The organism is Mesocryomonas lacus (assembly GCF_055730105.2).
In genome coordinates, this window is record NZ_JBUZWF020000001.1 from 729586 (window position 1) to 954801 (window position 225216).

Genomic DNA, 225216 nt, shown 5'->3' on the forward strand with positions numbered 1-225216 from the left:
GTCCGGCCCGTATTTCTCCAGCGGCTCCAGCTCGCGCTGGATGTGCGGGATGTTGCGAATCGACAGGTGGATGGCGAGCGTCGCGCCGCTCTGGCCGAGCGTCGAAAGCTCCTCGCCGGCCGGCATGGACGAGGACTTCATCGCCGTGCGCGTCAGGATCACCGTCTGGCACACCTCCGGCACGGTCAGCTCGGTCGCCAGCGCCGCGGCAGCCGCGGCAAAGGCCGGCACGCCCGGCGTCACGTCATACGCAATTCCCAGCGCCTTCAGCCGCCGCATCTGCTCGGCGGTGGCGCCGTAGAGCGAGGGATCGCCGGAATGCACGCGCGCGACGTCGAGCCCCTTCCCGTCAGCCGCCACCATCTCGGCGATGATCTCGTCAAGCGTCATCGGCGCCGTATCCAGCACCCTCGCCCCCGCCGGCGCCGCCGCGACGACCGCCTCCGGCACCAGCGAGCCGGCATAAAGGCAGACCGGACAAGTCTCGATCAGCCGCAAGCCCCGCACGGTGATGAGATCCGGCGCGCCAGGCCCGGCGCCGATGAAGTGGACGGTCATGCCAAGGACTTTCGATCGAGCGCGGACGGCGACGTGATGATCTCCCCCCTCGAGGGGGAGATGGCCGGCAGGCCAGAGGGGGGCGAACTGCCGCTAAGGTCTGAAATGGCCGGGCTGGACGAATGGGCACCTCGGGCACCCCCCTCTGCTTTGCCAGGCATCTTCCCCTCAAGGGGGGAGATCGCAGTGTCGGCGGACGATCGCATCCCCGTCCCCGCCTTCCCGGAATAGCCGCGCGGCGTGAACGCCCAGCGCCGGCCGTCGCCGGTCTCCACCACCCGCGTCTCGGAGGAGCCGACGATGACCACGGTCAGCATGTCGACGTCGTCGATGTCGAGTGCGGCGAGCGGAACGATGCGCACCGTCTCGCCCGCGCGGCCGAGATTGGTCGCGAGGATCACCGGCGTATCGGCCGGCCGGTGTTCGAGCAGGCGCTCGCGGGCGAAGGCGAGCTGGGTGCGGCGGCGCTTGGAGACGGGGTTGTAGAAGGCGATGACGAAATCGCCCTCCGCGGCCGCCTGGATCCGACGCTGGATGTCGTCCCAAGGGGTGAGGAGGTCCGACAGCGAGATGGTGCAGAAGTCATGGCCGAGCGGCGCGCCGGCGCGGGCGGCGGCGGCCTGCAGCGCCGAGATGCCGGGCGACACGGCGATCTCGATGCGGCCGGCGGCCGGGCTGACGCCCTTCGTGTCCAGGAGTTCGAAGACCAGCGTCGCCATCGCGTAGATGCCGGCATCCCCGGAGCAGACGAGCGCGACGGTGCGACCCGCGCCGGCGAGTTCCATCGCGTGGCGCACCCGTTTTTCCTCGGCGCCGAGGTCGAAATCGTGTCGGACCTTGCCCTCAGCCAGCGGCCCGAGGAGGTCAAGATAGAGCGAGTAGCCGACGAGGTCGGTGGAGCTCGCCACCATGCGGCTGACCTCCGGCGAACGCCATTCCGCGCCGCCCGGCCCGATGCCGACGACGTAGAGCGTGCCGCGCGCTTGCCCGGCTGCCGCCATGTCGATCGGCCGCAGCGCCTGCGCGAGGGCGGCGGTGCTGCGTTTTGCCTTGCGCTTGGCGACCAGCAGCCGGCCCTCTGACCCGGCGGCCGCGAGCGCCGCGCCCTCGGCGACGCCGTGACAACCGGTCTCGGCGAAGACGATCTCGGACGGTGTCGCGAGCCGCGGCGCCTCCTCCTCCAGCGTCGCGGCATCGAAGAAGCGCACGGGCACGGCGAAATGCGCGGCGACGGCGTGCACGGCCGCCTCGTCAGCCTTGAGGTCGAGCGAGAACACGCCGGCGAGCGACAGCGGCGAGACGCCGGCTTCGGCCAGGACGCTTTCCGCCAGCGCGATCACCTCCTCGGCCGGGGCATGCCGCTCGGCGCCGATGCCGAGGGCGAGCGTCGCCGGGCGGTAGAGGAGTTCGAGCGGCAGCGGCGCGCGGGCCGCCTCGGTGACGGTGAGCGTCACTATCCTGCCCGTCGGGGCGGTGCCGGCCTCGGCGAAGGGGAGGCGCGCGCCGCTCAGCCAGTCCGCCGTGCCAGCGTCGCCCGCAAGCTGCGCCGTGCCGCCGGCGAGGAGCTCGGCCATGGCCGGCTTGGGCACGCAGGCGGGATCGAGCACGTAGCCGGCCGGCGGCGCGTCGAGCGCGACGCCGAAGCGGAGGTCCCCCGCCGTCGTCACCGCCGCCGTGGCGCCGAGCGCTGCGGCCAGCGTCCGCGCGAGGTCGTTGGCGCCGCGATGGCCGCCGAGCAGCGGCACGACAACCGAGCCGTCCTCGGCGACCGACAGCACCGGCGGCTCGTCCCGCTTGTCGCCGAGAACGGGCGCAAGGAGGCGGATTACCGCGCCGGCCGCCATGACGGTGACGATCGGCCGGCCGGCGGCGAAAAGGCCGCGCAGATGCGCGCCGGCATCGGCAAAGCCGATATCGGCGGACGTGACCCGGGCCGTCGCGCCGTGGATCTCGCCGCCGAGGGCGGTGCGGATGCGCTCGGCCAGCGGCAGGGCAGCAGCGGAGAGGACGAGGATGGCGGGGGTCACGAAACCCTCCCTGCAGGATTGGCCGAGATCGCCGGCTCGCGGCCGGTATAGCCGAGGATCATCGAGAAATACGGGGCGTCCGCGGGCGCCGCGCCGAGCGGCAGGACCTGTTGCTGCGCCAGCGAGACGCGCTCGAGATACCAGCAGGCCTCCGTCAGCCCGAGGCTGCCGACCAGCGCCCGCACCCGCGGAAAATGCCGGCCGAGCTTCAGGATGGCAAAGCCCTCGGCAGCATCGATCCGCGCCGCGATCTCCGCGTCCGGCAGCGGTCCCGGAATGACCGTCAGCACGTCGTTGCGCGCGGCGAGCGGGCGGCGGAGCGCGGCGGAGGCGGCCATCACCGAGGAGATGCCCGGCACGATCTCGGTCGGATAGAACGGCGCCAGCCGCTCGAACAGGTACATGAACGAGCCGTAGAAGAATGGATCGCCCTCGCAGAGCACGGCAACGTCCTTCCCCGCGGCAAGGCGCGCGCCGATCGTTTCCGCCGCCGCATCGTAGATCGCCTGGCCGGGAAAGCGCTCGACCCGCATCGGGATGACGATGGCGATCTCCTCCTGCCCGCCCGGCAGATGGCCCTCGACGATCTGCCGCGCGAAGCTCGGCCCGGTATCGGGTGCGGGATAGGCGATCACCGGGGCGGCGCGGAGGATGCGCAGCGCCTTCAGCGTGATCAGCTCGGGATCGCCGGGGCCGACGCCGAGGCCGTAGAGCGTGCCGCTCATGGTGCCCGCGCCGGGGCCGGGTGTGTGCCCCCCGTTCTTCCCGGCTCGCTGTCCGGCAGCGTCGCCTCGCTTGCCTTGACGAGCGCCCAGTGCACCACCGGCATGGCCGGCCGCCAGCCGCGGAACGGCCCGACGGGTTCCGCGCGGTCGACCGAGAGGCGGATCAGCTCGCCGCCGAGCCGGCCGTGCAGGTCGATCAGCAGCCGCTCGGATTCCAGCGTCACCGCATGCGCGACCATGCGCCCGCCCGGTTTCAGCCGCGCGAAGGCCGGTTCGAACACCCCGTCCGACAGCCCGCCGCCGATGAACACCGCATCCGGCGCCCCGTCGACGTCAGCGAACACTGCGGGCGCCTTGCCGCCGACGATCTCGATCCCCGGCGCGCCGAGCGACTCGGCATTGCCGGCGATCATCGCCCTTCGCGCCTCCAGCGGCTCGAAGGCGACGGCCCGGGTGCGGCGGGCGGCGCGCATCCATTCCACCGCGACCGACCCGCTGCCGGCGCCGACATCCCAGAGCACCGCGCCGGGAAATGGCGCGAGCGCCGACAGCGCCACCGCACGGGCGACGCGCTTGGTCATCTTGCCATCGTGCTGGAAGGCGTCGTCCGGCAGGCCCGCGACCGTCGGCAGCAATGGCGCGCCGGCTTCGGCGATGCAGTCGATGGCGAGGATGTTCAGCGCGGCGACGTCGGCGAGGTCGAAACCGTCGGCGCGATCCTGGCGGATGCGCTCGGCGGGGCCGCCGAGATGCTCGAGCACGGTCACCCGGCTCGGCCCATAGCCGCGCGCGCACAAAAGCCCGGCGACCGCAGCCGGCGAGCCGGCATAGTCCGACAGCACCAGCAGCCGGGCGCCGGGCAGGACGTGCCGGTGGAGGCTTGCCAGCGGCAGGCCGTGAATGCTCACCGTCTCCACCGCCTGCAGCGGCCAGCCGAGGCGGGCGGCGGCCAGCTGGAAGGCGGAAGCGGTCGGCAGCACGCGCATCTCGTCGGGGCGATAGACGTCCGCGAGCGTCGCGGCGACGCCGAACCAGAAGGGGTCGCCCGTCGCGAGGATCACCGTCGGCAAGCCCCGCCGCGCGGCGATGTCGGCCAGCGAATCGCGGAAGGGCGAGCGCCAGGCCAGCGTCTCCTGCGGGCCGTCCAGCATCGCGAGATGCCTTGCGCCGCCGATCACCAGCGTCGCGCCGTCCAGCACAGCGCGTGCCTCCGGCGTCAGCGTGGCAAGGCCGCCGTCGCCGATGCCGATCACTGTCAGCCACGGCGAGGCGGAAGGCGCCTGGGCGTCGCCCTGTTGCGAAGTGGGCGGAACGTGCGGAACAGGCAAGCCCGTCATGCGACGCCGCCGCCGAGGCCCGCAGCAAGCGCGTTGACGGCCGCGGCCGCCAGCGCGCTGCCGCCGCGCCGGCCAGTCACCGTGACGAAGGGGATACCGCGGCTGTCGCGGATCAGCTCGGCCTTCGATTCCGCCGCGCCGACGAAGCCGACGGGCAGTCCGAGGATCAACGCCGGGCGCGGCGCGCCCTCGTCCAGCCGCTCGAGCAGGCGGAACAGCGCCGTCGGCGCATTGCCGATCGCCACCACGGCGCCGTCGAGATCCCAGTCCCAGAAGTCGACCTGCGCGGCCGAGCGCGTCGTCGCCTTCTCCAGCGCCAGCGGCAGCACGCCGTCATCGTTAAGCCGGCAAACCACCTTGTTGCGGGCGCTCAGCGTCCGCCGAATGATCCCGTGCGCCACCATCTCGGAATCGCAAAGGATCGCCCGCCCCGCCGCCAGCGCCGCCCGGCCCGCCGCGACCGCGCCCGGCGAGACCACGAGATCACCGACGAGATCCGTCATTCCGCAAGCATGCACCAGCCGGATCGCCAGCTCCCGCGCCTCCTCCGGCACGCCGTCGAGATCGACCTCCGCCCGGATCGCCGCAAAACTCGCCGCATAGATCGCCGCGGGATCCTTGAGGTAGTCCATCAGCCTCGGACCAGAGACTTCGGGCCGAGCGGGTGGTCGGCCTGCGGATAGGGATGGTGGACGTGGTCATGCCCCGCCGGCCCGTGCGCATGTCCGGCGGCATGGGAATGGTCATGGCCATGCGCGTGATCGTGGCCGTGTGCGTGATCGTGGCCGTGACCGTGACCGTGATCGTGCCCGTGATCATGGCCATGCCCGTGCCCGTGCCCGTGCGCATGCGGCTCGGGCGCCGGCGGGGCGGCGGTGGCGGGGTTGGTGCCGATGGCGGCGATGGCGGCAGCGCGGCAGGCGCCGGTGCAGGTCATGTCGCAGAGCGTGCAGTCAGCCGAGGAGCCGACGCCCTCGACATGGTGGTGGTGGCTCTCCTGCGGCAGGCCGACCTCGGCCTCGAAGCCCAGCACCTGCTCGCGGTACTTGCACATCTGGCAGTTCATGTTGTTGGTGCCCTCGAGGATCTCCCGGAGGCGATCGACGAAGGTCTCGACGACGAGGTCGTGCGCGCCGAGATAGGGCGCCTTGACGAATTCGATGCCGGGATGGCGGGCGGCGACGAGATCGGTCTGGTCGTAGATCCGCCGCACCAGGACGCCGGTGAACAGGAAATACGGGAAGACGACGATCTTCTTGTAGCCGAGCCGGGCAGCGTGATCGAGGCCGGGCTGCACCAGCGGGAAGGTGACCCCGGAATAGCAGGTCTCGCCCCAGCCGAAGCCGAGCCCTTCCCAGAGCATGCGCATGACCTTGGCGACGTTGGAATTGGCGTCGGGGTCCGACGCCCCGCGGCCGACGACCATCAGCATGGTGTCGTGCAGCGGCTCGCCGTCGCGCCAGCCGGATTGGCGCAGCGCCTCGCGGATGCGCTCGCCGGCGGCGCGGATCATCTTCGGGTCGATGCCGAGCTCGCGGCCATAGGTGATGTCGAGGCCGTTCGCCTTGGCATAGGTGTTCAGCACCGAGGGGATGTCGTTCTTGGCGTGGCCCGCGGCAAACAGCATGCCCGGCAGCGCCAGAACCTCTTTCGCGCCCCGCTGGCGCAGCGCGTCCAGCCCCTCGCGGATGATCGGCTTGGCAAATTCGAGATAGCCGTATTCGATTGCCCAGTCGGGCAGGCGCGCGCGCATCTTGGTGGTGAGGCCGGCAAATTCGGTCATCGCGGCGGCATCGCGGCTGCCATGGCCGCACATCATCAGGGCTTTCACACGCGCACTCCTCTCAACGCCGGAGGAGACGCGCGGGGAGCCCCCACGCGAACCGATCCGACAGCTCCGTCCTGGCCCCCTGTTTGGGTCGGCCGCACCGGAATCTCTCTCAGCCCGGGTCTTCCGGGCACCGTCAGGCGGGCCGAGGTAAACAGCACGGCGGTCGGGACGTCAAATCAAGTTGGCTTTGGCCGGGATTGGCATTGGCCAAGGCGCGCGATACGAACGCCGGACGTGACGGCTTTCCGCCGTCCCCTTTGTCTTCGCAACGCCAAAAGGTTTCAGACCACCTTCGCGCTTCGTCATCCCGGACTTGATCCGGGATCCATTCCAAGTGGCCGAACGAAATCGATCCGGTAGACCTTCCCTGCATTCTGCACCGGAGTGGGTGTCACCAACGGAGAGGAATGGATCCCGGATCAAGTCCGGGATGACGAAGCTAAGACGTCAGCGCCTTCGTTTCGTACGCCGACGGAGCCTCGCCTCGCCACCCGCCGCCCAACGCTCCACGCCGACTGTGCCACCTCGCCCACCCCACGCCCCCGGCGCCCCGAAAGCCCCCCGCATGCTCGCCGAAACCTTCGCCCTTCTCGTCTTCGCCGCCTTCATCGCCGGCTTCGTCGATTCGATCGCCGGTGGCGGCGGGCTGATCACGATTCCGACGCTGCTGCTCTCGGGCGTCGATCCGCTGACGGCGCTCGGCACCAACAAGCTGCAGGGCCTGTTCGGCTCCGGCTCGGCCTCGATCTCCTATGCCGCCAAGGGCCATGTCGATCTGAAGAAACTCGCCCCGACGGCGGTTCTGTCCTTCGCCGGCGCGGTGGTCGGGGGGCTCGCGGCGCTGGTGCTGCCGACCGACGTCCTCGAAACGCTCCTGCCCTACCTCCTCATCGCCATCGCGCTCTATTTCGCCTTCAAGCCCGGCCTGTCGGACAAGGATGCCGAGCGCCGGGTGTCGCCGGCCTTCTTCGCCGGCCTTCTCGTGCCGCTCGTCGGCTTCTACGACGGCCTTTTCGGCCCCGGCACCGGCTCGTTCTTCATGCTCGCCTTCGTCACGCTCGCCGGCTACGGCGTGCTGCGGGCGACGGCGCACACGAAACTCCTGAACTTCGCCTCCAACCTCGGCGGCTTCGCCGTCTTCGCCTTTTCCGGGGTGATCCTCTGGAAGCTCGGGCTCGCCATGGGCGCGGCGCAGTTCGTCGGCGCGCGGATCGGATCCGGCTTCGCCATGCGCTTCGGCGCCAAGCTGATCCGGCCGCTGCTGGTGGTGGTGTGCCTGGCGCTGGCCACCAAGCTGCTGCTGTCATGAGCAGGACGCCGCGCCCCGCCACCCTCATGCTGCAAGGCACTGGCTCGGACGTCGGCAAGACCGTGCTCGTCGCCGGCCTATGCCGGCTGTTCACCCGCCGCGGGCTGAAGGTCCGCCCGTTCAAGCCGCAGAACATGTCGAACAATGCCGCCGTCGCCGTCATCCCCGGCAGCACGGCCAGCGACGACCCGTCGGGCCGCGCGGAATACGGCGAGATCGGCCGGGCGCAATGGCTGCAGGCGCTCGCCTGCGGCACCGAGCCGACGGTGCACATGAACCCGGTGCTCCTGAAACCGCAATCGGAGACCGGCAGCCAGATCGTCGTGCAGGGCCGCGTCTTCGGCGCGGCGAAGGGGCGCGACTACCAGCGGCTGAAGCCGGCGCTGCTCGCCAAGGTGCTGGAGAGTTTTGCTGATGTCTGCGACGGCGCCGACCTCGTCATCGTCGAGGGCGCGGGCTCGCCCGGCGAGATCAACCTGCGCGCCGGCGACATCGCCAATATGGGCTTTGCCACCGCCGCGAACGTGCCGGTGGTGCTCGTCGGCGACATCGACCGCGGCGGCGTCATCGCCTCGCTGGTCGGCACGCACGTGATCCTTCCGCTAGAAGACCGGGCGATGATCCGCGGCTTCCTCATCAACAAGTTCCGCGGCGACGTCTCGCTGTTCGACGAAGGCCTTGCCGCCATCACCCGCTACACCGGCTGGCCCTCGCTCGGCGTCGTCCCCTGGCTGAAGGCCGCCGCGCGGCTGCCGGCCGAGGATTCGGTCGCGCTGGAGCGGCTCGCGCGCCCCGGCGGCGGCGGGCTGGTCGTCGCCGTGCCGATGCTCGGCCGCATCGCCAATTTCGACGATCTCGACCCCTTGCGCGCCGAGCCGGGCGTCGACCTCGTCTTCGTCAGGCCGGGCGAGCGGCTGCCGGCCGACGCGGCGCTCGTCGTCCTTCCCGGCTCGAAATCGACCATCGCCGACCTCCTCGCCTTCCGCGCGCAAGGCTGGGACGAGGACCTTGCCGCCCACGCCGCGCGCGGCGGCCGGATCGTCGGCCTCTGCGGCGGCTACCAGATGCTCGGCCGCACCGTCCGCGATCCGGATGGCGTCGAGGGCGACGTGCGCGAGGCAGAGGGGCTCGCCCTCCTCGACGTCGAGACGGTGATGGCCGCCGAAAAGACCGTCCGCGCGACATCAGCGACGACCCCCGAGGGCGAGCCGCTCGACGGCTACGAAATCCATCTCGGCCGCACCGAGGGACCGGATTGCGCGAGGCCCTCCGCCCTCGTCGACAGCCGCCCGACGGGCGCGACCAGCGCCGACGGGCGGATCACCGGCACCTATCTCCACGGCTACTTCAGCGCCGACGCCTTTCGCCGCCGCCTCCTCGCCGACCTCGGCCTCGCGACCGCGCTGCGCGACGATCGGCAAGGCGTCGAAGACGCGCTGGACGCAATCGCGGCGGATTTGGAGCGAGTGCTGGACGTCGAGGTGCTGCTGGCGATCGCGGGGGTGAGGCGTCCGTTCGCCTGAGCGGCGGGGCGCAGGAAACAGTTTGCGGCGCTCGGCAGGATTTGCGGCGCTTGGCAGGAAGGGCGCCGGGCTCAGGTGCGGGGAGCAGGGAACGCGACGCAGCGAACCCAGTACGTCGCAGGTGGCACCTGCGGCGACAAAGGACGCGAGGTGCAAACCTCAACGGTCGTCATCCTCGTGCGCAGCACGGGGACCCATGCCTCGGCCGATCCGCACAGTTCCTGCGCAGAATTAATTACGAAACATCTACCGCAGCAGATGTTTAAAATGCCCGGCATGGGTCCCCGCGCTGCGCGCGAGGATGACGAGACTTTGGACGTTGGCTGAACTCACTCGGTGTCGTGAGCGCAATTGCTCAGAGGTTTGTCGTCTTGCATTTCAGGTGAAAGTTAGTTGCTTGATATTCTCACCCGACAGAACAGCCCTGCCACATCAACCTGCCTCCACAGCCCCCCGATCCCTCCGCGACCCGCCCGCTCAGCCCTTCGAGGCCTTGAACTTCTCCGCCCAGTCGGGATGCCAACGGCTCAACGGCGGGCGGTTTTCGGCGATGTCGCCGGCGGCCCAGCGGATGCGCTTCTCGTCCATCTCGCGCGTCACCTCGCCATCGGGGCAGAGGATGTAGAAGTCGCCCGCCACGATCCGTTCCAGCGCGAAATCGGCGGTCTGGTCTGCCGTCCAGGCGCCGTCCGGCTTCTCGCTGCGGCCCTTGGCGGTGAGGCCGGTGAAGACGAAGCCGGGGATCAGGAGATGCGCCGAGAGCTGGCTGCCCTCGAGGTTGCGGAACTCGTGCTGCAGCGCCTCGGTCAGCACCTTTACGCCGGCCTTCGAGACGTTGTAGGCGGGGTCGCCCGGCGGCGTGGTGATGCCTTGCTTGGAGCCGGTGTTGATGACGAGGCCGGCCTCGCCGCCCGCGATCATCCGCGGCACGAAGACCTGGACGCCGTTGATCACCCCGCCGAGATTGACCGAGAGCACCGCGTCCCAGGCCTCCCTTGTTCCGAGGATGCCGCTGCCCGGCTGGATGCCGGCATTGTTGACGAGAACGTGGACCGCGCCCCAGCGGCCGAACACCATGTCCGCCAGCGCCTCCATCGCCTCGCGGTCGGCGACGTCGCTGGCGGCGGCGATGATCATGTCCGCCTCGCCGCCGGCCAGCCCCTCGAGCTCGGCCATCGCAGCTTTCAGCGCCGCCTCGTCCCGGTCGACGATGCAGACGCGCATGCCGGCGCGGGCGAACCGGCGGGCGAGCGCCAAGCCGATGCCGGCGGCCCCGCCGGTGATGAAGGCGGCATGGCCGGATGAGATCAGGGGATGGGTCATCGAGGGCTCCCGTTGCGTCAGTGCCACGGGAGATAGCCGGAAAGCGGCAAAGGTCGATGGCGCGGGCATAGCGACAGCAGAGCGCCAACGGCCATTGCCCCCGCCCCTCCGGCCGTCTATCCTCCGCCCCGGATGGTCCCGCGGCGCACGTTGCGTTTCGGGCTAAGAGGGAATGCGAAGGATCGACCCAAACAGGGGGTCCGTATCGCAGCCGACCCCGCGACTGTAGAGCGGCGAGGCCTCTCCACCGTCCTGTTCTTGGTGCGCCAAGACAGGATGGAAACGCCACTGGAGCTTTGCTCTGGGAAGGCAGGAGAAGGCCGGTGACCCGTGAGCCAGGAGACCTGCCATCCCATGGAAAAGGCTGCGCCCTCGCGGCCTTCACGGAGGTTGACCTGATGAATTCCACCCAGACGCTCGGCACTGCAATCGACACTGCAGTCGTGCCTTCGACGGCAACGAGGATTGTTGCAGGCCTGTTCGCTCTCGGCCTCGGCGCCTTCTTCATCTTCGGCGTGGGCTTTGCCCATTCGCAGACGCTGCACGACACCGCCCACGACACCCGGCACGGCTTCGGCTTTCCTTGCCATTAATGGCGGGCTGACGGAGACGCCGCGGTCGGACTGATCGCGACCTTCTCCCAAACATCCTGAAGACGCCCGGACTCCGTGCCGCGCTGCCCTGCAGTGCTGACGGCCCGGCGTTCGCCTCGTGTCGTTTCGACAGGCTCTCTTGGGCTGTCGTCGTGTCGTTCCGTCTATCGGCCCATCCGCGATCCTGCTGTGAGGCAGCGCCGGTGCGGCCGCCGAAAGGCTATCATGATCACGCGTTTTCTCCTCGCCGCGCTCGGCGCCGGCCTTCTCGCCGGACTGCTGATCACCCCTGTCCAGTACGCCCGCATCGTGCCGTTGATCGTCCACGCCGAGACCTTCGAGGGCGGAGGCGGGCACGTCCATGCCGAAACGGCGGCGCCGCACAGCCATGACGCTGCCGCGCCCCACGACCATGCCGCCGTCGCCCCGGCTGACGCGCAGGAGGCGGCTGAGGCGCCGCCGCTGACCGACAGCCGGCTGTTCAACACCGTCCTCGCCAACCTCGTCACCGGCGCGGGCTTCGCGCTGATCCTCGCCGCCGCCAGCCTCATCCTCGACCGCGCGGTCACCGTCCGCAACAGTGCGCTCTGGGGCGCTGCCGGCTTCTGCATCCTCTCGCTGGCGCCAGCGCTCAGCCTTCCGCCGGAACTCCCGGCCATGCCGGCGGCCGATCTCTTCGCCCGGCAGATGTGGTGGCTGGCGACCGTGATCCTCGCTGCCGGCGGCGTCTACGCGCTGGCGCTGCGCCGCGAAATTTGGGCGAAGGCGCTCGGCGGCGGCGCGCTCATCGCGCCGCATCTCTACGGCGCGCCGCGGCCCGCCGCTCTCGAGAGCCCGGTGCCGCCGATGCTGGCGGCCGAGTTCGCCGTCGCCTCGCTCGTCACCGCGGCCGCCTTCTGGCTGATCCTCGCCGCGCTGTCGGGCTACGCCTTCGACCGCCTGCGCGAGGGACGGCCGGCCCGGCACGCGCTGGCATGACCGGCCGCGAGACAGGCGCGGTCGCGCCTCCGCCATCGGGCGCGACACTCTCGCCAGGCACGACACCCGCACCCGGCACGACGCTCGCAGCGGGCGCGACGCTCGCAGCGGGCGCGACGCTCGTCCTCGGCGGCGCGCGCTCGGGCAAGAGCCGGCTGGCCGAGAGGATGGTGCTGGGGTCGGGGCGGCGGGCGGTCTACCTCGCCACCGGCCGCGCCTTCGACGGCGAGATGGAAACGCGGATCGCCGACCACCGGGAGCGCCGCGGACCGGAATGGTTCTCCGTCGACGTGCCGCTGGAACTGGCGCCCGCCCTCGTCGCCCATGCCGCGGCCGACACCGCCGTGCTGGTCGACTGCCTGACGCTCTGGGTCACCAACCTGATGCTCGAGGGGCGAAATGTTTCACGTGAATCAGACAACCTCGTCGCCATCCTTGAAGACGGCCTGAAAGGACCGGTCGTCCTCGTCTCCAACGAGGTCGGCCTCGGCATCGTGCCGGACAATGCGATGGCGCGCGAGTTCCGCGACCATGCCGGCCGCCTGCACCAATCCATCGCCGAAATCGCCGACCGCGTGCTGTTCGTCGCCGCGGGCCTGCCGCTGACCTTGAAGGGATAGACATGTCCAGGACCACCAAGATCCCCGCCACCGTGATCACCGGCTTCCTCGGCGCCGGCAAGACCACGCTGATCCGCAACCTCCTGCAGAATGCCGGCGGCCGGCGCATCGCGCTCATCATCAACGAGTTCGGCGACCTCGGCGTCGACGGCGACATCCTGAAGGGCTGCGGCATCGAGACCTGCCGGGCCGAGGACGTCGTCGAACTGACCAATGGCTGCATCTGCTGCACCGTCGCCGACGACTTCATCCCGACCATGACCAAGCTTCTCGAGCGCGCCGACCGGCTCGACCACATCGTCATCGAGACCTCCGGCCTCGCGCTGCCGCAGCCGCTGGTCGCCGCCTTCAACTGGCCGGAGGTGAAGGCGCGGGTCACCGTCGACGGCGTCGTCACGGTGATCGACGCCGCCGCCGTCGCCGCCGGCCGTTTTGCCGACGACGAGGACGCGATCAAGGCGCAGCGCGCCGCCGACGAGAGCCTCGACCACGACAACCCGCTGGAAGAGCTGTTCGAGGACCAGATCCGCGCCGCCGATCTCATCGTCCTCAACAAGGCCGACCTCGTCGATGCCGCAACGCTCGAGGAAGTGCGGGCCGAGGTCGCCGCGGTCTGCGGCGAGCGGGCGGTGAAGGCGGTGACGGCCGAGAACGGCGTCCTGCCGGCCGACGTGCTGCTCGGCCTCAGCGCCGCCACCGAAGACCAGATCGCCCAGCGCCGCTCGCACCACGAGATCGAGCACGAGGGCGGCGCGATGCACGACCACGACGACTTCGACAGCTTCGTCGCCGAGGCCGGGCCCGTTGCCGATCCCGCGGCTTTCGCCGCGGGCCTCACCGCCGTCATCGCGGCGCACGACATCCTGCGGATCAAGGGTTTCGCCGACGTGCCGGGCAAGCCGATGCGGCTAGTGGTGCAGGCGGTCGGGCGGCGCGTCGAGACCTATTACGACCGGCCGTGGCGGCCGGACGAAGCGCGCGCGACGCGGCTGGTGGTGATCGGCCTGCACGACCGGCTGGACGCGGCGGCCGAGGCCGCGATTGCGGGCGAACTCGCTGCTCTCACCGGCTTGCGGGAGACGGCGGCGGCCTGATGCATCTCCTCCTCGCCCAGCGCGGCAGCGTGGCGGAAGCCGGCGAGGCGGTCGATCTCGGCCAGTCGCCCGCCGACGTCGTCGTGCTGTCGTCGGCCGACACGGAGCTCGCGAGCCTTGCGGGCGCCGCCGGATCTCTCGGCGATGCCGCGCCGGGGCTTCGGCTCGCCAACCTCCTGCGGCTCGCGCACCCGATGTCGGTCGACGCCTATGTCCAGCGCACGCTGCGGCACGCCAAGCTCGTGGTGGTCAGGTTGCTCGGCGGCGCGGCCTACTGGCCCTATGGGCTGGAGGCGCTGCTGGAGTTGGCTGAGACGCGGGGGGTGATGCTGTGCGCGCTGCCGGGCGACGACAAGCCCGATCCGAGCCTCGAGCGGTTCTCTACCGTGCCGCCGGAAGCGCGGGCGCGGCTCTGGCTCTGCCTGATCGAGGGCGGGGCGGAGAATGCGCAGAAGTTTCTCTTGGGCTGCGGGGCGGTGCTGGGGCGTGGCGACTGGCCGGCCGAGGCGCAGCCGCTGCTGAAGGCGGGGGTGTTGGCGTTGGCATCGCCCGCGGGCGCACCGAGGGTCGGCGGGGCTCCCCCCCCTCTGCCTGCCGGCATCTCCCCCTCAAGGGGGGAGATCAAGCGCGCTACGGTCGGCGATCATCCGATTCCCCCCCTTGAGGGGGAGATGCCCGGCAGGGCAGAGGGGGGTGTGCCAGCCGCAAACCTGGGCATGCAGCACATTGCATCCCTGCATCTGCCCGCCAACGCACTGCCGAAGAAGGGAAACGTGGCACCGCCACCCCTCGCCGCCATCGTGTTCTACCGCGCCCTCGTCCAGAGCGGCCAGACCGAGCCGGTCGAGGCTCTGTGCGCGGCAATGCGGGAGGCGGGGCTCGATCCGCTCCCCGTCTACGTCACCAGCCTGAAGGACCCGGTCTCGGTCGAGACCGTCCGCGCCCTCTTCGCCCGCCGGCCGCCCGACGTCGTCATCAACCTCACCGGTTTTGCCGTCTCCTCGCCGACCGGGCCACGCGTGCCGACGGTGCTGGAGGAAGGCGGCGCCGTGGTGCTGCAGGCGGTGCTGTCGGGCGGCCGCGTCGAGGCCTGGGAGGCATCCGCGCAAGGCCTGTCCGGCCGAGACCTGGCCATGCACGTCGCGCTGCCGGAGGTGGACGGGCGGGTGCTGTCGCGCGCCATCGCCTTTAAGGCGGCGGGCGAATGGGATGCGCGCTGCGAGATCGAGATCGTCGCGCACCGGGCGGTGCCGGACCGGGTCCGCTACGTCGCCGAGCTCGCCGCCGCCTGGGCACGGCTGCGGCGGATGCCCGTTGAAACGCGGCGGGTGGCGATCCTCCTCGCCAACTACCCCAACCGCGACGGGCGGCTCGGCAATGGCGTCGGGCTCGACACGCCGGCGGGGACCATCGAGGTGCTCCGGGCGATGCGCGATGCTGGCTACGGCGTCGAGGACATTCCCGCGGACGGCAATGCGCTGATTGAACACTTGATGGCCGGGCCGACGAATGCCGGCATTGTTTCACGCGAAACGCGGGAGACCATGTCGCTCGCTGAATATCATCGGCATTTCAACAGCTTGCCAGAGGCTGCCCGCGACGCCGTCACGGCGCGCTGGGGGGCGCCGGAGAGCGATCCCTTCGTCGACCCCGCTTTTGGCTTTGCGCTGCCGCTCGCCCGCTTCGGCACGGTGATGATCGGCGTCCAGCCGGCGCGCGGCTACAACATCGACCCGAAGGAGAGCTACCACTCGCCCGACCTCGTGCCGCCGCACAATTATTTCGCGCTCTACTTTTTCCTCCGGCACGCTTTCGAATTGCACGCGCTCATTCACATGGGCAAGCACGGCAATCTCGAATGGCTGCCCGGCAAGGCGCTGGCGCTGTCAGAAGCCTGCTTCCCCGAGGCGGTGATGGGGCCGGTGCCGCATCTCTATCCCTTCATCGTCAACGATCCCGGCGAGGGCACGCAGGCCAAGCGACGGACCTCCGCTGTTATCATCGACCACCTGACGCCGCCGCTGACACGGGCCGAGAGCTACGGCCCTTTGCGCGATCTGGAAGCGCTGGTCGACGAGGTCTACCAGGCCGCCGGCAGCGACCCGCGCCGGGTGGCGCTGCTGACCGGCGAGATCCTCGACCTGATGCGGGCGACGGGGCTCGATGAGGATGCCGGGATTTCAGTGGACGAGGCGACGGAAACGGCGCTGGAGAAACTCGATGCCCATCTCTGCGACCTCAAGGAGATGCAGATCCGCGACGGGCTGCACGTCTTCGGCGTCGCGCCGGACGGGCGGCTGCTGACGGATCTGGTGGTGGCGCTGGCGCGGGTGCCGCGGGGGATGGGGGCGCGGGACGCGTCGCTGCACCGGGCACTGGCGGTGGATCTGGGGCTTGGCGGCAGGGTGGACGGCGCCGCAGGTCAGAAGGTTGGCGGAGCTTATGCGGGGAACGTCGGCGGGGCTCACCCCCCTCTGCCTGCCGGCATCTCCCCCTCAAGGGGGGAGATCGAGCGTGTTGAGGTCGGCGATCATCCGATCTCCCCCCTTGAGGGGGAGATGTCCGGCAGGACAGAGGGGGGTGCCACGGCACTAACGCTGGCCGACCGCCTCCCCGAGCGCGACCTCTCGGCACCGCCTTTCGACCCCCTCGACTGCGACATGGCCGCCCCCTGGACCGGACCGCGTCCACAGCTTCTCCACAGCCTGTCCACCGATCCCTGGCGCACCGCCGGCGACACCGTCGAGCGGCTGGAACTCCTGGCGGCCAGGCTTGTCGCAGGCGAGGTGGACGAGGATATCCACTGGTCGTCCACAGCCCCGGTGCTCGCCGAGATCCGCGAGCGACTGCAGCCCTCGGTGGTTGCCTCCGGCCCGGCCGAACTCGCCGGGCTGCTCGCCGGCCTCGAAGGCCGCTTCGTCGCGCCTGGTCCCTCCGGCGCGCCGACGCGCGGGCGGCCGGACGTGCTGCCGACGGGGCGCAACTTCTTTTCCGTCGACACCCGCAGTGTGCCGACGCCGGCGGCCTGGACGCTCGGCCGCAAGTCCGCCGAGCTCCTGGTGCTCCGGCACCTGCAGGACCAAGGCGAATGGCCGACCTCGATCGGGCTCACCGCCTGGGGCACCGCCAACATGCGCACTGGCGGCGACGACATCGCGCAAGCGATGGCGCTGATTGGCGTGAAACCGCTGTGGGACGTCGGCCGGGTGACCGGCTATGAGATCACCCCGCTCGCCCGCCTCGGCCGGCCGCGGGTCGACGTGACCTTGCGCATTTCCGGCTTCTTCCGCGATGCCTTTCCCGACCAGATCGCGCTGTTCGACCGGGCGATCCGGGCCGTCGGCGCGCTGGACGAGGACGCCGCGGACAACCCGATCGCCGAGCGGATGCGGACGGAGGCGGCGGCTCTCGTGGCGGACGGCATCGCGCCGGACGAGGCGGAACGGCGCGCGGGCTTCCGCATCTTCGGGTCCAAACCCGGCGCCTATGGCGCGGGTCTGCAGGCGCTGATGGACGAGAAGGGCTGGACGGACAAAGGCGATCTCGCCGAAGCCTTCCTCGTCTGGGGCGCCTATGCCTACGGGTCCGATGCCGAGGGCGAGGCGCGGCGCGACAGTTTCGAGACGCGGTTGGCGGGCGTCGAGGCCGTCGTGCAGAACCAGGACAACCGCGAGCACGATCTCCTAGACTCCGACGACTACTACCAGTTCGAGGGCGGCATGACGGCGGCGGTGGAAGCTGTCTCCGGCCACCGGCCGAGGGTCTACCACAACGACCATTCCCGCCCCGAGCGCCCGGTGATCCGCACCCTCGAGGAGGAGATCGGCCGGGTTGTCCGGGCGCGCGTGGTCAATCCGAAATGGATCGCCGGCGTCATGAGGCACGGCTACAAGGGCGCCTTCGAGATGGCGGCGACGGTCGACTATCTCTTCGCCTTCGCGGCGACCACCGGGGCGGTGCGCCAGCATCATTTCGAAGCGGTCTATTCCGCCTACGTGCTCGACGACGCGGTGCGAGCCTTCCTGCAGGACAACAACGCCCCGGCCTTCCGCGAAATGACCGCCAAGCTTGCCGAGGCGATCGAGCGCGGCCTGTGGTCTCCCCGCTCGAATTCGGCGACATTCGACCTCGACCGATTCCACACCGAGAAAGCATGACATGGCCGAGAAGTCCGAAGCGCTCCTGAACATGACCGAGGCCGAGCTCGACGCCCGCCACGCCGACAAGATGAAGAAGAAGAAGGCGGCCCGCGACAAGATCATCGCCACCAAGACGGTGGAGAAGGGCTTGGTGATCGTCCACACCGGCAAGGGCAAGGGCAAGTCAACCGCCGCCTTCGGCCTCGTCTTCCGCGCCATGGGCAACGGCATGAAGGTCGGCGTCGTGCAGTTCGTGAAGGGCAAGTGGGAGACCGGCGAGCGCAAGATTCTCGACCATTTTCCCGATCTCGTCACCATCACCGCGATGGGCGACGGCTTCACCTGGGAAACCCAGGACCGCCAGCGCGACATCGAGGCCGCGAAAGCCGCCTGGGAGCGGGCGAAGACGCTGATCATGGACGAGGAGCATCAGCTGGTGCTGCTCGACGAGCTCAACATCGTGCTGCGCTACGACTATCTCGACGTCGCCGACATCCTGGCGGTGCTGAGGGAGAAGCCGGCGATGAAGCATGTCGTCATCACCGGCCGCAACGCCAAGGAGGAGTTGATCGAGTTCGCGGATCTGGTGACCGAGATGGAGGCGATCAAGCATCCGTTCAGGGCGGGGGTGAAGGCGCAGCGGGGCATCGAGTTCTAGGGAGCGACGGGCGAGAGAGTCGGGGCGCCGCGATCGCGACTTGGCTGACAACTTGGCGGCAGCTCGCCCCCTCTGGCCTGCCGGCCATCTCCCCCACGGGTGGGGAGATCGGCTCGTTGTCGCCGGCAGTATTGGTCAGGCGATGCGGTATTCGATCGGCTTGAAAGTCCCGCCGTTGCTGGCGGGGGCGGAGCAGGCGGTGAGGCCGACGATGAGGTCCATCTCGGCGCGGAAGGTGATGTGGTCGCCGGGCTTGCTGAGGGGCGGAAGCACCTTGAAGGTGCCGGTGGCGCCGTCGACGGGGACGTTCATGAAGCAGTTGAAGGCGACGGGGATGGCATCGTCCGTGATGCCGTAAGGCGCGAGCGCGGCGGCAAGGTTCCCCTGGCAGCCGCGGTGCGGCGGCTCGTTGTCGTAGCAGAGCCGGAACGTCGCCTCGCTGCAGGGCGTCAGCAGGAAATCGTGGCGGCCGACCGTGTCGGCGATGATCTCGAGCATGACGTTGGAGCGGTTGGAATAGAGCTTGTTGCCGGTGGTGAGGTAGATCCGCTCGGCATAGTCGAGCGTCCGCCCGGACGACAGCATTTCGCGGATGTCGGCCTTGGCGATGGTGAGGAGATCCGCGACCTGACCGCCCAGCGGATCGATCACCGTCAGCTCCTGTCCGGCCTTCAGCTCGAAGGCGGTGCCGCTGCGCGGCGGGATGCGCGTCTCGGCAGAACTCACAGCGCGTCCTCCCGTTCGGCGGGGGCTTCGGCCGTGCGGGCAGCGTCGGTCCGGCTGAACGGGCAGGTCCAGCCCTCGGGCACCGCGCGGCCGCTGTACTGGCGTGCTTCCGAGATCGAGCCGTGGCGGGCGAGCATGGGGTTGATGTCGCCAGCGAGCTTGACGTCGCGGTCGAGGATGACGCTGCGCAGCTTCTCGTAGCGGTTCTGCTGGCGCAGCATCTCGAACTGGTCGTGCAGGTTGAACACCATCGTCGGATGCTCGAAGCGGCGCGCCGGGCGGCTGGCTTTCGGATGCAGCCCGACGACGAAGAACGCCTCGCCGCCAAAACTCAGCGAGAAATGCGGATCGTCCGGGTCGTGGCTCACGCGCTCATCATGCGCCTGTCCGCGCCAGGCATCCTTGTCGGCAAGCGACTGGACGCGTTCCCACAGACGCGTCTCGAACGCCTCCTCGGTGAGGTCGGACGGCCCCTCGAACACGACGGCAAAGCTTGTGAACAGCGTCGGCTGCCTGGCGTATTCCCAGGCAAAACGCATCAGGCGGTCCTGGATCTCCACGTCGTTCCAGGCGCTGTCGATGCTGCGCGCGACGTAGACGGTCATCGTCCCCTTCTGCACCGCAGACTTCGCACCGACGCAGGGAAAGGCCTGGTCGAGGATGAACGCCCTCAGCTTCTCCTCTGTCCGGGGGATCGTCGTCGCGTCGGATTGCATGAGCATGCCGGTCTCCATTAAGGAGTCCGTGAACTCGCCCTTTCCGGCGTTGTTCCGGGCCGGAAGGACAGGCACCTGGGGCTTGATGGGGTGCCTTGGCGGGCAAGACAGGCTGCCAAGGATCGAGACACGCCCTCGGCAGTCGGGTGAAAACCCAGACGGGTCAATGCCTTGATGGCGCAACTGAAAAGTGCAGGGCTGGCCCTTACTGGTGGTTCCGGCCATCATATTCGCATCGACAGCACACCTCTCAGTGCGCTTTCGAACCGACCGAAGACCTTCGGGACGGCACTGGAATGGAGAGGGGATGTCCCTCCCCCGCCTCACGTCGCTAGCCTGCAAGTTCGGCATGGCTAGCCTGCAAGTTCCGGCAGATAGCGCGAGGGGTTTCCGCACTGAAACGCGGATCATCTGAATTCAATGAAGGAGAGCATTGTTCGTGCGCCCTTTCGGGCGGACGACGCCTAACCCCTTAGCGCTTGCGCGGGAGACTGCCGGTAGGCGAGCCAGGCCGGGGCCAGCGAGGCCGCGGCGGTGACGGCGAGCAGCACGGCGATGGCGGTGAGGTCGGCGGGACGGAGCTCGATCGGGAGCGGGAAGCCGGTGGTGCGGGCAAGCATGGTCGAGGCCAAGCGGACGCCCAGGATGCCGAGACCGAAGCCGGCGAGGACGCCGAGGGTGACGATCAGGAAACTTTCCAGCCAGACGATGGCGAAGACGACGCCCCTTGGCGCCCCGAAGGCGCGAAGGGCGCCGATCTGGCGGCGCCGCTGCAGGACATGGATGGTGACGACGAGGAGGATCGCCGCGGCAACCAAGCCTTGCGCCCCGGCCGCCACCGCCGAGAGGATGAAGCGGGCGTCGCCGAGCGTGCCGTAGAGACGCGTCAGCACCTCGGCGGGGAAGACCGCCAGCGTCGCATCGCCGCGGTAGTCGGTGCGCAGCTTGTAGGCGTCGGCGATGGTCTTCGGCTTGACGAGGATCGCGGGAAGGCCCGGCGCGTCTCGCCTCGACAGCGCCGCGGGGTCTATCGGGCGGGAGAGATCGGGCGCGGCAGGCGGCTCATCGCCGTCCGCGTGGTCATGCTCGGCCAGAACTGGCTCCGCCGAGACAGGGCCCGTCGAGACGGGGCCGGCAGAGACAAGGCCGGACTCCGCATGTCCCGGGGCGGCGTGCGCCTCGCCATGGCCGTGCACGGCCCAGACGGCTTCGATCGGGACCAGCACGGCCTTGTCCCACGGCGTGCCCGTCGGCTTCATCCGGCCGACGACGGCGTAGCTGACCTTGCCGTGGGCGTGGCCGCCCTCGGTGAGGCGGCCGTGCAGCGGGGTGAAGCTGGCGCCGACGGCGAACGGCGCATCGGCGCCGGCGATCGCCTCACCAAGCTGTTGGAAGGAACGCCCCTCTTTGGTTCCGCCGAGGCCGTCGACCAGCGGCTGCGTCGTGCCGACGATCGGCGCATTGCCGGCGAAGTCGCCGAAGCCGACGGGCGCCGCCCAGGCGACGCGCGGGTCGGCGACAAGGCTCGCCAACACGGCGCCGGGCATCAGCGGCAAGGCCGCCGGCTGCAGGAAGACCGAGGAGAGGATCAGCTGCGTTTCGCTGCCGGCCGCGCCGACGACGAGGTCGAAGGCCGCCGCCGCGCGGGCGCTGCCGAGCCGCAGCGCGCGCTCCTGCAGCGTGACGGCGACGCCGAGCGCGGTCGCCAGCGCGATGATGAGGGCGATCGCGAGGACGCCGATCCAGTGCCGCCGGAGATCGGCGAGGACGAAGCGCAACATGGGCTCAGGCCTCGCTGGGAAGGAGCCGGCCGTTTTCCAGCCGGAGATGGCGCGATAGCCGCTCGATAAGGCGCCGGTCGTGCGTCGCCACCAGCAAGGTCGCGCCGATCTCGGCGGCGAGCTCCTGGAGGAGGTCGGCGACCAAGGCGCCGGCCTCTGCGTCGAGGCTGGCGGTCGGCTCGTCGGCGACGATGAGCCCGGGGCGCCCCACCAGCGCCCGGGCGACGGCGACGCGCTGCATCTGCCCGCGCGACAGCGTTTCGACGGACTGGCCAGGGCGCTCTATGCCGACGCGGGCGAGCAGGCGGCCGGCCTCCGCCATGAGGCCGAGAGGCAGGCGCAGACGCGACAGGCGCTGCGGCAAGAGGACGTTGTCGAGCGCCGACAATCCGGGGAAGAGGTGGAACTCCTGCATGATGAGCCCGACATTCCGCGCCCGCCAGCGGTCGCGGCCGGTTTCGCTCAAAATCGCGATGTCGGTGTCGCCCCAGCCGACGCGGCCCGTTCCGGCGCGATCGAGGCCCGTCAGGATGTTGATCAGCGTAGTCTTGCCGGAGCCGGACGGGCCGCCGATGGCGACATGCTCGCCGGCGGGGATGGCGAGGGCGGGGATGGCCAGCGCCGGGCGGTCGAGGCCGGGGAAGCGAACGTCGAGATCACGGAGAGCCAGCGCCAGCATCAAACCCCGGCGAAGTCGGCGTCGGTGATGCGCAGGAGGCTGACGAAGCCGGTCTCGGGATCGGTCCAGGAGCCGACTTCAAGCTTTCCGGAAACCGCGATCAGGGCGTTGGCCTGCTCGAAGGTCTGGGCGCTCTCGAGGTAGACGACGACGATGTTGTCGGGCCAGTCGGCATCGGTCGAGCAGAACGGGCAGATCGACATCGGGATTTGGGTCAGGACGAAGAACTTCGCCTCGGCCTTCAGCGGCGGCGCCATGAAGCCGCGCATGGTGACGGGCTTGCCGGCAAGGCTCTTCACCTTGTCGGAGAAGGAGAGGCCGAGCGGGCTGACCTTGCCGTAGAGTTCCTCGAAGTCGAGGCTCGCCTCGCTGGCGTCAGCGGGGACCAACGGCACGAGCGCCAGCAAGGCCGATGCGCCGAGCAGACGGCGGCGGGAGATGGACATGACCGGCTCCTCTATCGAAGGCGGGGCCGCCGGCGAACCGGGGCCCCGCGATGGTACCGCAGGCCTTGCGCCTGGCGTTGGAGATTACGGCTTCGCCGGGGCGAGGGCCAGGGCGTCGACGAGGACGCGGTAGACGTCGCTCTCCTCCATGTAGCCCTTGAAGTCTTCCGAGCCGGGGCCAGCCGACTGCAGCACGACGTCGTCGACGGCATGGACGCCGCTGTCGCCCTCGCGCGGGATGTTGCCGGTGACGAGCACGGCGCCCGGCACGTCCTTGTAGGCCTCGTTGGCGACGTATTCCTTCTTCTCGTTCTGGATGGCCGGCACGAACGGGCCATCGAGCTTCGGACGGAAGGTCTCGTAGTGGTCAGGGCCGTTATTGGCGGCGAGGAAGAGGCGACGGGAGACGTCGGCCTTGTCGGGATAGCCGTCGCCGTTCTCGTCGGTGTAGTTCGGGAAGCCGGCGGCGGCGTAGGTGCCGACCTTCTCGCGCATGTCGGTGCCCGGCTTGTCGTCGTCGACGGTGCCGATGATCGAGACGCCGTGGGTGTGGTCGCCGGTGACGACGATCAGCGTGTCGGGATGGGTCTTCTGGAACGCGCGGGCGACGCCGACAGCCTGGTCGAGCTCGATCGTGTCGAACACGGCGCGGTCCCAATCCAGCGGATGCGACATCTTGTCGATGTTGGCGCCTTCCACCATCAGGAAGAAGCCCTCGGGATTCTTCGAGAGTTCGCCGAGCGCGGCCTTGGTCATGTCGACGAGGCCTGGCTGGTCGGGGAACTTGCCGACGGTGCCCTTCTTCAGGAACTCGCGGTCGAGGGTGGAGTCCATGTTGCCGGTGTGGAACAGGCCGAGGATGTGGCCGGTATTGGTTGAGGTCGCGGTGGCGAGGCCGGCCTTGTCGGTGGCGAGGGTGTAGCCGGCATCCTGGAACAGCTTGATGTAGTCCTTGTCGTCTTTGCGCTTGGAGCCCGGGGTCTCCTTGGCGAGGAAATAGGCCGAGCCGCCGCCGAGGACGACCTCGGGCTTGACGTCGAGCAGCATGCCGACGATTTCGGCCTTGTCGGCGCGCTTGCGGGTGTGGGCGACGACGGCGGCCGGCGTCGCATCCTCGATCTCGGCCGGCGAGACGATGCCGATCGACTTCTTGGTGGTGCGGCGCAGCGCCTCGGCCAGGGTCTCGACCTTCGGGTCGTCGAAGCTGTCCTTGGTGCGGTCAGCATAGACGCCGATGGCGTTCACGGCGGTCTTGTGACCGGTCATGTAGGCCGACATCGTGTTGGCGCTGTCGGTGTCGACGGCATCGGTCGCCGACGTGCCGATGAAGGCCATCCGGTCGAGGTCGTCCATGTTCAGGCGGCCGTTCGCCTTGCCCTCGGTCATGCCCTTGGACATGATCCGGGCGGCGGTGCGGTGCGCGACGGACAGGCCGTCGCCGAGGAGGAAGATGACGTTCTTCGCCTTGGCCGTGGCCGGCGTGGCGTAGACGGTCCAGATCACGGTCTTGGTCTCGTCGCCGGCCTTGGCGATCACGGTGTAGTCACCGGCCTTGGCGATCGACGCGCCGCGGATCAGGACGGCGGAGGCTTCGACGCCCGCTTCCTTCTCGGTGAACGACACGTCCTTGCCAAGGACGCTGGCGGCTGGCTCGCCGTTGATCGTCACGGTGACGTCTTCGGCCTTCACCGCCTTGTCGAACTCGACCTTCATGTCGAAGGGCGCGCCGGCCATCACCGTCGCACGGTCGAGCGGGTAGACGGTCGTGGCGTCGGCAGCGCCGACCAAAGCGGTGGAGGCGGCAAGCAAGGCCAGAAGCGTGCGCATGGCGGGTGTCCCGTTCTTGGTGAGGTCGGACTTCAGCTAGGCCCTTCGCATGTCAGGCGCGTGACACCCGGACACGGCAGGTTTCCCCCATCCCGGTGGCCGGTGGCTCTTCGGCAGCCAAGCGTGCTCCAGGCCCCGGCACGAAGTTCCCTGGGGGCTCGCTTGCAAATTCCGGCCAATGGCGGGATAGGTTGCCGCAGTGAAACCGCCGCCCGCACTTGTGCGCGCTCCGCCAACTGGATGACCTCGGATGACCGGTAAGCGGCTTCTCATCTACAGTCACGATTCCTATGGTCTCGGTCATCTCCGGCGCTGCCAGACGATCGCCAACCATCTCTCGTCCTTGCACGAGGATCTGTCGGTGCTGATCATCTCGGGCTCGCCGGTGGTCGGCTCGTTCGACCTGCACCCGCGCGTCGACTTCATCCGCGTGCCCGGCATCGTCAAGCTCGACAACAACAACTACGCCCCGACCGCCCTCGGCATCTCGACCGAGGACCTGATGGAGATCCGCTCCGTTATCATCCTCGAGACCGCCAAGCGCTACAAGCCGGACATCTTCCTCGTCGACAAGGAGCCGCTCGGCCTGAAGGGCGAGGTGCGCGACAGCCTGACCTACCTCAAGGCCAACGGCACCAAGAACATCCTCGGCATCCGCGAGGTGATGGATGACCCGGCGCGGCTGCGCGAGGAATGGGAGCGCAAGGGCGCGACCGAGGCGGTCGACACGCTCTACGACGAGATCTGGGTCTACGGGCCGAAAGTGGTCTACGAGCCGCTCGACGGCGTCGGCCTTGCCGACAAGACCATGGAGCGGATGCGCTATACCGGCTATCTCCGGCGCGCCATCGGCGCCTTCTCGGACGAGACGCCGGAAGAAGAGCCCTACATCCTCGTCACCGCCGGCGGCGGCAATGACGGCGACGTCATGATCGACTGGCTGATCTCGGCCTATGAGGCCGATCCGAGCCTGCCGCACCGGGCGAAGATCGTCTTTGGACCCTTCCTGTCGAGCGACGAGCGCACCGGCTTCCGCGACCGGATCGCGAAACTCGACCGGATCCAGGCGATCAACTTCCACACCAACATGGAAGCCATGGTCGACGGCGCCGCAGGGCTTGTGACCATGGGCGGCTACAACACGTTCTGCGAGATCCTCTCCTTCGACAAGCCGGCGCTGATCGTGCCGCGCACGCATCCGCGGCTCGAGCAGTACATCCGCGCGAGCCGTGCGCAGGAACTCGGCCTCGCGCGCCTGCTGCTGGCGAACGGCGACAATGCCGCCGCGCGGATGGCGGCGGCGCTGCACGCCTTGCCCGCGCAGCCCCGGCCTTCCGCGGCGCAGATTCCCTGCCTGCTCGCCGGGCTGGAGCAGATCGAGGTGCTGTTCTCGGCCTCGATCGCCGAGCAGCGGACGGCGCGTCCGGCCCTGATCGACAGCCACGGCTGACCGGATGCAGACCAGCCGACCGCGGGTCGCGATCGTCCTCAAGGGCTATCCGCGGCTGTCCGAGACCTTCATCGCGCAGGAAATCCTCGGCCTGAAGCGCTTAGGCCTGCCGCTCAGCCTCGTCTCGCTGCGCTTTCCGACCGACGACCGCGAGCACCCCGTGCACCGCGAGATCGACGAGGTGCCGCGCTATCTGCCGGAATATCTCTATCAGGAGCCGCTGCGCGTCCTGAGGGGATGGCGCATCGCCCGAAAACTGCCGGGCTATGGCGCGGCGTTCCGGAAATTCATTGCCGATTTCCGCCGCGACCCGACGCCCAACCGCGGCCGGCGTTTCGGCCAGGCGCTGGTGATGGCGGCCGAACTCCCTGACGATACCGGGCTGATCTACGTCCATTTCCTCCACACGCCGGGCTCGGTCGCCCGCTATGCGGCCGAGATGCGCGGCTTGCCCTTCGCGGTCTCGGCGCATGCCAAGGACATCTGGACGCTCAACGACTGGGAGAAGCGCGAAAAACTCGCCGACTGCGCCTGGCTGGTTACCTGCACGCAGGCGAACGCCGATCACCTGCAGGCGCTGGCGCCCGACCCTTCGCGGGTCGAGCTGGTCTATCACGGGCTCGACTTCGCCCGCTTTCCACCGGGCGGGACGCCGGCAGAGGCACTGGACGAAGCCCCACGCGACGGCAGCGATCCGGCACGGCCAGTCCGGCTCCTCACCGTCGGCCGGCTGGTCGACAAGAAGGGCTATCGCGGCCTGTTCGAGGCGCTGGCGCTGCTGCCGCCGGGGCTCGCCTTTACGCTCTCGATCGTCGGCGGTGGCCCGATGAAGGACGAGCTGCGCGCGCTGGCCGAGCGTCTCGGCCTCGCCGACCGCATCCGCTGGCTGGGGACGCTGGCGCAGGCGGAGATTCTCGGCCTCTACCGCGACAGCGACCTCTTCGTTCTCAACTGCCGCGTCTCCGACGACGGCGACCGCGACGGCTTGCCGAACGTCCTGATGGAAGCTCAAAGCCAGGGCCTCCTCTGCGTCTCGACGAAAGTCTCGGCGGTGCCCGAACTGATCGTCGACGGCGAGACCGGGCTGCTGGTCGAGCCCGATGCGCCCGCCGCCTTCGCCGACGCAGTCGCCCGTGCCGCCCGGGACCCCGCTTTGCGGCGCCGGCTCGGCGAGGCCGGCCGGGCGCGGGTAACCGGGCATTTCGGCTATTCGGAAGGGATCGCCGCGATCTACCGGCGAATCATGGCGACCCTCCGGCGGGAGCCGACCGGGCCCCGGCGATGAGGATCGCGTTCTACGCGCCGATGAAGCCGCCGACCGGGGCGGTGCCGTCGGGCGATCTCCGGGTGGCGCGGCTGCTGGTCGAGGCGCTGCGGCGCGGCGGCGCGACGGTCGATCTCGCCTCGGCGTTCCGCAGCTACGACCGCGGCGACGCCGTACGCCAAGCGCGGCTGCAGCGGCTCGGCGCAGCGCTGGCGAAGCGGCTGATCACCCGCTACCGCGCCGACCCGGCGACGCGGCCGGACCTCTGGTTCACCTACCACCTCTACCACAAGGCGCCGGACCATCTCGGGCCCATCGTGGCGGCGGCGCTCGGCATTCCCTACGTAGTCGCCGAGGCCTCGCATGCGCCGAAACAGGCGGGAGGACGCTGGGACACCGGCTACCGTGCCGCCGGAAGTGCGATCGCCGTGGCCGACCGGATCTACTGCCTGAACCCAGCCGACGCCGCTTGCCTCCTGCCGCTGGTGCGCGATCCCGGCGTGCTGGCGCCGCTGCCCCTGTTCATCGACACCGCCCCGTTCCGGCGCGACGCCGCGGCCCGGCAGGCGGCGCGGGCGGCGCTCGCCGCCGAGTTCGGCCTCGATCCGGCGGTGCCTCTGCTGCTGACGGTCGCGATGATGCGCGAGGACCAGAAGCTTGCCTCCTACCGCGTGCTCGCCGAGGCGCTGGCGGGGCTCGTCGCCAGCCCGTGGAACCTCGTCGTCGTCGGCGCCGGCCCAGCGGAGGCCTCGGTGCGGCAGTCGATGGCGGGCCTTCCCGTGCATTTCGCCGGCCTCCGGCAAGGCCAGGCGCTGCGGGACGCCTATGCCGGGGCCGACCTCTTCGTCTGGCCGGCGGTGAAGGAGGCGGTCGGGCTCGTCTTCCTCGAGGCCGCCGCGTCGGGGCTCGCCGTCGTCGCCGGGCGGTCGGGCGGCATCGACACCCTCCTCGACGACGGCGTGAGTGGCCTGATCGTCCCCGCCGGCGATGCGGTGGCGACCCGGGCGGCACTGGCGCGGCTGCTCGCCGATCCCGCCGCTGCCCGGCGCATGGGCGAGGCCGCCGCGCTCCGGGCCAAGGCGCTGAACGACACCGACGCCGCCAGCCGCTTCCTGCGCGAGGACCTTGCCGGCCTCGTCGCCGGGCAAGCGGAAACGCCTTGGACCCCCTCGGCATGACCGAGTTCCTGATCCTGCGCCATGCGCCGACCGCCTGGAACGCCGAGAAGCGGATCCAGGGGCGCACCGACGTGCCGCTCTCGGCCGAGGGCCTGGCACTCGCGCGCCGGTGGCGGGTGCCGGCCTTTGCGCGCGGCTGGGCTTGCCGGACCAGCCCGCTCGCCCGCGCCGTCGCCACCGCCGCGGCGATGGGGCTCGCTCCCTCCCCGCTCGACGCCTTGATCGAGATGGACTGGGGCTCGCTCGAGGGGCGACGGCTCGCGGACATCCGGGCGGAGGGCGGCGCGGCCTTTGCGGCGGAGGAGGCGAAAGGGCTCGACTTCCGCCCCGGCGGCGGCGAGAGCCCGCGCGAGGTCGGCCTGCGGGCGCTGGCGGGGCTCGCCGCGCTGACCTCTCCGACGGTGGTGGTGACGCACAAGGGCGTGCTGCGGGCGCTCTTCGCCATCGCCACGGGCTGGGACATGCGGGCGAAGGCGCCAATGCGGCTCGCGGACGGCTGCGCGCATCATTTCCGCCTCGACGCCATCGGCCGCCTCCATCTCGTCGCGGCCGGCATCGCGCTTGCACCGTCGATCCCCGCGCCCTATCCGGGGGACGCGGAAAGCGGTCCGGGAACGGCGACAACAGATCCGGAGACGGACCGATGAGGGGCGCGAAGTGAAAATCCTGTTCTACGTCCAGCATCTCCTCGGCATCGGCCACCTCAAGCGCGCCGCCGCCATTGCCGCGGCGATGGCTGAGGCCGGGCTCGACGTGACCGTGGCGCATGGCGGCGAACCCGTGCCGGAAGTGACCTATCCCGGCGCTCGGCTCGTCCAGCTGCCGCCGGCGACGATCCGCGACGAGGCCTTCTCGACCCTCGTCGATGCCGAGGGGCGGGATGTCGACGATGCCTGGCGCGAGCGGCGGCGCGATGCTCTGCTTGGCCTCGCCCGGACGCTGCGGCCGGACGTCGTGCTGTTCGAGCTTTACCCCTTCGGCCGCCGGCAGTTCCGCTTCGAGCTGCTGCCGCTGATCGAGGAGGTGTCGTCCTTCAGCCCGCGACCGGCACTCCTCTCCTCGGTGCGCGACATCCTCGTGCGGTCATCGAAGCCCGGGCGCGAGGAGGAGACCGCCCGGCTGGTGGCCGAGCATTTCGACGCCGTTCTGGTGCACGGCGACCCCGCCTTCGCGGAATTCGGCGACAGTTTTGGAGAGGTGGCTGAGATAGCCGACAAGCTGCACTACACCGGCTATGTCAGCGCCGCGATCGGCTCGCCCGTCCCCGGCGCCAGCGCCGAGACCGTTGGCGCCGGCGAAATCCTCGTCTCGGCCGGCGGCGGCAGCGTCGGCATGCCCTTGATGCGGGCCGCCCTCGCCGCCCGGCCACGCAGCCAGGCGCATGGGCTGGACTGGCGCCTTTTGACCGGCCCGCGGCTGCCCGACGCCGATTTTGCCGAGGTCGAGGCGGAGGCCGCGCGGGCAGAAAAGGACGGCGGCGGCGCCGTCGTGGTCGAACGGTTCCGCGCCGACTTCACGCAGATCCTGCCGCGGGCAGCGCTCTCGATCTCGCAAGGCGGCTACAACACCACCATCGACCTCCTGCGCGCCGGCGTGCCGGCGGTTATCGTGCCCTATGGCGGCGATGCCGAGACCGAGCAGGCCGACCGCGCGCGGCGGCTGGAAGAGCGCGGCTATCTCCACGTCCTGCCGGAAAGCGCGCTGGACCGGCTCGCCCAAACGATCGACGCGGCGCTGGCCGACGCGCCGCGGCGGCGGGCGATGGCCCCGGTCGACTTCGCGCTCGACGGCGCCGCCACCACCGCGCGTCTCGTCGCGGAAGTTGCGGGAAAACGGAAATGACGGGGGGACCGCTCTGGACTCAGTTGCGGGATGCGCTCTCCCGTCTCGGCGAGGATGGCCGGCCGGTGGATTTCTGGCTGCGCGACGACGATGCGGTGGCGCCGACGCCGGCGCTCGACCGGCTGATCGCGGTCGCCGGCGACGTGCCGCTGGCCCTGGCGGTGATCCCGGCCCATGCCGAGCCGGCGCTGGCCGAGCGGCTGAACGGGCTGCCGGGCGTGACGGTGCTCCAGCATGGCTATTCGCACGCCAACCACGGCGCGGCGGGCGCCAAGAAATGCGAGCTCGGCGCTGATCGCCCGACCGCCGACGTGCTGACTGAGCTTGCCGAAGGGCGCCGGCGGCTGGCCGGCTTCACCGGTGTCGCCGACATGCTGGTGCCGCCCTGGAACCGGATCGGTTCGGACGTCGTGGCGGGCCTGCCGGCGCTCGGTTTCGCCGCGCTCTCGGTCTATGGCGACCGGACTGCGCGCGGCGATGGTCTGCCCCGGATCAACACCCATGTCGACCCGGTGGACTGGCGCGGCACCCGCGGCTTCCTCGGCGAGGAGACGGTGCTCGGCATGCTGCTGGCGCGGCTCGGGCGGCTGGCGGACGGCACGGCGGAGCGGGACGAGCCGACCGGCATCCTCACCCATCATCTCGTCCACGACGCGGAAGGCTTCGGCTTTCTCGAGATTCTTTTGCCGGCAATCGCGGAACATCCCGCCTGTCGCTGGCAATCGGCGAAAACACTGCTAGGTCTTGAGACAACACGCTAAATTGTCTGGGGCACCATGACCGATCTGCTGCGCGTCGAAGACCTCACCGTCGAATTCCAGACCATGGCGGGCAAGACGCGGGCCGTGAACGGGCTGAGCTTTCGCGTCGAGGCGGGCAAGACGGTCGCCATCGTCGGCGAATCCGGGTCCGGCAAGTCGGTGACGGCGCAGGCGATCATGGGCCTGTTGCCGCCGATCGCGCGGCGCCTCGACGGCCGTATCCTGTTCAACGACGGCGCCAAGGGCGGCATCGACCTCGCCTCGCTCGGCCAGAAGTCCGAGGCCTTCGCGAAAATCCGTGGCGGGCGGATTTCGATGATCTTTCAGGAGCCGACGACCTCGCTCTCGGCCTTCCATACCATCGGCGACCAGATCGGCGAGGTGTTGAAGATCCACCGCGGCGCCGACGACAAGGTGGCGCGCCGGGCGAGCATCGACGCGCTCGCCTCGGTCGGCTTTCCGGATCCCGAGCGCAAGGTCGACGCCTATCCGTTCGAGCTCTCGGGCGGGCTCTGCCAGCGCGCGATGATCGCCATGGCGATGATCTGCAAGCCGGCGCTGCTGATCGCCGACGAGCCGACGACCGCGCTCGACGTGACGGTGCAGGCTGAGATCATGAAGCTGATGCGCCAGCTGCAGGACAAGGACGGCACCGCCATCCTCCTCATCGCGCACGATCTCGGCGTCGTCGCCAACATGGCCGACGAGATGGTGGTGGTGCACCATGGCAAGGTGATGGAAAGCGGCACCGCCGAGGACCTCTTCGCCGAGCCCCGCCACCCCTACCTCAAGGCCTTGCTGAAGGCCGTGCCGCGCTTCGATATGGAGCCGGGCGAGCGGCTGATGCCGATCCGCGAGATCAAGGTCGACATGGCGAGCGCCGCCGGGCGCCGCAAGCAGGCGGCCCCCGAGGCCGGTTCTGAGGAGGTGCTGCTGAAGGTCCGCGACGTCTCCAAGGGCTTCAGCAACCGCAGCGAGACGCGCTGGCTCGGCAAGAAGCAGCAGGCGCTGTCGATGGCGGTCAACGCCGTCAGCCTCGACATCCGCCGCGGCGAGTGCCTTGGCCTCGTCGGCGAGAGCGGTTGCGGGAAGACGACGCTGTCGAAGATCATCGTCCGCTCGGAGACCGCCGATGCCGGGACGGTGGAGATGCGCGAGACGCCGGGCGCCGGGAGCGCGGCGATGATCGATGTGCTGACGCTCGATGGCGAGCGGCTGCGCGACTGGCGCACGCGGGTGCAATACGTTTTCCAGAACCCTTATTCCGCGCTTAACCCGCGGATGACGGTGCTCAGCATCCTGTCGGAGCCGCTGGTGATCCACGGCATCGGCGATGCCAAGAGCCGCAAGGCGCGGGTCAGCGAACTGCTGCGGCTCGTCGGGCTCGACGACACCCACATGAACCGCTACCCGCATTCCTTCTCCGGCGGCCAGCGCCAGCGGCTCGGCATCGCCCGGGCGCTGGCGCTGGAGCCGGAACTGATCATCTTCGACGAGCCGGTCTCGGCGCTCGACGTGTCGATCCAGGCGCAGATCCTGAACCTTCTGCGCGACCTCAAATCGGCGCTGGGGCTGACCTACCTCTTCATCTCGCACAACCTCGCCGTGGTCGACTATCTCGCCGACCGGATCGCCGTAATGGCGGCGGGGCGCATCGTCGAGCTTGCCCCGCGCGAGGCGCTGTTCCGCGAGCCGCTGCATCCCTATACCCGCGCGCTGATCTCCGCCGTGCCGCAGCCCGACCCGAACCACCGGCTCGACTTCGACAAGATCAGCCTCGAGCGCCAGTCGAACCCGGCAATCTGGGGGGCACCGTTTGCCGCGGACGCTGCGAACGGCGAGCCGCATTTGATCCCCGCGGGCGACGACCACTACATCCGCGCCCACAGCGTGCCGAAACGGCTGGACCTCGGCGGACGCACGCTAGAAGAGCACGCCGAGATCGAGAAGGCGCTCGCCACCGATCCGAAGGGCAGCGACACGGTGAACCTCGATTTCGCCAGCGGCTTGCTGGACGGCTGGAGCGTCCGGCGTCTGGCCGGCCCGCACTCCGCCGTGGTGCAGAGCGAGGTCGTGCGCAGCGGCACACATGCCTGCCGCTTCGAGTTGCGGCCGGGCGATCATGTCAGCCAGGGCCTGCGCGCCGAGCTGCGCGACTGGTACAACCCGCCCTTCGATCGGGACATCTGGTACAGCTTTTCGACCTTCCTGCCGCCGGAATTCCAGCCGCCAGCTGGCACCGGCGTGGTGCTGGCGCAATGGCACGACCAAGCCGCGCTCGGCGATCCCGCCGGCAAGCCGCCGCTGGCGCTGCGCTACCTCGACGGCACGCTGCGCTTCACCGGTGCCTTCGCCGAGGTCGCGTCGTCGGATCCCGAAAAGCGCTACGTGTTCCACGAGATCCCGGCCGTCGCGCATGGCAGCTGGTTGGATTTCGTCTTCCGAATCCGCTGGTCGCGCCACGGCACGTCCTCGATCTCCGCTTTTCTCGGCGGCAAGCTGCTGTTCGAGTTCGACGGGCCGCTCGGCTACCGCAACGAGGTGAAAGCGCCCTATTTCAAGCTCGGCGTCTATGCCAGCGGGCCGATCGACGCGCCGCTCATCGCCTATCACGACAACTATCGCCGCGGTTTCGGCCCCGAGGCGGTCGGCGCGGACGGGATTCCGGCGCGCGCAGCCGAGCCGGCATGAGCCGTCTGGCCGTCTTCGCCGAGATTTTGAGCCCTGCCGACGGGACCGGCAGTTACAGGGCGTTGTGCCACGGCGGGTTTAAGGACGTTGTGCTGCTGGCGGCGATCGACGGTTCCGATCCGTTGGATCGGCTGCGGCAGGCTTGCAGCGGCGCACGTGCCGAGGGCTGCGACTGGATGATCGCGCCGTCGCTGGGGGAGACGCTCCGCCCCGACGCGCTGGCGATCGCCGCGCCTGCGCTCACGCCCTATCGCGCCATCTTCGGTGGGGTCGCGGTGGCCGGCAGCGGCGATGCTGTCTGGCGGCCGTCGCGCCTCGCCTTCGACGAGCCCGAGCGGCTGGGGCATGCCTTGCTGCACTGGTGGATCGGCGAGACGCACTTCGTCCGCGTCGCGGAAGCGGAGACGATCCTCGCGGAGCTCCCGGCCGAGGCCGACTGGCTCGACTATCTCTTCGCGCTCTGGGCCAAGATCCCGGCGATCAAGCTCGCGCAGCCGCTGACCACCGTCACTGCTGCGCCGGCGCTGGCGGGCCCCGCTCTGCGCGCGGCGGTCATCCGGCGGCTCGCGGCCGATCCCGTGCTGCTGCCGGTGCGTTTCGGGCGCGAGACCTATCTCTTGCCCTATACCGGCGAGAACGCCGGCATCGAGCGCGACCAGACCCGCGGCGACTTCTTCGAGGCAGAAGAACTGCACGCTTTGATGCGCCGGGTCGCGCCGGGCAGCCGGATCGTTGACGTCGGCGCCAATACCGGCAACCACACGGTGTTCTTCGCCGGCCCGATGCGGGCGGCCTCGGTGCTGCCGTTCGAGCCTTTGCCCGACGTCGCCGCGATCCTGCGGCGGGCGGTGGCGGCCAACCATCTCTCGAACGTCGACCTGTCGCAGCTCGGCATCGGCCTGTCGGACGGGCCCGGCCGGGTCAATGCCGTGCGCTCCGAGCGCGGTGGGCTGGGCGCCTCGCGCCTCGTCGACGACCCCGCGGGCGAGATCCCGGTGATGCGCCTCGACGATGCCTTGACGAAAGGCGTGGACTTTCTGAAGATCGACGTCGAATCCATGGAGATGCGCGTGCTGGCCGGTGCGGAAGCGACGATTGCGCGCGAACGGCCGCTGATCTTCATCGAGATCGCCAATGACAATACACTGGCTTTCTTTGAATGGATGACGCTACGGAACTATCGGGTCGAGCGAATCTTCTCCGACAAGGGCCATTCCAACTATTTGATCGCCCCACGGGGCGACAGACGAGGGAATTGACGATGTTCTTCGCGCCATCCCCATCCCGTACGAGGCGCCTGTGCGTCGCGGCGCTCGGCGCCCTCACCGCCGCGCTCCTGTCGGCGACGGCTTTTGCCGCCGACATGAAGGAGCAGCCGGTCTTCGCCGAGAAAGTCGCGGCCAAGGAACTGCCGCCGATCACCGAGCGCGTACCGGCCGAGCCGCTGGTGGTCGACATGGCCGCGCGCGGCGCGACCCAAGGCGAGTACGGCGGCACGCTACGGCTGGTCGAGGGACAGGCCAAGGATACACGGCGTATGGTGGTCTACGGCTATGCCCGGCTTGCCGGCTATACGCCCGAACAGGAGATCGTGCCCGACATCGCCCGAGCCATCGACGTCGAGGAAGGCCGGATCTTCACCATCCACCTGCGCAAGGGCCACCGTTGGTCGGATGGCGAGCCCTTTACCGCCGACGACTTCCGCTATTACTGGGAAGACATCGTCAACAATCCCGAGATGAGCGCCAAGGGGCCGCCGCGGGAGCTGATGGTCGACGGAAAGCCGCCGACCGTGACCTTCATCGACGACGTCACGATTCGCTATGAATGGGCAAAACCCAATCCCTATTTCCTGCCGGCGCTGGCCGGCGCGCAGCCCTTGGACATCTATCGCCCCGCCCACTACCTCAAGAAATTCCACAAGAAATACGCCAATCCGGAGAAGCTGGCGGCGCTCGTCGAAAAGAAGGGCCAGCGCAACTGGGTGGCGCTGCACTTCAAGTACGACCAGTCCTACAAGAACGCCAATCCCGACCTGCCCTCGCTGCAGCCCTGGGTGCTGGCGACCGAGCCGCCGTCGGACCGCTTCATCTTCGCCCGCAACCCCTATTTCCACCGCGTCGACACCGCCGGGCACCAGTTGCCCTATATCGACGAGGTCGCCATGACGATCGCGAGTTCGCGCCTGGTGCCGGCCAAGACCGGCGCCGGCGAGGCGGACTTGCAGGCGAGCTATCTGTCCTTCGGCAACTACGCCTTCCTGAAGCAGGCGGCGCCCCGGCACGACTACCAGGTCCGCCGTTGGAAGAACGGCAAGGGCGCACAGGTGGCGCTCTACCCGAACCTCAACTGCGAGGATCCGGAATGGCGCAAGCTGTTCCAGAACAGCGACTTCCGCCGCGCTCTGTCGATCGGCTTCAACCGCGAGGATATCAACCAGGCGATCTATTACGGGTTGGCGCTGCCGATCACCGACACCGTGCTGCCGGGCTCGCCGCTCTACGATGAGGCACGCACCAAGAAATGGGCGAGCTATGATCCCGACAAGGCGAACGCCTTGCTCGACGGGCTCGGCCTGACCGAGAAGGATTCCGGCGGCATCCGCATGCTGCCCGATGGACGCCAGATGATGATCGTCGTCGAGACGGCGGGCGAGGACCTCGAGCAGATCGACGTGCTCGGGCTGATTGCCGAGGACTATCGCAAGATCGGCATCAAGATTCTCGCCAAGCCGACCGAGCGCGACACGCTCTCGCGCCGCCTTGGCTCCGGCGCGACGCTGATGTCGGTGTGGACCGGCATGGAGAACGCCTATCCGACGCCGGACAGCGATCCCGGCGAGATGGCCGCGACCAATTCCGAGCAGAACGAGTGGCCGCTCTGGGGCCAGTACTACGAGACCAAGGGCTCGATGGGCCAGGCGCCCGACCTGCCGGCGGTGCAGCAGTTGCTGTCGCTGAACAGCACCTGGAAGGTGACGCTGGACGAGGGGGCGAAGGCCGCGATCTGGAAGCGGATGCTGGACATCAGCGCCGACGAGGCCTTCCGCATCGGCATTGTCTCGGGCGTCGACCAGGTGGTGGTGGTGTCGAACAAGCTGCAGAACGTGCCGCAGACGGCGATCTACAACTTCAACCCGGGGGCGTTCTTCGGCGTCTACCGACCGGACACCTTCTACTTCGGCGACGGCCAGCAGCAGCAGGCCGCCGCGACGCCCTGAGGGCGCCCTGTAGATCCGGCAGCAGGCCGGGCACGAGACTGGAAGCCCCGACGATCGCGGGGCTTCTTCGCACCCTTCGCGTTCAGGCTACGGCATGACGCCCTCCTGAAACGGCAAGTCCGGCACGGCGCTCCCGCCAGCCCCAGCCTCGAGGCCCCATGCTCGGCTATCTCTCCAACCGCGTCCTGACGATGCTGGGCACCCTCGTGGTGATCTCGATACTCGTCTTCATCATCATCCAGCTGCCGCCGGGCGACTATCTCACCACCTATATCGCCGAGCTCCGGGCGGCAGGCGAGTCCGTCACCGACGACCGCATCACCTTCCTGCGCGAGCAGTACGGCCTCGATAAATCGCTGCCGCTGCAGTATTTCGAATGGGTCACCGGCCTGTTCCGCGGCGATCTCGGCTACTCCTTCGAGTACAACATGCCGGTCTCGGAAGTGGTCGGCGACCGCCTGTTCCTGACGCTGCTGCTGAATTTCGTCACTGTCCTCTTCATCTATGCCGTTTCGTTTCCGGTCGGCGTCTACATCGCGACGCACCAGTATTCCGTCGCCGATCACAGCCTCTCCTTCCTCGGCTATATCGGCCTGGCGACCCCGAACTTCCTCCTGGCGCTGATCCTGCTCTATGCTTCCAATACCTTCTTCGGCATCTCGGTCGGCGGCCTGATGGACCCGGTCTATACCGACGCGCCGTGGTCACTGGCCAAGACCAGTTCGCTGATCGGCCATCTCGTGGTGCCCGTCCTGGTGATCGGCACGGCCGGCACTGCCGGCATGATCCGGCGCCTGCGCGCCAATCTCCTCGACGAGTTGCAGAAGCCCTATGTCGTCACCGCCCGCGCCAAGGGGCTGCCCGAGGGCAAGATCCTGCGAAAGTACCCGCTGCGGGCTGTGCTCAATCCCTTCGTCTCGGACATCGGCACCCTCCTGCCGCAAGTGGTGTCGGGCTCGGTGATCGTCTCGGTGGTGATGTCACTGCCGACGACCGGGCCGATGCTCCTCTCGTCGCTCCGCAGCCAGGACATGTATCTCGCCGGCTCGTTCCTGATGTTCCTTGCTGTCCTCACCGTCGTCGGCATGCTGGTCTCCGATATTCTCCTGGCGATGATCGACCCACGCGTCCGCCTGACCGGAAAGCGCAAGGCATGAGCCGGCTCGAACACGTCGTTTCCACCGCGCCCTTCGATCCCGACCGCACCATCGCGGAAGGCTCGGTCTATTCCGAGAAGTACATGCGGGCCTCGCAGCGCCAGCTGATCTGGTGGCGCTTCAAGCGGCACCGGATCGCGCTGATCGCGCTGTGCTTCCTCGTCCCGGCCTATCTCACGGTGTTCTTCACCGAGATCATCGCGCCCTACGGCCTCGAGACGCGCAACACCTCGCACATCTTCATGCCGCCGCAAGGCATCCACCTGTTCCACGAGGGCCAGTTCGTCGGCCCCTTCGTCTACGACATGAAGGGCGTGCTCGACCTCGACACGCTGCAGCGGAACTACACGCCGGACACGTCGAAGCCGATGCCGATCCGCTTCTTCTGCAGCGGCGACCGCTATGATTTCTGGGGTCTCATCCCCGGCGACTTCCATCTCGTCTGCCCGCCGGAGGGGGGCACGATGTTCCTGCTCGGCACCGACCGGCTCGGCCACGACATGCTGTCGCGGCTGATCCACGGGGCGCGGATCTCGCTGACCGTCGGCCTCGTCGGCGTCGCCATCTCGTTCGCGCTCGGCCTGTTCTTCGGCGGCCTCGCCGGCTATTTCGGCGGCAAGATCGATTACTGGGTCCAGCGGGCGACGGAAACGCTGCGCTCGATCCCCGAACTGCCGCTGTGGCTCGCACTGTCGGCCTCGCTGCCGGTGACCTGGAGCCCGATCCTTGTCTATTTCGGCATCACGCTGATCCTGGCCCTCCTGGACTGGCCGGGTCTCGCCCGCGCGGTGCGGTCAAAGCTCCTGTCGCTGCGCGAGGAGGATTTCACCGCCGCCGCCGTGGTGATGGGCGCGACGCCCGGCCGCATCATCTCGCGCCATCTCCTGCCGAACTTCATGAGCCATCTCATCGCCTCGGCCTCGCTGTCGATCCCCTCGATGATCCTCGCCGAGACCGCGCTGAGCTTCCTCGGCCTGGGCCTTCGCCCGCCCATCACCTCCTGGGGCGTTCTCCTGTCGGAGGCGCAGAACATCGAGGCCGTGGCGCTCTATCCCTGGCTGCTGCTGCCGATGCTGCCGGTGATGCTAACGGTGCTCGCCTTCTCCTTCCTGGGCGATGGCCTGCGCGACGCCGTCGATCCGCACTCGTCGAACTGAGGCAGCATCCGGCGCTGTGGCAAGGCAGCGCCGCGGTTAGGCGGCCATCCGATGGGACAGAGCAGAAACGCTCAGCTGTTCAAGGCCTAGAGGGCGTCGCGGGATGGCGGCGGTGTGGGGCGCGGCGTCGATCCCGCTTGCAGAATGACAATCTCGACCGGCCTCTCGACGCCGGGAATGGCGGTATGCTGCCGTATCAACGACCGGCCGGGGACAAATCCCTGGCTCTCCGCCTTCGCCAGCGTCTTCCGCGTCGTCAGCGCCAGGGAGCCGATCTCCTTGTTGAACTTCTCGAGCTTGGCACAGAGGTTCACCGCGCTGCCGATCACCGTGAACTCCAGCCGCCCCTCGACGCCGACGAGCCCCGATATCACCGGCCCTGCGACGACGGCGGCGCCGATGCCGTCGGCGGCGAACCAGGAAGCGTGCCCTTCCGCCCGCACGAAACCGGCAAAGCCCTCGCGGACCGCCTCGGTGCAGCGCAGCGCATCGGCCGCATGGGTCTCGGACGGTCGGACGGCGCCGAAGGTCGCCATGATGCCGTCGCCGAGGAACTTGTCGATCGTGCCGCCATGCGCCCGGATGATCGGCACCAGCACCGCCTGGACCCTTGCCAGCATGAAGATGACGTCGGCGGGCGGATGCCGCGCGGCGATGGTGGTGAAGCCGCGGAGGTCGACGTTGAGGATCGACGCCTGGCGCAGCGTGCCGCCGCCGGGCGCAATGTCGATCGCCTGGCCGCGAATGTCGCCCGCGACCGTCGGATCGAAGAAGCGGGCGAGATTGCCGGCTGCCTCCGCCTCCGAGATCGAGGACACCAGGAGGCGCTTGGCGAGCGTCAGCGACAGCGCCGAGATCGCCGTCACCAGGACGATCAGCAGGATCTTGTCGGCTTCCGCGCCAAGCAGCACCATGTTGCTGGTGAGGTAGGTGACGTAGTTGCGGGTGATCACCGCGTGCTCGGGATCGAAGATCAGCACCCAGCCGAGGATGCAGAGCCAGCCGATGGCGGCCATGGCCCCGGCGGCGATGACGAAGCGGACCTCGAAGCGCAGCGTGCGCAGCGCGATGAACAGAAAGACGTAGAGCATCGTCGGCGATTTCAGGACGAAGCTCGGCGGCTGGCCGTACTGCTTGTGGAAGCTCCAGATCAAGAGATAGAGCAGCATGAAATCGAGCGCGATCGAGGCGTAGACCACGGCGGACGGCACCGGCGGGCGCAGCGCCCAGACGAGGCCGGCGGAGGTCGCCACGAGATAGGCGATGAAGAAATAGGGCGTCGGCGAGGACAGCATGCCGACATCGTCGGGCCGCGGGGCGATGAGGTAGAGCCCGAAGACGAAGGAGACGACGAAGAGCTGGATGATCTTCACCAGCACCTCGCCGACATCGTCCCGGCGCACGACGCGGGCCTGGATGGTCGGCGATAGCGTCTCGGCGTTTGAGCCTCCGCGCAGCTGCGCGGCGATCTCCGCCCAGCGGATCCGGCCGCTCACCCGCGCGGTGTCGGGGCTCTCATCCAAGGTCGGCATCGGCGGTGGCCGGCGCCCGATCCGGCTCGAGCGTCAGGTCGAGCGTCAGGCCGGTCCGGCCGAGCATGGCACCCGGAAACGCGGCCTGCGCTTGCGCCTCGATCCGCGCCAGCTCGTCGTCGTCGCGGATGTGCGAATGATGGAAAAGCACCAGCCGCTTTGCCCCGGCGGCCTCGGCCAGGCGCACGCCTTGCTGCCAGGAGGAATGGCCAAAACCCTTGTGCCGCTCCATCTCCGCATCGCTGTAGGTGGTGTCGTAGAACACCACGTCGGCCCTTTCGAACAGCGCCAGCGCCGCCGCGTCGAGTTCGCCCGGCACGTGCTCGGTATCGGTGACGTAGGCCGCGACCTTGCCGGCATGGGCGACGCGGTAGCCGACGGCGCCGTTCGGATGCTGCAAACGGGCCGTCGAGATCTCGATGCCGTCGCGCGGATGCAGCACGTCGCCAGGCGCAAAGGTGCGGTAGTCGATGTCGGCGGCGAAGACCTTCGGGGTGATCGGCAGGAAGGGCGCGCGCATGTAGTCGGTGACGATGTCGGCGCAGGAGCGCCCGTCCAGCATATGCCCTGCCGAGACCGAGATCGCGCAGCCCTTGCGGTACAGCGGCACGAAGAAGGGCAGGCCCATGATGTGGTCGTAGTGGACATGGCTGAAGAACAGGTCGATGTCGCAGGTGCCCTCGACCGCGAGCTGCCAGCCGAGCGGCACGATCCCGGTGCCGGCATCGAAGATCAGCCGGTGGCCGCCGACCTGCATCTCGACGCAGCATGTCTCAGTGCCATAGACCCGCTGCCGGTCTCCTGACCCCGGCAGCGTGCCCCGAGCACCCCAGACCTTGACGCTGAACGCCTCCGCACCGTCGTCGCTCACTGAAGAATGCCCTCGTCAGGCCCTTTGCCGGCGCACCCGGCCGTGTCCATGCGCGTGCGGACAGCGATCACCCGTGCGCGTTCCGCGACTCCGCCGCGACGAGGTCCGCGGTGGTGCGGCTGAGGCGGAAGCCCAGCTCACGCAGCATCGCGATGCCCATCGACGGGAAGGTGGTGAGGAGCTCGCCGAAGCACTCCTTGTTGACGCGCAGGGCGGTCAGGTCCGAGGTCGCCTCGACCGTGGCGGTGCGCGGCACGTCGCAGAGGATGGCGATCTCGCCGACAAAGTCGGTCTCGCCGACCTCGGCCAGCTCGATCTCGCCCCGGTCGGTGTCGGCAAACACCCGCGCCTTGCCGCTGAGGATGACATAGGCGCTGTCGCCGGCGTCGCCTTGTGCGAACAGCTTCTCCTTGGCGCGGTAGCGCACGACCTGGGAGGTGAAGGCCAGGAGCTTCAGCTTGGGAGCATCGACGCCGGAAAACAGCGGCACGCGCCGCAGAATATCGACCTCGTTCTTCAAAAGGCTCATGACGACCACGATCTCCGCGAGAGATAATTACGCATGCTGGCAGCGTGCCACCGTCTCATTCGCGCAAACGTGCGAAAGAGCGATGACATCCATGTAATGTCGAGGGGACTGTCGGTCATCCCACCCCGCATGACAAGTCTTCGCTTTGCCGGGACCACCGTTAGCTCGGCAAAGAAGCGGCTTCGGCGGCCGGATGGCCCCGGCGCGGCGCCGGGTTACTCAGCTGCCGCATCGGCAGCGACGCGTGGCGGCGCCGCATCCGCCTCGCCGACCGGTTGCGGCTTCTCTGCGGCCGGCGTTTCCGCCGCCTGTTCGGCCTCCACCTCCTCGACGAACTCCGGCAGCTTTTCGGATGTCACCGGCTCGTCGCCGACGACGCGGCCACCCTTGAACTCGACGACGCGTTCGAAATGCTGTGCGTTGGCGGCGGCCGACAGCACCCAGAACGTGCCGAAAGGCTGTTCGGCCTGTGAGCCATACGCGATCGTCGAGGCGCAGATCTTCGACTGGCTCTCCTGGTCGAGCGCCGACAGGCCGCGGTTGACGATGAGATAGTCCGGCGCCTTCAACAGCGCGCGCGCCAGGCCGAGCTTCTGCTGCTGGCCGAGCGACAGGCGCTTGGCGCCGGCGCCAAGATCGTAGGACAGTCCGGCCTCCTGCACGATGCCGCCGAGCCCCATCTCCTCGAAACTCCTGAGCAGCAGTCCCTCAACCGCCTCGCCGGCGTTGGCGAGCTCGTAGGCGATGCGGCCGAAGAGCACGTTGTCCTGAATGCTGGAGGCCGGGTTGAATTCCTCGGGCTCGTTGAACACCAGCACCTCTGCCAGCTCGGGCGGGATCTCCTTCCGGAACAGTTTGCGCGTCTCCACCACCTTGGCCATGAAGGCGTCGTCGATGAAGCCGAGGCGGTGGCGCGGCTCGATATAGCTCAGCGCCAGCCGCACGAGGGCGGCCCGCTCGGGCTGGGCTGCCTGCTCGTAGCTCCGACCGGCGGCCCGCGCGAGCACCTGACGGTAGTCGCCGAGCTCTTCCGCCGTCATCACCGAAATGCGCTGCAGCAACGGATTGCCGGGCTCGAGGTCGCCGAACAGGTCGATCATCGTCGCCGCGATATCGCGGCCGATCTCGAACAGGCTGGCGGCAAGACCGGTGGCCCGCAGCGTCTCCCGGGCAAAGGGATGCACGTAGAACTGCGACAGGCCGAGCCGGGCATCGCGCGGGGCGCCGAAGACGATGTTCTCCATGATCGTCGCGTTGACGATGTAGCGGTCGGGATCGAAGGGCTCGACATAGGCCTCCATGCCCTCGGCCTTCAGCCGCTCGCGGAAGGCGTGCCGCGCCTGCAGGATGGTCGCGGCAGCTTCCTCCTCGAAGGCCTGGGGCACGCGGGTGCGCAGGCCGAAGAGCTGCACGTCGCGGTCGAGGACGACGAGCTGGAGCACCGTGGCGATCCGCCCGTTCAGATCGGCGGCAGAGGAAAGACCAATCGCCTGGTAGTCGATCCACTCGTCGCGAACGTCGAGCAGCGTGTTTCCCGACAGCCGGGTCTCGTGCCGCAGCAGTGCCTCCTGGCGATCCTTCGGGCGCTCGACATGGCCGACGGGGTAGTGCTTCAGGCCGTAGAGAAGCGATTCGCGCAGGCTGGTTCGGGGGAAATAGGTGGAGGCGTCTATATAGGCGATGCGGCGGCCGGTGACGGCCTCCGGCAAGGCGGCGAGCGGCGTGCCGTTCAGCGTCAACTGTCCGGCGCCGGGCGGGCGAAGCCGCGCCAGCACTTCCGCCACATGCTCGGCCCCCTCGCCGATCGCGGCGACCGCGGCCACCTTCTGGTGGATCGGCAGGTCGAGCGTCACCTCCTCGAACAGTCGGCCGTCCGACTCGTCCTGCGCGCTGACATTGGTCAGCACGAAGCCCGCGGCGAGCGGCCCCACCACCGCCTTCGACGGCTCCTGCAGCGTGATCTCGGCGATGTCGTCGATGTCGAACTGCTCGACCACCTGCTCGTATTTTACCGTCACGTCGAGACGGATCTGGTCCCAGTCGATCAGGTCCTTCAGCGGCGAGGGCAGGTCCTTATAGGCGGCGATGACGGCGACGAGCTGGCCGATGTCGAGCTGGCCGGTGATCGCGAAATAGCCGCCGAAGAGATAGAAGATGAAAGGCGTGACCTGGCTGAGGAAGTTGTTGAGGAACTTCACCAGGAACTTCCACTGGTAGATGTCGAAGCGAATCAGGAAGATCCGCCCGAGTTCCTCGGACACCCCAGCCCGCTCGTAATTGGACGTGTCGTTGGTGTGGACGCTCGAGATGCCCTCGACGATCTCGCCGACCCGGCCGGCGAACTGGCGGGCGGTGAGCTGGCGCTGGCGGCCGAGCACCAGCAGGCGCCGTCGCATGCGCGGGATCAGCACCACCTGGATCATCATCACGCCGAGCGCCACGAGGCCGAGCGTGAAGCTCTGCACGAAGATGAAGACGATGGCGGTGAGCACCTGGCTGATCAGGTAGACCGGCGTCACCACCGCATCGCCGATGAAGCCGCCGATCGGCTCCAGCTCGTCCTTGATCATCGAGGCGATCTCGGGCGAGCGCAGCTGCCGGAAGCGCAGGATCGGGAAGCGCAGGACGAGGTCGACGAACTCGTAGCGCATCCGCCGGAGCATGCGCTCGCCGAGCCGGCCCTTGTAGGTGTTGAGGTAGTATTTGAACCCGCCGTTGATGATCACCAGCAGCAGGAAGAGGCCGCTGAGGAGATAGAGCGCATGCAAGCGGCTGAGATCGAACCCGCCGAACACCGGCAGGTCGTTGCCGATGAAATCGGGCAGCGGGATCGAGAAGCCGAGATAGTTGTGCGTCGCGGACGCCCCCTCCTCGAAACCCTGGCCCTGGATCGGTCCGTTGACGATCAGCTTGGGAAGGTTCAGCGACAGGAACAGCGCCGGGATCGAGGCCACGACCACGAACAGCATCCAGATCTGCTGCTTCTTGGTGTGAAGCCAGGCATAACGGTAGAGCGAAACTGACATCGGCGCCGTCATATCCTGGATTCGCGAGAGGCGATGCTAGCAGTCCGGCGAACGCGGCGCCAGAATAGCGCCTTCGCCATCGCAAAGGTGTTGCCGTACCGCCGACCCCGCTCCTTCCCAGCTCACCTCTGGCTTGGTCCCGACCCGCCACACCGGTTGCAGTGCCGTGCCGCAGCTGTGATTTGCGGGAGAGCGCGCGAGCGACCATTTTCTGCAGCATAAGACCCGATGCAGCCTGCGGGACAGCTCCACGCGCGGTTGGTCCGTCCGGACGCCAATGGTTCCGTCATCTTCGCACTTTCGCCTCTCACGCTACCAAGGAGTGGACCGATGTCCGCCAACAGCCATCTGACGAAACGTTTCGGCATAGCCGCCCTGACGCTCGCACTGCTTGCCGGGGGCGGCGCCCTGGTCAGCCAGCTGCCGGCGCAGGCGGCCGAGCAAGCCGTCATCATCCCGCCCCCGGCAGTCGACGAGAGCGGGGCCAAGGGGATGGAAACCGCGCTCCTCGCCGGCGGCTGCTTCTGGGGCGTGCAGGGCGTCTACCAGCACGTGAAGGGCGTCGAGAACGCCGTTTCCGGCTATGCCGGCGGCAAGGCCGACACGGCGACGTACGAGCAGGTCTCGACCGGCTCGACCGACCACGCCGAAACGGTGGCGGTGACGTATGATCCGAAGCAGATCACCTACGGCCAGATCCTGCAGATCTACTTTTCGGTGGCGCATGATCCGACCGAGCTGAACCGCCAAGGGCCCGACCATGGGACGCAGTACCGCTCGGCGATCTTTCCGGTGACGCCGGAGCAGAAAACCATTGCCGAGAAGTACATCGCCCAGCTCGACAAGGCCGGCGTGTTCGGAGAGAAGATCGTGACGCGGACCGACGCGGCGGCGAAGTTCTATCCGGCCGAAGCCTACCACCAGGATTTTCTCGCGCAGAATCCGAGCTACCCGTACATCGTCGTCAACGACCAGCCGAAAATCGATAATCTGAAGCAGGTCTTCCCCGCGATGTTCCGGGCCAGTCCTGTGCTGGTCGCCGACGCCAAGAGCTGATCACCGCGCAAGCGGGCGTCGGTGCTTGCCACAGGCGCGCCGTGCCGCCATCTCTTCGCCTTCAGGCAATCGCCGGAGGAGACGGACATGGCGGGACCGAAGATCACCATCACCTTCTGCACCCAGTGCCACTGGCTGCTGCGCTCCGGCTGGATGGCGCAGGAGCTCCTCTCCACCTTCGGCACCGACATCGGCGAGGTCTCGCTGGTGCCGGGGACCGGAGGCGTTTTCGAGATCGCCTATGACGGCGACGTCATCTGGGAGCGCAAGCGCGATGGCGGTTTTCCGGAGGCAAAAGTGCTGAAGCAGCGGGTGCGCGACCGGATGGATCCCGGCCGCGACCTCGGCCACAACGACCGCTGAGCCAAGTTACCGTTCTTAGGACGCGCTACGAAGCACGGAAAATCTCAGAGTCTGACCTTTGAACAAACGAAGGCCGCGACACCAAGAGTGTCGCGGCCTTTCTATGTCTGGCGGGGCGATGTGCCTTCGGCTTAGCGGGCGTAGTAGACGACGCGCCGTTCCGCGGTCTTCACCACGTAGGGACGGCCGTCATGGTAGAAGTAGGAGTAGCCGTCATAGCCCTCGACCGGCTGCAGTTCGGCGCTGGCGGGCACCTCGTAGCCGATCTCGACATTACCATCGATCGCCACCGGGTCGAGCGGATTGTCGGTGACGTAGCCGATGAGTTCGTCCGGCATGTCGTCCGGCGCGGCGGCCAGCGCCCCCTCTTCGACCGGAATGCCGTCTTCGTCGACGTAAACCACCTGGCGGTCCTCGGCCCGAACGACGATCGGCCGGTTGTCGGCATCGTAGAAATAGACGTAGCCGGGATGTTCCGGCACCGGCGTGAGTTGCACGTCGACGGGCACGACGCTGCCCTGGCTGATACGTCCTTCGAGCACGACAGGCGGGGTCGGATTGTCGACGACGTAGCGGCGAACCGACGGCGGCGCAGGCACCACGGCGATCACGGGTCCGGCCGATGGCCCGCCCTGATCGACAATGATTCCTTGGGCGAGCGCCGGGCCGGCTATCACGGCCATAACGACCGTCGAGAGGAGAAACTTGCGCATGGGCTTGATCCTTTGGAGCATGTCCTTCGGGGTCAAAACCCTGCTCGTCGTTCCATGTTCCGGATTTTGTGATCACAGGATGTGGCCGGTTGAGACCGGAAGCGCTGCCAGAAGTATAGTCCGGCAGGCTGGCATCGCCTCGTCGGGCCCGCCGAAGCGGGCCCCCAAGTCCCGCTGGCAAAGGGTGGCGGGAATGCGCTCCGCCCGTTCAGCCGACTTCGATGACGACCTTGTCGGGATAGAAGGCGACGTGATCGGCGATCTCGGTCACGCCCGCCTTCGGCGCGGCATAGCCCCAGACGGCGTTCTCGGCGGCGTGGCCGCCAGCGGAAATCGTCCAGTACTGCGCCTCTCCCTTGTGCGGACAGGTCGTGTGCCGGTCGGTCGGCAGCAGGAACTCCATCGCGACATGCTCTTTCGGGATGTAATAGACCGGCTCGTGTCCGCCCTCGCGCAGCATCAGTGCCTCTTTGGTCGAGGCGAGGATGTTGCCGTTGAAGTGGACGGTCACCGGCCGCGTCTCGCGCTCGATGGTGATGTATGGGTCCTGACCGGGGGTCATGGCGTGCTCCTTTGAAGGTCTCATTCTTCAGAACCGTGGCCGGACGGCACGGTTCCGCCGCCCTCCCGCCCCGGTCCCGCCCAGCCCTGCTCCGCCCGAGGCTGTCGCAAAACCGCTAGCCGATCCGCCGCGATGTTCTAGAAGGGGCTCGACGTCTTCAGGTCAGGAGAGATCGCCATGCGCGCCCAGCCGACAGCCTCCCACTTCATCCACGGCGTCTATGTCGAGGATCCCGCCGGTGCGGTGTTCGAAAGCCTCTACCCCGCGACCGGCGAGGCCATCGCGCGGCTGCATGCCGCGACGACGGAGACGGTGGAGAAGGCGGTCGCCTCGGCCGCCCTCGGCCAGGCGGAATGGGCGGCCAAGACCGGCGCCGAGCGCGGCCGGATCCTGCGCCGCGCCGCCGAGATCATCCGCGCGCGCAACCGCGAACTCTCGGAGCTGGAAACCCTCGACACCGGCAAGGCGCTCGCCGAGACGCTGGTGGCGGACGCGGCCTCGGGGGCCGACTGCCTCGAATATTTCGGCGCGCTCGCCGCCGACATCAAAGGCGAATACATCGATCTCGGCGGCTCCTTCGCCTATACCCGGCGCGAGCCGCTCGGCATCTGCGTCGGCATCGGCGCCTGGAACTATCCGATCCAGATCGCCTGCTGGAAGGCCGCGCCCGCGCTCGCCTGCGGCAATGCGATGATCTTCAAGCCCTCGGAGGTGACGCCGCTGTCAGCCTTGAAGCTTGCCGAGATCCTGATCGAGGCGGGTGTTCCGAAAGGCGTCTACAACGTCGTACAGGGCGCCGGCGACGTCGGCACGGCGCTGGTCGGCCATCCCAAGGTCTCCAAGGTCTCGGTCACCGGCTCGATCGCCACCGGCGCCCGCGTCATGCAGGCGGCCGCCGCCCAGACCAAGCCGGTGACGCTCGAACTCGGCGGCAAGTCGCCGATCATCGTCTTCGCCGATGCCGACCTCGACGCCGCCGTCTCCGGCGCCATCCTCGGCAATTTCTACTCGACCGGCCAGATCTGCTCGAACGGCACCCGCGTCTTCGTCGAGCGCAGCGTTCGGGCGGCCTTCGTGGAAAAGCTCGTGGCGCGCGCGGAAAAGATCAGGCTCGGCGATCCGATGGACGAGGCGACCGACATGGGGCCGCTGGTCTCGCGGGCGCAGTACGACCGGGTGCTGTCCTATCTCGCGCTCGGCACCGAGGAGGGCGCGACGCTGGCGCTCGGCGGCAAGGCGGCACGGCCCGCAAACTTCGCCGACGGCCTGTTCGTCGAGCCGACCGTCTTCACCGACGTCACCGACACCATGCGGATCGGCCGCGAGGAGATCTTCGGCCCGGTGATGTGCGTCTTCGACTTCGACGACGAGGCCGAGGTGATCGAGCGCGCCAACGCGTCCGAGATGGGCCTTGCCGCCGGCGTCTTCACCCGCGACATCGCGCGCGGCCACCGGGTGGTGGCCAGGCTCCAGGCCGGCACGTGCTGGATCAACGCCTATAACCTGACGCCGGTCGAGATGCCGTTCGGCGGCATGAAGCGCTCGGGCTTCGGCCGGGAGAACGGCCGCGCGGCGATCGAACACTACACGCAGCTGAAGTCCGTCTATGTCGAGATGGGATCGGCAGAAGCGCCTTACTAAGCGGGGCAGAGGGCGGCGGTGATTGACAAGCGCTGCCGCCGCTGGTGGTTAGGACACGCAATGCGAGACTGGCTGATGAGACCGTGAGCGTGGACCAAGCGCGTCAATTCCTGGTGGAAAAGCTGCAGGCCGTGGCCGACGGCGACCGCTCCGCCTTGCGTGATGTCTATGAGAGAACTTCCGCGAAGCTATTCGGCGTCTGCCTGCGTATCTTGTCCGACAGGGAAGAGGCGGAAGACGTGTTGCAGGAAGTCTATCTTACGGTCTGGAACAAGGCCGATCGCTTCGACGCCGCGCGGGCGAGCCCGATCACCTGGCTGGCCACCATCGCCCGCAACCGTGCCATCGACCGCCTGCGGGTCGTCGGCCCCCGGCTGCGCGACCGCCCGGTCGACGCGGCGCTGGATATCGCGGCGCCCGATCCTGACGGGCTGGCCGTGCTCGAGCGCACCGAAGCCAACCAGCAGTTGGTCGACTGCCTCGAGACCCTCGACGAGCGGGCGCGCGGCGCCATCGTGTCCGCCTTCTACGGCGGGCATACCTACGAGCAGCTGGCGACGCGCGACAATACGCCGATCGGGACGATGAAGAGCCTCATCCGCCGCGGCCTTGCCAAGCTCAAGGGGTGTCTCGACCGATGAGCGACGCTGCCGACTTCGTCGACGACGACATCTTTGCCGCCGAATACGCCCTGGGCGTGCTGGATGGTCCCGGCCGCAGCCGCGCCGCCCGGCGCGTCCGCCGCGACGCGGCGTTCGCCCGCGCCGTCGAGGACTGGGAGACGCGGCTCGCGCCGATGCTGACGGCGATTGAGCCGGTCGAGCCGCCCGCCGGCCTTTGGCAGGCGATCGACACTGACCTCGCCCGCATCGCTCGCGTCCGCGCTGCGCTGACGCCGGCAGCTGTGCCCGCAACGGCCGGCCGCGTGTCTCACCTCTGGCAATGGTTCGGCGTCGGCTCTTTCGGCCTTCTGGCCGCCAGCCTCGCGCTGCTGTTCGTCGTGGTCCAGCCGCGGCCGCAGCTGCCGCCGCTCACCGCTTCGCTCGCGGCTGAGGGTGGCGGTGTGCCGCTCTATACCGCGGTGGTCTACCCAGGAGCACTGAGCGCAACGCTGGTGCCGGTCTCGGCCAACACCGATCCGGCGAAAGCGCAGCAACTGTGGCTGATCGCGCCGGAGAAGAACCCGGTCTCGCTCGGCCTCCTCAGCGCTACCGCGCCGCTGCGCATCGACATCACTCGCGAACAGCTTGCCAAGGGCGGGATGCTGGCGATCTCGCTGGAGCCGCCCGGCGGCTCGCCGACCGGGCAGCCGACCGGCCCGGTCATCGCCACGGGCGAGCTGAAGGAAATCTAGCGTGCCGTGCGTCCGATCGGGCGCACGGCGATCACGCGCCCCCGGACGATGAGCTCGGAGGCTTGGCGCGTCTCATTGTCCGATCTTACGGGCATTCGGCCGGCGTCGACGCCAGCATGCCCGAGGGCACGATGCTGCGACATTCCGCCGCCGTTACATGCGCTGCGCAAGCAAGCCCGCGTTTTCTAAGTGCTTTTTGCTGTTAGCGACGGTGAAAGAGAACGCGTTTGCAATGAACCGGCCTCGCCTTCAAATTTATTAGCAAGTCGCCTGCATCCGTTGCTTCGGGGGCACTCGTATATCCCGCACCTCTCCACAACGGGGAGAAACAGGGAGCCCTGACATGAGCCGCAGCCTTTCGACCTATGCCGCCATCCTCGCCGGAGCACTCGCGCTGGCCAGCCCCGTCTCCGCCCAGGTGATGGTCGGCGGCGCGCCAATGTACGCGTCCAAGACGATCGCCGAGAACGCGCCCAACGCCCCGAACCTGTCGACGCTCGTGGCCGCCGTGAAGGCCGCCGGCCTCGTCGACACACTGGCGTCCAAGGGCCCGTTCACCGTCTTCGCCCCGACCGACAAGGCTTTCGGCAAGCTGCCGGCCGGCACCGTCGAGACGCTGGTGAAGCCCGAAAACAAGGCGACGCTGACCAAGATCCTGACCTATCACGTGGTCTCCGGCAATTACTCGGCCAAGGAACTGATGGCCGGCGCCAAGAAGAAGGGCGGCATGCACCTCACCTCGGTCGAGGGCGCCCCGCTGACCGTCAAGATGAGCAAGGGCAAGCTCATCGTCATCGACCAGAAGGGCAACGGCTCGGTCATCCAGACCGCCGACGTCAAGCAGAAGAACGGCGTGGTGCACGTCATCGGCTCCGTCCTAATGCCGAAGTAAGCGCGCACCGCGGCGAGACGTCGCCGGTAGCGTGAAGCACGAGCCCGGTCGCTGCACGGCGGCCGGGCTTTTTTGGTCAGGTCGCGAAGATTATGCCAGGGCGCATGGCGGGCAGCGGGCGGCTCGGCTAGAAGGGGCGGCCGATGACCAAGCTCTTCTCCTTTCTGATCTGCCTGCTGATGCTGGTCCAGGTGATCCGCCCGCTGGGCCTGCCGCTGCTCCGCCGGCGCATCGACTTCTGGCGGCTGGCGCTGGCAGCCCTCGTCATCTTCGGCATCACCACGCTGATCCGCCCCTGACGCCGGTCTTTTGCCGGCGACGTCCGGCGGATTTGAATGTCGGACGGTGCTGGTGTAGAGCGGTCCACCGATCGTGACATCGCCGCAACAGCCGCTCACGGCTGCAACGACAGATCGTTCGGGCCTCATTGTCAGCGCGTTTGGCTGGTAGCGCCGCTGAAATCTTCTACCGCTCGTGCCAGGCTGGACAGTATTTACATGGACCGTATTCGCATCAGGGGCGGCAACACGCTGAACGGGACGATCCCGATCTCCGGCGCCAAGAACGCCGCTTTGCCGCTGATGATCGCCTCGCTGCTCACCGACGACACGCTGACGCTGGAGAACGTGCCGCATCTCGCCGATGTCGAGCAGCTGATCCGCATTCTCGGCAATCACGGCGTCGACTATTCCGTCAGCGGCAAGCGGATGAGCCAGACGCCGTCGAACGGCCGGACCATCCACTTTACCGCGCGCACCATCGTCGACACCGTGGCGCCCTACGAGCTGGTCTCGAAGATGCGCGCGAGTTTTTGGGTGATCGGGCCGCTACTGGCCCGGATGCACAAGGCGAAGGTCTCGCTGCCCGGCGGCTGCGCGATCGGCACGCGGCCGGTGGACCTCTTCATCGACGGCCTTCGCGCGCTCGGCGCGACGCTCGACATCGAGAACGGCTACATCGTCGCCGAAGCCAAGGGCGGCCTCGTCGGCAACCGCTTCGTCTTCCCGAAGGTCTCGGTCGGCGCGACGCATGTGATGATGATGTCGGCAGCGCTCGCCAAGGGCCAGACCGTCCTCGAGAACGCCGCGCGCGAGCCGGAAGTGGTCGATCTCGCCGCTTGCCTCAACGCCATGGGCGCGAAGATCTCGGGCGCGGGCACGCCGACCATCACCATTGACGGCGTCACCGCGCTGTCGGGCGCCCGCCACCGCGTCCTGCCGGACCGCATCGAGACCGGCACCTACGCCATCGCGGTCGCCATGGCCGGCGGCGACGTGATCCTTGACGGGACCAGCTCGCATCTCCTGCAGAACGCCTTCACCGCCCTCGGCCAGGCCGGCGCCGTCATCACCGACGTGCCGAACGGCGTACGGGTGGTGCGCAATGGCGGCGGCGTGCAGCCGGTCGACGTCATCACCGACCCCTTCCCGGGCTTCCCAACCGACCTGCAGGCGCAGTTCATGGCGCTGATGACGCGCTCGAGCGGCGTCTCGCACATCACCGAAACGATCTTCGAGAATCGTTTCATGCACGTTCAGGAACTGGCCCGCCTCGGCGCCAAGATTTCGCTGTCGGGCCAGGTCGCCACGATCGAGGGCGTGCCGCGGCTCGCTGGCGCCCAGGTGATGGCGACCGATCTGCGCGCATCGGTCTCGCTGGTCATCGCCGGCCTCGTCGCCGACGGCGAGACCACGGTCAACCGCGTCTACCATCTCGACCGCGGCTTCGAGCGGCTGGAAGAGAAGCTCGTCGCCTGCGGCGCCGATGTCGAGCGCATCTCCGGCTAACCCGTCCGCGCCGTCCCTCTGCCGGGGCGGCGCTGGCGCGATTTTACCTTGCGGACGGCGTCGTGCCGCCCGCCGCCTTGCTTTTTCGGCCGAAAGGCCTGATTTAAGGCGCAATTCATTCCTTCAGGGCCACGTCGCGACGTGGCCGTCCCTGGCGGCTCCGACCAAAGCGTCGGCCGCCTTTCCCGTTTGAGGTCCGTATGGCGAAAGAAGAAGTTCTCGAATTCCCGGGTCTGGTGACCGAACTCCTCCCGAATGCGACCTTTCGCATCAAGCTCGAGAACGACCACGAGATCATCGCGCACACCGCCGGCCGCATGCGCAAGAACCGCATCCGCGTGCTGACCGGTGACAAGGTGCTGGTCGAGATGACCCCCTACGACCTCAGCAAGGGTCGCATCACCTACCGCTTCAAGTAGCGGGCGGGACGTATCGGCCTGATGGCAACGAAGCTCCACCTCGTGCTCGCCTCCGGTTCGCCCCGGCGGCTGGAGCTTCTGCAGCAGGCGGGCATCGAGCCCGAGCGGCTGCTGCCGGCCGACGTCGACGAGACGCCGGAACGTGCCGAGCACCCGCGCTCGCTCGCCAAGCGGCTGTCGAAGACCAAGGCCGAGACCGCCTTCGCCATCCTCAAGGAGCGCGGCGAGGGTGAGAATCGGCTGGTGCTCTCGGCCGACACCGTCGTCTCCGTCGGCCGGCAGATCCTGCCGAAGGCCGAGCTGATCGACGACGCGGTGGCGAACCTGCGCATCCTCTCGGGCCGCACGCACCGCGTCCACACCGGCGTCTGCCTGATCGGCCCGTCGGAGAAGCTGCGCCAGCGGCTGGTCGAGACGCGGGTGCGCTTCAAGCGCCTGTCGCGCGACGACATCGACAGCTACCTTGCCTCCGGCGAATGGCGCGGCAAGGCCGGCGGCTACGCCATCCAGGGCCTCGCCGGCAGCTTTGTCGTGCGCCTCGTCGGCTCCTATACCAACGTCGTCGGCCTGCCGCTCTACGAGACGATCGCGCTGATCGGCGGCGAAGGCTTCGACATCCACCAGCGCTGGCGCGATCCCGGCGCCGCGCCGGCAGCGACATGACCGCGACGGTCACCCCGCTGCGCCCGCGCGGAAAATGCCCGGAATGCAAGAAGGCATCGAGCCAGGCGACGTTTCCGTTCTGCTCGCCGCGCTGCAAGGCGGTAGACCTCAACCGCTGGCTTTCCGGCGCTTACGTCATCCCCGGCCCGGCCGAGGAACTATCGAGCCCCGAGACCGACGAGGACGAGCGGTAGCTCCGCAAGCCTCGCTTCCTTCGCATCCCCCTTACTTCCGCACCGCGCTGGTCGCCACATCGAGGCCGTCGGCGATCGACAGCCAGTCGCGCGGATCGAGGGCGCTCTGCCGCTTGACGTAGGTATAGGGCGTGTCCCGCCAGGGCTTGACCCGCCAGTCGAGGTTGTCGAGCACGAAGTCGCCCGCCGTGGTGCGCAGCGTCAGCACCGCGTGCCCCTCGCCGTTGCGCTTGCGCACCACGGTAATCAGGAGGTCGCCGAGCGAGATGCCGGCGGCGTGCAAGGCCCGGCGCTTTGAGAGGACGTAGTCCTCGCAGTCGCCCCGCCGGCCGGGATAGGTCCAGCGCTCCTCGACGCCGTACTGCTCGACATCCGACATCGGCTCGATCGCGGCATTGGTGGCGGTGTTGATCGCGGCGACGGTGGCCGCAAGGCCGGTGGTCAGTGCCGCCGGCGGCGCGAGCGGCCCGGGCTGGCGCGTACAATCGCCCTGGTTTTCCTGGCAGAAGAGATGATGCCCGATGGGCACCGTGGTCGAAAGGCCGACGGTCATGGCGTCGGCGCTTGCGGCGCCCACCCCTGTCAAAACCCATAGGACAACCGCCAACCCGGCGCCGATGGCGCGAGCTCCCTGCATGCCTGACCTCCGAGACCGGAAATATCTGCTGACCAGGGGATGGTGGGTGCATCGCAAAAACTAGTCAACGCGGCGGTCCCGGCCGGACACGGCTGAGGCAAGGTTTTGGCGGTCGACGACACGCCATCGGCAGGCGGGTGCATGGGAGGAAAAACCGAAAAGCCCCGGTGGCACAGGCACTTCGCCCGGCTCACAACAGGCTTGTGACGTTTCGGTCACAGGCCTGCGACAATTCGGTCAGCCCTATCTCGAGGCCGTAACCTTTCGTCCGTTAGCTGCCGCGCGCTTGGGAGACGAGATCGCGCGCGGCTTGCTCGATGCGCAGAAGGTCTTCTTCGCGTGACAGCCGGTGGTCGCCGTCGCGAACGAGGGTCAGCACCACGCCCTCGGAGGGCAGCAGCGTCACGAGATCGAGGGCATGGCTGAAGGGCACGTCCGGGTCCATCATCCCCTGGATGACGTGGACGGGGCAGCCGGTCTCGATCAGATCGTCCATCACGAGGTTCCGAGCGCCGTCATCGAGCAGGGCCCGCGTATAGATCGTCGGCTCGGGCGAGTAGGCGGAAGGCTCGGTGCAGAAGCCCTGCATCGCGAGATCGGCCTTCTGCGCCTCGGACAGAGCGGGCTCGACGAGCCGGCGGGTGAAGTCGGGCGCCGGCGCGAGCAGCAAGAGGCCTGCGATCCGCTGTCCGGCGCCCGCCTTGCGGAGCTCCGCGACGAGGCGCAGCGCGATCCAGCAGCCCATCGACGACCCGACGAGGATGACCGGCCCCGCCGGCATGGCGGCGAGCACCGCCTGCGCCTCCTCCAGCCAGCGCGAGATGGTGCCGTCGAGGAAGCTGCCGCCGGACTCGCCGTGGCCGGAATAGTCGAAGCGGCAGAAGCCGAGCCCTGCGCCCGCCGCCAACGCCGACAGCCGCTCGGCCTTGCCGCCGCGCATGTCGGAGCGATAGCCGCCGAGCCAGAGCAGCGCGGGGGACGAGCCCTCGAGGCTGCGGCAGGCGATGTCGCGGCGCGCCTCCCCCTCGCCGACGGCGATGAAATGCGGGGCGTCGGGAGAGGTCGTGGTGCTCATGGCGATTTCCTGCGGACCGTTTCAGGCGGGGCGCGTCATTTCTTGACACGATGAGGTGAAAATGCAGTTCGTCCGTGCTATATCAGGGGAGCTACCGGGGTGACGCTTGGAATCAAACACCAGCATCAGGCCCGGCATCAAAGATAAAGCATCAGCGTGAGCGGAGCCCGAGCGGGCCCGGCTGGCAACCCGCCGGCCCCTTGATCCGCCACCACCGTGTACCGTCAACGTGTGTCGTCAACAGCCAGGAGACAACGACCATTCGCAGACCATTTCGTGCGCCGCCGGTCCAGAAGGAAGGGCCGCGTTCCAACAAGGACATCCGGATCCCCTTCGTCCAGCTGATCGATGCTGAAGGCCAGAATCGCGGCCCGACGCCGACGGCCGAAGCTCTGGCGCTCGCCGAAGAAGCCGGGTTGGATCTCGTCGAGATCGTTCCGACCGCCAATCCGCCGGTCTGCAAGATCCTCGATCTCGGCAAGCTGAAGTACGAGGGCCAGAAGAAGGCCGCCGAACAGCGCAAGCGCCAGAAGACGGTCGAGGTCAAGGAGATCAAGATGCGTCCGAACATCGACGATCATGACTACGAGACCAAGATGAAGGCGGTCCGCCGCTTCTTCGAGGAAGGCGACAAGGTCAAGCTGACCCTGCGCTTCCGTGGCCGTGAAATGGCGCACCAGGACCTCGGAATGGTCCTTCTGAACCGGGTTCGCGACGAGACGGCGGAAATCGCCAAGGTGGAGGCCGAGCCGAAGCTCGAAGGCCGCCAGATGATGATGGTCCTCGCCCCGCGCGGCTGACCGGCTGATGCCGGGCGAGCGTCCCGGCAACAGGCCCTTTTCCGCCAGCGGGCGGAGCAGCAGAATAGAGCAGGACCGGGACGGCGAAAGCTGCTTCCGGTCTTGCTTTTTCACCGGTCCGTCCGCTATAGGGACCGTCTTCGACCGAGCGACCCGGCAGGGCATGCCGTGGCCGCTCCAAATGCCCCGCGCGACAATCCGAAATTCTTCGAATTGCTGGCGACCCCGCTCCCCGAGCGGTGACCGCTGCCGCGCTTCCACTCAAGGAGAGCAAAATGCCCAAGATGAAGACCAAGGCGGCCGCGAAAAAGCGCTTCCGCTTCACTGCCAACGGCCGCGTCAAGGCCGGTCCTGCCGGCAAGCGCCATGGCATGATCAAACGCTCCAACGACTTTCTGCGCAACACGAGCGGGACGATGATTCTGTCCAAGCCCGACGAGCGGATCGTCAAGATTTACATGCCGTACAACCGCTAAGCGGCCCGGCAGCGTTAGAGATCAAGGAGCAAGATCATGGCACGCGTTAAAAGAGGCGTCACCTCGCACGCCAAGCACAAGAAGGTTCTCGAGCAGGCCAAGGGTTTCCGCGGCCGCCGGAAGAACACCATCCGCACGGCGCTCGCCGCCGTCGACCGGTCGAAGCAGTACGCCACGCGCGACCGTCGCACCAAGAAGCGCAACTTCCGCGCCCTCTGGATCCAGCGCATCAACGCCGCTGTCCGCGAGCACGGCCTGACCTACGCCCGCTTCATCGACGGCCTGACCAAGACCGGCATCGAAGTCGACCGGAAGGTCATGTCCGACCTCGCGATCCACGAGCCGGAAGCCTTCGCGGCGCTCTGCGCCTCGGCCAAGGCCGCGCTCGACTACCTGAAGGAACAGAACCCCAACTCGTACGAGCGGGCGATCGGCGAAGTCCGCGCCGCTTAAGGGCAGCGTAGCTGCCTGAGGCAGCAGACTTTCCATCTGACCTTCAAAAGGCCCGCCGGCATTCGCCCGCGGGCCTTTTTCGTGGCAGGGGCGCAAGCGCATCGCCTGAATGGCGGGAGCGCTTTTCTTCGCCGTCCCGGCACGTTAGAACCCCGGCAAAGGCCGATAGTGCGTCGTGCGTCCTAGCGGACGGACGACGCACTGGGCCAATCGACCTACCCGGATGGAGTGGACCGTGACCGATCTTGCCGCGCTCGAGGCGCAACTGACGACCGCCATCACCGGCGCCGCCGATGAGGCCGCGCTGGAAGCGATCCGCGTCGCCGCGCTCGGCAAGAAGGGCGAGATCTCCGAGCTCTTGAAGGGGCTCGGCAAGATGAGCCCGGACGAGCGCCGCGAGGAAGGTCCGAAGCTCAACGGCCTGCGCGACCGCGTCACCGCGGCCCTCGCCGAACGCCGCGAGGCGCTGGCCGATGTCGCGATATCAGCCCGCCTGGCCGCCGAGACGCTCGACGTCACGTTGCCGGTGCGGCCGACGCCCGCTTCCCGCGGCCGGCTGCACCCGATCAGCCAGGTGATCGACGAGATCACCGCGATCTTCGCCGACATGGGCTTCTCGATCGCCGACGGGCCGGACATAGAGACCGACCACTACAACTTCACCGCGCTGAACTTCCCCGTCGGCCATCCCGCCCGCGAGATGCACGACACGTTCTTCCTCCAGCCGGACGCAAACGGCGAGCGCAAGCTGCTGCGCACGCACACCTCGCCGGTGCAGATTCGGACGATGGAAGCGCAGAAGCCGCCGATCCGCATCGTCATCCCCGGCAAGACCTACCGCCAGGACTCGGACGCCACGCACACGCCGATGTTCCACCAGGTCGAGGGCCTCGTCATCGACAAGACGGCCAATGTCGCGAACATGAAGTGGGTGCTGACCGAGTTCTGCAAGACCTTCTTCGAGGTCGAGAGCCTCAACATGCGCTTTCGCCCGTCCTTCTTCCCGTTCACCGAACCGAGCATGGAGGTCGACATCCAGTGCGACCGCTCGGGCTCGGAGATCCGCTTCGGCGAGGGCACGGACTGGCTCGAAATCCTCGGCTGCGGCATGGTGCACCCGAATGTCTTGCGCGGCGTCGGGCTCGACCCGGCGGAGTACCAGGGCTTCGCCTGGGGCATGGGCATCGACCGCATCGCCATGCTGAAATACGGCATGCCGGACTTGCGCGACTTCTTCGACGCCGACGTGCGATGGATCGAGCATTACGGCTTCCGCCCGCTCGACGTGCCGACGCTGTTCGGTGGCCTGAGCAGCTAGTTCCGACTTGAAGGGAGATAGGACATGCGCCGCGTCTATTCCCCGATGACGACGGATGAGGTCAGGGAGCGAGCTCTCCGCGTCCTCACTCCCCGTCTCGCCCCTTTTGGCTTGTCCGATATCAACGTCCGGGAGGAGCGCGACTTCGACGGAACGGATGTGTACCGGGTCGTCGCGATGGTGAACCAGCAGGTTCCCGCGCGGGTGCTTATCGACGGCTCGGACGAGTTGCAGCAGCTACTGCGCAGCGATGGCGAGGATCGCTGGATGTATCTTGGCACCCATCGTCCATCCGAGCCGGATGAAGACGAGGGCGATGAGGATGAAGAGGATGCCGAGTAGATGGCATCGCGCTCGATGGCATGGCGGATGATGGAGGCGGCTGAGATGCTGCAGCGGGAGGGGCGTCGCAGTGCCGCCTTCCGGCGCAGGGCTATCAGCACGGCCTATTATGCATGCTTCCATGCTATGGCGCGTCTCTGCGCTGACCATCTTTCCCGGGGAGCGCCCCGCAACGACGAGAGCTACGAGCGAATCTACCGGACGCTCGAACACGGATCGATGAAGCAGACCTTTGCCCGATCACCGCTGAAGGATAACGAGAAGCTGCGAAAGATCGGCTCGAACCTAACCAGGCTTCAGGCGGAACGCTTCCGAGCCGACTACCTGCCGCCGTCCCCGGACCTGTTTTCGCGGAGCGAGGCGGAAGACCTTCTCGAGCTGGCACGGGGGGCGATCACCGATATCGAAAGTATCGCGATCAATTCGACCGACTGCCGCATGCTGGCCGCCCATCTTCTGTTCAGAGACCGTCGATCATGAAGTGCACGATGGCAGTCCCAGCTCCCGCGCTAAAGTGGGCCGGGTTCGAAGCACGCGCATTACTCACACACTTGGCGGGGTCCTGATGTCCATCCGACTGATCTTTCTAGAAGCGATCGGCGTCGTCTGCGGTGCGGTGATCGGCGTGCTGGTGTTCCTCGTTCTCGCCTGGCTGTTCGCCGGCGACTACCTCGCCCTCGTCGACACTTTCGGCGGCATCGCGGTCGCCGTGGTGGTCAGCGTGATCTTCGCCGTCTTCTACCACTACATGTCGCAGACGCCGGCAGCGCTCGCTTCCTTCTTCGTCGGCTTCGCACTGCCGGTCCTGGTCGGAGCGGTCATGATCGGCAATGTCGCGACGACGATCGGGCCGTTGCTCGCGGTCTTCGGCTTCGCGCTGTCGGCGCTTCTCGTCTACCGCTTCGTCTTCACGAAGGCGGCCGAGCGGACGCCGATCCAGACGGTCCAGCCGACCGCGCCGCTGCCGCCCGCCGATCCCCCGCGCGGTCCCTTCTGACGGCCTGCGCCGGCCCCCACGCAACACCCTTTCTGCCGCGGGAAAGCCCGGCCGATGACCTGAGGTCGATGACATCATGAAATTCACGCTCTCTTGGTTGAAGGACCATCTCGAGACCGAGGCGCCGCTCGCCGAGCTCTGCGACAAGCTCACCTCGCTCGGCCTCGAGGTCGATGGCATCGACGACAAGGCGGCGATGCGCCCGTTCCGCATCGCGCGGGTGCTCTCCGCCGAGCGCCATCCCGACGCCGACAAGCTGCAGGTGCTGATGGTCGACGCCGGACCCGAGGTGAACGGCGGCCAGCCGCTGCAGGTGGTCTGCGGCGCGCCGAACGCCCGCGCCGGGCTCATCGGCGTGCTCGGCCTGCCCGGCACCTACGTCCCCGGTCTCGACGTGACGCTCGGCGTCGGCAAGATTCGCGGCGTCGAGTCCAACGGCATGATGTGCTCGGAGCGCGAGCTGCTGCTCTCCGACGAGCACAACGGCATCATCGACCTTCCGGCGGACGCCCCCGTCGGCACGGCCTTCGCCGACTATGCCGATCTTGCCGATCCCGTGGTCGAGATCGGGCTGACGCCGAACCGGCCGGATGCCACCGGCATTCACGGCATCGCGCGCGATCTCGCCGCCGCCGGCCTCGGCAAGCTGAAGCCGCTGGCGACCGAGCCGATCGCCGGCAACGGTCCCTGCCCCGTCGCCGTCCGCCTGGACTTCGCCGAGGGCGCCTCGCTCTGCCGCGGCTTTGGCTTGCGCAAAGTGTCGGGCGTCAAGACCGGCCCCTCGCCGGACTGGATGCAGAAGCGTCTGCTGGCGATCGGCCTGCGCCCGATCTCGGCGCTGGTCGACATCACCAACTACCTCACCTTCGACTGCGGCCGCCCGCTGCACGTCTTCGATGCCGCCAAGGTCTCGGGCGATCTCGTGGTGCGCAGCGCCCGCGAGGGCGAGACTATCCTCGGCCTCGACGGCCGCACCCACACGCTGTCGCCCGGCATGTGCATCATCGCCGACGACAAGGGCGTCGAGTCCATCGCCGGCATCATGGGCGGCGAGGCCTCGGGCTGCGACGAGGGCACGGCCGACGTGCTGATCGAATCGGCGCTGTGGGAGCCGCTGAACGTCGCCCGCACCGGCCGCGCGCTCGGCATCATCACCGATGCCCGCTACCGCTTCGAGCGCGGCGTTGACCCCGACTTCATGGAGCCGGGGCTGGAACTCGCGACGCGGCTGGTGCTGGAGATCTGCGGCGGCACGGCGTCGGACGTAGCAGTCACCGGCAAGACAACGCCCGATCGGCGCTCGATCCGCCTCGCCTTCACCGAGGTTGAGCGGCTGACCGGCCTTGCCGTGTCGGCGGAGGAGCAGACCGGCTTCCTCACCCGCCTCGGCTTCGAGGTCAGCGCCGATGCGGACGGCGCGACCGTCGTGCCGCCGACCTGGCGGCCGGACGTCGAGGGCAGCGCCGACCTCGTCGAGGAGGTGATGCGGATGAAGGGCGTCGACCTCATCGAGCCGCGGCCGCTCGCCCCCCTCGGCTCGGTCAACGGCCGCATCCTGACGACGCCGCAGATCCGCGACAAGGCCGCGCGCCGGGCGCTCGCCGCCCGCGGCATGGTCGAGGCGGTGACCTATTCCTTCGTGCCGGAAGCCCACGCGAAAGCCTTCGGCGGCGGGGCGGACGCGCTGCGGCTGGCCAACCCGATCTCGGCCGACCTCTCGGACATGCGCCCCTCGCTGCTGCCGAGCCTCATCGCCGCCGCCGGCCGCAATGCCGCGCGGGGCAATTCCGACGTCGCGCTGTTCGAGGTCAGCCACGTCTACGCCTCGGACCTCCCGGACGGCCAGCGTCGCGTCGCCGGCGGCATCCGCCGCGGCACGGCAGGCCTTACCGGCGCCGGGCGCTTCTGGAGCGGTAATGCCGCGCCCGTCGGCGTCTACGACGCCAAGGCCGATGCGATCGCCGCGCTAGAGGCTGCCGGCGCGCCGGTCGCCAACCTACAGATCGAGTCCGGCGCCAGCGCCTGGTATCATCCCGGCCGCTCGGGCCGGATCAAGCTCGGCCCGAAGGTCGTGCTCGCCGAGTTCGGCGAGTTCCACCCGCGGACCCTGAAGACCATGGGGGCCACCGGTGCCTTTGCCGGCTTCGAGGTGTTCCTCGGCGAGATCCCGGAGCCGAAGCGCAAGGCCACCCGCACCAAGCCGGTGCTGAACCTGTCGAGCTTCCAGCCGGTGCGACGCGACTTCGCCTTCGTCGTCGATGCTGCTACCGAGACGCAGAAGATCCTGCGCGCGGTGGAGGGCGCCGACCGCAAGCTGGTGTCGGAGGTCCGGGTGTTCGACATCTTCGTCGGTGCAGCGCTCGGCGACGACAAGAAGTCGGTCGCGGTCGAGGTGACGCTGCGGCCGATGGAGCGCACGCTGACCGACGAGGAGCTGGAGGCGGTGTCGGCGAAGATCGTCGCGCAGGTGGCGAAGGCCGCGGGCGGCGTGCTGCGGACCTGACGCTCTTTAGGACGAATGCGCGCCCACAACTCTCTGGCGATGCGACCCATCTCCTGCGCCTTTTCGTCGCATTCTCCTTCTAGGTGCATTTCTGCCCCGGCCGCTGTCGGGGCAGAACGCATTTGGGAGGAATCGCATGCTTCACATCTCCAGGCTTTCCGGGACCGCCGTCGCGGGCCTTGCCGCCCTTGTTCTCTCGACGGTCTCGCCGCTGGCGGCCGAGATCCACGTCATGGCCTCCGGCGGACTGACCGCCGCCTATAAGGAAGTCCTGCCGGCGTTCGAGAAGACCACACAGCACGACGTCGAGAGCGCTTATGGCGCCTCGCAAGGCGGCGCCTCCGACTCCATCCCCAGCCGACTGAAGCGCGGCGAGCCGGCCGACGTCGTCATCATGGCGTCCGGTGCGATGGACAAGTTGATCGAGGCTGGGGAGGTGGTGCCCGGCAGCCGCGTCGATCTCGCAAACTCCCTGATCGGCGTGTCCGTGCGCAAGGGTGAACCGAAGCCCGACATCTCGTCGGCCGACGCGCTGAAGAAGACGCTGGTTGAGGCCAAGTCGATCGCCTATTCCGCCAGCGCCAGCGGGACCTACCTGTCGGAAGAGCTGTTTCCGCGCCTCGGCGTGATGGACGCGATCAAGGACAAGGCGAAGCGGATCGAGAGCGAGCGCGTCGGCACCGTGGTCGCCCGCGGCGATGCCGAGCTCGGCTTCCAGCAGGTCTCCGAGCTGCTGCCGATCGAGGGCTTGGACTTCGTCGGCGTGCTTTCGGACGACGTCCAGAAGGTCACGGTCTTTTCCGCCGGCCTCGTCGTCGGGTCGAAGGAGCCGGAGGCCGCCAAGGAACTGATCGACTTCCTCGCCTCCAAGACCGCCGCCCCGGCGATCGAGAAAAGCGGAATGACGCCCATCCTCCCCTGAACCGCCCGCCAGCTTCGCGCAGGCTTTCCGGCGCCAGTGTCGCCAAGGTCACGAAAAGGTCCCACCCCGCGTGCACGTCATGCGGGATGGGAGCCGGCGCGACGCCGACGGGGTGCAGGGCATGAGCAGGAAAACGCTGAACCGGGTCGCGGGCATCGCGACGCTTGCCACCACGGTGCTTGCCGCCCTGGCGCTGGGCGGCCTTCCGGCCGCAGCACAATCCGTGCCGGCCAAGCAGCTGTTCGGCGCGGCGCAACTGCCCGCGGCGATGCCGACCGAGAGCCTTGGCTTCTACTCCAAGGGCTGCATTGCCGGCGCCGTGGCGCTGCCGGTGGACGGTCCGACCTGGCAGGAAATGCGCCTTTCGCGCAACCGCCGCTGGGGCCATCCGGCGATGATCGCCTTTCTCGAACAGTTCTCCAAGGACTCCGCTGCCAAGGGCATCTGGCCGGGCATCCTCGTCGGCGACATCTCGCAGCCGCGCGGCGGGCCCATGGCGTCGGGACACGCCTCGCACCAGATCGGCCTCGACGCCGACATCTGGTTCCAGCCGATGCCCTCGCCGCGCCTGACGGCCGCTGAACGCGAGGACTTTCCGTTCCGCTCGGTGCTGCGGAAAGGCACGTTCCAGGTCGACGACCGCGTCTGGAACAAAAGCTACGAGAACATCCTGAAGCTGGCCGCGGTGAACCCGAAGATCGAGCGGATCTTCGTCAACCCCGGGGTCAAGCGCAAGCTCTGCCAGACCGTCGGGGGCGACCGCTCCTGGCTGAGCAAGGTCCGGCCGATGTACGGGCATGATGAGCATTTCCACGTCCGCCTCACCTGCCAGGCGGGTTCGCCCGGTTGCGAGGCGCAGGACCGGCCGTCGAGCAATGATGGCTGCGGCGATCTCGACTACTGGTTCAACGTCGCCCTGAAGCCGCCGAAGCCGGGCTCGCCGCCGCCAAAGCCCCGCGCGCCGCTGATGATGTCGGCGATGCCCAAGGCCTGCCGCGTCGTCCTGAATGCCCCCGATGGTGCCGGCACCGCCTATGCCGCGACGACGCGCCCGGCCTTGACGCCATCGGCCTCCACCGCCTTGCCGGCTTCCGCCGCAGGCTTTGCCCCGACGCCGCCAATGAGCGTGCCGATCCCCTCGTCCCGGCCGCTGCAGTAGGCTGAGCACCAAGCCGGTTTTGCCTTGGGGGACCGACCGGTCAGGCTTTGCTTTCGACGGTGAATGCGATAATCCGCGGGCTTACCAATCGATTTAAGGCAGGTGGTCCATGTCCCTGACGCTCGACAGCAGCCAGGCCCTGAAGTTTCCGATCCTGATCGGCGACATCGGCGGCACCAATGCCCGCTTCGCGCTCCTTGTGGATGCCTTCGCCGAGCCGAAGACCTTTCCGGTGGTGAAGACCGCCGACTTCGCGACGCTCGACGACGCGATCCAGGCGACCGTGCTCGACAAGACCTCGCTGCAGCCGAAATCGGCCGTGCTGGCGGTGGCCGGGCCGATCGACGGCAACGAGATTGCGCTCACCAACTGCGCCTGGGTCGTGCGGCCGCGCGGCATGCTGCAGACCCTCGGCTTGCATGAGATCATCGTCCTCAACGACTTCGAGGCGCAGGCGCTGGCGGTGTCATCCTTGCCCGAGCGTTCCCGTCAGAAGATCGGCGGCGGCACGCCGCACGAGGGCGCGAGCCGCGTCGTCGTCGGTCCCGGCACCGGCCTTGGCGTCGCTGGCCTCGTGCGGGCCCGCAAGATGTGGATCCCGGTCGCCGGCGAAGGCGGCCACATCGACATCGGCCCGCGCAGCGACCGCGACACCGCCATCTGGCCGCATCTCGAAACCATCGAGGGCCGGGTCTCGGCCGAACAGGTGCTGTGCGGCCGCGGGCTCGTCAACATCTACGACGCGCTGTGCAAGGTCGACGGCGTGGCGCCGGTCTATACCGATCCGGCGGAGATCACCGAGGCCGCCTCGAGCCGCCGCAACGACCAGTCGGGCGAGGCGGTCGAGCTCTTCGCCACCTATCTCGGGCGCGTCGCCGGAGATCTCGCGTTGGTCTTCATGGCGCGGGGCGGCGTCTACATCGGTGGCGGCATCTTCCAGCGAATCATCCCGATCCTGAAGCAGGAAAGCCTGCGCCAGGCCTTCGAGGACAAGGCGCCGCATTCAGCGCTGATGCGCGAGATCCCGCTCTACATCATCACCGAGCCGCTGGCGGCGCTGTCGGGTCTTGCGACCTTCGCGCGGACCCCGCGGTTCTTCGGCATCGAGACCACAGGCCGCCGCTGGACGGCCTGACCCCGGCTTCGCGCATAGGCAGGACGCGCCTGAGAGGCTATAGACCCCCGATCGAGTGTTCCGGACGGCATAGCCCAGCGTGAAAAAACCCAAGATTTCCCTGACCGACCACCGCGAACGTGGCCTCGTGATCCGGCTGTTGAAGCGCGTGATCGCCGAGAACGGCCGCGACTATCTCGGCCAGTACGCCATCGCGGTCGGCTGCCTCGTCGTGGTGTCCGGCGCGACCGCCTTCCTCGCCTGGATCATGCGCGACGTCATCGACCAGATCTTCGTCGAGCAGAACCGCGCGCTGCTGTTCGCCTTGCCGATCGCCATCTTCCTCACCTTCCTGGTGCGCGGCGTCGCGACCTATTTCCAGGGCGTGATCCTGTCGCGGATCGGCAACAACATCGTCGCCCGCTACCAGCGGCGGCTGTTTCGCCACCTGACCGAGCTGTCCGTCGATTTCTTCGGCGAGAACCGCTCCGCGCATCTTGCCGCGCGCATCAACCAGAACGTCTCGGGCATCCGCGACACGCTGAACCTCACGGTCACCTCGATCGCCCGCGACCTCCTGACGCTGATCTTCCTGGTCGGGGTGATGATCTTCCAGGATCCGGTGCTCTCGGGCATCGCGCTGCTCGCCGGGCCGCCAGTGGCTTGGATGATCTCCAGCCTGTCGAAGAAGCTGCGGGTGGCGACGCGCCAGTCGATCGACCTCAACGCCCGCGTTCTCGCCTCGATGCAGGAGACGGCGCAGGGCATTACCGTGGTGAAGGCCTTCACCATGGAGGAGACGCTGCGCGCCCGGATCGAGACGCTGATCCTCGCCGCCGAAAGCCGGTCGAACCGCATCGCGGCGATCACCGAGCGATCGGGCCCAGTGACCGAGACGGTCGCGGGCATCGCGGTGGCGGCGGTGATCGGCTATTCCGGCTACCGCGCCATCGAGCACGGCTACTCGCCTGGCTCGATGTTCGCCTTCATCACCGCGCTGCTGCTCGCCTACGATCCCGCCCGGCGCCTCGCCAAGCTACAGGTGCAGCTCGAGCGGGCGCTGGTGAACGCCCAGATGATCTACGAGATCCTCGACCTGAAGCCTCGCCAGCCGGATGCCCCGGACGCAAAAGTGCTGACCGTCGACCGCGGCGAGATCGTCTTCGAGAACGTCGACTTCGGCTATTATCCGGAAGAGCTCGTGCTGCGGAAGCTGAGCTTCCGTGCGCCCGCCGGCAAGACGACGGCGCTGATCGGCTCGTCCGGCGGCGGCAAGTCGACGGTGATCTCGCTCGTCCAGCGCTTCTACGACGTCGCCGAAGGCCGGATCCTGGTGGATGGCGAGGACATCCGCGACGTCACCAAGGCGTCGCTCCGCGGCAACATCGCCTATGTCTCGCAGCAGCCCTATCTGTTCGAGGGCACGATCCGCGACAACATCCGCTACGGCCGGCCCGACGCGACCGATGCGGAGATCGAGGCGGCAGCGAGCCTTGCGCAGGCGACCGAGTTCATCCTGACCCAGCCGAACGGCTTCGACACGCCGCTCGGCGAGAACGGCACGACGCTGTCGGGCGGCCAGCGCCAGCGCCTCTCGATCGCCCGCGCGCTGGTGCGCAATGCGCCGATCCTCCTGCTCGACGAGGCGACCTCGGCGCTCGACAACCGGTCGGAGACCTTGGTGCAGGCGGCGCTCTACACGGTGATGAAGGGCCGCACCACGCTCGTCGTCGCCCACCGGCTGTCGACCATCGTCGGCGCCGACCAGATTCTCGTCATCGATGGCGGTGAGGTCGTCGAACGTGGGACGCACAGCGAGCTGCTCGGCCGGCAGGACGGGCTCTATTCGAAATTCCACGGCCTTCAGCCGCGTGACCACCATGCCGCGGCGCTCGCCGCCTCGGTGACGCGCTGACCGCCTGATCTCAAGGGGAGCGTTCGATGGACGCGATGAAACTGGTCGTCGTCGGCGCCGCCGGGCGGATGGGACGCATGCTGGTGCTGACGATCGACGCCCTGCAAGGCGCGGTGCTGCATGCCGGTATAGAGCGGGACGGCTCGCCGGCGCTCGGCACTGACGTCGGCCAGCTCGCCGGTCTGTCGCCGTCGGGGGTCATCATCACCAGCGACATCGCGCAAGCGCTCGCCGGCGCCGACGGGATTGTCGACTTCAGCACGCCGGCCACCTCGGTCGCCCTCGCCCGCCATGCGGCGGACGCCGGCATCGTCCACATCGTCGGCACCACCGGCTGCACGGCAGAAGACGACGCCGCGATCGCCGCGGCGGCGCAAGGCGCGGTCATCGTCAAGTCGGGCAATATGAGCCTCGGGGTCAATCTTCTGGCCAGCATGGTCGAAATGGCCGCGCGCGCGCTGCCGGAGGAGGATTTCGACATCGAAATCCTCGAAATGCACCACCGCCATAAGGTAGATGCCCCCTCCGGCACCGCGCTTCTGCTGGGCCAGGCCGCCGCCACCGGCCGCCTGGTGGACCTCGGCGAAGCGTCGGTCCGTGTCCGCGACGGCCATACCGGCCCCCGTCCGGCCGGGGCGATCGGCTTTGCGACGCTGCGCGGCGGCTCGGTGATCGGCGAGCACGGCGTGATCTTCGCCGGCGAAGGCGAGCGGATCGAATTCGTCCACCGCGCCGAGGACCGCGCGATCTTCGCCCGCGGCGCGCTCCGGGCGGCGCTCTGGGCCCGCGGCAAGGCTCCAGGCCTCTATTCCATGCGCGACGTGCTCGGCCTCGGCACGACCCCGCAAGACTAACTCTCGCCTTTCTCGATCGCCCCCCAGGACGCTTCCATCCGGCGACCCATTGCCGCCATTGCATCCGGAGCCGGCTATCCTGCCTGTCGTCAAGCCCACCTGAACCTTGCGGTGCACGACCGCCGGGCCATCGCGACTCTTCCCAAGCGACGCGGCTTGCGGCAAAACCACCTGAGGGCCGCGATTCAAGGTCCGACCCGTCACTCGCTTCTGCCGAGAGCGACGGGCCCACGTCGATCCGGCTGGCTGGAGTGAAGCATGACCCGCACCCTCGTCCTCGTCCGTCACGGTCAGAGCGAATGGAATCTTCAGAACCTCTTCACCGGCTGGAAAGACCCCGACCTCACTGACAAGGGCGTCGAGGAGGCCCGCACCGCGGGACGCCGCCTGCGCAAATACGGACTGCATGTCGGCACCGCCTTTACCAGCGAGCTGTTCCGCGCCCAGCGCACCCTCAGCCTGCTGCTCGAGGAACTCGGCCAGCCGCACATCCCGACCATCCGCGACATCGCCCTTAACGAGCGTGACTATGGCGAGCTCTCCGGCCTCAACAAGGACGATGCCCGCGCCAAGTGGGGCGAGGACCAGGTGCACATCTGGCGCCGCTCCTACGACATCGCCCCGCCCGGCGGCGAGAGCCTGAAGGATACCGGCGCCCGCGTCTGGCCCTATTACATCCACCACATCCTGCCGAAGGTGCTGTCGGGCGACAACGTCATCATCGCCGCACACGGCAACTCTTTGCGGGCGCTGGTGATGGCGCTGGAGGGCATGAGCCCCGCCGACATCGTTTCCGAGGAAATCGCCACCGGCATCCCGATCGTCTACCGGCTCAACGCGGACTCGACCGTCGCCGAAAAGGCCGTCCTCAGCGCCTGATCGGCTCAACCGGTTCGCCACCGTCCCGGACGGCGGCGTACCAACGGCAGAGATCGGTGAGGAAGCAGGTCTCGCAGAGGGGCCGGCGTGCCTGGCAGACCGCCTTGCCGAACTGGATCAGCCAGAAATGGCCGTCCGCGCGGGCAAAGTCCGGAGCATCCCGGTCCAGCTGCCGCGCGGTCTCGTCGGCGGTCTTCGCCGCCGTCAGGCCGATGCGGTTGGCGACGCGGAAGACATGCGTGTCGACGGCGATGACGTCCTGCCCGAAACTGAAGCTCAAGACGATGTCGGCACATTTGCGCCCGACGCCCGGCAGCGCCATCAACCCTTCGCGGGTATCCGGCACGATGCGCCCGTGCTCGGCGATCAAGGTCCGGCAAAGCGCCAGAATGTTCTTCGTCTTCATGTTGTAGAGGCCGCAAGGCTTGATCGCCGCAGCGATCTCGCGCTCTGAAAGCTCGAGCACCGCCTCCGGCGTCCGTGCCAGCGCGAACAGCTGGTCGACGGCCAGTGCGGTGTTGGCATCGCGGCTCTGGGCCGAGAGAATGCAGGAGACCACGGAGCGGAACGGATCCGGCTGGTCCTTCGGCCCCTTGGCCGTCGGCGTGCGCCCGGGCATCTCGGCTCTGAGGCGCCGGAAGGCCTCGGCAGCGTCCTCCGCATCCAGGCGTCCTGGTGCCCCGCCGTGCGCGGCCGTCATGCCCGCGACAGCAGCCCGGCCTCCCAGCCGAGCATCGCGCGCTTGCGGGCGATGCCCCAGTGATAGCCGGTGAGCGCGCCGGACTTGCCGACGACGCGGTGGCACGGCACCACGAAGGAGATCGGGTTTCGCCCGACCGCCGCCCCCACCGCGCGGGCCGCCTTCGGCATGCCGACGGCTTCGGCGACCGTCGAATAGGTCGTCGCCCGGCCGACCGGCACCGTCAGCAGCGCCTGCCAAACCCGAATCTCGAAATCCGTCCCGATGAGGACGATGCGCAGCGGCGTCGCCTCCTGCCATTCCGCCGGCCGAAAACTGCGGGCGGCGATCCCCGCGATTTTCGCATCGTCGCGGGTGAAGCCGGCCATCGGCCAGCGCCGCACCATGTCCTGAAAGGCCAGGGCGTCGCCCGCCTCGCCGCCCTCGGAAAAGCCGATGCCGGCGAGCCCCTTGTCGGTCGCGACCACCACGGCGCGGCCGAATGGCGAGGCCGCAAAGCCGTAGACGAAGTCGATGCCCGCGCCCCGCGCCTTGTACAGGCCGGGCGACATCGCCTCGTGCTTGACGAAGAGATCGTGCAACCGCGACGGCCCGGACAGGCCGACGTCGAAGGCGGCATCGAACAGCGAGGCGCCCTCGCCCAGCAGGCGCCGCGCATGGTCGATCGTCACCGCCTGCAGGAAGGCTTTCGGCGACAGGCCGGCCCAGCGCTGGAACAGCGCCTGCAGCGCCTCGGGCGGCAAATCGACGGCCTCCGCGATCTCGGCAAGCGAGGGCTGGCCGCGGTATTCGGTGGAGATGAACTCGATCGCCTGGCGGACGACGTCATAGTCGGAGCCCGACGACGGCGGGGCGACGGCATCGTCGAGCGGCGGGCGGCGCGCCGGAAGCGGCGTCGTGGCGAATAGCTGGGACATGGAAAAGCTCCTCTCGTCGCCGCGACAACAGCATCTGCACCCGAGGATCGCCACCCGATTTTCGGAAGCGCTGGTCAGTTGCTCGGCGCCTATCAAGCGCTCGGCGCTTATCAAGCGCTGCGCGCCTTCTGCAACGCGCGCCCGAAAGCGGTGGCGAAGCTTTCGCGGTCGTCGGGGTTGAGGAATCCTCCGATCTCCGTCGAGCGGCCTTGCCCACTGACGGCCATGCGGGTGATGCCGATCTCGTCGTGGCGCGCGACCTGGAACCGCGCCCAGAACGGATTGAAATGGGCCTCCTGCACCACCCCGCGCGGCGAGACCTTGCGCACCAGAAGATCGGTGCGCGAGACGCGGACTTCCTCGCGCGCCTTGGCCGAGCGGTAGCTGGCCTTGAAGGCCAGCCAGACGAGCGCGACGTCGAGGCCGAAGAAGCCGACCACCGGCCAGGCGCCCTCGATGAGGAAGCCAAGGCTCGTGCCGATGCTGACGACGCCGAGAAACGCCATCAAGATCGTGAAGCCGCGCTTGCCGAGGGAGCGGTAGGGGACCAGCAATGCGCTGAAGATCGGCGCGTCGGCGCTGGTCTCGCTTGCGGTCGCGTCGTCCGGGGATGCGTTGTCAGCCATGGGTCATGCTCGCTATATCCGGACCATGCCAGAAAAACCGCCTCTCGCCAAACCGCCCCGGCCGCCCCGCGCCAGCGACATCTCGTCTCGCCCCGCTGCAGTGAAGACCGCACAGAAGCGGGCGCCCCGACTGCCCTATGCGAAGGCGGAGATTGCCGAGATGTTCCGCCGGTTCGAGATCCAGCGGCCTGAGCCAAAGCCCGAACTCGAATACCGCAACGCCTTCACCTTGCTCGTCGCCGTCGTGCTCTCGGCCCAGGCGACCGATGTCGGGGTCAACAAGGCGACCCGCGCTTTGTTCGATGCCGCCGACAATCCTGCCGCCATGCTGGCGCTCGGCGAGGAGAGGGTGCGCACCTTCATCCAGTCGATCGGCCTCTACAAGACCAAGGCGAAGAACGTCATCGGCCTCTGCCGCCGGCTGGTCGAGGAGCATGGCGGCGAGGTCCCGGTCGACCGCGCGGCGCTGGAGGCGCTCCCGGGCGTCGGCCGGAAGACCGCAAACGTCGTCCTCAACACCGCCTTCGGCGAGCACACGCTGGCGGTCGACACGCACATCTTCCGGCTGGGCAACCGGCTGCGCCTCGCGCCGGGCAAGACGGTGGAAGAGGTCGAGCAGAATTTTCTGCGGATCATCCCGCCGCAGTACCTTCGCCATGCGCACCACTGGCTGATCCTGCACGGGCGCTACGTCTGCAAGGCGCGCAAGCCCGAATGCGCAATCTGCGTCATCGCCGATCTCTGCAAGGCGGCGGAGAAGACCTCGGAGGTGCCGGCGCTGCTGGTGCCGATCCCGCCACTCCTTCCCGCGCCGCCGGAACATCTTGCGTCCAACATTACGCGCTGACGGCGCGTGCGCTTCCAGAATCTGGAGCGCGCTTTCTGAACGGGCCGGGTTCCCCGCTGCCGGATGCTTCAATGGCCAAGCCGAGCAGCATCGGCGACGCCCGAGGTGACGCGCGCGGGAACCCCGCCCTCCCGCGCGGAGACCCGCTGGTGGAGATGGACCATCATCGCGGCGGCAAAGAGCGGCGTCAGGAGATTGAGGAAAGGCACCGCCATGAAGCCGGCGATCAGCAGGCCCGCCGCGAACACCGTGCCGGCATAGCGACCCCGCAACGCTTTCGCCTCGCCTTCGCCGCGGTAGCGCAAGGCCGCGAATTCGAAGTATTCCCGCCCGAGAAGATAGCCGTTCACCACGAAGAAGGCCGCAAGGTTCACGCCCGGAATAAGCAGCAGGAACAGGGCGAGGAGATTGCCAAGGATTACCACGCCGAAGAACTTCGTCGACATCACGAGGCCGGGCAGGAAGGCCATGGCCGTGCCGGGGGCGACCGCGGGATAGTCGTCGCGCTCCACCACTTCGGCGACGTCGTCGAGGAAGAGCGAGGCGATTAGCGCGGAGATCGGCCCGATCAGGAAGGCGAGGAGCACGGCAAGCATCAGCCCGGCAACCCAGCCCGCCGCCGTCGACATCTCGTCGATCCAGGCCGGCATGTCCGGCATCACCCGCGCCAGCATCGGCAGGATCGCCGACTGGAACAGCGCCTCGATGCCGAACCAGAGAGCGATCAGCACCACGACGGACAGGCCGAGCGACTTCCAGAGCGCGGCGCGGAACGGCGCGGAGAACAGGGCGCCGAGCGCTGCCATGGCCGAAGCGAAGATCATCTGACACTCCAGGAAGGTCCGGCGGGAACCGGTCCGCCTTGAGATAGGCGGAGCCGACTGTGGCGGCAATGCCGCGTCCCTCGCCCGGCCCCGGCCGCAGCACCTGGCGACCGGCCCTACCTGCGCGACGATCGGGCAGCCGGCCTCGCAACGGCTTGGCAACCAAGCCGGCACCGCCATGTGCCGACGTCTCGCCTTGCCGTCCCATTCCCGCTAAGGCATGCGGCAACGAGATGAGGATCGTACCATGACCGAATACGACGTGCTGACGATCGGCAATGCCATCGTCGACATCATCGCCCAGAGTGACGACGCGTTTCTCGTCTCGCACGCCGTGCAGAAAGGCGGCATGACGCTGATCGACGCCGCGCGGGCGGAGGCGCTCTACGGCGCGATGGGCCCGGCGGTGGAAACCTCCGGCGGCTCGGCGGCAAACACGGTGGCTGGTGTCGTCAGCCTCGGCGGCACCGGCGCCTACATCGGCAAGGTCTCGCGCGACGCGCTCGGCACCATCTTCACCCACGACATCCGCGCCCAGAAGGTGCGCTACGACACCGCGCCGCTCTCCGGCGAGCCCCCGACCGCGCGCTCGATGATCCTCGTCACGCCGGATGGCGAGCGTTCGATGTCGACCTTCCTCGGCGCCTGCGTCGAGCTCGGCCCCGACGACATCGACGAGGCACTCGTCGCCGCGGCCAAGGTGACGTATTTCGAGGGCTATCTCTGGGATCCGCCGCTGGCCAAGGAAGCGATCCGCAAGGCGGCCGCGATCGCCCACGCCAATGGCCGCGAGGTGGCGATGACGCTGTCGGATGCCTTCTGCGTCCACCGCTACCGCGCCGAGTTTCTCGATCTGATGCGCTCGGGCACGGTCGATATCGTCTTTGCCAATGAAAGCGAGGCGCTGGCGCTTTACGAAACCGACGACTTCGCCCTGGCCTTGCAGCGGATCGGCGAAGATTCCAAGCGCTTGGCCGCGGTTACCCGCAGCGAGAAGGGCTGCGTGATCGTCGAGGGCGGCAAGACGACGGAGGTCGCGGCAGCGCCGCTGGCGCGGCTGCTCGACACCACCGGTGCCGGCGACCTCTTCGCCGCTGGCTTCCTGCGCGGCTACACCGCCGGACTGCAGCACCAGCAGAGCGCGATCCTCGGGACGATCGCCGCCAGCCACATCATCGAGCAGATCGGCCCCCGCCCGCAGCAGCAGTTGCAGCGCCTGCCGGCGGCCCGCGCGATCCTCGACACCATCGCCGCGGCATAAAGCCGGGATCACGATAGCGCCAGAACGCTTGGCATCGGTCGAGGCCGGACAGAGGTAGGAAGGACCAGCCCCTTTCAGGAGACCTCGATGACCCGGTTCCTTCTCCTCGCTTTCGGTGCCACCGCGCTGTCCGCTGTACCGGCCGTTGCCGTCGACCGTTCCGTCGACAGCGAGGCAGGGGCCCTGCGGGTGACCACGCTGGCTGAGGGCCTGAAGTCGCCCTGGGGCATGGAGTTTCTGCCCGGTGGCACGCTTCTCGTGACCGAGAAGGGCGGCACGCTGCGTCTTGTCTCCACAGAGGGAACCGTCAGCGAGCCGATCGACGGCTTGCCGGAGATCGATGCGGGCGGCCAAGGCGGGCTTCTCGATGTCGCGCTCGACCCGGATTTTTCCGAGAACCGCCTGGTCTATCTCAGCTATTCCGAAGCGGGCGATGGCGGCAACTCGACGGCGGCCGGCCGTGGCGCGCTGTCTGCAGACGGCAGCAAGATCGAGAACTTCCAGAAGATCTTCACCCAGCTGCCGAAATATGAGGGCAGCAAGCATTTTGGCTCGCGCATCGTCTTCGGTCCCGAGGGCCATCTCTTTCTCGGCCTCGGCGAACGTTCCGACACGCCGATCCGCGAGGGGGCACAGAGGCTCGACAACCATCTCGGCAAGGTCGTGCGGATCAACCGCGACGGCACGGTGCCGAAAGACAACCCGTTCGTCGGCACCAAGGGCGCCTTGCCCGAAATCTGGTCCTACGGGCAACGCAACATCCAGGGCGGCGCCCGCCACCCCGAGACCGGGGCCATCTGGTTTTCCGAGCACGGCCCCAAGGGCGGCGACGAGGTGAACGTCGTGGAGCCGGGCCGGAACTACGGCTGGCCGGTCGTCTCCTACGGCGTCAACTATAACGGCACGCCCGTCGGCTCCGGCCAGGCGACCGGCGAAGGCCTCACCCCGCCCATCCACCAGTGGACGCCGGTGATCGGCGCGTCCGGCATGGAGTTCTACACCGCCGACACGATCCCTACGTGGAAAGGCAGCGCCTTCTTCGGCGGCCTCGCGAGCACCGATCTCGTCCGCCTCGGTCTCGACGGCACGAGGGTGACGGGCGAAGAGCGCCTTTTGAAGGAACTCGGCCTTCGCATTCGCGATGTGAAGCAAGGTCCGGACGGCGCGCTCTACGTATTGGCCGAGGACAGCGGCGAAATCCTGCGCATTGCGCCGGAGACCGCTGGCTAGCCGGGCGGCGGACCATGGCCTGGGATGTCGGCGGGAGGGTGACCCACCATCTCCGCGTCGGCGCCAAGCCATAGGCGACGCCGATGTTCTCGCCGGCCGATCGATAAAAAGCTTAGTATTCGTAAGGCTTTCACCATTATGGCAAGACGGCGGCAGCGCGATACGCTGCCTTAATCCTCGGAGGGCAGAAAGGGCAGGATCGCCCTTAAGGACTCCGGACTCATGCCCTCCCCGATCGATGCCGCCGTCGCGGATCTCAGCCCGTCCGACCTCCTCTGTGCCCTCAGCCACGCGCTCGACCTGACGGAGGGTCAGCCGGTCGGCCACTGCGTTCGCGCGACGTGGATCGGCATGAATGTCGGCCGCGAGATGGGGTTGTCGGAGGCCGAGCTCTGGGAGCTCTACTACGCCGTCATGCTGAAGGACCTCGGCTGCTCGTCGAACGCGGCGCGCATCTGCGAACTCTATCTCGCCGACGATATAGGCTTCAAACGCGACTTCAAGACGGTCAGCGACAGCCTGCCAAAGGTCCTTGGCTTCGTCTTTTCGCATACGGGCCCGAATGCCGGTCTGACAGAAAGGCTCCGGACCATCCTGAGGATCATGAAGGGGGGCGGCGAGATCGCCAACCGCCTGATCGAGACCCGCTGCCAGCGCGGTGCCGAGATCGCGGCGCAGCTGCGCTTTCCCGACGCCGTGTGCCGGGCGATCCACTCGCTCGACGAACACTGGAACGGCGCGGGCCGTCCCGATCATCTGGCCGGCGATGCAATCCCGGTCTATGCGCGTATCGCCCTCCTCGCCCAGGTCGTCGACGTCTTCCACCGTTCCGACAGCCGCGCGGCGGCGATCGCCGAGGTCACGGCCCGCACCGGGACCTGGTTCGATCCCGCGGTGGCCGCCGCCTTTGCCCGGGTCTCCCTTTCGGAGGACTTCTGGGCCATGCTGGACGCGCCCGACGTCGATGCAGCGGTTCGCCGGCTGGAACCGCGCCGGGCGGTGATCGTCGTCGACGAGGATTATCTCGACGACATCGCCCGCGCTTTCGCGCAGGTGATCGACGCCAAAAGCCCCTTCACGTCGGGGCATTCCGAGCGCGTCGCCGTCTATGCCGACATGATTGCCACCGAGATCGGGAAGCCTGCCGGCGAGCGGCGCTGGCTGAAGCGTGCGGCGCTTCTGCACGATATCGGCAAGCTCGGCGTCTCCAACGCGATCCTCGACAAGAAGGGCCCGCTCGACGAAGCCGAGTGGCGGTCGATGCGCGACCATGCCGCCATGTCCGAGAACATCCTGCAGCGGGTTCCCGCCTTCGCCGCCATGGCGCGGATCGGCGGCGCTCATCACGAGCGACTCGACGGCAAGGGTTATCCCCGCGGCCTCGCCGGCGCCGAGATCGATTTCGAGACCCGGATCGTCAGCGTCGCCGACGTCTTCGATGCCCTGACGGCCCATCGCCCCTACCGCGCGGCGATGACAATCGACGCCGCGCTCTCGCTGATGCGGCGCGACGTCGGCATCGCCTTCGATCCGGCCTGCTTTGCTTCGCTCGAACGCGCTCTCGCCGGCATCGAGAACGATCTGGCCCGCGCCGCCTGAACTGCGGGCAATCGCTGCCGCGCTCGTGGAAGCACTTCTGGCGATCCATGCGGTAAGGGCTGCCGCGCGGCCGTTCTTGATACATGCGACGTCGCTCCGGGCGCATAGGCGGGATGCACCGCCCCTCACGCTGCCGCCCTCAGCCGTTCGCCGGCGACGCGGTAGGAGATCGCCTCGGCCAGATGCACGCGGCGCACGGTGTCGTCGCCATCGAGATCGGCGAGCGTCCGGGCGACTTTCAGAATGCGGTGATAGGCGCGGGCCGAGAACTTCATCTGCTCGGCCGCATCAAGCAACAGGCGGGCACCCGGCTCGTCCGGCGCGGCGACGGTTTCGATGAGCGCGGCCGAACAGGTGGCGTTCACCGTGGCGGCGGCCATTCCCAGCCCCTCGTACCGCTCCCTCTGGATCAGGCGGGCCGCTTCGACGCGCGCCTTCACGGTCGCCGACGTTTCCGCCGGCACCGGGCGGATCAGATCGAAGGCGGTGACCGCCGGCACGTCGACGCGCAGGTCGATCCGGTCGAGCAGCGGTCCGGAGAGGCGCGCTTGGTAATCCGCCGCGCAGCGCGGGCCGCGGGCGCAGGAATGCCCTGGCTCCCCCGCCATGCCGCAGCGGCACGGGTTCATCGCCGCGACCAGCTGGAAATGGGCGGGATAGGTGACGCGATGATTGGCCCGGGCGATGACGCTCTCGCCACCCTCGAGCGGCTGGCGCAGCGAATCCAGCACCACCGGCGAGAACTCCGGCAACTCGTCGAGGAAGAGCACGCCACGGTGCGCCAGCGACACCTCGCCCGGCCGCGCCCGCAGCCCGCCGCCGACCATCGCGGCCATCGAGGCGGAATGATGCGGCGCGCGGAACGGCCGACGGTCCGACAGCTTGCCGCCGGCAAGCTCGCCGGCGATCGAGGCGATCATCGAGACTTCCAAGAGTTCCCGCGGCGTCAGCGCCGGCAGGATCGACGGCAGGCGCTGCGCCAGCATCGACTTGCCAGAGCCCGGCGGCCCGATCATCAGGAGGTTGTGGCCGCCAGCGGCGGCGATCTCCAGCGCCCGCTTGGCGACGATCTGGCCCTTGATCTCAGAGAGGTCGGCGAGATTTTCGGGCGCGGCGCGGATTGCCGGCATCGGCCGCGACAGAACCTGGGTGCCCCGGAAATGATTGGCGAGCTGGATCAGGCTGCGCGGGGCGATGATCGGCATGTCGGCGCTGGCCCAGGCCGCCTCCGAGCCGCAGGCCGCCGGGCAGATCAGCCCGAGGCCGAGGGCGTTCGCGCCCATCGCCGCCGGCAGCACGCCGGCGACCGAGGCGATCATGCCGTCGAGCGAGAGCTCGCCCAGCACCATGAACTCCGCCAGCGCATCGGAGGGGATCGCGCCGAGCGCCGCCATCAGCCCGAGCGCGATCGGCAGATCGTAGTGCGAGCCCTCCTTGGGAAGGTCCGCCGGCGCAAGATTGACGGTGACCTTTTTCGGCGGCATCGAGAGGCCCGAAGCGTGCAGCGCCGCCTGCACCCGCTCGCGGCTCTCGGCCACCGCCTTGTCCGCGAGCCCGACGATCTGGATGCCGACCTTGCCGGGCGCGATCATCACCTGCACGTCGATCGGGATGGCGTCGACGCCCTGGAATGCCACCGTCCTGACCCGAGAGACCATGCCGCGCCCCACCCGAAAGGCGCGCAGCGGGGTTGCACCCCGCTGCGATCACCACAACCGGACGCTAGCCGAGATCCCATATTGCGACAAGAACAGGCAGGGAACAAAGACGGTGGGCAGCCACCGAGATCCCGCGGCTCCTCAGGGGTACGCCAGTCGCCCTCCCTGATCCTGCACTCAGCTCCGGGTGGCGGAAACCTTGGTCTCGATCGCGTCCCAGAGGAGGCTGGCGATATCCGCGCCGCCAAAAGCCTTCACCTCCCGGATGCCGGTCGGCGAGGTGACGTTGATCTCGGTGAGGTAGTCGCCGATCACGTCGATGCCGACGAAAAGGAGGCCCCGCTCTTTCAGCGCTGGCCCGATCCGGGCGCAAATCTCGCGCTCGCGCTCCGTCAACTCCGTCGCCTCGGCCCGGCCGCCGACATGCATGTTGGAACGGGCATCGCTCTCGGACGGCACGCGGTTGATCGCGCCAGCGAACTCGCCGTCGACGAGGATGATGCGCTTGTCGCCCTTGCGCACGTCCTGGAGGTAGCGCTGGACGATGAACGGCTCGCGGAAGAGGAGGCCAAAGGTTTCGAGGAAGGAGGTGAGGTTGCGGTCTTCCTTGGTGATGTGGAAGACGCCGGCGCCGCCATTGCCGTAGAGCGGCTTCATGATGATCTCGCCGAACTCGGCGCGGAAGGCGGCGACCTCCAGCGGATCCTTGGTGATCAGCGTGTCCGGCATCAGGTCCGGGAACTCGGTGACGAAGATCTTCTCCGGCGCATTGCGCACCGAGGCGGGGTCGTTGACCACCAGCGTCTTCGGGTGCACCCGCTCGAGGATATGCGTCGAGGTGATGTAGGACATGTCGAAGGGCGGGTCCTGGCGCAGCAGCACCACGTCGGTGTCGGCCAAGTCGATGCGCTCGATCGGCCCGAGGGTGAAGTGGTTGCCCTCCTCCTCGCGCAGTTCCATCCGCTCGGCCCGCGCCGTCGCCCGGCCGTCGCGCATCGACAGGCGCTCGGGCGTGTAATGGTAGAGGCTATGGCCGCGCCGCTGCGCTTCCAAGGACAGCGCGAAAGTGCTGTCGCCCTTGATCGAGATCGACGAGACATGGTCCATCTGGACCGCGACGGTAAGGGCCATGGGGCACTCCTTCGGGCATGGTTCGCAGGGGAGGTAGCGGGGATGTGGCCCGCTGGCAATCGGGACGACGGTGAAGGGTGCGCATCGAGTCCTGTTGCGAGCGGCTTCCGGCAGTGTCGGGCTGACCCTCACCGCCCCCGCCAGGCGTCCTTCACGTGCACCGGCCAGCGCCGCGGCAGGACGGCGACGATGTCGAAGCGGAGGCTGAGGCGGGCGTGGTCGCGCTGGCGGGCGAGCCAGAGGTCAGCGGCGGCCTCGATGCGGCGCTGGGCGGCCGGGCCGACCGAGTCCATCGCGGCGTTCAGCGTCGCGCGCGCCTTCACTTCGACGATGGCGACGAGGTCGCCGCGGCGGGCGATGAGGTCGATCTCGCCGAGCGGCGTGCGGTGGCGGACGGCGAGGATGCGATAGCCTTTCAGGCGAAGCGCCCAGGCCGCCAGCCATTCGCCGCGATGGCCCTTGCGGAACCGCTGCCGCCGCTCGCCCTCGCCGGACGACGCAGGCGCCGGCGACGGGCGGGCGGGCCGCGATCCGGCGGGCGGGGCGGGCTTCATCCCGGCGTCTTCAGCTGCAAGGCGCGGGCGTAGAGGTCGCGGCGGGAGAAGCCGGTGAGACGGGCCGCCTCCTGCGCGGCCTTGGCCGGCTTCATCTCCGCCATCAGCCCGGTGAGGATGGTGTCGGCGTCGGCCTCGCTCGCGGCCGCCTCCGCGGCCGGCGGGGCGATGCAGACGACGATCTCGCCGCGCACCCGCTCCATATCAGCGAAATCGGCGGCGAGCTGCGACAGCGGCCCGCGGTAGATCGTCTCGAAGGTCTTCGTCAGCTCGCGGCAGACCGCCGCCTGGCGCTCCGCGCCGAAGACCATGGCCATGTCGGCGAGGCTGTCGGCGATGCGGTGCGGCGCCTCGAAGAGCACGATCGTGCCGGGAATGCGCGTCAGCTCCTCCAGCCGCGCCCGGCGCGCGCCTTGCTTCTGCGGCGGGAAGCCGGCGAAGAAGAAGGCGTCGGACGGCAAGCCCGAGGCGAGCAGCGCCGACAGCACGGCCGAGGCGCCGGGGATCGGGATCACCGGAATGCCGGCCTCGATCGCCTGGCCGACCAGCCGGAAGCCGGGATCGGAGACCAGCGGCGTGCCGGCATCGGAGACCAGAGCCACACTCAGCCCGGCCTGGAGGTCGGCGAGCAAGGCCGCGCCGGACTCCTCGGCATTGTGCTCGTGGTAGGCGAACATCCGCCGCTTGATGCCGTAGCGGGACAAGAGCGTCGCCGTGACGCGCGTGTCCTCGCAGGCCAGCCGGTCGGCGCCGGCGATGATATCGAGCGCCCGCAGCGTGATATCGCCGAGATTGCCGATCGGCGTCGCCACGAGATAGAGGCCGGGCTCGGGCTTTCGGCCGGCGAAAGCCTGGTCGCGGATGCGGAAACCGGCCTCCGCCGTCTCTTCGGGGTCAATGCTCATCGCTGCAGCCTAGCAGAGATCGGCGACGACGGCGTCGAGCACGAGCATGCCGGCCGGCGTCGCGCGCAGCCGGTCGGGGCCCAGCCGCTCGACCATGCCGTGGGCGCGCAGGTCCGCCTCGCTGACCGGGTCGATGTCGCGGCCGGTGAGCCGACGCCAGCGTTTCAGGTCGATGCCCTCGGTAAGGCGCAGGCCCATCAGCAGGAGCTCGTCCGCCTCCTCGCTGGGCGTCAGGAGGTCATCGGTGACGACGCCCGAATCCCAGTCCTCGACCATCTTCAGCCAGGTCTCGGGGTGCCGCTCGGTCGCCACCGCGTGGCGCCCGCCCTCGCCCATCAGCCGTCCATGCGCACCCGGCCCGACGCCGGCATAGAGGCCGTAGCGCCAATAGGTGAGGTTGTGCCGCGATTCGGCGCCGGGCACCGCGTGGTTGGAAATCTCGTAGGCTGGCAGGCCGCGCGCGGCGGTGAGCACCTGCGTCGCCTCGTAGAGCGCCGCCGACAGCTCGCCGTCCGGCACCGGCAGCTTGCCGGCCTTGCGCAGGGCGTGGAAGGGCGTGCCTTCCTCGATGGTCAGCTGGTAGAGCGACAGATGGTCGGCGGCGAGATCGATCGCCTCGGTCAGCTCCGCCTCCCAGCCCTCGACGGTCTGGCCGGGCCGGGCATAGATCAGGTCGAAGGACAGCCGCGGAAAAATCTCGCGGGCGAGGCCGATCGCCCCCTTGGCCTGATCGACATTGTGCAGCCGGCCGAGGAACTTCAGGTCGCGGTCGTTCAGCGCCTGGACGCCGAGCGAGACGCGGTTGACGCCGGCCGCGCGGTAGCCGCGGAAACGCTCGGCCTCGACGCTGGACGGGTTGGCCTCGATGGTAATCTCGGCGTTCGCATCGACCGGCCAGGCTTTCGCGATGGCCTCGAGGATCGCGCCGACGGTCTGCGGGCGCATCAGCGAGGGGGTGCCGCCGCCGAGGAAGATCGAGGTGACACGCTCACCGGACGAGCGCTTCGCCATCTCGGCGATCTCCCGGACGAAGGCGGCGGTATAGCGTTCCTGGTCGATCGCCTGATGGCGGACATGGCTGTTGAAGTCGCAATAGGGGCATTTGGCGGCACAGAACGGCCAGTGCACGTAGACGCCGAAGCCCGGCTCCCGCGCCACCGGCGGAAACGTCCGGACGTTCCCCGTCGCCAGCCATTCGGTCATGCGGGCTCGCTTCCCGCGGCACGGCCAGGCTTCGTGCCTTCCGGAAACGCCTCGGCGACGAGCTTCTGGACCGAGCGCGCGCGGTGCGAAAGCGGGCCGGGCGCGGTCCAGATCGAGCCGTGCTTCTCCTCGGCACTCATCTCGCCGAAGGTCTTCGTGCTGCCGTCGGGCATGAAGACGGGGTCATAGCCATAGGCGATCTCGCCGCGGCGGCCGGGCCAGACGAGGGTCCCCTCGCACTCGCCGAGATATTCCTGGGTGTGACCGTCCGGCCAGGCAAGGCAGAGCAGCGAGACGAACTTCGCCCGCCGTTGCGCCGGCTCCAGCGCGCCATTCTGCTGCAGCTTCTCCTCGACGAGGCGCATCGCCATGTCCCAGTCGCGGTCGGGGCCGGACCAGTCGGCGGTGTAGACGCCCGGCGCGCCATCCAGCGCTTCGACGCAGAGGCCGGAATCATCGGCCAGCGCCACCTCGCCGGCGGCTGTCGCAGACGCCAGGGCCTTGATCCGGGCGTTCTCGACGAAGGTCGTGCCGGTCTCGTCCGGCTCGGGCAGGCCGAGTTCGCCGGCCGTCACCAGTTCGATCGAAAGGCCCCCGAGCAGGAAGTCGAGCTCGCGGATCTTGCCCTTGTTGTGGCTGGCGACGAGCAGGCGCCTGCCGTCGATCCTGCGCATCCCCGTGCTCATCGCCGCCTCCCTTACGCGATCGCCTGGCGCTGCAGCTCGACGAGCGTCGCGATGCCAGATTTCGCCAAGCCGAGGAGGCTCGCCAGCTCAGCCTCGCTGAACGGCTCCTTCTCGGCGGTGCCCTGGATCTCGACGATGCCGCCACGGCCGGTCATGACGAAGTTGGCGTCGGTGTCAGCGGCCGAGTCCTCGAGATAGTCGAGGTCGAGCACCGGCTCGCCCTTGTAGATGCCGCAGGAGATCGCCGCGATGTGGTCCTTCAGGACCTTGGAGCGCTCGACCATGCCGCGGCCCTCCATCCAGGCGAGGCAGTCGTTCAGCGCGACGAAGGCCCCGGTGATGCCGGCGGTGCGGGTGCCGCCATCGGCCTGGATGACGTCGCAGTCGATGGTGATCTGCCGCTCGCCGAGCGCGCCGAGGTCGACGATGGCGCGCATCGAGCGGCCGATCAGGCGCTGGATCTCCTGGGTGCGGCCCGACTGCTTGCCGGAGGCCGCCTCGCGCCGCATCCGATCACCGGTGGCACGCGGCAGCATGCCGTATTCGGCGGTGACCCAGCCCTTGCCGGAATTCTTCAGGAAGGGTGGCACCCGCTCCTCGAGGCTGGCGGTGCAGAGCACGTGGGTGTTGCCGAACTTGACGAGGCAGGAGCCCTCCGCATGAAGGGAAACGCCGCGTTCGAGCGAGACGGCGCGCAACTGGTCATTGGCGCGTTTGGAAGGCCGCATGGTGATATCCTGTCATGGAATGTGTCGCAGAGCGCCGCAGCGCGACTGGCGTTAACCGGCTTTTAACCGGCGAGGGGTCGGGGCGCAAAATAATTCCGGCGAACGGCCCCGCGATCCCCGACCATCGCCGCTCCGACGATGGCCCTTGCCCCAGCGTGCGACCTCGACAGGGCAGCGCCGGCTTTCGGCGAAGCTCGGGCGCACGGGGCGCTTGGCCCTTATGCGTCATGGCCTTATAGTCTGCCACCTATGCAGAGAGAACGCGTGATGAACGACTTCAGACAGCCGGCGCCGGAATTTCCCGGCATGCTCGACGAGCGCTCGCGCGACATCTTCAAGCTGCTGGTCGAATCCTATCTCGACATCGGCGAGCCGGTCGGCTCGCGCGTCCTTTCAAAGCTTCTGACCACCTCGCTGTCGCCAGCCTCGGTGCGCAACGTGATGAGCGACCTGGAAGCGCTCGGGCTGATCTATTCGCCGCACATCTCGGCCGGCCGGATGCCGACCGAGCTCGGCCTGCGCTTCTTCGTCGACGCCTTCCTCGAGGTCGGCGACCTGCCGCAGCGCGAGCGCGAGGCGATCGAGGCGAAGGTGCAGGCGACCGGCGACCTCCGGCCGATGGGAACCTTGCTGACGGAGGCGAGCCAGCTGCTCTCCGGCCTGTCGCGCGGCGCCGGGCTGGTGCTGACGGCGAAGTCCGACCTCCGGCTGAAGCACATCGAGTTCATTCGCCTGGAGGCGACGAAGGCGCTGGCGGTGCTGGTCGGCGAGAACGGCGACGTCGAGAACCGCGTCGTCGACCTGCCGTCCGGCGTCACCGCCGCGCAGATCGTCGAGGCCTCCAACTTCCTCAACGCCCACATCGTCGGCCGCACGCTCAGCGAGGCGCGCGAGCGCGTGCAGGCGCTGAAGGACGAGACCTCGACGGCGCTGGACCTCTTGAGCCAGGGCCTCGTCGAGGAGGGCCTCGCGGTCTGGTCGGGGGCGGCGATCGGCCAGCCGGCGCGGCTGATCGTGCGTGGCCGCGCCAACCTTCTCGAAAACGTCACGGCGTCCGAGGATCTCGAGCGGCTGCGCATGCTGTTCGATGATCTCGAGAGCAAGAGCGGCATCATCGAGCTCCTGGATCTCGCCGAGACCGGCAATGGCGTGCGGATCTTCATCGGCTCGGAGAACAAGCTGTTCTCGCTGTCCGGATCCTCGCTGGTCGTCGCGCCCTATAGCGACGGCGACCAGAAGGTGATCGGCGCGGTCGGCGTCATCGGCCCGACGCGGCTCAACTACCGGCGGATCGTGCCGATGGTCGACTACACCGCGCGGCTCGTTTCGCGCCTGTTGACGCAAGGCACCGTCGGCCGGCGATCTTGATTTTCACGGCCCGGCATTCGATATGCGGGCGACATCGACATTCACGCACCGGTGACCGGCGGGCTTCGGCCCGGCTCGACCGGCGCGCCGGCGGATTGAAAGAGGAATGATGAGCGACACCGACAAGCGCGACGCCGAAATCGACGAAACCATGGAGAACGAGGCCGAGGCCTCTCCGTTCGCCCGCGGGGACTATTCCGACGACGACGCCGAGGCCTTCATCGCCAGCGCGGCGGCGGAGCGGATCGCCGAACTCGAGGCCGAGTCCGCCGAGGTCAAGGACCGCATGATGCGGCTGGCCGCCGACATGGAGAACCTGCGCCGGCGGACCGAGCGCGAGGTGAAGGACGCGCGCACCTATGCCGTGACCAACTTCGCCCGCGAAATGCTGTCGGTGATGGACAATCTGCGCCGCACCGTCGCGGCCGTGCCCGCCGATGCCCGCGAAAACGGCGATGCCGGCCTTGCCGCCCTGATCGACGGCGTCGAGCTGACCGAGCGCGGCATGCTGGCAACGCTCGAGAAGTTCGGCGTCAAGAAGCTGGAGCCCGAGGGCCAGCGCTTCGACCCGAACTTCCACCAAGCGATGTTCGATGTCCCAAACACCGAGGTCAATAACAACACCGTCGTCCAGGTCGTCCAGGACGGCTACGCCATCGGCGACCGCGTCCTGCGCCCGGCCATGGTCGGCGTCTCCAAGGGCGGCCCGAAGCTGGCGGCCGAGCCGAAGCCGGCTGAGGAATCCGGCGGCGAGGGCTGATCGGGAAAACTCGATTTGCGTCTGCGCCTGTGGCATCCTCGTCGCCGGGTTACCCGGCGGGAGAGATGCCATGGGCACGCATGTCGAGATTGACGAAGCCCTGCTCCGGGAAGCGATGGCAGCCACCGGCCTGACATCCGGTCCCGCCACCGTGGCGGAAGCGCTTCGATACGTCATCGAGAATCGGAAGCTGCGCGCGGCTCTTGGCGAAATCAGCGGGATGGGCTGGGAAGGCGACTTGGACGCCATGCGTCTGGATCACGTCTCCGACCGGACGAGATCGTCGTCGACAGCTCCGTCTGGATTGACAGCCTCCGTGGTGCCTCAACACCTCAGGTAACCCAACTGCAAAGAGCTTTTAGGGCGGACGAGGTCCTAGTCGGCGATCTCGTATTGCTGGAGGTGCTGAGGGGCGCCCGGCATGACAGGGACGCACAGCGGCTGGAGCGGACGCTGCGCCAGTTCGCCATCGTCCCGATGATGAGCGAAGCCATCGCGCAGGAAGGCGCCCGGATCTACCGCACCCTCCGCGCCGACGGCATCACCATTGGCAAGACCGTCGACCTCATCATCGCCACCTTCTGCCTGATGGGCGACCATCATCTCCTGCAAAGCGACCGGGACTTCACGCCGATCGCCGAGCGTTTCGGGCTCAGGCTGGCTTGACCGGCCCGATTAGAACCGCGGCGGTTTCAGCCCCGCGTGCCGATAGGCCGAGACCGCCGTGTTCGCCATCAGCAGCGCGATCGTCATCGGGCCGACGCCGCCGGGCACCGGCGTGACCGCGGCGGCAACGGCTGCGACCTCTTCATAGGCCACGTCGCCGACGAGCCGCGTCTTGCCCTCGCCCTTCTCCGGCGCGTCGATGCGGTTGATGCCGACGTCGATGACCACGGCACCCGGCTTCACCCAGTCGCCGCGGATCATTTCCGCCCGGCCGACCGCCGCCACCAGGATGTCGGCGGTGCGGCACACCGCCGGCAGGTCCGCCGTGCGCGAATGCGCTATCGTCACCGTCGCGTTGGCGGAGAGCAGCAGCTGCGCCATCGGCTTGCCGACGATGTTGGAGCGGCCGACGACCACCGCGGTCTTGCCCGACAGGTCGTCGCCGAGAATCTTCCGGATCAGCAGCATCGAGCCGGCCGGGGTGCACGGCACGAAGGCCTCGTCCACCGCGCCGGTGCCGAGCCGGCCGACATTGAGGAGGTTGAAGCCGTCGACGTCTTTGTCGGCGGAGATCGCGTGGATCACCCGGTTGGCGTCGATCTGCTGGGGCAGTGGCAGCTGCACCAGGATGCCGTGGACCGAGATGTCGGCATTGAGGTCGTGGATGAGGTCGAGCAGCGCGGCCTGCGACGCGTCGGCGCCGAGCACGTGTTTGACCGACTTGAAGCCGCACTCTTCGGCCATCCGCGCCTTGGAGGCGACGTAGACCTGGCTCGCCGGGTCCTCGCCGACGATCACGACCGCGAGCCCCGGCACAATGCCCGCTTGCTCCCGCAAGGCCGCGCTCGCCGCCTTCACCGCGCCGATGATGTCGGCCGCCGCCGCCTTGCCGTCGATCTTGATCGCGTCGCTCATCTCATCTCCCGCACATCCGAGCTGGCCTCTTGCCCCTCCGTCGCATTGACCGGACGGAGGGGTGGTCAGGCATCTGCCCGAGCCGCGCGACGCTTATACGAAATTGTCGGCGGGGATGGCGAGAGGCGAAAGCCGTCAGGCAGCGAGGCCGAGTTCCTTGAGGAGCGAAGAGACGCGCGTCTGTTCCGCGGCGAGGAAGGTCGCGAACTCGGCTGACGGCATATAAAGGTTCTGCCAGCCGCGGTTCTCGCAGATCTTGTTCCACTCGTCGCTCTTGGCCATCGCGCCGAGGGCCTCGTCCATTGCCGCGAGGTCTTCGTCGGTCAGCTTCGCGGTGCCGACAAGGCCGCGCCAGTTGACCAGCTCGGTGTCGACGCCTTGCTCGCGGAAGGTCGGCACGTCGATGCCCTTCAGCCGCTCCGGCGAGGAGATGCCGAGCGCCCTGAGCTTGCCGGTGGTGATCATGTCGGCGAACTCGTTGTAGCCGCCGGTCGCGACCGTCACCTGGTTCGACAGCACCATTGGCAGCATTTCCGAGCCGGCGCCGACGACGATGTAATTCATCTCCTTGACGTCGCCGCCGGTCGCCTTGACCACTTGCCCGGCGAGAAGATGGTCGGGGCTGCCGAGGCCGAAGCCGGCCCAGGAGACGGCGCCCGGCTCCGCCTTGTAGGCCTTCACCAGATCGTCGAGCGACTTGATCGGCGATTCAGCGGCGACCACCAGCGGCTGGTATTCGCCTTGCAGGCGGGCGACGGGCTTTGCCTGCGCCAGCGAGACCGGCGACTTGTTGATGATCACAGCGCCGACCATGCCGAGGCCCGCGGTGAGGAGCGTCGAGCGCTTGCCGCCGCCGATCAGCTGGGCGAGGCCGATCGTGCCGCCGGCGCCGGGAACGTTCATCACCTCGACATTGCCGACCAGTTTCTCGTTCTGCAGCAGCATCTGGGCCGTGCGCGCCAGGGTGTCGTAGCCGCCGCCGGTGCTGGCTGCCGCGATGATCGTCAGCTCTTCGAGCACGGTGGCCCGAGCGGCGGACGGACGCAGCAGCGGCAGCGCAGCGCCGCCCGCGAGGGCGGCGAGCGCCATGGAAAAGTCGCGCCGGTTGATGGTCATGGTGTGTTCCTCCCGAACATGATGACGCCTGCCATTCTCCCGACGGCAAACGAAAGGGGAAGCTACTGCCCGCTGGCTGTCGAAAACCTGTCGCGGCAGTTGCACGGCCTCGCCGACCTTCCCTCGCACGAGAAAATCGACCGCGCCTCGCAGCACGTCGAACGTCACCGACGCGCCGCGGAGACCCAAAGCCCATTTGGTTGCATAGTCAGCAAAATTTCCCTCCAAGGTACGGGCTTCTTAAGCTTCGGACGGCATACGATAGGTTGCTAAGCTTCTGAGACGGTCGTTTGCCGCCCAGCCTTTCTCTCGGAGATCTCCCCTCGCTCGGCCGGACCCCGGACCGATCGCACAAAGACAGGTGCCCCCATGTTTCGCACGTTTTCCCTGCACGCCAAGGTCTGGATGATGGTGATGGCGAGCCTCGCCGTGCTGACGGTGTCGTTCGGTATCGCCAACGAGATCGTCCTGCGCGAGGACGGAATCCTCCGCGCGGCCGAAAGGCAGGAGAGCAACATGCGCGTTGCCTGGGAAGTGCTGGACAGGCTCGGCCCGATGCGGCGCGATGGCGATGCCCTCTACGCCGGCAGCCAGCAGCTGAACGGCTTCTTCGAACCGGTCGACCGCATTAAGGACCTCGTCGGCGGCACGGCGACGATCTTCATGGGTGACATGCGCATTGCCACCAACGTCAAGAAACCGGACGGCAGCCGTGCGGTCGGGACGAAACTCGCCGCCGGCCCGGCCTATACCGAGGTCTTTGCCGGCAAGCCCTACCGCGGCGAGGCCGATATTCTCGGCACCCCCTTCTTCACCGCCTACGACCCGATCAAGGACGCCGCCGGCAAGACGATCGGCGTCCTCTATGTCGGCGTGCCCAAGACCGACTTCTTCGCCTCGATCAACAGCCTGCAGGTCCGCCTCGGTATCCTTTCGATCGTGGCGGCTGCGGTCTTCGGGCTCATCGTCCTCTGGATCTCCAAGCGGATGTTCGCCCCGCTCCGCGATCTCACGCAAACCATCGCCGAAGTCGCCGACGGCAAGACCGACAGGACGGTGGTCGGCACCGACCGGCAGGACGAGATCGGCCGGATGGCCGGCTCGGTCGAGCATCTGCGCCATGCGATGATCGAGCAGAAGCGCCTGAAATCCGAGTCCGCCGAGGCGGCAGCGGAGAGGGAGGCTGGCCGCCGCCGGCAGGCCGAGGCCAGCGCGAACACCGCCAAGGCGCAGGCTTTCTTCGCCACCGAGGTGGAAGCGGGCTTCGAGCGGTTCGCCAATGGCGATCTGACGGTGCGGCTCGAGCAGCCGTTCGCAAGCGAGTACGAGGGCGTGCGCGGGCTGTTCAATCAGAGCGTCGCGCGGCTCGAGGAGGCCATGGCGCAGGTCGTTCGCTCGACCAGCGCGCTTCGGACCGGCCTCAGCGAAATCGCGGTCGCGTCCGGGGACCTTGCCCAGCGCACCGAACAGCAGGCCGCGAGCCTCGAGGAAACCGTCGCGGCGCTCGGCGAGGTGACCTCCGCTGTGGCGAGGACCGCCGACGGCGCCGCTAACGCCCAGCGCGCGGCGGTCGCGGCCCAGACCAATGCCGAGCGCGGCGGCGAGATCGTCGGCCGGGCGGTGACCGCCATGGCGGCGATCGAGCAGTCCTCGGACAAGATCGGCAAGATCATCGGCGTCATCGACGAGATCGCCTTCCAGACCAACCTCTTGGCGTTGAACGCCGGCGTCGAGGCGGCGCGGGCGGGCGAGGCTGGTCGCGGTTTTGCCGTCGTCGCCCAGGAAGTGCGTGGGCTCGCCCAGCGCTCGGCCGAGGCCGCCAAGGAGATCAAGGCGCTGATCTCGACCTCGTCGGCACAGGTCGGCGAGGGCGTTGAGCTCGTCACGGCGTCCGGCAAGTCGCTGGAGGAGATCGTCACGCAGGTCGCCGACATGAGCGCCATCGTCGGCAAGATCGCCAGCAGCGCCCGCGAACAGGCGACGAGCCTCAAGGGCGTATCGGCCGCCGCCGATCAGATGGACAAGGTCACCCAACAGAACGCCGCGATGGTGGAGGAGACCACGGCGGCAGCGCAGACCCTGTCGACCGAGACCGCGGAACTGGCCGGGCTCGTCGGCCGCTTCCGCACCGCGGACGAGCCGGCGCCGCACGCCGCCAGCCGCCCTGCCGCGGGCCGCGCGGTGGTGCAGATGCGCAGCACCGGGCGCGGCGGCGCGGCGATGAAGCCGGAGACCGACGGCTGGTCGGAGTTCTGAGCGCCGCTCCTTGAACCATCAGCACACTGCAACAGGCCGGCTCAAATGCCGGCCTGTTGCGTTTCAGCGCCCCGCTGCGGAATAGTCGGCACCGATTGCCGCCGCGTCGGCCAATGGGAGCACCGCCCGTGAAACTTCAGAACAACGTCGCCGTCATCACCGGCGCGGGCTCCGGCATCGGCCGCGAGATCGCGCTGGCCTTCGTGCGCGAGGGCGCGAGGATCGCCGTCTGCGACATCGACTTACCCGCCGCCGAGGCGAGCGTCGCTGAGATCGAGGCCGCGGGCGGCGAAGCGCTGGCGATCGAGATGGACGTCTCGGACGAGGCCGCGGTCGAGGCCGGCGTCGCAACGGCCGCCGCGCGCTTCGGGCGGATCGACACCATGATCGCCAATGCCGGCATCCAGATCGTCCACCCGGTCGAGGATTTTCCCTATGCCGACTTCCAGAAGGTGGTGAACGTCCACCTCGGCGGCGGCTTCCTCCTGACCAAGGCCTGCATCAAGGTGATGTACCCGCAGAAGTCGGGCGCTCTGATCTACATGGGCTCGGCGCACAGCCACGAGGCATCGCCCCTGAAGAGCGCCTATGTCGCCGCCAAGCATGGGTTGCTGGGGCTCGGCCGGGTGATGGCCAAGGAAGGCGCGCCGCACGGCGTGCGGTCCAACGTGATCTGCCCCGGTTTCGTCAAGACCCCGCTGGTCGCCCGTCAGATCCCCGAACAGGCGGAACGGCTCGGCATTTCGGTGGAAGAGGTCGTCAACCGCGTGATGCTCGGCAATACCGTCGACCAGGAGTTCACGACCATCGAGGACGTCGCCGACGTCGCCGTATTCCTGGCAGGCTTTCGCTCGAATGCGTTGACCGGCCAGTCGATCACCGTCAGTCATGGCTGGCACATGTCCTGATTCCCCGGACAAATACATCGGAAAAGCCCTTATGCAGATTCTCCAGATCCAGCCGATCGTCGCGCTGATCGCCGGCGTGCTCATCCTCCTGATGCCGCGCTTGCTCAACTACATCGTTGCGCTCTACCTTATCTTCATCGGCATAACAGGCCTGGTGGGCACCTACGGCTGATCGAACCGCGCGACGACACGGGAAGGAGGCGCTGCCCCTCCCGTCAGAATCGCGCGATGGAAAGGGACGTGCGCCGCAAGCAAGGCGGCAGCGTCCGGCAAGGCTAATCGCATGGCACAATCCAGACACCGCATCCTCGTGCTCGGTGGCGGGGCGGGTGGGCTCGAGCTCGCCGCGGCCCTGTCGCGGGATCGGTCGCTCGACATCGCTCTCGTCGACCGCGTCAGCTCGCATATCTGGAAGCCCCGCCTGCACGAGTTCGCCGCCGGCACGGTGAACTCGACGCTGACCGAAATCAGCTTCTACATGCTGGCCCGCATGCGCGGCTTCCGCTTCGAACAAGGCAGCGTCGTGTCGATCGACAGGGCGGCCAAATGCGTCCGGCTCGCCCCCGTCATCTCCGCGAGCGGGCAGACGATGGCGCCGGGCCGGAGCGTCGGCTACGACACCTGCGTCATCGCGCTCGGCGGCATCACCGCGGATTTCGGCATACCCGGCGTGCTCGAGCATGCCGTCCGGCTCGACGCGAAGGCCGATGCAGACGCCTTCCGCGAACGCTTCATCGGCCTGATGATCAATGCGCGCGAAAGCGGCAGGCCGGCGCATGTCGTCATCGTCGGCTCGGGCGCCACCGGCACCGAGCTCGCCGCGCACCTGCGCGTTTCCGAACAGGCTTTCTTCGAGCGCCCGGCCAAACGGCCGCAGGCCAAACTCCTCGACCTCACCATCCTCGAGGGCGCGCCGGTGCTGATGCCCGGCGCAGACGCGGACCTGCGCGCCGGCGTCCTCAAGCGGCTGGCCGCCCTCGACGTCTCCGTCGTGACGAACGCCAACATCAACGCCGTCCATGCCGATGCCGTGGGTTCGGCGACCGGCGACAGCTGGCCGGCCGATATCACCGTCTGGGCTGCGGGCCTCGTCGGCTTGCCGGTGCTGAAGCAGCTCGGCGACTTCGAGACCGACCGCAAGGGCCGGATCGTCGTCGACGCCTATCTGAGGACCGCCGATCCCGCCATCTATGCCATGGGCGATGCGGCCAGCCTCACCCCCGAGGGTGCAGACATGGCGCTGCCGCCGACGGCGCAGATCGCCAGCCAGCAAGGGCGCTACCTCTGCGGCGCGCTGCCGGCCGCCATCGCCGGAAAGCCCGTCGAGCCATTCGCCTTCAAGGACAAGGGCAAGCTGATCTCGCTCGGCGATGCCGGGACCGTCGGCCTGATGGGCTTTGCCCGGCGCGACGACTTCTTCATCGACGGACAATTCGCCAAGGCGGCCTACCACGCGCTGCAGCGCCAGCATCAATGGTCGGTGCTCGGCACCTTACGCGGCTCCGTGGCGATCCTCGCCGACGTCATTTCCCCGACGAAGGGCCCTGCCCTGAAGCTACACGGCTAAGGTCGGACGCGGAAAAGGCGGCGAAGCCTTCGCTCCGCCGCCTTTTGGATAATGCTGGTACTGCTACCGGTTGCCTCAGGCGGCCTTCGGCTTCGTCCAGCCCGCCAGAACCTTGTCCAGCGTCATCGGATAGTCCCGCACCCGAACGCCGGTGGCGTTGTAGATGGCATTGGTGATCGCGGCCCCGACACCGGAGATCGCGAGTTCGCCGATACCCTTGGAGGCCAGCGGGCTCGCCGCATGATCCCGCTCCGGCAGCATGACGACTTCGAGCTGCGGCACGTCGGCATTCACCGGCACGTGGTATTCCGCGAGATCGTGGTTGACCATCAGGCCGGTGCGCGGGTCGACCACCAGCTCTTCGGTCAGCGCCGTGCCGATACCGAAGATCTGACCGCCATAGCACTGCGACGTCGCTGTCTTCTCGTTGAGGATACGGCCGGCCGCCGCCACCGTCAGCAGGCGGCGGATGCGGGTTTCGCCCGTCACCGCGTTGACCGCCACTTCGCAGAAGTGCGCGCCATAGCTCGCCTGGTGCGTCTCCTTGAACGTCTTGCCCGGCGCGAAATTGCCGAGCATCACGATCGGCTCGCCCGAAAGGACGACGGTCAGCGGCGTCTGCTTGTTGCCGGCGATCGCGGTGCCGTCCTTGAGCGTCAGATCATCGGCGGCGACGCCGAGCTTCTCGGCGAGCTGCTCGATGATCCCCTCGCAGGCCGTGTAGACCGACGAGCCCGAGGAGCTGGCGCCCCAGGAACCGCCCGAGCCGGGTGCCGGCGGCAGCGACGAGTCGCCGAGCTTCACCGATACCTTCTCGACCGGCAGGCCCAGCATCTCGGCCGCGATCTGCTGCAGGATGGTGTAGGTGCCGGTGCCGATGTCGGTCATATCCGTCTCGACCGTCGCCGAACCGTCGGCGAGCAGCGACACGCGCGCCGATGCCTTCTGCAGGATGTTCTTGCGCGACGCGGTCGACATGCCCGTGCCGATGAACCATTCGCCTTCGCGCCGGGTACCCGGAACCTTGGCGCGGTTGTTCCAGCCGAAATGCCGGGCGCCCTCGTCCATGCACTCGACCATCATGCGCGAGGAGAACGGCAGGCCCTCCTGCGGATCGGTCTCCGGCTCGTTGCGCTTGCGGAACTCGATGGGATCGAGGCCCAGCTTTTCGGCCATCTCGTCCATGGCATTCTCGAGCGCCAGCATGCCGACCGCCTCGCCCGGCGCCCGCATCGAGGACGACAGGAGGATGTTCACGTCGACCTTGCGATGGGTCACCTGCCGGTGGTCGCCGGCATAGAGGAACACGGTCGAGATGCCCGCTGGCTCGAAGAAATCATCGCCAGGCGTGTTGCCGGTAATCGTGTCGTGCGCGATGGCGGTGATGATGCCGTCCTTCGTCGTGCCGATGCGCACCCGCTGGATGGTGTCGGAGCGACGCGAGGTCGTCTGCATCACCTGCTGGCGGGTGAGCGCAATCTTCACCGGACGCCCGGTTTCCCTGGCCCCCATCGCGGCGAACACTGATTCCGGGCCAATGCCGAGCTTGCCGCCAAAGCCGCCGCCGATGAACGGGTTCAGCAGGCGGACATGCTTCTTGTTGATGCCGAGCGCCTTGGCAAGCTGCCCGACATTCGTCTGGACAAGCTGGTAGCAGCCGTACATCGTCAGGTCGTCGCCATCCCAGACGGCCACGGCCGCGTGCGGCTCCATGGCGGAATGACTCTGGCTCGGTGTCGTGTACGTCGCCTCGAACGTCACCTCGGCCTTGGCGAAGGCCTTGTCGAAGTCGCCCTTCACGACGGTCGACGGCATCACGCCATCGCCCGGATCATAGGCGTCCGCCTTGCCTTCCTGGAGGTCGTAGTGGCCCTCGGAGGCCTCATAGCGAACGTCGACCAGCTTGGCAGCCGCACGCGCGACCTCGAAGCTTTCCGCGATGACAAGGCAGATCGGCTGGCCGTAATGGGTGACCTCGCCGCCGATCGGTGTCGGTGCGGGATCGCCCGGGTCGGCCGCGGCGCGAGGGCCGTTCTCGTCGGTGATGACGGTGAGGACACCGGCCGTCGACAGCGCCTGCATCGTGTCGATCTCGACGATTTTGCCGGAGCCGATGGTCGAGGTGACGAGATAGCCGAAAGCGACCTCCCGCCCATGCAGGTTCTCGTAGGCGTAGGTCGCCTTGCCCGATACCTTCAACGGACCTTCGAACCGGTCGATGCCCTTGCCGATGACGCCTTGTACGCCGCGGTCGAGACGCGTCTCGCCGATCGGCTTGTCCATCTGGTAGTCGTAGGACTTGCTCATGCCGTCACTCCCGTCGCCTCGCTGAGAACCGCGGGCAAAGTCCGCCGCATCAGCTCGATCTTGAAATCGTTTTCGCCTTGGCCCTTCGCCTCGGCCAGCAGGAGGTCTGCCGCCTTTTCGAACAGCGCCTGCGAAGGCACCTGGCCATTCAGCGCCGCCTCCACTGCGGCATCCCGCCACGGCATGTGGGCGACGCCACCGAAAGCGAGGCTGACATTTTGCATTTTGCCGTCCTCGACCGTCACCACCGCGGCGACGGAGATCAGCGCGAAGGCGTAGGAAGCGCGGTCGCGGACCTTGCGGTAGACATGCTTGCCGCCTGGCGCCTTCGGCAGATGCACCGCGGCGATGAGTTCGCCCGCCTCGAGATTGGTGTCGAGGTCCGGCGTGTCGCCTGGCAGGCGGTAGAAGTCGGACAGCGCGAGGACGCGGGACGATCCATCGGCCTTCAGCGTCTCGATCATGGCGTCCAGCGCCCGCATGGCCACTGCCATGTCGGACGGGTGGGTGGCGATGCAGTGCTCGCTGGCGCCGAGGATCGCGTGGATCCGGTTGAAGCCACCGATCGCGTCACAGCCCGAGCCCGGCTCGCGCTTGTTGCAGTTGGCGGAGGTCTCGTAGAAATAGCCGCAACGCGTGCGCTGCAGGAAGTTGCCGCCGGTGCTCGCCTTGTTGCGCAACTGTCCGCTGGCGCCGGCCAGAAGCGCGCGGCTGAGCAAGGGATAGCGCTCGCGGATGACGTCGCTGGCGGCAAGGTCGCTGTTGGTGACGAGCGCGCCGATGCGCAGGCCGTCATCCGTCTCCTCGATGTACTTCAGTGGCAGACGGCTGATGTCGACGAGGCGGTCGGGATGTTCGACCTGCAGCTTCATCAGGTCGAGCAGATTGGTGCCACCGGCGATGAACTTGGCGCCGACGACGGCTGCCTCGGTCGCGGCCTGCCGGGCATCGCTCGCCCGGACGTAGTCGAACGTCCTCATGCTGCGTCCTTTCGGCGGGTGTCCGCGGTGCCGACCTCGCGGATGGCATCGACGATGTTCGGATAGGCCGAGCAGCGGCAGAGATTGCCCGACATGCGCTCGGAAATTTCGGCATTGGAGAGCTCGGCACCGCCCGCGACGTTTTCCGTCACATGGCTCGGCCACTTCGCCTCGACCTCGCCGAGCATGCCGACCGCCGACATGATCTGGCCCGGCGTGCAATAGCCGCACTGGTAGCCGTCATGGTGCAGGAAGCTCTCCTGCATCGGGTGGAGATTGCCGGGCTGGCCGAGGCCCTCGATGGTGGTGATCTCGTCGCCGTCGTGCATCACGGCAAGGGTCAGGCACGAATTGACGCGCCGTCCATTGACCAGGATCGTACAGGCGCCGCACTGGCCGTGGTCGCAGCCCTTCTTGGTGCCGGTGAGGGCGAGGTGGTCGCGCAGAGCATCGAGCAGCGATGTCCTCACGTCGATGTCGAGCGAATGCTCGGTTCCATTCACGGTCAGTGTCAGCACGGGCTGCTCCTTATAACGATTCCAGGCTGCAACGCAGACGGCCGCGAATGGGTTCAGTCAAAAATGAGAAGCCGCATTTCCGCGGGACTATCGGCCGCAGCCGAAGCGCCGCGGCCATCACGTCGAGGATTGGCCTCGAACAGGCGGGCCGGCTCATGCCCGTTCTGAAGGCCAACGGAGAAGTTTCATGCTGAAGACCGTCGCCACCGCCGCCCTGATGTCCGCCATCGGCTCCGTCGGTGCGGTCGACGCTGCGACCCTCGCCAGCCTGCGTTGGGAAAAGCGCATCGTGATCGTCTTCGCCGCCGACCGGAGCCAGCTGCTCCCCGACCAGCAGCAGAGCCTTCTGGCGGACGAGGCTGCGCTTGCCGACCGTGATCTCGTTGCCTTTGCCGTGGTGGGCGAAGAGGTCCTGCCGATCTTAGGTGAAGCGCCCCGAGGGGAATCCGCCGACAGGCTGCGGGGACGCTACGACGTTGCCGCCGACACCACTTTCTCCGCGCTGCTGATCGGCAAGGATGGCGGGGTCAAGTGGCGTGGGAGCAAGCCCATCGCGCTGGCTGAGCTCAACGGCCTGATCGATGCAATGCCGATGCGGCGAAACGCCCGCTGATCAGTATTCGTCACTAACGGGGCGCGTGAGCTCTCAGATTAAAACGCTTCTAATCTGAATGGGAGGACGGAAAGGGCTGCGTGAACCTTTCCAGGTACCACCGCAAAGCCCGCGAAGTCACATTACGGCAACACCGGGACATCGCTTACAGCGCGCCCTAAAATATGACTCGATTTATCAGCTTAACGCACCTAGGCGGAATGGGTCCCTTCATGGAGTCCCATCGATGCCTTCTGTCGTCCGTTCCTGCCAGACCGTGCTGCGCGTTTCCTGCGCCCTTGGAGCGCTCGCGGGAGCGGCCGCCGCGCAGGACGCGATCGTGCTTGATGCCGTCACGCTCGAGGGCGGCGCCAGCAACGGCACGGTGGCCGGCGACGGCAGCCTGGCCAGCGACAGCGATCGCACCGTCCCCCGCCAGAGCGTCAGCGGCACCAAGGGCGCCGGCTCCCGGCTGGCCAGCCCCCAGCCGGTCTCCGTCATCGGACAGGATCAGCTCGAGGAGCGCAACGTCCAGAGCGTCGACGAGGCGACCCGCTACTCCTCGGGAGTCCAGGGCCAAAAATTCGGCAACAACAACCGGCTCGACTGGTTCAACATCCGCGGCTTCCCGGCCAATGAGGACGGCCTCTACCTCGATGGCCTCGCGCTGTTCTCCTCGGCCTTCGCGACCTTCCAGGTCGATCCCGTTCTGCTCGAGCGCGTCGAGGTCCTGAAGGGCCCTGCCTCGGTGCTCTATGGCGGCAGCTCTCCGGGCGGCCTGATCAACCTGATCTCGAAGCGTCCGACCACGACGAAGCAAGGCTCGGTCGAGGTCGGCGTCAACGAATACGGTCAAGGCTACACCGCGCTCGACACGAGCGGCCCGCTCGACGACGAGGGCGTCTGGACCTACCGGCTGAACGCGAAACTGTTCGGCGGCAACGACTATGCGGACGAGGGCGACGAGTTCCGCGGCCTGATCGCCCCGACCTTGACCTGGGCGCCCGATGCCCAGACGAACGTCACCGTCTACGGCTCCTACCAGCGCGACGACAGCAATAACGTGCCGGGCTTCCTGCCCTATGTCGTAACGGTGCGGCCTGCCGCTTTCGGCAAGATCGACCGCGACGTCTTCACCAGCGACACGTCGATCGACGAGTTCACCCGCGACCAGACGATGATCGGCTACGAGGCCGAGCATTCGTTCGACGAGACCTTCACGGTGCGCCAGAACGCCCGCTACGCGCATCTGGAATCGACCTACGCGCTGGCCTACGGCAACGGCTACGTGACCCCCGGCGGCTCACAGCTCGCCCGCATCAACTTCCGTACGGATCCGAAGGTCGACACCTTCACCATCGACAACCAGGTCGAGGCGAAGTTCGCCACGGGTGCCATCGAGCACAAGGCGATCGCCGGGCTCGACTACCGCTATTACAGCCTCAATCAGTCGCAGGCGGTCTCGGCCTTCGACGGCCCCGGCGGCCTCGGCACGCCGCTCGACCTCGTCAACCCGGATTACAGCACCGGCCAGCCGCCGCTCGGCGCGCCCTACATCGACAACACGCAGACGCTGAACCAGACCGGGCTCTACGTCCAGGACCAGATGACCCTCGACAAGCTCGTCGTCACGGCGAACGCCCGCTACGACTTCTTGAGCACCGAGCTCGACAACCGCATCGGCAGCGATGCCGACGACGACGAGGGCGCCTTCTCGGGCCGGGCGGGCCTCGCCTATCTCTTCGACAACGGCATCACGCCCTATGTCAGCTATTCCCGCTTCTTCACCCCGGTGCTCGGTCTCGATGCGAACGGCTCGCCTTTCGAGTCCGGTGACGGCGACCAATATGAGGCGGGGGTGAAGTACCAGCCGACCAGCTTCGACGGCTTCTTCACCGCATCGGTCTTTGACCTCACCCGCGGCAACGTGCTGACTAATGATGTCGCCGGCGGCAACCCGTTCCAGCAGGTCCAGACTGGCGAGATCACATCGAAGGGTTTTGAGTTCGAGGGCAATGTCGGGCTCGGCAACGGCTTCAGCCTGATCGCCGCCTATACACACTTCGATCTCGAGGTGACGAAGTCCAACGACATCGATCTCGGCAAGGTGCCCGTCGCCATCCCCGAGCAGTTCGCCTCGCTCTGGCTCGACTATGCCTTCCGGTCGGACGCGCTGACGGGTCTGCGCCTTGGCGGCGGCGTGCGCTGGAACGGCGAGAGCTATGCCGACAAGGCCAACGCGCTGGAAGTGCCTGACTATACCGTCGTCGACGCCTCGATTTCCTACGAGAAGAACAACTGGAAGGGCCAGATCAACGCGTCCAACCTCTTCGATAAGAAGGCCGTCGCCTCGTGCCAGGACGCCAATTCCTGCTTCTACAACGAGCCGCGCAAGGTGACGGCGAGCCTGAAATACTCCTGGTAGGATTTACTGGGTCGGCACTGCTCGCCATAGAGATGTGGCTCGCAGTGCCGACCCGCATCCATCCATTTCGGCAGCGGCGGGCGAAAGCCTCGCCGCTGCTTTTCTTTGTGCCCTCGGCGCCGCGCTATTCTGCCGCCAGGATCCCGTCCTGCGCACCGATCAGCCGGGCATAGGCGCCGCCGCGGGCGAGCAGCGCGGCGTGCGGCCCCTCCTCGACGATCCGCCCGTCCGCGATCACGACGATGCGGTCGGCGTGGCGGATGGTGGACAGGCGGTGGGCGATGATCAGCGTCGTGCGGCCGCGCGCAAGTTCCGCGAGCGAGGCCTGGATCGCTCGCTCGGTCTCGGTGTCGAGCGCCGAGGTCGCCTCGTCGAGAATCAGCACTTCCGGATCCTTCAGGAACATGCGGGCGATCGACAACCGCTGCTTCTGCCCGCCGGAAAGCTTCACGCCGCGCTCGCCGATGACGGTGTCGAGGCCGTCCGGCAGCGCCGCGAGCGTCGCGGTAAGGTGCGCCTTGTCGACGGCGGCGACGATCTCGGCCTCGCTGGCGTCGAGCCGGCCATAGGCGATGTTCTCGCGCACTGTGCCACCGAACAGGAAGACGTCCTGCTGGACGACGCCGATATGGCGCCGCAGCGCGGCAAGCTGCATGTCGCGGATGTCGATGCCGTCGACCAGGATGGCCCCTTCCGTCACGTCGTAGAAGCGCGGCACCAGCGAGCAGATCGTCGTCTTGCCGGCACCGGACGGGCCGACGAAGGCGACGGTCTCGCCGGGCGCGACGTGGAAGTCGATGCCGTCCAACACCGGCCGGCCCCTGGCATAGGCAAAATGCACGCCGCGGAAGGCGATGTCGCCGCGCAGCGCCGATGGCGCGACGGCGCCCGGCCGGTCGACGATATCCGGCACGGTATCGAGGAATTCGGTGTAGCGGCGAAAGCCCGCAATGCCCTTCGGATAGCTCTCCAGCACTGCCGCGATCTTCTCCACCGGGCGGAAGAAGACGTTGACGAGGAGCAGGAAGCCGATGAAGCCGCCGATGCTGAGGTCACCCGAGATGACGAACCAGGTGCCGGCGACCATGACGATCACCTGCGTCAGCCGCATCGACAAATAGTTCAGCGACTGGCTGGCGGTGATGATGCGGTAAGCGTCCAGCTTGCGGGCGCGGTAGCCCGCATTGTTGACGGCGAACAGTGCCCGCTCGTGGTCCTCGTTGGCGAAGGACTTCACCACGCGGATGCCGCCGACATTCTCCTCGATCCGGGCGTTGAAGTCGGCGACGGAGCCGTAGATCGCATGCCAGGTCTTGGTCATCCGCCCGCCATAGCGGGTCGTCAGCCAGGTGCCGAAGGGCACGATGACGGCGGTGATCAGCGCGAGTTCCACATGCACCGTGACCATCAGGACGAAGGCGCCGATGAAGGTCATCACCGCGATGAACAGGTCCTCCGGCCCGTGATGGGCGACCTCGCCGATCTCCTCGAGATCCTTGGTCAGCCGGCCGACGAGATGGCCGGTCTTCTGGTTGTCGAAGTAGCCGAAAGAAAGCTTCTGCAGATGGTCGAAGGCGCGCCGACGCATCTCCGTCTCGATGTTGATGCCGAGCATGTGGCCCCAATATCCGACCACCGCCATCAGCCCGGTATTGAGGATGTAGACGAGGAGGAGGCCCGCCGAGGCGACGAGGATCAGTGCCAGATCGCCGCTGGGCAGGAGATCGTCGACGAACAGCTTCACCGCGATGGGGAAGCCGAGTTCCAGGAGGCCGGCGACGACGGCGCAGCCGAAGTCGAGCAGGAACAGGCCGCGCCAGGGGGCGTAGTAGGCGAAAAAGCGGGAGAGCATCGAAAATCCTGTCCTGACCGGCCGCTGGCACGGACGGTTCGTTTCGGCGAAGCGGCAGGTCATGCGCCGTTCGCGATGGCGGAGCGGAAGGGCGGCGCGCGTGCGGTGGGCGTGCGGTGGGCGGCGCCGCCCGCCTCAGGCGTCGGCGCGGGCCGCGTCGCCCGCTGCGCCCTTGCGCCAATAGGCGACGACGAGGTGCCTGTCACGCGGCAGTTTCCAGTCCGAGCGCAGGCGGCGGCGCATTCGGCGGAAATCCTCGAACTCGCAGCCGGCCCAGACGAAGGTGTCCGGCAAAAGGTCCTCCGGCGCAAGACGGTCGAGGACGTCGGCGAGACGGCCGGAGCCGCCCGGCTGACCCGAACCGCGGTACAGCCATTCGAGCCTGACCGATGCCGCCGAGGGCATCGGCTGCCGATCTTCCGCGCCGCCGACCTCGATCACCGCCCGCGCCGTGGCACTGGCCGGCAGCGCCGCGAGGATGCGGGCGATCGCCGGCAGGGCGGTCTCGTCGCCAAGGAGCAGCAGCGAGGATGCGGCCGGCACGCTGCCGCCGCCCGGCCCGGTCATGCCGACACGGTCGCCCGCCCGCGCGGTCAACGCGAAATCCGACCCCGGCGTCGCGTCGCCGTCATGGCGGAAGATGTCGATAGAGACCTCGCCGGCCTCGAGATCGACGTGGCGGAGCGTATAGACCCGCGCGGTCACGGCATTCTCGCCCTCCGGCCAGACCGGGCAGCCGTCGGCCCCAAGGCGTGGCCAGACCAGCGCGCGGCCTTTCGGCGGAAAGATCAGCCGCACGTGCAGGCCGCCCTCGGCAAACCGCTCGAGCCGCTCTCCTGCCAGCACCACGCGGCGCATGTGCGGGGTGACGTCGAAGGCGTCGACGACGCGCATCTCGCGAAAGAAGGCCGGCACCGTCTCGCTCGTCCCGTCGCCGCGCCAGCCGATGTCGGGCGTCTGCGGCGCGGCAAAGGCGCGGACGTGATGGACGACACCCATCTTCATATAGGAAAGGCCGGTCGCATCCGACGCCGAGACGACGACGTCGAGACCATCGCCGGAGATGGCAAGGTCCGCGCGGCCGTAATCAAGCCGGATCGTCGCGGTCCCCGGCGACTGCTCGACCTCGCCATGCCCGCGCATGTGATCGCAGAGGAGGTCGAGGACATGGCCACCGTCGTAGAGGGGGATCGACGAGCAGGCAGTCAGCATGCGGAAAAGCCTTCCGTTCCGGCGGAGCGACAGAGGCGCCGTCCCTTCCGGCTATAATTCATGACAATTATTGTCAAGTTTGAAGGCGGAAGCGGCGCTTTCAGGCGCCGGAATCGGCCCTGGCGGGCGCAAAAGCGATGCAATTCGGAAACATACCGCGGCGCACGCGTTACCCCCCGGATTTCCCGCAAACGGAACCCCTTCATGACAAAACCATCCCCGGACTCGGTCGACGCCCTCGTCGAGATGTCGATGCTGCATCAGGCGCGCAGCCGCGCCGAGACCTATGGCGGCAAGGGTCGGTTCTGGCAGAGACCCTATGCCGAGACCCGTCCCCGCATCGCCTCGGCGGTCGCGCCGGTCTGGTTCACCGCCTATCCCGGCGCGATCATTACGCGCGAGGGCGACTCCGTTCTGAAGACGCTGGGCGATGCGAAGCTCTGGTCGGCGCTGTCCTCGATCGGCGTTCGCGGCATCCATACCGGGCCGATGAAGCGCGCCGGCGGCTGGAAAAACGGCCGCTATACCCCGACCGTCGACGGCAACTTCGACCGCATCGGCTGGGACCTCGACCCCGCCTATGGCACGCATGACGAGTTCGTGGCGATCGGCCGCACGGCGGCAGCCCACAACTCGGTGGTCATCGACGACGTCGTTCCCGCCCACACCGGCAAAGGCGCCGACTTCCGCCTCGCCGAAATGGGCCATACCACCTATCCCGGCCTCTACCACATGGTCGAGATTTCAGAGGCCGACTGGGAGCATTTGCCTGAGCTGCCCGAGGGCCGCGACGCGGTCAATCTCGACCCCGCGACCGTCGATCTCCTGCGCGACAAGGGCTACATTGTCGGCCAGCTTCAGCGCGTGATCTTCTTCGAGCCTGGCGTCAAGGAAACCGACTGGAGCGCCACCGGCCAGATTACCGGCGTCGACGGCACCGTCCGGCGCTGGGTGTACCTGCACTATTTCAAGGAAGGCCAGCCGAGCCTCAACTGGCTCGATCCGTCCTTTGCTGCTCAGCAGATGATCATCGGCGACGCGCTGCATTCGATCGACCAGATGGGCGCGCGCGGCCTTCGCCTCGATGCCAACGGCTTCCTCGGCGTCGAGCGCCGCGCGGAAGGGCCGGCCTGGTCGGAGAGCCATCCGCTGTCGATGGTCGGCAACCAGCTGCTGGCCGGCATGATCCGCAAGGCCGGCGGCTTCTCGTTCCAGGAGCTGAACCTCACCGTCGACGACATCGCCTCGATGTCGAAGGGCGGGGCGGATCTCTCCTACGACTTCATCACCCGTCCCGCCTACCAGCACGCGCTTCTGACGGGGGATACCGAGTTCCTGCGGATGATGCTGCGCATGGTGCACGAGTTCGGGATCGATCCCGCCTCGCTGATCCACGCGCTGCAGAACCATGATGAGCTGACGACCGAGCTCGTCCACTTCTGGACGCTGCACGCCAACGACATCTACACCTTCCAAGGCCAGACGTGGCAGGGACGGACGCTGCGCACGCATCTGCGCGAGACCATGTACCAGAAGCTCAGCGGACCGGCGGCGCCCTACAATCTGCGCTTCGTCACCAACGGCATCTCCTGCACCACGGCCAGCATCATCACCGCCGCGCTCGGCATGGACGACATCTCGGAGATCTCCGACGAGCAGGTGGCGCAGATCCAGAAGATCCACATTCTCCTGGCCATGTACAACGCCTACCAGCCGGGTGTCTTCGCGCTTTCGGGCTGGGATCTCGTTGGGGCGCTGCCGCTCGATGCGAGCGAGGTGGAGCATCTGATGGGCGATGGCGATACGCGCTGGATCGAGCGCGGCGGCTACGATCTCGTCGGCGCCGACCCGGAGGCGACCGTCTCGTCCGGCGGCATGCCGAGGGCGCGTTCGCTCTACGGTTCGCTGACCGACCAGTTGCAGCGGCCGGATTCGTTTGCCTCGCAGCTGAAGCACATCCTGTCGGTGCGCGAATCCTATGGACTGGCCGCGGCCAAGCAGGTGTCGATCCCCGACGTCGTCGCGCCGGGCCTCCTCATCATGGTGCACGAACTGCCGAACGGCCGGGGGACGCAGATCACCGCGTTGAACTTCAGCGCCGAGCCGATCGAAGAGACCATTGTCCTCGCCAATGTCGGTTCCGGACCTGTGGTCGACATGATCGCCGAGACGGTCGAGGGCGATCTCGGCGAAGACGGCATGCTGCACATCTCGCTGGAGCCCTATGAGGGCCTGTCGCTGCGCATCGTCGGCTCGCTTCCGACCCTGTAAGTGATAAGCGGCGGCTTCCCAAGGAAGCCGCCGCAATGCCCAGCGAGCCCGGCCCTGCCGGGCGCTGTCAGGTCACAAAAAGGGCCCTCTGCTGAGAATGCGGGCGTGCGCACCAGCCTGCCCGCCGGTACGCCTTCGGTTCCGCCCGAACAGAATACCCCGATCCCAACAGTCTTTGGAACCTGATGCTTGGCGGGGTCCGTGGCAGGGGCCTATCTCAGGGTCAACCGAGGAGCCACCATGTCCACGCTGCCGATAACCACGCCGCGCACTGCGGTGTCATCTCCCTTTGGCGCGGCGGGTCTTACATCGCTCGCCGTCCTCCTCATCGGGACGCTAGCGCTCGGCGTCGCCTTCGGACCGTCCCACGGTGCCTTGTTCCTGGTCGGCGGCGGGCTCGGGATCGCGCTCTATCACGCCTCCTTCGGCTTCACCGCGGCATGGCGCGCCTTCATCCTGGAAGGCCGGGGACGGGGATTGCGAGCGCAGATGGTCCTCTTGGCCGTCGCCGTCGTGCTGTTCTTCCCGGCCCTCAGCGCCGGCACGCTGTTCGGCAACCCGGTCACCGGCCTAGTCCAGCCGCTCAGCCTCTCCGTCGTCATCGGCGCCTTCATGTTCGGCCTCGGCATGCAGCTCGGCGGCGGCTGCGCGTCCGGCACGCTCTTCACCGCCGGCGGCGGCAATGCCCGCATGCTGGTGACGCTGTTCTTCTTTGTCGTCGGCTCGGTGCTCGCCACGGTCCATTTCGACTGGTGGGTCGCGCTGCCGTCCTTCCAGCCGGTGACGCTGGTCTCACTTGGAGCGCCCCTCGGCATTGCCGCCTCGCTGGCGCTCTTTGCCGCGATCGCAGGACTGACCATCGTCATCGAAAAGCGCCGCAATGGCACGCTGGAGGAGGCCCCACCCTCGCCGCGCCACGGCCTGTCGCGCTATCTCCGCGGTCCTTGGCCGATGGTGGCAGGCGCGATCGCCCTGGCGCTGCTGAACTTTGCGACACTGGCGCTGTCTGGACGCCCTTGGGGTATCACATCCGCCTTCGCCCTCTGGGGCGCCAAGGGCGCTGAGCTCATCGGCTTTAATCCGGCCGCCTGGGCCTACTGGCAGACCCCCGGCAACGCGAAAGCCCTCAGTCAGACCGTCTTTGCCGATGTCACCTCGGTGATGGATTTCGGCATCATCGCCGGCGCGATGCTGGCGGCGGCGCTGGCGGGGCGCTTTGCCCCGAGCCTGCGCATCCCGCTTCGCTCCGTCGTCGCGGCTGTGATCGGTGGACTGATGCTCGGCTATGGCGCCCGCATCGCCTATGGCTGCAACATCGGCGCCTATTTCTCCGGCATCGCCTCCGGCAGCCTGCACGGCTGGCTCTGGGCCGTTGCCGCCTTCGCCGGCAATGTGCTCGGCGTCAAGCTTCGACCGCTGTTCTTCACGACGCCAGCGACATCCGCTGCGGCTGCCGGTCCGGTTTGAAGAAACAGCGCGGCACCGTCGCGGCACCATCGGCTTCCCGTTGAGCCCTGGCTGCCGCAGAAGACGCGCGTCTCGCCCGGCGCAGAGGGAGCCGTGTATCAGCGCACGGCCAAATGCCGGAGCGGAACCCCCAGCGCTTGGCTGAGGTCACGCAGTTCGCTCTCGGTCGCGACCGCGCCTTCCTCGATCTGAAGAAGGCGTTCAGCGGAGATATCCGTCGATTGGCCGAGATCGCTCGGGCTTATCGCCCCCGCCTCGCGAAAAGCCAGCGGGGGCGATACGCCTGCCTCTATCGCCGCCGCCGCCTCCAGCGGCACTTCGAATTTCTCGTTCAATTCCGCCCCTCCCTGCACAAAGTTTCCGCCAGGAATGGGTTCGGCGCCGTCCCATCCTTCTGCGCCTGCAGCGCCGGATCCTTCCTTGAAAGCGTCGTGGCTACCGCTCGCATGCGCTCCTCCATCGGCGCCGGGGTCCTGGCCGACCGCGCTCAGTCGAGTGCTTCGACCGCGTGGTCGAGCTTCTCGTCCTCGGCGCCATCGGTTTCCTCGATCTCCTCTTGCACGGCGGCGTCTGCACCAACCTCGGCCGTGTCTTTCGGCGTGCCGTCAGCGTCCGGATGATCGGAACCGGCACCGCCTTTGTTCGGGGTCTTGGCATGTGTATCGGACATGAAGTGCTCCTGGGGTCCCTGCGCCGCCCGCATCGCGGGCGGCCGCGAGAAAGATGTCAGTATTCGCGCCGTTGATACGGCTCGGCGGAAGCGGTGAAGAATTTAGAGGCCGTCGTCCCGCGACGGGTCCCTCTTCTCGCCGACACCCAGCCGGCGCTGTTGGCCACCGGGAACGTCGGGCTGTCGGGGCATGTCCGGCTGGATGGTGCCGGCATCGCCAAGCCCCTCATCGGTCTCGTCGCCGAACTGGCCCATGTCGACCAGATCATTGTCGAGGCCGCTGAACTCGGCATCGACCACAGCCTCGTCGCGTCCGACAGGCCGCGCCGGAGTGCTTCCTTCGGTCAACGAGCCCGGCTGCTGGTGGTTGTCGTGGATGCGGTCGCCCTCGAAGCGGGGGGCATCGTCGGTACGATCGTCGAGGATCCGGCTCATGTCTCTCTCCCTGTTTCAGGGGAGAAGGGCGGCGGCGAACAGACGGTTCCGAGCGGGTGGCCCATTTCACGTTCAAGCCTTTGTTTTTCCGTGCGATCCGCCGCTGGACATTCACCTGCCCGCTTGAGCCTGCGGACGATACGGCCGGTCCGTAACCGGCGCCCTGTCGCACGACGGCGCCCGGCGCGGCGATGGGGTTCATGTTAAAGGCATCGACAGAAGGTAGGGAGCCTGCGCCGGCCCGTCCCGCCAGCATCAGCCCTGGAGCCGACCGAGATGACGACAGACCGATCAGCCGAGCCTGAGGGGCTTGCCGCACCGGGTCCGGCGCGGGAGGTTTTCACGATCTTCCTAGGGCTTGGCCTGACCTCCTTCGGCGGGCCGGTCGCGCATCTCGGCTATTTCCGCGATGCCTTCGTGACGCGCCGCCGCTGGATGTCCGACCGGGCCTATGCCGACCTCGTGGCGCTCTGCCAGTTCCTGCCCGGCCCCTCCTCCAGCCAGGTCGGGATGGCGATCGGGCTGCACCGCGCCGGATATGCTGGGATGGCCGCGGCGTGGATCGGCTTCACCCTTCCGACCGCCTTGCTGCTCGTCGCCTTCGCCTATGCCGAGGCGCCGCTGCGCGCGGCTTTCGGTGGCGGCTGGCTCGACGGGCTGAAGGCGGCGGCGGTCGCCATCGTCGCCCATGCCGTCCTCGGCATGGCGCAGACGCTCGCTGCCGGCCGGGAGCGCGCGAGCATTTCCGTCGCAGGGCTGGCGATCACCACCCTCTTTCCCACCGCCTGGTCGCAGATCGCGGCGATCGCGCTGGGCGCTGCCGCGGGATCCGCCTGGCTTGCCCCCGCACCAACGACGGCCGCATCCGAGGCGAATGAGGCCGCCCTTTCGGTGCCCGTCGGCCGCAGGACAGCGGTGATGGCGCTGGTGATCTTCGTCGGGATGCTCTTCGCCTTGCCGCTGATCGCTGCCGCCGGGGGCGGCGTCCTGTCCGCGTTGGCCGACAGCTTCTACCGATCCGGGGCGCTGGTGTTCGGCGGCGGGCATGTCGTGCTGCCCTTGCTCCAGTCCGCGACGGTCGATACCGCGCTGATCAGCCGCGACGCCTTCCTGGCCGGCTATGGCGCGACGCAGGCCATGCCCGGGCCCCTCTTCGCCTTTGCGGCCTATCTCGGCGCCGTCGCCGGCGGACCGCTTCTCGCCCTCGTCGCCCTCGTCGCCATCTTCGCCCCTGCCGTCCTACTGCTCGTCGGCGCCTTGCCCTTCTGGCAGCGCCTGCGCTCGACGCCCGCGGCGGTGCGAGCGCTGGCAGGGGTGAATGCCGCCGTCGTCGGCATCCTCGCTGCCGCCCTCTATGATCCCGTCTTCACCGAGGGCATCACCTCCCGCGAAGCCTTGGTGATCGCGGCCATCGCCTTCGTGGCGCTGGCCGCGTGGAAGGCGCCGGCCTGGGCGGTGGTGATCGGGGCCGGAGCGGCCGGCTGGCTGCTGCTGTGAGCAGGCCGTCGGGGCGTGCCCAGCCCAGAAGCCACCCCAGGCGGATCACGCGCGGCCACGGCGCTGCGATTTGCGGACACGGCTTGATCTCGATCAACCCGGCCGTCGGCCGCGGGGACTAGCGTCGCCCTCTGGACGCCCGTGCGCACCATCGCCCGGCATTGCCGGGACAATGAGCCCCGCGTCGAACCCATGGGGACGCGGATGCATTCGGACCTTGCCATCGTCAGTCTCGCCGCAGAGCCGTCCCCGCTCGACAGGCTCCGTCTGTTGCACCGGCGACAACGGGGGCTCTGCGATCTCCTGGAGGCGCTGGCGGACGCCTTGCCGGCGATCCGGCCGCAGGCCTGCCTCGAGGCGGCCTGGGCGATCACCACCCTCATCGGTCCGCTCCAGGCGCTCGAGGAATCCGCCTTCTTCCCGTTGCTCCGGCGCCGGCTGGGGTCCTCGACCACGATTGCGACCAGCATCGGCACCTCCTGCTTCGAGCATGTCGAGGACAGGGACGCAGCGCTCGATCTCGTCGTCAGCCTGAAGCGGTTGGCGGAAGGCTGCTCGCGCCAGGAGATCGACCTCGTCTCCTACCAGTTGCGCGCCTTCTTCATGGCCATCCGCCGGCACGAGGCCCGCGAGATCGAGGTGCTGTTCCCGCAGGCGGCGGAGGCGTTCACGGCGGAAGACCAGGCAGTCCTTTTGGCCGCGCTCACCAGCGGCCCCGGCGCCGGCTGGCCGGCCGGGACCGACACAGGCGCGCCCTTTCAGTTTCAGTTTCCGGACACCTGACGCAGGCTTGATGCCGACAGGATGCGGATCGACGCCGCGGACTGGAAGGCGATGACGCCCATCTTGCGCAGCTCAGTCATCTTGCGCGAGACCGTCTCGATCGTCAGGCCGAGGAAATCGGCGATCTCGCCGCGCGAGAGCGGCATCGCGATCTCGGCCGAGCCGCCTGCCGGGGCCAGGCGGGCATGCGAGGCCAGCATTTCCAGATAAGTCGCGACGCGTTCGATCGCGGTCTTGCGGCCGAGCGCGATCAGCCAGTCGCGGCTGTCGTCCAGCTGGTTCAGGGTTTCCGTCAGCACGCGATGCTCGAGTGCCCGGTTGTGCGAGAGCATGGTCTCGAACCGTCCGCGCGGAAAGGCGCAGATCCTCACCTGCCCAGAGGCATTCAGCTCGGTGTCCTCGGTTTCCCGGAACGGCCTTCCAATGAAGCTTGGGGCGAACTGCAAGGCGACGATCTGGTGCCGACCGTCCGGCAAGCTCTTGGACAGGCTGACCGCGCCGCTGAGAACGACGCCGAAAGTGTCGCTCTGCGAACTCCCCCGCCCGATCCGGCTGCCCGCCGGGATGCTGCGGCGCTGCGACATCTGCGACAGCTCGGACAGTTCGCTGCCGCCGAGCGCACCGCAAATGCCGAGCGTGCGGGACTCACAACCGACACAGCCCAGAGGCAGGTCTTCGCCCGCCGCTCGGGCTACCGGAGATAGGGTCGTTGGCATCGGGCAAACCTCGCGGAAAAGAGCTCCAGCGGACCGTTCCGTCAACGCGCGGCGATCCGCTCGACGGGGCCGCTCGACGGGGCCGGGAATTCCTGTGGGTGCAGACGCCATCTTAGTCCGGCTTGCCGACCGGTGAAAGCCGAATGCCCGATATCGGTAGTTAACCTCGTAAGTAAATCGCGCCCCAATGGGACCGGGCCCTCAGCCAATCCGCAGAGCCGTTGATGCGGATCAATCCCGGATGGCGGGGAAAGGAGCATGCTGGCTCCATTGCGGCGGAGTGCCGCCAGATGGAGGATTTCCTATGAACGCTCCTGCCATGGCCAAGGCGGCCGAGCCTGCCGGCAACGCCGTGATGATCGCGGCGCCCAGTGGCGCCATCATGGACCTGCTCGTGCATCTCGACGGGTCCGCCCAGGACGAGCGAAACATCGTGCTGGCCGAAACGGTGGCGACGGCGTTCGGCGCCCATGTCCGCGGCGTCTTCACGCATGAGATCCCAAGCACGATGCTGGCGCTCGGCCCCGGCGGCGAGGGCATTGCTTACGACTTCTGGGAGGCGGACGGCAAGGCCGCGGACGCGGCGGAGCAGCAGGCCCGCCAGCGCCTCGACCGGATCGATGCCACGACCGACTTCATCCGAACCGACGGCATGCGGCACGAACTGAACGCCGGCATGACGACGCTCGCCCGCTCGGTGGACCTCGTGGTGGTCGGGCGCCCCTATGGCGAGGGCGAGGGCTGGGCGGATCTTCTGGAAGCGGCCCTGTTCAGCGCGGGGACCCCGGTCCTCGCGGTCCCGCCGACGGCAACCCGGCCAGGCGAGATGAAGGCGATCCTGATCGGCTGGCGCGACACGCGCGAATGCGCCCGTGCCATCGCCGCAGCCTTGCCGCTGCTGCAGCGCGCCGAGCGGGTCTACCTGGTGTCGGTGGCGGAGTCAGACAGCCGCGACGAGAACCTGCGCGAGCCTGCGGCCGACATGGCGCGGCACCTTTCGCGCCACGGCATCACGGTGGAGGTGCGGCATCTGCCGGAATGGCCCGATGCCTCGGCCGGCCTTCTCAACGAGGCCGTCGTCGTCGACGCCGACATGATCGTCATCGGCGCCTATGGACGCTCCCGTCTGCGGGAGTTCATCCTCGGCGGCATGACCCGCGATCTCCTGACCGCCAGCCCGCTGCCGGTGCTGATGGCGCACTGACGTCGCCACCTCCGGCCGATACGAAAAAGGCGCCGCTCCCGGAGGAGCGACGCCTTTCGTCTGAAACCGACGTGCGATCAGTCGTCGTGGTCGGGGAACACGGTGTCGAGATCGACGTCCGGCGCCGAGGTCAGCGTCTCCTTGGTGAACTCAGGCACGGCGACGCGCATCTTGTCGCCGTCCATGGTCATCTGCAGGGCGGAGAAGTTCACGAGGACGTCCTTCTCGCCAAGGCCGAGGAAGCCGCCGACTTCGACGACAGCCGCTGCGACCGAGCCGTCCGAGTTGACTACGAGATCGTCGATCTCGCCGATCTTCTCGTTGTTCGCGCCGTAGACGTCGAGGTCCATCAGGTCGCTGGCGAGGTGGCTCATCGGCATCGCGCCGGCAGCGGCGGGGGCCGGCAGGGTGTAGAACGCGCCGGTGACGGGCGTGTCGGAGCCGGTGGTGGTGGTCGCCGTGGTCGTGCTGGTCGTGGCAGGGGCAGCCGGGGTGGCGGTCTGCGCGATGGCGGCACCACCGAGAAGCGTTGCGATACCGGCGGCGAGGATGAGGGTCTTCATGATATGCCTTTCGTGAGGAGGCGTCGCTGGGTGCGACACCTTGTCATGGCATCTCAAAGCATCTCGCCCGCCATCGGTTCCCCGAAAACGACGATCTCTTCAGCCGGAAAGGCGATGGCAAGGCCGCTGTTTTAATGGCCGCCGGATCGCCGCCAGCTATCCCTTCCGCAACTTCCCTAGGGACATATCGATAGTCCCAAAGCCATGCGCCGCAGGCGCTTTTCGCCCTTGAGCCGCGGCGGTCGAGCCTTGCAGGCCTTAGGAACCCTGCTGGACGGCCAATGCCTGCCGCGCGATCACCCGCTCCTCGTCGGCCGGGATGACGAGGACGCTCACGCGGCTGCCGCCGGCCGAAATGCAAGGCGCGCTGCGCTCGTTCGCCGAGGCGTCGAGCCGGATCCCAAGCCAGGCGAGTCGCGCGCAGACGCCGGCGCGCACCTTTGCCTGGTGCTCCCCGATCCCGCCGGTAAACACCAGCTGGTCTATGCCGCCGAGCGTGTTCGCCATCAGCGCCACTTGCCCCGACACATGGTGGACGAACAGTTCTATTGCGGCGATCGCCCGCGGATCCCTACTGTCCACGAGATCCCGAAGGTCGCCCGAGATGCCGGAAACCCCGAGCAGCCCCGACTGGTGGTAGAGGATATCCTCGAGCGCTTGGGCGCTCAGGCCGAGATGGCGCTGCAGATAGAGGATGGCGCCGGGGTCGACCGAGCCGCAGCGGGTCGCCATCGGCAGCCCGTCGAGCACGCTGAAGCCCATGCTGGTGTCCTGGCTCTCGCCGTTCGTGAGGGCGCAGAGGCTGGCCCCGCTGCCGAGATGGGCGACGACCGTCCGCGATGCCCCCTCGCCCATGGCCGCCAGGCGCTCGGCGATGTGCGCGTAGGAGAGGCCGTGGAAGCCGTATTTGCGGATGCCCTCCTCCGCCTCAAAGCGCCACGGCAAGGCGTAGCGCCGGGCGGTCTCGCCGATGGTGCGGTGGAAGGCGGTGTCGAAGCAGCCGACCTGGACGAGGTCCGGCTGCAGCGCGGCGATCAGCCGGACCGGCAGCAGGCACCGCGGCTGGTGCAGGGGTGCCAGCGGGGTCAGGCGGTCCAGCGCCTCCAGACAGGCCGGGGTCAGCACCACCGGGTTGCAGAACGCCGCCCCGCCATGGACGATGCGGTGGCCGACGGCCACCAGCCGGCCGGGCCCGCAGAACGCGTCGATCCAGTCGAGCAAGCCAGCAAAGAGCGCCGCCGGCGCCGCTCCCGCCGGGCTCTCGGTCTCGACGAGGACCGTGCCCGCCGCATCCACCGCCGTGAAGCCGCAGCGGGCAGCGTCGTGCAGCGTCCCGCGGGCGAGGAGGACCGCCTCCGGCATGCCACTCTCGAACAGCGCGAACTTGATGCTCGACGAGCCGCTGTTGATCGCCAGGACGCATCCCGCCGTCATCGACCGGCCTCCATCAGGCGCCTCCCGCCGCGCCCGTCTCGGCGCCTGCCGGGGCGGACAAGTCCACCGGGGCGGACCAGCCCCAGTTGCGGATGTCCGGCATGTCCTCGCCGTGTTCGGCGATGTAGCGCTTGTGCTCGGCCAGCCGGTCGCGGAACCCTTGCTTCACCGCCGCCGCACTCTCGTTCAGCCCCGGCACCCGCTCGATCGCCTCGATGGCGAGGTGGAAGCGGTCGAGCTCGTTCAGGACCACCATGTCGAAGGGCGTGGTCGTCGTGCCCTCCTCGATGAAGCCCCGGACGTGGAAGTTCCCGTGGTTCCTGCGCTTGTAGGTCAGGCGGTGGATCAGCTGCGGATAGCCGTGGAAGGCGAAGACGACGGGCTTGTCGCGGGTGAACAGCGCGTCGAAATCGGCATCGGAGAGGCCGTGCGGGTGCTGGTCGGGCGATTGCAGCGCCAGGAGGTCGACGACGTTGACGAAGCGGATGCGCAAGTTCGGCAAGGCCTGCCGGAGAAGGCCGGTCGCGGCCAGCGCCTCGAGCGTCGGCACGTCGCCGGCGCAAGCCATCACGAGGTCCGGCTCCAGTCCGGTCTCGTCGGTGCCCGCCCACGGCCAGAGACCGATGCCGGCCGCGCAATGCGCCCGCGTTTCGGAGAGCGACAGGTATTGCGGCGCCGGCTGCTTGCCGGCGACGATGACGTTCACCCGGTCGTAGGTCTTCAGGCAGTGGTCGGTGACCCAGAGCAGGCTGTTGGCATCCGGCGGCAGGTAGATCCGCACCGTATCCGCCTTCTTGTTGGCGACGAGGTCGATGAAGCCCGGATCCTGGTGGCTGAAGCCGTTATGGTCCTGCCGCCAGACATGCGAGGTCAGGAGGTAGTTGAGCGACGCGATCGGACGGCGCCACGGCAGTTTTCGCGTGACCTTCAGCCATTTGGCGTGCTGGTTGAACATCGAGTCGATGATGTGGATGAAGGCCTCGTAGCACGAGAACAGGCCGTGCCGCCCGGTCAGGAGATAGCCTTCGAGCCAGCCCTGGCAGAGGTGTTCGCTGAGGACCTCCATCACCCGCCCGTCCGCCGACAGCGCGACGTCGTAGGGCTCGACACCCTCCATCCACGCCCGGTCGGTCGCCTCGAACACGGCGCCGAGCCGGTTGGAGGCAGTCTCGTCGGGGCCAAACAGGCGAAAATTGGCAGTCTCCGCGTTGAGCTCGATGGTCCGCTGGAGGTAGCGGCCGAGCGCCATCGTCCCGCCGGCCGTCGTCGAGCCGGGCAGGCCGGTCTCCAAGGCGAAATCGGCGATGTCCGGCAGCAGGAGCGCGCGGCGGAGAACTCCGCCATTGGCTTGCGGCACCATCCCCATCCGCCGCTCGCCGGTCGGCGCGAGCGCCGCCAGCGCCGGATCGAGGCGCCCCTCGCGATCGAACAAGGTCTCTGGCTGATAGCTGCGCATCCAAGCCTCGAGCTGCTCCAGATGGGCCGGATTGGTCCTCGGATCGGCGATCGGCACCTGGTGCGCCCGCCAGAACCCCTCGACCCGCTTGCCGTCGACTTCGGCCGGGCCGGTCCAGCCTTTCGGGCTGCGCAGGATGATCATCGGCCAGCGCGGGCGGGTGCGCGCGGCGCCCTCGCGCCAGTCGCGCTGGATCGCGGCGATCTCGGCGAAGCACCGCTCCATCGCCGCGGCCATGGCGACGTGCATGGGCATGGGGTCGCTCCCCTCGACGAAGATCGGCTCGTGCCCGTAGCCGCGGAAGAGGTCGGTCAGTTCCCCGTCCGCCATCCGCCCGAGCACGGTCGGCCCGGCGATCTTGTAGCCGTTGAGGTGCAGGATCGGCAGCACCGCGCCGTCCCGCGCCGGGTTGAGGAACTTGTTGGAATGCCAGGAGGCGGCCGTCGGCCCGGTCTCGGCCTCCCCGTCGCCGACGACGCAAGCGACGACGAGGCCGGGATTGTCGAAGGCCGCACCATAGGCATGCAGCAGCGCATAGCCAAGCTCGCCGCCTTCGTGGATCGACCCCGGCGTCTCCGGCGCGACATGGCTCGGAATACCGCCGGGAAACGAGAACTGACGGAACAGACGCTGCAGTCCCGCCGCATCCTGGCTGATGTCGGGATAGACCTCGCTGTAGCTGCCCTCGAGATAGGTGTTCGCCACCATTCCCGGGCCGCCATGGCCAGGGCCGCAGACGTAGAGCACCGAGACGTCGCGCTGCCGGATGACCCGGTTGAGATGGGCATAGACGAAGTTCAACCCGGGCGTCGTGCCCCAGTGGCCGAGCAGCCGCGGCTTGATGTGCTCGGGCCGCAGCGGCGCCAGCAGCAACGGGTTGTCGAGGAGGTAGATCTGGCCGACGGACAGGTAGTTGGCCGCCCGCCAGTATCGGTCGAGCAGCGCGAGCTCATCGGCGCCCGGAAAGGTTTCGGCAATCATGCGGGGGACGTCCTTCGATCGGATGGGAGCACGCGGGCGGCAGCGCGCTGGGACCGCGCCGGACGAAGCCCGGCGGGGCATCTTTCAGAAAGGCCGCCGCGCCCGGCGCTTCGGGCTGCGGCGCAAGCCATCACCAGCCCGGCCAGACGGGACCACAGAAGGCGGCCGAGACGCTCGATGCCGAACTTCAGCCGGGCTTCCCCATCCTCGACGGCATCGAGGATGTCTTCGGCGACGTCTTGGGCGCCGCTGGCTCTCTCATCGGCTGGCATGGCAATCTCCTCCGCTTCCCGCCACGACTTGGCCCGAGAAAGCCCGCGGCGGCATTGATCCAGCGCAAGGCCGCGCGCGTTTTTGGCCGCTGCCACGGCACCAGGCCTGCCTGCGGGCAAAGACGCGGTGTTCCCGATGATGGAAGCCGGCGCTACGGCTTCACCGCCAGATGGCTCGCCACGCCCTCGACGCCACGAATGGTCTCGACGACGACGCGGGCCGCCTCGACCGCCTCGCGCGACGGCGCGTCCCCCCAGAGATGCACCACGCCGTTCGAGAGGGTCGCCGTGATGTCGGCGCCGGCGAGACATTCGGTCTCGCGCAGCCGGGCGAGGACACCGCAGCGGAGGGCCGCCTCGCCGGGCGCCATGTCGCCGAGCCCCGCCGCCGCGATGAGCGGCAGGAGATCCGCGCGGCTGACGATGCCGACGAGACGCCCATCGAGGAGAACTGGAACGCGCTTGATCGCATGCAGCGCCATCAACTCGGCGATGCGGCTGACCGGCGTCTCCACGTCGACGACGATCGGATCCTTGCGCATCACGTCGCCAACCCGCCAGCCGTTCGCCTTCACGTAGTGCCGCGCCACGGCGGCGCTCTTGCGATCGGCGTCGGCGAGCGCGGCGATGCCGAGTTCGCTGCGGCTGAGGAGGTCCCCTTCGGTGAGGATCCCGACGACCCGGCCGGCATCGTCGACCACGGGAAGCCCGCTGATCTTGTGCTCGAGCATGATCTGCGTCGCATGCCGGACGGCATGGTCGGGCGACACCGTCACCGGATTATGGCTCATGATATCGCTGGCCTTCATCGCTGTGCTCCCTTGTCGGTTCGGTGATCTGGTCATGGCGGTCGCCTTACCCTGTGATCGGCGAAGCGTAGCGGCGGCAGACCGCCCGGCGAAGCTGGCGGCGGGCCCTTGCCGCATCGGCCCGCCCCTCGCCACGCAACGCTTCCGCTTCACCGGCGAGACCGTCGTCCTTGATCACGTCGCGAAACCAGCGCCCGTAATCGCCGCACGCCAGGTGATGCAGCCAGGTCCGATCGTCGACGGCATCGCCGATGTCGAGGAACTGCTGCAGGTTGCGCGCCGGCAAATTGTAGCGCTTGTCGGGCCCCCGAAAGTAGAAGCTTCGGCAGAGGCCCACGTCGCCAAGCGCGTATTTGCCCGCATGCCGCCGGTGGTCGTGGCGGGGTACGGCGGCGCGAACCGCTTTCGGCGCTACGCCGGACCTTGGTGCCCAGTAAAGGCCCTCGCCCGGTGCGAGGTCGGGCCAGGCCTCGGGCGGCACAGCTCCGGACAGCCGGGCGAAGGCTTTGAGCGCGCCGGCGGTATCGGGTCCCAGCGCAAAAATCGCCGCGACGCTCGCCAGCGCCGCCGGGCAGAGCGCGTCCGGAAAGAGGGTCACGAGGATTGCCGCGGGCAGCGTTTCGAGCGGCTCGCAGGCGCCGCTCGCCTCGGGTCCAGAGAGGGCTTGATGGGCCTCGTCGATCAGCACCCAATGCGGCCGGCCCGTTTGCGCCCGGAGCGCCGAGGTCTGCCGCAGGAGATCGCGCAGCAGCGCCGAGCGCCGGGCGAGGCTGAGCGCTTGGGTGTTGACGATGAGGTTGAGGCTGCCGTCGTGCAAGATCGCGATTGCCTCTGCGGCCGCCGGCGGGGTGGTGACGTCGCCGACGCCGACGGCGCCCACCATCCCGCCATAGTCGCCCTCGGGATCGACGACGCAGAACTCGAAGCGGCGCTCGACCATCTGCTCGATGAGGGCGCTCGACAGCTTCGACTTGCCGCTGCCCGAGGCGCCCGTGATCAACAGGCTGCCGCCCGCGGCGAACAGCGGAACGTCCGCGCCCGCCCGGTCCGTCCCAAGCCGGAGCGCCTGCCTCTGCGGCGTAACGAGGCTGGCTTCGTCGTCGATCATCCGGTCGATGAGCTCGGCCACCCCGGCGCCATGATCGCCCTGCAGCACGATGTCGGCCTCCGCTTTCACCGACGGCAATGCGTTTGCGACCACGGCGGCGCAGCCGCATTCGCGCAGGAAGGCGTGATCGTTCTCGGCATCACCGACCGCCACCACATTGTGGAACGACAGCGCAAGGTCCTGCAGCGCGGCGCGCAGGCCGCTCGCCTTGTTGACCCCCGACGGCAGGACCATCACCGCCCCTTTGTTGAAGATCACCTGCAGCTCGAGGCCGAGCCGGTGGATGGTCTCGAGGATGGCGCCTTGGTGCGGCTCCCAGGCAGCGACGATGCAGCGCCCGACGGAGACGTTTCCGACATTGCGCCCGGCCAACGCGTCGAGGAAGGCGGGCGAGGCCGGCTCGGCGAGCAGCCGCTCGTGTCCCGTGGCGGGATCGTAGATGAGCGCGCCGTTCTCGGCGACGACGCGGTCGAAGAGGTCGATCCCGGCGAACGCTGCCTGCAGCGGCGGCAGCTCGCGGCCGGTGACCAGGATCAAACGCCGCCCGCTGGCCTTCAGCCGCCGCAGGGCATCGAGCGTCGCTGGCGCCACCACGCCGTCGGTGGCGAGGGTTCCATCAAAGTCTGCCGCCAGTGCGAGGAAGTACAAGGGTCTCGAGCTCCCGAAACGGAACTGCTGAAGCGCCCTTCCTTATTGCCGCAGAGCGGCGCTGGGGATGTTGATTCAGGTCAAGCGGTCCGGCTTTTCGCCAGCGGAACGGCCGGGGTTTGGCGTTATGCCTCGCCCGCGCGATAGCCGACGCCCGGCTCGGTCAGGATCAGCACCGGGTTGGCCGGGTCGGCTTCGAGCTTGGCGCGCAGCTGGCCGATATAGACGCGGAGATACGGCGTGTCGTTCTCGTGCGGGGCGCCCCAGACCTCGTGCAGGATGTGGCGGTGGGTGACCACCTTGCCGGAATGGCGGACCAGCAGCGACAGGAGGTCGAACTCCTTCGGCGTCAGCTTGACCTCGGCGCCGGACCTCAGCACGCGGTGGCGCGGCAAGTCGATCTCGATCTCGCCGTGCTTCAGGACCGAGGTTTCGCCCTTGGCCTGCATCTGGCTGCGGATCGTCGCGCGGATCCGTGCCATCAGTTCGCCGACGCCGAAGGGCTTGCTGACGAAGTCGTCGGCGCCGAGATCCAGCGCCTCGACCTTGGTGCTCTCCCGGTCGCGCGCGGAGAGGACGATGATCGGCACGTCCGTCCACCCCCGCAGCCGCCGGATCACCTCCGCCCCGTCCATGTCGGGCAGGCCGAGGTCGAGGACGACGACGGCGGGCTTGCGGCTGGCGACCATGGCCAGCCCTTGCGCCGCGGTATCGGCGCGCAGCGGCACGAAGCCGTTGGCCTCGAGCGCCGGGGTCAGGAAGCGGTGGATGGCGGGTTCGTCGTCGACGACGAGAATGGTGGCACCGATCACGGCATGGATCCTTCGGAGGGGGACAGGCGGATGGGCAAGCGGATGAGGAAGGACGCGCCCCGGGGCTGGCGGGCCGGCGGGCTGGCGGCATCGACCGTACCGCCATGCGCCTCGACGATGCCCTTGGTGATGGCAAGACCCAGACCGGAGCCCTCGCCGCCGTCGGCGCCGCTCGATGCCGCCCGGACGAATTTCTCGAACACATGCGGCAAGACCTCGGCGGCAATGCCCGGGCCGTCGTCGGCGATCTCGATCTCCAGGGCGTCCGACGCCGTGCGCACCGACAGCGCGATCGTCGCCGCCGGCCCGGAATAGCGCACGGCATTGCCGATGACGTTCGCCAGCACCTGGTCGATGAGGCTCTGGTCGGCGAAGATCAGCGGCAAATCGGGGGCGATGGCGACGGTGAAGTGCTGCGGCGCCCCGCGTTTGCGGGCGAGCGCGACCGCCCGGTGCACCGCCTCCTCCGCGTCCAGCCAGTCGCGCCGGATGTCGAGGCCGCCGGCCTCCAGCCGGGTCATCGACAGCAGGTTGCGGACCATGCCGTCGAGGTGCTCGGCCTCCTCGCGCATCTGGACGAGCAGGTCCCTCTGCCCCTCCGGCGAGATCTGGCCACCATATTCGATGAGGCTCGTCGCCGCGCCCAGCACCGAGGCGAGCGGCGTGCGGAAATCATGGCTGATCGAGGCGAGGAGGATGTTGCGCACGCGCTCGGTCTCGGCGGCCGTGCGCGCCGTCGCCACCTCCGTCGACAGGGCGGTGCGGGCGAGCGCGGCGGCGGTCTGCTCAGCCAGCGTCTCGACGAGCACCATCGCCTCGCCGTCGAGCGCCGCGTCGGCCGGGGCGCGCTCGACCCCGAGCACGCCGACGCGGCGGCCGGGCACCCGCAGCGGCACGAACAGCCAGGGCGCGTTCGGCAAGGTGCCGGTATCGGCGCCGGCGTTCTCGTCGTGCAGCAGCGCCCAGTGCGCGGCGGTCATCGAGGCGGTGTCCAGCCGGTCCTCCGGCGGCCAAGCCGCGGCGATCGCCAGCGCGTCCGCCGCCGGATCGCCGACGCCTTCATCCGCCGCGCCGGCAACCTGCACCCGGCCGCGCGCGCCGCCTTCGCTTTCGGCCGGCACGAGCAGGATCACCGTCGCCCGGTTGGTGGCGGCATGGACCTCGGCCACCGCCGCATCCGCCACCGCCTGCTCGCCGGCCAGCGCCGACAGCCGGCGGGTGAACTCGTAGAGCCGCCGCGTCGCGCGGGTGAGCCGAACGGTCGCCTTCGCCTGCTCGCGCGTCTGCCCGGCGATCGCCGACATGGCGGCGGCGATGCCGAGAAAGATCAGCAGCGTCACCACCTCGTGCGGCCGGGCGACAGTGAACGAGAAGGTCGGGGCGATGAAGAAGAAGTTGTAGGCGAGAAAGGCGAGCCCCGAGGCGAACACCGCCGGCCAGACGCCGAAGCGGAAGGCTGGGATGACCACGGCGATGAGGTAGAACATCGACATGTTCGGCAACGCGATCACCCGCGACAGGCCTTGCCCGACGAGGGTGGCGAGCGCGACGCCGACGGCTGCGACGCCGTAGCCGCGGATCTCGCCGAAAGGCGGGACGGTGAACCGCGCCGCCGGCGTGCCGTCCACCGCCTCGGCGGTGACGATGTGGATGGCGATGCCCCGCGCCTGGTGGGTCAGCGCGTCGGCAAGGTTGCGGCGGAACCAGCCGAGGGCGCCGGCGCCGCGGGCCTGGCCGATGACGATCTGGGTGACGTTCTCGAACCGCGCGGTGCGCAGGAGTTCGGCCGGCAGGTCGTCGGCGACCAGCGACCGGGTCTCCGCCCCGAGGCTCTCGGCCAGGTGCATGCCCGCCTGCAGGAGCCGCCGCGCCTCGGCGGGGACGCTGACGCCCGGCCGCTCGATCGTCACCGCCATGAACGGCGCGTCGAGGAGGTCGGCGAGGCGCTTGGCCTGGCGCACCACGCGCTCGGCCATCTTGTTCGGCCCGACGCAGACGAGGATCTTCTCGCCGGCCGCCCAGGGACCCTCGATCGCGCCGCCTTGCATCCGCTCCAGGAGATCGGTGTCGACATGCGCGGCGACGCGGCGCAGCGCCAGCTCGCGCAGCGCCCGCAGGTTGCCAGGCTTGAAGAAGCTCTGGATGGCGCGCTGCGCGGTGTCCTCGACGTAGATCTTGCCGTCCGCGAGGCGCTTCAGGAGTTCGTCCGAGGGCAAGTCGACGAGGATGATCTCGTCCGCCTTCTCCAGCGCGGTGTCCGGGACGGTCTCGCGCACCCGGACGCCGGTGATGCGCTGGACGACGTCGTTGAGGCTCTCGACGTGCTGGATGTTCAGCGTCGTCCAGACGTCGATCCCGGCGGCCAAGAGATCGCGCACGTCCTGCCAGCGCTTCGGGTGCCGGCTGCCGGGAACGTTCGAATGCGCGTATTCGTCGACCAGCAGCAGCGCCGGGCGCCGCGCCAGCGCGGCGTCGACGTCGAACTCGGGAACCAGGCGGCCGCGATAGGGCACGCCCTTCTTGGCGATGACGTCGAGCCCGGCGACCATCGCCTCGGTCTCGGTGCGGCCATGCGTCTCGACGAGACCGACCACCACGTCGGCGCCGTCGGCCCGCGCCGCCTTCGCCGCCTGCAGCATCGCATAGGTCTTGCCGACCCCCGGTGCCGCCCCGAGGAAGATGCGCAAGCTTCCCCGCCCCTCGCGCTCGGCGGCGGCGATCAGCGCATCGGGCGAGGCCCGCAAGGGTTGGTCGGCACTCATGGCTCTGCCTTACGGCTTTGGCACTTCCCGGTCGAGCGCGAGGTTGAGGGCGAGCACGTTGACGCGGGGCTCGCCGAGGATGCCGAGGGTGCGCCCCGTCGTGTTTTGGGCCACCAGCGTTTCGACTGCTGCCGGCGTCATGCCGCGGGCGCTGGCGACACCGGCAACTTGTGCCCGCGCGAAGGCCGGCGAGATGTCGGGGTCGAGCCCGCTGCCGGACGTGGTGATGGCGTCGGCCGGGATCGGGCCGGCGATCCCTGACGCGCGGAGCGCGGCGGCGTCCGTCTTCAGGCGCTCGGCAAGCTTGGCGGAGGTCGGCGCGAGATTGGTTCCGGAGGAGGCGCTGGCGTCATAGCCGGTGCCGGCGGCGGACGGGCGCGGCTTGAAGTATTCCGGGCGGGTGAAGGCCTGGCCGATCAGCCGGGAGCCGACCACTTTGCCGTCGCGCAGGACGAGGCTGCCATTCGCCTGATCGGGGAAGAGGACGCCGGCGACCCCGGTCATGGCGACGGGATAGGCAATGCCGGTGAGCGCGGCGAGGAGGACGAGAAGCGTCAAGGCGGGGCGGAGCTGCGAGAGCATGGGAGTTCCTTTGGGATTTGGACTGAAGGGACGTTGGTGCGGTTCGCCCCCCTCTGGGCTGCCGCCCATCTCCCCCTCAGGTGGGGAGATCGATAGTCGCCGAGGCCGCAGCTGCTGATCTCCCCCCTTGAGGGGGAGATGCCCGGCAGGGCAGAGGGGGGTGCGCCGCAAACTTGGCAAAGGGCGCGCTGCGGCCTCGACGGAAAACGCGCCGCCGCTGCGCTAAACCAGGCCCAGCCCCGCCACGACCATGTCGATCAGCTTGATGCCGACGAACGGCACGAGAATGCCGCCGAGGCCATAGATCAGGAGGTTGCGGCGCAGGATCGAGCCGGCGTCGCCGGGCGTGTACTTCACCCCCTTCAGCGCCAGCGGGATCAGCGCGACGATGACCAGCGCGTTGAAGATCACCGCCGAGAGGATCGCGCTTTCCGGCGAGGCGAGACCCATGACGTTGAGGAGGCCGAGCTCGGGGATCGCCGCGATGAACAGCGCCGGGATGATCGCGAAGTATTTCGCGACGTCGTTGGCGATCGAGAACGTCGTCAGCGCGCCGCGGGTCATCAGCAGCTGCTTGCCGATGCCGACCACCTCGATCAGCTTGGTCGGATCCGAGTCGAGGTCGACCATGTTGCCGGCCTCGCGGGCGGCCTGGGTTCCGGTCTGCATGGCGACGCCGACATCGGCCTGGGCGAGCGCGGGGGCGTCGTTGGTGCCGTCGCCGCACATGGCGACGAGCCGGCCCTGCCGCTGCTCGTTGCGGATGTAGTTCAGCTTGTCCTGCGGCGTCGCCTCGGCGATGAAGTCGTCGACGCCGGCCTCCGAGGCGATCGCCGCGGCGGTCACCGGATTGTCGCCCGTCACCATGACGGTGCGGATGCCCATGCGCCGGAGCTCGGCGAAACGCTCCTTGATGCCGGGCTTGACGACGTCCTTGAGGTGGATGACGCCGAGCAGGCGCGCGCCCTCGCAAAGGCCGAGCGGCGTGCCGCCGGAGCGGGCGATGCGCTCGACCGCCTGGGTGAAGGCGGCCGGCTCGGCACCCCTGTTTCCGGCATCCGCCACGAACTTGCGGATCGCGTCGATCGAGCCCTTGCGAAGCTGCCGCCCGCCGACGTCGACGCCGGAGAGACGGGTCGCGGCGGAGAACTCGATGAACACGGCCCCGGCCTCAGGGTTGGCGGGAACGTCGACGCCGTATTTTTCGCGGGCGAGCGTCAGGATCGAACGGCCTTCCGCCGTCTCGTCGGCAAGGCTTGCCTGCACCGCGGCGGTCGCCGCCTCCGCATCGGTGACGCCGGGGACGGCGACGATCTCCGACGCCATGCGGTTGCCGAAGGTGATGGTGCCGGTCTTGTCGAGCAGCAGCGTGTCGACGTCACCCGCCGCCTCCACCGCGCGGCCGGACATGGCGAGCACGTTGTGGCGCATCAGCCGGTCCATGCCGGCGATGCCGATGGCCGAGAGCAGGCCGCCGATGGTGGTCGGGATCAGCGTGACGAGGAGCGCGACGAGGATCGGCACCGGCACGATGGCGCCGGCATAGCGACCAAGGCCCGCGAGCGTCACGACGGCGATCATGAAGATCAGCGTCATCCCGACGAGGAGGATGGTCAGCGCGATCTCGTTCGGCGTCTTCTGCCGCTCGGCGCCCTCGACCAGCGCGATCATCTTGTCGAGGAAGCTCGAGCCGGGCGCGGCGACGATGCGCACGACGATCCAGTCGGACAGCACCGTGGTGCCGCCGGTGACGGCCGAACGGTCGCCGCCGGCCTCGCGGATGACGGGCGCGGATTCACCGGTGATCGCCGCCTCGTTGACCGAAGCAATGCCCTCGACGATCTCGCCGTCGCCGGGCACGATGTCGCCGGGCTCGACGACGACGAAGTCGCCGACCTTCAGGTCGAGCGCGGAGACCTCTGCATAGCCTGCCGGGTCTCTCGAGCTGGTCAGGCGCTTGGCGATGGTGTCGGTCCGCGCCTTGCGCAGGCTGTCCGCCTGCGCCCGGCCACGGCCTTCCGCGACGGCCTCGGCGAAGTTGGCGAAGAGCACGGTGAACCAGAGCCAGGCCATGATCTGGCCGGTGAAGGCCAGCGGGTTGCCGGCAAGGACGTCCCGCACGAACAGCACGGTGACGAGGACGGCGACGATCTCGGTGACGAAGATCACCGGGTTCTTGGCGAGCTGGCGCGGGTCGAGCTTGCGGAACGCGTCGACGACGGCGCGGCCGAGAAGATCCGGCGAGGCGATGGCGGATGCCGTTGAGGCGGCCATGGGTTTACTCCGAGGGTTCTGGAAAGGGATTCTTCTCCCCACCGGGGAGAAGTGATGAGGGGGTGGAGCCTGTCCGGAGAGGGCGAACGGTGCGGCGCACCGCCCCCTCATCCCGCTGCCGCGACCTTCTCCCCGCCGGGGAGAAGAAGCAGCGCCGGCCGCGGGCGGCTCATCGTCAGAACGTCTTGCCGCTGATCATCTGCACGTGCTCGGCGAGCGGTCCGAGGGCCAGCGCCGGGAAGAACTGCAGGCCGCCGAGGATCAGGATCAGGCCGGCGAGGAGGCCGACGAACAGCGGCCCAGTGGTCGGGAAGGTGCCCGACGAGGCGGCGAGCCGGGTCTTGCCGACCAGCGAGCCGGCGATCGCCATCATCGGGACGATGTAGGCGAAGCGGCCGAGCAGCATGGCAAGACCCAGCGTCGTGTTCCACCAGGGGCTGTTGGCCGAGAGGCCGCCGAAGGCCGAGCCGTTGTTGCCGGCCGCCGAGGAGTAGGCATAGAGGATTTCCGACAGGCCGTGCGGTCCGGCATTGCCGAGGCCGGCGAGCGCGGTGGGGAGCACCGAGGCGACGGCGGAGAAGCCAAGGATCGCGGTCGGCAGGATGAGGATCGCGAGCACCGCCATCTTCACCTCCTTGGCCTCGATCTTCTTGCCGAGGTATTCGGGCGTGCGCCCGACCATCAGGCCGGCGACGAAGACCGCGATGATCGCCATCACCAGGATGCCATAGAGCCCCGAGCCGGTGCCGCCCGGCAGGATCTCGCCGAGCTGGATCAGGAACATCGGCACCATGCCGCCGATCGGCGTCAGCGAGCCGTGCATGGCGTTGACGGCGCCGTCCGACAGGCCCGTGGTCACAGCGGCGAACAAAGCGGAGGCGGCGAGGCCGAAGCGGACCTCCTTGCCCTCCATGTTGCCGCCCGCGGGATCGATCCCGGCGGCGACGAGCGACGGCGTGCCGGCGGCTTCCGCCCAGTAGGCGATGCCGACGCCGACGACGAGGAGGATCGCCATGGTGGCGATGATCGCCCGCGCCTGCCGGCGGTCGCCAATCAGGTGTCCAAAGGCGAAGACGACGCCGACCGAGACGACCAGCATCTGCCAGATCGTCAGGAAGTTCGAGAGCGGCGACGGGTTCTCGTAGGGGTGGGCGGAGTTGGCGTTGTAGAAGCCGCCGCCATTGGTGCCGAGCTGCTTGATCGCGATCTGCGAGGCGACGGGCCCGAGCGCCAGCGTCTGCTGGTTGCCCTCGAGCGTCGTCGCGGTGACGGAGGCCTCGAAGGTCTGCGGGGTGCCCATGGCGACCTGGGCAAGCCCAGTGATGATGGCGAGCGGCAGCAGCACGTAGAGAACGGCGCGCGTCATGTCGGCGTAGAAATTGCCGACGGTCTGCATGCCCGAGCGGGCGAAGGCCCGCACCAGCGCCACCGCCAGCGCGATGCCGGTGGCGGCCGACAGGAAGTTCTGGACCGCGAGACCCGCCATCTGGCTGAAATGGCTCATGGTGGTCTCGCCGCCATAGGACTGCCAGTTGGTGTTGGTGACGAAGCTGACCGCGGTGTTGAAGGCGAGATCCGGCGAGACGCCGGAGAACCCCTGCGGGTTGAACGGCAGCACGCCCTGCAGGCGCAGCATCGCATAGAGAAGGACGAAGCCGAGGCCGTTGAACACCAGCATGCCCACGGTATAGGCGAGCCAGCCTTGCTCCTTGGCCGGGTCGATGCCGGACAGTTTGAAGAAGCCGCGCTCGAGGGGGCCGAGCACCGGCGAGAGGATATTTCGCTCACCCGCAAAGACGCGCGCCACGAACGCGCCGAGCGGCACGGCGCAGACGAGCACCGCCGCAAACAGGAGGACAATCTGAAGCCAGCCAATCGCTGTCATCGCTATGGTTCTTTCGATGGGAGATCGCCGACGCCGCGCGCAGGCATTCCCCGGGCCAGGCGGCGCGGGGATGCGGACGAGCGACATGTCGGCGCGGGATTAGAACTTCTCGGGACGCACGAGGGCGAAGACGAGATAGCCGAGCAGCCCGAGGGCGACGGATGAGCCGAGGATGAGATCTAGCATGGCTCAGGCCTTCGCGGCCCAGCGGGCATAGCCCGCCATCACGGCGAAGAAGCCGATGCCGACGGCGAGATAAACGATGTCCATGGTTCGGGTTCCTTGATGCGGTCCCCGATAGCTACGCCGTCCCGCATAAGCTCTCGATACGGAATGTGGGGGCCCGGCATAAGGAAGCCGTAAGGATCGACGAGACGACCCGCCAACCGTCCCTCACCGCCGGCGATGGGGCTCTTTTGCGGTCCGCGGGGCGCCGTGCGCCGGATCGGAATTCAGAGAGGACGCTCTGTGACCCGAGCGTCCGGGCCAGGCCGCGGATCGTGGAGGAAAGACGGTGTGCGCCTCACCGCCGCGTCAAGGCATCACGCAGGCGGCCGGCCTTGAGGCTGGCTGCCGTCGCCGCGCTCCCATACGTCGTGGGCGCCTAAGCGGCCTGCGACCGGGCGTCGATCTCGACCGTCAGGTGCGACAGGTCGTGGATGTGGGCGAGCTTGGCGCGGTAGGCACCGAGCGGGCGCGGGCGCTCCGTCGCGATCGAGACGATCGCCGCGTGATGGCCGGGCCCGACCTGCCAGACGTGGAGATCGGTGATCTTGTCGCCGTCCACCTCGATCGCCTCGCGGATTTCCTCCGGCAGGTCCTCGCCCTCCGGCACATAGTCGAGCAGCACGCCGCCGGCGTCGCGCACGAGGCCCCACGACCAGCGGGCGATGACCAGCGCCCCGACGATGCCCATCACCGGATCCAGCCAGATCCAGCCATAGACGCTGCCGAGCCCCAGCGCGGCGATCGCGAGCACCGAGGTCAGCGCGTCCGCCAGCACGTGGACATAGGCGGCGCGAAGGTTGTTGTCGTGCCCGCCGCCGCCATGAGCGCCATGCCCCTCACCGTCGCCGTGGCCGTGTTCATGCCCATGCCCATGGTGATGCGCGTGGTCGTCCTTCAGGAGCCAGGCCGAGACGAGGTTGACGGCAAGGCCCAGCACGGCCACGCCGATCGCCGACCCGAACGAGATCGGCACCGGGCTGGCGAGGCGCAGGAAGCTCTCATAGGCGATGAACACCGCGATCAGCGCCAGGATCACCGCGCTCGCAAAGCCCGCGAGATCGCCGAACTTGCCCGTGCCGAAGGTGAAGCGCGGGTTGGCGACATGCTTGCGGGCATAGAAGTAGGCGCCAGCCGCGATCAGCATGGCGACCGCATGCGTCGACATGTGCAGCCCGTCGGCGACCAGCGCCATCGAGCCGTAGGCAACGCCCGCGGCGATCTCGACCACCATCATGGCGACGGTCAGCACGATCACGGCGCGCACGCGGCGCTCGTTGCGCCCGTGGTTCCCGCCGAGGAAATCATGGCGGTGGGTGGTGTTGGAAACCGGCAGGTCCGTCATGGCGTGCTTTCTCACTTCAGATAAGTCCGCAGCACCGCCAGGAGGTCGGCGGCGCCCTTGGCCTTGTCGGGATCTTCCTCGGCGTCGGGATCGACCACGTGGTGGCGCACATGGTCCTCGATCAGCTCCACGGTCAGCCCGTTCACCGCGCCGCGGATCGAGGCGACGAGCTGGAGGACCTCGCCGCAGGGGGTGTCGGTCTCGAGCGCCCGCGCCACGGCATCCAGCTGCCCCTGGAGGCGGCGGATGCGGGCAACGAGCTTTGCGAGGTCTTTCGACAGGTGTGCCATAGGGTGCCCCCTACCCTATCTCGGGAAAAACGTCTACAGGATCCCGGCACCGCCGCGCCGTCGACGGCAACGAGGTCGATCACCCCCATGCCGAAGGCTGCCTCCCCCTGCACCGACGTCTGCCTCTTCGATCCCCGGAACGAATGGTGCCACGGCTGCGGTCGCAGCCGGGAGGAGATCAAGACGTGGCAGAAGCTGACCCCATTCCGGCGCACCGCGCTCGAACGCGAGCTGCCGCGGCGGCTGGCGCGGCTGAACCGGACGGCGATGCCGTCGGGCCGGCCATGATCGGCAGGCTTCCGGACCCAACAAGCGCCGCATCCGCCGTGACGGACGAGACGCTCGACACCGTCTGCGACGGCAAGGCGGTGACGGTCGGCAGAATCAGGACAGTCGGTCCAGCCCCGACCGAAATGGCGTCGACGTCAGCAGATCCGATGCCGGGGTGATGGCGGTACCGCGGGAGCCGCAGCGCCGGGGGCCAGCGGCCGCTGCAGTGCGCCGGCCGCCTTCTCGCTGATATGCTCGCTCTGGCATTCCCCGTGATCACCGAGCACCTCGATGACCCGGCACCCGGCGACCGAATGGTTCGAGCAGTCCGCCATCCGCGCGACCTCCCCGCGCAAGGCGGTCAGCCGGGCGATCTTGTGGTCGATGTCGGCCAGGTGCGCGGCCGCGATCCTGTCGGCGCTCTCGCACGGACCGTCCGGCTCACCGGCGAGCGCCAGGAGTTCGCGGATCGGATCGATCTCGAAGCCGAGCTCCCTTGCGTGCCGGATGAAGCGGAGCCGACGCAGGTCGGCGGCGTCGTAGAAGCGGCGGTTGCCGTTGGTCCTCGGCGGCGACGGGAGAAGGCCGATCTGCTCGTAGTACCGGATCGTCGGCACCTTGATGCCGCTCGCCCGCGATGCCGCCCCGATCGGAACGCCTTTCGTCATTTTCCGCTTGCTCCTCTAGCCACTAGAGGACGTAGGCCTGCATCGACGATGATGCAAGGAGAGCGCCATGAGCGCCGTGAAACACGAAAGCCGCTACCGGGTCACCGGGATGGACTGCGCGGCCTGCGGCAACAAGGTCGACACCGCGATCCGGCGGCTGCCGGGTGTCGAGGACGTCGCCGTCTCGGTGTCCGCGGGAGCGGTGAAGGTCGATCACGCCGAGGGCTTCGACGGGAGCGCCGTCGTGCGGCAGGTGCGCAACCTCGGCTACGGCGCCGAGCCGTTGGTCGACCGGGGATCGACGTCCGCGAGCCATCCCGCAGCCGACGGTCACCCAGGGCATGTTCATGAGGATCCGAGCGAGGCGGCTCTGCCTTGGTGGCGGACGCGCAAGGCGCGGCTGACCGCGGCCTGCGGCCTGTCGCTCGTCGCCGCCTACGTCCTCGGCCATCTCTCCCCCGCGCTCGAGCGGCCGGCCTTCCTGGCGGCGCTCGCCGTCGGCCTTGTTCCCGTCGCCTGGCGCGCCGTTACCGCCGCCCGTTTCGGCACGCCGTTCTCGATCGAGACCCTGATGAGCATCGCCGCAATCGGCGCCGTCTTCATCGGCGCCGAGGAAGAGGCTGCGACGGTCGTCCTCCTGTTCCTCGTCGGCGAGATGCTGGAGGGGGTCGCTGCCGGCCGCGCGCGGGCGAGCATCCAGGGCCTCTCCGCCCTCGTGCCGAAGACGGCGCTCCTCGAGACGGACGGCCAGACGACGGAGGTGCCCGCCGAAAGCCTTGCCGTCGGATCGACCATTCTGGTGCGGCCCGGCGACCGCATTCCGGCCGACGGCGCCGTCGTGGAGGGGGAAGGAGAGGTCGACGAGGCGCCGGTCACCGGCGAGAGCGTGCCCAAGCGCAAGGCGGTCGGCGACCCCGTCTTCGCCGGCACGGTGAATGCGGGGTCCGTGCTGCGCGTTCGCGTCACCGCGGCGGCATCCGACAACACGATCGCCCGCGTCGTCCGCCTCGTCGAAGAGGCGCAGGAGTCGAAGTCGCCGACGGAACGCTTCATCGACCGCTTTTCCAAGGTCTACACGCCCGCGGTACTCCTGGTCGGCTTTGCCGTCGCCGTCCTGCCGCCGCTTGCCTTTGGCGGGAGCTGGGACGAGTGGATCTACAAGGGTCTTGCCATCCTCTTGATCGGGTGCCCCTGCGCGCTGGTGATCTCGACGCCCGCCGCCATCGCCGCGGGCCTGTCGGCAGGTGCCCGCCGCGGCCTCCTGATGAAGGGCGGCGCGGTCCTCGAAACGCTTGGCCGGATCACCGCCATCGCCTTCGACAAGACGGGAACGCTGACGGCCGGCAAGCCCGTCGTCACCGACATCGTCGCGGGCAGCCGTTCCGGGGCGCAGGTCCTGTCGCTGGCGGCGGCCCTCGAGCGAGGCTCGAGCCATCCGCTGGCCATGGCGATCCTCGACCGCGCGAAGACGGACAAGGTACCGGCCCCGCCCTCCTTCGACGCGAACGCAATTGCCGGAGAAGGCGTCGAGGGCGGCGTTGGCGGCGAACGGGTATTCCTTGGATCGCCGCAGGCAGCCGCAAGGCGCGTTCCCCTCTCGGCTAGCGACGAGGCCGCGATTTCAGCGCTCAATGCCGAGGGCAAGACGGTGTCCGTGGTCGTCGTCGCCGGTACGATCGCCGGCTTTCTCGCCATGCGCGACGAGGCCCGGCCGGACGCGGTGGCGGGCCTTGCGCGCCTGACGGCGTCCGGCGTCAAGACGATCATGCTGACGGGTGACAACCGGCGCACGGCCGAGGCCGTCGCGGAAGGCCTCGGGATCGAGGCGCGGGCCGAGCTCCTGCCGCAGGACAAGCAGCGCATCGTCCGCGAGCTTCAGGCGGAAGGTTTTACCGTCGCCAAGGTCGGCGACGGCATCAACGATGCTCCGGCGCTTGCCGCCGCCGACATCGGCATCGCCATGGGCGGCGGCACCGACGTCGCGCTGGAAACGGCGGACGCGGCCGTCCTGCACGGACGGGTGATGGACATCCCCGACATGATCGCACTGTCGAAGAGCGTCATGGGCAACATCCGCACGAACATCGCCATCGCGCTCGGGCTGAAGGCGGTGTTCCTCGTGACCACCATCGCCGGCATCACCGGCCTCTGGCCGGCGATCCTCGCCGACACCGGCGCCACCGTCCTCGTCACCGCCAACGCCATGCGCCTGCTCGGCTGGAAGCCGCGTTGAGCGCCATCATCGGCGCGAGGACCAAGCTTAGCCATAACGGCAAGCGGTTCGCGGAAGGCAATTAATCCACGGAGGCAGCAGCCCGGCTTGCCCGGGCGTTCGCCGCCGCGCTCCTGTACACCCGCCGGAAGTGGCCCTCGTCAGATGTCGAGGTTCGCGACCTGCAGGGCGTTTTCCTGAATGAACTCGCGGCGCGGCTCGACCTCGTCGCCCATCAGGCGGGAGAACAGGAGGTCGGCGTCGGTGGCGTCCTGGATCTTGACCTGCAGCAGCGAGCGCACCTCGGGGTCGAGGGTGGTCTCCCACAGCTGCTCGGGATCCATCTCGCCGAGGCCCTTGTAGCGCTGCAGCGACAGGCCCTTGCGGCCGACCTCGAACACCGCGGTGAGGAGTTCCAGCGGGCCGGAGAGCGAGCGCTCGGTCTCCTTGCGCTTTAGGACCGGTGATCCGTCGTAGAGATCGCCGAGCCGCGCCGCGATGCGGTGCAGCGCGATTGCGTCGCCGGAGTGGATCAGCGGCGCATCGAGATTCTCGACCTCGAGAACGCCGCGCACGGTGCGGCTGAAGCGGTAGCCGCCGGCGTCCGTCAGCTCGCCGGTCCAGGGGCCGTCGCCTTCCTCGGCGATCTCGTCGAGGCGACGGGCGATCTTCTCGATGATCGGCGCGGCCTCGGCGGCGCTGTCGGCGACGGCGGGCGTCAGCGCGCCGGCGATCGCCGCCTGCTCGACCACGGCGCGGTTGTAGCGGCTGTGGAGGCCGGCGAGCACCGAACGCACGGCCAGCGCGTCGTCGACCGCGGTGCGCAGATCGCGGCCACGGCGCACTTCGCCGGTCGACAAGGTTAGGATGGCGTCGTCGAGACCGCCCTCGATCAGGTAGTTCTCGAGCGCCTTCTCGTTCTTCAGATACTGCGACTGCTTGCCCTTCGACACTTTGAACAGCGGCGGCTGGGCGATGTAGATGTAGCCGCGCTCGATCAGCTCCGGCATCTGACGGAAGAAGAAGGTGAGCAGCAGCGTGCGGATATGGGCGCCGTCGACGTCGGCGTCCGTCATGATGATGATCTTGTGGTAGCGCGCCTTGTCGGCGTTGAACTCGTCCTTGCCGATCGAGGTGCCGAGCGCGGTGATCAGCGTGCCGACCTGGTCGGAGGCCAGCATCCGGTCGAAGCGGGCGCGCTCGACGTTGAGGATCTTGCCACGCAGCGGCAGGATCGCTTGGTTCTGGCGCGAACGGGCGCCCTTGGCCGAGCCGCCGGCGGAATCACCCTCGACGATGAAGATCTCGGATTTGGCGGGATCGCGCTCCTGGCAGTCGGCGAGCTTGCCGGGCAGCGAGGAGATGTCGAGCGCGCCCTTGCGCCGCGTCAGCTCGCGCGCCTTGCGCGCCGCCTCGCGGGCGGCGGCGGCCTCGACCACCTTCGCCATCACCACCTTCGCCTCGGCAGGATGCTCCTCGAACCACTGGTGCAGCTTGTCGTTGACGAGGCTCTCGACCACCGGCCGCACCTCGGAGGAGACCAGCTTGTCCTTGGTCTGCGAGGAGAATTTCGGGTCCGGCACCTTCACCGAGAGCACGCAGGTTAGCCCCTCCCGGCAATCGTCGCCGGTCGGCTGCACTTTTTCGCGCTTCAGGGTGCCGGAGCTTTCGGCATAGCCGGTCACCTGCCGGGTCAGGCCGCCGCGGAAGCCCGCCATGTGCGTGCCGCCGTCGCGCTGCGGGATGTTGTTGGTGAAGCACAGCACCGTGTCCTGGTAGCTGTCGTTCCACCACATCGCGACCTCGACGACGATGCCGTCCTTCTCGCCATGCAGCACGATCGGATCGGTGATCAGCGGCTTGCGGGCGCGGTCGAGGTAGCGCACGAAGGCCTCGAGGCCGCCCTCGTAGAACAGCTCGACGCGCTTCTCGTCGACATGGCGGCGGTCGGTGAGGACGATCATCACGCCGGAGTTCAGGAAGGCCAGCTCGCGCAGCCGGTGCTCCAGCGTCGGCAGGTCGAACTCGACCTTGGTGAAGGTCTCCTGCGATGGCTGGAAGGTGATCTCCGTGCCGGTCTCACCGTTCTCGGCGACGCCCGTCGCGATCAGCGGCGAGTCCGGAACACCGTGGGTGAAGCTCATCTCGAAGATCTCGCCCTTGCGGCGGATCTTCATCTTCAGCCAGACCGAGAGTGCGTTCACCACCGAGACGCCGACGCCATGCAGGCCGCCGGAGACCTTGTAGGAGTTCTGGTCGAACTTACCGCCAGCATGCAGCTGGGTCATGATGACCTCGGCCGCCGAAACGCCCTCGCCGGTGTGGATATCGGTCGGGATGCCGCGGCCGTTGTCGGTCACCGAGCAGGAACCGTCGGGGTTCAGCGTCACGGTAACGAGCGTCGCGTGCCCGGCCAGCGCCTCATCGATGGCGTTGTCGACCACCTCGTAGACCATGTGGTGCAGGCCCGACCCGTCGTCGGTGTCGCCGATATACATGCCGGGACGCTTGCGAACCGCATCCAAGCCCTTCAAAACCTTGATGGAATCAGCGCCGTATTCGGCGATTTCACCGGGGTTCGTCTGGTCTTCGTCTGACATGGAATTCCTTGGGCTCGGGCGGTCCGGAAACTCTGCGCCGAATCGACGCTCTCGAACGCTCGAAAGCGTTCCGGAACCATTGATATAACTGCTCCGGCCGCTCAATCCAAGCTTTGCCGCGCCGCCTGCCCGGCGCGCCAGTCCAGGCTTTAACGCTGCGCCTGCCGCACGGCACGCCGGACCAAGCTTTCCAGGATCAGCCTCAAGGCACGCCGGGAGCCCGCTGCAACACGAAGGCCGGAACGGACGGGTCCGACGCCAGTTGATCGAGCGGTCTCTCGAATGGATGTCGCCATGAAGGTGTTTCTCCCGCTCATCGCCGCTGGCCTTCTCACCGCCTGCACGACCCCCTATCCCGGCGGCACGCCGTATCCGGGAGCCCGCCTGTCGGGTGCCAGCGTCTCGGGCAATCCGCATCCGCGCGGCTCCGAGGCCTTCTGCCGCAATTATGCCAGGCAAACGGCATCGAACCAGTACGAAGGCAACCGCGACAGCGGCGATGGTTTCGGCAGCGACATGTTTGCCGCGCAGCAGGCCCGCGATGCCGGTGCCCTCGCCTATGACCGCTGCCGCGCCGGCCGAACCGGCTGACACGCCGTTCACCACACGGCGATTTGCCGCAAGCTGGGCGCTCGACCATTGGCGCTGGGGCCCTTATCTGGCGTTGTGGAGGTTCACCATGGACATGTCGCCGATCCCCTTCCGCGCGCCCGCCCCGCTGCCGCAGGCGCGTCACCTTGGGCTGGCGGGCTTTCTCCTTACCGCGGCGCGCAATCCGCTGGAGCTGTGGAGCGCCGAAGCGTACCGCCAGCCCTATGTCGTCGCGAACTGGCTGAAGGTGCCGACGGTGATCGTCAACGACCCGGTGGCGGTCCGCCACGTGATGGTCGACAACGCCCGCAATTACGTCATGCAGCCGCTGCGCCAGCGGCTCCTGCGCCCCGTCCTGCGCGATGGCCTGCTGACCGCCGAGGGCGAGCTGTGGAAGCGCACCCGCAAGGCGCTGGCCCCGGTGTTCACGCCGCGCAACATCGAGGCCTTCGCGCCGGTCATGCGGGCGCGCACCGAGGCTTTCGCAGAGGATCTCGCGGCCCGGCCGGACGGGCGGATCGACGCCGCCTTCCAGATGACGCTCCTGACCTACGACATCCTGCAAGCGACGCTGTTCTCCGACGACATCGCCGGCGACCCGCTGGAGTTTGCCGCCACGATGGAGCGCTTCCTCGGCCGCATGGGCCGCGTCGATCCGCTCGATCTCCTGGGCGCCCCGGCCTTCCTGCCGCGGCCGACACGGCTCTTTTCCGGCCGCTCGCAGCATTATTTCCGCAAGCTCATCGCTGATACGATCGACCGGCGGCAGGCGCTGGTGACGCAGGATCCCGCTGCGGCGCCGGCCGACTTCCTGACGCTGCTGCTGAAGGCCGACGGGCTGTCGCGCCAGGCGATCGAGGACAACATCATCACCTTCATCGGTGCCGGGCACGAGACCACGGCGCGCGCCGTCGGCTGGACGCTCTACCTCCTCAGCCAGGCCCCGGAGGAACGCGCCAAGGTCGAGGACGAACTCGACCGCCTGCTGCCGGGGCTGGATGACCCCGTGACCTGGCCGTCGACGCTGGTGCACACCCGTGCGGCCTTCGAGGAAGCGATGCGGCTCTATCCCCCCGCGCCCTCCCTGAACCGCACCGCCATCGCCGAGGACCGCGTCGGCGATCTTGTCATTCCGGCCGGCGCCTCGGTGCTCGTAATGCCCTGGCTTATCCACCGGCACGAGGCGCTTTGGCAGAACCCGGCTTCGTTCATCCCCGATCGTTTCCTGCCCGGCCGGCGCGAAAGCATCGAGCGCTTCCAGTACCTGCCTTTCGGCCTCGGGCCCCGCGTCTGCATCGGGCAGGGGTTCGCCATGCTGGAGGGCGTGGTGATCCTCGCCAGCCTTCTCTCTCGGCTCCGCTTCGATTTCGCCGGAGAGCGCCAGCCGCGGCCGGTGCAGAAGATCACCATCCAGCCGGACCGGGGCTTTCCGATGCGGGTCTCGCGACGCTGACAGCGTCCCGGAACCGGTGCCGCTTCGCTGTCAGGAGGTCTCACGGCATCCCGCCGCGCCCGGCAGACCGGACGCGGCGTCGGCTCAGATCGCCGGGGGCGGATTTGCCGTCGGCGTCTCGGGCTCGGCATCGTCCAGTCCCTCGAACAGAGCGGTCGAGAGATAGCGCTCGGCGAAGGACGGGATGATGATGACGATGTTCTTGCCTTCGTTCTCCGGCCGCAAGCCGACCTCGATTGCCGCCGCCAGCGCCGCGCCGGACGAGATGCCGACCGGCACGCCTTCCAGCCGGGCGACGAGGCGGGCGAGTTCGAAGGCGGTGTCGTTGTCCACCTTCACCACCTCGTCATAGATCTCGCGGTCGAGAATGGCCGGGGCAAAGCCCGCGCCGATGCCCTGGATCTTGTGCGGGCCGGGCGCTCCGCCCGACAGCACCGGCGAGTTCGACGGCTCGACGGCGACGATGTGGACGGCCGGATTGCGCTGCTTCAGCACCTGGCCCGTCCCGGTGATCGTCCCGCCGGTGCCGATGCCCGCGATGAAGACGTCGACCTTGCCGCCGGTGTCGTTCCAAATCTCCTCAGCCGTCGTCACCCGGTGGATCTCCGGATTGGCGGCGTTCTCGAACTGCTGCGGGATGACGGCGTTCGGGATGTCCTTCAGGAGTTCCTCGGCTTTCGCGATGGCGCCCTTCATGCCCTTGGCGCCTTCGGTGAGCACCAGTTCCGCGCCCAGCAGGCGCAGCATCTTGCGCCGCTCGATCGACATCGTCTCGGGCATGGTGAGGATCAGCTGATACCCCTTCGCCGCCGCGGCAAAGGCGAGACCGATGCCGGTATTGCCCGAGGTCGGCTCAATCAGCGTGGTCTTGCCGGGGGTGATCTTGCCGGACGCCTCCAGCGCCTCGATCATGGCAACGCCGATCCGGTCCTTGACCGACGAGGTCGGGTTGAAGAATTCGAGCTTGGCCAGGAGATTGGCCTTCACGCCCTTCTCCCGCGCCAGCTTGTCGAGCCGCACGATCGGCGTGTCGCCGATGGTATCGACGATCGAGTCGTAGATCCGTCCGCGTCCGTGGGTGCGGGCCTTGCCCGTCTGTACAGCCTTGTCCATCACCATTCCCCGTCAGGCGGCCAAGCCGCGCTTCTGTCGCGGCTGCGCCGCTTTCATTCCTGCGGCCGAGCCGCTCGCCTTGCGCGGTCCGACCGGCACCAAGCGACACTTCGTCTGCCGCAGACTGCGGCCTCGCTGCCGCCGCCGCCTGCGACCCGCCCCGCATCTTACGGCAGCCGGGCGAAAACACCGAGCCTTCCCGGCTCGGGTGCAGCCTTGCCGTGCGGAACAGCTTTCCGCCGAGAGCGGCATCCTTGGCATCAGATTGCCCTTGCAGAGGCCCATGGCAATGCCGCTCGTCACGACACCCCGCCGCTTAATTGCAAATTCTCCGCTTCCAGGTGACAGCGCGTTGACGACCCCAGTGGACGAGGTCGCGCCATTCACATTTTGGCAACCCGACGCGCGCGTCATGCCGGTATGCGGCAGGATGCTGAGAGGACAGAGGTTTGACGAAGCGACCGGGCGCTCTGCCCCAGCTTTGCCTGGAAGTGATGGGCCTGACGACCCTCATGGGCGCCGTCATCCTCATCGCTGCGTTTCATGTCTTCGGCGGGTCGGCCGCCGTCGCCCCGCGCCTGGCGCTGTGGTTCTCGATCGCCGCTTTGTTCCTGACCGCCCTGCCGGTCCAGGCCTATATCCTCATCCGCCTGCGCATGCTGGCCGCCGAAAATGCCACCCTGTTCGAGGCGGCCACCCGCGACGGGCTGACGCGCGTCCTCAACCGCACGGCCTTCAAGACCGGGGTGGAGGAGGCGATCCAGGTCCTTGGGCGGCGGGCCGGCGACAAGCGGCCCTCGACGCTGCTGATCGTCGATGCCGACCATTTCAAGCGGATCAACGACCGGCTCGGCCACCCCGTCGGCGACCAGGCGCTGGTGGCGATCGCCGCCACGCTCCGGGGCTCGGTGCGGCGCGACGACATCGTCGGCCGCATCGGCGGCGAAGAGTTCGGCATTCTCCTGCGCGGGGCGGGCTATGAGGAGGCGATGGTGGTTGCCGAGCGGCTGCGCCTTGCCATCCACGCGCTGAGCGTCGGCACGCTGCAGTACAAGCAGCAGCTCTCCGTCAGCATGGGCGGCGTCACTTTCGAGCAGGCGGTGCCCTACGAAACGCTCTACCGCTCGGCCGACGCGAACCTCTACCGGGCGAAGAAGAGCGGGCGAAACCGCGTCAGGCTGGTCAATCTCCAGCCGCTGCCGTTCCAGCGGCATGGCGACCCAGGGCGGGCGACCCGCACCCTCGGCGGGCCGGCGGCCACTGCCGCCCCGGCAGACCAGAACTCCGCGCGCCGCATCGGCTCAGCCTGATCACCAACCCGGAGGCGCCGCCAGGCATCAGACGCCGGTCGAGCCGAAGCCACCCATGCCGCGTGCGGTCTCCGGCAGTTCTTCGGCCTCGGCGAACGCCGCAAGCACCACGGGCGCGATGACGATCTGGGCGATGCGGTCGCCATGCCTTATGGTGAACGCGTCCGGCCCGTGGTTGACGAGGATCGCCATCACCTCGCCGCGATAGTCGCTGTCGACCGTGCCGGGGGAATTCAGCACGGTGACGCCGTGCTTGGCGGCCAACCCCGAGCGCGGCCGCACCTGCATCTCGAAACCTTCCGGCACCGCGAAGCAGAAGCCGGACGGCACCAGCGCTCGTCCGCCCGGTGCGATCGTCAGCGGCTCAGAGAGCGCTGCCGTCAGGTCCGCCCCCGCCGAGCCGGCCGTCTGGTAGAACGGCAGCGGCAGGCCGGCGCCGTGCGGCAGGCGCTTCAGGTGAACGATCGGCTGGGTCATCTTGCATCTCGCTGGAAGGATCGGCTGGGCACGGCTCAGGCTGTCGGAGCGGCCGTCAGGAGGTCGGCGATGCGCTGCGCAAGGCGCTCGGCGACCGCTTCCTTGGTCATTTCCGGCCAGGGCTCGCTGCCGGACCGAGAGACGAGGTGGACGGTGTTGGTCGTCCCGCCCATCACGCCCTGGCGCCCCTCGCCTTGCGACACGTCGTTCGCCACGATGATATCGGCGCCCTTGCGGTCGAGCTTCGAGATGGCGTTGGCAAGGAGGTCGTTGGTCTCGGCGGCAAAGCCGACCACCAGCGCCGGTCGCTCACGATGATGGCCGATGGTGGCGAGGATGTCGGGGTTTTCCGCCAGCGCCAGCGGCGCCGGCGCCTCGGCGCCTTTCTTCAGCTTGATCGGCGCCTCATCCGCCGTCCGCCAGTCCGCCACCGCCGCGACGAAGACGCCGACATCCACCGGCAGCGTTGCCTCGACCGCCGCCAGCATTTCGCGCGCCGTCTCGACGGCCACCGTCGCCACGCCCGCAGGCGGCGGGATCGTGACCGGGCCGGAGACCAGCACGACATCGGCGCCGAGCCGCGCCAGCGCGCCGGCAATCGCATGGCCTTGCCGGCCGGAGGAGCGGTTGGCGATGTAGCGCACGGGGTCGATCGGCTCGTGCGTCGGGCCGGAGGTCACCACCACGCGCTTGCCGGCGAGCGGCTGGGCGGCCGGCTGGAGCAGTGCCTCGAGCGCGGCGACGATCTCCAGCGGCTCGGCCATCCGCCCGAGGCCCGCCTCGTTCGCCTCCGCCATCTCGCCGCCCTTCGGCCCGACGAAGCGGATGCCGTCGGCCTCCAGCTGCTGCAGATTGCGGGCGGTCGCGGGGTGGCTCCACATCGCCGGGTTCATCGCCGGCGCCATCAGCACCGGCGCCCGCGTCGCAAGCAGCACAGCACCGGCGAGATCGTCGGCAAGGCCCGCCGCCAGCCGCGCCATCCGGTCCGCCGTCGCCGGCGCAACGATGACGGCGTCGCAGCCGCGGGCGAGCCGGATGTGCCCGACATCCGTCTCGTCCTCGCGGTCGAACAGCTCGCCATAGACCCGCGACGCCGCGAGCGTGCCGACCGACAGCGGCGTCACGAACTCGGCCGCCGCCGCCGTCATCACCGGCACCACGGCCGCCCCGCGCTCGCGCAGCCGCCGGATCAAGTCCAGCACCTTGTAGGCCGCGATGCCGCCGCCGACGATGAGGAGGACGCGCTGGCCGGAAAGGGTCACGCGAGCGCCTGCCGCAGGTCTGTGTGCACGAAATCGTCTCCCACAAAGAGCAAAGGTAGGTCTCTTGCCTTCGCCAGCGCATAGGCGAAGCAGTCGCCGAAATTCAGCCGGGCGGGACTGCCTGTTCCCTGGCCATAACGGGAATAGGCGTCGATGGCGATGCGTACCTGCTGCGCATCGACATCGACCGGCTCGACGCGCAATCGATCGAGCAGCAATACCTTCAGGGCACTGCCACGGGTTCCCCATTTCGCCTGCACGACGATTGCCAGCTCCAGCGCTGTCCCGCCCGACATCAGCACGATGTCGGCATCGAGCGCGCATGCTAGGACGCGCTCGGCACAGGGCTCCTTGTTGAGCACCGATACCAAGGCGGAGGTATCGATTGCGATCACTCCGTACCGTCGGACAGGGCGTCGCTGAAGACCTTCAAGTCAAAAGGCTCTGAGAGTCGCTGGCCAAAGGAGAGAAGAATCTTTAGCTCCGCCTCCCGATCATTGCTGCGCGGAGGCAACCGAAAGTCGGCCCCGGGGCCCGCTCCACTCTTGGGATTGCGAAGAAACTTCAAGGCCCACTCGACAGTTTCAGGCTCAGGCGAGCTCCGCTCCACCGCGTCGCCCAGAACCCGCCGCGCCTCATCCTCGACCGGCACGCCCTTGCGTTCCGCCTGCGCCTCCAGCGCCTGCATCACGCGCTCGTCGATGTTGCGGATCGTCATGCTCGCCATGCCTCATCCTCCCGCCTAATCAGGCGAAGTCTAGGGCTGGCAACGCGCGCCGTCTACATCAGCAGCCCGACCGCGATCCCGACCAGCGCCAGCGCCGTCACCCATTGCGCGATGTGGCCGGAGAGGATGCCGAGCTTGGTGTCCTTGGCGAGGTCGACCAGCGTGTCGTCGTTGATGCGAATGCCGTTCTCGATCAGCTCCGGCATCTGCTGCGCCAGGATTTCGATCCCGTCGGCGAACTCCGGCAGGCGCTTGGCGATGCGCATCAGCGCCTCCAGCCCCTTGCGCGCATCGCGCAGCTTCGCCGCCGGCCCGAGCTCGGAGAGGATGTATTCCGTGACCACCGGCTCGGCGGCGACCCACATGTTGAACTTCGGATCGAAGGAGCGCGCAACGCCCTCGACCACGACCATGGTCTTCTGCAGGAGGATCAGCTCGGGACGCGTCTTCATCTCGAAGAGCTCGGTCACCTCGAACAGCAGCGTCAGGAGATGGCCCATCGAGATCGTCTCGGCGGGCTGGCCGTGGATCGGCTCGCCGATCGCCCGCAGCGCCTGCGCAAAGCTTAGCACATCCTGGCTGCGCGGCACGTAGCCGGCCTCGAAATGCACTTCCGCGACGCGCCGATAGTCGCGCCGGATGAAGCCGTAGAGGATCTCGGCCAGGAACCGACGGGAGTCCGCACTGAGCCGGCCGACGATGCCGAGGTCGACCGCGATGATCGTGCCGTCCGGGCCGACGAAGAGATTGCCGGGGTGCATGTCGGCGTGGAAGAAGCCGTCGCGCATCGAATGGCGCAGGAAAGACTGGACGACGTTGACGCCGAGCGCCGGCAGGTCGTGCCCCGCCGCGGCGACGGCGCGCACGTCGTTCATCTTGATGCCGTCGACCCATTCCATGGTCAGGACGTCGCGCCCGGTGCGCTCCCAGTCGATCGCCGGCACGCGGAAGTGCGGATCGTCGGCGACGTTCTCGGCCATTTCCGAGGAGGCCGCCGCCTCGAGGCGAAGGTCCATCTCGATGCGGGTCGACTGCGCCAGCGTCTCTACCACCGCCATCGGCCGCAGCCGGCGGGTGCTCGGCACGAAGCGCTCGAGCGTGCGGGCGATGAAGGCGAAGCTGTCGAGCTCGCGCTTGAACCGGACGCGCACTCCCGGCCGCGTCACCTTGACGGCGACCTCGCGCTCGACGCCGTTGCGGTCGCGCGTGCGCGCCCGGTGCACCTGGGCGATCGAGGCGGCGCCCACCACCTCGCCGAATTCGGTGAAGAGATCGTCGATCCGCCGCCCGAGCGTCGTTTCGATCTCAGCGATCGCCTCCGCCTTCGGGAACGGCGGCACGCTGTCCTGCAGGCTCGACAGTTCGCCCGCGATCTTCAGGCCAACAAGATCCGGCCGCGTCGCCAGGAACTGGCCGAGCTTGACGTAGGAAGGCCCGAGCCGGTTCAGCGCCCGCGACAGCTTCTCCGACCGTTCCGCCTCGTCCGCCGACTTGCGCTCGATGAGGCCGGCCAGGCGATAGGCGAGAAGCGGGCCGGCCGACAGTCCATCGGCGGGCAGCGAGGTGACGACGCCCTCGCGGGCGAGCACGTAGGCTGCCCGCATCAGCGCCAGCGTGCCGGAGAGCGGGTTCACCACCCCTAGAGCTTCCAGCCAGAATGCAGCGCCGCAATGCCGCCGGAGAAATTGCGATGCGTCACCCGCTCGAAGCCGGCACTGCGGATGGCCGTCTCGAAATTCGCCTGGTTGGGAAAGCGGCGGATGGACTCCACCAGATACTCATAAGACTCGCGGTCGCCCGCCACCGCCTTGCCGATCGCCGGAATCGCCTTGAACGACCAAGCCTCGTAGACCTTGTCGAGCACGGGCATGTCGACCTCGGAGAATTCGAGGCAGAGGAACCGGCCGCCGGGCTTCAGCACGCGGTAGGCTTCCGCGAGCGCAAGGTCGATGCGCGGGACGTTCCGGATGCCGAAGGCGATGGTGTAGGCGTCGAAGCTCTGATCGGGCAGGCCGAGGCTTTGGGCATTGCCCTCGATGAAGGTCAGCTTGTCGTCGAGCTTCAGCTTGGCCGCCCGCTCGGCGCCCACCGCCAGCATCGAGCCGTTAATATCGAGCACCGTGCCCCGCGCTTCGCCACGCGAGGCCTCAATGATGCGGAAGGCGATGTCGCCAGTGCCGCCGGCAACGTCGAGAAAGGTCCAGCCCGGACGCTTGGAGGGCGCCAGCCAGTTCACCATCGCCGACTTCCACACCCGGTGTAGCCCGCCCGACATCAAATCGTTCATCAGGTCGTAGCGCTCGGCGACGCGGTGGAAGACCTCGTTCACCCGCGCCTGCTTCTCCTCGGCGCCGCCCACGGCCTGGAAGCCATAGGTGGTTTCCATTCCCTCGGCACCGGTCACTCGGCTCTGCGACATTGGAAGTCCATCTCGTTACGGGTTCGTCCGGCGGAAAAGGCCCGCCACGGCCGGCTTCGACCGATCCTCTAGCGGAACCTCGCCGAAGAGGCCATGTCTGCAGCGCCATGCCCTGCCCGAGGACTTAATCAGCCATGCCGGAATTGCCAGAGGTAGAGACCGTCCGCCGCGGCCTGCAGCCCTTCATGGAGGGTGCCGTGATCCGCCGGGTCGAGCTGCGCCGGCCGGACCTGCGCTTTCCCCTCCCCGACGGATTTGCCGCGCGGCTGGAGGGCCGGCGGATCGACAGCCTGTCGCGCCGGGCGAAATATCTGCTCGCCCATGTCGCCGACACGCCCGCCGACCTCGTCCTCGCGATGCACCTCGGCATGTCCGGCTCGTTCCGCATCGAGACCTCCGACGACACGCTGACTCCCGGCGTGTTCCACCACCCGAGGTCCGAGAGCCGCACGCACGATCACGTTCTCTTCCACATCGAGCAGCCGCAATGGGGCCGGCTGTCGATCGTCTTCAACGATCCCCGCCGTTTCGGCTACATGACGCTGCAGCCGGCCGCCGACCTTGCCGCGCACCCCCATTTCAAGGGCCTCGGCATCGAGCCGACCGGCAATGCGCTGGACGGGGCGCTGCTGGCGCCGCTGTTCGCCGGCAAGGCGGCGCCGTTGAAGGCGGTGCTGCTTGACCAGAAGATCATCGCGGGCCTCGGCAACATCTATGTCTGCGAGGCGCTGTGGCGTGCCCGCCTGTCGCCGCGCCGGCTCGCGGGCACGCTGGTGAAGAAGGACGGACGCCCGACGGTGCGGCTCGACAACCTCGCCGTGCAGATCCGCGAGACCATCGCCGACGCCATCGCCGCCGGCGGCTCGTCGCTGCGCGACTACCGCCAGGCCGACGGCTCCCTCGGCTATTTCCAGCACAGCTTCGCGGTCTACGGCCGCGAAGACGAGCCTTGCCGGCACGAGGGTTGTCGCGGCATCGTGCGGCGGGTGGTGCAGTCCGGCCGCTCGACGTTTTTCTGCCCGGTCTGCCAGGGATAGCGCGGCGGCCCCGCGAGGGCCTACGCTTGCCGGGCGCGGCCGAACCGCTATCTTCGGCGCCTGCGATCTGGCGCCTCGCGGAATGCGGCGCGCCGAGAGTTCAGCTATAAATGCCGCGCGGTGAGTTGAGGGAGACGGTCGATGGCCTATGAGACGATCCGGGTCGAGACCCGCGGCCGGGTCGGGTTGGTGACGCTGGACCGTCCGCAAGCCCTCAACGCGCTGAACGCGACCTTGCTCGCCGAGCTCCTCGACGCCCTCCGCCTTCTCGGCCTCGACGACGCCATCGGCGCCGTGGTGCTGACCGGATCGGAAAAAGCCTTTGCCGCCGGCGCCGACATCAAGGAGATGCAGGCCCTCTCCTTCGTCGAGGCCTATGCCGACGATTTTGCCCGCGGCTGGGAAGAGGTCGCCTGCTTCCGCAAACCGATGATCGCCGCCGTCGCCGGCTATGCGCTCGGCGGCGGCTGCGAATTGGCAATGATGGCCGACTTCATCATCGCGGCTGACAATGCCCGTTTCGGCCAGCCCGAGATCACGCTGGGTGTCCTGCCCGGCATGGGCGGCACGCAGCGCATGGCACGCTCGATCGGCAAGGCCAAGACGATGGATCTCGTCCTCACCGGCCGGATGATGGACGCTGTCGAAGCCGAGCGATGCGGGCTCGTCGCGCGCATCGTCCCGGCGGCCGACCTGTTGAAGGAAGCGATTGCTGCGGCCGAGAAGATCGCCGGCTTCTCGCAGCCCTCGGTGATGATGGCCAAGGAGTCCGTCAACCGCGCCTTCGAGACCGTTCTTGCCGAAGGACTGCGTTTCGAGCGCCGGCTGTTCCACTCGACCTTTGCGCTGGACGACCAGAGCGAGGGCATGGCGGCCTTCATCGAAAAGCGGCCGGCGGTTTTCCGGAACCGCTGATCGGCGAAAATCGCGATCGGGCGCTGCCGCCAGTCCGGTTAGATGTTGACGCGGCCGCGCGGCTTGCCTATAAGCCGCTCGATATTCGGCGGCGCCAGAAGGGGCCGTATGTGCTCGCGCTCTGGTCCGGTCCGGACCAAGGCTGCAGGCCCCCGGCAACCACAGACAAGAGAGTCCAGTCATGGCCAATACGCCATCGGCCAAGAAGGCCACGCGCAAGATCGCCCGTCGCACCGAGGTCAACAAGAACCGCCGCTCGCGCGTTCGGACCTTCCTGCGCAAGGTCGAGGAAGCCATCCTGTCGGGTGACAAGGATGCTGCCCAGGCCGCGTTCAAGGTTGCCGAGCCCGAGCTGATGCGCGCTGTCTCGCGCGGCGTGTTCCACAAGAACACCATCTCCCGCAAGATCTCGCGCCTGTCGGGCCGGGTGAAGAGCACGGGCGAAGCCGCGACCGCGTAACACGCCTACATCTTCTGTTCGAAAGGCTCGGCTCTGCCGGGCCTTTTTGATTCATGGCGCAATTAGAGGCGTGTCACGCCACTGTCATCAGCAGGTTGCCGCCGTATCGACCTCCGCCATCAACGACATAATTTATTTATTGATTTCAATACGTTGCGACAGGTCGCGATTTCCGGCGATGGGGTCGGCTAACCAAATTTTCGTAAGCCCTTGAGTCAAGCGGGCCTCTACAAGATTCCCAAAATTTAAACCTTGTCCCCCGGGTTTAGTTTGTCGGGTTTATGATTTTCCAGAGGAATCAGGGGATTACCCCCAGCCACCCTCTTGCGCGCATGACGAGTCCGCCACACCGGCCCCACCCGTTCAACGATTCATCGCAGACTCGGCTTGCCCGAGCGCCGGCGCTTGCGTAGTTTCAAACCTCAGGCAAGAGAGCGAAAAGACGAAACGTGGGGACGAAGCGTGTTTTCCAGTAAGTTCATCAGCCCCAGAATATCTTAAATCCTTCAGCAAGTCAGAAGGTGCCAAGCCTTAAGGTTTTGGCAAGTATTTCGGGCATCTTAACCCGAGCCATACCAACGATATTTCGAAGACACGCAAGCGGGTTCGGACAGGACCTTGCTGCCGGGGGATTTTCCATGAGCACTCCATATTCGGGCGACGTGACCGTCGGCGCCTGCTGGGAAGCCGTCAGCCAAGAGGCCGACGCCTTCCTGATCGACGTCCGCACGTCCGCCGAATGGACCTATGTCGGCTTTCCCCGCCTTCCCGCGACCGAGCGCCAGCTGTTTCAGGAATGGCAGGTCTTCCCCTCGATGGCCGTCGATCCGCGCTTTGCTGAGAAGGTCGCCGCCCGCGTTGCGGAGCTCGGTGGCAGCGAGGCATCGAAGCTGTACTTCCTCTGCCGGTCGGGTGTGCGCAGCATGGCCAGCGCCGCCGCGCTGACCGCCGCCGGCTTTCAGCACTGCTATAACGTCCTCGACGGCTTCGAGGGACCACCGGACGATGAGGGACACCGCGGGACCACCGCCGGCTGGAAGGCCGCGGACCTGCCCTGGGCGCAGCGATGAGCGCCGTCGCGGCAACGGCCGGGACGGCACCCTCGGTGCTGCCCTTCATGCGGTCGGCCTCGGTCGAACAGAAAACGGTCCCGCAGGGACAGGGAACGGGTAACGGAATGAAGGAAATGCAGGTAGTCGGACCCAAGAGCGACGGCGAGATCTTGCTGCGCGTCAAGGCCCGCCTGCAGGCACAGCTCGGCAAGGACATCTATGCCAGCTGGTTCGAGCGGATGAAGATCGACGAGATGGGCAAGGGCTCCGTCCGCCTGTCGGTGCCGACCGCCTTCCTGAAGACCTGGATCAACTCGCACTATTCCGACATGCTGCTGGCCATCTTCGCCGAGGAAGTGCCGGGCACGCTGAAGGTCGACATTGCCGTGCGCACCGCCGTGCGCAGCGGCCCGGCCGCCAACCAGGCGATGCGCGAGGTAACGGAGATCGCCAAGCCGGCCGCGCGCGGACCGGGCATTATGGACGTGCCGGCCGCCAGCCACGCCTCGCATCCGGCGCTGGAGCGCACGGCCGACTTCTCGGCCCGCGACCGCCACCACAACGGCACCTCCTTCGGCTCGCCGCTCGACAACCGCTACGTCTTTGACACCTTCGTCGAGGGCACCTCGAACCGCGTGGCACTCGCCGCCGCCAAGGCGATCGCCGAAAACGGCCCGCAGTCGGTGCGCTTCAACCCGCTCTTCGTCCACGCCAATGTCGGCCTTGGCAAGACCCACCTGCTGCAGGCGATCGCCAATGCCGCGACCCGGCGCGCCGACCAGCCGCGCGTCGTCTACCTCACCGCCGAATATTTCATGTGGCGCTTTGCCACCGCGATCCGCGACAACCAGGCGCTCGACTTCAAGGAGAATCTGCGCGGCATCGACATCCTGATCATCGACGACATGCAGTTCCTGCAAGGCAAGTCGATCCAGCAGGAGTTCTGCCATCTCCTCAACGCGCTGATCGATTCCGCGCGGCAGGTGATCGTCGCCGCCGACCGCCCGGCCTTCGAGCTGGAATCGCTCGATGCCCGGGTGCGCTCGCGCCTGTCGGGCGGCGTCGCCATCGAGATGGTCTCGCCCGATTTCGACATGCGCAAGGAAATCCTCACCAACCGCGTCGACGCGCTGAAGGTCGAGGATCCGAGCTTCCTGATCGACGAGAAGGTGGTCGACACCATCGCCCGCCGGGTGATCGGCTCCGGCCGCGACCTCGAGGGCGCGTTCAACCAGATCGCCTTCCGCCACGCCGTCGGCCAGCCGCTGTCGGCCGACCACCTCGACGACCTCCTGAACTCGCTGACCCGCACCAATGGCGAGAAGCGGATCCGCATCGAGGACATCCTGAAATTCGTCTCGCGCCACTACAACGTGACGCGCACCGACATCCTCTCCGCCCGCCGTACCCGCACCATCGTCCGCCCGCGGCAGATCGCGATGTACCTGGCGAAAACCATGACGCCGCGCTCGCTGCCGGAGATCGGCCGCCGTTTTGGCGGACGCGACCACACAACGGTGCTGCACGCCGTGCGCAAGATCGAGGGCGAGCGAGCTAAGGACGAGAAGCTCGGCGAGGAGCTCGACCTCATCCGCCGCATGATCGAGGAATAGGCCTGTCTTGCCCAGCCGGTTTCGGCGGGCCGACAGCGTCACCGAACCAGCGCCGGCGCTCCGCTTCTGCGGGCCGCCGGCGCATCTGTCTCGACTGTGCGGCGCAAGGCTTTTCAAGCCGTGCTGCAGCCTCTAAAAGGTTCGCACTCCCGCGGGGAAACCACGACGCCCGAACGCTTGCCGCGAACCGGATGCCGGCGCTCCTCCGAAAGAAATGGTTGTCTCCCATGCGTATCATCATCGAGCGTTCCAACCTTCTGAAGACGCTGGGCCACGTCCACCGCGTGGTCGAGCGGCGCAACACCATCCCGATCCTGTCCAATGTCCTTGTCAAGACCGAGGACGGCGCGCTCCGCCTGAAGGCGACCGACCTCGACCTCGAGATCACCGAGACGGTGGCGGCGAACGGCGAGCAGGAGGGCGCGACGACGGTGCCGGCGCACCTTCTCTACGACATCGTGCGCAAGCTCTCCGACGGCTCCGAGGTAAAGCTCGCGACGAACGCCGACGGCAACCAGATGACGGTGACCTCCGGCCGCTCGAATTTCCGCCTGCAGTGCCTGCCCGAATCCGACTTCCCCGACATCACCGCCGGCGTCTTCTCGCACACGTTCAAGCTGAAGGGCTCCGCCCTCGGCCGCCTCGTCGAGCGCACCCAGTTCGCGATCTCGACAGAGGAGACGCGCTACTACCTCAACGGCATCTTCCTCCACACCATCGAGTCCGAGGGCTCGCTGCGTCTGCGCGCCGTCGCCACCGACGGCCACCGCCTGGCGCGGGCCGAGATGGAGGCACCCGCCGGCTCCGAGGGCATGCCGGGCATCATCATCCCGCGCAAGACGGTCGGCGAGCTGCAGAAGCTTCTCGACAGTGGCGACGATGAGATCCTCGTCGAGCTCTCCGATTCCAAGATCCGCTTCACCATCGGCCCGGTGGTGATGACCTCGAAGCTGATCGACGGCACCTTCCCCGACTACCAGCGCGTCATCCCGCAGAACAACGACAAGGAGCTGACGCTCGACCGGCAGACCTTCTCGGCCGCCGTCGACCGCGTCTCCACCATCTCGTCCGAGCGCGGCCGCGCGGTGAAGCTCGCCGTCACCAACGGCCAGCTGACCCTCACGGTGAACAGCCCGGACGCCGGCACCGCGACGGAAGAGCTCGCCGTCGGCTACGAGTCCGACGACATTGAGATCGGCTTCAACGCCCGCTATCTCCTCGACATCACCGGGCAGCTCTCCGGCGACACCGCCGTCTTCATGCTCGCCGATCCCGGGTCGCCCACCCTCATCAAGGACGGCGGCGACGACGGCACGCTCTACGTCCTCATGCCCATGCGGGTGTGACGGGCACCGTCACGCTGATCCCGGCGACCGGTATCTCGGCCACGGAGAACGCGGTCCCGACCGTCCGCAACGACAAGGCCCGCGCGGATGACGACGGCGTCTTAGGGCTGGCCCATGCTCCGCCCGTTACCACCGGCAAGACCATGTCGCATCTCTCGGCGCTCCGCCTCGTCGACTTCCGCAACTATGCGACCTTGCAGGTCGACCTTGCCGCACGCTTCGTGGTGCTGGCCGGCGACAACGGCGCCGGCAAGACCAACCTCATGGAAGCGGTCTCGCTGCTGACCCCCGGCCGCGGCCTTCGGCGCGCCGCCTATGCCGACATGATCCGCGCCGGCGGCAGCGGCGGCTTTTCGGTCCGCGCCGACCTGACCTTCGGCGATGACACCTTGCAGCTCGCCACCCTCGTCCGCCCCGAGGCGGGCAACGGGCTCGCCCGCACCGTCAGGATCGACGAGACGCAAGCGAAATCGGCCGACGAGCTCCTCGACCATCTCCGCATCCTCTGGCTGACCCCGGCGATGGACGGCCTCTTCACCGGCCCCTCCGGCGACCGGCGCCGCTTCCTCGACCGCCTCGTGCTGACCGTCGATCCCGCGCATGGCCGAAGGGCCTTGGACTACGAGCGGGCGATGCGCCAGCGCAACCGGCTGCTCGCCGACGGGCGACAGGACGATGCCTGGCTCGCCGGCCTCGAGGCGCAGCTCGCCGAGCTCGGCATCGCCATCGCCATCGCCCGGCACGAGTTGGTCGGTCTGCTCAGAACGATGATCGGCGCCTCGACCGACGACAGCCCGTTTCCGAAGGCGGACCTGGCGCTGACCAGCGGCTACGGCTTCGACGATCTCGCCCGCCCCGCCGTCGACCTCGAGGACGAGGCCGCCGAGCGGCTCGCCCGGCAGCGGCCGCTCGACCGCGCCGCGGGGCGCACGCTCGAGGGCCCGCACCGCGCCGACCTCCTCATCACCCACCGCGCCAAGGCGATGCCGGCCGCCCTCTCCTCCACCGGCGAGCAGAAGGCGCTCTTGATCGGCCTCGTGCTCGCCCATGCCGGCCTCGTCCGGGCGATGAGCGGCATCGGCCCGGTGCTCCTCCTCGACGAGGTCGCCGCCCACCTCGATCCCGGCCGCCGCGCCGGCCTCTTCGACATCATCGAGCACCTCGACGTGCAGGCCTTCATGACCGGCACCGACGCCTCCCTCTTCGAGGCGCTGGGCGACCGCGCGCAGCACCTGACGGTCGACCAGGGGACGATCTCATGAGCCATCAAAATCCGCCGCTCGTCCCCGCCGACCTGGCTGACCCGGCCGACCCCGCCGACCCGGCTACGACCATCCCCACCGCCAAGGCTCTGCCGGTTCCGATGTCCGCCGCCCCCTCTGCAAATCCGCCGCCGCCGCTGTCTGCCGACGAGCTCTCCCGCTACGCCCGCCACATCGTGCTGCCGGAGGTCGGCGGCCCCGGCCAGCAGCGGCTGAAGCGGGCGAAAATGCTGGTGATCGGCGCCGGCGGGCTCGGCTCGCCGGTGGTGCTGTATCTCGCCTCCGCCGGCGTCGGCACGATCGGCATCGTCGACGACGACACGGTCTCGCTCTCCAACCTCCAGCGGCAGGTGCTGCACGGCACCGCCGACATCGGCCGCTCCAAGCTCGACAGCGCCACCTCAGCGGTCGCGGCCCTCAACCCGCACGTCACCGTGGTGCCGCACAAGCTGCGCCTCGACGCCGCCAACGGCGCTGATATCGTCGCCGCCTACGACCTTGTCATCGACGGCTCCGACAACTTTGCCACCCGCTACGCCCTGGCCGACCTCTGCGAGGCCGCCGAGCGCCCGCTGGTGACGGCCGCGGTAAACCGCTTCTCCGGCTCGCTGACGGTGCTCATGCCCTATGCGACGTCGCCGGAGGGCGCGCGCCATCCCGGCTACCGCGACCTCTTCCCGGAAGCGCCGCCCGCGGGGTTGGTGCCCTCCTGCGCCGAGGCCGGCATCCTCGGCGTCGTCACCGGCATCCTCGGCACGCTGGCCGCCACGGAAGCCATCAAACTCGCCTGCGGCATCGGCGAGCCGCTGGTCGGCCGCCTGCTGATGGTCGACACGCTGGAGATGCGGTTCGAGACGGTGCGGTACCGGCGTCGGGTTGCGAAAAGCTGAGGCCGGGCATGGAGAGGGTGCCGAGGTTGAAAGTTCGTCATCCCGGACTTGATCTCTGCGAAACCGAGGTTTCGCTGGGATCCATTCCTCCGCGGCTCCGCTGCAGTCCGCCGCAGAAGGGAATGTTGCCCCTTACCCCGTTCGTTCAACAGTTTGGAATGGATCCCGGATCAAGTCCGGGATGACGACGGGAAAGGTTGTTGGGTACTGGAGAGGGATGGCGGATGCTGCCGGATCGAGCCCAGGATGACGAGGGAAACGTAGTCACGCGCGGGATAGCCCGGCGGTGATCCGCGCCCTGCCCGATCCGGCCAACGCGCCGCACCCCGCTCAACGCGTGTGGTGCACTTCCTGCAGCCCGTACACCGGCGTCGCAATCCCCTCCGCCCGGGCCTTCAGCTGCAACGCCAGGAACTGCGAGTAATGCCGGGACTGGTGCAAATTGCCACCATGGAACCAGAGGCCTTCCACTTGCGTCGGCTTCCACATGTTGCGCTGCTCGCCCTCCCAGGGGCCCGGATCCTTCGGCGTGTTGGACCCGTGGCCCCAGCACTTGCCGACCCGGTCGGCGGTCTCGCGGTCGACGAGGTCGGCGACCCAGCCGTTCATCGAGCCGTAGCCGGTGGCGTAGACGATGAGGTCGGCCGGAAGCTCCGAGCCGTCGGCGAACCTGACGCCGGTCTCGGTGATCTCCTCGACCTCAACGCCGCTTTTGAGCTTGATCTTGCCGTCGATGATCAGCTGGCTGGCGCCGACGTCGATGTAGTAGCCGGAGCCGCGGCGGAGGTACTTCATGAACAGGCCGGAATCATCGGCGCCGAAGTCGAGCATGAAGCCGGCCTTTTCCAGCGCCGCGTAGAAGTCTGCGTCGACCTCGCGCATGCGGTTGGCCACCGGGATCTGGAACTCGTGCATGATCCGGTAGGGCAGCGAGGCGAAGATGAGGTCGGCCTTGGCGGTGGTGACGCCATTGGCGAGCGCTTGCTCGGAGTAGAGCGGGCCGAGGCTCTCGGTCATCAGCGTCTCTGAGCGGGCGATGTGGGTGGTCGAACGCTGCACCATCGTGACGTCGGCGCCGGCTTCCCAGAGGGCCGCGCAAATGTCGTGCGCGGAATTGTTGGAGCCGATCACCACGGCCTTCTTGCCTGCCCAGGCGTCGGGGCCCGGATGGACCGAGGAATGGTGCTGCTCGCCCTTGAAGCGCTCCATGCCCTTGAAGGTCGGGAGGTTCGGTTTCGCCGACATGCCGGTGGCGAAGACCAGCTGCTTCGGCCGCAGGACGATCTCCTCGCCGCCGCGGACGACGGTGACGTTCCACTCTTTCCGGGCCTCGTCCCAGTGTGCCGTCTTCGCCTCGGTGGAGTTCCAGACGTTGAGCTCCATCACCTTGGCGTACATTTCCAGCCAGTCGCCGATCTTGTCCTTCGGGGCGAAGACCGGCCAGTTCTTCGGGAAATCGATGTAGGGCAGGTGGTCGTACCAGACGGGATCATGCAGGCAGAGCGACTTGTAGCGCTTGCGCCAGGCGTCGCCGGGCCGTTCGTGCTTGTCGACGATGATGGTGGAGACGCCGAGCTGGCGCAGCCGCGCGCCGAGCGCGAGGCCGCCCTGGCCGCCACCGATCACCAGCACTTCCGGCTGGGTGGTGCGGCCGAGCGCCTCGGCCTCCGCCTGCCGCTGCTCCAGCCAGGATGTGCGCCCCTTGGCCGATCCGTGCTCGGCGCCCATCGGGCGGCGCTCGCCCATCCTCTCCTCGTGCCCCTTCAGCTCGGTCATGGTCGTGAGGAGGGTCCAGGCCTTGCCGTCCTTCAGCCGGAGATGGCCGCGGCCCCGGGCCACCGCGGTCTCGAAGGTGATCCAGCTCTCGGTGACGCCGCCAGCCTCCGAAGGCTCCTCCTCGATGCGGAAATTCCTTGGCTTCACGTCGGCAAGGACCGCCGACAGCATGTCCTCGACCCCTTCGGGACCTTCGACGGTCTTGATGTTCCAGGTGAAGCTGACGAGGTCGCGCCAGTAGCTCTCGGCGTTGAACAAAGCAGCGGCCGCCTTCGCGTCCCCGGCGACCAGCGCGGCCTCGAAGGCCGCCAGCCAGGTCTCGACCGCCCCGCGCGCCGGGCTCGATACCACCGCCGGCCGTTCCATGGTCTCGCTCATGCCGTTCCTCCCCGAATGCTTTTCGGCAAGGATCGACCGTGCGGGCCCGGCTTGTCCATCTTGCGGGTGCGAAGAGCGGGCGGAAAAATGCTGATGCGTTGCAGCAAGTGTCGGAGGATGAGCCGATCTCCTCCCTTGAGGGGGAAATCGGCGCGTCGGGCGGCAGCGCCAGTTTCTAGGCTGTCGCTTGCGCGAAATCTGCCGGCGCTAAATCCGGCCCGGCAGGATCCGGTCGGGCGGGCGGTGGCCGTCCATCATCGCACGGATGTTGATCATCACCTTCTCGCCCATGTCGATGCGGGCCTCGATCGTCGCCGAGCCCATGTGCGGCAGCAGCACGACGCGGTGCGCCTCGGCGAGCCGCATCAGCCGCCGGTCGACCGCCGGCTCGCCCTCGAACACGTCGAGCCCGGCGCCGGCGATGCGGCCCTCCTCGATCAGGCCGATCAGCGCCGGCTGGTCGATGATGTCGCCGCGGGCGATGTTGACGATGAAGGCGTGCGACGGAATCAGCGCCAGCCGCCGCGCCGAGAGAAGATGGAAGGTCGCCGGCGTCGACGGGCAGTTGACGGAGATGATGTCCATCCGCGCCAGCATCTGATCGAGGCTCGCCCAATAGGTGGCGCCGAGCGCCTCCTCGGTCTTCGGGCTGACGCGGTGGCGGTTGTGGTAGTGGATCTCGAGCCCGAAGGCTTTTGCCCGCCGCGCGACGGCGGTGCCGACGCGGCCCATGCCGACGATGCCGAGCTTCTTGCCGCCGAGGCGGCGGCCGAGCATGGCGGTCGGCGACCAGCCGGCCCAGGGCTCCCCGCTGATGAGGCGCATGCCGCCCTCGACCAGCCGCCGCGGCACCGCCAGAATCAGCGCCATCGTCATGTCGGCGGTGTCCTCGTTGAGGACATTCGGCGTGTTGGTGACGAAGATGCCGCGCGCGTGCGCCGCCTCGACGTCGATGTTGTCGACGCCATTGCCGTAATTGGCGATCAGCTTCAGCCGCTCGCCCGCCTGCTCGATCATGGCGCGGTCGATGCGGTCGGTCACCGTCGGCACCAGCACGTCGACGCGGCGGAGCGCGGCGACGAGCTCGGGCTGGCTCATCGGCTTGTCGCTGGCGTTGAAGGAGACGTCGAACAGCTCGCCCATGCGGGCCTCGATCGGCTCGGGCAGCCGGCGCGTGATCGCGACGACCGGTCTAGGGCGCTCCGTCATCGTGCCTCCTCCGCTCGCCGCTTCAAGGGCTTGTTAACCTCAACGCGCGATAATCGGACCAGTCGAGAAGTCCCGTCCATAGCAAGCCGTCCTCCCGAAAACAAAGGTTTCCGGCAGAGGTTCGGTGCCCTCGCGATGCTGCATCGCAGCATTCCGGGCGCGTTGGGGATGGTCCTGTCTCGGCAGGCCCTGTCTGGAGTGTTTCCGTTGAGTCTTCGTTCCTTCGTCCTGGCACTGGCCGGCACGGCCGCCCTCCTCGCCTCCGCCGCCATGCAGGCCCCCGCGCTCGCGCAGGAAACCGGCTCGATCACCGGCGCCTATTCCAAGCTCGCTTTGCCGCGCTTCGTCTCGCTGAAGTCCGGCCGGGTGAACCTGCGCGTCGGCCCGGGCCGCGACTACGCCGTCTCCTGGCTCTACCTGAAGCCCGGCCTGCCGGTCGAAGTGGTGCAGGAATACGAGCTGTGGCGCCGGGTGCGCGACAGCGAGGGCACCGAGGGCTGGGTCTACCATTCGCTGCTCTCGGGCGAGCGCACCGCCATCGCCGCCCCCTGGCTGAAGGGCAAGAGCACGACCATCGACATGCACAACAGCGCCGGCGAGAGCGCGACGCTCGTCGCCAAGCTCGAGCCCGGCGTCATCACCAGCGTGCGCGAATGCGGCCTCGGCTGGTGCGAGGTCGAGGTCTCCGGCCGCAAGGGCTACGTCCACCAGCACGAGATCTGGGGCGTCTATCCCGACGAGCGGTTCTAGGCCATCGCGCCACGGGAACCGGTGCACGCAAAGAGCCGGATGCGAAGAGAACGCTCGAACCGCATCAGCGCGGGATAGGCCGGTTACTTCCGAACCCGGACGACGAAGCACTCCATCGCCCACTCCGATCAGCGTCCACCAAAAGCCGGAATGTCGTCATCCTCGCGCGAAGCGCGGGGACCCATGCCTCTCCGCGGACCTTGCACTTCGGCGCGGAGTTGAACGCGCTCGACCGCTCTTGGCATCATCCGGCATGACGGCATGGGTCCCCGGGGCTACGGCCCCGAGGATCACGAGGTTCGAAAGCTGAGCCTCGCATCCCGTCGATCCGGCACATCATACCACGCAGGCCAACAAAAAGCCCGGCTCTCTCGCGAGGACCGGGCTTTCAAAACGTCTTTGCCGCCGCACCGAAGCGCGGACAGCCTGTAGCCTCAAGACAAGGCGTCGGCCGGACGCGCCACCTTGCGGCGCAGGCGCACGACGACGTCGACATTGACGATCTCCATGCCTTCCGGCGGCTCCGGCAGTTCCGAGAGCTTGATGCCGCCGTTCGGGATGTCGATCATCTCGTTCGCCTCTTCGAGGAAGAAGTGATGGTGATCGGAGGTGTTGGTGTCGAAATAGGTGCGCTGGCCCTCGCCGGTGAGCGGGCGGATGATGCCGACATCGGTGAACTGGTGCAGCGTGTTGTAGACGGTGGCGAGCGAGACCGGCTCGCCGGCGCGGTGCGCCTCCTCGTGCAGTTCCTCGGCCGAGAGGTGCCGGTCGCCCGATCCGAAGATCAGGTTGCACAGCGCCACGCGTTGGCGGGTCGGGCGCAGGCCCGCAGCCCGCAGCCGCTCGAACACACAGAAGAACTGTCCACGGCCCCGATTTTCCATCGTCTTGCCCACCATCTTCACGTCCATCATGCCGCGCGCCCCACCGGAGAGCGCTGATAACACCGAAGATATAGACAATTCGTGGCGAGATCACAAACGCTGCGTCGCGGCAAGATGGAGAGGCCGCCGGGAAAACGCATATGCGGCTCCGATTTCGCGCTCCCCTGACGTTGTGGGGGTATGGCGACGGACGCGGTTCTTCGAGACGAGGGTCGCGGTCTGTCGTCCTATCCCCTGCAGCCCGCCTCCAGCGCCGCCAGCGCCTTGCCCGAACCGGTCAGCGGCAAGGTAACCCGGCCGGCTGGCGCCGAGACCTCGACCTTGCGGCCCTTCTTCAGGGCATCGATCATCGGCTGCAGCTCGCCGAGCGACGCCGTGCGGGCGAGATCATGCCCCCCGTCGCCGCGCGCCACCGGGCGTGTCTCCTGCAGGAAGGCGATGTCGTTCGCCGAGACCACCACGGTATAGCTTCCATCGGTCGGCAGGCCGGCGGCAAAGCCTGAGAATCGCAGCGCGAGGCGCCCCGGTGGCAGGCCGGCGCAGCTTATCCAGATCGTCGTGAAGCCGCGGCCGGCGCCATAGCCGGCCGTCCGCGCACTCGCCCCGGCCGGCTCGGCGTGCCAGCCGCCGGCCGCCGCGGCGGGCGATGCCATGCCGGCGAGGAGAAGACCGCAGAGGGCCGACAGGCGCAGGGTTTCAACGGGCATCGCCGCCTTTCCAGACAAGAGAAACGCCAAGGAGACTTTCATTCGCCATCTGGTGACCCTAGCTTTGCCGGCAGACATGCACGCCGGCGGCGCTGCCGGGTTTGTGTCCGGACGCACCCGTGCTAAAGGCGACGCCGAAACCGGCGTGGGGCAGCGTCCGGACGGATATGGAAGATCATGGCACCCGGCAAGACGCATTACGATTACGATGAGCTGATCACCTGCGGCCACGGCCAGCTGTTCGGACCCGGCAACGCGCAGCTGCCGCTGCCGCCGATGCTGATGTTCGACCGGATCACCGAGGTGACCACCGATGGTGGCCAGTTCGGCAAGGGTTCGATCAAGGCCGAGTTCGACGTCAATCCCGACCTCTGGTTCTTTAAATGCCATTTCGAGGGCGACCCGGTGATGCCGGGCTGCCTCGGCGTCGATGCGCTCTGGCAGCTGACCGGCTTCTATCTCGGCTGGCTCGGCGAAGAGGGCCGCGGCCGGGCGCTCGGCGTCGGCGAGGTCAAATTCTCGGGCCAGGTGACGCCGAAAGTGAAGCTCGTCGAGTACGGCGTCGAGTTCAAGCGCGTCATGCGCTCGCGTCTGAAGCTTGGCATCGCCGAAGGCTGGGTCAAGGCCGATGGCGTGCTGATCTACAAGGCGAGTGACCTGCGCGTCGGTCTGTTCAAGGACGAAGAGCCCGCCGCGGCCTGACCCCTGCGCCAGCCGCGGCCGACCGGCAAGACCGGCGGCCCGCGGCCCTGCACCACTGGAGGAATATGCGATGAAACGTGTCGTTGTGACCGGAATGGGCATCGTCTCGTCGATCGGCAACGATGTCGAGGCGGTGCTGGACTCCTTGAAGAACGCCCGCTCGGGCGTCAGCTTCGCCGAGGACTATGCGAGCCACGGCTTCCGCTGCCATGTCCAGGGCGAGCCGAACCTCGACCCGTTCGCCGTGCTCGACCGGCGCACCGCGCGCTTCATGAGCAAGGGCACCGCCTGGAACTACATCGCCATGCAGCAGGCGATCGAGGATTCCGGCCTGACGGAAGACGACATCGTCAACCCGCGCACCGGCATCATCATGGGCTCCGGTGGGCCGTCGACGCGCATCATCGTCGAGGCCGCCGAGATCACGGAGACCAAGGGCGGCCCAAAGCGCATCGGCCCGACCGCCGTGCCGAAGGCGATGAGCTCGACGGCTTCCGCCGTGCTCGCCACCCAGTTCAAGATCAAGGGCGTCAACTATTCCATCTCATCGGCCTGCGCGACGTCCAACCATTGCATCGGCAATGCCTATGAGACGATCCAGGTCGGCAAGCAGGACGTGATCTTCGCCGGCGGCTCGGAAGACCTCGACTGGACCATGTCGAACCTCTTCGACGCGATGGGCGCCATGTCCTCCGACTTCAACGACCGGCCGACGGTGGCATCCCGTGCCTATGATAAGGACCGCGACGGCTTCGTCATCGCCGGCGGCGCTGGCGTCTTGGTGCTTGAGGAATACGAGCACGCGAAAGCCCGCGGCGCGAAGATCATCGCCGAGATCGTCGGCTACGGCGCGACGTCCGACGGACACGACATGGTCGCTCCGTCCGGCGAGGGCGCGGCGCGCTGCATGAAGATGGCGCTGGAGACGGTCGACACGGAGATCGACTATATCAACCCGCACGCCACCTCGACGCCGGTCGGCGACAAGATGGAGATCCAGGCGATCCGGGAAGTCTTCGGCAACAAGATCCCGCCGATTTCGGCGACGAAGTCGCTGACCGGCCATTCGCTGGGTGCGACGGGCGTGCAGGAGGCGATCTACTCGCTCTTGATGCTGCAGAACGACTTCATCGTGCAGTCGGCTCATATCGACGAAATCGATCCGGAGTTTGCCGACCTTCCGATCGTTCGCGAGCGGATGGACAATGTGAAGCTGAACACCGTGCTGTCGAACTCCTTCGGCTTCGGCGGAACCAATGCGACGCTGGTGTTCCGCCGCGTCGCGGACTGAGGTCTCGCCAAACGATGTGTTGCGGGCGGACATACGACGTGCGCCCGCAGCAGCGGGTGGTGTGCTATCGCTCGGGCCAAGATGTGATCGCGGGTTTCGCGATGCGTAGAATAAGAAGGGGCCTTCCATGGGCGATCTGATGAAGGGCAAGCGCGGCCTCGTGATGGGCGTTGCCAACCACAATTCCATCGCCTGGGGCGCGGCGAAGGCTCTCGCCGCGCAAGGCGCGGAAGTGGCGCTGACCTACCAGGGCGACGCCTTCGGCAAGCGGGTGAAACCGCTCGCCGCCGAGATCGGCTCGACGCTGCTGCTCGACTGCGACGTTGAGGACATCGCCTCGGTCGACCGGGTGTTCGAGACGCTGAAGGCCGAATGGGGCCAGATCGACTTCCTGGTGCACGCCCTCGCCTTCTCCGACAAGAACGAGCTGAAGGGCCTCTACGCCGACACCACGCGCGACAACTTCACGCGCACCATGCTGATCTCCTGCTTCTCCTTCACCGAGATCACCCGGCGCGCGACCGACATCATGGCACCCGGCGGCTCGCTGCTGACGCTGACCTATGGCGGCGCCACCCGCGTGATGCCGAACTACAACGTCATGGGCGTCGCCAAGGCCGCGCTGGAGGCCTCGGTGCGCTATCTCGCCGCCGATTACGGCCCGCGCAACATCCGCGTCAACGCCGTCTCGGCGGGCCCGGTGCGCACGCTCGCCGGCGCCGGCGTCTCGGATGCGCGGCTGATGTTCAGCTACCAGCGCAAGAACGCGCCGCTGCGCCGCAACGTCAGCATCGACGAAGTCGGCGGCGCCATCCTCTACTTGCTTTCGGACCTGGCCGCCGGCGTCACCGGCGAGATCCACTACGTCGATTCCGGCTACAACATCATGTCGATGCCCGCGCTGGACGAGCTGAAGGCGCAGGAGCGTCGTGCGGTCATCGCCGAGGACGTCGACGTCGCCCAGGCCGCGAAGTAATCATCCGGCACTGGACCGCCCTCGGCGCCAGGCGCCGGGGAGATTGAGTCGTTAGCGCTAGGCCAGCCGCGAGCCGCCAGCATGAGGCGCTGCGGCCCGTCGGGCGCGTCGGCGTTTGCGGATGCCGTGGACACCGGCCGCCCCTGCCCCAAGACCCCAGCCACCGGCAAAGCCTGCCACCGCGAGAAACAGCCCGTCGGCGGTAATCGGCAGCGCCGGACGAAAATCGTCGAAGGTGCGGGCAAGGATCGTCCCGTCGGGATCGGCGAGCGCCTCGAAGGGGCGGAGCAGCGGCGCGGTGCCGGTCAGCTTCTGATAGCGCCGCTCCACCTCGTCCTGACGGGCGACCAGGCTGGCCGCATCCTCGCCCTGACGCGCCACGAAGCCATCATCAGCCGAGCGCAGCCGCGCGATCGCCGCATCGCGCTGCAGCCCCTCTAGCCTCGCACTGTCGTCGAAGCGCCGGACGATGGTGCGCAGCTCGTCGGCGGCACCGCCGAGGCGCTGCATGTACTGCTGGGTGAACTCGCTCGCCTGACTGAACAGGAAGCCGCCGAGGAGCGCGCCGACCGCGCGCACGAGAAGCGCGCTCATCGGCTCCTCCCCGCCGAAGCCTCGACAGGGCCGGCGGTCCCGGAGCCTCCGGACAAGATGGAAAGCGGCGTCATCGGACCTCGACGCGATCGGGGAAGATGATCTCGAGCTGTGTCGTCGTGCGGTGCGGCGCCGAGGCCGCGCGCCAAGCGAGGACATGCGGCATCGTGCCGTGGCGGGCGAGCGCCGCCTCGTCCTCCCAGGCCTCGATGAAGGTCAGCAGATCGGGGTCGGTGACGCTTTCGAAGAGGTCGTAGCGCAAGCATCCCGGCTCCTTCCGCGTCGCCTCAATGCAGGGCCGCGCCGCCGCCACCACCGCCGCGCGCTCGCCGGGCACCGTCTTCAGCGTCGCCACCAGATAGAGCATGCCCGTTCCCCCTCGCCTGCAGCAACCGGGCCGCGCCCGGCGCCGCCCTCGCCTCTTCATTTGGCGAAAGGCCAAGCCTTGTCCAGCGACAAAACAAAAGGCGCGCCCGTTTCCGGGCGCGCCTTTCGTCGATGACAACGGGTTAGAGAGAGGCTTACGCCGCCTCTTCGCCGCCCTTGATCTCTTCGCCGGTCGCCTGGTCGACGACCTTCATCGACAGGCGGACCTTGCCGCGCTCGTCGAAGCCCATCAGCTTGACCCAGACCTTCTGGCCTTCCTTGACGACGTCGCTCGTCTTGGAGACGCGCTCGGCGCCGAGCTGGCTGATGTGGACGAGGCCGTCGCGGGCGCCGAAGAAGTTCACGAAGGCGCCGAACTCAACGCACTTCACGACCGTACCCTCGTAGATCGCGCCGACTTCAGGCTCGGCGACGATCGAGTGGATCCACTTCTTGGCGGCCTCGATCTCCTTGGCCGAGGAGGACGCGATCTTCACCGTGCCGTCGTCCTCGATATTGATCTTGGCGCCGGTCTTCTCGACGATCTCGCGAATCACCTTGCCGCCCGAACCGATGACGTCGCGGATCTTGTCCGTCGGCACCATCATGACCTCGATGCGCGGCGCGAACTCGCCGAGCTCGGCGCGGTTGGTCGAGAGCGCCTTGGCCATCTCGTCGAGGATGGTCAGACGACCGCCCTTCGCCTGGTCGAGGGCGATCTTCATGATGTCCTCGGTGATGCCCTGGATCTTGATGTCCATCTGCAGCGAGGTGATGCCCTCGGAGGTGCCGGCCACCTTGAAGTCCATGTCGCCGAGGTGATCCTCGTCGCCCAGGATGTCGGAGAGGACCGCGAAGCGCTCGTTTTCCTTGATCAGGCCCATGGCGATGCCGGCCACTGGACGGCCGAGCGGAACGCCGGCGTCCATGAGGGCCAGCGAGGTGCCGCAGACGGTCGCCATCGAGGACGAGCCGTTCGACTCGGTGATCTCGGAGACGGCGCGGATCGTGTAGGGGAAGGCTTCCTTGCCCGGCAGCATCGGACGGATGGCGCGCCAGGCGAGCTTGCCGTGGCCGATTTCGCGACGGCCCGGGGAACCCATGCGGCCGGTCTCGCCGACCGAATAGGGAGGGAAGTTGTAGTGAAGGAGGAAGGTCTCCTTGTAGGTGCCGGTCAGCGCGTCGACGAACTGCTCGTCCTCGCCCGTGCCGAGCGTGGCGACGACCAGCGCCTGGGTCTCGCCGCGGGTGAACAGCGCCGAGCCGTGTGTGCGCGGCAGGATGCCGGCCTGGGCGACGATCTGACGGACCGTCGACAGGTCACGGCCGTCGATGCGGCTGCCGGTGTCGAGGATGTTCCAGCGGACGATCTTGGCCTGCAGCTCCTTGAAGACGGCGCCGACGACTTCCTTGGACGCCTTCGGCTCCTGGCCCTCCGGCAGGAAGTGGGCCATGACCTTCGCCTTCACCGCATCGACGGCGGTGTAGCGGGCCATCTTGTCGGTGTTCTTGTAGGCGTCGCGCAGCTCGCCCTCGACCATGCCGAGCATCTCGGTCTCGAGAGCGGAGTTGTCGGCGATGACGTGGGTGCGGGGCTCCTTGGCGGCGAGCTCGGCCAGCTTGATGATCGCGTCGATCACCGGCTGGAAGCCGCGGTGGCCGAACATGACGGCCGAGAGCATGATCTCTTCCGACAGCTCGTGCGCCTCGGATTCCACCATCAGCACGGCGCTATCGGTGCCGGCGACGACAAGGTCGAGTTCCGACTCAGGCATCTCGTCGACATGCGGGTTCAGCTTGAACTCGCCATTGATGTAGCCGACGCGGGCGCCGCCGATCGGGCCCATGAAGGGCACGCCGGACAGCGTCAGCGCAGCGGAGGCGCCGACCATGGCCAGCACGTCCGGATCGTTCTCGAGGTCATGCTGGAGGACCGTGACGACGACCTGGGTGTCGTTCTTGTAGCCTTCGGCGAAGAGCGGGCGGATCGGACGGTCGATCAGGCGGGAGACCAGCGTCTCCTTCTCGGACGGACGGCCCTCGCGCTTGAAGAAGCCACCGGGGATCTTGCCCGCGGCGAAGGTCTTCTCCTGGTAGTTGACGGTCAGCGGGAAGAAGTCGAAGCCGGGCTTCGGCTGCTTCTGCGACACGACGGTCGCGAGCACGACGGTCTCGCCATAGGTGGCGAGGACCGCGCCGTCAGCCTGGCGGGCGATGGTGCCGGTCTCGAGGGTGAGCGTGCGGCCCGCCCATTCGATTTGCACTTTGTGGGCATTGAACATGAAAATTGCCTTTGTGCTGCGACCTGCCGGCCTGGATGGGCGGCACGCTATCGCGGGGCTCTTTTAGAAGAAGCGGGTCATGGGCAAGACGGCGGGAGGCTTCGGGAAGGGCAAAACCCTTCGGCACGATCTCGTCCGGGCGACAATGCCGCGGAGCGTGCCGGGAAGCCCCCGGCAATCCTGCCCCATGACCGTTTCGGTTCGGTCGGTGCCGGCGCCCCTAAGAGGCAGCCGGGGCAGTGGGCGGCGCCCTGTGGCGAAGCCCGGAGGGCACCGCCTTGCGGCGGGGCCCGAATGCAAAACCGGCGGGCTCATCCAGAGGATGCCCGCCGATCCAAGTGCTAGCGGCGCAGGCCGAGCTTTGCGACGATGGCGGTGTAACGCGCCTCTTCCTTGCGCTTGAGGTAGTCAAGCAGGCTGCGGCGGGTAGCGACCATGCGCAGAAGGCCACGACGTGAGTGGTTGTCCTTCTTGTGCGACTTGAAGTGTTCGGTCAGGTTGTTGATGCGCTCGGAAAGCAGCGCGACCTGGACTTCCGGCGAACCGCTGTCGCCTTCGGAGGTGGCGTATTCCTTGATGACTTCGGTCTTGCGCTCAGGCGTGATCGACATCGGGATGCCCTTTCTGATCGGGAGGGTATGGGTCGCCCAGGGCAGGGATGTCGTCCAGCCCGGGCCATGAAAACGCGGGCACCTCACTGCGAGGCGCCGGGCGCTGGCCGCGGTATAGGCCAAATGCCGGGGAAATACCAGAGCCCGGCAAAGGGCAAGGCGGCGGCGCGCGGAAACGGCGCTGCCCGCGAGGCGCTAGCTTCATCCCGATCGACCAATCCCGACGAACTGCAGCAGACCCCTCACGGGTTCTTTAGAGCTTAGCTGCATAACAAGGGCGAGATTTCGAGGCGAGCGACATGGCAGCCCTTCACCGACAGCTTCTTCTACGACTGACCATTCCGGTCGCCGCGCTGGTGTCGCTGTTGCTGGGGGCCATGCTGACGACCATCCTCTGGGTCGCCTCCTACCAGACGGAGGTCGCGCGCGAGATGCAGGTGAAACTTGCCGGCGGAGCAATCTCGGTCCGGGGCCAGCAGCTCGGCAAGTCGGTGCTGGATTACGGCACCTGGAACAGCGTTGTGGACCACGTGATCGACGCGGACGACAAGGCCTGGGCCGACGAGAACATCGGCGAGGTGACGTTCCAGAATTTCGGCTTCGATGTGAGTGCCGTCTACGACGCTTCGGGACGCACGCGGTATGCGGCGATCGGCGGAAAGCGGACGGATCGCGCCATCGACACCGTCCTGACCGGCGGCTTCCGGGAACTCGTTGCCCGGCAGCGTGCGGGCAGCCCCACGACGTCCACGACCGGTCTTGTCCTCGCCGACGGCATGCCGGCGGTCGTGGCCGTCAGCGCCATCCGGCGCTTCGAGACCGCGGTCGTCGAAGGCGGGCCGCAGGATCTCCTGGTCTTCGTCGACCTGATCGATCCGGTGCTGCTGGAAGAACTCAGCCAGATCTACCTTCTGCCGCACCTCCGGCTCGTCCCCGCCGGAGAAGGCATCGAGGCAAGCACTCCGCTGCAGACGACGGACGGCAGGATCGCCGCTCATCTCACATGGGACGAAGCGCGACCGGGCGATACCTTGCTGCGGACGGCCCTGCCGGTCTGGGGAATTCTGGCGCTTTGCTTCGGCGCCCTCACCACCATCGTGCTGCGGCAGACAAAGCGGGCTGCCCGGATGATCGCCGACGGCGAAAGACGGGCGACGCACGATACGCTGACGGGGCTGCCCAACCGCGTGCTGTTCTTCGATCACCTCGACCGGGCGCTGCGGATCGCCATGGCGGGCGGCGCAAGGTTCGCCATGCTCTACCTCGACCTCGATGGCTTCAAGGCGATCAACGAGGGGCATGGGCACGACGCAGGTGATGCGGTGCTGTGCGCGGTCGCGGCCCGGATCAAAAGCGAGATCGCCGGGCATGATCTCGTCGCCCGGCTGGGCGGCGACGAGTTCGCGCTGATTCTCACGCTCGGCGGTCGGTCCGGCGAGATCGTCGACATCGGCGAGAACATCATCCTGGCGATCTCCGCGCCCGTCGTTCTGCCAACCGGCGAGGCCGTGCGGGTGGCCGCAACGATCGGCGCCACCTTGGCGCCGGAGGATGCGGCCGACCCTCTTCTGCTGCTTCGCTATGCCGATCAGGCCTTGCTGCTTGGCAAGCGAAACGGCAAGGGCCATGTCCGGCTTCACGCCAACTGGCCGTTGCAGCGCGCCAGCTAGGCCGGCGCGGCGGGTATCCCTAACCCCGGCCGCCGAAGACCCGGTGCGGCTTGAACGAGCCCTCTTCCACCGCGCCGAGCGCGATGAGCTTGCCATGGCCGGTGGCATAGGCCTCTTCGCAGAAGGCCGGCGCGTCGCGGCCGCGCAGGAGGACGGGGTTGCCAGAGAGGACGCGGCCGACCTGTTCGTCGGTCAGCGTCACCTCGTAGAGGTCCGTCAGCGCCAGCGCGGCGTCGAGGATGTATTCGTCGAGGCCGTCGAAGACCACGACGCGGGCACTGGCGCCGGCGGCGATTTCCTCCTCGCCGAGGGTCTCGCGGCCCTCGTCGGCGGCAAGCTCGAGATCGGCGAGCGTCACCATGTCCTCTTCGTCGAAGCCGCCGACGGAGACCCGCCGGAGGTCGGTGACGTGGCCGTAGCAGCCAAGGTCCTGGCCGAGGTCGCGGGCGATCGAGCGGACATAGGTGCCCTTGCCACATTCGGCCTCGAACACGGTCGCATCCGAGCCGATCATCTCGACGAGCTCGAGCCGGTGGACGGTGACGGTGCGGGCCGCGATCTCCACCACCTCGCCCTCGCGCGCGAGATCATAGGCGCGATTGCCGTCGATCTTGATCGCCGAGAACTGCGGCGGGATCTGCTGGATCTCGCCGGTATAGTCGGCCATCGCAGCACGAATCGCGGCCTCGTCCGGCCGGGCGTCGGAGCTGTGCACTGCCGGCCCCTCAGTGTCGTCGGTCGTGGTCTGGGTGCCCCATTGCACGGTGAAGCGATAGACCTTGCGCCCGTCCATGACGTAGGGAACCGTCTTGGTGGCGTCGCCCAGCGCGATCGGCAGCATGCCGGACGCCAAGGGATCCAGCGTGCCAGCATGGCCGGCCTTCTGGGCGAAATACAGCCACTTGATCTTCGAAACCGCCTCGGTCGACCCCATGCCTTTCGGCTTGTCGAGGATCACCCAGCCGGAAACCGGCCGGCCCTTCGGCTTCTTGCCGCGTCGTGCCATGCTACTGCAGTACCTCTGGTGCCTTGGACATCAGGTCGGCGGTCTTGGCGCGACACTCGGCCGGCAGCTTCTGCTTCTTGCCGAGCTTCTGGTAGCCGCGCTGCTGCATGCGCTCGGCCGACAGGCGGCCGGCGAAGGTGGTGGTCGAATTGTGCGAGCCGTAGTCGTCGCCCAGCGCCTGGACCAGCATCGGGTCGAGCGCCGCCATCGGCGGGACGGAATTGCGGATCGCCTCTTCCATCGCCTTGGTGGCTTCGGCGGAGTAGACGATCTCGGCGATCTTCGTCGCGATCGGGTCGGGCGTGCGCAGCGAACGGTCGAGCGAATAGGGCAGGCCCGACTCCTCGATCATCGTCACCAGGGCGCGGGCATCGTCCGAATCCATAGACCGGGCATTCATGTAGAGCTGGTGGCGTTCGCCCGGCGATTTCGCGCCCAGCTTGTCTTCGGTCCATTTCATCAGATCATTCCTTCTCTTCGTCGTCTTCAAGGTCCCTGGCAACTTCCGGCGAGCGGAGCAGCGCATCGATGCGCGCATAGTTGTCGAAGGACGTGTCGGGCCGGAAGCGGACTTCCGGCATGTGTTTCATTTGCCGGAGCGCCGGGCCGAGCTTGCCGCGAAAAAACTTCGCCTGGCGGTTCAGCGCGTCGACATAGGCGTCGATCTCGGTCTGGCCGAGAATGGTGACAAAAGCGGTGCCGAGCTTCAGGTCGGTCGACATGCGGACCTCCGACACCGAGACCAGAACGTTCTTCAGCACCGGGTCGTTCAGCTCCTCGCGGGCGAGGATCTCGGTCAGCGCCTTGCGCACCATCTCGCCGATGCTGAGCGCGCGCTGCGTCGGACCTTGGTCCTTCCTGCCTGCCATCAAAACTCTCCTGTTCGGGTCGTGCGACGCCCGGCGGCGGACGCTTATGCCCGCTGGCCAAAAACCCGCGCTCGCCCGTCATTGATCCGGCTAACCAGCGATCTGCCGCGTCGCGCCGGACGGACTGGCACGCCGACCCATCGCCGGCCACCGCACAAAGGGGTTCGGATGAGCGCCCGAACCTTGAAATTCTGCTTTTCAAACAACTGGCAAGGGGCCCGGATCGCGAGATCCCGGCCCCTTTTCCTGTTCGATCGGTGACGGCGCTAGAGCGTGCGCGCGACGTGTTCGACGCGGAAGCACTCGATGACGTCGCCCTGGCGCATGTCTTCGTACTTCTCGAAGGCCATGCCGCACTCCTGGCCCGACGGCACTTCGGACACTTCGTCCTTGAAGCGCTTGAGCGTCGAGAGCTTGCCCTCGTGGATGACGACGCCGTCGCGGATGAGGCGGACGCCCGCACCGCGCTCGACCTTGCCCTCGGTGATCCGGCAACCCGCGACCTTGCCGACCTTGGTGATGTGGAAGACCTCGAGGATCTCCGCATTGCCGAGGAAGGTCTCGCGGCGCTCCGGCGAGAGAAGGCCCGACATCGCCTGCTTCACGTCATCCACGAGGTCGTAGATGATGTTGTAGTAGCGGATCTCGATGCCCTCGCGCTCGGAAGCCGTCCGCGCCTGGGCGTTCGCCCGGACGTTGAAGCCGATGATCGCGGCATTGGAGGCCGAGGCCAGCGTGATGTCGGACTCGGTGATCGCGCCGGCGCCCGAATGGACGATCCGGGCCCGGACCTCGTCGGTGCCGAGACGGTCGAGGGCGGTGATGATCGCCTCGACAGAGCCCTGCACGTCGCCCTTGATCAGCAGCGGGAACTCCTTGAGCCCCGTATCCTGCAGCTGCGACATCATCTGCTCGAGCGAGCCGCGCTGGCCGGCGGACTTCGCCACCTGCTTCTCGCGGGTCAGGCGCTGACGGTACTCGGCGATCTCGCGGGCACGGGCCTCGTCGGCCACCACTGCGAAGCGATCGCCGGCCTGCGGCGTGCCTTGCATGCCGAGCACCTCGACCGGGGTGGAGGGACCCGCGGCCTTCAGCTGCGCGCTCTTGTCGTCGACGATCGCGCGGACCTTGCCCCAGACATCGCCGGCGACGACGATGTCGCCGATCTTCAGGGTGCCAGACTGGACGAGGACGGTGGCGACCGGGCCACGGCCCTTGTCGAGCTGCGCCTCGATGACGACGCCCTCGGCGGTGCGGTCGGGGTCGGCCTTCAGCTCGAGCAGCTCGGACTGCAGCTGGATGGCCTCCAGCAGCTTGTCGAGGTTGAGCCCGGTCTTTGCGGAGACCTCGACGTCGAGGACCTCGCCGCCCATGGATTCGACGAACACCTCGTGCTGGAGGAGCTGCGTGCGAACCTTCTGGGCGTCGGCCGAGGACTTGTCGATCTTGTTGATCGCCACGATGATCGGAACGCCGGCAGCCTTGGCATGGCTGATCGACTCGATCGTCTGCGGCATCACGCTGTCGTCGGCGGCCACCACCAGGATGGCGATATCGGTCGCCTGCGCACCACGGGCACGCATCTGGGTGAAGGCGGCATGGCCCGGCGTGTCGATGAACGAGATCTTGTAGCCGTCGTGCTCGACCTGGTAGGCGCCGATATGCTGGGTGATGCCACCGGCCTCACCCGACACGACGTTGGTCTTGCGGATCGCATCGAGCAGCGAGGTCTTGCCGTGGTCGACATGGCCCATGATGGTCACGACCGGCGGCCGCGGCACGAGGTTCTCGACATTATCGGCGACGTTGAAGATGCCTTCCTCGATGTCGGCGGCGGCGACGCGCTTGGCGACGTGGCCGAATTCGGCGGCGATGAGCTCGGCGAGATCGGCGTCGATCACGTCGCTCGGCTTCATCATCTGGCCCTGCGCCATCAGGAACTTGATGACGTCGACGGCCCGCTCCGACATGCGGTTGGCGAGTTCCTGGATGGTGATGGTTTCTGGGATGGTAACCTCTCGCGCGATCTTCTCGCGCTGTTGATTCATCTGCGAGCGCTTCAGCTTGTCCTGGCGACGGCGCATCGACGAGAGCGAACGCCCACGGGCGCCCTCCTCGGACGTCAGCGCCTTGTCGAGGGTCAGCTTGCCCTTGCGGCGATCTTCCTCGGTACGGGCCCGGGTCGGCTTGGCGACCTCGACCTTGACGGGGCGACGGGCACCGGCAGGACCGCCGCGCGAACGCGAGGCGACCTCTTCCAGCTCGCCGTCGGCGCGGCGGGTTCCCTTCACGACTTCGCCACGGGCGGGTCGGACGGCCGGATCCTCGCCGGGGACGTTCGACACCGGCGGCTGCGCGATGTTCGACGGCCGGCGGGCGGCCTCGTCCTCGGCCTTGCGACGGGCGGCCTGCTCGGCCTCGAGGCGAGCTGCCTCCTCGGCCTGGCGGCGCTCGCTCTCTTCGCGCTCGGCACGGCGACGCTCGTCGTCGGCGATGCGGCGGGCTTCATCGGCCAGGAACAGGCGACGCTCTTCCGCCTCGCGCTGCTTGGCGAGTTCGAGCGCCCGGCGACGGGCATCCATCTCGCGCGACGACAGATCGTTCAGCACGGCGCCGCGCGGCTGGCGGGCGGCCGGCGCTCCGGAAGCGCCGGGACGCTGCGCCGGAGCACCCGGACGACCCGACTGGGCCGGCTGGCCCGGACGGTTCTGCTGGGGCGACTGACCGGGACGCGACGGCTGCGGCGACGCCGAGCGGTTCGAGGCGGGGTAGCTGCCGGACGGGCGCGGCTGGTTGGCCACGGGCACGGCCGGACGCTGCGGCTCGGTCCGCGCAGTCGGAGCAGGCGTCGGTGCGACCGGCGCCGGGGCAGCGAGCGCTGCCGCGGCGGGCGCTGCCGGTGCGACGGCAACTGGGGCAACCGGCGCTGCGGGGGTCGGCGCAGGTGCCGCTTCGGCGACAGGCTCGGCGGGGGCAGGTGCCTTGACCTCAGGCGCGGCGACGGGCGCCTCGGCCTTCACCGGCTCCGGTGCCTTGGCCGCAGGCGCCTCGACAGGCGCCTTGGCGACGACGGCTTCCGCCGGCGCTGCCGCCACGGGCTCTGCCGCAGCAGGCTGCGGCGCTGCGGGCGCCTCGGCCTTGGCTTCGACGGGCGTCGGCTCGGCTGCTGGCGGCGCCTTGGCGGCCTCCTTCAGCGAAGCGGCCAGCGCGGCGGCGCGGTCCGGCGACAAGGCCGGAACGGGCGCATCCTGGGGACCAAGGATCCGACGCTTCTTCGTCTCGACCACGACGTTGTTCGTCCGGCCGTGCGAGAAGTTCTGGCGCACGGTCGACTGCTGAACACCACTGGGCTTCAGCGTCAGGGTCTTCTTCGGTGTCACGCTCAGCGTCTTGTCGTCGCCGGATTTCGTGTCGTTCATTTACGCTTCCGCTTCCTGCGCGGGATCGATCCCGCACCCACCATCCATGCCGGAGGCCGCCTGCAAAGGTCGCCCCGAATTCGTCTTAGCCGCGACATCCGAGCTTTCCGGCCCATCGGCCTCGCTGGATATCGCCTGGGGGCCGTGACCCCGATATTTCGACAACGCTTCCAAACGTTTCAGAAGCGCCGTACCCGCATCACCGGCAAGGACGGCTGCATGTATCACATTACCCCCGCCAAAGGCCAAACCCATTTCATCCGCCGTGAAGGCATTGAAAACGGGGATGTCTTTCGCGGCACCACTGGCGACCGACGCAAGCCGCGCGCCGGTCAGTTTTCGTATGCCGTCGGCCGCAGCATCATCGGCATGCAACACCGCCAAGGCTTGGCCCGAACGGATCGCGATGTCGACCTTGGTCGCCCCGGTCACCAGCTGCCCTGCCTTGCGGGCGAGGCCCATGAAGCCCAGCGCCGAACGGCGAAACATCTCGTCGACCTCGGCGCCGAGGCTCTCCTGGCTTTTCACTTCACTCTTCAGAGCCCGGCGGAAAAGCTTGCGCTTCACCGCCAGGTCCACCGCCGTCCGGCTCGCCGCGACATGTGCGCCGCGCCCAGGAAGCCGGCGCTTGAAATCGGCAACGACCGAACCGTCGGGCGCTGCCACGAAGCGAATGAGATCGCCGGCCGCATAAGTTTGGCGGGTGACGATGCACATGCGCGGATTCACGGGACCCTCCAGGGTGTCGTCGGGATGACGCCCTTCCAAGGCATCATAGGGATCCACGGCATGCACAGGCACCTCGCTCGGCTGATCGGTCATCGCGCTACGCCCGATGTTCGTTCGAACCGCCGTCTCAGACCGCCTCGGCCGCCTCTTCCTCTTCCTCGTCGACCACCGGTCCGGCCATGTCGGCCTCGGTGATCCAGCCCGCCTTGAGGCGCGCCTTCATGATCATGCCCTCGGCGTCGACGCGGCTGATCTCGAAGGGCGTGAGCGCCCCCGGGAACCGCTTGGTCTCGCCGTCCTTGCGTTCGGTCCAGCCGACAAGGTCATCAGCGGCGCAGCCGGCGAAATCCTCGATCGTCTTCACGCCGTCTTCGCCCAGCGCCACCAGCATCGGCGTCGTCAGGCCCTCCATCTCGCGCAGCTCGTCCTCGACGCCGAGCGCCTTGCGTTTGTCGTCGAACTCGGTCTCGCGCCGCTCAAGGTATTCCTGGGCGCGGGCCTGGATCTCTTCGGCAGTCTCGGAGTCGAAGCCCTCGATCGCAGCGACTTCCGCGGGGTCGACATAGGCGACTTCCTCGACGGTCGCGAAACCCTCGGAGGCCAGCAGCTGTCCGACGACTTCGTCGACGTTCAGCGCGTTCATGAACAGGTCGGAGCGCTCGGCGAATTCCTTCTGGCGGCGCTCGGATTCTTCCTGCTCGGTCAGGATATCGATGTCCCAGCCGGTCAGCTGCGAGGCGAGGCGGACGTTCTGTCCGCGACGACCGATCGCAAGGGATAGCTGGTCATCCGGGACCACGACTTCAATGCGCTCGGCATCTTCGTCGAGCACGACCTTCGACACTTCCGCCGGCTGAAGGGCGTTGACGAGGAAGGACGCGGCATCCGGCGACCAGGGAATGATGTCGATCTTTTCGCCCTGCAGCTCGGCGACGACCGCCTGAACGCGGGAGCCACGCATGCCGACGCAGGCGCCGACCGGATCGACCGAGGAATCGCGGCTGACCACGGCGATCTTGGCGCGCGAGCCCGGGTCGCGGGCGACCGACTTGATCTCGATGATGCCGTCGTAGATTTCCGGCACTTCCATGGTGAAGAGCTTCGCCATGAACTGCGGATGGGTGCGCGACAGGAAGATCTGCGGGCCGCGCTGCTCGCGGCGAACGTCGTAGACGAAGGCGCGGACGCGGTCGCCATAGCGGAACAGCTCGCGTGGGATCTGCTCGTCGCGGCGGATGATGCCTTCGCCCTTGCCGAGATCGACGATGACGTTGCCGTATTCGACGCGCTTGACCGTGCCGTTGACGATCTCGCCGATGCGGTCCTTGTATTCTTCGAACTGCTTGTCGCGCTCGGCGTCGCGGACCTTCTGGACGATGACCTGCTTGGCGGACTGGGCGGCGATGCGGCCGAAATCCATCGGCGGCAGCTGCTCGGCGATAAAGTCGCCCGGCTCGGCGTCGGGGTTCTTGTCGCGGGCGAGATCGAGATAGATCTGCGTCGCGGGATCCTCGACCTCCTCGACCACTTCCAGCAGCCGCTGCAGCTTCATCTCACCGGTCTTGGTGTTTATGTCGACGCGGATGTTGGTTTCCTGGCCGTACTTCGAGCGCGCGGCCTTCTGGATCGCGTCGGCCATCGCCTCGATCACGATCTCGCGGTCGATCGACTTTTCGCGCGCGACGGCGTCCGCGATCTGCAGAAGCTCGAGCCTGTTCGCACTGACTGCCATCAAATCTCTCCTCAACCAAAGCCGCGATCGGCGACGCCAGCAGCCCATGCGGCCCCGCGCCCTCGCAGTTCGTCACCCCCGCCGCTGGCGGGAGCCTGCCATGCTAGTCACCCGCGGCCTCGCCGTCGGGGTCGTTGTCATTTCCGGCCCGCGCCTTGCGGGCGATCTTGTCGGCCTTGAGCGCTGCGGCGATCAGCTCGTCGGTCAGCAACAGCCGCGCGTCGCCGATGGCATCCATCGGCACCTCGACGATCGTCTCTTCTCCCGCCGGCGTCTCGTCGCGCTCGAGCCGGATCGCGTCGCCGACCACTTCGACGATCTTGCCGCGGAACCGCTTGCGGTTGGCGACGATGCGGGTGGTCTCGAGCTTCAGCGTATGGTGCATCCAGGCCTCGAAGTCGGCGCGGCGGACCAGCGGCCGGTCTATGCCGGGGGACGAGACCTCGAGATGATACTCCCGGTCTATCGGATCTTCCAGATCCAGCACCGGCGAGATCGCCCGCGAGATCGCCTCGCAATCCTCGACCGAGATCGTGCCGTCCGGCCTTTCGGCCATGATCTGCAGCGTCTGCCCGTTCATCTGCGACAACCGCACGCGAACCAGCCGATAGCCGAGCTGCTCGATCACCGGCTCGACGATCGCGGCAACGGTGCCCTCGATCCCGTCTTCGACGATGAGGCGCTTCTCAAGGGCTGGTGCTGGGGTATCGCTCGTCACTCGTGCTCCGGTATTCTTTGACAGGCGTCAATGCCCGCTCAGCCTGCGCTGGCCCTCCGGGGATAGATGGCCTCCGGCGGGCGAACGTCGATCCCGTTCGAAGCGATGGCGGCCAGCCGCGACCGGGAGGCTTCTGCCACCGGACCCCGGTAACAAAAAAGAGCGGGACCGGCAGGACCCACTCTCACGATCGCATCGAAGAGAATTTCTATGCCGTATAGGCCAAATTGCCGGCAGTATCAACCCGACTGGCCGGAAGCCGCGCTCACATCGGCTTAGCGGCGGCGAAACGTCAGATAGGCGGGCCGCCGACCTTCGCGAAACGCCTTGGCCTCGTAGCGGGTCCCGGGCCAGTTCTCGTAGGGCGTTCCGCGGGCCTCGTCGGCGGTTTCGAGGCTAAACTCGGGATGCTCGGCGCAATGACGCACGGTCCAGCCGACATAGCCCGGAATGTCGGACGCGAAGCGGAAGTGCGCGCCCGGCTGCAGCACGCGGGCGAAGCGGTCGAGGTTGGCGGCGCTGACGAAGCGGCGCTTCCAGTGCTTCGGCTTCTGCCAGGGGTCGGGATAGAACAGGTCGACCCCCGTGAGCGAGGCGGGCGGCAGCCAGTCCAGCAGCCGCGTCGCATCGTCGTCATAGAGCCGCAGCGTATCCGGCGAGGTGTCGCCGAGGCCGACGAGGAGCTTCGCCATTCCGTTGACGAAGGGCTCGACGCCGATGAAGCCGGTGTCCGGCAGGCGCCGGACCATCGAGAGAAGGTGTTCGCCGCCGCCGAAGCCGATCTCCAACCGGACGGCGCCGACCTCGGCCGGAAACAGCGTGCGGAGGTCCGCTGGCGCAGGCGCGCCGAGGTCGAGCAGCAGCCGCGGCAGCAGGCCGTCCAGCAGTTCCTCCTGCCGGGGCTTCAACGGCTTGCCCTTGACCCGGCCGTAGAAGGCCTCGCGCAGCCGCGTCGGTCTCGTCCCGTCGGCCTCGGCCGTCACGCTGGTTTCCTGCTCCACTGGCGGCCGCTCCTGCCGGTGCCGCCCTCAGGCGGCGACCGCGGCCTTCAGCTGCGCGACGAGGTCCGTCTTCTCCCAGGAGAAGCTGCCGTCGCGGCCCGGCTTGCGGCCGAAATGGCCATAGGCCGAGGTCTGTGCGTAGATCGGCCGTGAGAGGTTCAGGTGCTCGCGGATGCCGCGCGGCGTCAGGCTGACGACGGTGCGCAGGATCTTCTCGAGCTTGGCCTCGTCGACCTTGCCGGTGTCGTGCAGGTCGACATAGACCGACAGCGGCTCGGCGACGCCAATGGCATAGGAGAGCTGGATGGTGCAGCGGTCGGCAAGGCCGGCGGCGACGACGTTCTTGGCGAGGTAGCGCGCGGCATAGGCGGCCGAGCGGTCGACCTTGGTCGGATCCTTGCCGGAGAAGGCACCACCGCCGTGCGGCGCGGCACCACCATAGGTGTCGACGATGATCTTGCGGCCAGTGAGGCCGGCATCGCCGTCGGGACCGCCGATGACGAACTTGCCGGTTGGGTTGACGTGCCAGACGCAGTCCTCGGCGATCTTCAGCGTCGACAGCTGCTCGCGGATGAAGGGCTCGACGATGGCGCGCACGTCGGCCGAGCTCAGGCTCTCGTCGAGATGCTGGGTCGACAGAACGATCGACACGACCTCGGTCGGCACGCCATTCTCGTAGCGCACGGTGACCTGGCTCTTGGCGTCGGGGCCGAGCTTGCCGGCATCGCCCTCACCGAGCTTGCGGGCGACCGCGAGGCGCTCGAGGATCTTGTGCGCGTAGTAGATCGGGGCCGGCATCAGGTCGGGCGTCTCGCGGCAGGCATAGCCGAACATGATGCCCTGGTCGCCCGCGCCCTCGTCCTTGTTGCCGCCGGCATCGACGCCCTGGGCAATGTCGGCCGACTGGTTGTGCAGGAGGACGTCGATCTTGGCGTGCTTCCAGTGGAAGCCATCCTGCTCGTAGCCGATCGCCTTCACCGCCTTGCGCGCGGCGGATTTGACCTTGGCGCGCATCTTCTTCTCGTCGAGCGAGCAGCGGACCTCGCCGGCGATGATGATCCGGTTGGTGGTCGCCAGCGTCTCGCAGGCGACGCGCACCAGCGCCGGATCCATGCCGCTCTTCCTGGCTTCCTTATAGAGCAGGTCGACGATCTCGTCGGAGATGCGGTCGCAGACCTTGTCGGGGTGCCCCTCGGAGACGCTCTCGCTCGTAAAAAGATATGCGCTGCGTGCCATGTTCAACCCCGGTCTGTGTCGCGCTCCCTACCGGACGCAGGGAAGCTGCCGCCGTCAACGCATCTGCCCGAGAAGAACGATAGGCAACTACGCATCTAGCAAACGCCTCGGCCCGGCCGTTGGCAGGGACGCTGCGGTTTGCAGATGCGAGGGGGAAAGGTCAAGGCAAAACTGTCCGGCGCCCTTTCGGATCCCTTACCGGGACGGCCTCAAGCGGGGTCGGGCTCGGGGCTGTCGCCGAGCGAGCGGACGAGATCGATGATGCGGCGGCGGACCTTGGGATCGCCGATCTTGACGAAGGCCCGGTTCAGCTGGAGCCCTTCGGACGTCGAGAGGAAGTCGACGACGTAGTCCGGGCCGCTCGGCTCGGACAGGCCGGCCGCGGCGGCGCCACCCGGCAGGTCCTCGAAGAAGAAGGAGATGGCGACGTTGAGGACCTCGGAGATCCGCTGCAGGCGGCTCGCGCCGATGCGGTTCGAGCCCTTCTCGTATTTCTGGATCTGCTGGAAGGTGATGCCGAGCGCCTCGCCCAGCTTCTCCTGGCTCATGCCGAGCATGGTGCGACGAAGCCGAACGCGCGAACCGACATGGGTATCGACCGGGTTGGGCTTCTTCTTGTTCTCCATCATGACGCGACCTTTACATCACTACCGACCTTGCCCCGCACCGTCAGTGATCACTGTGGCAACAACGATACCGGAATGTCGCAAGGGGCAAAAAAACATATGCTGGCATCGGCGTATGCGTTGCATGTCGAGAGTGTCAATCAATCCTCACGGGCATTCCTCACCGCACATGCCCACCCCAGCGCCCATGTCGTTGCAAACAAATACCAAAACAGAACATTGCCTTGACGCGAAAAGATCGTCGGCGGGAGGGCCTGCGGGAGGCCCGAGGCCACCACGCCAGCGGAGCCGAGAGCGAGGCCCTCCACCACCCGGCCATAGCCGTCACTGACCACGGAGATGCCGGTATTGGCGCTGCGCACCAGCGGCAGGCCGAAAGCAACCGCGCTGATCTCGGCCTGCCGCAGGTGCTGGTAGGGGCCGGGCGTCGCGCCATACCAGGCATCGTTGGTGACGTTGACGATGAAGCCGGCGCCGTCGGTCGCCTTGATCTCGTCCTGGAAGATGATCTCGTAGCAGATCAGCGGCAGGAAGGACGGCAAGCCCTCCAGCGGCACGGGATGGCGCTCGGGCCCGGCCGAGAAGCCGCCCGGCAGCTTCGCCAACTGGCGGAAGCCGAGGCCCTCGAGAAAGGCCTGGAACGGCAGGTACTCGCCGAAAGGCACGAGATGCACCTTGTCGCGGGCGTCCCGGATCTCCCCGTTGTCGTCGATGACGTAGACCGAGTTGTAGACCAGTGGCCGACCGGCGGCGACATATTCCACCCGGGCCGCGCCGGCGATCAGCGTCTCGCCGGGCTGCAGCACGTCGGCAAGGCGGGCAATGGCGTCGGGGCGATCGGTGAGAAGGAAAGGGAAGGCCGATTCCGGCCAGATCACCAGCGTGCGCGGTGGCGTTTCGGGCAGCGCCGGGGCGTCGCCCGTCGCGGGCGCCCCCTCGCCTTCCCCGGATGGCTCCTCGACGGCCGGAACGCCTTCCGCCGGCGTCCCCTCGCCGGCCGCCGGCGCCTCGCCCCGCATTTCGGTCAGCGTGATCAACCGGTCGAAGATGCGGTCGGCCTCGGCCTCGTCCCATTTCTCGGTCTGCGGGATGTTGGGCTGCACGACGCGCAGGCGGACATTGTCGACGAACCGCGTCTCCGCGGTCTGCAGCCGCCAGGCGCCGTAGCCGACATGCGCGGCGACGAGCACCAGTGCCAGGCCGAGCGCCAGCCTGCCGCGGCCGCCGAGCACCAGCAGCACCGGGGCGGAGAAGACGATGACGGCGCCGAGCGTCAGGCCGTGCAGGCCGACCACCGATACCGACTGCATCAACAGCGGCACGGGCGCGGCGAGCATGCCGATCTCGTTCCAGGGAAAGCCGGTGAACAGCATGCCGCGCAGCACCTCGACCGCCGACAGGCTACCGGCAAGGACGAGGATGCGGGCCGAGCCGTCGCTCCAGAAGGCACGGGCGAGCATGGCCCCGAGGCCAAAATAGAGCGCGAGGATCGCCGGCAGCACCAGGACGGCCAGCGGGATCGCCCAGAGGAAGGCGTCGCCGTCGTTCAGCATGGCGGCGCCGAGCCACCAGAGCCCCGCGACGAAATAGCCGAAGCCGAACATCCAGCCGATGCGGAAGGCCGGCAGAAGGCGGCGCAGCCAGCCCCGGCCGGGATCGCCGGCGGCGCCGTCGAGCAGGAGAACGAGCAGCGGAAAGGCCAGGAAGCCAGCAGCGATGAGGTTGACCGGCGCCAGCCCGAGCGCCGCGACGGCACCGGCGAACACGGCGAGCAGAGCCCGGCGCCAGCCGTCGAGCAGCACAATCCGTTCGGCCAGTCTGCGCATGTCAAAGCATCCCGAATAGCCCCAGGCCGCAACGGCGGGCGGGTCGTTCAAGCACGCCTGCCGCCGTCCGCCAAGCGCCGACGCGCTGCTGCGTCAGCGCCGGGTCAGCTGTTCAGGCCGGGAAGCGGGTGGGCATGGCTGCCCGTCAGCGGCTTGCGCAGGATGAGGACGCTCAGCACCCGGCGCGGATCGGCCTCGAGCACCTGGAACTCGAAGCCCGACATCGCCTGCACCACCTCGCCGCGGGTCGGCACGCGGCCGAGCGCGTAGAACAGCAGGCCGCCGATCGTATCGGCCTCCTCCTCGAAGGCGGTCACGTCGAAGTCGCTGCCGACGAGCTTGCGCACGTCCTGCAGGTCGGCACGCGCATCGGCGAAGTAGACGCCGTCGCCGCGCGCGGTGATCAGCACCTCCTCGGTGTCGTGCTCGTCCTCGATGTTGCCGACCACCATCTCGATGACGTCTTCGAGCGAGACGAGGCCGTCGGTGCCGCCATACTCGTCGATCACCAGCGCCATCTGCGTGCGCGTCGCCTGCATCCGCGCCATCAGGTTGGACGCCAGCATCGACGGCGGCACGAACAGCACTTCGCGGATGATGCCGAGGGTCCCGATCTCGAGCGCGAGGTCGACCCGCTGGAGGTCGAGGCCGCCGGTCGGATCGCTTGCGGCTTCCGCCGCCTCCGCCGAGCTGCCGAGCCCGGCCGTGCCGGTGATGTGCGCGAGCACGTCGCGGATGTGGACCATGCCGCGGAGATCGTCGAGATCGTCGCCGTAGACAGGCATGCGCGAATGGCCGCTGGACTCGAAAGACCGCATCAGTTCACCGAGCGTCGCGGTGATCTCCACCGCCTCGATCTCGGCGCGCGGCACCATCACGTCCTCGACCCGGACTTCCCGCAGGCGAAGAATGTTCTTCAGCATTGCCCGCTCGTCGGACGAGAAGGCGCCGTCGCCGGACTCGTCCAGCAAGGCCTCGGCAAGGTCGGTGCGCAGCATGGCCGGGACGCGCGGCTTCAGCATCGCAAGGACGCCGGCGATGAAACTCGGCCGCGCCGGTTCCCGTCGCTCGGCGGGACTTCGGTCGTCGGTCTGCGGCTCGCCGCCGGTCTCTGGCCGGTTGGCGTCGATGCCGCCGGCGGTGTCGGTATTGCTCTGGCTCATCGTCGGTCTGCCGTTCTCTCCGTTTCATCGATCGGCGCACCCGCCGCAGCATAGGGATCTGCAATGCCGAGATCGGACAGGATGTCGATCTCAAGGCCTTCCATCTCGTCGGCATCCTCGGGATCGATGTGATCGAAACCGAGACAATGCAGGAAGCCGTGCACGACGAGATGACAGAAATGATCGTTGAGCGATTTTTCCTCGTTTCTCGCCTCGGCCATCACCGTCTCGCGGGCGAGGACGATGTCGCCGAGCATCGCGCCGGGCCGGTCGCCGGGGACGAGGTCGAGCATGGGAAAGGAGAGGACGTTGGTCGGCTTGTCCTTGCCGCGCCATTCGGCGTTGAGCAGCTTCACCGCAGCATCGTCGGTGAAGGTCGCGCTGAACTCGGTCACCACGTCGGCCGGAACCTCCGCGACACGGGCGGCGGCAACAACGCATTTTCGCACCAGCGCCGGCAGGTCGCCGAGGCCCAGCACTAGCCAGGCGTCGTCCTCGACGGTGACGAGGATCGACAGGCCAGCGAAGTCGCCGTCGCCGGCGTCGGAGGCTTCGTCCGCGACCGCGAACGCGCCGTCGGTGGCGGCAGACGCGCCGTCATTGCCGGCAGACGCGCCGTCAGTGCCGGCGAAGTCGCCGTCAGGGATCTCGGCCCCGTCGGACGGGGCGCTGGGTTGCGGGACCGGGCTCACGACCGGTCGCCGGCCAGCACCGGGGGACGGCCCCGCGTGGCATCCGACTCGTAGGCCTCGACGATCGCCTGCACCAGATGATGGCGCACGACGTCCTTCGATTCGAAGCGCACGGTGACGACGTTCGGAATGTCGGCGAGCACCCGCATCGCCTCGACGAGGCCGGACTTCTGGCCCGGCGGCAAGTCGATCTGCGAGGGATCGCCGGTGACGACCATGCGAGCGTTTTCGCCGAGCCGCGTCAGGAACATCTTCATCTGCATCGACGTGGTGTTCTGCGCCTCGTCGAGGATGACGCAGCAGTTGGAAAGGGTCCGGCCGCGCATGAAGGCGAGCGGCGCGACCTCGATGGCACCGGCGGCCAGCGCGCGCTCGACCTTCTCGGCCGGGATCATGTCGTAGAGCGCGTCGTAGAGCGGGCGCAGGTACGGGTCGACCTTGTCCTTCATGTCGCCGGGCAGGAAGCCGAGCCGCTCGCCGGCCTCGACCGCCGGCCGCGACAGGACGATGCGGTCGACCTGGCCGCGCTCGAGCAGCATCGCGGCATGGGCGACGGCGAGATAGGTCTTGCCGGTACCGGCCGGGCCGACGCCGAGCACCAGCTCCGCCCGGTCGAGGGCGCGCATGTAGGCGTCCTGCGTCGCGGTGCGGGCGTGGATGGTCTTCTTGCGGGTGGCGATCGAGGCAAGCGACAGCCGGCCCTTCTTCTCGAGCGTCGGCAGTACCAGCTGGTCGTCCTGCGCGATGGCCATGCGGATGGCGCCCTCGACGTCGGAGCCTTGCACTTCGCCGCCGGACTGGAGCCGCGCATAGAGCGTATCGAGCGCCCGGCGCGCCTGCTCGCTGGCGGTGCGCTCGCCGCGCAGCTCGACGGTGTTGCCGCGGGTCCGGGCGTCGACGCCGAGCTTCTGTTCGATCAAGGCAAGGTTCTGGTCGAACTGGCCGAAGAGAGAGCTCGCCAGACGGTTGTCCTCGTAGGTGAGGACGATGTGCGCCATGTCGGAGGCACCGGACGGCAAGGACGCTCCACGGACAGCCTTCATGCGCTCTTCCTCAACAGGCGGGTTTCGGTCTCGGCGGGGCTCGCCCCTGCGGCCATCAAAGAGTTGGCCAGCAGTCCCTCGATCCGCACCGTCACGACGTCGCCGATCGCGCCCGCCGACACCGGAAGGACGACGGGCTGCAGATAGGGCGAGCGTCCGACCAGCTGGTGCGGGTAGCGGCCGGGCTTCTCGATGAGAACCTCGATCTCCTCTCCGACCAGCGAAGCCATGAAGGCAAGGTTCTGGTCGCGCAGCAGCGCCTGCAGGCGCTCCAGCCGTTCCGACATCACCGCCTCCGGCACGTGATCGGGCAGCAGCGCGCCTGGCGTTCCCGGCCGCGGCGAGTATTTGAACGAGAAGGCCGAGGCGTAGTTGACGGCCCGCACCAGATCGAGCGTCGCCTGAAAATCTTCCTCGGTCTCGCCGGGGAAGCCGACGATGAAGTCGCCGGAGATGGCGATGCCCGGCCGCGTCGCCCGGATCCGCTCGATCAGCGCCAGATAATCGGCCGCCTTATGGCGCCGGTTCATCGCCTTGAGGATGCGGTCGGAGCCGGACTGCACCGGCAGGTGCAGGTAGGGCATCAGCGTCCGGAGATCGCGGTGGGCGTCGATCAGATCGTCGGCCATGTCGCGTGGATGCGAGGTCGTATAGCGCAGCCGGGCGATGCCGGGGATGGTGGACAGCGTCCGCAGGAGCTCGCCGAGACCGATCTCGGCGCCGTCGTGCTCGCCATACCAGGCATTGACGTTCTGACCGAGCAGCGTGATCTCGCGCACGCCCGCTGCCGCAAGGCTCCGCGCTTCCTCGACGATCTGCGCGGTCGGCCGCGACACCTCGGCGCCCCGCGTATAGGGCACGACGCAGAAGGTGCAGAACTTGTCGCAGCCCTCCTGCACCGTCAGGAAGGCCGTGACGCCGCGCGTGCGGGTCTGCCTGGCAGTGGAGGCCGGCAGGTGCTCGAACTTGTCCTCGACGGCATATTCGGTCTCGACCACGCGCTCGCCCTTGGCGACGCGGGCGAGCGCCTGCGGCAGGCGGTGATAGGTCTGCGGGCCAATGACGAGGTCTACGACGGGCGATCGCCCGAGGATCTCGCGTCCCTCCGCCTGCGCCACGCAGCCGGCGACGACGACGTTGAGCTTGCGCCCGACGCTCGCATGCTCGGCCTTCATCTGGCGGATGCGGCCAAGCTCCGAATAGATCTTCTCGGCGGCGCGCTCGCGGATATGGCAGGTGTTGAGGAGGACGAGGTCGGCATCCTCGATCACCTCGGTCGGCGTATAGCCGTCGCTCGCCAGGGCATCGCCCATCCGCTGCGAATCATAGACGTTCATCTGGCAGCCATAGGTCTTGATGAAGACCTTGCGGGCGGGCGGAGCCCCGACGGTCAAACCGCCGATCACCGGCGTCAGGGCGTCGTCGCCGGCCGGGACCGGGAAAGCATCGTCGAGTCTTGAGGTCATGCGCCCTTCTGGAAGACCTGTCAGCAGGCTTTCTATATCGGCTCAGCCGGGGCCCGACGCAAGCGCCGATTGCGGCGTTGGCGCCGCAAGGCGCCGATCCGCCCGCTCCGCATGCCCGGCGAGGCTCTCGGCCATCATGTGCCGCACCGCGCTCTCGGCCGCCCGCGCCACCGCCTTGCGGTCGCTGTCGCCGGTGAAGACGATCGGCTCGGCGAAGCTAATCTCGACGTCGATGGCGCCTTCCTGAAGGAAGCGCAGCAGATGGGGCGCAAGGCTCACATCGCCCGGCCAGGCGGCGAGCGGGCGGAAGAACCGGCCGAGCGGCAGGCCGTGCGCGCGGACATAGGCGATCGCCACCGGCTGGATCGCCACGGCACCGGCGTCCGAGCGGCGCAGCGCCGCCTGCGCGGCGCCGAACAGCGCGGTCTTGAACGGCAGGACCTCGTTGCCGTCCGAGGTCGTGCCTTCCGCAAAGAGCACCATGGCGTCCCCCGCGGTCAGCCGGTCGGCGATGGCATGCGCCTGGTCGGCCGTGCGGTGACGGGCGTCGCGCTCGACGAAGATCGTCCGCTGCAGCCGGGCCAGCAGGCCGAAAGCCGGCCAGTCCCGCACTTCCGACTTGGCGATGAAGGACAGCGGCATGACATGGCCGAGGGCGATGATGTCGGCCCAGGACTGGTGATTGGCGACGAGCATCAGCGGTCGTGCCGATGCCGGCGTGCCGCGGACGATGACGCGCAGTCCCGCCAGCGGACAGGCGATGCGGTGCCACAGCCAAGGCAGGAAGCGCGCGATCGGCCAGTCGAAGCGAATCGCCAGCGCCTGCAACGGCAGGCTGACCAGCGTCAGCACTGTCAGCACCACCACCATCAAGGCGATCCGCAACCGAGCCATCAAACGGCTCCTGCCGCGGGCAGGCCACGAGCGTTGCCGGGCACGTCGCACGCCATGCCGGGCACGCCGCTCGCCGTGCCGATCAGGACCGGGCCGCGCCCGCCGTCGCTCGCCGGATCAAGGATCTGCATCGCCATGCCGCGCGGTCGCCCTCTCTCGGGCCGGGTTCGCCCCTGTTTCGCCCTTGCTTCAGAAGGCGTTTAGCGAAGCGCCCGCTTGAGGACAAGCGCGCTGGTCTTGCGGCCGCTCGCATCGACGTAATAGGCGGGACGGCGGCCGACCTCGGCAAACCGCAGGCGGCGATAGAGCGCCAGCGCTCCCGTATTCTCCTCGTCGACTTCCAGGAACAGCGCCTCGGTGCGATCGGCGTGCAGTCGCTGCAGGACGGCATCCATCAGCACCCGCCCCACACCCTGGCGGCGGCTCTTCTTCGACACGACGATGGTGAGGATTTCGGCCTCGCCTGCCACGGTCCGGGCGAGGACGACGCCGACCGGCGGGTGACGGGTATCGCCGACACGGCGGACGACGAAACCGAAGGTGCCGGCCTGCGACAGGAGCGCGGCGAACTCGTCGCCGGACCAGGGCCGCGCAAAGGCCTCGCTGTGCAGTTCGGCAGCGAAATCGATGTCGTCGAGCTCGAGTGGCATGGCGACCAGCGGGCCTTGATGAACCAAGCCATCCCAGAACGAGACCGTCCACACCCACGGCAGATACCAATACATGGCCGCGCCTTTCCTATCGATCCCCCGCGGTCCTGCCGCGGGAAATGCCGTCATGCCCACCGTAAGAGGATCGTACAGGCGAGGCGTTACGGCAAGCTTGCCGCGGCCGGCACATGCGAGATCCCCGCCGCCGCCGCCGGCTTGGCGTCGGCACCGCGGAGGTACAGCGGCCAAACCGGGGCGCCGGCAGGCCGCTGACGGCCAAGCCGGTCGACGGCGGCGATGTCGGTGTCGCCCGCCGGATTGACGGTCTCGGTTGGAACGCCCGGCAAGGCCGCGGCGGCGATGGCCGCGCCGCTGCCTGCGATGAGAAGGCCACCGTCTTCGGCGCCAGCCAATTCGACAAAGGCGGGGAGATCCTGCGGATCGAGCGCCTGCGGCTCCGCCAGCACCCGGCCATTCGCCGCAAAGAGCGCGGCATAGACCTCGTTGCGCTTGGCGTCGATGACCGCCAGCACGGGTCTGCCAGCGCCAATGTGCGGCTCGGCGAGGGCTTCGAGGCTGGAAATGCCGAGGGCAGGAACGCCCAGCGCCAGCGCGAGCCCCTTGGCCGCCGCGACGCCGACGCGCAGGCCGGTGAACGAACCGGGGCCGACCACGACGGCGATCTTGACGATGTCGGCATAGACCACCCCGGCGGTCGCGAGACACTGGTCGACGAGGCCGATCAACACCTCGGCATGGCCGCGCCCGATGTCCGGCTCGGCGGACGCCAAAACCGCGCCGGTTTCCATGTCGCAGAGCGCCACGGCGCAGCGCGTGCCCGCCGTGTCGATAGAGAGGAGGATCGCCGGCATGGGCGCCGCGTTCGGCGCTGGGCTCACATCGCCTCGACGGATTCGACCTCGGGGATGAAGTGGCGCAGGAGGTTCTGAATGCCGTGCTTCAGCGTGGCGGTCGAGGACGGGCAGCCGGCGCAGGAGCCGCGCATGTTGAGGAACACCGTCCCGTCGCGGAAGCCGCGGAAGGTGATGTCGCCGCCATCCTGCGCCACGGCCGGACGGACGCGGGTCTCCAGCAGTTCCTTGATGGTCGAGACGATGCCGGCGCTTTCCGGCTCAAAAAACTCCTCGCCGCTGTCGGACTCGGCGGCTGCGCCATTCTCGGCCATCACCGGCGCATTCGACATGAAATGCTCCATGAGGCCCGCGAGGATCGCCGGCTTCAGGTGCTGCCATTCCGGCCCGTCCTTCGAGACGGTGACGAAATCATAGCCGAAGAAGACGCCGGTGACGCCGTCCACCGCCATCAAGCGGGCGGCAAGCGGCGAACGGACCTCGGCATCCTCGTGCGACAGAAATTCCGCCGTGCCCTCGTCGAGCACGACGCGGCCGGGCAGGAATTTCAACGTCGCCGGGTTCGGCGTGACTTCGGTCTGGATGAACATGTTTCGTCCTTTCGAGGATGCCTGCATCCTGCGGGAAGAGTGCTTGGCCGGCCGGCAGCGCTTCGCAGCCAAGGCCCGGTCGGTCAGGCAAATGCCTGGAGCTAACCTAGTGATCTTCGCCGCGAAGCAAAAGGGCGACGTGGCGTTCACCGGCATGCACCGGCTGGGCCGGGGTCAGCAGAGGCTTTCGATATCCTCGTCGGTCAGCGTCGCCGGGACGATGGTCACCGGGATTGGGAAGGCGGCGGCCTTGCCGGCGATCGATGAGACGAGCGGCCCCGGGCCATCCGAGCTGTCGCCGGCGGCGAGCACCAGGATGGCGATCTCGCGGTCGGCCTCGATGACCGCGGTGATCTCCTCGACCGTCTTGCCCTCGCGCACCACGAGCTCGGGCTCGATGCCGACCGATTCGCGGATTTCCTCGGCGACCTTCGAGAGCCGCGAGTTCGCCTCGGCCTCGGCCTCGGCGCGCATGATCTTCTCGACGCCGAGCCAGTGCTGAAAATCCTCGGCCTCGATGATGTAGAGGAGCACGGCCCCGCCACCGCTCGCCTTGGCGCGGCGCGCGGCATAGGAGGCGGCGCGGCCGCATTCGGGCGTCGCGTCGACGATCGCCAGGAATTTTCGTTTGCCGCCTGCGTCGCGGCCAATGCGCTTGGAAACCATGGCGGGAACATGGCAGGCGGGCCCGTGGAGAGCAAGCCGTCAGGCCTGCGGCCAGTCGTCCGCTGGCCAGTCGCGGCGCTGGTGAATGACGCGAAGAACGCTCAACGATGCATCCGAAATCCCGTAGACCAGTGTATAAAACGTGCCGGTGATTGGTTTTTCAAAGCTCCGGGTGGCACGACCGGGACGGCCGATCGAATGATGGGCCAACAACTTCAACGTTGCATGCAGCTTTTGTTCGAAGGCATCAGCAGCTGACGGGTTCCTCTCGGCGAGATAGTCGAGGATGCTATTGAAGTCGTCGAGAGCCCGAGGCTGCCAGACAACCTCCCGGCTCATTCCGCAGCGGGCCGCCTGGCGCGGTCGATCGTCGCTCGAAATCGACGCCGAGCTTCCTTGTGCGGAATTCCCTCGCCGCGGTCGATGCTGGCTTGTGCCTCCCGGATCTCGCCAATCAGCCGCAGCTCGCGCGCCGCGTATTCCTCGATCATGTAGGCAATATAAAAATCCGCGCTACGGCCGGAGGCGGCTGTCAGTTCTGCGAGGCGCTCGGCCGCCTTGCCCTCGATCGTCACCGTGGTCTTCGCCTTCGCCATGATGGGCCCCCGTCGCTCGCCGAATGATACCAAAAGGCGGGCTACGGCGCGAGTCAGTCAGCGAGGAGGCCGACGATCCGCTTGACGTCGGCCATGGTCACCGCGGCGATTTCACGGGCGCGGGCGGCGCCCTTCGACAGGACGCGGTCGATCTCGCCGGGATCGGCGAGGACGCGGCGCATCTCCGAGGTGATCGGCCCGAGCTTGGCGACGGCAAGGTCGGCTAGTTCCGGCTTGAACGCCGAGAACTGCCGGCCGCCGAACTCCGACAGGACGTCCGCCTTGGTCCGCTCCGACAGCGCGGCGAAGATGCCGACGAGGTTGTCGGCCTCGGCCCGGCCGGCAAGCCCCTCGACCCCCGACGGCAGCGCGTCGGGATCGGTCTTGGCCTTGCGGATCTTGCGCGCGATGGTCTCGGCGTCGTCGGTGAGGTTGATGCGTGAAAGGTCCGATGGGTCCGACTTCGACATCTTCTTCGCCCCGTCCTTCAGGCTCATCACCCGCGTCGCCGGGCCCTCGATCAGCGGTTCGGTCATCGGGAAGAAGCCGGTCGAGGGCGCGTCGTTCAGCGTCATCGGCACGCCGAGCCCGAGCGCCTCAATGCGGCCGGCAAAATCGTGGTTGAACTTGGCGGCAATGTCGCGGGTGAGCTCCAGGTGCTGCTTCTGGTCCTCGCCGACCGGCACGTGGGTGGCGCGGTAGAGGAGGATGTCGGCGGCCATCAGCGCGGGATAGACGAAGAGGCCGGCCGAAGCGTTCTCGCGGTCCTTGCCGGCCTTGTCCTTGAACTGCGTCATGCGGCTCAGCCAGCCCATGCGCGCGGTGCAGTTGAAGATCCAGGCGAGCTCGGCATGCTCGGGCACGCGGCTCTGGTTGAAGACGATGTGCTTCTCGGCGTCGATGCCCGACGCGATGAAAGCGGCGGTCACCTCGCGGATCGAGCGCTCGAGTTGGGCCGGGTCCTGCCAGACGGTGATGGCGTGGAGGTCGACGACGCAGAACATGCAGGGATGCGTCGCCTGCAGCGCCACCCAGCGGCGGATGGCGCCGAGATAGTTGCCGAGATGGAGATTGCCCGTGGGCTGCACGCCGGAAAAGACGCGCGGCGCAAAACCGTTCGAAGCCGCATCCGACATCAGATCATCCCTTTCGCGCCCGGCGAGAGGACCGGGGACCGGCGGGCTATATGCACGGCGCTGGGGACGCGATCAAGGCTCGGTGGCCGCGGGATAGGCTGGCAGCCCCTGCCGGCTGCCGGCGGAGCGCGGCACGGCGCCCCTCGGCGGTGCGGCGCGCCGTGCCTCCGCCGGCAACGCCCGGCGCGGCGGGCGAATGCCGAAGGCCAGAGCCAGGGGCGGCGGCAGCCGGCGGCCGAGCTCGTAGAACAGGAGGCAGCCAAGCACCGTCAGCGCGACGAGGGCGGCATAGGTCGGCCCAACCCCGAGCGACCACGGCAGGAGGAGATAGAGCCCGGTCACCACGATGGTCTGGTGGATGATGTAGAAGGCGAAAACGCCCTCGCCGAGATAGGCGAGCGGGCGGCTCGGCCGGTTCACATGCCGGGCGGCGAAACCGACCAAGGCGAGGATCGTCCACCAGGCGAGGGCGAAGGTCAAAAGCTTGAACGGTGCCCGCATCTCCGCATAGCCGCCGACGAAGGTCGCGGCGGCGGTGCCGGGCGACACGCCTGCCAGCACGGCGCTGAGCAGGACTGCGAGCCCCAAGCTGCGCCAGCGCAAGGCGATGATGCGGCCGATGAGCGCCCCCTGGTGCCGGGCGAAGACATAGCCGAGGCCGAACCAGGCCGACCACGTGGCAAACCAGGCACCGTCATTGTAGAGCGCGTTGGTCTGGCGCGGGAAGAACGGCGACAGGCCCACGTTCAGCGCCAGCGGCACGAGGAAGCAGGCGTAGAGCCAGGGGCCAAGGGCGCAACGCTCAACACGGCCGGAGAACGCGTCCAAATTTGCGGCCCACCGAAGCAGCGGCACCAGGGCGACCATGATCGCTAGGAGATAGCCGACGAACCACATGTGCGCCCAGGTAATGTTGCCGTCCGGGTATTTGCCCTCAGTAAAGTAGCGCGTCAGCCAGAAGGTCGCGAGCGAGCCTTCATATCCTTCCTCCATCACCCGCTCGCACCAGACCTGCGGGACGACGAACAGCGCCATGGCCGCCAGCAGCGGCGGCAGAAGGCGGCGCAGGCGCTCGGCGAGAAAGACGGAAGGACTGGTGCCGGCCGCGGCAAAAGACGCCCCCATGCCGGCGACGAAGAACAGCAGCGGCAGTCGCCAGGCGCGCGGCTGGTTCATCACCGCCTCGAGGAGCACGCTGGACTCGGCGCTGTCGACGAGCCAGACCATCCTGGGAAAGAAGGCCGCCGAGGCGTGATAGAGGATGAGGACGCCGAAGGCCCCGACCCTCAGCGCGTCGACATAGTGCAGTCGCTCACCGCGTTCGCCTGCCATCTCTGCCGTTCCCTGCGGCCGGCCCATCCGGACGTCGGCGCATTGGAACATGAAATGGTTGCAGAGCTATCAGTCCGGACCCGCTAAACGTGTAGGCACACAAACAAAACGCCGAAGCCTTCCGCGCCCATACGTCCTCACCGCGAAGCGCCCCGGGATCGGGGGCGCGCGATCGCCGAGGTCAGCGTCGGCGCTTGACCACCCGCATCACCAGCGACCGGTCGACGGCGCCGGTCGCCAGCGTCAGCGCGAAGTAGACGGCCATGGCGGCGCCGACGAGGACGCCGATGCCGGCGATCTGCGAGACGACGCTGGCGCTCGGCACCAGCCAAGGCCGCGTCAGCCCTTCGAGCCCGACAAGGGCGACGCCCATGAGGCCGGCCGAGAGGAAAACCAAGGCGCCGCGCTTCACCAGCGGCCAGTCGAGGTGCCAGAGCCCCTTGCGGCGTAGGCCCTCGAACAGGAGCAGCGCGTTCATCCAGCCGGCGAGCGTCGTCGCCAGCGCGATGCCCTTTTCGGCGAAGTAGTAGAACAGAATCAACGACAGCACGATGTTGCCGACCGCCGAGGCCGAGGTGACGATCATCGGCGTGCGGGTATCCTCGCGGGCGAAATAGCCGGGCGAGAACACCTTGATGAGGACGAAGGCCGGTAGGCCGAGCGCGTAGAGGCCGAGCACGTCGGCGACGGCCTTGGTCGTCGCCGCATCGAAGGCGCCGCGCTCGTAGATCAGGCGGATGATCGGCTCGGGGATCAGGAACAGCGCCACCGCCGCCGGCACGGTGAGGAAGAGCGCGAATTCCAGGCTGCGGTTCTGGGTGTGCTGGGCCTCGACAAGGCGCCCGGCCTTCAGCGCGCGGGCGAGCTCGGGCAGCAGCACGACGCCGATGGCGACGCCCACCATGCCGAGCGGCAGCTGGTAGGGCCGGTCGGCATAGGTGAGGATCGAGACGGCGCCCGGCTTGTAGGAGGCGATGGCCTGGCCGACGAAGAGGTTGATCTGGGTGATGCCGCCGATCAGCGCGGCGGGGCCGGCGAGGATCAAAAGGCGTCTCAGTCCCTTGGTCCAGCGCGGACGCTGCAGCGAGACGCCGAAGCCCGCCATCCGCATCGCGAAGGTGACGACGGCCAGCTGCGTGACGCCGGCGACGAGCACGCCCCAGCTCATCAGGAAGCCGATGGTGCGGGTGTCGGCGCCGGTCCAGTGGCACCAGGCGAGCACCCCGATCAGGATGAAGTTGAGGAGGCTCGGCGCGATCGCCGCGGCGAAGAAGCGGCGGAAGGCGTTGAGGATGCCCGAAACCATCGCCATCAGCGACATCGAGGCGAGGTAAGGGAACATGATGCGCGAGAAGGCGACGGTGATCTCGAAGCGGTCGTCGCAGGAGATCGCTTGCGCGGCATTGGCGGGATCGTCGACGCAGGCGGCAAGCCCCGGCGCGATCACCGTCTGCACCAAGAAGGGCATGAACACCATGGCCACCGCGGTGAGGCCGGCGAGGACGACGAAGAGCGTCGAGAAGATCTCGGTCGCGAAGGCGCGCGCGCCCTCCTCGCCGTCTTCCTCGAGCGAGCGGGCGAAGAGCGGGATGAAGGCGGCGTTGAACGCGCCTTCGGCAAACAGCCGGCGGAAGAGGTTGGGGAAGCGGAAGGCGAGGTTGAACGCGTCGGCGACCGGGCCGATGCCGAGCGCCGAGGCCATCATCATCTCGCGGCCGAAGCCGAAGACGCGGGAGAACAGCGTCGCGCCACCGACGGTGGCGAATTTGGAGATCAGGCTCATTTGGCGGCGAAACCGAAAGCTTTGGTGGAGGGCATGGCGGTGCGCGAGGACAACTCGCCCTCCGGGCTCTCGAACACCGAGGTGAGGCGCTGCTCGATCCGCTCGACGCGGCTGGGGCTCGCGATCTTCATGCCGATGAGGTCGGTGACGTAGAACACGTCGACCACCTTCTCGCCATAGGTTGAGATGTGGGCCGAGCGGATGTCGAGGCTGAGGTCGGAGAGCGCGCTGGTGAGGTCGGACAGGAGGCCGGGGCGGTCGATGCCGTCGACCTCGACCACCGTGAACTGGTTCGATAAGGCGTTGTCGACGGTGACGCGCGGCTTCAGCGAGAACAGCTTCATGCCGCGGCCGTTCTTGCGCTGGGCGATGAGGTCCGGCATGCCCTGCTTGCCTTGCAGCACCTCGCGGATGTAGCGGCCGATGCGCTCGGCGCGGCGCAGCTCGTCCTCGTCATCGGCAAATTCCCGGTTGATGGTGATGACGTCGAGCGCCCGTCCATCGGTCATGGTGAAGATCTGCGCGTCGGCGATGTTGCCGCCGGCCGCAGCGCAGCCGCCGGTGATGATCGACAGGAGGCGCGGATGGTCGGGCGCGAGAACCGTGATCTCGGTGATCGCCTGATAGGCGTCGGTGCGCACCATGGTGGCCAGCTGCTCGTCACCCTCCCCCGTCTGGCGAATGAAGTCGGCATGCCGGCGCTGCTCCTCGAGCGGCGTGGTCAGGAAGTAGTTCTGGTAATGCAGCTCGACATAGGCCTCGGCCTCCGCCGCCGGCCAGTCGGCGAGGCGCTCGGCGAGCCTCTCCTTGGCGTGGGCGAAGCGCTGCTTGCGCGAGGACTGCGAGAAGCCGCCGGTCAGCATCAGCTCGGTCTCGTAGTAGAGCGTGCGCAGGAGCTGCCCCTTCCAGCCGTTCCAGACGCCGGGGCCGACGGCGCGGATATCGCAGACGGTCAGCACGGTGAGCAGCTTCAGCCGGTCGAGGGTCTGGGCCCGCTCGGCAAAGTCGATGATCGTCTTGCGGTCGTTGAGGTCGCGCTGCTGGGCGGTCATCGACATCACCAGATGCTCCTCGATCAGCCAGGCGACGAGCTCGGTCTCGCGCTCGTCGAGGCCGAGCCGCGGGCAGAGTTCGCGGGCGATCTGTGCCCCGGCGATCGAATGGTCCTGCGGCCGCCCCTTGGCGACGTCGTGCAATAGCAGCGCCACGTAGAGCGGCACGCGGTCCTTCAGCGGGGTGACGATCTCGCTCGCCATCGGATGATCGGCGACGAGCTCGCCCTTCTCGATGCGCGACAGGATGGCGACCGAGCGCAAGAGGTGCTCGTCGACGGTGTAGTGGTGGTACATGTTGAACTGCATCATCGAGACGATGCGGCCGAAATCGGGAATGAAGCGGCCGAGCACGCCGGCCTCGTTCATCCGCCGCAAATGCAGCTCGGGGTCGGTCGCGTCGGTGAGGACGTCGAGGAACAAGCTGTTGGCGTCCGGATCCTCCCTGAGCGACGGCCCGATCAGCCGCAGCGAGCGGCGGATCAGCTTCAGCGCATCCGGGTGGTATTCAAGCTTCAGCGCGGCGGCGAGCGCGAAAATCCGGATGAGGTTGACCGGGTCCTTCTCGAAGACGTCCTTGCCGCTGATGTTGATGCGGTTGTTGTCGATGTGGAAGTCGAGCGTTCCCGGGATTTTGCGCGCACGGTTGCGCAGCGAGCGCACGAAGCCTTTGAGGCCCGGCAGGTCCTTGGCCTGTTCCTCCTCCAGCGCCGCGCAGAAGATGCCGGTGAGGTCGCCGACCTCCTTGGCGATCAGGAAGTAGTGCTTCATGAAGCGCTCGACGTCGCGCATGCCGGGATGGGCGTTGTAGCCGAGGCGGCGGGCGATCTCCGGCTGGATGTCGAAGGACAGGCGCTCCTCGGCCTTGCCGGTCAGGAAATGCATGTGGCAGCGCACCGCCCAGAGGAAATCCTCGGCCTTGCGGAAGAGGCGCGCCTCGCGCCGCGAGAACACGCCGGCGGCGACGAGTTCCTCTGACGTCTCGACGCGGTAGTAGTCCTTGGCGATCCAGAACAACGTGTTGAGGTCGCGCAGGCCGCCCTTGCCCTCCTTGACGTTGGGCTCGACGAGATAGCGGGTGTCGCCGCTCTTGGTATGGCGGGCATCGCGCTCGGCCAGCTTGGCGGCGACGAACTCCTGCGCGGTGCCTTGCACCACTTCCTTGTCGAACCGCTCGGAGAGTTCTTCGAGCAGCATGCGGTCACCGACCACCAGCCGGCGCTCCAGCAGCGCGGTGCGGATGGTGAAGTCGGTCTTGGCGAGCTTGATGCACTCCTCCACGGACCGCGTGGCATGGCCGACCTTGAAGCCGAGATCCCAGAGGAGATAGAGCAGGAATTCCAGCACCTGCTCGCCGAGCGCCGTCTGCTTGTAGGGCAGCAGGAACAGGAGATCGATGTCCGACCCCGGCGCCAGCGTGCCCCGGCCATAGCCACCGACGGCCACCACGGCGACGCGCTCGCCGGATGAGAGGTTGGAGGCGACGAAGACGCGCTCGAGCGCGAAATCGTAGACCGCGCGGATGATCTCGTCCTGCAGGGCCGACAGCCTGGCGGCGCAGAACAGCCCGCTGCCATCCTCGAACAGCATGGCCTCCGCCGCTGTCCGTCCAGCGGTGATGCGGTCCTTGAGAAGGGCGAGCACGTCGGCGCGCATCTTCGACGGCGCGACGCTGCCGGGCTCGGCGCCCGCCGACGCGGCGAGGTCCTGCACCAGCGTGGGCACGTCGATGATCTCGCCCATGCGTAGGCCGGCCGCGCCCTCGACGGGGGCGTTTTCCTTCAGCGAGATCTTACGGGTTTCCAGCGGCATGTCATCGGTCCTGCCGCAGCCCCGTCGTCACCGCGACGGACCTCGGATCAATAGCGTCGGACCGGGCGTATAGGCCATTTCGGTTAACGTCGCCATGCGAACCGTCGCGGCCCGTCCCAGACCGAGCCCCACAGCCGGACACTCGGCCCGGCGCGCAGGGCCTTGGCGACGCGCGGAGCGCGGTTGAAGCGAAGCAGCTTTGCGTCAGGCGAGCGACTTCAGGCGGTAGAGCGCCTCCAACGCCTCGCGCGGGCTCATCTCGTCGGGATTGATGCCGGCGAGGGCCGCCAGCGCCGCCGGTGGCTCGGCAACCTTGTCGGGCTCGCGCCGGGCCACGGCGGCAAACAGCGGGAGGTCGTCGATGAAGGCGGTGCGCTTCTCGCCTTGCTCGCCCTTTTCCAGCTCGTGCAGCACCTGCCGCGCGCGGTCGATGACGCTCGGCGGCAGGCCGGCGAGCTTGGCCACCTGCACGCCGTAGGAGCGGTCGGCGACGCCGGGCTTCACCTCGTGCAGGAAGATCACCTCGCCCTCCCACTCCTTGACGCGCATGGTGGCGTTCTTCAGCCGCTTGAGGCGGGAGGAGAGCGCCGTCATCTCGTGGAAGTGCGTCGCGAACAGTGCCCGGCAGCGGTTCGCCTCGTGCAGGTGCTCGACGGCGGCGAAGGCGATCGACAGACCGTCATAGGTCGCGGTGCCCCGGCCGATCTCGTCGAGGATCACGAGGGTGCGCACATCGGCCTGGTTGAGGATCGCGGCAGTCTCGACCATCTCGACCATGAAGGTCGAACGCCCTTCCGCCAGATCGTCGGACGCGCCGACGCGCGAGAACAGCCGCTCGACGACACCGATATGCGCGGAGGCCGCCGGCACATAGGCGCCGGCCTGGGCGAGCACGGCGATCAGCGCGTTCTGGCGCAGGAAAGTCGACTTGCCGCCCATGTTCGGGCCGGTCAGCAGCCAGATCGCGCCGGCCTTGGAGTCCTTGCCCGTCGCCGACGGCGGCGAGAGGTCGCAGTCATTGGCGATGAAGGGATCGCCCGACCCCGCCTTCAGCGCTGCCTCGACCACCGGATGCCGGCCGCCCTCAATGGCGAAGGCGAGGCTGTCGTCGACCTCCGGCCGGGTCCAGGCCTCCGAAAGCGCGAGTTCCGCAAGCGCTGCGGAAACGTCGAGCACGGCGAGCGCCTCGGCCGCCTGCTGCAGCGGCGCGGAGGCCGCGACGATCACCGCCGACAGCGTCTCGAACGACGCGAGCTCCAGCGCCAGCGCCTCGGCGGCGGCACCGGCGATGCGGCTTTCGAGGTCGGAGAGCTCGACGGTCGAGAAGCGCAGGCAGTTCGCCATGGTCTGGCGGTGGAAGAAGCGCGCCTTCAGCGCGTCGGTGCCGTTCAGCGAGGGCGCATGCGCCTCGGAGACCTCGACGAAATAGCCGAGCACGTTGTTGTGCTTGATCTTCAGCGAGCGGACGCCGGTCTCCTCGGCATAGCGCCCCTGCAGCTCGGCGATCACCCGGCGCGAGCGGTCGCGCAGCGCACGCGCCTCGTCGAGCCCGGCAATGGCGCCCTCGCGAATGAAGCCGCCGTCGCGCTTCTGCAGCGGCACGGTTTCCGCCAGCATGCCGGCAAGCTCGGCCTCGATCCCCGCCGGCAGCGCGGCAAGGCCCGCGACGGCAGCAGTGAGCTCGTCCGGCAGCGCTGCGCCGGCGAGCAGCGCCGCGATCTCGCGGGCGACGGCAAGGCCATCGCGGACAGCGGCAAGGTCGCGCGGGCCGCCGCGGTCGAGCGACAGGCGCGACAGCGCGCGCTCGGTATCGGGCAGCGTCTTCAGAAGCGCGCGCAGGCCGGCGCGAAAGGCGGGATCCTCGGCGAAGAAGCCGACCGCGTCGAGCCGCCGCCGGATCGCGGCCGGCGCCGTCAGCGGGCCGGCGAGGCGCTGCGCGAGGAGGCGCGATCCGCCGCCGGTCGCCGTGCGGTCGATGGTGGCGAGGAGGCTGCCCTGGCGCTTGCCGTCGGTCGAGCGGGTCAGTTCGAGGCTCGCACGGGTTGCCGGGTCGATCAGCATCACCGCATTGCTGCCGAGGCGCTCCGGCCGCTGCAGCGCGGGCTTGGCGGCAAACTGCGTCTTCGAGAGATAGGCGAGGAGCGCGGCGGCGGCCGCAATCTCCGCCCGGCCGAACTCGCCGAAGCCGTCGAGCGTCGCGACATCGTAGAAGCGGCAGAGCCGGGCGGCGGCCGTCGCGGCATCGAAGAGCACGGCAGGCTCCGGCCGGGCGAGCTGGCGCAGCTGGTGGAACAGCGGCTTCAGCGCCGCATCGTGGAACACCGTGTCGGCGACAATGATCTCCGACGGGTCGACCGCCAGCATGTCGGTCGAGAGGCGCTCCGCGGTGCTCGCCTTGACGGTGAACTGCCCAGTCGAGAGATCAGCCCAGGCCAGCGCATACTCGGCCTGCGGCCCCGAGCCGCCGAGGCGGGCAAGACTAATCAAATAGTTGGGCTTGCCGGGATCGAGCAGCCGGTCCTCGGTGATCGTGCCCGGCGTCACCAGCCGGACGACGTCGCGCTTCACCGGCGATTTGCCGCCGCGCTTGCGCGCCTCGGCCGGATCCTCCAGCTGCTCGCAGACGGCGACGCGGTGGCCGAGACCGATCAGCCGCTGCAGATAGTCGTCGGAGGAAACTACCGGCACGCCGCACATCGGGATGTCCTCGCCCTGGTGCTTGCCGCGGCGGGTCAGCGCGATGCCGAGCGCGCGCGAGGCGATGGCGGCGTCCTCGAAGAACAGCTCGTAGAAGTCGCCCATCCGGTAGAACAGCAGGCAATCGGGATTGGCCGCCTTGATCTCGATGTACTGCGCCATCATCGGCGTCGGGGCGTTCTCCTCTTTCATCGCGGCGATCGATCGTCTCCTAGAATTTCTGCCCCGATAGGCTGCCTCGAAGGGCGCCCCCAAAGCGGACCGCCGTGCTGCCGGCCTTCCGGCGGGCCGCTGGCAGCTTGGGACCTCTGGCATAGCGGCGGGGGGCGGCGGCGGAAAGGCCCCGGCCCCGCTGTCCACCGTTGCGGCAACACCGGAAGAGCTGGAAGCAACACTGCAAGAGAATTGCGTGCGCCGCACACGCGGCCATTATCAAGCGGCAGAGGCCGTTCTATATTGGGGGAGTGCGGGTGGCCATCTGGTTCGCCTGCCATTCCCCCGAGGACCGCATGACCCACCGCCCGTCGCTGACCACCCTCCTGACAATGCTCGCCTTTACCGGCATCGCGCATGGACAGGCGGCGGAGCCCGCCAAGGCGGCCGTGCGGGTGAACGTCTATGATTTCGCGGTCGAGAACCCGGTCGACGATTCAAGCCTTCGCTTCGCGCCGACGCTCGGCGAGACCGTGCCCGAGGTGATCCACCTCGTGCCGCTCGAGGGCGAGGCGAGCTACGCCTATTTCTACTATAATGGCCTGCCGGTGATCGTCGATCTCACCACGCGCAGCGTCGTCCGCGTCGGACAGTAGAACGCCGGCTCCGGCCCGTCTGGCCTGATTGAGCAGGCAGGACGTGGCCGTCATCACCTGATGGTGCATTCCGGAGACTGGCTTGCCGGGCGCCACGCTGCCGACCGCAGCGCTGCGAGCCCGCAGCCTGCTGTCGCTCAGGCGGCGAAGCGCGAGTCCGGTCCGTAATATTCGATGTAGCGCGGATCGATGTTGGCGACCGGGACCACCACGAGCACGTCGGTGGTGCCGAACTGCGTATCGACCACGGCATCGCCGCCGATATAGCCGCCGATCCGCAGGTACCCCTTCAGCAGCGGCGGCAGCGAGGCGAGCGCCCGGCGCGGGTCAGCGCAGACGACGTCCCCATTCACCGGCAGGCCGCGGTGCGGCTGCGCCGAGACCCGCCATTCGGCCGGCGCCGAGGCGTTGGAGCGCAGGAAGGACAGCGGCAACGCCAGCCTTTCGGGATCGGTGCCAGACAGCGAGGCGCAGCCGAACAGCACGTCGATGCGGTGCTGGCGGACATAGGCCATGATGCCCTGCCAGAGCAGCTCGACCGTGCGCTTGCCGCGATAGGGCTTCAGCACGCAGGAGCGGCCGAGCTCCATGAAGCGCTTGCCGGGATGGCGGGCGATCAACGGCGCGATCTGGAATTCCTGTTCGGTGTAGTAGCCACCGGCCATCGCCGCCGCTTCCGGCAGCATCAGCCGGTAGGTGCCGACGATCTGCTCGGCGAGGCGGCCGCCGCGCGCGGTATCGACCACGAGAAGATGATCGCAATAGCGGTCGAAGGTGTCCTTGTCGCGCCGGGTGAGCTTCTGCAGCACCGAGGGCTTGGCCGACATTTCCTCGTAGAAAACGTGGTAGCGCAGCTGCTGCGCCGCCTTGACCTCGTCGCGCGATCGGGCGAGGCGCACTTCGAGGGTTCCGAGGCGGCCGAGAACGCGGCCGTTCGGATCGAACCGGCCTTTCATCCGGCGCACCGGTGCAGGAACGAAAGCGCGCACCACGGCGCCCAGCGGATAGTGCCCCAGGTCGCCGGAGCCCGGCGTGGCGTCGGCCGTCCTCAATAGGTTCATGTGACCCTCCACCTCAGACACCTGCGGTTCCGCCGCCTGTTCTAACGAATTATATTCGTTCCGCGAAGCTTTCGTGACCGAAACGCGCCCGCCTGCCGTTCGTGGCAGTCCTGCGCCCTTTATCGGCCCCTGACGCTTCACGATACGGCGACCGCGAGGCGACCGCGGATACCGCCATCGACGATCCGCTGCGCCGCGCCGATGATGTCGTCGAAGCCGATCTCGGTGGTGATGTCGACGAGCCGTGCCGGATCGAGATCGGACGCCAGCCGGCGCCAAGCCTCGAGCCGCTCCGCTCTCGGCGCCATGACGGAGTCGACGCCAAGAAGCGAGACTCCGCGGAGGATGAACGGCGCCACCGATGCCGGCAGATCCAAGCCTTGAGCCAGCCCGCAGCAAGCGACGACACCCTTGTAATGGGTCTGCGCCAAGACATTGGCAAGGGTATGGCTGCCGACGGAATCGATCGCGGCGGCCCAGCGCGGCGCGGCCAGCGGCTTGCCGGGGGCGGAGAGCTCGGCCCGGTCGATGACCTCGTTCGCGCCGAGGCCCTTGAGATATTCCGCCTCCGCCGCCCTGCCGGTCGAGGCGACGACCTGCCAGCCGAGGCTGGCGAGCAGCGCGACGGCAATCGAGCCGACGCCGCCGGCAGCGCCCGTCACCAGCACCGGGCCATCGCTTGGCTTGGGGCCGGCGGCCTCGAGCGCCATGACGCAGAGCATCGCGGTATAGCCGGCGGTGCCGATGCCCATCGCCTGCATCGGCGTGAAGGCCGAGGGCAGCGGCACCAGCCACTCGCCCTTCAGCCGGGCGCGCCCGGCATAGGCGCCGTAATGCGTCTCGCCAACGCCCCAGCCGTTGAGCACCACGCGGTCGCCCGCCGCCCAGTCGGGGTTGGCGGACGAGATCACCGTGCCCGCGAGGTCGATGCCGGGGATCATCGGCCAGCGGCGCACCACCGGCGAGCGGCCGGTGATGGCGAGGCCGTCCTTGTAGTTCACCGTCGTCGCGTCGACCGCGATGTCGACGTCGCCGTCCATCAGCTGGTCCGGCGTCATCTCGACGATCTCGACTGACTGCACCCGGTCGTCGCCGCGCGAGACCAGGATCGCCCTGAAACTGTCGCTCATCCGCCGTCTCCTTGCCTGTTCTGCGCGGTGCCCATACCCCGCTTCTGACCTCAGTCGCCGCGCGGTTCGGCAGTCGTCTGCTTCCTGCGGCCTGCCAACAGGAACTCGTCGAGAACGATGATCGCTGCACCGACGGAGATGAAGGCGTCGGCGAGGTTGAACACCGCGAACGACCAGACCGGCGTGTGGAACAGCACGTAGTCGGTGACATAGCCGAGCCGCACGCGGTCGATCAGGTTGCCGATCGCACCACCGACGATGATGGCGAAGGCGAAATGCGTCAACTTCCGGTCGGCCGGCGTCTTCCACCAGAGCCAGGCGACGAAACCGAGCACGGCGGTCGCCATCAGCACGAGGCCGATGTCGTCGAAGCCGGCGAACATCGAGAAGGCGATGCCCTCGTTGCGGGCGTGGTAGAGCGCAAGGAACGGCAGGAGCTCGATCGCGCTGCCGAGCGGCATCTCTGCCACCACGATGGCCTTGATCACCTGGTCGGCGACGACGGCGAGCGCGACGATCAGCCCGTTGATCCAGAGCATCGGCCTCACAGCACGAGCGCCTTGCGCCGGACCTCGAACAGCATGACGCCGGTGGCGATGGCAAGGTTCAGGCTGTCGGCGCGGCCGGCCTGGGGGATGCGCAGAAGGACGTCACAGGATTTGGCCAGTGGCTCCGACAGGCCCGCCTGCTCGTTGCCCATCAGCAGCAGCGTCGCCTTGGCGGCATAGTCGGGCGTGCGGTAGTCGGTGGTGCCGGCCATGTGGGTGCCGGCGACAAGGCCGCGGAATTTCGTGCGCCAACCGAGGAACTGGCCCTCGCTCGCCCGGACGATCGGCACGGCGAAGATCGAGCCCATGGTGGCGCGCACGGTCTCCAGCGAGAACGGGTCGACGCAGTCGCCGATCAGCACCACGCCCTTGGCGCCGACCGCGTCTGCCGTACGCAAAATGGTACCGAGATTGCCGGGATCGCGCACCCGGTCGAGCGCCACGACGACGCCGTCGCGGCCGATGTCGAGCGCGTCGAGGCCGACGGTCTTTTGCTTGAAGACGCCGATGGCGCTCTGCGGGTTGTCGCGCCGTGTGATGACGCCCAGCACCTTTTCCGAGGCCTCCACCACGTCGGCGCCGAGCGCCACGGTCCGGGCGGCGGTCTTGGTCAGCAGCGGGTTGTGCAGTTGGGATTTCGCCACCACCAGCGTCTCGATCTTCCAGCCGGCGTCGAGCGCGTCGATGACGAGCTTCAGCCCCTCGGCGATGAACAGGCCGGTCTCCTCGCGGTGCTTCTTCAGCCCGAGCGCGCGGATGTCCTTGATGATCGGGTTGGAGACGCTGGAAAGGTCCTTTACCCGGCCGGGCGCGGAGAGGTCCGGCCGGCGGGGGGCGCGTTCGGGCGTGTCGTCATTGTGGTCGGACATCAAGGGATCCAGCGCGAAAAGAGCGAGGTGGAGAGGCTGCGGGGCTCGTCGCCGGCCTCGCGGATGATCAGCTCGCCGGATTCGATCGTGCCGCCCTTGCCGCGCAGCGTCTGCGCCATCAGCGCCGAGAGCGAGTAGAACGACGAGCGGATGGAATAGGCGGTGAGGATCAGGCCGAGCGGGCGCTCGGACAGGAGATCGCGCGACAGGTCGAGGAGATAGGGCAGGTCGTCGAAGATCTGCCAGACCTCGCCTTTCGGCCCGCGGCCGAACTTCGGCGGGTCGAGGAGCACGATGTCGTAGCGGCTGCCGCGCTTCACTTCGCGCTCGGCGTAGCGCACGGCATCCTCGCAGATCCAGCGGATCGGCTTGTCGGAGAGGCCGGCGAGCTCCTGGTTCTCGCGCGCCCAGAGGATCGCCTTCTTGGAGGCGTCGACATGCGTCACCTCGGCGCCGGCCCGGGCGGCGAGCAGCGAGGCAAGGCCGGTATAGCCGAACATGTTGAGCACCCGCACCGGGCGCCTGGCTGCCTCGATCGCCGCCGTGACATAGGCCCAGTGGCCGGCCTGCTCGGGAAACACGCCGGTGTGGCGGAACGAGGTGAAGCGGCCGAGATAGGACAGGCTCTTGTGCTGCAGCGGCCAGGTCTCGCCGAGCGGCGTCTTCGGGAAGCGCCAGCGGCCAATGCCTTCCTCGTCGGTATCGCCGGTGAAGACGGCGTCGGCCGCCTCCCATTCAGCATCCGGAAGCCGGCGCTGCCAGATCGCCTGGTTCTCCGGTCGGCGGACGACGACGGGGCCGTAGCGCTCGAGCTTTTCGCCGGCCCCGGAGTCGAGGAGGGCGTAGTCGCCGTCCGGCTCGACGGTGAGGATCACCGGCAGCCGCTCGGCTGGACGTGGCCCGGTATGCTGGCGCAGCGGCGGCCGGTCGGCATTGGCGACGCGCGCGACCGCTGGCTCGGGCGCCGGCTCGGCAGGCGCCGAGACGGCGGCGGGCGTCTCGCGCCGGCGGGTTTCACGCGGCCGGAACGGCGGCGGTTCTTTGCGGGGACGGCGCGGTCCGCTCAACGGGGCATTTCCTTGCGGCTGACAATCGGCATGGGCTCCTCTATCTCTTTGGCTGCCGCTTGGCAAAACGCCGGCGCGCGGCAGGGCAAGCCGAACCGGGGTCGACCGACCCCAGGACGGACAGATGCCCTCGCCTCTCAAAGATGAAACGGCCTTCCTGCATCCTCTTGGATGCCGGGCGCTCTGGCCGGCAGCAGTCCTTTTTCCGCAGCGAGGAAGGCGGCAGAAGGGACGAGGATATGGATCTCACCGGCGAATTTCGCCTGCCCGCCCCGCGGGATGCCGTCTGGACGGCGCTGAACGACCCTTTGGTGCTCGGCGCCTGCATTCCCGGCTGCGAGCGGCTGGAAATGACCTCGCCCGGCCGGATGGAGACGACGGTCTCGTTCCGGATCGGGCCGATCCGGCTGCGGCTGAACGGTGTCATCCGGCTCGAAAACGTCGAGGCGCCCTCGCGCTACACGATCATCGGCGAGGGCAAGGGCGGCATGGCGGGGTTTGCCAAGGGCAGCGCCGACGTCCGGCTCGAGGCGGACGGGCAGGAGACCGTGGTGCACTATGCCGTGCTCGACACCGAAATTTCCGGACGGATCGCCCAGTTCGGCGGCCGGCTGATCGAATCGACCATCAACAAGCTCGCCACGCGCTTCTTCGACGCCTTCGCCGCCCACCTCGCGGCCGGTGCCCAGTCCACACCAGGGGTCTCGAAGCCAGCAGGCTCGTAGGTCAGGGAAAGACGAGGGGCGGCAAGACGCCTGCTGGATCGCCGCGAGCCCAGCACCTCCCCAGCATCCGGCTTAACCAGATTGTCAGCAGACCACACTCGCGGCAGCGCCCCTCTGAGGAGCGCTGTCGCAAAGGCCGGACTGCGTCAGATCAGGCGGCGCGGGGCGCGACGAGGGCAGTCGACGTCGGAACCGAGTCCTCGCGCAGCAGGCGCAGGCGCTCGTTGGCGTCATCCGCCTCGCGGCGAAGCCGTGCGACCTCCGCTTTGCGGACGGCCGCCTTGCGGCGATAGTGCGCCTGGGTCAGCCAGGTGCCGATGCCGCCGAGGATGACCCCGACGATCACCGCGCCCATCAGGATGATGAACAGCGGCAGACCGAAAGTGAACTGCGGCATGGTGCCGAGCGGATCGAGCGAGATGGTGACCACCTCGCGGTTCGACACGCAGAACACGACCAAGAGGATCGCCAGCGGCACCAGGATCACGAAGGACAGAATTCTGGAGATCATCATGCATCCCTGCGCTTGTCGTCCTGGGTTCACCGGACGTGGTCTTGCCAGAGCATCGATATGGCAGTCCGGCGCGCGTGGTCAATCGCGCCGTGTCGATGGCGGCTTGCGGCGCTCGTCCGGCGGACCGGTCCGAGAGCCGCCGGAGCGGGTCAGCCGCCGTCGTTCAGGCGCTCGCGCAGCTCCTTGCCGGCCTTGAAGAACGGCACCCATTTCTCCTCGACGTCGACCGACTCGCCGGTGCGCGGGTTGCGGCCGGAGCGCGGCGGGCGGTTCTTCACCGAGAAGGCGCCGAAGCCGCGCAGCTCAACGCGGTTGCTCTCGCAGAGCGCGTCGGTGATCTCGTCGAAGATGGCGTTGACGATGGTCTCGACGTCACGCTGGTAGAGATGCGGGTTTCGGCTCGCGATGATCTGCACGAGTTCGGACTTGATCACGGACTGCTCCAGTGTCTTTGGGTCGAAAGGGGCGGATCGTCCGCCGACGGGAATTTCCAGAAATACCCATGCTGCCCGAGAAAGGGCCTGACGTCGGCGGCTCCGGCAAATGCCGGCCTGCGGTGCGTGACCTCTAACCCGACCTTAACGGCAGCGGGATGGCGAGATCAATATGCCAGATCGCTCTTCGGCTGCGGAACGGCCGGCTTACCGCCCGCCGAAGCCGGCGCCGGGCGCCCAGAGCGAGACAAGGCCGCTGATCTGGCCGGTGCCCCGCGCCAGCGCCTGCGGCAAGGTCTCGGCCGCCGGATCGAGGCCGAGGGTGGCAAAGGCGAAGGCGCGCGCCTGCGCAAAGGGCGACCAGCCGAAGCCCTCGTCCTTGGCCGGCTCGCGGTCGACGATGTCGAGGCCCTTGGCGACTTTCCGGTCGTTCTCCAGCCAGGAACGCACTTCGTCCTCGCCGCCCAGCGCGTCGACGAGGTGGTTGGCGAGCCCTTGCCGGCCGGTGAACACCGACCCGTCGGCCAGCCGCAGCGCTTCGGCCGCGTCGATCGGGCGGCGCTCGCCGACCAAAGTGACGAACCACTGATAGGTGTCCATCACCAAACGGCGGATCATCTCCTGCGATTCGGGGCTCGCCGGCGCGAAAGGCGATGGCTCGGCCTTCATCGGCGAGGACTTGATCGCCCGGACGTCGACGCCGACGTTTCCAAGGAGGACCGAGGCGTCGACATACTGGAACAGGACGCCAATCGAGCCGACGATCGAGGTGTCGTGTGCGACGATGTGGTCGGAGGCCGCGGCGACCATGTAGCCGGCGGAGGCGGCCAGCGTCCCGACCTCGGCGGCGAGCGGCTTGACCTCGGCGATCGCGCGGGCGGCGCGGTAGAGCGTCTCGCCGCCGACCGTCGTGCCGCCGGGGCTGTCGATCTGCAGGATCACCGCCTTGACCGAGGCGTCGTCCTTCAGATCCTTCAGGAGGTCGAGCAGCTTCTCGTCCTCGGTGATCAGGCCCTCGATCTTCACCCGTGCGATCTGGTCGCCGACGCCGAGCGGGCCATCGGCGGACCGCAGCGCCAGCGGGATGCCGACCACCGCCGCGGCGAGGAAGAGCACCGCCAGCACGCGCCAGAAGCCGAGCTTGCGCCGTAGGCGTCGCCGGTCGATCAGGTCCTGTGCAGAGGCCAAGTCACGTCCACCATCATGATTTGCTAACCCTTGTTCGATAGACTTTCGCTGGGGACTTGCCAAGCGCGACAAAAACGCGGGCGGGGCCCCCTCTCTTTAACGGGACGCAAAAATCCCATATTGCTGACATACCGGCTGGCTCTTTCGGGAGCGGTCACGAAGACCTTCGTTCGCCGCCCGCCCCGGCGCCTGGCCTGGCGATCGGGCCCCATCGTGATGCAGCATCAGGCAGAAAGCGCAGGACAAGCGGTTTGACGGCGAGCACAGGACACATGGACAGGGCCGTGCCGACGGCTGCCTTCGGCGGCCAGCACGACCATGTCCGCTCGGAGCGCGAGTTTGCCCGTGCCCGGCGTCACTCGCGCCTCGTCCGGCTGCTGAAAATCGGACTGCCGATGCTTGCCGTGATCATCGTCGTCGGCGGCGGCCTCGTCACCTTCTTCGCGCGCAGCCTGCCGGACGACGTCTCGATCTCCTCCGCCAGCCTCGACAACGGCCGCATCGTCATGGAGGACCCGCGGATGACGGGCTTCGACAAGGCCGGCCGGCCCTATTCGATGGTCGCCCAGCGCGCCATCCAGTCGCTCGACGGCGGCGGCGTCGATCTCGAGACGATCAAGGCGAATGTCGGCGTGCGCGCCGATACCACGGCCGACATCGTCGCCACGCGCGGCCATTTCGATCAGAAGGCGCAGAAGCTGAACCTCTTCGACGACATCACCGTCGACACCACCGATGGCATGTCGATCCGGCTGAAGGATGCTGAGATCGACCTCGCCGCGGGCAACATGGTCGGCAAGGGTCCCGTGGCGATCGACATGCCCAACCAGACGATCAACGCCGGCTCCCTCACCGTCAAGAACGGCGGCAAGCTCCTGAGCTTTGGCGACGGCGTGAAGATGACCATGCTGCCCTCCGCCGCAGACGCTCCGACCGACGCGAGTGCTGCGCCCGACACCGCCCGCCCCGCCCCATCCGAAAGCTCCGCGCCATGACACGCCCGCTTCTCCCCTTCGCCCGCCATCTCGTCCTGGCCGGCCTGTTCTGCGCAGCCGCACCGGCTTTCGCCCAGGCGCCCGGCACCTTCAACGGCCTCAACGTTCAAGGCGACCAGCCGATCGCGATCGAGTCCGACCAGCTCGACGTCGACGACGCCAAGGCGCTTGCGACCTTCAGTGGCAACGTCTCGGTGTCGCAGGGCGAGACGCTGATCAAGACGGCGAAGCTCCTGGTCTACTACATCAAGGCGCCGGCGGCCGATGCGAAGGCCCCCGCGGACGCGCCGAAGCCGAAGCTTGCGGCCTCCAAGGGCGCGCTGCCGGGCGGCAACAACCAGATCGACCGGATCGAGGCGAGCGGCAAGGTCTACATCAAGTCGACCGACCAGGTGGCGACGGCCGAGACCGCCAATTTCGACATGAAGACGCAGCTCGCTATCCTGACGGGCAACGTGGTGCTGTCGCAAGGCGAGAACGTCGCCCGGGGGCCCAAGCTCACCATCCACATGGACACCGGCATCGCCCAGTTCAGCGGCGGCGGCAAGAGCGGTGGCCGCATTAAGATGCTGATGGCGCCCGACCAGAAGCCCGCCGGCCAGTAGGCCGCGCTGCTGGCGGCCCGCAAGGGCCGCCGTTCCGGCGCCTTGCGAGGGGCCGCTTACCGCAACAGGACGCCCGCCGGTTGCGCATTGCCCGCGCCGCGCGGGCCGAACCCAATCCAGTGGGCCTAGCCATATGACCGATACCCCGATGCACCGCGACACCCGCGCCCCGGCCCCCGGCCCGCAGCGGATCATCGGCGCCGCGCCCGGCTCGCGCGATGCGCTGATGGGGGACGCCGCGCGCACCGATACGGCCGGCACGCTGGTGGCGAGCGGCATCACCAAGTCCTATCGCGGGCGCCGCGTCGTCGACAATGTCGACGTCTTCGTGCGCCGCGGCGAGGCCGTCGGCCTCCTCGGCCCGAACGGCGCCGGCAAGACGACGTGCTTCTACATGATCACCGGCCTGGTGCCGGTCGATGGCGGCCGGATCGAGCTCGACGGGCACGACATCACGCAGATCCCGATGTACCGCCGGGCGCGCCTCGGCATCGGCTACCTCCCGCAGGAGGCCTCGATCTTCCGCGGCCTGTCGGTCGAGGACAACATCCGCGCCGTGCTGGAAGTGGTCGAGAAGGACAAGTCGGCCCGCGAGGACCAGCTGACCGCCTTGCTCGAGGAGTTCCACATCGAGCACCTGCGCAAATCGCCGGCGACGGCGCTCTCCGGCGGCGAGCGTCGGCGCTGCGAGATCGCCCGGGCACTCGCCTCACGGCCGACCTTCATGCTGCTCGACGAGCCGTTCGCGGGTGTCGATCCCATCGCCGTCTCCGACATCCAGGACCTCGTGCGCCACCTCACCCAGCGCGGCATCGGCGTCCTCATCACCGACCACAACGTCCGCGAGACGCTCGGCCTCATCGACCGCGCCTACATCATGCATGCCGGCGCCGTCCTGACGCATGGTGACCCGCAGGAAATCGTCGACAATGTCGACGTCCGGCGCTTCTATCTCGGCGACCAGTTTACCTTCTGACCCGGCAGTCTTGACCGAGCGGCAGTTTCGCTCGGCGAAAGCCGGGGGCGCATTGACAAGCAAGATGCGGACCAGCTTTGATGCCGGTCGGCCCGGACGGGGTTTTTGTCCGGCCATCCTGTCCGGGATGTGTTCGCAAGGCGTGTTCGATGCTCTCCGCTAAGCTCCAGATGCGTCAAAGCCAGAGCCTGGTGATGACCCCTCAACTGCTGCAGTCGATCCGGCTGCTGCAGTTCTCGCACCGCGAGCTGCAAACCTTCATCGACCAGGAAATGGAGAAGAACCCGCTGCTCGCGACCGACGCCGGCGCCGATTCCGGCAGCGCGGAGGGAAACGAGGGAGCTGCGGAGGCAGGCGTTCCTGCCGAGGCAAACAGCGGCGAGACCGCTCTGTCCGGCGCGCGCGAGGACGGCGACGCCTATGACGACGGCTTCGACGCGGTCGAGCCCGCCGCCGGCACGCAGGCGGACGAGCGCAGCCCGCTGCAGCCGAGCGGCCATGACGGCGCCGGCGGCGGTGGCGGCTCGGGCGCCTCGTTCATCGAGGCGCTGGCCGAGGCGAGGCCCTCGCTCTACGCCCACGCCTTGCAGGAGATCCAGGAGGCGATCCGCGATCCGCTGGAGCGCAAGATCGCCGAGAGCCTGATCGAGCAGCTCGACGAAGTCGGCTATCTCCGCCTCGATGTCGGGCAGACCGCCGAAACGCTCGGCATTGCACCGGCCCGGCTGGCGGACATCATCGCCCGGCTGCAGCGCGAGGCGGAGCCGGCCGGACTGTTCGCGCTGGACCTTTCGGACTGCCTCGCCATCCAGCTGCGCCGGCAGGACCGTCTCGACCCGGTGATGGAAAGCGTCCTCGCGCATCTCGACCTTCTTGGCCGCCGCGACTTTGCCGCGCTCCGCCGGATCACCGGCGAGGACGAGAGCGGCCTGATGGACATCCTGGCGGAGATCCGTCGGCTGGACCCCAAGCCCGGCCAGGGCTTCGAGGCCTCGGCAGTGGACGTCGTCGTGCCCGACGTCGTGGTCGAGGCGGCGTCCGACGGCAGCTGGCGGATCGAGCTGAACCCGGACGCGCTACCGAAGGTCCTCATCCAGTCCGACTATGTCCAGCGCATCGCCACCGGGCGGCTCGACAAAGCGGAGCAGACCTTCATCTCGGACTGCCACGCCTCCGCCAACTGGCTGGTCCGCTCGCTCGACCAGCGCGCCCGCACCATCCTGAAGGTCGCGAGCGAGATCGTCCGCCGCCAGGACGGCTTCCTGATGGAAGGCATTACCGGGCTGAAGCCGCTGACGCTGATGAGCGTCGCCGAGGCCGTCGGCATGCATGAATCGACAATCAGCCGGGTCACCGCCAACAAGTACATGGCGACGCCCCGCGGCACGTTCGAACTGAAATTCTTCTTCACCGTGGCGATCGCCTCCTCCTCCGGCGGCGACGCGCATTCGGCCGAGAGCGTCAAGCACCGCATCAAGACCATGGTCGGCGCCGAGGGGCCGGGCTCGGTGCTCTCCGACGACGATATCGCCGAGAAACTGAAGCGCGAAGGCGTGGATCTGGCACGGCGCACGGTCGCAAAATATCGGGAAGGGCTGGGTATTCCGTCCTCGATACAACGCCGCCGAGAATTTAACGCCCGGCGGCTCGCGTCCTGACCGCCCGCCAAGCATCTGATCGCGTTCGCTCTTCTGAATGCTGGGGAGCAACCGGCCGGAACCGAGCCCGATCACGCGATGTGTCAGGGGATCGCAGAGCCGTGCTTCGCGTTGACAGGAGGTTCGATCGTTCTTAGAAGGCCGACCCTAAAACCGTCGGTCGGACCCATGGCGATCGAGAAGGCCGCGCCGGCCGGATTGGCGCGGGCCCTTCGCGAAAAGATCCGGCCAGAACCAGCTGGCCGGTGTATCAAGGGGACGGATCCACTTCGTGTCGAAGCGGGATCGATTGTCCGGAGGAGCTAGCAATATGAGTGTTCGGGTATCCGGCAAACATATGGATGTGGGCGAAGCGTTTCGCACACGGATCGAGGACAAGCTCGGCCAGCTGGTCGGGAAATATTACGACGGCAATTTCAGCGCCACGGTCGTGGTGTCGAAGGACGGGCCGCGGTTTTCCAGCGACTGCAGCCTTCACCTGGATACCGGCGTGATCTTCCAGGCCGCGGGCGAGGCGCATGATCCGGAGGTCGCCTTCGCCGATTCCGCCGAACGCATCGAAAAGCGCCTGCGCCGCTACAAGCGCCGCCTGAAGGACCATTATGCCGGCGGCAACGGCCAGCAGCGCGACGTCGCCTATACGGTCATGCAGGCGCCCTTGCCGGAGGAAGACGACATCGACGAGGTGCCGGAGGACTACGCACCGGCGATCGTCGCCGAGACCTCGCTTCAGGTTCGCTACATGTCGGTAGCGAGCGCGGTGATGGAACTCGACCGGCGCGACAGCCCGGTGGTGGTGTTCCGCAATGCCGGCAGCGGCGAGGTGAACATCGTCTACCGCCGCGCCGACGGCAATTTCGGCTGGGTCGACCCCTCGACCTACAAGACCGAGGCGTAAAGCCTCGGGCATGGCTCCGCGTTCATGGTGACGCGAGCCATGCCCGTCCGACGATGTGCTGCGGGGACCGCCTATCCGGTCTCACCGGCAGCCCGCCTCAGATACGGATTTCCAGCCTCATGACGTCGCATTCCCCTGCCAAGATCATCGCGATGGACCTCGGCGACCTCATTGTGCCGGAGGCGATCCTGCCGGCGCTGAAGGCCACTTCCAAGAAGCAGGTGCTGCAGGAACTGTCCGAGCGCGCCGCCGAGCAGACGGGCCTGTCCGAGCGCGAGATCTTCGAGACCGTGCTGCAGCGCGAGCGTCTGGGATCGACAGGGGTCGGCAACGGCATCGCCATCCCGCACGGCAAACTGTCCAACCTGACGCGGCTCGTCGGCGTCTTCGGCCGGCTCAGCCGCCCGATCGAGTTCGATGCGCTCGACGACCAGCCGGTCGATCTCGTCTTCCTGTTGCTGGCGCCCGAAGGCGCCGGCGCCGATCATCTGAAGGCGCTGTCGAAGATCGCCCGGCTCCTGCGCAACCCGGAAACCGTCGCCCGGCTGCGCTCGTCCCGCGATTCCGAGACGATCTATTCCCTGATGACCGAGTCACGGTCCCCGCACGCCGCCTGACATCGATTTCTGGCCCATCCCGCAATCCTTCATCACGGTACAAAAAAGGGCGGCTTTCGCCACCCTCTCTATTCTGGAATATTGACTACAGCGGCAACCCACGTCGCCTAATTGCTGAACCGCCTCATACGCCTCTTAGTGGATGCTGACGGTGGTCAGCGAGTTGTCCGAAGCGCTGGCGAGAATGCTGCCGCGGTCATCGGAAACCGCGAGCGGCGTACCGTCAGCACCGAACAAGGCCCAGAGGCTGATGCCGGGCGCGATCGACTGCGCGGATGGGAATTTGGCGCGGATGTCGTCCGACGACATGCGGCGGAGGTAAGCGACATGGCCTTCGCCGATGGCGGCGAGATCGGTCTCGGAAATGGTCGACGTCATGGTATTCGTCATATTATCGTCTCCTCAAAGGCAAACGTAGCGCGGACATAATCGATCCACCGGACCGGTCTTCACGCGGTGACAATGATCTCGATGCGCTTCACGACGCGCTCCGGTTCGGGCCTTGCGAGATCGATCAGCAGCAAGCCGTTCTTCAGCGTTGCCCCGATGATCTTCATCCCGTCGGCGAACAGGAAGTTCTTCTGGAACTGCCGCGCGGCAATCCCCCGGTGAAGATAGTCGCGGTCCTTCTCGTCGCCTTGTCGGCCACGAATGGTCAGCTGGTTCTCTTCCGTGGTCACCTCGAGATCCTCCGGACGGAAGCCGGCGACCGCCAGCGTGATCCGCAGGAAATGCGACCCTGTCGGGCCGTTCTCGCCCTCCTCGCCGATGCGCTCGATGTTGTAGGGAGGATAGCCCTCCCCGCCTTTCCCGATGCGCTCGAGGGTGCGCTCGACGGTATCGAAGCCCAGCAGAAAGGGACTGGAAAACGGTGTCATCCGGCTCATCAAGCCAAGTCCTTGTGAAAGCGACTTTGGATGGAGACCCAGGGAAGCGGCGTCTCCGGCACTGTTCACCTCATATGGCGTCGGCTTTCTCCGAGTTCAATCAGGTCGCGGCCTCGAATGCCCGCGCCCTCATGCTCCGCCTCATCGGTAAAGAAACCGTCTCCCTCTTCTGCCAGACCGGCACGAGGCGCCGTACCGTCAGGAGGCGGTGCCGTTTTCGCGGAAGTTCAGGACGACGCCGTTGATGCAGTGGCGCTTGCCGGTCGGGGCGGGGCCGTCGTCGAAGACATGGCCGAGATGGCCGCCGCAGGTGGCGCAATGCTCCTCGGTGCGGGGATAGACCAGCTTGTAGTCCGTGGTATTGCCGACAGCGCCGGCGATCGCCGCATAGAAGCTCGGCCAGCCCGTCCCGGAATCGAACTTGGTGTCGGAAGTGTAGACCGGCGTGTCGCAGCCGGCGCAGCTGTAGGTGCCTTGCTTCTCGTTATGGTTCAGCTGGCTGGAGAAGGGCCGCTCGGTGCCTTCCTGGCGCAGCACGGTGTACTGGTCGGGCGTCAGCTTCTTGCGCCATTCCTCGTCGGTCAGCTTAAAGCGGAAATCACCCTCGGCGCTTTCGGCGGGCCGGCCGAGACCGAAAAGCGCGACGCCGCCGAGAAGGGTCACGGAAAGCGCTGCGCTGGTCTGAAGAAACTGCCGACGCTGCATGGCGCCCTCCGGAGATCGAGTGATGGTCTCCCATTATGTAGCCGCTGGGCGCGCTGGCACCAGAGCCGAGTCCCGTGCCCGGACCGCAAGCACGCGGACGTGTTGAACGCGTGCATTCGTTCGCGACGACAGACGACGGATTGGCGCGCGGTGGGCAAGGCGGATGGTTTTGGGGTCCGGAACGGCGTCAGTCGTCGACGCGGCCACGGCCCTTCTTGACGTCGGCGCGCACGCGCTTGCCGGTCAGCCGCCGCTCGACCGAGCCCTTCGACGGCCGCGTCTTCTTGCGCGGCGGCGGCGGCGGGACGAGCGCTTCCTGGATCAAGGCGATCAGCCGGTCGCGCGCGTCCTGGCGGTTGCGCTCCTGGGTGCGGTGGCGCGAGGCCTCGATCAGGATCTCGCCGGCCTTCGTCGTGCGGCTGCCGGCAAGCTTCATCAGCCGCACCGCCACCTCGTCGGACAGCACCCGGGCGCCGCGCGCGTCGAAGCGCAGCTGCACGGCGGTCGCGACCTTGTTGACGTTCTGCCCGCCGGGGCCGCTCGAGCGGATGAAGCTTTCCTCGAGAAAGGCGCCGGGGATCAGCAGCCGGGCATTGACGCGCAGCCCGTCCTCTTCCTCGCTCATCGCGTTCCTCCCTAAGCCCCCGTTGCGGCCCCGCCCGCTGTGGCTCCGCTGCACCCGCTCGCTCCATGTGCCCGCGGCGCCTGCGCCTGGCAAGCGCCGGGCCGGAAAACAAAAAGGCCCGCGACCGCCGCTCTCCCGAACGGTGATCGCGGGCCTGCCCTCCCAGAGCAGGGGGTGGCGCGCCTATTCGGCGGCGAGCGCCGAGATCGGCGAGGCCTCGAGCACGTCGCTGCCGACATGCGCCTCGAACTTCCCGAAATTGGCGCGGAACATCTCGACGAGCTTGGCGGCCTGCCGGTCGTAGGCGGCCTTGTCGGCCCAGGTCGAGCGCGGGTCGAGAATGCCGGCGTCGACGCCCTCGACGGCCACCGGCACCTGGAAGCCGAAGGAGGGGTCGGTACGGAACTCGGCATCCTTCAACGAGCCATCGAGCGCGGCGGCGAGCAGCGCCCGCGTCACCTTGATCGGCATGCGGTTGCCGGTGCCGTAGGCGCCGCCGGTCCAGCCGGTGTTCACGAGCCAGCAGTCGACGCCGTGCTTGCCGATGAGGTCGCGCAGGAGGTTGCCGTATTCCGACGGGTGGCGCGGCATGAACGGCGCGCCGAAGCAGGTCGAGAACGTCGCTTCCGGCTCGGTCACGCCCTTCTCGGTGCCCGCGACCTTCGCGGTATAGCCGGAGAGGAAGTGGTACATCGCCTCGGCCGAGGTCAGCTTGGCGATCGGCGGCAGCACGCCGAAGGCGTCCGCCGTCAGCATGATGATGTTCTTCGGATGGCCCGCCCGGCCGCTCTCGCTGGCGTTCGGGATGAAGTGCAGGGGATAGGCGGCGCGGGTGTTCTCGGTCAGCGACTTGTCGTCGAAGTCCGGGACCCGGTCGGCATCGAGCACGACGTTTTCGAGGACGGTGCCGAACTTGCGCGTCGTCGCAAAGATCTCCGGCTCCGCCTCGGCAGAGAGCTTGATCGTCTTGGCGTAGCAGCCGCCCTCGAAGTTGAAGACCCCGTGCTCGCCCCAGCCATGCTCGTCGTCGCCGATCAGCGTGCGCTTCGGGTCGGCCGAGAGCGTCGTCTTGCCGGTGCCGGACAGGCCGAAGAACACCGCGACGTCGTCGCCCTCGCCGGAATTGGCCGAGCAGTGCATGGGCATCACGCCCTTGGCGGGGAGGAGATAGTTGAGGACGGTGAACACCGACTTCTTCATCTCGCCGCCATAGGAGGTGCCGCCGATCAGGATGATCTTGCGGGTCAGGTCGCAGGCGATGATTGTCTCGGTCCGCGCGCCGTGCCGCTCGGGGTCGGCGCGGAAGGACGGCAGGTCGATGATCGTCAGCTCCGGATCGAAGCTCTGCAGCGCCTCGCGCGTCGGGCGGATCAGGAGGTTGCGGATGAACAAGGCGTGCCAGGCATATTCCGTCACGACGCGGGTCGAGATCGCATAGTCGGGATCGGCGCCGCCGACGAGGTCCTGCACGAAGAGGTCGCGGCCCTTGGCATGCGCCTTGAAGTCGTCGTAGAGGCGCTCGAAGGCCTCGGGCTCCATCGACTTGTTGTTATCCCACCAGATCACCGGATCGGTGTGTTCGTCGCGGACGACGAACTTGTCCTTGGCGGACCGGCCGGTGTGCTGGCCGGTGGTGACCACCAGCGCGCCATGGGCGGTGAACTCGCCTTCGCCGCGACGGATCGCGGTCTCGGTCAGCTCGACCTCCGTCAGATTCCACCGCACCGAGGCGAGGTCGGTCAGTCCCGTGGTGTCCAGCCCTTTGGCGCGGTTGCGCAGCCCGATCTCGTCCATGCCGTCACTCCTTCGTCTGCGCTCCCCGCCCCGGCAGGTCACGATCAAGTGCTCCAGTCAATACTGCGCTGCATCATGTTGAGCAAGCCGCCTTTCTCTGATTGTCCAATGAACTCAGAGTATTAATCGATTTAATGTTGGGCCGCCAAAATCTAATCGGTTCATTGACTGCCGCGCCGGCAATGTTCTCTTGCCTGACCGTCGAAGCTACGGAGTTGAGCGGTCGACGGCACCTTTTGCTCTTTCCGGCATTTGAGTGGGGAAGCGGCCCGGCAGGGAGGCTGCCCGCAAGGGCCAGCAGCCGGCCCGGACGCCGCCGGCATTTTTACCGAGTGGAAAAGGATCCGATATGACCACGAACACCACCGACGCTTTCTGGGACATGGTCGACGACTTCGATACCTGCATGGTCGTCACCCGCAATGGCGGCCAGCTCCGGGCGCGTCCGATGGCGCCGCGGGTCTCGCAAGAGCGCCGTGAGATCCTCTTCCTGACCGACCGCGAGTCGCACAAGGTCGAGGAAATCGAGGCCGACAACGGCGTGGCGCTGACCTTTTCGAAACACGGCAAGTATGTCTCGGTCTCCGGCACCGCGCGCATCTCCTCCGACCGCGCACTGGTGGAGAAGATCTGGGACTCCGAGGCCGAGGCCTGGATGCCGCAGGGCAAGGAGGATCCAAGCGTCGTCGTGCTGGTGATCGACCCCGACCAGGCCGAACTCTGGGACGTGAAGGCCAGCAAGGTCGAGCAGGCCTGGGAGTTCGCGAAGGCCTATCTCGGCTCGAAGGACCGGCCGGACACCACCGAGTACAAGAAGGTCGACCTCTAAACCCGTACCTGCGCGCCCGCGCACATTTTTTGCGGCGGCTCCCTGGAGCCGCCGTTTGTCGTTTTAAGCCGTGCTACTTCCCGCCAGAAAGCCGCTTTCGACGGCTGGAAGCCCCAGAAACTGGCAATTTCAGCCGGCCGCCACATTTAAGAGCGAATGATGTCGCGTGAAGGCAAGTCGGCCGCCGCGGCAACAGCCCCAGGGCTAGCGCGGGGTGACCAAGGTTTGTTTCCGCTGCGGCTTGGCCGCGCGCTTTTGCCGTCGCGGACCATCGGCCCGCCGGCACACGACGACGAGGAGAGTTTTTCGATGCCGACAATCGCTCTGGTGGACGACGACAGGAACATCCTGACGTCCGTGTCGATCGCCCTGGAGAACGAGGGATACCGCGTCGAGACCTATACCGACGGCGCCTCAGCGCTGGAGGGGCTGACCTCGCGCCCGCCCAACCTTGCGATCTTCGATATCAAGATGCCGCGCATGGATGGCATGGAGCTGCTCCGCAGACTGCGCATGAAGTCCGACCTGCCGGTGATCTTCCTGACCTCGAAGGACGAGGAGATCGACGAGTTGTTCGGGCTGAAAATGGGCGCCGACGACTACATCCGCAAACCCTTCTCCCAGCGCCTTCTGGTCGAGCGGGTGCGGGCGATCCTGCGCCGCGGCGTGGCGCGCGAGACCGCCAAGACCGGCCCGGTGCCGGAGGCCTCGCTGGAGCGCGGCCAGCTGGTCATGGACCAGGAGCGGCACACCTCGACCTGGATGGGCCAGCCGGTGACGCTGACCGTCACCGAGTTCCTCATCCTGCATTCGCTCGCCCAGCGCCCGGGCGTGGTCAAGAGCCGCGACGCGCTGATGGACGCGGCCTATGACGAGCAGGTCTATGTCGACGACCGCACCATCGACAGCCACATCAAGCGGCTGCGCAAGAAGTTCAAGGCGATCGACGACGACTTCGACATGATCGAAACGCTCTATGGTGTGGGCTACAGGTTCCGCGAGGTCTGATAGAGCTGGCGTCGGGAATCACCGTGACGGTGGCTTCCTGACGCAGGACCGGGGCACGGCGGCGCGGTCGGCGCGAATCGACCCGGTATGGCCCCGACGGCCCCGAACGGATGAGCTGAACTCGAATGGTCGCAGACGCTGAGGGCGATGGCGGGAGCAACAATGCCGGGCGGGACAACGCGGCGACGCGGCGGCGGCGGTTCGGCGCGCTCGGCCGCACGCGGCTTCGCCGGTTGCCGATGGTGCGGCGGGGCCTGACGCGGGCCCGCTGGCTGCTCGGCCACTCCATCTTCTCCTCGCTGACCCGGCGCATCGTCTTCCTCAACCTTGTCGCGCTGATCGTCCAGGTCTCAGGCATCCTCTACCTCAACCAGTTCCGCGCCGGGCTGATCGATGCCCGCGTCGAGAGCCTTTTGACGCAAGGCGAGATCATCGCCAGCGCCATTGCTTCTTCGGCGACGGTCGAGACCAATTCGATCACCCTCGACCCCGAAAAGCTCCTGGAACTGCAGGCCGGCTCCACCTTGCAGCCGGGGATGGATTCGGCCGACAGCCTGGACTTCCCGATCAACCCGGAGCGTGTCGCGCCGCTCCTGCGCCGGCTGATCTCGCCGACCCGGACGCGCGCCCGGCTCTACGACCGCGACGCCAACCTGATCCTCGATTCGCGCCACCTCTATTCCCGCGGCCAGATCCTGCGCTACGACCTGCCGCCCGTCGCCGACGAGGAGCCGAGCGTGCCCGAGCGAATGGTCAGCTGGCTGCAGGACCTCTTCCAGCGCAGCGACCTGCCGCTCTATTCCGAGACGCCCGGCGGTTCCGGTACGACCTATCCCGAGGTGATGAACGCCCTCACCGGTGGCCCTGCCACCGTTGTCAGGGTCACCGACAAGGGCGAGCTCATTGTCTCCGTCGCCGTTCCCATCCAGCGTTTCCGCGCGGTGCTCGGCGTGCTCCTGCTGTCGACGCAAGGCGGCGACATCGACAAGATCGTCCAGGCAGAGCGCATGGCGATCATCCGCGTCTTCGCCGTCGCCGCCCTCGTCACCGTGGTGCTGTCGATCCTCCTCGCCTCGACCATCGCGACGCCGCTCCGGCGCCTTGCCGCAGCGGCGCTCCGCGTCAAGCGCGGCGTCCAGTCGCGCGAGGAGATCCCGGACTTCGGCGACCGCGCCGACGAGGTCGGCAATCTCGCCAGCGCGCTGCGCGACATGACCAATGCGCTCTACAAGCGGATGGACGCGATCGAGAGCTTTGCCGCCGACGTCAGCCACGAGCTGAAGAACCCGCTGACCTCGCTCCGATCGGCGGTCGAGACCTTGCCGCTCGCCCGCAACGAGGTGTCGAAGCAGCGCCTGCTCGCGGTCATCGAGCACGACGTTCGCCGCCTCGACCGGCTGATCACCGACATTTCCGACGCATCCCGCCTCGATGCCGAGCTGGCGCGCGAGGTGGTCGGCCGGGTCGAGCTGTCGAGCCTCATCGGCTCGGTGGTCGACGGCGCCCGCGCCCACACCAAGGAGGGCTGGGACACCCAGATCATCCTCAAGGTGGCGCCGCCGGTGCAGGGACGCGGCTACGCCGTCGCCGGTCATGACCTGCGGCTCGGCCAGGTCTTCACCAACCTCATCGACAATGCCCGCTCCTTCGTGCCGCCGGAGGGGGGCCGTATCCTCGTCTCGATCGAACGGCGCGGCCTGCAGGTCGTCGTCACCATCGAGGACAACGGGCCGGGTATCCAGGCCGAGAAGATCGAGCGGATCTTCGAGCGCTTCTACACCGACCGTCCCTCAAGCGAGGCTTTCGGCCAGAATTCCGGGCTCGGCCTGTCGATCTCGCTGCAGATCGTCGAGGCGCATGGCGGCTCGCTCCAGGCGGAGAACATTCCCGACCCCCGCGCCGAAGGCCAGCTCCTCGGCGCCCGCTTTACCGTCCGGCTGCCGGCCGCGTGAGCCCGCCGGTCAACCTCCACGCCACCGTCGTCGCCATCTCGGGCCAAGGCATCTTGATCCGCGGCGCGGCGCGCAGCGGCAAGTCTTCGCTGGCGCTGTCGCTTCTGCGGCGGGCGGAACTCCTCGGGCGCGAGGCTGCCTTGGTCTCGGACGACCAGGTCTTCATCGAGACCGCCGACGGCGGGGTGGAAGCGGTCGCGCCACCGTCGATTCGCGGGCTGATCGAGATTTCCGGCATCGGCATCGTCGAGACCGCATCGATCGAGCGCGTCCGGCTCCACCTCGTCGTCGAGCTCGCGGCACCCGAGGCGATCGAGCGGATGCCGGAGACGAAGACCACCGAGATTGCCGGCATCGCCCTCTGGCGCATCACGCTACCGGCCCGGCAAGCCGCGCTCGGGGCAGACATCCTGCACAGCCTCCTCTGGTGCGCGGGTGGACAGCGCCAGAACAGCATTCCGGGTTAAGGATAGGGCGCTATTCTTCGAGATGCTTGGCCGACTTCCGGTGAATCTTGGGCAGCAAGGCCAGAACCGCCGTTTTTGAGACACAGTCCAGACTGGTTCATGGAGATGTGTGCCGTGCAGCATTGCGAGCCACCCCGTTCCTGGTGCATGGTCACTCGACGTTTTGGCCGGGTCCACGCCGTGTGGCCCGTCACGGAACCGATGCCGGATGGCATCGTCCGTGGATACCGTCGCAAGCAGTGCGGAGTGCGTCCCTTGTTCCCCTTCCCAACCGCGATGGCGCGATGCTGCCGAGTTTGACCTTGCGGGCCGGCACGGCCACAGGCTCCGGCGGTCGCCGCCGCTGTACCACGGAAGCGACCGGCCTGACCGGCGGAGTCGTACCGGCATGATCGGACTGGTACTCGTGACCCATGGGCAGCTCGCCCGGGAGTTCAAGCTGGCGGTCGAACACGTCGTCGGCCCGCAGGAGGCTTTCGAGACCATCTCGATCGGCCCCGAGGACGACATGGAGCAGCGGCGCAACGACATCGTCGAAGCCGTCGCCCGCGCCGACCGCGGCGCCGGCGTGATCATCGTCACCGACATGTTCGGCGGCACGCCCTCGAATCTTGCAATCTCGGTCATGGACGGCACGAATGTCGACGTCCTCGCCGGCATGAACCTGCCGATGCTGATCAAGCTCGCGAGCGTCCGGCAGGACCAGTCGATCACCGACGCCCTGCGCATCGCGCAGGAGGCCGGCCGGAAATACATCAACGTCGCCAGCCGCATTCTCAGCGGCAAATGAGGCCAGCCATGACGGGTGAGGACAATCGCGCGGTCGACAGCGAAGACGCAAACGCCCTTCTAAGCGAGCCGCTGCACCGCCAGCTCGCGATCGTCAACAAGCGCGGCCTGCACGCCAGGGCCTCGGCGCGCTTCGTGCAGCTCGCCGAAACTTTCGACGCCGAACTCAAGGTCAGCCGCGACGGCCTCAGCGTCGGTGGCCAGTCGATCATGGGCCTGATGATGCTCGCCGCCGGCCTCGGCTCGACCATCGAAGTTGAGGCCAGCGGCCGCGAGGCGGAAGCCGCCCTCAACGCCATCGCCCGCCTCGTCGCCGACAAGTTCGGCGAAGAGGCGTAGCGGCGGGACGCATCGCTCAAAGGTCGCCATCCCCTCTGGAAGCGCAGGAAGCCGAAACCCATGGGCGTCGGCCCCACGAAGGCTTAGCGATCGCCCGCTGCTAAGAGGCGCAAACCTACGGCGGTCGTCATCCTCGCGCATCGCGCGGGGACCCATGCCTCTCCGCATCCATAACCGCTACGGCTACAAACCGGCACCCGCCTCCTTAAACGAAACCGGCTCCGCCGCCTTGGCATGGGTCCCCGCGCTTGCGCGCGAGGATGACGAAACGTCAGCGCTTACGGCCTTCGGCTTGGCGACAGCGCGCGGCACTCAAGCCTTCTCAGCCTTGGAACCTGCGCCCCTTACTGCGCCGGCTTCGCCGTCCCGCCGGCGGCAAGGATCGCCTGCCACATCGTGTCGGCATCGCTGCGGGCGGCGGTGGGGGAGAACGCCAGGCGCTTGTCGCGCAGGCCGGTGAGGAGGTCGTTGCGGAGCGTCGTGGCGAGCCGGTCGCCGCCCGCCGCTGCCACGCTGGCGAAGGCGTAGGCGCGCGTCAGGTTGCGCGGCACACCGGCGCCCTCGTAGTAGTCGAAGGCGAGGTTGCGCAGCCCGCTCCAGTCGCGCGCCGCGATCACCGACTTCTCCTCCGTCACCTGGTCGGCGCCGGCGCCGGCCTGCCATTGCGACAGTGCCGCCTGCTCGCCGGCGGCGACCTGTTCCGGCGTCAGCCGGGCGCGGACGGCGCCGAGGATCGCGTCCGGCACGGCCTCGCCTTGCGCCTTGGCCAAGAGCAGCAGCACGTAGGACGAG

Annotated in this window: 209 protein-coding genes, 2 pseudogenes and 1 riboswitch (2 of these 212 cut by a window edge); of the genes and pseudogenes, 95 read left to right on the forward strand and 116 right to left on the reverse strand. The window is 68.0% G+C overall.

Translation table 11 applies throughout. The features are described 5' to 3' along the window. The 6 genes in view from cobM to ACZLZQ_RS03385 are tightly spaced (each overlapping or abutting the next) and all read right to left on the reverse strand, a layout consistent with a single transcriptional unit that may run on beyond the window. On the reverse strand, positions 1-558 hold the 5' portion of the coding sequence (gene cobM / locus ACZLZQ_RS03360; protein ID WP_472948155.1) for a precorrin-4 C(11)-methyltransferase. Its footprint begins 267 nt before the window's first position; the window shows 558 of its 825 coding nt (coding positions 1-558); its start codon is at positions 556-558; the stop codon falls past the left edge of the window. Further along, a complete protein-coding gene (gene cobJ / locus ACZLZQ_RS03365; RefSeq protein ID WP_472948156.1) occupies positions 555-2585 on the reverse strand; it encodes a precorrin-3B C(17)-methyltransferase in 2031 nt (676 codons plus the stop codon). Before cobJ ends, cobM begins: the two co-directional genes overlap by 4 nt. Then, positions 2582-3310 (reverse strand): precorrin-2 C(20)-methyltransferase, encoded by a 729-nt coding sequence (gene cobI / locus ACZLZQ_RS03370; RefSeq protein ID WP_472948157.1) that lies wholly within the window; start codon positions 3308-3310, stop codon positions 2582-2584. Before cobI ends, cobJ begins: the two co-directional genes overlap by 4 nt. Continuing rightward, positions 3307-4647: a precorrin-6y C5,15-methyltransferase (decarboxylating) subunit CbiE gene (gene cbiE / locus ACZLZQ_RS03375; RefSeq protein WP_472948158.1), complete on the reverse strand. Its 1341-nt coding sequence runs from the start codon at positions 4645-4647 to the stop codon at positions 3307-3309. The genes cobI and cbiE overlap by 4 nt, the downstream gene beginning before the upstream one ends. Then, positions 4644-5282 carry a precorrin-8X methylmutase gene (locus ACZLZQ_RS03380; protein ID WP_472948436.1) on the reverse strand — a complete coding sequence of 213 codons (639 nt, stop codon included), beginning with the start codon at positions 5280-5282 and terminating at the stop codon, positions 4644-4646. Before ACZLZQ_RS03380 ends, cbiE begins: the two co-directional genes overlap by 4 nt. Further along, positions 5279-6478, reverse strand: coding sequence for a sirohydrochlorin chelatase (locus ACZLZQ_RS03385; RefSeq protein WP_472948160.1), 1200 nt, complete (start codon positions 6476-6478; stop codon positions 5279-5281). The genes ACZLZQ_RS03380 and ACZLZQ_RS03385 overlap by 4 nt, the downstream gene beginning before the upstream one ends. Positions 6479-7043: 565 nt before the next feature. Between ACZLZQ_RS03385 and ACZLZQ_RS03390 the strand changes: the two genes are divergently transcribed. Both ACZLZQ_RS03390 and ACZLZQ_RS03395 read left to right on the forward strand, forming a co-directional pair. After that, positions 7044-7787 carry a TSUP family transporter gene (locus tag ACZLZQ_RS03390; protein WP_472948161.1) on the forward strand — a complete coding sequence of 248 codons (744 nt, stop codon included), beginning with the start codon at positions 7044-7046 and terminating at the stop codon, positions 7785-7787. After that, complete coding sequence (locus ACZLZQ_RS03395; protein WP_472948162.1) at positions 7784-9310, forward strand: cobyric acid synthase; 1527 nt, start codon at positions 7784-7786, stop codon at positions 9308-9310. Before ACZLZQ_RS03390 ends, ACZLZQ_RS03395 begins: the two co-directional genes overlap by 4 nt. Before the next feature lie 477 nt (positions 9311-9787). On the opposite strand, the gene ACZLZQ_RS03400 is transcribed toward ACZLZQ_RS03395, so the two are convergent. Continuing rightward, positions 9788-10633 carry an SDR family NAD(P)-dependent oxidoreductase gene (locus ACZLZQ_RS03400; RefSeq protein ID WP_472948163.1) on the reverse strand — a complete coding sequence of 282 codons (846 nt, stop codon included), beginning with the start codon at positions 10631-10633 and terminating at the stop codon, positions 9788-9790. A gap of 116 nt (positions 10634-10749) precedes the next feature. Then, a riboswitch (cobalamin riboswitch) is annotated at positions 10750-10999 on the forward strand. A 32-nt stretch (positions 11000-11031) separates the two neighbouring features. Here ACZLZQ_RS03400 and ACZLZQ_RS03405 point away from each other — a divergent pair. The 6 genes from ACZLZQ_RS03405 (at position 11032) to cobO (ending at position 18715) form a co-directional block, all read left to right on the forward strand. Beyond that, positions 11032-11226, forward strand: a complete 195-nt coding sequence (locus ACZLZQ_RS03405) for a CbtB domain-containing protein (RefSeq protein ID WP_472932053.1) — start codon at positions 11032-11034, stop codon at positions 11224-11226. A 225-nt stretch (positions 11227-11451) separates the two neighbouring features. Next, positions 11452-12204 (forward strand): CbtA family protein, encoded by a 753-nt coding sequence (locus ACZLZQ_RS03410; protein WP_472948164.1) that lies wholly within the window; start codon positions 11452-11454, stop codon positions 12202-12204. Next, positions 12201-12824 (forward strand): bifunctional adenosylcobinamide kinase/adenosylcobinamide-phosphate guanylyltransferase, encoded by a 624-nt coding sequence (cobU, locus tag ACZLZQ_RS03415; RefSeq protein ID WP_496253620.1) that lies wholly within the window; start codon positions 12201-12203, stop codon positions 12822-12824. Before ACZLZQ_RS03410 ends, cobU begins: the two co-directional genes overlap by 4 nt. 2 nt (positions 12825-12826) lie before the next feature. Beyond that, positions 12827-13918, forward strand: coding sequence for a cobalamin biosynthesis protein CobW (cobW, locus tag ACZLZQ_RS03420; RefSeq protein WP_472948165.1), 1092 nt, complete (start codon positions 12827-12829; stop codon positions 13916-13918). After that, positions 13918-18075: a cobaltochelatase subunit CobN gene (cobN, locus tag ACZLZQ_RS03425; protein ID WP_472948166.1), complete on the forward strand. Its 4158-nt coding sequence runs from the start codon at positions 13918-13920 to the stop codon at positions 18073-18075. The genes cobW and cobN overlap by 1 nt, the downstream gene beginning before the upstream one ends. 1 nt (position 18076) lies before the next feature. Continuing rightward, entirely contained in the window at positions 18077-18715 is a 639-nt protein-coding gene (gene cobO / locus ACZLZQ_RS03430; RefSeq protein ID WP_472948167.1) for a cob(I)yrinic acid a,c-diamide adenosyltransferase, read from the forward strand. Between the two features lie 135 nt (positions 18716-18850). Here the strand turns inward: cobO and ACZLZQ_RS03435 are convergent, their stop codons facing one another. The 6 genes from ACZLZQ_RS03435 to ACZLZQ_RS03460 all read right to left on the reverse strand — a co-directional run bounded on the left by ACZLZQ_RS03435 (position 18851) and on the right by ACZLZQ_RS03460 (position 24890). Beyond that, positions 18851-19441: a DUF1989 domain-containing protein gene (locus ACZLZQ_RS03435; RefSeq protein WP_472948169.1), complete on the reverse strand. Its 591-nt coding sequence runs from the start codon at positions 19439-19441 to the stop codon at positions 18851-18853. Beyond that, positions 19438-20163, reverse strand: a complete 726-nt coding sequence (gene gntA / locus ACZLZQ_RS03440) for a guanitoxin biosynthesis heme-dependent pre-guanitoxin N-hydroxylase GntA (RefSeq protein ID WP_472948170.1) — start codon at positions 20161-20163, stop codon at positions 19438-19440. The genes ACZLZQ_RS03435 and gntA overlap by 4 nt, the downstream gene beginning before the upstream one ends. A gap of 458 nt (positions 20164-20621) precedes the next feature. After that, complete coding sequence (locus ACZLZQ_RS03445) at positions 20622-21938, reverse strand: ABC transporter permease (RefSeq protein ID WP_472948171.1); 1317 nt, start codon at positions 21936-21938, stop codon at positions 20622-20624. A 4-nt stretch (positions 21939-21942) separates the two neighbouring features. Then, positions 21943-22617, reverse strand: a complete 675-nt coding sequence (locus ACZLZQ_RS03450) for an ABC transporter ATP-binding protein (protein ID WP_472948172.1) — start codon at positions 22615-22617, stop codon at positions 21943-21945. Beyond that, on the reverse strand, positions 22617-23063 hold the full coding sequence (locus tag ACZLZQ_RS03455; protein ID WP_472948173.1) for a hypothetical protein: 447 nt from the start codon (positions 23061-23063) through the stop codon (positions 22617-22619). The genes ACZLZQ_RS03450 and ACZLZQ_RS03455 overlap by 1 nt, the downstream gene beginning before the upstream one ends. A gap of 84 nt (positions 23064-23147) precedes the next feature. Beyond that, positions 23148-24890, reverse strand: a complete 1743-nt coding sequence (locus ACZLZQ_RS03460; RefSeq protein ID WP_472948174.1) for an alkaline phosphatase — start codon at positions 24888-24890, stop codon at positions 23148-23150. A 250-nt stretch (positions 24891-25140) separates the two neighbouring features. On the opposite strand from ACZLZQ_RS03460, the gene ACZLZQ_RS03465 reads away from it, so the two are divergent. The 11 genes from ACZLZQ_RS03465 (at position 25141) to ACZLZQ_RS03515 (ending at position 39610) form a co-directional block, all read left to right on the forward strand. Continuing rightward, positions 25141-26340 (forward strand): glycosyltransferase family protein, encoded by a 1200-nt coding sequence (locus ACZLZQ_RS03465; RefSeq protein WP_472948175.1) that lies wholly within the window; start codon positions 25141-25143, stop codon positions 26338-26340. A gap of 4 nt (positions 26341-26344) precedes the next feature. Then, a complete protein-coding gene (locus tag ACZLZQ_RS03470; protein ID WP_472948176.1) occupies positions 26345-27625 on the forward strand; it encodes a glycosyltransferase in 1281 nt (426 codons plus the stop codon). Beyond that, positions 27622-28782: a glycosyltransferase family 4 protein gene (locus ACZLZQ_RS03475; RefSeq protein ID WP_472948177.1), complete on the forward strand. Its 1161-nt coding sequence runs from the start codon at positions 27622-27624 to the stop codon at positions 28780-28782. The genes ACZLZQ_RS03470 and ACZLZQ_RS03475 overlap by 4 nt, the downstream gene beginning before the upstream one ends. Further along, entirely contained in the window at positions 28779-29429 is a 651-nt protein-coding gene (locus ACZLZQ_RS03480) for a histidine phosphatase family protein (RefSeq protein ID WP_472948178.1), read from the forward strand. Before ACZLZQ_RS03475 ends, ACZLZQ_RS03480 begins: the two co-directional genes overlap by 4 nt. A 10-nt stretch (positions 29430-29439) precedes the next feature. Beyond that, the gene (locus ACZLZQ_RS03485; RefSeq protein ID WP_472948179.1) at positions 29440-30624 is read left to right on the forward strand and encodes a glycosyltransferase family protein; all 1185 of its coding nucleotides are present in this window, start codon (positions 29440-29442) and stop codon (positions 30622-30624) included. Then, the gene (locus ACZLZQ_RS03490; RefSeq protein ID WP_472948180.1) at positions 30621-31385 is read left to right on the forward strand and encodes a polysaccharide deacetylase family protein; all 765 of its coding nucleotides are present in this window, start codon (positions 30621-30623) and stop codon (positions 31383-31385) included. The genes ACZLZQ_RS03485 and ACZLZQ_RS03490 overlap by 4 nt, the downstream gene beginning before the upstream one ends. Before the next feature lie 15 nt (positions 31386-31400). Next, the gene (locus tag ACZLZQ_RS03495) at positions 31401-34076 is read left to right on the forward strand and encodes a dipeptide ABC transporter ATP-binding protein (RefSeq protein ID WP_472948181.1); all 2676 of its coding nucleotides are present in this window, start codon (positions 31401-31403) and stop codon (positions 34074-34076) included. Further along, positions 34073-35335, forward strand: coding sequence for an FkbM family methyltransferase (locus ACZLZQ_RS03500; protein ID WP_472948182.1), 1263 nt, complete (start codon positions 34073-34075; stop codon positions 35333-35335). The genes ACZLZQ_RS03495 and ACZLZQ_RS03500 overlap by 4 nt, the downstream gene beginning before the upstream one ends. A 2-nt stretch (positions 35336-35337) precedes the next feature. Further along, positions 35338-37296, forward strand: a complete 1959-nt coding sequence (locus ACZLZQ_RS03505; protein WP_472948183.1) for an ABC transporter substrate-binding protein — start codon at positions 35338-35340, stop codon at positions 37294-37296. A 158-nt stretch (positions 37297-37454) separates the two neighbouring features. Further along, a complete protein-coding gene (locus ACZLZQ_RS03510; protein ID WP_472948184.1) occupies positions 37455-38453 on the forward strand; it encodes an ABC transporter permease in 999 nt (332 codons plus the stop codon). Next, entirely contained in the window at positions 38450-39610 is a 1161-nt protein-coding gene (locus ACZLZQ_RS03515) for an ABC transporter permease (protein WP_472948185.1), read from the forward strand. The genes ACZLZQ_RS03510 and ACZLZQ_RS03515 overlap by 4 nt, the downstream gene beginning before the upstream one ends. An 86-nt stretch (positions 39611-39696) precedes the next feature. On the opposite strand, the gene ACZLZQ_RS03520 is transcribed toward ACZLZQ_RS03515, so the two are convergent. The 4 genes from ACZLZQ_RS03520 to ACZLZQ_RS03535 all read right to left on the reverse strand — a co-directional run bounded on the left by ACZLZQ_RS03520 (position 39697) and on the right by ACZLZQ_RS03535 (position 45568). After that, positions 39697-41142, reverse strand: coding sequence for an adenylate/guanylate cyclase domain-containing protein (locus ACZLZQ_RS03520; protein WP_472948186.1), 1446 nt, complete (start codon positions 41140-41142; stop codon positions 39697-39699). Then, on the reverse strand, positions 41126-42013 hold the full coding sequence (locus ACZLZQ_RS03525; protein ID WP_472948187.1) for an MBL fold metallo-hydrolase: 888 nt from the start codon (positions 42011-42013) through the stop codon (positions 41126-41128). Before ACZLZQ_RS03525 ends, ACZLZQ_RS03520 begins: the two co-directional genes overlap by 17 nt. A gap of 67 nt (positions 42014-42080) precedes the next feature. Continuing rightward, the gene (locus ACZLZQ_RS03530; RefSeq protein ID WP_472932030.1) at positions 42081-42542 is read right to left on the reverse strand and encodes a cyclic nucleotide-binding domain-containing protein; all 462 of its coding nucleotides are present in this window, start codon (positions 42540-42542) and stop codon (positions 42081-42083) included. 215 nt (positions 42543-42757) lie between these two features. Next, positions 42758-45568 carry an ABC transporter transmembrane domain-containing protein gene (locus tag ACZLZQ_RS03535; RefSeq protein ID WP_472948188.1) on the reverse strand — a complete coding sequence of 937 codons (2811 nt, stop codon included), beginning with the start codon at positions 45566-45568 and terminating at the stop codon, positions 42758-42760. A gap of 330 nt (positions 45569-45898) precedes the next feature. On the opposite strand from ACZLZQ_RS03535, the gene msrA reads away from it, so the two are divergent. Both msrA and ACZLZQ_RS03545 read left to right on the forward strand, forming a co-directional pair. Then, positions 45899-46624 carry a peptide-methionine (S)-S-oxide reductase MsrA gene (msrA, locus tag ACZLZQ_RS03540; protein ID WP_472948189.1) on the forward strand — a complete coding sequence of 242 codons (726 nt, stop codon included), beginning with the start codon at positions 45899-45901 and terminating at the stop codon, positions 46622-46624. Between the two features lie 87 nt (positions 46625-46711). After that, positions 46712-46987: an Rdx family protein gene (locus ACZLZQ_RS03545; protein WP_472948190.1), complete on the forward strand. Its 276-nt coding sequence runs from the start codon at positions 46712-46714 to the stop codon at positions 46985-46987. A 131-nt stretch (positions 46988-47118) separates the two neighbouring features. On the opposite strand, the gene ACZLZQ_RS03550 is transcribed toward ACZLZQ_RS03545, so the two are convergent. Together ACZLZQ_RS03550 and ACZLZQ_RS03555 are read right to left on the reverse strand one after the other, a co-directional pair. Then, complete coding sequence (locus ACZLZQ_RS03550) at positions 47119-47700, reverse strand: DUF1236 domain-containing protein (RefSeq protein WP_472948192.1); 582 nt, start codon at positions 47698-47700, stop codon at positions 47119-47121. Between the two features lie 208 nt (positions 47701-47908). Continuing rightward, on the reverse strand, positions 47909-48262 hold the full coding sequence (locus tag ACZLZQ_RS03555) for a DUF427 domain-containing protein (protein WP_472932025.1): 354 nt from the start codon (positions 48260-48262) through the stop codon (positions 47909-47911). A 177-nt stretch (positions 48263-48439) separates the two neighbouring features. Between ACZLZQ_RS03555 and betB the strand changes: the two genes are divergently transcribed. The 9 genes from betB (at position 48440) to yacG (ending at position 55212) form a co-directional block, all read left to right on the forward strand. Beyond that, the gene (gene betB / locus ACZLZQ_RS03560) at positions 48440-49903 is read left to right on the forward strand and encodes a betaine-aldehyde dehydrogenase (protein ID WP_472948193.1); all 1464 of its coding nucleotides are present in this window, start codon (positions 48440-48442) and stop codon (positions 49901-49903) included. 83 nt (positions 49904-49986) lie between these two features. Further along, positions 49987-50544, forward strand: coding sequence for a sigma-70 family RNA polymerase sigma factor (locus tag ACZLZQ_RS03565; RefSeq protein WP_472948194.1), 558 nt, complete (start codon positions 49987-49989; stop codon positions 50542-50544). Beyond that, positions 50541-51257, forward strand: a complete 717-nt coding sequence (locus ACZLZQ_RS03570; protein ID WP_472948195.1) for an anti-sigma factor — start codon at positions 50541-50543, stop codon at positions 51255-51257. The genes ACZLZQ_RS03565 and ACZLZQ_RS03570 overlap by 4 nt, the downstream gene beginning before the upstream one ends. A gap of 343 nt (positions 51258-51600) precedes the next feature. After that, positions 51601-52149: a fasciclin domain-containing protein gene (locus tag ACZLZQ_RS03575; protein ID WP_472948196.1), complete on the forward strand. Its 549-nt coding sequence runs from the start codon at positions 51601-51603 to the stop codon at positions 52147-52149. A 143-nt stretch (positions 52150-52292) separates the two neighbouring features. Further along, the gene (locus ACZLZQ_RS03580) at positions 52293-52448 is read left to right on the forward strand and encodes a hypothetical protein (protein WP_472948197.1); all 156 of its coding nucleotides are present in this window, start codon (positions 52293-52295) and stop codon (positions 52446-52448) included. 198 nt (positions 52449-52646) lie between these two features. Next, positions 52647-53936, forward strand: a complete 1290-nt coding sequence (gene murA / locus ACZLZQ_RS03585) for a UDP-N-acetylglucosamine 1-carboxyvinyltransferase (RefSeq protein WP_472948198.1) — start codon at positions 52647-52649, stop codon at positions 53934-53936. 200 nt (positions 53937-54136) lie between these two features. Further along, positions 54137-54355 (forward strand): translation initiation factor IF-1, encoded by a 219-nt coding sequence (infA, locus tag ACZLZQ_RS03590; protein WP_056509387.1) that lies wholly within the window; start codon positions 54137-54139, stop codon positions 54353-54355. Positions 54356-54376: 21 nt separating this feature from the next. After that, positions 54377-55018: a Maf-like protein gene (locus ACZLZQ_RS03595; RefSeq protein ID WP_472948199.1), complete on the forward strand. Its 642-nt coding sequence runs from the start codon at positions 54377-54379 to the stop codon at positions 55016-55018. Then, positions 55015-55212 (forward strand): DNA gyrase inhibitor YacG, encoded by a 198-nt coding sequence (yacG, locus tag ACZLZQ_RS03600; protein ID WP_472932017.1) that lies wholly within the window; start codon positions 55015-55017, stop codon positions 55210-55212. Before ACZLZQ_RS03595 ends, yacG begins: the two co-directional genes overlap by 4 nt. Before the next feature lie 31 nt (positions 55213-55243). Here yacG and ACZLZQ_RS03605 read toward each other — a convergent pair whose 3' ends face one another. Continuing rightward, positions 55244-55849 carry a transglutaminase-like cysteine peptidase gene (locus tag ACZLZQ_RS03605; protein ID WP_472948200.1) on the reverse strand — a complete coding sequence of 202 codons (606 nt, stop codon included), beginning with the start codon at positions 55847-55849 and terminating at the stop codon, positions 55244-55246. A 271-nt stretch (positions 55850-56120) separates the two neighbouring features. Further along, positions 56121-56924, reverse strand: coding sequence for an alpha/beta hydrolase (locus tag ACZLZQ_RS03610; protein ID WP_472948201.1), 804 nt, complete (start codon positions 56922-56924; stop codon positions 56121-56123). A 260-nt stretch (positions 56925-57184) separates the two neighbouring features. Between ACZLZQ_RS03610 and infC the strand changes: the two genes are divergently transcribed. From infC to ACZLZQ_RS03680, 14 genes are all read left to right on the forward strand, one after another. Then, positions 57185-57724, forward strand: coding sequence for a translation initiation factor IF-3 (gene infC, locus ACZLZQ_RS03615; protein WP_472932380.1), 540 nt, complete (start codon positions 57185-57187; stop codon positions 57722-57724). Between the two features lie 275 nt (positions 57725-57999). Next, on the forward strand, positions 58000-58200 hold the full coding sequence (gene rpmI / locus ACZLZQ_RS03620; protein WP_472932014.1) for a 50S ribosomal protein L35: 201 nt from the start codon (positions 58000-58002) through the stop codon (positions 58198-58200). Positions 58201-58236: 36 nt separating this feature from the next. Then, positions 58237-58653: a 50S ribosomal protein L20 gene (rplT, locus tag ACZLZQ_RS03625; protein WP_472932013.1), complete on the forward strand. Its 417-nt coding sequence runs from the start codon at positions 58237-58239 to the stop codon at positions 58651-58653. Positions 58654-58888: 235 nt separating this feature from the next. Further along, a complete protein-coding gene (pheS, locus tag ACZLZQ_RS03630) occupies positions 58889-59971 on the forward strand; it encodes a phenylalanine--tRNA ligase subunit alpha (protein ID WP_472948202.1) in 1083 nt (360 codons plus the stop codon). 24 nt (positions 59972-59995) lie between these two features. Further along, positions 59996-60313, forward strand: a complete 318-nt coding sequence (locus ACZLZQ_RS03635; RefSeq protein WP_472948203.1) for a hypothetical protein — start codon at positions 59996-59998, stop codon at positions 60311-60313. Between the two features lie 45 nt (positions 60314-60358). Then, the gene (locus ACZLZQ_RS03640) at positions 60359-60793 is read left to right on the forward strand and encodes a hypothetical protein (protein ID WP_472948204.1); all 435 of its coding nucleotides are present in this window, start codon (positions 60359-60361) and stop codon (positions 60791-60793) included. An 85-nt stretch (positions 60794-60878) separates the two neighbouring features. After that, positions 60879-61310, forward strand: a complete 432-nt coding sequence (locus tag ACZLZQ_RS03645) for a hypothetical protein (protein WP_472932009.1) — start codon at positions 60879-60881, stop codon at positions 61308-61310. A 76-nt stretch (positions 61311-61386) separates the two neighbouring features. Continuing rightward, positions 61387-63813, forward strand: coding sequence for a phenylalanine--tRNA ligase subunit beta (gene pheT / locus ACZLZQ_RS03650; protein WP_472948205.1), 2427 nt, complete (start codon positions 61387-61389; stop codon positions 63811-63813). Positions 63814-63949: 136 nt separating this feature from the next. Beyond that, complete coding sequence (modA, locus tag ACZLZQ_RS03655) at positions 63950-64735, forward strand: molybdate ABC transporter substrate-binding protein (protein WP_472948206.1); 786 nt, start codon at positions 63950-63952, stop codon at positions 64733-64735. A 121-nt stretch (positions 64736-64856) separates the two neighbouring features. After that, the gene (gene mepA / locus ACZLZQ_RS03660; RefSeq protein WP_472948207.1) at positions 64857-65894 is read left to right on the forward strand and encodes a penicillin-insensitive murein endopeptidase; all 1038 of its coding nucleotides are present in this window, start codon (positions 64857-64859) and stop codon (positions 65892-65894) included. Between the two features lie 109 nt (positions 65895-66003). Beyond that, entirely contained in the window at positions 66004-67029 is a 1026-nt protein-coding gene (locus ACZLZQ_RS03665; protein WP_472932005.1) for a glucokinase, read from the forward strand. A 94-nt stretch (positions 67030-67123) separates the two neighbouring features. Beyond that, complete coding sequence (locus ACZLZQ_RS03670; protein ID WP_472948438.1) at positions 67124-68923, forward strand: ABC transporter ATP-binding protein; 1800 nt, start codon at positions 67124-67126, stop codon at positions 68921-68923. A 26-nt stretch (positions 68924-68949) separates the two neighbouring features. Continuing rightward, the gene (gene dapB / locus ACZLZQ_RS03675) at positions 68950-69777 is read left to right on the forward strand and encodes a 4-hydroxy-tetrahydrodipicolinate reductase (protein ID WP_472948208.1); all 828 of its coding nucleotides are present in this window, start codon (positions 68950-68952) and stop codon (positions 69775-69777) included. Positions 69778-70035: 258 nt separating this feature from the next. Continuing rightward, positions 70036-70656 (forward strand): 2,3-bisphosphoglycerate-dependent phosphoglycerate mutase, encoded by a 621-nt coding sequence (locus ACZLZQ_RS03680; protein WP_472932003.1) that lies wholly within the window; start codon positions 70036-70038, stop codon positions 70654-70656. Here ACZLZQ_RS03680 and ACZLZQ_RS03685 read toward each other — a convergent pair. The 3 genes from ACZLZQ_RS03685 to ACZLZQ_RS03695 form a co-directional block, all read right to left on the reverse strand. After that, positions 70646-71275, reverse strand: coding sequence for an endonuclease III domain-containing protein (locus ACZLZQ_RS03685; RefSeq protein WP_472948209.1), 630 nt, complete (start codon positions 71273-71275; stop codon positions 70646-70648). The genes ACZLZQ_RS03680 and ACZLZQ_RS03685 overlap by 11 nt on opposite strands. A 77-nt stretch (positions 71276-71352) precedes the next feature. Next, positions 71353-72273, reverse strand: coding sequence for a methylated-DNA--[protein]-cysteine S-methyltransferase (locus ACZLZQ_RS03690; protein WP_472948210.1), 921 nt, complete (start codon positions 72271-72273; stop codon positions 71353-71355). A 110-nt stretch (positions 72274-72383) separates the two neighbouring features. Continuing rightward, positions 72384-72899 (reverse strand): DUF2244 domain-containing protein, encoded by a 516-nt coding sequence (locus tag ACZLZQ_RS03695; RefSeq protein WP_472932000.1) that lies wholly within the window; start codon positions 72897-72899, stop codon positions 72384-72386. A 25-nt stretch (positions 72900-72924) separates the two neighbouring features. Between ACZLZQ_RS03695 and nth the strand changes: the two genes are divergently transcribed. Then, entirely contained in the window at positions 72925-73746 is an 822-nt protein-coding gene (nth, locus tag ACZLZQ_RS03700; protein WP_472948439.1) for an endonuclease III, read from the forward strand. 68 nt (positions 73747-73814) lie between these two features. Here nth and ACZLZQ_RS03705 read toward each other — a convergent pair whose 3' ends face one another. After that, positions 73815-74570, reverse strand: a complete 756-nt coding sequence (locus ACZLZQ_RS03705) for a sulfate transporter family protein (RefSeq protein ID WP_472948211.1) — start codon at positions 74568-74570, stop codon at positions 73815-73817. Positions 74571-74817: 247 nt separating this feature from the next. Between ACZLZQ_RS03705 and ACZLZQ_RS03710 the strand changes: the two genes are divergently transcribed. From ACZLZQ_RS03710 to ACZLZQ_RS03720, 3 genes are all read left to right on the forward strand, one after another. After that, positions 74818-75831, forward strand: coding sequence for an adenosine kinase (locus ACZLZQ_RS03710; RefSeq protein WP_472948212.1), 1014 nt, complete (start codon positions 74818-74820; stop codon positions 75829-75831). Between the two features lie 87 nt (positions 75832-75918). Then, positions 75919-77061 (forward strand): PQQ-dependent sugar dehydrogenase, encoded by a 1143-nt coding sequence (locus tag ACZLZQ_RS03715; protein ID WP_472948213.1) that lies wholly within the window; start codon positions 75919-75921, stop codon positions 77059-77061. A 222-nt stretch (positions 77062-77283) separates the two neighbouring features. Next, positions 77284-78660 carry an HD-GYP domain-containing protein gene (locus ACZLZQ_RS03720; RefSeq protein WP_472948214.1) on the forward strand — a complete coding sequence of 459 codons (1377 nt, stop codon included), beginning with the start codon at positions 77284-77286 and terminating at the stop codon, positions 78658-78660. 125 nt (positions 78661-78785) lie between these two features. On the opposite strand, the gene ACZLZQ_RS03725 is transcribed toward ACZLZQ_RS03720, so the two are convergent. From ACZLZQ_RS03725 to rph, 7 genes are all read right to left on the reverse strand, one after another. Continuing rightward, entirely contained in the window at positions 78786-80318 is a 1533-nt protein-coding gene (locus ACZLZQ_RS03725) for a YifB family Mg chelatase-like AAA ATPase (protein WP_472948215.1), read from the reverse strand. A 177-nt stretch (positions 80319-80495) separates the two neighbouring features. Then, the gene (gshB, locus tag ACZLZQ_RS03730) at positions 80496-81449 is read right to left on the reverse strand and encodes a glutathione synthase (RefSeq protein ID WP_472948216.1); all 954 of its coding nucleotides are present in this window, start codon (positions 81447-81449) and stop codon (positions 80496-80498) included. A gap of 128 nt (positions 81450-81577) precedes the next feature. Then, a complete protein-coding gene (locus ACZLZQ_RS03735; protein WP_472948217.1) occupies positions 81578-82003 on the reverse strand; it encodes a YraN family protein in 426 nt (141 codons plus the stop codon). After that, positions 82000-82908, reverse strand: coding sequence for a 16S rRNA (cytidine(1402)-2'-O)-methyltransferase (gene rsmI, locus ACZLZQ_RS03740; protein ID WP_472948218.1), 909 nt, complete (start codon positions 82906-82908; stop codon positions 82000-82002). The genes ACZLZQ_RS03735 and rsmI overlap by 4 nt, the downstream gene beginning before the upstream one ends. Before the next feature lie 9 nt (positions 82909-82917). Next, positions 82918-84111, reverse strand: coding sequence for a radical SAM family heme chaperone HemW (hemW, locus tag ACZLZQ_RS03745; protein WP_472948219.1), 1194 nt, complete (start codon positions 84109-84111; stop codon positions 82918-82920). Next, positions 84108-84785 (reverse strand): non-canonical purine NTP pyrophosphatase, encoded by a 678-nt coding sequence (locus tag ACZLZQ_RS03750; RefSeq protein WP_472948440.1) that lies wholly within the window; start codon positions 84783-84785, stop codon positions 84108-84110. The genes hemW and ACZLZQ_RS03750 overlap by 4 nt, the downstream gene beginning before the upstream one ends. Positions 84786-84808: 23 nt before the next feature. Next, entirely contained in the window at positions 84809-85525 is a 717-nt protein-coding gene (rph, locus tag ACZLZQ_RS03755; RefSeq protein WP_472931990.1) for a ribonuclease PH, read from the reverse strand. 267 nt (positions 85526-85792) lie between these two features. Here rph and hrcA point away from each other — a divergent pair, with 267 nt between their 5' ends. The 4 genes from hrcA to vapC all read left to right on the forward strand — a co-directional run bounded on the left by hrcA (position 85793) and on the right by vapC (position 88319). Beyond that, positions 85793-86893, forward strand: a complete 1101-nt coding sequence (hrcA, locus tag ACZLZQ_RS03760; RefSeq protein WP_472948220.1) for a heat-inducible transcriptional repressor HrcA — start codon at positions 85793-85795, stop codon at positions 86891-86893. A 106-nt stretch (positions 86894-86999) separates the two neighbouring features. Then, the gene (gene grpE, locus ACZLZQ_RS03765; RefSeq protein WP_472948221.1) at positions 87000-87653 is read left to right on the forward strand and encodes a nucleotide exchange factor GrpE; all 654 of its coding nucleotides are present in this window, start codon (positions 87000-87002) and stop codon (positions 87651-87653) included. 70 nt (positions 87654-87723) lie between these two features. After that, positions 87724-87993: a type II toxin-antitoxin system VapB family antitoxin gene (locus ACZLZQ_RS03770; protein ID WP_472948222.1), complete on the forward strand. Its 270-nt coding sequence runs from the start codon at positions 87724-87726 to the stop codon at positions 87991-87993. Continuing rightward, on the forward strand, positions 87957-88319 hold the full coding sequence (vapC, locus tag ACZLZQ_RS03775; protein ID WP_472948441.1) for a type II toxin-antitoxin system VapC family toxin: 363 nt from the start codon (positions 87957-87959) through the stop codon (positions 88317-88319). The genes ACZLZQ_RS03770 and vapC overlap by 37 nt, the downstream gene beginning before the upstream one ends. Positions 88320-88328: 9 nt before the next feature. Here vapC and folD read toward each other — a convergent pair whose 3' ends face one another. Both folD and ACZLZQ_RS03785 read right to left on the reverse strand, forming a co-directional pair. Continuing rightward, a complete protein-coding gene (gene folD / locus ACZLZQ_RS03780; protein WP_472948223.1) occupies positions 88329-89234 on the reverse strand; it encodes a bifunctional methylenetetrahydrofolate dehydrogenase/methenyltetrahydrofolate cyclohydrolase FolD in 906 nt (301 codons plus the stop codon). A gap of 135 nt (positions 89235-89369) precedes the next feature. Beyond that, positions 89370-90350 carry a tripartite tricarboxylate transporter substrate binding protein gene (locus ACZLZQ_RS03785; RefSeq protein ID WP_472948224.1) on the reverse strand — a complete coding sequence of 327 codons (981 nt, stop codon included), beginning with the start codon at positions 90348-90350 and terminating at the stop codon, positions 89370-89372. A gap of 369 nt (positions 90351-90719) precedes the next feature. Here ACZLZQ_RS03785 and ACZLZQ_RS03790 point away from each other — a divergent pair, with 369 nt between their 5' ends. The 4 genes from ACZLZQ_RS03790 to ACZLZQ_RS03805 all read left to right on the forward strand — a co-directional run bounded on the left by ACZLZQ_RS03790 (position 90720) and on the right by ACZLZQ_RS03805 (position 95081). Further along, positions 90720-92606, forward strand: a complete 1887-nt coding sequence (locus tag ACZLZQ_RS03790; protein WP_472948225.1) for a methyl-accepting chemotaxis protein — start codon at positions 90720-90722, stop codon at positions 92604-92606. 128 nt (positions 92607-92734) lie between these two features. Continuing rightward, positions 92735-93514, forward strand: coding sequence for a 3-hydroxybutyrate dehydrogenase (locus ACZLZQ_RS03795; protein WP_472948226.1), 780 nt, complete (start codon positions 92735-92737; stop codon positions 93512-93514). Positions 93515-93545: 31 nt separating this feature from the next. Continuing rightward, positions 93546-93686, forward strand: a complete 141-nt coding sequence (locus ACZLZQ_RS03800) for a DUF3096 domain-containing protein (protein ID WP_472931981.1) — start codon at positions 93546-93548, stop codon at positions 93684-93686. Between the two features lie 111 nt (positions 93687-93797). Next, the gene (locus ACZLZQ_RS03805; protein WP_472948227.1) at positions 93798-95081 is read left to right on the forward strand and encodes an NAD(P)/FAD-dependent oxidoreductase; all 1284 of its coding nucleotides are present in this window, start codon (positions 93798-93800) and stop codon (positions 95079-95081) included. Between the two features lie 75 nt (positions 95082-95156). On the opposite strand, the gene ACZLZQ_RS03810 is transcribed toward ACZLZQ_RS03805, so the two are convergent. Genes ACZLZQ_RS03810 through ACZLZQ_RS03820 form a run of 3 tightly spaced genes read right to left on the reverse strand, consistent with a single transcriptional unit; the run spans position 95157 to position 98886 of the window. Continuing rightward, entirely contained in the window at positions 95157-97388 is a 2232-nt protein-coding gene (locus ACZLZQ_RS03810) for a xanthine dehydrogenase family protein molybdopterin-binding subunit (protein ID WP_472948228.1), read from the reverse strand. Further along, positions 97385-98368, reverse strand: coding sequence for an FAD binding domain-containing protein (locus ACZLZQ_RS03815; protein WP_472948229.1), 984 nt, complete (start codon positions 98366-98368; stop codon positions 97385-97387). Before ACZLZQ_RS03815 ends, ACZLZQ_RS03810 begins: the two co-directional genes overlap by 4 nt. After that, positions 98365-98886 (reverse strand): 2Fe-2S iron-sulfur cluster-binding protein, encoded by a 522-nt coding sequence (locus ACZLZQ_RS03820; protein WP_472931977.1) that lies wholly within the window; start codon positions 98884-98886, stop codon positions 98365-98367. The genes ACZLZQ_RS03815 and ACZLZQ_RS03820 overlap by 4 nt, the downstream gene beginning before the upstream one ends. A gap of 187 nt (positions 98887-99073) precedes the next feature. Between ACZLZQ_RS03820 and ACZLZQ_RS03825 the strand changes: the two genes are divergently transcribed. Both ACZLZQ_RS03825 and ACZLZQ_RS03830 read left to right on the forward strand, forming a co-directional pair. Further along, on the forward strand, positions 99074-99499 hold the full coding sequence (locus ACZLZQ_RS03825; protein ID WP_472948230.1) for a DUF4174 domain-containing protein: 426 nt from the start codon (positions 99074-99076) through the stop codon (positions 99497-99499). A gap of 226 nt (positions 99500-99725) precedes the next feature. Beyond that, the gene (locus ACZLZQ_RS03830; RefSeq protein ID WP_472948231.1) at positions 99726-101903 is read left to right on the forward strand and encodes a TonB-dependent siderophore receptor; all 2178 of its coding nucleotides are present in this window, start codon (positions 99726-99728) and stop codon (positions 101901-101903) included. Positions 101904-102027: 124 nt separating this feature from the next. On the opposite strand, the gene ACZLZQ_RS03835 is transcribed toward ACZLZQ_RS03830, so the two are convergent. Then, a complete protein-coding gene (locus ACZLZQ_RS03835) occupies positions 102028-103755 on the reverse strand; it encodes an ABC transporter ATP-binding protein (protein WP_472948232.1) in 1728 nt (575 codons plus the stop codon). Positions 103756-103890: 135 nt separating this feature from the next. Further along, positions 103891-104967 carry a DUF2218 domain-containing protein gene (locus ACZLZQ_RS03840; protein WP_472948233.1) on the reverse strand — a complete coding sequence of 359 codons (1077 nt, stop codon included), beginning with the start codon at positions 104965-104967 and terminating at the stop codon, positions 103891-103893. Positions 104968-105171: 204 nt separating this feature from the next. Here ACZLZQ_RS03840 and treS point away from each other — a divergent pair, with 204 nt between their 5' ends. Then, the gene (treS, locus tag ACZLZQ_RS03845) at positions 105172-107238 is read left to right on the forward strand and encodes a maltose alpha-D-glucosyltransferase (protein WP_472948234.1); all 2067 of its coding nucleotides are present in this window, start codon (positions 105172-105174) and stop codon (positions 107236-107238) included. Between the two features lie 240 nt (positions 107239-107478). Then, a complete protein-coding gene (locus ACZLZQ_RS03850) occupies positions 107479-108705 on the forward strand; it encodes a YeeE/YedE family protein (protein ID WP_472948235.1) in 1227 nt (408 codons plus the stop codon). A gap of 98 nt (positions 108706-108803) precedes the next feature. Here ACZLZQ_RS03850 and ACZLZQ_RS03855 read toward each other — a convergent pair whose 3' ends face one another. From ACZLZQ_RS03855 to ACZLZQ_RS03865, 3 genes are all read right to left on the reverse strand, one after another. Continuing rightward, positions 108804-109040 carry a hypothetical protein gene (locus ACZLZQ_RS03855; protein ID WP_472948236.1) on the reverse strand — a complete coding sequence of 79 codons (237 nt, stop codon included), beginning with the start codon at positions 109038-109040 and terminating at the stop codon, positions 108804-108806. 152 nt (positions 109041-109192) lie between these two features. Beyond that, on the reverse strand, positions 109193-109375 hold the full coding sequence (locus tag ACZLZQ_RS03860; protein WP_472948237.1) for a hypothetical protein: 183 nt from the start codon (positions 109373-109375) through the stop codon (positions 109193-109195). A 102-nt stretch (positions 109376-109477) separates the two neighbouring features. Beyond that, positions 109478-109810 carry a hypothetical protein gene (locus ACZLZQ_RS03865; RefSeq protein WP_472948238.1) on the reverse strand — a complete coding sequence of 111 codons (333 nt, stop codon included), beginning with the start codon at positions 109808-109810 and terminating at the stop codon, positions 109478-109480. A gap of 276 nt (positions 109811-110086) precedes the next feature. Here ACZLZQ_RS03865 and chrA point away from each other — a divergent pair, with 276 nt between their 5' ends. Together chrA and ACZLZQ_RS03875 are read left to right on the forward strand one after the other, a co-directional pair. Beyond that, complete coding sequence (gene chrA, locus ACZLZQ_RS03870) at positions 110087-111307, forward strand: chromate efflux transporter (RefSeq protein WP_472948239.1); 1221 nt, start codon at positions 110087-110089, stop codon at positions 111305-111307. A gap of 204 nt (positions 111308-111511) precedes the next feature. Beyond that, complete coding sequence (locus tag ACZLZQ_RS03875; RefSeq protein WP_472948240.1) at positions 111512-112090, forward strand: hemerythrin domain-containing protein; 579 nt, start codon at positions 111512-111514, stop codon at positions 112088-112090. Here ACZLZQ_RS03875 and ACZLZQ_RS03880 read toward each other — a convergent pair. Continuing rightward, positions 112072-112806, reverse strand: coding sequence for a Crp/Fnr family transcriptional regulator (locus ACZLZQ_RS03880; RefSeq protein ID WP_472948241.1), 735 nt, complete (start codon positions 112804-112806; stop codon positions 112072-112074). The two genes, ACZLZQ_RS03875 and ACZLZQ_RS03880, sit on opposite strands and share 19 nt — an antisense overlap. 304 nt (positions 112807-113110) lie before the next feature. Between ACZLZQ_RS03880 and ACZLZQ_RS03885 the strand changes: the two genes are divergently transcribed. Next, positions 113111-114010, forward strand: coding sequence for a universal stress protein (locus ACZLZQ_RS03885; RefSeq protein ID WP_472948242.1), 900 nt, complete (start codon positions 113111-113113; stop codon positions 114008-114010). A gap of 77 nt (positions 114011-114087) precedes the next feature. Here the strand turns inward: ACZLZQ_RS03885 and ACZLZQ_RS03890 are convergent, their stop codons facing one another. From ACZLZQ_RS03890 to ACZLZQ_RS03955, 14 genes are all read right to left on the reverse strand, one after another. Further along, on the reverse strand, positions 114088-114573 hold the full coding sequence (locus ACZLZQ_RS03890) for a PRC-barrel domain-containing protein (RefSeq protein WP_472931963.1): 486 nt from the start codon (positions 114571-114573) through the stop codon (positions 114088-114090). Between the two features lie 258 nt (positions 114574-114831). Then, entirely contained in the window at positions 114832-116007 is a 1176-nt protein-coding gene (locus ACZLZQ_RS03895; RefSeq protein WP_472948243.1) for an acetate/propionate family kinase, read from the reverse strand. 13 nt (positions 116008-116020) lie between these two features. Continuing rightward, positions 116021-118444, reverse strand: a complete 2424-nt coding sequence (locus ACZLZQ_RS03900) for a phosphoketolase family protein (RefSeq protein WP_472948244.1) — start codon at positions 118442-118444, stop codon at positions 116021-116023. Then, the gene (locus tag ACZLZQ_RS03905) at positions 118441-118716 is read right to left on the reverse strand and encodes a hypothetical protein (RefSeq protein WP_472948245.1); all 276 of its coding nucleotides are present in this window, start codon (positions 118714-118716) and stop codon (positions 118441-118443) included. The genes ACZLZQ_RS03900 and ACZLZQ_RS03905 overlap by 4 nt, the downstream gene beginning before the upstream one ends. Positions 118717-118868: 152 nt before the next feature. Continuing rightward, a complete protein-coding gene (locus ACZLZQ_RS03910; RefSeq protein ID WP_472931959.1) occupies positions 118869-119525 on the reverse strand; it encodes a CBS domain-containing protein in 657 nt (218 codons plus the stop codon). A 46-nt stretch (positions 119526-119571) separates the two neighbouring features. Next, positions 119572-121281, reverse strand: coding sequence for an HAD family hydrolase (locus tag ACZLZQ_RS03915; RefSeq protein WP_472948246.1), 1710 nt, complete (start codon positions 121279-121281; stop codon positions 119572-119574). Between the two features lie 125 nt (positions 121282-121406). Beyond that, positions 121407-122093, reverse strand: a complete 687-nt coding sequence (locus ACZLZQ_RS03920; protein ID WP_472931957.1) for a response regulator — start codon at positions 122091-122093, stop codon at positions 121407-121409. Further along, positions 122090-124855: a DUF4118 domain-containing protein gene (locus ACZLZQ_RS03925; protein ID WP_472948247.1), complete on the reverse strand. Its 2766-nt coding sequence runs from the start codon at positions 124853-124855 to the stop codon at positions 122090-122092. The genes ACZLZQ_RS03920 and ACZLZQ_RS03925 overlap by 4 nt, the downstream gene beginning before the upstream one ends. A 9-nt stretch (positions 124856-124864) precedes the next feature. Continuing rightward, positions 124865-125437, reverse strand: a complete 573-nt coding sequence (gene kdpC / locus ACZLZQ_RS03930) for a potassium-transporting ATPase subunit KdpC (RefSeq protein ID WP_472948248.1) — start codon at positions 125435-125437, stop codon at positions 124865-124867. Positions 125438-125659: 222 nt separating this feature from the next. Beyond that, entirely contained in the window at positions 125660-127711 is a 2052-nt protein-coding gene (gene kdpB / locus ACZLZQ_RS03935) for a potassium-transporting ATPase subunit KdpB (protein WP_472948249.1), read from the reverse strand. 175 nt (positions 127712-127886) lie between these two features. Continuing rightward, the gene (kdpA, locus tag ACZLZQ_RS03940; protein ID WP_472948250.1) at positions 127887-129596 is read right to left on the reverse strand and encodes a potassium-transporting ATPase subunit KdpA; all 1710 of its coding nucleotides are present in this window, start codon (positions 129594-129596) and stop codon (positions 127887-127889) included. Between the two features lie 99 nt (positions 129597-129695). Further along, entirely contained in the window at positions 129696-129782 is an 87-nt protein-coding gene (gene kdpF, locus ACZLZQ_RS03945; RefSeq protein ID WP_472941125.1) for a K(+)-transporting ATPase subunit F, read from the reverse strand. Between the two features lie 418 nt (positions 129783-130200). Beyond that, positions 130201-131166, reverse strand: coding sequence for a CDF family Co(II)/Ni(II) efflux transporter DmeF (gene dmeF / locus ACZLZQ_RS03950; RefSeq protein WP_472948251.1), 966 nt, complete (start codon positions 131164-131166; stop codon positions 130201-130203). A gap of 11 nt (positions 131167-131177) precedes the next feature. Beyond that, entirely contained in the window at positions 131178-131456 is a 279-nt protein-coding gene (locus ACZLZQ_RS03955) for a metal/formaldehyde-sensitive transcriptional repressor (RefSeq protein ID WP_472948252.1), read from the reverse strand. Between the two features lie 87 nt (positions 131457-131543). Between ACZLZQ_RS03955 and ACZLZQ_RS03960 the strand changes: the two genes are divergently transcribed. Beyond that, positions 131544-131744, forward strand: a complete 201-nt coding sequence (locus ACZLZQ_RS03960) for a DUF1289 domain-containing protein (protein ID WP_472948253.1) — start codon at positions 131544-131546, stop codon at positions 131742-131744. 236 nt (positions 131745-131980) lie between these two features. Here ACZLZQ_RS03960 and ACZLZQ_RS03965 read toward each other — a convergent pair. Further along, a pseudogene (locus ACZLZQ_RS03965) lies at positions 131981-132394 on the reverse strand (MerR family transcriptional regulator); the annotation flags it as partial. Between the two features lie 67 nt (positions 132395-132461). Between ACZLZQ_RS03965 and ACZLZQ_RS03970 the strand changes: the two are divergent. Further along, the gene (locus ACZLZQ_RS03970) at positions 132462-134627 is read left to right on the forward strand and encodes a heavy metal translocating P-type ATPase (RefSeq protein WP_472948254.1); all 2166 of its coding nucleotides are present in this window, start codon (positions 132462-132464) and stop codon (positions 134625-134627) included. Positions 134628-134767: 140 nt separating this feature from the next. Here ACZLZQ_RS03970 and gyrB read toward each other — a convergent pair whose 3' ends face one another. Continuing rightward, a complete protein-coding gene (gene gyrB, locus ACZLZQ_RS03975; RefSeq protein WP_472948255.1) occupies positions 134768-137206 on the reverse strand; it encodes a DNA topoisomerase (ATP-hydrolyzing) subunit B in 2439 nt (812 codons plus the stop codon). Positions 137207-137500: 294 nt separating this feature from the next. Here gyrB and ACZLZQ_RS03980 point away from each other — a divergent pair, with 294 nt between their 5' ends. Further along, positions 137501-137797 carry a hypothetical protein gene (locus ACZLZQ_RS03980; RefSeq protein ID WP_472948256.1) on the forward strand — a complete coding sequence of 99 codons (297 nt, stop codon included), beginning with the start codon at positions 137501-137503 and terminating at the stop codon, positions 137795-137797. 88 nt (positions 137798-137885) lie between these two features. Continuing rightward, complete coding sequence (locus tag ACZLZQ_RS03985; protein ID WP_472948442.1) at positions 137886-139250, forward strand: cytochrome P450; 1365 nt, start codon at positions 137886-137888, stop codon at positions 139248-139250. Positions 139251-139334: 84 nt separating this feature from the next. On the opposite strand, the gene cysK is transcribed toward ACZLZQ_RS03985, so the two are convergent. Beyond that, a complete protein-coding gene (cysK, locus tag ACZLZQ_RS03990; RefSeq protein WP_472948257.1) occupies positions 139335-140363 on the reverse strand; it encodes a cysteine synthase A in 1029 nt (342 codons plus the stop codon). Positions 140364-140812: 449 nt separating this feature from the next. On the opposite strand from cysK, the gene ACZLZQ_RS03995 reads away from it, so the two are divergent. Then, on the forward strand, positions 140813-141673 hold the full coding sequence (locus ACZLZQ_RS03995) for a GGDEF domain-containing protein (RefSeq protein WP_472948258.1): 861 nt from the start codon (positions 140813-140815) through the stop codon (positions 141671-141673). A 27-nt stretch (positions 141674-141700) separates the two neighbouring features. Here ACZLZQ_RS03995 and dut read toward each other — a convergent pair whose 3' ends face one another. From dut to ubiE, 6 genes are read right to left on the reverse strand one after another with little or no spacing between them, the layout of a single operon-like run. Further along, positions 141701-142150: a dUTP diphosphatase gene (gene dut, locus ACZLZQ_RS04000; RefSeq protein WP_472948259.1), complete on the reverse strand. Its 450-nt coding sequence runs from the start codon at positions 142148-142150 to the stop codon at positions 141701-141703. A 35-nt stretch (positions 142151-142185) separates the two neighbouring features. Further along, positions 142186-143412 carry a bifunctional phosphopantothenoylcysteine decarboxylase/phosphopantothenate--cysteine ligase CoaBC gene (gene coaBC / locus ACZLZQ_RS04005; protein ID WP_472948260.1) on the reverse strand — a complete coding sequence of 409 codons (1227 nt, stop codon included), beginning with the start codon at positions 143410-143412 and terminating at the stop codon, positions 142186-142188. After that, a complete protein-coding gene (locus tag ACZLZQ_RS04010; RefSeq protein WP_472948261.1) occupies positions 143409-143807 on the reverse strand; it encodes a type II toxin-antitoxin system VapC family toxin in 399 nt (132 codons plus the stop codon). Before ACZLZQ_RS04010 ends, coaBC begins: the two co-directional genes overlap by 4 nt. Then, positions 143804-144139: a FitA-like ribbon-helix-helix domain-containing protein gene (locus tag ACZLZQ_RS04015; protein WP_472948262.1), complete on the reverse strand. Its 336-nt coding sequence runs from the start codon at positions 144137-144139 to the stop codon at positions 143804-143806. Before ACZLZQ_RS04015 ends, ACZLZQ_RS04010 begins: the two co-directional genes overlap by 4 nt. Positions 144140-144192: 53 nt before the next feature. Then, positions 144193-145773, reverse strand: coding sequence for a 2-polyprenylphenol 6-hydroxylase (ubiB, locus tag ACZLZQ_RS04020; RefSeq protein WP_472948263.1), 1581 nt, complete (start codon positions 145771-145773; stop codon positions 144193-144195). Positions 145774-145778: 5 nt separating this feature from the next. Then, positions 145779-146558 carry a bifunctional demethylmenaquinone methyltransferase/2-methoxy-6-polyprenyl-1,4-benzoquinol methylase UbiE gene (gene ubiE, locus ACZLZQ_RS04025; protein ID WP_472934414.1) on the reverse strand — a complete coding sequence of 260 codons (780 nt, stop codon included), beginning with the start codon at positions 146556-146558 and terminating at the stop codon, positions 145779-145781. A 134-nt stretch (positions 146559-146692) separates the two neighbouring features. Between ubiE and mutM the strand changes: the two genes are divergently transcribed. The 8 genes from mutM to moeB all read left to right on the forward strand — a co-directional run bounded on the left by mutM (position 146693) and on the right by moeB (position 155133). Further along, a complete protein-coding gene (gene mutM / locus ACZLZQ_RS04030; protein ID WP_472948264.1) occupies positions 146693-147595 on the forward strand; it encodes a bifunctional DNA-formamidopyrimidine glycosylase/DNA-(apurinic or apyrimidinic site) lyase in 903 nt (300 codons plus the stop codon). Between the two features lie 141 nt (positions 147596-147736). Further along, entirely contained in the window at positions 147737-148510 is a 774-nt protein-coding gene (locus tag ACZLZQ_RS04035; protein ID WP_472934412.1) for an enoyl-CoA hydratase, read from the forward strand. 181 nt (positions 148511-148691) lie between these two features. Continuing rightward, the gene (gene rpsT / locus ACZLZQ_RS04040; protein WP_472934411.1) at positions 148692-148970 is read left to right on the forward strand and encodes a 30S ribosomal protein S20; all 279 of its coding nucleotides are present in this window, start codon (positions 148692-148694) and stop codon (positions 148968-148970) included. 638 nt (positions 148971-149608) lie between these two features. Continuing rightward, positions 149609-150040, forward strand: a complete 432-nt coding sequence (locus tag ACZLZQ_RS04045; RefSeq protein WP_472948265.1) for a rhodanese-like domain-containing protein — start codon at positions 149609-149611, stop codon at positions 150038-150040. Then, on the forward strand, positions 150037-151635 hold the full coding sequence (gene dnaA / locus ACZLZQ_RS04050) for a chromosomal replication initiator protein DnaA (protein WP_472948266.1): 1599 nt from the start codon (positions 150037-150039) through the stop codon (positions 151633-151635). Before ACZLZQ_RS04045 ends, dnaA begins: the two co-directional genes overlap by 4 nt. Before the next feature lie 227 nt (positions 151636-151862). Further along, entirely contained in the window at positions 151863-152981 is a 1119-nt protein-coding gene (gene dnaN, locus ACZLZQ_RS04055) for a DNA polymerase III subunit beta (protein ID WP_472948267.1), read from the forward strand. 143 nt (positions 152982-153124) lie between these two features. Further along, entirely contained in the window at positions 153125-154243 is a 1119-nt protein-coding gene (gene recF, locus ACZLZQ_RS04060) for a DNA replication/repair protein RecF (protein ID WP_472948443.1), read from the forward strand. Positions 154244-154344: 101 nt separating this feature from the next. Then, positions 154345-155133: a molybdopterin-synthase adenylyltransferase MoeB gene (moeB, locus tag ACZLZQ_RS04065; protein ID WP_472948444.1), complete on the forward strand. Its 789-nt coding sequence runs from the start codon at positions 154345-154347 to the stop codon at positions 155131-155133. Between the two features lie 330 nt (positions 155134-155463). Here the strand turns inward: moeB and ACZLZQ_RS04070 are convergent, their stop codons facing one another. Both ACZLZQ_RS04070 and ACZLZQ_RS04075 read right to left on the reverse strand, forming a co-directional pair. After that, positions 155464-157275, reverse strand: coding sequence for a flavin-containing monooxygenase (locus tag ACZLZQ_RS04070; protein WP_472948445.1), 1812 nt, complete (start codon positions 157273-157275; stop codon positions 155464-155466). A 219-nt stretch (positions 157276-157494) separates the two neighbouring features. After that, on the reverse strand, positions 157495-158496 hold the full coding sequence (locus ACZLZQ_RS04075) for a 2-hydroxyacid dehydrogenase (protein ID WP_472948268.1): 1002 nt from the start codon (positions 158494-158496) through the stop codon (positions 157495-157497). A gap of 198 nt (positions 158497-158694) precedes the next feature. Here ACZLZQ_RS04075 and ACZLZQ_RS04080 point away from each other — a divergent pair, with 198 nt between their 5' ends. Beyond that, positions 158695-159246 carry an SH3 domain-containing protein gene (locus tag ACZLZQ_RS04080; protein ID WP_472948269.1) on the forward strand — a complete coding sequence of 184 codons (552 nt, stop codon included), beginning with the start codon at positions 158695-158697 and terminating at the stop codon, positions 159244-159246. A 434-nt stretch (positions 159247-159680) separates the two neighbouring features. On the opposite strand, the gene irrA is transcribed toward ACZLZQ_RS04080, so the two are convergent. Together irrA and ACZLZQ_RS04090 are read right to left on the reverse strand one after the other, a co-directional pair. Next, positions 159681-160130, reverse strand: a complete 450-nt coding sequence (gene irrA, locus ACZLZQ_RS04085; protein ID WP_472934466.1) for an iron response transcriptional regulator IrrA — start codon at positions 160128-160130, stop codon at positions 159681-159683. A gap of 227 nt (positions 160131-160357) precedes the next feature. Then, a complete protein-coding gene (locus ACZLZQ_RS04090; protein WP_472948270.1) occupies positions 160358-160837 on the reverse strand; it encodes a hypothetical protein in 480 nt (159 codons plus the stop codon). 177 nt (positions 160838-161014) lie between these two features. Here ACZLZQ_RS04090 and fabA point away from each other — a divergent pair, with 177 nt between their 5' ends. From fabA to fabI, 3 genes are all read left to right on the forward strand, one after another. Continuing rightward, positions 161015-161539 carry a 3-hydroxyacyl-[acyl-carrier-protein] dehydratase FabA gene (fabA, locus tag ACZLZQ_RS04095; RefSeq protein WP_472934403.1) on the forward strand — a complete coding sequence of 175 codons (525 nt, stop codon included), beginning with the start codon at positions 161015-161017 and terminating at the stop codon, positions 161537-161539. A 70-nt stretch (positions 161540-161609) separates the two neighbouring features. After that, positions 161610-162830, forward strand: coding sequence for a beta-ketoacyl-ACP synthase I (fabB, locus tag ACZLZQ_RS04100; RefSeq protein ID WP_472934402.1), 1221 nt, complete (start codon positions 161610-161612; stop codon positions 162828-162830). 127 nt (positions 162831-162957) lie between these two features. Further along, positions 162958-163806 (forward strand): enoyl-ACP reductase FabI, encoded by an 849-nt coding sequence (fabI, locus tag ACZLZQ_RS04105; RefSeq protein WP_472934401.1) that lies wholly within the window; start codon positions 162958-162960, stop codon positions 163804-163806. Positions 163807-163863: 57 nt separating this feature from the next. On the opposite strand, the gene ACZLZQ_RS04110 is transcribed toward fabI, so the two are convergent. The 4 genes from ACZLZQ_RS04110 to rpsO form a co-directional block, all read right to left on the reverse strand. After that, on the reverse strand, positions 163864-164400 hold the full coding sequence (locus tag ACZLZQ_RS04110) for a DUF2937 family protein (protein WP_472948271.1): 537 nt from the start codon (positions 164398-164400) through the stop codon (positions 163864-163866). 70 nt (positions 164401-164470) lie between these two features. Then, positions 164471-164767, reverse strand: a complete 297-nt coding sequence (locus tag ACZLZQ_RS04115) for a putative quinol monooxygenase (protein ID WP_472948272.1) — start codon at positions 164765-164767, stop codon at positions 164471-164473. A 154-nt stretch (positions 164768-164921) separates the two neighbouring features. After that, the gene (gene pnp / locus ACZLZQ_RS04120) at positions 164922-167048 is read right to left on the reverse strand and encodes a polyribonucleotide nucleotidyltransferase (RefSeq protein ID WP_472948273.1); all 2127 of its coding nucleotides are present in this window, start codon (positions 167046-167048) and stop codon (positions 164922-164924) included. Positions 167049-167389: 341 nt separating this feature from the next. After that, positions 167390-167659, reverse strand: coding sequence for a 30S ribosomal protein S15 (rpsO, locus tag ACZLZQ_RS04125; RefSeq protein WP_472934397.1), 270 nt, complete (start codon positions 167657-167659; stop codon positions 167390-167392). Positions 167660-167958: 299 nt separating this feature from the next. On the opposite strand from rpsO, the gene ACZLZQ_RS04130 reads away from it, so the two are divergent. Further along, positions 167959-169329: a diguanylate cyclase gene (locus ACZLZQ_RS04130; protein WP_472948274.1), complete on the forward strand. Its 1371-nt coding sequence runs from the start codon at positions 167959-167961 to the stop codon at positions 169327-169329. Between the two features lie 19 nt (positions 169330-169348). On the opposite strand, the gene truB is transcribed toward ACZLZQ_RS04130, so the two are convergent. The 28 genes and pseudogenes from truB to mutS all read right to left on the reverse strand — a co-directional run bounded on the left by truB (position 169349) and on the right by mutS (position 201127). After that, positions 169349-170335: a tRNA pseudouridine(55) synthase TruB gene (gene truB, locus ACZLZQ_RS04135; RefSeq protein ID WP_472948275.1), complete on the reverse strand. Its 987-nt coding sequence runs from the start codon at positions 170333-170335 to the stop codon at positions 169349-169351. Position 170336: 1 nt separating this feature from the next. Beyond that, entirely contained in the window at positions 170337-170795 is a 459-nt protein-coding gene (locus ACZLZQ_RS04140) for a hypothetical protein (protein WP_472948276.1), read from the reverse strand. A gap of 4 nt (positions 170796-170799) precedes the next feature. Then, complete coding sequence (gene rbfA, locus ACZLZQ_RS04145) at positions 170800-171204, reverse strand: 30S ribosome-binding factor RbfA (protein WP_472934393.1); 405 nt, start codon at positions 171202-171204, stop codon at positions 170800-170802. Between the two features lie 266 nt (positions 171205-171470). Beyond that, positions 171471-174623, reverse strand: coding sequence for a translation initiation factor IF-2 (infB, locus tag ACZLZQ_RS04150; protein WP_472948277.1), 3153 nt, complete (start codon positions 174621-174623; stop codon positions 171471-171473). Positions 174624-174734: 111 nt separating this feature from the next. After that, a pseudogene (locus ACZLZQ_RS04155) lies at positions 174735-175352 on the reverse strand (RNA-binding protein); the annotation flags it as partial. A 127-nt stretch (positions 175353-175479) separates the two neighbouring features. Then, entirely contained in the window at positions 175480-177084 is a 1605-nt protein-coding gene (nusA, locus tag ACZLZQ_RS04160; RefSeq protein WP_472948278.1) for a transcription termination factor NusA, read from the reverse strand. A 103-nt stretch (positions 177085-177187) separates the two neighbouring features. After that, on the reverse strand, positions 177188-177802 hold the full coding sequence (rimP, locus tag ACZLZQ_RS04165) for a ribosome maturation factor RimP (RefSeq protein WP_472948279.1): 615 nt from the start codon (positions 177800-177802) through the stop codon (positions 177188-177190). Between the two features lie 275 nt (positions 177803-178077). Then, positions 178078-178785 carry a tRNA (guanine(46)-N(7))-methyltransferase TrmB gene (gene trmB / locus ACZLZQ_RS04170; RefSeq protein ID WP_472948280.1) on the reverse strand — a complete coding sequence of 236 codons (708 nt, stop codon included), beginning with the start codon at positions 178783-178785 and terminating at the stop codon, positions 178078-178080. Positions 178786-178830: 45 nt separating this feature from the next. Continuing rightward, positions 178831-180039: a methionine adenosyltransferase gene (gene metK, locus ACZLZQ_RS04175; RefSeq protein ID WP_472934388.1), complete on the reverse strand. Its 1209-nt coding sequence runs from the start codon at positions 180037-180039 to the stop codon at positions 178831-178833. A gap of 209 nt (positions 180040-180248) precedes the next feature. Continuing rightward, positions 180249-180668 (reverse strand): helix-turn-helix domain-containing protein, encoded by a 420-nt coding sequence (locus tag ACZLZQ_RS04180; protein ID WP_472934387.1) that lies wholly within the window; start codon positions 180666-180668, stop codon positions 180249-180251. Positions 180669-180805: 137 nt separating this feature from the next. Beyond that, positions 180806-182491 (reverse strand): apolipoprotein N-acyltransferase, encoded by a 1686-nt coding sequence (gene lnt, locus ACZLZQ_RS04185; protein WP_472948282.1) that lies wholly within the window; start codon positions 182489-182491, stop codon positions 180806-180808. A gap of 104 nt (positions 182492-182595) precedes the next feature. Further along, positions 182596-183654, reverse strand: a complete 1059-nt coding sequence (locus ACZLZQ_RS04190) for a hemolysin family protein (protein WP_472934385.1) — start codon at positions 183652-183654, stop codon at positions 182596-182598. Continuing rightward, the gene (gene ybeY / locus ACZLZQ_RS04195) at positions 183651-184172 is read right to left on the reverse strand and encodes an rRNA maturation RNase YbeY (RefSeq protein ID WP_472948446.1); all 522 of its coding nucleotides are present in this window, start codon (positions 184170-184172) and stop codon (positions 183651-183653) included. Before ybeY ends, ACZLZQ_RS04190 begins: the two co-directional genes overlap by 4 nt. A gap of 170 nt (positions 184173-184342) precedes the next feature. Beyond that, positions 184343-185389 carry a PhoH family protein gene (locus ACZLZQ_RS04200; RefSeq protein ID WP_472948283.1) on the reverse strand — a complete coding sequence of 349 codons (1047 nt, stop codon included), beginning with the start codon at positions 185387-185389 and terminating at the stop codon, positions 184343-184345. Next, complete coding sequence (gene miaB, locus ACZLZQ_RS04205) at positions 185386-186855, reverse strand: tRNA (N6-isopentenyl adenosine(37)-C2)-methylthiotransferase MiaB (RefSeq protein ID WP_472948284.1); 1470 nt, start codon at positions 186853-186855, stop codon at positions 185386-185388. The genes ACZLZQ_RS04200 and miaB overlap by 4 nt, the downstream gene beginning before the upstream one ends. A 42-nt stretch (positions 186856-186897) precedes the next feature. Next, on the reverse strand, positions 186898-187752 hold the full coding sequence (gene olsA / locus ACZLZQ_RS04210; protein WP_472948285.1) for a lyso-ornithine lipid O-acyltransferase: 855 nt from the start codon (positions 187750-187752) through the stop codon (positions 186898-186900). Next, complete coding sequence (locus ACZLZQ_RS04215) at positions 187749-187886, reverse strand: hypothetical protein (protein WP_472948286.1); 138 nt, start codon at positions 187884-187886, stop codon at positions 187749-187751. Before ACZLZQ_RS04215 ends, olsA begins: the two co-directional genes overlap by 4 nt. Positions 187887-187949: 63 nt before the next feature. Then, positions 187950-188399: a GNAT family N-acetyltransferase gene (locus ACZLZQ_RS04220; protein ID WP_472934464.1), complete on the reverse strand. Its 450-nt coding sequence runs from the start codon at positions 188397-188399 to the stop codon at positions 187950-187952. A gap of 161 nt (positions 188400-188560) precedes the next feature. After that, complete coding sequence (gene tsaB, locus ACZLZQ_RS04225; protein WP_472948287.1) at positions 188561-189271, reverse strand: tRNA (adenosine(37)-N6)-threonylcarbamoyltransferase complex dimerization subunit type 1 TsaB; 711 nt, start codon at positions 189269-189271, stop codon at positions 188561-188563. A gap of 23 nt (positions 189272-189294) precedes the next feature. After that, positions 189295-189861: a NifU family protein gene (locus ACZLZQ_RS04230; RefSeq protein WP_472934379.1), complete on the reverse strand. Its 567-nt coding sequence runs from the start codon at positions 189859-189861 to the stop codon at positions 189295-189297. A 174-nt stretch (positions 189862-190035) separates the two neighbouring features. Then, positions 190036-190527, reverse strand: coding sequence for a universal stress protein (locus ACZLZQ_RS04235; protein WP_472934378.1), 492 nt, complete (start codon positions 190525-190527; stop codon positions 190036-190038). A 39-nt stretch (positions 190528-190566) separates the two neighbouring features. Then, the gene (locus ACZLZQ_RS04240; RefSeq protein ID WP_472948288.1) at positions 190567-190866 is read right to left on the reverse strand and encodes a type II toxin-antitoxin system RelE/ParE family toxin; all 300 of its coding nucleotides are present in this window, start codon (positions 190864-190866) and stop codon (positions 190567-190569) included. Next, positions 190863-191123, reverse strand: coding sequence for a CopG family ribbon-helix-helix protein (locus ACZLZQ_RS04245; RefSeq protein ID WP_472948289.1), 261 nt, complete (start codon positions 191121-191123; stop codon positions 190863-190865). Before ACZLZQ_RS04245 ends, ACZLZQ_RS04240 begins: the two co-directional genes overlap by 4 nt. A gap of 53 nt (positions 191124-191176) precedes the next feature. Further along, a complete protein-coding gene (gene trpS / locus ACZLZQ_RS04250; RefSeq protein ID WP_472948290.1) occupies positions 191177-192259 on the reverse strand; it encodes a tryptophan--tRNA ligase in 1083 nt (360 codons plus the stop codon). Positions 192260-192331: 72 nt separating this feature from the next. Next, the gene (locus ACZLZQ_RS04255) at positions 192332-193591 is read right to left on the reverse strand and encodes an acyltransferase family protein (RefSeq protein WP_472948291.1); all 1260 of its coding nucleotides are present in this window, start codon (positions 193589-193591) and stop codon (positions 192332-192334) included. Positions 193592-193772: 181 nt separating this feature from the next. Beyond that, a complete protein-coding gene (gene murJ, locus ACZLZQ_RS04260) occupies positions 193773-195374 on the reverse strand; it encodes a murein biosynthesis integral membrane protein MurJ (protein ID WP_472948292.1) in 1602 nt (533 codons plus the stop codon). Beyond that, entirely contained in the window at positions 195371-198169 is a 2799-nt protein-coding gene (locus ACZLZQ_RS04265) for a [protein-PII] uridylyltransferase (RefSeq protein ID WP_472948447.1), read from the reverse strand. The genes murJ and ACZLZQ_RS04265 overlap by 4 nt, the downstream gene beginning before the upstream one ends. 273 nt (positions 198170-198442) lie before the next feature. Further along, positions 198443-201127 carry a DNA mismatch repair protein MutS gene (gene mutS / locus ACZLZQ_RS04270; protein WP_472948293.1) on the reverse strand — a complete coding sequence of 895 codons (2685 nt, stop codon included), beginning with the start codon at positions 201125-201127 and terminating at the stop codon, positions 198443-198445. A 278-nt stretch (positions 201128-201405) separates the two neighbouring features. Here mutS and ACZLZQ_RS04275 point away from each other — a divergent pair, with 278 nt between their 5' ends. Continuing rightward, positions 201406-201744 carry a DUF1236 domain-containing protein gene (locus tag ACZLZQ_RS04275; protein ID WP_472948294.1) on the forward strand — a complete coding sequence of 113 codons (339 nt, stop codon included), beginning with the start codon at positions 201406-201408 and terminating at the stop codon, positions 201742-201744. Between the two features lie 137 nt (positions 201745-201881). Here ACZLZQ_RS04275 and olsB read toward each other — a convergent pair whose 3' ends face one another. The 5 genes from olsB to ACZLZQ_RS04300 form a co-directional block, all read right to left on the reverse strand. Further along, positions 201882-202805, reverse strand: coding sequence for a l-ornithine N(alpha)-acyltransferase (olsB, locus tag ACZLZQ_RS04280; RefSeq protein WP_472948295.1), 924 nt, complete (start codon positions 202803-202805; stop codon positions 201882-201884). A 137-nt stretch (positions 202806-202942) separates the two neighbouring features. Beyond that, complete coding sequence (gene acuI, locus ACZLZQ_RS04285) at positions 202943-203935, reverse strand: acrylyl-CoA reductase (NADPH) (protein ID WP_472948296.1); 993 nt, start codon at positions 203933-203935, stop codon at positions 202943-202945. 50 nt (positions 203936-203985) lie between these two features. Then, on the reverse strand, positions 203986-204474 hold the full coding sequence (lspA, locus tag ACZLZQ_RS04290) for a signal peptidase II (RefSeq protein WP_472948297.1): 489 nt from the start codon (positions 204472-204474) through the stop codon (positions 203986-203988). 5 nt (positions 204475-204479) lie between these two features. After that, positions 204480-205352 (reverse strand): TrmH family RNA methyltransferase, encoded by an 873-nt coding sequence (locus ACZLZQ_RS04295; protein WP_472934368.1) that lies wholly within the window; start codon positions 205350-205352, stop codon positions 204480-204482. Then, the gene (locus ACZLZQ_RS04300) at positions 205352-206419 is read right to left on the reverse strand and encodes an RsmD family RNA methyltransferase (protein ID WP_472948298.1); all 1068 of its coding nucleotides are present in this window, start codon (positions 206417-206419) and stop codon (positions 205352-205354) included. Before ACZLZQ_RS04300 ends, ACZLZQ_RS04295 begins: the two co-directional genes overlap by 1 nt. Positions 206420-206658: 239 nt before the next feature. Between ACZLZQ_RS04300 and ACZLZQ_RS04305 the strand changes: the two genes are divergently transcribed. Next, positions 206659-207144 carry an SRPBCC family protein gene (locus ACZLZQ_RS04305; RefSeq protein WP_472948299.1) on the forward strand — a complete coding sequence of 162 codons (486 nt, stop codon included), beginning with the start codon at positions 206659-206661 and terminating at the stop codon, positions 207142-207144. A gap of 151 nt (positions 207145-207295) precedes the next feature. Here ACZLZQ_RS04305 and ACZLZQ_RS04310 read toward each other — a convergent pair whose 3' ends face one another. The 3 genes from ACZLZQ_RS04310 to sppA all read right to left on the reverse strand — a co-directional run bounded on the left by ACZLZQ_RS04310 (position 207296) and on the right by sppA (position 209280). Continuing rightward, positions 207296-207655, reverse strand: a complete 360-nt coding sequence (locus ACZLZQ_RS04310; protein ID WP_472948300.1) for a lipopolysaccharide assembly protein LapA domain-containing protein — start codon at positions 207653-207655, stop codon at positions 207296-207298. 152 nt (positions 207656-207807) lie between these two features. Next, on the reverse strand, positions 207808-208092 hold the full coding sequence (locus ACZLZQ_RS04315; protein WP_472934364.1) for an integration host factor subunit beta: 285 nt from the start codon (positions 208090-208092) through the stop codon (positions 207808-207810). Positions 208093-208299: 207 nt separating this feature from the next. After that, a complete protein-coding gene (gene sppA / locus ACZLZQ_RS04320) occupies positions 208300-209280 on the reverse strand; it encodes a signal peptide peptidase SppA (RefSeq protein ID WP_472934363.1) in 981 nt (326 codons plus the stop codon). A 284-nt stretch (positions 209281-209564) separates the two neighbouring features. Here sppA and lptC point away from each other — a divergent pair, with 284 nt between their 5' ends. The 6 genes from lptC to ptsN all read left to right on the forward strand — a co-directional run bounded on the left by lptC (position 209565) and on the right by ptsN (position 215029). After that, the gene (gene lptC, locus ACZLZQ_RS04325) at positions 209565-210275 is read left to right on the forward strand and encodes an LPS export ABC transporter periplasmic protein LptC (RefSeq protein ID WP_472948301.1); all 711 of its coding nucleotides are present in this window, start codon (positions 209565-209567) and stop codon (positions 210273-210275) included. Continuing rightward, positions 210272-210880, forward strand: coding sequence for an LptA/OstA family protein (locus ACZLZQ_RS04330; protein WP_472934361.1), 609 nt, complete (start codon positions 210272-210274; stop codon positions 210878-210880). Before lptC ends, ACZLZQ_RS04330 begins: the two co-directional genes overlap by 4 nt. A gap of 226 nt (positions 210881-211106) precedes the next feature. Further along, a complete protein-coding gene (gene lptB, locus ACZLZQ_RS04335) occupies positions 211107-211856 on the forward strand; it encodes an LPS export ABC transporter ATP-binding protein (RefSeq protein WP_472934462.1) in 750 nt (249 codons plus the stop codon). A 149-nt stretch (positions 211857-212005) separates the two neighbouring features. Beyond that, positions 212006-213514 carry an RNA polymerase factor sigma-54 gene (gene rpoN, locus ACZLZQ_RS04340; RefSeq protein WP_472948302.1) on the forward strand — a complete coding sequence of 503 codons (1509 nt, stop codon included), beginning with the start codon at positions 212006-212008 and terminating at the stop codon, positions 213512-213514. A gap of 310 nt (positions 213515-213824) precedes the next feature. Further along, positions 213825-214412 (forward strand): ribosome hibernation-promoting factor, HPF/YfiA family, encoded by a 588-nt coding sequence (gene hpf, locus ACZLZQ_RS04345; protein WP_472934359.1) that lies wholly within the window; start codon positions 213825-213827, stop codon positions 214410-214412. A gap of 152 nt (positions 214413-214564) precedes the next feature. Beyond that, complete coding sequence (gene ptsN / locus ACZLZQ_RS04350) at positions 214565-215029, forward strand: PTS IIA-like nitrogen regulatory protein PtsN (protein WP_472934461.1); 465 nt, start codon at positions 214565-214567, stop codon at positions 215027-215029. Between the two features lie 135 nt (positions 215030-215164). Here the strand turns inward: ptsN and ACZLZQ_RS04355 are convergent, their stop codons facing one another. The 5 genes from ACZLZQ_RS04355 to ACZLZQ_RS04375 form a co-directional block, all read right to left on the reverse strand. After that, entirely contained in the window at positions 215165-215419 is a 255-nt protein-coding gene (locus ACZLZQ_RS04355) for a BQ00720 family protein (RefSeq protein WP_472948303.1), read from the reverse strand. 59 nt (positions 215420-215478) lie between these two features. After that, the gene (locus ACZLZQ_RS04360; RefSeq protein ID WP_472948304.1) at positions 215479-215916 is read right to left on the reverse strand and encodes an Hsp20 family protein; all 438 of its coding nucleotides are present in this window, start codon (positions 215914-215916) and stop codon (positions 215479-215481) included. A gap of 198 nt (positions 215917-216114) precedes the next feature. Next, positions 216115-216621 (reverse strand): peptide-methionine (R)-S-oxide reductase MsrB, encoded by a 507-nt coding sequence (gene msrB / locus ACZLZQ_RS04365; RefSeq protein WP_472948305.1) that lies wholly within the window; start codon positions 216619-216621, stop codon positions 216115-216117. Positions 216622-216808: 187 nt separating this feature from the next. Beyond that, entirely contained in the window at positions 216809-217246 is a 438-nt protein-coding gene (arfB, locus tag ACZLZQ_RS04370; protein ID WP_472934355.1) for an alternative ribosome rescue aminoacyl-tRNA hydrolase ArfB, read from the reverse strand. Between the two features lie 183 nt (positions 217247-217429). Further along, a complete protein-coding gene (locus ACZLZQ_RS04375) occupies positions 217430-219040 on the reverse strand; it encodes a phosphoenolpyruvate carboxykinase (protein WP_472948306.1) in 1611 nt (536 codons plus the stop codon). A 349-nt stretch (positions 219041-219389) separates the two neighbouring features. Between ACZLZQ_RS04375 and ACZLZQ_RS04380 the strand changes: the two genes are divergently transcribed. The 6 genes from ACZLZQ_RS04380 to ACZLZQ_RS04405 all read left to right on the forward strand — a co-directional run bounded on the left by ACZLZQ_RS04380 (position 219390) and on the right by ACZLZQ_RS04405 (position 224424). Next, positions 219390-219869 carry a pyridoxamine 5'-phosphate oxidase family protein gene (locus tag ACZLZQ_RS04380; RefSeq protein ID WP_472934353.1) on the forward strand — a complete coding sequence of 160 codons (480 nt, stop codon included), beginning with the start codon at positions 219390-219392 and terminating at the stop codon, positions 219867-219869. A gap of 309 nt (positions 219870-220178) precedes the next feature. After that, on the forward strand, positions 220179-220877 hold the full coding sequence (locus ACZLZQ_RS04385) for a response regulator (protein ID WP_472934352.1): 699 nt from the start codon (positions 220179-220181) through the stop codon (positions 220875-220877). 239 nt (positions 220878-221116) lie between these two features. Continuing rightward, the gene (locus ACZLZQ_RS04390; protein ID WP_472948448.1) at positions 221117-222829 is read left to right on the forward strand and encodes a sensor histidine kinase; all 1713 of its coding nucleotides are present in this window, start codon (positions 221117-221119) and stop codon (positions 222827-222829) included. After that, the gene (locus ACZLZQ_RS04395) at positions 222826-223296 is read left to right on the forward strand and encodes an HPr kinase/phosphorylase (protein WP_472948307.1); all 471 of its coding nucleotides are present in this window, start codon (positions 222826-222828) and stop codon (positions 223294-223296) included. The genes ACZLZQ_RS04390 and ACZLZQ_RS04395 overlap by 4 nt, the downstream gene beginning before the upstream one ends. 388 nt (positions 223297-223684) lie before the next feature. After that, positions 223685-224086 carry a PTS sugar transporter subunit IIA gene (locus ACZLZQ_RS04400; RefSeq protein WP_472934350.1) on the forward strand — a complete coding sequence of 134 codons (402 nt, stop codon included), beginning with the start codon at positions 223685-223687 and terminating at the stop codon, positions 224084-224086. 8 nt (positions 224087-224094) lie between these two features. Further along, complete coding sequence (locus ACZLZQ_RS04405; protein WP_472934349.1) at positions 224095-224424, forward strand: HPr family phosphocarrier protein; 330 nt, start codon at positions 224095-224097, stop codon at positions 224422-224424. Between the two features lie 344 nt (positions 224425-224768). Here ACZLZQ_RS04405 and ACZLZQ_RS04410 read toward each other — a convergent pair whose 3' ends face one another. After that, on the reverse strand, positions 224769-225216 hold the end of the coding sequence (locus ACZLZQ_RS04410) for an aq_1923 C-terminal domain (protein ID WP_472948308.1). The gene runs 1280 nt beyond the window's last position; only the last 448 of its 1728 coding nucleotides appear in the window; its start codon lies beyond the right edge, outside the window; the stop codon is at positions 224769-224771.

What these genes read in the sequence shown, in the direction of transcription:
- cobI (WP_472948157.1), bottom strand. Translation starts at nt 3,310, where the DNA reads ATGAGCGGCACGCTCTACGGCCTCGGCGTCGGCCCCGGCGATCCCGAG.
- cbiE (WP_472948158.1), bottom strand. Translation starts at nt 4,647, where the DNA reads ATGACGGGCTTGCCTGTTCCGCACGTTCCGCCCACTTCGCAACAGGGC.
- ACZLZQ_RS03390 (WP_472948161.1), top strand. Translation starts at nt 7,044, where the DNA reads ATGCTCGCCGAAACCTTCGCCCTTCTCGTCTTCGCCGCCTTCATCGCC.
- ACZLZQ_RS03395 (WP_472948162.1), top strand. Translation starts at nt 7,784, where the DNA reads ATGAGCAGGACGCCGCGCCCCGCCACCCTCATGCTGCAAGGCACTGGC.
- ACZLZQ_RS03400 (WP_472948163.1), bottom strand. Translation starts at nt 10,633, where the DNA reads ATGACCCATCCCCTGATCTCATCCGGCCATGCCGCCTTCATCACCGGC.
- ACZLZQ_RS03405 (WP_472932053.1), top strand. Translation starts at nt 11,032, where the DNA reads ATGAATTCCACCCAGACGCTCGGCACTGCAATCGACACTGCAGTCGTG.
- ACZLZQ_RS03410 (WP_472948164.1), top strand. Translation starts at nt 11,452, where the DNA reads ATGATCACGCGTTTTCTCCTCGCCGCGCTCGGCGCCGGCCTTCTCGCC.
- cobU (WP_496253620.1), top strand. Translation starts at nt 12,201, where the DNA reads ATGACCGGCCGCGAGACAGGCGCGGTCGCGCCTCCGCCATCGGGCGCG.
- cobW (WP_472948165.1), top strand. Translation starts at nt 12,827, where the DNA reads ATGTCCAGGACCACCAAGATCCCCGCCACCGTGATCACCGGCTTCCTC.
- cobN (WP_472948166.1), top strand. Translation starts at nt 13,918, where the DNA reads ATGCATCTCCTCCTCGCCCAGCGCGGCAGCGTGGCGGAAGCCGGCGAG.
- cobO (WP_472948167.1), top strand. Translation starts at nt 18,077, where the DNA reads ATGGCCGAGAAGTCCGAAGCGCTCCTGAACATGACCGAGGCCGAGCTC.
- gntA (WP_472948170.1), bottom strand. Translation starts at nt 20,163, where the DNA reads ATGCTCATGCAATCCGACGCGACGACGATCCCCCGGACAGAGGAGAAG.
- ACZLZQ_RS03445 (WP_472948171.1), bottom strand. Translation starts at nt 21,938, where the DNA reads ATGTTGCGCTTCGTCCTCGCCGATCTCCGGCGGCACTGGATCGGCGTC.
- ACZLZQ_RS03450 (WP_472948172.1), bottom strand. Translation starts at nt 22,617, where the DNA reads ATGCTGGCGCTGGCTCTCCGTGATCTCGACGTTCGCTTCCCCGGCCTC.
- ACZLZQ_RS03455 (WP_472948173.1), bottom strand. Translation starts at nt 23,063, where the DNA reads ATGTCCATCTCCCGCCGCCGTCTGCTCGGCGCATCGGCCTTGCTGGCG.
- ACZLZQ_RS03460 (WP_472948174.1), bottom strand. Translation starts at nt 24,890, where the DNA reads ATGCGCACGCTTCTGGCCTTGCTTGCCGCCTCCACCGCTTTGGTCGGC.
- ACZLZQ_RS03465 (WP_472948175.1), top strand. Translation starts at nt 25,141, where the DNA reads ATGACCGGTAAGCGGCTTCTCATCTACAGTCACGATTCCTATGGTCTC.
- ACZLZQ_RS03470 (WP_472948176.1), top strand. Translation starts at nt 26,345, where the DNA reads ATGCAGACCAGCCGACCGCGGGTCGCGATCGTCCTCAAGGGCTATCCG.
- ACZLZQ_RS03475 (WP_472948177.1), top strand. Translation starts at nt 27,622, where the DNA reads ATGAGGATCGCGTTCTACGCGCCGATGAAGCCGCCGACCGGGGCGGTG.
- ACZLZQ_RS03480 (WP_472948178.1), top strand. Translation starts at nt 28,779, where the DNA reads ATGACCGAGTTCCTGATCCTGCGCCATGCGCCGACCGCCTGGAACGCC.
- ACZLZQ_RS03490 (WP_472948180.1), top strand. Translation starts at nt 30,621, where the DNA reads ATGACGGGGGGACCGCTCTGGACTCAGTTGCGGGATGCGCTCTCCCGT.
- ACZLZQ_RS03495 (WP_472948181.1), top strand. Translation starts at nt 31,401, where the DNA reads ATGACCGATCTGCTGCGCGTCGAAGACCTCACCGTCGAATTCCAGACC.
- ACZLZQ_RS03500 (WP_472948182.1), top strand. Translation starts at nt 34,073, where the DNA reads ATGAGCCGTCTGGCCGTCTTCGCCGAGATTTTGAGCCCTGCCGACGGG.
- ACZLZQ_RS03505 (WP_472948183.1), top strand. Translation starts at nt 35,338, where the DNA reads ATGTTCTTCGCGCCATCCCCATCCCGTACGAGGCGCCTGTGCGTCGCG.
- ACZLZQ_RS03510 (WP_472948184.1), top strand. Translation starts at nt 37,455, where the DNA reads ATGCTCGGCTATCTCTCCAACCGCGTCCTGACGATGCTGGGCACCCTC.
- ACZLZQ_RS03515 (WP_472948185.1), top strand. Translation starts at nt 38,450, where the DNA reads ATGAGCCGGCTCGAACACGTCGTTTCCACCGCGCCCTTCGATCCCGAC.
- ACZLZQ_RS03520 (WP_472948186.1), bottom strand. Translation starts at nt 41,142, where the DNA reads ATGCCGACCTTGGATGAGAGCCCCGACACCGCGCGGGTGAGCGGCCGG.
- ACZLZQ_RS03530 (WP_472932030.1), bottom strand. Translation starts at nt 42,542, where the DNA reads ATGAGCCTTTTGAAGAACGAGGTCGATATTCTGCGGCGCGTGCCGCTG.
- ACZLZQ_RS03535 (WP_472948188.1), bottom strand. Translation starts at nt 45,568, where the DNA reads ATGTCAGTTTCGCTCTACCGTTATGCCTGGCTTCACACCAAGAAGCAG.
- msrA (WP_472948189.1), top strand. Translation starts at nt 45,899, where the DNA reads ATGTCCGCCAACAGCCATCTGACGAAACGTTTCGGCATAGCCGCCCTG.
- ACZLZQ_RS03545 (WP_472948190.1), top strand. Translation starts at nt 46,712, where the DNA reads ATGGCGGGACCGAAGATCACCATCACCTTCTGCACCCAGTGCCACTGG.
- ACZLZQ_RS03550 (WP_472948192.1), bottom strand. Translation starts at nt 47,700, where the DNA reads ATGCGCAAGTTTCTCCTCTCGACGGTCGTTATGGCCGTGATAGCCGGC.
- ACZLZQ_RS03555 (WP_472932025.1), bottom strand. Translation starts at nt 48,262, where the DNA reads ATGACCCCCGGTCAGGACCCATACATCACCATCGAGCGCGAGACGCGG.
- betB (WP_472948193.1), top strand. Translation starts at nt 48,440, where the DNA reads ATGCGCGCCCAGCCGACAGCCTCCCACTTCATCCACGGCGTCTATGTC.
- ACZLZQ_RS03570 (WP_472948195.1), top strand. Translation starts at nt 50,541, where the DNA reads ATGAGCGACGCTGCCGACTTCGTCGACGACGACATCTTTGCCGCCGAA.
- ACZLZQ_RS03575 (WP_472948196.1), top strand. Translation starts at nt 51,601, where the DNA reads ATGAGCCGCAGCCTTTCGACCTATGCCGCCATCCTCGCCGGAGCACTC.
- ACZLZQ_RS03580 (WP_472948197.1), top strand. Translation starts at nt 52,293, where the DNA reads ATGACCAAGCTCTTCTCCTTTCTGATCTGCCTGCTGATGCTGGTCCAG.
- murA (WP_472948198.1), top strand. Translation starts at nt 52,647, where the DNA reads ATGGACCGTATTCGCATCAGGGGCGGCAACACGCTGAACGGGACGATC.
- infA (WP_056509387.1), top strand. Translation starts at nt 54,137, where the DNA reads ATGGCGAAAGAAGAAGTTCTCGAATTCCCGGGTCTGGTGACCGAACTC.
- ACZLZQ_RS03595 (WP_472948199.1), top strand. Translation starts at nt 54,377, where the DNA reads ATGGCAACGAAGCTCCACCTCGTGCTCGCCTCCGGTTCGCCCCGGCGG.
- yacG (WP_472932017.1), top strand. Translation starts at nt 55,015, where the DNA reads ATGACCGCGACGGTCACCCCGCTGCGCCCGCGCGGAAAATGCCCGGAA.
- ACZLZQ_RS03605 (WP_472948200.1), bottom strand. Translation starts at nt 55,849, where the DNA reads ATGCAGGGAGCTCGCGCCATCGGCGCCGGGTTGGCGGTTGTCCTATGG.
- ACZLZQ_RS03610 (WP_472948201.1), bottom strand. Translation starts at nt 56,924, where the DNA reads ATGAGCACCACGACCTCTCCCGACGCCCCGCATTTCATCGCCGTCGGC.
- rpmI (WP_472932014.1), top strand. Translation starts at nt 58,000, where the DNA reads ATGCCCAAGATGAAGACCAAGGCGGCCGCGAAAAAGCGCTTCCGCTTC.
- rplT (WP_472932013.1), top strand. Translation starts at nt 58,237, where the DNA reads ATGGCACGCGTTAAAAGAGGCGTCACCTCGCACGCCAAGCACAAGAAG.
- ACZLZQ_RS03635 (WP_472948203.1), top strand. Translation starts at nt 59,996, where the DNA reads ATGCGCCGCGTCTATTCCCCGATGACGACGGATGAGGTCAGGGAGCGA.
- ACZLZQ_RS03640 (WP_472948204.1), top strand. Translation starts at nt 60,359, where the DNA reads ATGCTGCAGCGGGAGGGGCGTCGCAGTGCCGCCTTCCGGCGCAGGGCT.
- ACZLZQ_RS03645 (WP_472932009.1), top strand. Translation starts at nt 60,879, where the DNA reads ATGTCCATCCGACTGATCTTTCTAGAAGCGATCGGCGTCGTCTGCGGT.
- pheT (WP_472948205.1), top strand. Translation starts at nt 61,387, where the DNA reads ATGAAATTCACGCTCTCTTGGTTGAAGGACCATCTCGAGACCGAGGCG.
- modA (WP_472948206.1), top strand. Translation starts at nt 63,950, where the DNA reads ATGCTTCACATCTCCAGGCTTTCCGGGACCGCCGTCGCGGGCCTTGCC.
- mepA (WP_472948207.1), top strand. Translation starts at nt 64,857, where the DNA reads ATGAGCAGGAAAACGCTGAACCGGGTCGCGGGCATCGCGACGCTTGCC.
- ACZLZQ_RS03665 (WP_472932005.1), top strand. Translation starts at nt 66,004, where the DNA reads ATGTCCCTGACGCTCGACAGCAGCCAGGCCCTGAAGTTTCCGATCCTG.
- dapB (WP_472948208.1), top strand. Translation starts at nt 68,950, where the DNA reads ATGGACGCGATGAAACTGGTCGTCGTCGGCGCCGCCGGGCGGATGGGA.
- ACZLZQ_RS03680 (WP_472932003.1), top strand. Translation starts at nt 70,036, where the DNA reads ATGACCCGCACCCTCGTCCTCGTCCGTCACGGTCAGAGCGAATGGAAT.
- ACZLZQ_RS03685 (WP_472948209.1), bottom strand. Translation starts at nt 71,275, where the DNA reads ATGCCCGGGCGCACGCCGACGGCCAAGGGGCCGAAGGACCAGCCGGAT.
- ACZLZQ_RS03690 (WP_472948210.1), bottom strand. Translation starts at nt 72,273, where the DNA reads ATGTCCCAGCTATTCGCCACGACGCCGCTTCCGGCGCGCCGCCCGCCG.
- ACZLZQ_RS03695 (WP_472932000.1), bottom strand. Translation starts at nt 72,899, where the DNA reads ATGGCTGACAACGCATCCCCGGACGACGCGACCGCAAGCGAGACCAGC.
- nth (WP_472948439.1), top strand. Translation starts at nt 72,925, where the DNA reads ATGCCAGAAAAACCGCCTCTCGCCAAACCGCCCCGGCCGCCCCGCGCC.
- ACZLZQ_RS03705 (WP_472948211.1), bottom strand. Translation starts at nt 74,570, where the DNA reads ATGATCTTCGCTTCGGCCATGGCAGCGCTCGGCGCCCTGTTCTCCGCG.
- ACZLZQ_RS03710 (WP_472948212.1), top strand. Translation starts at nt 74,818, where the DNA reads ATGACCGAATACGACGTGCTGACGATCGGCAATGCCATCGTCGACATC.
- ACZLZQ_RS03715 (WP_472948213.1), top strand. Translation starts at nt 75,919, where the DNA reads ATGACCCGGTTCCTTCTCCTCGCTTTCGGTGCCACCGCGCTGTCCGCT.
- ACZLZQ_RS03720 (WP_472948214.1), top strand. Translation starts at nt 77,284, where the DNA reads ATGCCCTCCCCGATCGATGCCGCCGTCGCGGATCTCAGCCCGTCCGAC.
- ACZLZQ_RS03725 (WP_472948215.1), bottom strand. Translation starts at nt 80,318, where the DNA reads ATGGTCTCTCGGGTCAGGACGGTGGCATTCCAGGGCGTCGACGCCATC.
- gshB (WP_472948216.1), bottom strand. Translation starts at nt 81,449, where the DNA reads ATGGCCCTTACCGTCGCGGTCCAGATGGACCATGTCTCGTCGATCTCG.
- ACZLZQ_RS03735 (WP_472948217.1), bottom strand. Translation starts at nt 82,003, where the DNA reads ATGAAGCCCGCCCCGCCCGCCGGATCGCGGCCCGCCCGCCCGTCGCCG.
- rsmI (WP_472948218.1), bottom strand. Translation starts at nt 82,908, where the DNA reads ATGAGCATTGACCCCGAAGAGACGGCGGAGGCCGGTTTCCGCATCCGC.
- hemW (WP_472948219.1), bottom strand. Translation starts at nt 84,111, where the DNA reads ATGACCGAATGGCTGGCGACGGGGAACGTCCGGACGTTTCCGCCGGTG.
- ACZLZQ_RS03750 (WP_472948440.1), bottom strand. Translation starts at nt 84,785, where the DNA reads ATGCGCAGGATCGACGGCAGGCGCCTGCTCGTCGCCAGCCACAACAAG.
- rph (WP_472931990.1), bottom strand. Translation starts at nt 85,525, where the DNA reads ATGCGGCCTTCCAAACGCGCCAATGACCAGTTGCGCGCCGTCTCGCTC.
- hrcA (WP_472948220.1), top strand. Translation starts at nt 85,793, where the DNA reads ATGAACGACTTCAGACAGCCGGCGCCGGAATTTCCCGGCATGCTCGAC.
- grpE (WP_472948221.1), top strand. Translation starts at nt 87,000, where the DNA reads ATGATGAGCGACACCGACAAGCGCGACGCCGAAATCGACGAAACCATG.
- ACZLZQ_RS03770 (WP_472948222.1), top strand. Translation starts at nt 87,724, where the DNA reads ATGGGCACGCATGTCGAGATTGACGAAGCCCTGCTCCGGGAAGCGATG.
- folD (WP_472948223.1), bottom strand. Translation starts at nt 89,234, where the DNA reads ATGAGCGACGCGATCAAGATCGACGGCAAGGCGGCGGCGGCCGACATC.
- ACZLZQ_RS03785 (WP_472948224.1), bottom strand. Translation starts at nt 90,350, where the DNA reads ATGACCATCAACCGGCGCGACTTTTCCATGGCGCTCGCCGCCCTCGCG.
- ACZLZQ_RS03790 (WP_472948225.1), top strand. Translation starts at nt 90,720, where the DNA reads ATGTTTCGCACGTTTTCCCTGCACGCCAAGGTCTGGATGATGGTGATG.
- ACZLZQ_RS03800 (WP_472931981.1), top strand. Translation starts at nt 93,546, where the DNA reads ATGCAGATTCTCCAGATCCAGCCGATCGTCGCGCTGATCGCCGGCGTG.
- ACZLZQ_RS03805 (WP_472948227.1), top strand. Translation starts at nt 93,798, where the DNA reads ATGGCACAATCCAGACACCGCATCCTCGTGCTCGGTGGCGGGGCGGGT.
- ACZLZQ_RS03810 (WP_472948228.1), bottom strand. Translation starts at nt 97,388, where the DNA reads ATGAGCAAGTCCTACGACTACCAGATGGACAAGCCGATCGGCGAGACG.
- ACZLZQ_RS03815 (WP_472948229.1), bottom strand. Translation starts at nt 98,368, where the DNA reads ATGAGGACGTTCGACTACGTCCGGGCGAGCGATGCCCGGCAGGCCGCG.
- ACZLZQ_RS03825 (WP_472948230.1), top strand. Translation starts at nt 99,074, where the DNA reads ATGCTGAAGACCGTCGCCACCGCCGCCCTGATGTCCGCCATCGGCTCC.
- ACZLZQ_RS03830 (WP_472948231.1), top strand. Translation starts at nt 99,726, where the DNA reads ATGCCTTCTGTCGTCCGTTCCTGCCAGACCGTGCTGCGCGTTTCCTGC.
- ACZLZQ_RS03835 (WP_472948232.1), bottom strand. Translation starts at nt 103,755, where the DNA reads ATGCTCTCCCGCTTTTTCGCCTACTACGCCCCCTGGCGCGGCCTGTTC.
- ACZLZQ_RS03840 (WP_472948233.1), bottom strand. Translation starts at nt 104,967, where the DNA reads ATGCTGACTGCCTGCTCGTCGATCCCCCTCTACGACGGTGGCCATGTC.
- treS (WP_472948234.1), top strand. Translation starts at nt 105,172, where the DNA reads ATGACAAAACCATCCCCGGACTCGGTCGACGCCCTCGTCGAGATGTCG.
- ACZLZQ_RS03850 (WP_472948235.1), top strand. Translation starts at nt 107,479, where the DNA reads ATGTCCACGCTGCCGATAACCACGCCGCGCACTGCGGTGTCATCTCCC.
- ACZLZQ_RS03860 (WP_472948237.1), bottom strand. Translation starts at nt 109,375, where the DNA reads ATGTCCGATACACATGCCAAGACCCCGAACAAAGGCGGTGCCGGTTCC.
- ACZLZQ_RS03865 (WP_472948238.1), bottom strand. Translation starts at nt 109,810, where the DNA reads ATGAGCCGGATCCTCGACGATCGTACCGACGATGCCCCCCGCTTCGAG.
- chrA (WP_472948239.1), top strand. Translation starts at nt 110,087, where the DNA reads ATGACGACAGACCGATCAGCCGAGCCTGAGGGGCTTGCCGCACCGGGT.
- ACZLZQ_RS03875 (WP_472948240.1), top strand. Translation starts at nt 111,512, where the DNA reads ATGCATTCGGACCTTGCCATCGTCAGTCTCGCCGCAGAGCCGTCCCCG.
- ACZLZQ_RS03880 (WP_472948241.1), bottom strand. Translation starts at nt 112,806, where the DNA reads ATGCCAACGACCCTATCTCCGGTAGCCCGAGCGGCGGGCGAAGACCTG.
- ACZLZQ_RS03885 (WP_472948242.1), top strand. Translation starts at nt 113,111, where the DNA reads ATGAACGCTCCTGCCATGGCCAAGGCGGCCGAGCCTGCCGGCAACGCC.
- ACZLZQ_RS03890 (WP_472931963.1), bottom strand. Translation starts at nt 114,573, where the DNA reads ATGAAGACCCTCATCCTCGCCGCCGGTATCGCAACGCTTCTCGGTGGT.
- ACZLZQ_RS03895 (WP_472948243.1), bottom strand. Translation starts at nt 116,007, where the DNA reads ATGACGGCGGGATGCGTCCTGGCGATCAACAGCGGCTCGTCGAGCATC.
- ACZLZQ_RS03900 (WP_472948244.1), bottom strand. Translation starts at nt 118,444, where the DNA reads ATGATTGCCGAAACCTTTCCGGGCGCCGATGAGCTCGCGCTGCTCGAC.
- ACZLZQ_RS03905 (WP_472948245.1), bottom strand. Translation starts at nt 118,716, where the DNA reads ATGCCAGCCGATGAGAGAGCCAGCGGCGCCCAAGACGTCGCCGAAGAC.
- ACZLZQ_RS03910 (WP_472931959.1), bottom strand. Translation starts at nt 119,525, where the DNA reads ATGAAGGCCAGCGATATCATGAGCCATAATCCGGTGACGGTGTCGCCC.
- ACZLZQ_RS03925 (WP_472948247.1), bottom strand. Translation starts at nt 124,855, where the DNA reads ATGAGTGCCGACCAACCCTTGCGGGCCTCGCCCGATGCGCTGATCGCC.
- kdpC (WP_472948248.1), bottom strand. Translation starts at nt 125,437, where the DNA reads ATGCTCTCGCAGCTCCGCCCCGCCTTGACGCTTCTCGTCCTCCTCGCC.
- kdpB (WP_472948249.1), bottom strand. Translation starts at nt 127,711, where the DNA reads ATGGCCGCCTCAACGGCATCCGCCATCGCCTCGCCGGATCTTCTCGGC.
- kdpA (WP_472948250.1), bottom strand. Translation starts at nt 129,596, where the DNA reads ATGACAGCGATTGGCTGGCTTCAGATTGTCCTCCTGTTTGCGGCGGTG.
- kdpF (WP_472941125.1), bottom strand. Translation starts at nt 129,782, where the DNA reads ATGCTAGATCTCATCCTCGGCTCATCCGTCGCCCTCGGGCTGCTCGGC.
- dmeF (WP_472948251.1), bottom strand. Translation starts at nt 131,166, where the DNA reads ATGACGGACCTGCCGGTTTCCAACACCACCCACCGCCATGATTTCCTC.
- ACZLZQ_RS03955 (WP_472948252.1), bottom strand. Translation starts at nt 131,456, where the DNA reads ATGGCACACCTGTCGAAAGACCTCGCAAAGCTCGTTGCCCGCATCCGC.
- ACZLZQ_RS03960 (WP_472948253.1), top strand. Translation starts at nt 131,544, where the DNA reads ATGCCGAAGGCTGCCTCCCCCTGCACCGACGTCTGCCTCTTCGATCCC.
- ACZLZQ_RS03970 (WP_472948254.1), top strand. Translation starts at nt 132,462, where the DNA reads ATGAGCGCCGTGAAACACGAAAGCCGCTACCGGGTCACCGGGATGGAC.
- gyrB (WP_472948255.1), bottom strand. Translation starts at nt 137,206, where the DNA reads ATGTCAGACGAAGACCAGACGAACCCCGGTGAAATCGCCGAATACGGC.
- ACZLZQ_RS03980 (WP_472948256.1), top strand. Translation starts at nt 137,501, where the DNA reads ATGAAGGTGTTTCTCCCGCTCATCGCCGCTGGCCTTCTCACCGCCTGC.
- ACZLZQ_RS03985 (WP_472948442.1), top strand. Translation starts at nt 137,886, where the DNA reads ATGGACATGTCGCCGATCCCCTTCCGCGCGCCCGCCCCGCTGCCGCAG.
- cysK (WP_472948257.1), bottom strand. Translation starts at nt 140,363, where the DNA reads ATGGACAAGGCTGTACAGACGGGCAAGGCCCGCACCCACGGACGCGGA.
- dut (WP_472948259.1), bottom strand. Translation starts at nt 142,150, where the DNA reads ATGACCCAGCCGATCGTTCACCTGAAGCGCCTGCCGCACGGCGCCGGC.
- ACZLZQ_RS04015 (WP_472948262.1), bottom strand. Translation starts at nt 144,139, where the DNA reads ATGGCGAGCATGACGATCCGCAACATCGACGAGCGCGTGATGCAGGCG.
- ubiE (WP_472934414.1), bottom strand. Translation starts at nt 146,558, where the DNA reads ATGTCGCAGAGCCGAGTGACCGGTGCCGAGGGAATGGAAACCACCTAT.
- mutM (WP_472948264.1), top strand. Translation starts at nt 146,693, where the DNA reads ATGCCGGAATTGCCAGAGGTAGAGACCGTCCGCCGCGGCCTGCAGCCC.
- ACZLZQ_RS04035 (WP_472934412.1), top strand. Translation starts at nt 147,737, where the DNA reads ATGGCCTATGAGACGATCCGGGTCGAGACCCGCGGCCGGGTCGGGTTG.
- rpsT (WP_472934411.1), top strand. Translation starts at nt 148,692, where the DNA reads ATGGCCAATACGCCATCGGCCAAGAAGGCCACGCGCAAGATCGCCCGT.
- ACZLZQ_RS04045 (WP_472948265.1), top strand. Translation starts at nt 149,609, where the DNA reads ATGAGCACTCCATATTCGGGCGACGTGACCGTCGGCGCCTGCTGGGAA.
- dnaA (WP_472948266.1), top strand. Translation starts at nt 150,037, where the DNA reads ATGAGCGCCGTCGCGGCAACGGCCGGGACGGCACCCTCGGTGCTGCCC.
- dnaN (WP_472948267.1), top strand. Translation starts at nt 151,863, where the DNA reads ATGCGTATCATCATCGAGCGTTCCAACCTTCTGAAGACGCTGGGCCAC.
- recF (WP_472948443.1), top strand. Translation starts at nt 153,125, where the DNA reads ATGTCGCATCTCTCGGCGCTCCGCCTCGTCGACTTCCGCAACTATGCG.
- moeB (WP_472948444.1), top strand. Translation starts at nt 154,345, where the DNA reads ATGTCCGCCGCCCCCTCTGCAAATCCGCCGCCGCCGCTGTCTGCCGAC.
- ACZLZQ_RS04070 (WP_472948445.1), bottom strand. Translation starts at nt 157,275, where the DNA reads ATGGAACGGCCGGCGGTGGTATCGAGCCCGGCGCGCGGGGCGGTCGAG.
- ACZLZQ_RS04075 (WP_472948268.1), bottom strand. Translation starts at nt 158,496, where the DNA reads ATGACGGAGCGCCCTAGACCGGTCGTCGCGATCACGCGCCGGCTGCCC.
- irrA (WP_472934466.1), bottom strand. Translation starts at nt 160,130, where the DNA reads ATGGAAAATCGGGGCCGTGGACAGTTCTTCTGTGTGTTCGAGCGGCTG.
- ACZLZQ_RS04090 (WP_472948270.1), bottom strand. Translation starts at nt 160,837, where the DNA reads ATGCCCGTTGAAACCCTGCGCCTGTCGGCCCTCTGCGGTCTTCTCCTC.
- fabA (WP_472934403.1), top strand. Translation starts at nt 161,015, where the DNA reads ATGGCACCCGGCAAGACGCATTACGATTACGATGAGCTGATCACCTGC.
- fabB (WP_472934402.1), top strand. Translation starts at nt 161,610, where the DNA reads ATGAAACGTGTCGTTGTGACCGGAATGGGCATCGTCTCGTCGATCGGC.
- fabI (WP_472934401.1), top strand. Translation starts at nt 162,958, where the DNA reads ATGGGCGATCTGATGAAGGGCAAGCGCGGCCTCGTGATGGGCGTTGCC.
- ACZLZQ_RS04110 (WP_472948271.1), bottom strand. Translation starts at nt 164,400, where the DNA reads ATGAGCGCGCTTCTCGTGCGCGCGGTCGGCGCGCTCCTCGGCGGCTTC.
- ACZLZQ_RS04115 (WP_472948272.1), bottom strand. Translation starts at nt 164,767, where the DNA reads ATGCTCTATCTGGTGGCGACGCTGAAGACGGTGCCCGGCGAGCGCGCG.
- pnp (WP_472948273.1), bottom strand. Translation starts at nt 167,048, where the DNA reads ATGTTCAATGCCCACAAAGTGCAAATCGAATGGGCGGGCCGCACGCTC.
- rpsO (WP_472934397.1), bottom strand. Translation starts at nt 167,659, where the DNA reads ATGTCGATCACGCCTGAGCGCAAGACCGAAGTCATCAAGGAATACGCC.
- ACZLZQ_RS04130 (WP_472948274.1), top strand. Translation starts at nt 167,959, where the DNA reads ATGGCAGCCCTTCACCGACAGCTTCTTCTACGACTGACCATTCCGGTC.
- truB (WP_472948275.1), bottom strand. Translation starts at nt 170,335, where the DNA reads ATGGCACGACGCGGCAAGAAGCCGAAGGGCCGGCCGGTTTCCGGCTGG.
- ACZLZQ_RS04140 (WP_472948276.1), bottom strand. Translation starts at nt 170,795, where the DNA reads ATGAAATGGACCGAAGACAAGCTGGGCGCGAAATCGCCGGGCGAACGC.
- rbfA (WP_472934393.1), bottom strand. Translation starts at nt 171,204, where the DNA reads ATGGCAGGCAGGAAGGACCAAGGTCCGACGCAGCGCGCGCTCAGCATC.
- infB (WP_472948277.1), bottom strand. Translation starts at nt 174,623, where the DNA reads ATGAACGACACGAAATCCGGCGACGACAAGACGCTGAGCGTGACACCG.
- nusA (WP_472948278.1), bottom strand. Translation starts at nt 177,084, where the DNA reads ATGGCAGTCAGTGCGAACAGGCTCGAGCTTCTGCAGATCGCGGACGCC.
- metK (WP_472934388.1), bottom strand. Translation starts at nt 180,039, where the DNA reads ATGGCACGCAGCGCATATCTTTTTACGAGCGAGAGCGTCTCCGAGGGG.
- ACZLZQ_RS04180 (WP_472934387.1), bottom strand. Translation starts at nt 180,668, where the DNA reads ATGATGGAGAACAAGAAGAAGCCCAACCCGGTCGATACCCATGTCGGT.
- lnt (WP_472948282.1), bottom strand. Translation starts at nt 182,491, where the DNA reads ATGCGCAGACTGGCCGAACGGATTGTGCTGCTCGACGGCTGGCGCCGG.
- ACZLZQ_RS04190 (WP_472934385.1), bottom strand. Translation starts at nt 183,654, where the DNA reads ATGAGCCAGAGCAATACCGACACCGCCGGCGGCATCGACGCCAACCGG.
- ACZLZQ_RS04200 (WP_472948283.1), bottom strand. Translation starts at nt 185,389, where the DNA reads ATGAAGGCTGTCCGTGGAGCGTCCTTGCCGTCCGGTGCCTCCGACATG.
- miaB (WP_472948284.1), bottom strand. Translation starts at nt 186,855, where the DNA reads ATGACCTCAAGACTCGACGATGCTTTCCCGGTCCCGGCCGGCGACGAC.
- ACZLZQ_RS04215 (WP_472948286.1), bottom strand. Translation starts at nt 187,886, where the DNA reads ATGGCGATGCAGATCCTTGATCCGGCGAGCGACGGCGGGCGCGGCCCG.
- ACZLZQ_RS04220 (WP_472934464.1), bottom strand. Translation starts at nt 188,399, where the DNA reads ATGCCACTCGAGCTCGACGACATCGATTTCGCTGCCGAACTGCACAGC.
- tsaB (WP_472948287.1), bottom strand. Translation starts at nt 189,271, where the DNA reads ATGCCGGCGATCCTCCTCTCTATCGACACGGCGGGCACGCGCTGCGCC.
- ACZLZQ_RS04230 (WP_472934379.1), bottom strand. Translation starts at nt 189,861, where the DNA reads ATGTTCATCCAGACCGAAGTCACGCCGAACCCGGCGACGTTGAAATTC.
- ACZLZQ_RS04235 (WP_472934378.1), bottom strand. Translation starts at nt 190,527, where the DNA reads ATGGTTTCCAAGCGCATTGGCCGCGACGCAGGCGGCAAACGAAAATTC.
- ACZLZQ_RS04240 (WP_472948288.1), bottom strand. Translation starts at nt 190,866, where the DNA reads ATGAGCCGGGAGGTTGTCTGGCAGCCTCGGGCTCTCGACGACTTCAAT.
- ACZLZQ_RS04245 (WP_472948289.1), bottom strand. Translation starts at nt 191,123, where the DNA reads ATGGCGAAGGCGAAGACCACGGTGACGATCGAGGGCAAGGCGGCCGAG.
- trpS (WP_472948290.1), bottom strand. Translation starts at nt 192,259, where the DNA reads ATGTCGGATGCGGCTTCGAACGGTTTTGCGCCGCGCGTCTTTTCCGGC.
- ACZLZQ_RS04255 (WP_472948291.1), bottom strand. Translation starts at nt 193,591, where the DNA reads ATGGCAGGCGAACGCGGTGAGCGACTGCACTATGTCGACGCGCTGAGG.
- murJ (WP_472948292.1), bottom strand. Translation starts at nt 195,374, where the DNA reads ATGAGCCTGATCTCCAAATTCGCCACCGTCGGTGGCGCGACGCTGTTC.
- ACZLZQ_RS04265 (WP_472948447.1), bottom strand. Translation starts at nt 198,169, where the DNA reads ATGGGCGAGATCATCGACGTGCCCACGCTGGTGCAGGACCTCGCCGCG.
- mutS (WP_472948293.1), bottom strand. Translation starts at nt 201,127, where the DNA reads ATGAAAGAGGAGAACGCCCCGACGCCGATGATGGCGCAGTACATCGAG.
- olsB (WP_472948295.1), bottom strand. Translation starts at nt 202,805, where the DNA reads ATGAACCTATTGAGGACGGCCGACGCCACGCCGGGCTCCGGCGACCTG.
- acuI (WP_472948296.1), bottom strand. Translation starts at nt 203,935, where the DNA reads ATGAGCGACAGTTTCAGGGCGATCCTGGTCTCGCGCGGCGACGACCGG.
- lspA (WP_472948297.1), bottom strand. Translation starts at nt 204,474, where the DNA reads ATGCTCTGGATCAACGGGCTGATCGTCGCGCTCGCCGTCGTCGCCGAC.
- ACZLZQ_RS04295 (WP_472934368.1), bottom strand. Translation starts at nt 205,352, where the DNA reads ATGTCCGACCACAATGACGACACGCCCGAACGCGCCCCCCGCCGGCCG.
- ACZLZQ_RS04305 (WP_472948299.1), top strand. Translation starts at nt 206,659, where the DNA reads ATGGATCTCACCGGCGAATTTCGCCTGCCCGCCCCGCGGGATGCCGTC.
- ACZLZQ_RS04310 (WP_472948300.1), bottom strand. Translation starts at nt 207,655, where the DNA reads ATGATCTCCAGAATTCTGTCCTTCGTGATCCTGGTGCCGCTGGCGATC.
- ACZLZQ_RS04330 (WP_472934361.1), top strand. Translation starts at nt 210,272, where the DNA reads ATGACACGCCCGCTTCTCCCCTTCGCCCGCCATCTCGTCCTGGCCGGC.
- lptB (WP_472934462.1), top strand. Translation starts at nt 211,107, where the DNA reads ATGGGGGACGCCGCGCGCACCGATACGGCCGGCACGCTGGTGGCGAGC.
- rpoN (WP_472948302.1), top strand. Translation starts at nt 212,006, where the DNA reads ATGCTCTCCGCTAAGCTCCAGATGCGTCAAAGCCAGAGCCTGGTGATG.
- hpf (WP_472934359.1), top strand. Translation starts at nt 213,825, where the DNA reads ATGAGTGTTCGGGTATCCGGCAAACATATGGATGTGGGCGAAGCGTTT.
- ptsN (WP_472934461.1), top strand. Translation starts at nt 214,565, where the DNA reads ATGGACCTCGGCGACCTCATTGTGCCGGAGGCGATCCTGCCGGCGCTG.
- ACZLZQ_RS04355 (WP_472948303.1), bottom strand. Translation starts at nt 215,419, where the DNA reads ATGACGAATACCATGACGTCGACCATTTCCGAGACCGATCTCGCCGCC.
- ACZLZQ_RS04360 (WP_472948304.1), bottom strand. Translation starts at nt 215,916, where the DNA reads ATGAGCCGGATGACACCGTTTTCCAGTCCCTTTCTGCTGGGCTTCGAT.
- msrB (WP_472948305.1), bottom strand. Translation starts at nt 216,621, where the DNA reads ATGCAGCGTCGGCAGTTTCTTCAGACCAGCGCAGCGCTTTCCGTGACC.
- arfB (WP_472934355.1), bottom strand. Translation starts at nt 217,246, where the DNA reads ATGAGCGAGGAAGAGGACGGGCTGCGCGTCAATGCCCGGCTGCTGATC.
- ACZLZQ_RS04375 (WP_472948306.1), bottom strand. Translation starts at nt 219,040, where the DNA reads ATGGACGAGATCGGGCTGCGCAACCGCGCCAAAGGGCTGGACACCACG.
- ACZLZQ_RS04380 (WP_472934353.1), top strand. Translation starts at nt 219,390, where the DNA reads ATGACCACGAACACCACCGACGCTTTCTGGGACATGGTCGACGACTTC.
- ACZLZQ_RS04385 (WP_472934352.1), top strand. Translation starts at nt 220,179, where the DNA reads ATGCCGACAATCGCTCTGGTGGACGACGACAGGAACATCCTGACGTCC.
- ACZLZQ_RS04390 (WP_472948448.1), top strand. Translation starts at nt 221,117, where the DNA reads ATGGTGCGGCGGGGCCTGACGCGGGCCCGCTGGCTGCTCGGCCACTCC.
- ACZLZQ_RS04400 (WP_472934350.1), top strand. Translation starts at nt 223,685, where the DNA reads ATGATCGGACTGGTACTCGTGACCCATGGGCAGCTCGCCCGGGAGTTC.
- ACZLZQ_RS04405 (WP_472934349.1), top strand. Translation starts at nt 224,095, where the DNA reads ATGACGGGTGAGGACAATCGCGCGGTCGACAGCGAAGACGCAAACGCC.